This window comes from Pseudomonas sp. JC1203 (genome assembly GCF_056175065.1).
Window position 1 is genome coordinate 117,722 of record NZ_JBWCAM010000002.1, and the last position, 196,891, is coordinate 314,612.

Annotated in this window: 170 protein-coding genes and 1 pseudogene; 81 read left to right on the forward strand and 90 right to left on the reverse strand. The window is 60.7% G+C overall.

The features are described from left to right. Window positions 1-268 precede the first annotated feature (268 nt). Both AC0SZ7_RS03760 and AC0SZ7_RS03765 read left to right on the forward strand, forming a co-directional pair. On the forward strand, window positions 269-1,423 hold the full coding sequence (locus AC0SZ7_RS03760) for a hypothetical protein (RefSeq protein WP_475503087.1): 1,155 nt from the start codon (window positions 269-271) through the stop codon (window positions 1,421-1,423). Between the two features lie 181 nt (window positions 1,424-1,604). Then, window positions 1,605-2,903 (forward strand): tyrosine-type recombinase/integrase, encoded by a 1,299-nt coding sequence (locus tag AC0SZ7_RS03765; RefSeq protein WP_475503088.1) that lies wholly within the window; start codon window positions 1,605-1,607, stop codon window positions 2,901-2,903. 222 nt (window positions 2,904-3,125) lie between these two features. Here AC0SZ7_RS03765 and AC0SZ7_RS03770 read toward each other — a convergent pair whose 3' ends face one another. Beyond that, the gene (locus tag AC0SZ7_RS03770) at window positions 3,126-3,404 is read right to left on the reverse strand and encodes a helix-turn-helix domain-containing protein (protein WP_475503089.1); all 279 of its coding nucleotides are present in this window, start codon (window positions 3,402-3,404) and stop codon (window positions 3,126-3,128) included. 1,297 nt (window positions 3,405-4,701) lie between these two features. Between AC0SZ7_RS03770 and AC0SZ7_RS03775 the strand changes: the two genes are divergently transcribed. The 4 genes and pseudogenes from AC0SZ7_RS03775 to AC0SZ7_RS03790 all read left to right on the forward strand — a co-directional run. Next, complete coding sequence (locus AC0SZ7_RS03775) at window positions 4,702-5,172, forward strand: antitoxin Xre/MbcA/ParS toxin-binding domain-containing protein (RefSeq protein ID WP_475503090.1); 471 nt, start codon at window positions 4,702-4,704, stop codon at window positions 5,170-5,172. A gap of 714 nt (window positions 5,173-5,886) precedes the next feature. Then, on the forward strand, window positions 5,887-10,509 hold the full coding sequence (locus tag AC0SZ7_RS03780) for an esterase/lipase family protein (RefSeq protein ID WP_475503091.1): 4,623 nt from the start codon (window positions 5,887-5,889) through the stop codon (window positions 10,507-10,509). Further along, window positions 10,502-12,412 (forward strand): hypothetical protein, encoded by a 1,911-nt coding sequence (locus AC0SZ7_RS03785; protein WP_475503092.1) that lies wholly within the window; start codon window positions 10,502-10,504, stop codon window positions 12,410-12,412. Before AC0SZ7_RS03780 ends, AC0SZ7_RS03785 begins: the two co-directional genes overlap by 8 nt. Window positions 12,413-12,772: 360 nt before the next feature. Continuing rightward, window positions 12,773-13,177 (forward strand): annotated as a pseudogene (locus tag AC0SZ7_RS03790) (conjugative transfer ATPase); the annotation flags it as partial. A 23-nt stretch (window positions 13,178-13,200) separates the two neighbouring features. Here the strand turns inward: AC0SZ7_RS03790 and umuC are convergent. After that, complete coding sequence (gene umuC, locus AC0SZ7_RS03795) at window positions 13,201-14,481, reverse strand: translesion error-prone DNA polymerase V subunit UmuC (RefSeq protein WP_475503383.1); 1,281 nt, start codon at window positions 14,479-14,481, stop codon at window positions 13,201-13,203. Beyond that, on the reverse strand, window positions 14,468-14,902 hold the full coding sequence (locus AC0SZ7_RS03800; protein ID WP_475503093.1) for a LexA family protein: 435 nt from the start codon (window positions 14,900-14,902) through the stop codon (window positions 14,468-14,470). The genes umuC and AC0SZ7_RS03800 overlap by 14 nt, the downstream gene beginning before the upstream one ends. A gap of 306 nt (window positions 14,903-15,208) precedes the next feature. On the opposite strand from AC0SZ7_RS03800, the gene AC0SZ7_RS03805 reads away from it, so the two are divergent. Next, window positions 15,209-15,430: a hypothetical protein gene (locus tag AC0SZ7_RS03805; RefSeq protein WP_475503094.1), complete on the forward strand. Its 222-nt coding sequence runs from the start codon at window positions 15,209-15,211 to the stop codon at window positions 15,428-15,430. Window positions 15,431-15,504: 74 nt separating this feature from the next. Here AC0SZ7_RS03805 and AC0SZ7_RS03810 read toward each other — a convergent pair whose 3' ends face one another. Then, a complete protein-coding gene (locus tag AC0SZ7_RS03810; RefSeq protein ID WP_475503095.1) occupies window positions 15,505-15,744 on the reverse strand; it encodes a hypothetical protein in 240 nt (79 codons plus the stop codon). A gap of 285 nt (window positions 15,745-16,029) precedes the next feature. Between AC0SZ7_RS03810 and AC0SZ7_RS03815 the strand changes: the two genes are divergently transcribed. Then, window positions 16,030-16,503 carry a hypothetical protein gene (locus tag AC0SZ7_RS03815; RefSeq protein ID WP_475503096.1) on the forward strand — a complete coding sequence of 158 codons (474 nt, stop codon included), beginning with the start codon at window positions 16,030-16,032 and terminating at the stop codon, window positions 16,501-16,503. Window positions 16,504-17,002: 499 nt separating this feature from the next. Continuing rightward, a complete protein-coding gene (locus AC0SZ7_RS03820) occupies window positions 17,003-17,260 on the forward strand; it encodes a hypothetical protein (RefSeq protein WP_475503384.1) in 258 nt (85 codons plus the stop codon). A gap of 16 nt (window positions 17,261-17,276) precedes the next feature. On the opposite strand, the gene AC0SZ7_RS03825 is transcribed toward AC0SZ7_RS03820, so the two are convergent. Next, window positions 17,277-17,636 carry a response regulator gene (locus tag AC0SZ7_RS03825; RefSeq protein ID WP_475503097.1) on the reverse strand — a complete coding sequence of 120 codons (360 nt, stop codon included), beginning with the start codon at window positions 17,634-17,636 and terminating at the stop codon, window positions 17,277-17,279. A 167-nt stretch (window positions 17,637-17,803) separates the two neighbouring features. Here AC0SZ7_RS03825 and AC0SZ7_RS03830 point away from each other — a divergent pair, with 167 nt between their 5' ends. After that, window positions 17,804-18,934: a sensor histidine kinase gene (locus AC0SZ7_RS03830; protein ID WP_475503098.1), complete on the forward strand. Its 1,131-nt coding sequence runs from the start codon at window positions 17,804-17,806 to the stop codon at window positions 18,932-18,934. A gap of 228 nt (window positions 18,935-19,162) precedes the next feature. Here the strand turns inward: AC0SZ7_RS03830 and AC0SZ7_RS03835 are convergent, their stop codons facing one another. Continuing rightward, on the reverse strand, window positions 19,163-19,525 hold the full coding sequence (locus tag AC0SZ7_RS03835) for an NUDIX hydrolase (RefSeq protein WP_475503099.1): 363 nt from the start codon (window positions 19,523-19,525) through the stop codon (window positions 19,163-19,165). A gap of 588 nt (window positions 19,526-20,113) precedes the next feature. After that, window positions 20,114-21,253 (reverse strand): glutathione-independent formaldehyde dehydrogenase, encoded by a 1,140-nt coding sequence (locus AC0SZ7_RS03840; RefSeq protein ID WP_475503100.1) that lies wholly within the window; start codon window positions 21,251-21,253, stop codon window positions 20,114-20,116. Between the two features lie 555 nt (window positions 21,254-21,808). Between AC0SZ7_RS03840 and AC0SZ7_RS03845 the strand changes: the two genes are divergently transcribed. The 3 genes from AC0SZ7_RS03845 to AC0SZ7_RS03855 all read left to right on the forward strand — a co-directional run bounded on the left by AC0SZ7_RS03845 (window position 21,809) and on the right by AC0SZ7_RS03855 (window position 23,483). Beyond that, window positions 21,809-22,606, forward strand: a complete 798-nt coding sequence (locus AC0SZ7_RS03845) for an SDR family NAD(P)-dependent oxidoreductase (RefSeq protein WP_475503101.1) — start codon at window positions 21,809-21,811, stop codon at window positions 22,604-22,606. Between the two features lie 162 nt (window positions 22,607-22,768). Next, entirely contained in the window at window positions 22,769-23,164 is a 396-nt protein-coding gene (locus AC0SZ7_RS03850) for a response regulator (RefSeq protein ID WP_475503102.1), read from the forward strand. Between the two features lie 16 nt (window positions 23,165-23,180). Beyond that, window positions 23,181-23,483, forward strand: a complete 303-nt coding sequence (locus AC0SZ7_RS03855) for a hypothetical protein (RefSeq protein ID WP_475503103.1) — start codon at window positions 23,181-23,183, stop codon at window positions 23,481-23,483. A 33-nt stretch (window positions 23,484-23,516) separates the two neighbouring features. Here the strand turns inward: AC0SZ7_RS03855 and AC0SZ7_RS03860 are convergent, their stop codons facing one another. Genes AC0SZ7_RS03860 through AC0SZ7_RS03880 form a run of 5 tightly spaced genes read right to left on the reverse strand, consistent with a single transcriptional unit; the run spans window position 23,517 to window position 26,444 of the window. Continuing rightward, the gene (locus AC0SZ7_RS03860) at window positions 23,517-23,651 is read right to left on the reverse strand and encodes a hypothetical protein (RefSeq protein ID WP_475503104.1); all 135 of its coding nucleotides are present in this window, start codon (window positions 23,649-23,651) and stop codon (window positions 23,517-23,519) included. A gap of 15 nt (window positions 23,652-23,666) precedes the next feature. Next, the gene (locus tag AC0SZ7_RS03865; RefSeq protein ID WP_475503105.1) at window positions 23,667-24,125 is read right to left on the reverse strand and encodes an HhH-GDP family DNA glycosylase; all 459 of its coding nucleotides are present in this window, start codon (window positions 24,123-24,125) and stop codon (window positions 23,667-23,669) included. Beyond that, window positions 24,122-25,186: a zinc-binding metallopeptidase family protein gene (locus AC0SZ7_RS03870; protein ID WP_475503106.1), complete on the reverse strand. Its 1,065-nt coding sequence runs from the start codon at window positions 25,184-25,186 to the stop codon at window positions 24,122-24,124. Before AC0SZ7_RS03870 ends, AC0SZ7_RS03865 begins: the two co-directional genes overlap by 4 nt. A gap of 58 nt (window positions 25,187-25,244) precedes the next feature. Next, entirely contained in the window at window positions 25,245-26,237 is a 993-nt protein-coding gene (locus AC0SZ7_RS03875; RefSeq protein ID WP_475503107.1) for an SDR family oxidoreductase, read from the reverse strand. 24 nt (window positions 26,238-26,261) lie between these two features. Continuing rightward, window positions 26,262-26,444, reverse strand: a complete 183-nt coding sequence (locus AC0SZ7_RS03880; RefSeq protein ID WP_475503108.1) for a hypothetical protein — start codon at window positions 26,442-26,444, stop codon at window positions 26,262-26,264. Window positions 26,445-26,647: 203 nt separating this feature from the next. Between AC0SZ7_RS03880 and AC0SZ7_RS03885 the strand changes: the two genes are divergently transcribed. Next, on the forward strand, window positions 26,648-27,505 hold the full coding sequence (locus tag AC0SZ7_RS03885) for an SDR family oxidoreductase (protein ID WP_475503109.1): 858 nt from the start codon (window positions 26,648-26,650) through the stop codon (window positions 27,503-27,505). Next, window positions 27,502-27,762: a hypothetical protein gene (locus AC0SZ7_RS03890; protein ID WP_176570401.1), complete on the forward strand. Its 261-nt coding sequence runs from the start codon at window positions 27,502-27,504 to the stop codon at window positions 27,760-27,762. The genes AC0SZ7_RS03885 and AC0SZ7_RS03890 overlap by 4 nt, the downstream gene beginning before the upstream one ends. Window positions 27,763-28,063: 301 nt before the next feature. Here AC0SZ7_RS03890 and AC0SZ7_RS03895 read toward each other — a convergent pair whose 3' ends face one another. Next, the gene (locus AC0SZ7_RS03895; protein ID WP_475503110.1) at window positions 28,064-29,440 is read right to left on the reverse strand and encodes a transposase; all 1,377 of its coding nucleotides are present in this window, start codon (window positions 29,438-29,440) and stop codon (window positions 28,064-28,066) included. A 462-nt stretch (window positions 29,441-29,902) separates the two neighbouring features. On the opposite strand from AC0SZ7_RS03895, the gene AC0SZ7_RS03900 reads away from it, so the two are divergent. After that, the gene (locus tag AC0SZ7_RS03900) at window positions 29,903-32,788 is read left to right on the forward strand and encodes an RNA 2'-phosphotransferase (RefSeq protein ID WP_475503111.1); all 2,886 of its coding nucleotides are present in this window, start codon (window positions 29,903-29,905) and stop codon (window positions 32,786-32,788) included. A gap of 280 nt (window positions 32,789-33,068) precedes the next feature. On the opposite strand, the gene AC0SZ7_RS03905 is transcribed toward AC0SZ7_RS03900, so the two are convergent. Further along, on the reverse strand, window positions 33,069-33,968 hold the full coding sequence (locus tag AC0SZ7_RS03905; RefSeq protein WP_475503112.1) for a LysR family transcriptional regulator: 900 nt from the start codon (window positions 33,966-33,968) through the stop codon (window positions 33,069-33,071). Window positions 33,969-34,105: 137 nt separating this feature from the next. Here AC0SZ7_RS03905 and AC0SZ7_RS03910 point away from each other — a divergent pair, with 137 nt between their 5' ends. Both AC0SZ7_RS03910 and AC0SZ7_RS03915 read left to right on the forward strand, forming a co-directional pair. After that, window positions 34,106-35,479 (forward strand): nucleobase:cation symporter-2 family protein, encoded by a 1,374-nt coding sequence (locus AC0SZ7_RS03910; RefSeq protein WP_475503113.1) that lies wholly within the window; start codon window positions 34,106-34,108, stop codon window positions 35,477-35,479. Window positions 35,480-35,517: 38 nt separating this feature from the next. Further along, on the forward strand, window positions 35,518-36,888 hold the full coding sequence (locus tag AC0SZ7_RS03915) for an amidohydrolase family protein (RefSeq protein ID WP_475503114.1): 1,371 nt from the start codon (window positions 35,518-35,520) through the stop codon (window positions 36,886-36,888). Window positions 36,889-36,949: 61 nt separating this feature from the next. Here AC0SZ7_RS03915 and AC0SZ7_RS03920 read toward each other — a convergent pair whose 3' ends face one another. From AC0SZ7_RS03920 to AC0SZ7_RS03960, 9 genes are all read right to left on the reverse strand, one after another. Beyond that, complete coding sequence (locus AC0SZ7_RS03920) at window positions 36,950-37,540, reverse strand: TetR/AcrR family transcriptional regulator (RefSeq protein ID WP_475503115.1); 591 nt, start codon at window positions 37,538-37,540, stop codon at window positions 36,950-36,952. After that, window positions 37,537-38,199 (reverse strand): TetR family transcriptional regulator, encoded by a 663-nt coding sequence (locus AC0SZ7_RS03925; RefSeq protein WP_475503116.1) that lies wholly within the window; start codon window positions 38,197-38,199, stop codon window positions 37,537-37,539. The genes AC0SZ7_RS03920 and AC0SZ7_RS03925 overlap by 4 nt, the downstream gene beginning before the upstream one ends. A 22-nt stretch (window positions 38,200-38,221) precedes the next feature. After that, on the reverse strand, window positions 38,222-39,091 hold the full coding sequence (locus AC0SZ7_RS03930) for an SDR family oxidoreductase (RefSeq protein ID WP_475503117.1): 870 nt from the start codon (window positions 39,089-39,091) through the stop codon (window positions 38,222-38,224). After that, a complete protein-coding gene (locus AC0SZ7_RS03935) occupies window positions 39,088-40,122 on the reverse strand; it encodes an NADP-dependent oxidoreductase (protein ID WP_475503118.1) in 1,035 nt (344 codons plus the stop codon). The genes AC0SZ7_RS03930 and AC0SZ7_RS03935 overlap by 4 nt, the downstream gene beginning before the upstream one ends. Before the next feature lie 14 nt (window positions 40,123-40,136). Further along, window positions 40,137-41,630 (reverse strand): AMP-binding protein, encoded by a 1,494-nt coding sequence (locus tag AC0SZ7_RS03940; protein ID WP_475503119.1) that lies wholly within the window; start codon window positions 41,628-41,630, stop codon window positions 40,137-40,139. 83 nt (window positions 41,631-41,713) lie between these two features. Next, complete coding sequence (locus tag AC0SZ7_RS03945) at window positions 41,714-42,556, reverse strand: enoyl-CoA hydratase/isomerase family protein (RefSeq protein WP_475503120.1); 843 nt, start codon at window positions 42,554-42,556, stop codon at window positions 41,714-41,716. 38 nt (window positions 42,557-42,594) lie between these two features. Next, window positions 42,595-43,710 (reverse strand): saccharopine dehydrogenase family protein, encoded by a 1,116-nt coding sequence (locus tag AC0SZ7_RS03950; protein ID WP_475503121.1) that lies wholly within the window; start codon window positions 43,708-43,710, stop codon window positions 42,595-42,597. Window positions 43,711-43,754: 44 nt separating this feature from the next. Then, window positions 43,755-45,035 (reverse strand): acyl-CoA dehydrogenase family protein, encoded by a 1,281-nt coding sequence (locus tag AC0SZ7_RS03955; RefSeq protein WP_475503122.1) that lies wholly within the window; start codon window positions 45,033-45,035, stop codon window positions 43,755-43,757. A gap of 163 nt (window positions 45,036-45,198) precedes the next feature. After that, entirely contained in the window at window positions 45,199-46,992 is a 1,794-nt protein-coding gene (locus tag AC0SZ7_RS03960) for an acyl-CoA dehydrogenase (RefSeq protein ID WP_475503123.1), read from the reverse strand. Window positions 46,993-47,199: 207 nt separating this feature from the next. Here AC0SZ7_RS03960 and AC0SZ7_RS03965 point away from each other — a divergent pair, with 207 nt between their 5' ends. Genes AC0SZ7_RS03965 through AC0SZ7_RS03980 form a run of 4 tightly spaced genes read left to right on the forward strand, consistent with a single transcriptional unit; the run spans window position 47,200 to window position 52,191 of the window. Further along, entirely contained in the window at window positions 47,200-47,949 is a 750-nt protein-coding gene (locus tag AC0SZ7_RS03965) for an electron transfer flavoprotein subunit beta/FixA family protein (protein WP_475503124.1), read from the forward strand. A gap of 2 nt (window positions 47,950-47,951) precedes the next feature. Continuing rightward, entirely contained in the window at window positions 47,952-48,884 is a 933-nt protein-coding gene (locus tag AC0SZ7_RS03970) for an electron transfer flavoprotein subunit alpha/FixB family protein (RefSeq protein ID WP_475503125.1), read from the forward strand. After that, complete coding sequence (locus AC0SZ7_RS03975) at window positions 48,881-51,016, forward strand: 3-hydroxyacyl-CoA dehydrogenase NAD-binding domain-containing protein (RefSeq protein WP_475503126.1); 2,136 nt, start codon at window positions 48,881-48,883, stop codon at window positions 51,014-51,016. Before AC0SZ7_RS03970 ends, AC0SZ7_RS03975 begins: the two co-directional genes overlap by 4 nt. Continuing rightward, window positions 51,013-52,191, forward strand: a complete 1,179-nt coding sequence (locus tag AC0SZ7_RS03980; protein ID WP_475503127.1) for an acetyl-CoA C-acyltransferase — start codon at window positions 51,013-51,015, stop codon at window positions 52,189-52,191. The genes AC0SZ7_RS03975 and AC0SZ7_RS03980 overlap by 4 nt, the downstream gene beginning before the upstream one ends. A 67-nt stretch (window positions 52,192-52,258) precedes the next feature. Here AC0SZ7_RS03980 and AC0SZ7_RS03985 read toward each other — a convergent pair whose 3' ends face one another. From AC0SZ7_RS03985 to AC0SZ7_RS04010, 6 genes are all read right to left on the reverse strand, one after another. Then, window positions 52,259-53,080, reverse strand: coding sequence for an SDR family NAD(P)-dependent oxidoreductase (locus tag AC0SZ7_RS03985; RefSeq protein ID WP_475503128.1), 822 nt, complete (start codon window positions 53,078-53,080; stop codon window positions 52,259-52,261). 13 nt (window positions 53,081-53,093) lie between these two features. Continuing rightward, entirely contained in the window at window positions 53,094-55,556 is a 2,463-nt protein-coding gene (locus AC0SZ7_RS03990) for an efflux RND transporter permease subunit (protein WP_475503129.1), read from the reverse strand. Window positions 55,557-55,566: 10 nt separating this feature from the next. Beyond that, window positions 55,567-56,655, reverse strand: coding sequence for a WD40/YVTN/BNR-like repeat-containing protein (locus AC0SZ7_RS03995; RefSeq protein ID WP_475503130.1), 1,089 nt, complete (start codon window positions 56,653-56,655; stop codon window positions 55,567-55,569). 10 nt (window positions 56,656-56,665) lie between these two features. Further along, window positions 56,666-58,042: a DUF1329 domain-containing protein gene (locus AC0SZ7_RS04000; protein WP_475503131.1), complete on the reverse strand. Its 1,377-nt coding sequence runs from the start codon at window positions 58,040-58,042 to the stop codon at window positions 56,666-56,668. A 17-nt stretch (window positions 58,043-58,059) separates the two neighbouring features. Then, window positions 58,060-59,730 carry a DUF1302 domain-containing protein gene (locus tag AC0SZ7_RS04005; protein WP_475503132.1) on the reverse strand — a complete coding sequence of 557 codons (1,671 nt, stop codon included), beginning with the start codon at window positions 59,728-59,730 and terminating at the stop codon, window positions 58,060-58,062. Window positions 59,731-59,949: 219 nt separating this feature from the next. Next, window positions 59,950-61,191 (reverse strand): thiolase family protein, encoded by a 1,242-nt coding sequence (locus tag AC0SZ7_RS04010; protein ID WP_475503133.1) that lies wholly within the window; start codon window positions 61,189-61,191, stop codon window positions 59,950-59,952. 339 nt (window positions 61,192-61,530) lie between these two features. On the opposite strand from AC0SZ7_RS04010, the gene AC0SZ7_RS04015 reads away from it, so the two are divergent. From AC0SZ7_RS04015 to AC0SZ7_RS04040, 6 genes are all read left to right on the forward strand, one after another. Continuing rightward, window positions 61,531-64,185 (forward strand): winged helix-turn-helix domain-containing protein, encoded by a 2,655-nt coding sequence (locus AC0SZ7_RS04015; protein ID WP_475503134.1) that lies wholly within the window; start codon window positions 61,531-61,533, stop codon window positions 64,183-64,185. Window positions 64,186-64,362: 177 nt separating this feature from the next. Further along, window positions 64,363-66,120: an acyl-CoA dehydrogenase gene (locus AC0SZ7_RS04020; protein WP_475503135.1), complete on the forward strand. Its 1,758-nt coding sequence runs from the start codon at window positions 64,363-64,365 to the stop codon at window positions 66,118-66,120. Window positions 66,121-66,285: 165 nt separating this feature from the next. Next, a complete protein-coding gene (locus tag AC0SZ7_RS04025; protein ID WP_455921178.1) occupies window positions 66,286-67,116 on the forward strand; it encodes a p-hydroxycinnamoyl CoA hydratase/lyase in 831 nt (276 codons plus the stop codon). 68 nt (window positions 67,117-67,184) lie between these two features. Further along, window positions 67,185-68,663 carry an aldehyde dehydrogenase family protein gene (locus tag AC0SZ7_RS04030; protein WP_475503136.1) on the forward strand — a complete coding sequence of 493 codons (1,479 nt, stop codon included), beginning with the start codon at window positions 67,185-67,187 and terminating at the stop codon, window positions 68,661-68,663. A 108-nt stretch (window positions 68,664-68,771) separates the two neighbouring features. Continuing rightward, on the forward strand, window positions 68,772-69,176 hold the full coding sequence (locus AC0SZ7_RS04035; protein ID WP_475503137.1) for a MarR family winged helix-turn-helix transcriptional regulator: 405 nt from the start codon (window positions 68,772-68,774) through the stop codon (window positions 69,174-69,176). Window positions 69,177-69,225: 49 nt separating this feature from the next. Then, entirely contained in the window at window positions 69,226-69,744 is a 519-nt protein-coding gene (locus AC0SZ7_RS04040) for a hypothetical protein (protein ID WP_475503138.1), read from the forward strand. A 42-nt stretch (window positions 69,745-69,786) separates the two neighbouring features. Here the strand turns inward: AC0SZ7_RS04040 and AC0SZ7_RS04045 are convergent, their stop codons facing one another. After that, window positions 69,787-70,701, reverse strand: a complete 915-nt coding sequence (locus AC0SZ7_RS04045) for a LysR family transcriptional regulator (protein ID WP_475503139.1) — start codon at window positions 70,699-70,701, stop codon at window positions 69,787-69,789. 148 nt (window positions 70,702-70,849) lie between these two features. Here AC0SZ7_RS04045 and AC0SZ7_RS04050 point away from each other — a divergent pair, with 148 nt between their 5' ends. Next, window positions 70,850-72,190 carry a nucleobase:cation symporter-2 family protein gene (locus tag AC0SZ7_RS04050; RefSeq protein WP_475503385.1) on the forward strand — a complete coding sequence of 447 codons (1,341 nt, stop codon included), beginning with the start codon at window positions 70,850-70,852 and terminating at the stop codon, window positions 72,188-72,190. A 33-nt stretch (window positions 72,191-72,223) separates the two neighbouring features. After that, entirely contained in the window at window positions 72,224-72,733 is a 510-nt protein-coding gene (locus AC0SZ7_RS04055; RefSeq protein ID WP_475503140.1) for a nucleoside deaminase, read from the forward strand. A gap of 770 nt (window positions 72,734-73,503) precedes the next feature. Here AC0SZ7_RS04055 and AC0SZ7_RS04060 read toward each other — a convergent pair. Both AC0SZ7_RS04060 and AC0SZ7_RS04065 read right to left on the reverse strand, forming a co-directional pair. Beyond that, window positions 73,504-76,503, reverse strand: a complete 3,000-nt coding sequence (locus tag AC0SZ7_RS04060; RefSeq protein WP_475503141.1) for a hypothetical protein — start codon at window positions 76,501-76,503, stop codon at window positions 73,504-73,506. Window positions 76,504-76,648: 145 nt separating this feature from the next. Continuing rightward, window positions 76,649-77,638: a DNA-binding protein gene (locus AC0SZ7_RS04065; RefSeq protein ID WP_475503142.1), complete on the reverse strand. Its 990-nt coding sequence runs from the start codon at window positions 77,636-77,638 to the stop codon at window positions 76,649-76,651. Window positions 77,639-77,716: 78 nt separating this feature from the next. Between AC0SZ7_RS04065 and AC0SZ7_RS04070 the strand changes: the two genes are divergently transcribed. Further along, complete coding sequence (locus AC0SZ7_RS04070) at window positions 77,717-78,841, forward strand: site-specific integrase (RefSeq protein ID WP_475503386.1); 1,125 nt, start codon at window positions 77,717-77,719, stop codon at window positions 78,839-78,841. A gap of 642 nt (window positions 78,842-79,483) precedes the next feature. Here the strand turns inward: AC0SZ7_RS04070 and AC0SZ7_RS04075 are convergent. Both AC0SZ7_RS04075 and AC0SZ7_RS04080 read right to left on the reverse strand, forming a co-directional pair. Further along, on the reverse strand, window positions 79,484-81,721 hold the full coding sequence (locus AC0SZ7_RS04075) for a hypothetical protein (protein WP_475503143.1): 2,238 nt from the start codon (window positions 81,719-81,721) through the stop codon (window positions 79,484-79,486). 182 nt (window positions 81,722-81,903) lie between these two features. Then, entirely contained in the window at window positions 81,904-82,758 is an 855-nt protein-coding gene (locus AC0SZ7_RS04080; protein WP_475503144.1) for a hypothetical protein, read from the reverse strand. Between the two features lie 494 nt (window positions 82,759-83,252). On the opposite strand from AC0SZ7_RS04080, the gene AC0SZ7_RS04085 reads away from it, so the two are divergent. Beyond that, the gene (locus AC0SZ7_RS04085; RefSeq protein ID WP_475503387.1) at window positions 83,253-83,678 is read left to right on the forward strand and encodes a DNA-binding protein; all 426 of its coding nucleotides are present in this window, start codon (window positions 83,253-83,255) and stop codon (window positions 83,676-83,678) included. Here AC0SZ7_RS04085 and AC0SZ7_RS04090 read toward each other — a convergent pair. Beyond that, on the reverse strand, window positions 83,668-84,450 hold the full coding sequence (locus tag AC0SZ7_RS04090; RefSeq protein ID WP_475503145.1) for a hypothetical protein: 783 nt from the start codon (window positions 84,448-84,450) through the stop codon (window positions 83,668-83,670). The two genes, AC0SZ7_RS04085 and AC0SZ7_RS04090, sit on opposite strands and share 11 nt — an antisense overlap. A gap of 283 nt (window positions 84,451-84,733) precedes the next feature. On the opposite strand from AC0SZ7_RS04090, the gene AC0SZ7_RS04095 reads away from it, so the two are divergent. From AC0SZ7_RS04095 to AC0SZ7_RS04145, 11 genes are all read left to right on the forward strand, one after another. Beyond that, a complete protein-coding gene (locus tag AC0SZ7_RS04095) occupies window positions 84,734-86,572 on the forward strand; it encodes a transposase (RefSeq protein ID WP_475503146.1) in 1,839 nt (612 codons plus the stop codon). Between the two features lie 99 nt (window positions 86,573-86,671). Further along, complete coding sequence (locus tag AC0SZ7_RS04100; protein WP_475503147.1) at window positions 86,672-87,577, forward strand: TniB family NTP-binding protein; 906 nt, start codon at window positions 86,672-86,674, stop codon at window positions 87,575-87,577. A gap of 18 nt (window positions 87,578-87,595) precedes the next feature. Then, window positions 87,596-88,417, forward strand: a complete 822-nt coding sequence (locus AC0SZ7_RS04105; protein WP_475503148.1) for a hypothetical protein — start codon at window positions 87,596-87,598, stop codon at window positions 88,415-88,417. Between the two features lie 454 nt (window positions 88,418-88,871). Then, a complete protein-coding gene (locus tag AC0SZ7_RS04110; protein WP_475503149.1) occupies window positions 88,872-89,330 on the forward strand; it encodes a hypothetical protein in 459 nt (152 codons plus the stop codon). 866 nt (window positions 89,331-90,196) lie between these two features. Then, window positions 90,197-90,991 carry an NYN domain-containing protein gene (locus tag AC0SZ7_RS04115; protein ID WP_475503150.1) on the forward strand — a complete coding sequence of 265 codons (795 nt, stop codon included), beginning with the start codon at window positions 90,197-90,199 and terminating at the stop codon, window positions 90,989-90,991. 232 nt (window positions 90,992-91,223) lie between these two features. After that, window positions 91,224-91,478, forward strand: coding sequence for a DUF3077 domain-containing protein (locus tag AC0SZ7_RS04120; protein ID WP_475503151.1), 255 nt, complete (start codon window positions 91,224-91,226; stop codon window positions 91,476-91,478). 979 nt (window positions 91,479-92,457) lie between these two features. Beyond that, the gene (locus tag AC0SZ7_RS04125; protein ID WP_475503152.1) at window positions 92,458-94,770 is read left to right on the forward strand and encodes an AAA family ATPase; all 2,313 of its coding nucleotides are present in this window, start codon (window positions 92,458-92,460) and stop codon (window positions 94,768-94,770) included. Next, on the forward strand, window positions 94,767-96,668 hold the full coding sequence (locus AC0SZ7_RS04130; protein ID WP_475503153.1) for a UvrD-helicase domain-containing protein: 1,902 nt from the start codon (window positions 94,767-94,769) through the stop codon (window positions 96,666-96,668). Before AC0SZ7_RS04125 ends, AC0SZ7_RS04130 begins: the two co-directional genes overlap by 4 nt. A 172-nt stretch (window positions 96,669-96,840) precedes the next feature. Continuing rightward, complete coding sequence (locus AC0SZ7_RS04135; protein WP_475503154.1) at window positions 96,841-97,449, forward strand: hypothetical protein; 609 nt, start codon at window positions 96,841-96,843, stop codon at window positions 97,447-97,449. Window positions 97,450-97,756: 307 nt separating this feature from the next. Continuing rightward, the gene (locus AC0SZ7_RS04140) at window positions 97,757-102,241 is read left to right on the forward strand and encodes a sacsin N-terminal ATP-binding-like domain-containing protein (RefSeq protein ID WP_475503155.1); all 4,485 of its coding nucleotides are present in this window, start codon (window positions 97,757-97,759) and stop codon (window positions 102,239-102,241) included. Between the two features lie 538 nt (window positions 102,242-102,779). Further along, window positions 102,780-103,223 (forward strand): hypothetical protein, encoded by a 444-nt coding sequence (locus AC0SZ7_RS04145; RefSeq protein ID WP_475503156.1) that lies wholly within the window; start codon window positions 102,780-102,782, stop codon window positions 103,221-103,223. 313 nt (window positions 103,224-103,536) lie between these two features. On the opposite strand, the gene AC0SZ7_RS04150 is transcribed toward AC0SZ7_RS04145, so the two are convergent. Beyond that, complete coding sequence (locus AC0SZ7_RS04150; RefSeq protein ID WP_475503157.1) at window positions 103,537-104,181, reverse strand: DUF2268 domain-containing putative Zn-dependent protease; 645 nt, start codon at window positions 104,179-104,181, stop codon at window positions 103,537-103,539. A gap of 56 nt (window positions 104,182-104,237) precedes the next feature. Next, on the reverse strand, window positions 104,238-104,681 hold the full coding sequence (locus tag AC0SZ7_RS04155) for a nuclear transport factor 2 family protein (RefSeq protein ID WP_475503158.1): 444 nt from the start codon (window positions 104,679-104,681) through the stop codon (window positions 104,238-104,240). A 237-nt stretch (window positions 104,682-104,918) separates the two neighbouring features. On the opposite strand from AC0SZ7_RS04155, the gene AC0SZ7_RS04160 reads away from it, so the two are divergent. Further along, window positions 104,919-106,022, forward strand: a complete 1,104-nt coding sequence (locus tag AC0SZ7_RS04160; RefSeq protein WP_475503159.1) for an alkene reductase — start codon at window positions 104,919-104,921, stop codon at window positions 106,020-106,022. 34 nt (window positions 106,023-106,056) lie between these two features. Here AC0SZ7_RS04160 and AC0SZ7_RS04165 read toward each other — a convergent pair whose 3' ends face one another. From AC0SZ7_RS04165 to AC0SZ7_RS04195, 7 genes are all read right to left on the reverse strand, one after another. Next, complete coding sequence (locus tag AC0SZ7_RS04165) at window positions 106,057-106,977, reverse strand: LysR family transcriptional regulator (RefSeq protein WP_475503160.1); 921 nt, start codon at window positions 106,975-106,977, stop codon at window positions 106,057-106,059. A 102-nt stretch (window positions 106,978-107,079) separates the two neighbouring features. After that, window positions 107,080-108,486 carry an efflux transporter outer membrane subunit gene (locus AC0SZ7_RS04170; protein ID WP_475503161.1) on the reverse strand — a complete coding sequence of 469 codons (1,407 nt, stop codon included), beginning with the start codon at window positions 108,484-108,486 and terminating at the stop codon, window positions 107,080-107,082. Further along, a complete protein-coding gene (locus AC0SZ7_RS04175) occupies window positions 108,476-111,619 on the reverse strand; it encodes an efflux RND transporter permease subunit (RefSeq protein WP_475503162.1) in 3,144 nt (1,047 codons plus the stop codon). The genes AC0SZ7_RS04170 and AC0SZ7_RS04175 overlap by 11 nt, the downstream gene beginning before the upstream one ends. Window positions 111,620-111,629: 10 nt before the next feature. Next, on the reverse strand, window positions 111,630-112,757 hold the full coding sequence (locus AC0SZ7_RS04180) for an efflux RND transporter periplasmic adaptor subunit (protein WP_475503163.1): 1,128 nt from the start codon (window positions 112,755-112,757) through the stop codon (window positions 111,630-111,632). A gap of 292 nt (window positions 112,758-113,049) precedes the next feature. Further along, window positions 113,050-114,903 carry an ABC transporter ATP-binding protein gene (locus tag AC0SZ7_RS04185; protein ID WP_475503164.1) on the reverse strand — a complete coding sequence of 618 codons (1,854 nt, stop codon included), beginning with the start codon at window positions 114,901-114,903 and terminating at the stop codon, window positions 113,050-113,052. A gap of 61 nt (window positions 114,904-114,964) precedes the next feature. After that, a complete protein-coding gene (locus tag AC0SZ7_RS04190; RefSeq protein WP_475503165.1) occupies window positions 114,965-115,582 on the reverse strand; it encodes a dTMP kinase in 618 nt (205 codons plus the stop codon). A 26-nt stretch (window positions 115,583-115,608) separates the two neighbouring features. Then, window positions 115,609-116,490 (reverse strand): LysR family transcriptional regulator, encoded by an 882-nt coding sequence (locus tag AC0SZ7_RS04195; protein ID WP_475503166.1) that lies wholly within the window; start codon window positions 116,488-116,490, stop codon window positions 115,609-115,611. Between the two features lie 106 nt (window positions 116,491-116,596). Between AC0SZ7_RS04195 and AC0SZ7_RS04200 the strand changes: the two genes are divergently transcribed. Continuing rightward, on the forward strand, window positions 116,597-117,454 hold the full coding sequence (locus tag AC0SZ7_RS04200) for an NAD(P)-dependent oxidoreductase (RefSeq protein ID WP_475503167.1): 858 nt from the start codon (window positions 116,597-116,599) through the stop codon (window positions 117,452-117,454). A 156-nt stretch (window positions 117,455-117,610) separates the two neighbouring features. Here AC0SZ7_RS04200 and AC0SZ7_RS04205 read toward each other — a convergent pair whose 3' ends face one another. Further along, the gene (locus AC0SZ7_RS04205) at window positions 117,611-118,000 is read right to left on the reverse strand and encodes an NUDIX hydrolase (protein ID WP_475503168.1); all 390 of its coding nucleotides are present in this window, start codon (window positions 117,998-118,000) and stop codon (window positions 117,611-117,613) included. Between the two features lie 226 nt (window positions 118,001-118,226). Here AC0SZ7_RS04205 and ycaC point away from each other — a divergent pair, with 226 nt between their 5' ends. Next, a complete protein-coding gene (gene ycaC, locus AC0SZ7_RS04210) occupies window positions 118,227-118,850 on the forward strand; it encodes an isochorismate family cysteine hydrolase YcaC (protein WP_475503169.1) in 624 nt (207 codons plus the stop codon). Between the two features lie 39 nt (window positions 118,851-118,889). Here the strand turns inward: ycaC and AC0SZ7_RS04215 are convergent, their stop codons facing one another. Both AC0SZ7_RS04215 and AC0SZ7_RS04220 read right to left on the reverse strand, forming a co-directional pair. Continuing rightward, the gene (locus AC0SZ7_RS04215) at window positions 118,890-119,285 is read right to left on the reverse strand and encodes a DUF3597 domain-containing protein (RefSeq protein ID WP_475503170.1); all 396 of its coding nucleotides are present in this window, start codon (window positions 119,283-119,285) and stop codon (window positions 118,890-118,892) included. 129 nt (window positions 119,286-119,414) lie between these two features. Beyond that, window positions 119,415-121,379 (reverse strand): sigma-54-dependent Fis family transcriptional regulator, encoded by a 1,965-nt coding sequence (locus AC0SZ7_RS04220; protein ID WP_475503171.1) that lies wholly within the window; start codon window positions 121,377-121,379, stop codon window positions 119,415-119,417. Window positions 121,380-121,579: 200 nt separating this feature from the next. On the opposite strand from AC0SZ7_RS04220, the gene AC0SZ7_RS04225 reads away from it, so the two are divergent. The 5 genes from AC0SZ7_RS04225 to AC0SZ7_RS04245 all read left to right on the forward strand — a co-directional run bounded on the left by AC0SZ7_RS04225 (window position 121,580) and on the right by AC0SZ7_RS04245 (window position 125,415). After that, entirely contained in the window at window positions 121,580-122,596 is a 1,017-nt protein-coding gene (locus tag AC0SZ7_RS04225; protein WP_475503172.1) for a Gfo/Idh/MocA family oxidoreductase, read from the forward strand. Further along, the gene (locus tag AC0SZ7_RS04230) at window positions 122,593-123,384 is read left to right on the forward strand and encodes a TIM barrel protein (RefSeq protein WP_475503173.1); all 792 of its coding nucleotides are present in this window, start codon (window positions 122,593-122,595) and stop codon (window positions 123,382-123,384) included. Before AC0SZ7_RS04225 ends, AC0SZ7_RS04230 begins: the two co-directional genes overlap by 4 nt. Before the next feature lie 39 nt (window positions 123,385-123,423). After that, window positions 123,424-124,344, forward strand: a complete 921-nt coding sequence (locus AC0SZ7_RS04235; RefSeq protein ID WP_475503174.1) for a substrate-binding domain-containing protein — start codon at window positions 123,424-123,426, stop codon at window positions 124,342-124,344. 114 nt (window positions 124,345-124,458) lie between these two features. Further along, the gene (locus tag AC0SZ7_RS04240; RefSeq protein WP_475503175.1) at window positions 124,459-124,752 is read left to right on the forward strand and encodes a DUF7693 family protein; all 294 of its coding nucleotides are present in this window, start codon (window positions 124,459-124,461) and stop codon (window positions 124,750-124,752) included. Between the two features lie 129 nt (window positions 124,753-124,881). Beyond that, window positions 124,882-125,415 (forward strand): hypothetical protein, encoded by a 534-nt coding sequence (locus AC0SZ7_RS04245; RefSeq protein ID WP_475503176.1) that lies wholly within the window; start codon window positions 124,882-124,884, stop codon window positions 125,413-125,415. A gap of 231 nt (window positions 125,416-125,646) precedes the next feature. On the opposite strand, the gene AC0SZ7_RS04250 is transcribed toward AC0SZ7_RS04245, so the two are convergent. The 10 genes from AC0SZ7_RS04250 to AC0SZ7_RS04295 all read right to left on the reverse strand — a co-directional run bounded on the left by AC0SZ7_RS04250 (window position 125,647) and on the right by AC0SZ7_RS04295 (window position 134,183). Continuing rightward, window positions 125,647-126,273, reverse strand: a complete 627-nt coding sequence (locus AC0SZ7_RS04250; protein ID WP_475503177.1) for a LysE family translocator — start codon at window positions 126,271-126,273, stop codon at window positions 125,647-125,649. A 38-nt stretch (window positions 126,274-126,311) separates the two neighbouring features. Then, window positions 126,312-126,728 (reverse strand): hypothetical protein, encoded by a 417-nt coding sequence (locus tag AC0SZ7_RS04255; RefSeq protein WP_475503178.1) that lies wholly within the window; start codon window positions 126,726-126,728, stop codon window positions 126,312-126,314. 259 nt (window positions 126,729-126,987) lie between these two features. Then, window positions 126,988-127,266: a DUF971 domain-containing protein gene (locus AC0SZ7_RS04260; protein WP_475503179.1), complete on the reverse strand. Its 279-nt coding sequence runs from the start codon at window positions 127,264-127,266 to the stop codon at window positions 126,988-126,990. Beyond that, a complete protein-coding gene (locus AC0SZ7_RS04265; RefSeq protein ID WP_475503180.1) occupies window positions 127,263-128,219 on the reverse strand; it encodes a HEAT repeat domain-containing protein in 957 nt (318 codons plus the stop codon). The genes AC0SZ7_RS04260 and AC0SZ7_RS04265 overlap by 4 nt, the downstream gene beginning before the upstream one ends. 7 nt (window positions 128,220-128,226) lie before the next feature. Then, a complete protein-coding gene (locus AC0SZ7_RS04270; protein ID WP_475503181.1) occupies window positions 128,227-129,063 on the reverse strand; it encodes an ABC transporter ATP-binding protein in 837 nt (278 codons plus the stop codon). Further along, a complete protein-coding gene (locus tag AC0SZ7_RS04275) occupies window positions 129,060-129,848 on the reverse strand; it encodes an ABC transporter permease (protein WP_475503182.1) in 789 nt (262 codons plus the stop codon). The genes AC0SZ7_RS04270 and AC0SZ7_RS04275 overlap by 4 nt, the downstream gene beginning before the upstream one ends. A 9-nt stretch (window positions 129,849-129,857) precedes the next feature. Then, window positions 129,858-131,267, reverse strand: coding sequence for an ABC transporter substrate-binding protein (locus tag AC0SZ7_RS04280; RefSeq protein ID WP_475503183.1), 1,410 nt, complete (start codon window positions 131,265-131,267; stop codon window positions 129,858-129,860). Window positions 131,268-131,288: 21 nt separating this feature from the next. Continuing rightward, window positions 131,289-131,534, reverse strand: a complete 246-nt coding sequence (locus tag AC0SZ7_RS04285; protein WP_475503184.1) for a 4Fe-4S dicluster domain-containing protein — start codon at window positions 131,532-131,534, stop codon at window positions 131,289-131,291. A 27-nt stretch (window positions 131,535-131,561) separates the two neighbouring features. Then, window positions 131,562-133,298: a fumarate reductase/succinate dehydrogenase flavoprotein subunit gene (locus tag AC0SZ7_RS04290; protein WP_475503185.1), complete on the reverse strand. Its 1,737-nt coding sequence runs from the start codon at window positions 133,296-133,298 to the stop codon at window positions 131,562-131,564. A 138-nt stretch (window positions 133,299-133,436) separates the two neighbouring features. Then, a complete protein-coding gene (locus AC0SZ7_RS04295) occupies window positions 133,437-134,183 on the reverse strand; it encodes a GntR family transcriptional regulator (RefSeq protein WP_475503186.1) in 747 nt (248 codons plus the stop codon). A gap of 153 nt (window positions 134,184-134,336) precedes the next feature. Here AC0SZ7_RS04295 and AC0SZ7_RS04300 point away from each other — a divergent pair, with 153 nt between their 5' ends. After that, window positions 134,337-134,888 carry a hypothetical protein gene (locus AC0SZ7_RS04300; protein ID WP_475503187.1) on the forward strand — a complete coding sequence of 184 codons (552 nt, stop codon included), beginning with the start codon at window positions 134,337-134,339 and terminating at the stop codon, window positions 134,886-134,888. A 634-nt stretch (window positions 134,889-135,522) separates the two neighbouring features. Here AC0SZ7_RS04300 and AC0SZ7_RS04305 read toward each other — a convergent pair. Further along, window positions 135,523-136,158, reverse strand: coding sequence for a hypothetical protein (locus AC0SZ7_RS04305; RefSeq protein WP_475503188.1), 636 nt, complete (start codon window positions 136,156-136,158; stop codon window positions 135,523-135,525). A gap of 236 nt (window positions 136,159-136,394) precedes the next feature. Between AC0SZ7_RS04305 and AC0SZ7_RS04310 the strand changes: the two genes are divergently transcribed. Beyond that, entirely contained in the window at window positions 136,395-136,631 is a 237-nt protein-coding gene (locus AC0SZ7_RS04310; protein WP_475503189.1) for a hypothetical protein, read from the forward strand. Between the two features lie 270 nt (window positions 136,632-136,901). On the opposite strand, the gene AC0SZ7_RS04315 is transcribed toward AC0SZ7_RS04310, so the two are convergent. The 4 genes from AC0SZ7_RS04315 to AC0SZ7_RS04330 form a co-directional block, all read right to left on the reverse strand. After that, on the reverse strand, window positions 136,902-137,594 hold the full coding sequence (locus AC0SZ7_RS04315; RefSeq protein WP_475503190.1) for an amino acid ABC transporter permease: 693 nt from the start codon (window positions 137,592-137,594) through the stop codon (window positions 136,902-136,904). Window positions 137,595-137,597: 3 nt separating this feature from the next. Then, on the reverse strand, window positions 137,598-138,326 hold the full coding sequence (locus AC0SZ7_RS04320) for an amino acid ABC transporter permease (RefSeq protein ID WP_475503191.1): 729 nt from the start codon (window positions 138,324-138,326) through the stop codon (window positions 137,598-137,600). Between the two features lie 79 nt (window positions 138,327-138,405). Further along, a complete protein-coding gene (locus AC0SZ7_RS04325; protein ID WP_475503192.1) occupies window positions 138,406-139,212 on the reverse strand; it encodes an ABC transporter substrate-binding protein in 807 nt (268 codons plus the stop codon). A gap of 123 nt (window positions 139,213-139,335) precedes the next feature. Then, window positions 139,336-139,671: an ArsR/SmtB family transcription factor gene (locus AC0SZ7_RS04330; protein ID WP_475503193.1), complete on the reverse strand. Its 336-nt coding sequence runs from the start codon at window positions 139,669-139,671 to the stop codon at window positions 139,336-139,338. Window positions 139,672-139,722: 51 nt separating this feature from the next. Here AC0SZ7_RS04330 and AC0SZ7_RS04335 point away from each other — a divergent pair, with 51 nt between their 5' ends. The 4 genes from AC0SZ7_RS04335 (at window position 139,723) to AC0SZ7_RS04350 (ending at window position 143,680) form a co-directional block, all read left to right on the forward strand. Next, window positions 139,723-140,814, forward strand: coding sequence for an NADH:flavin oxidoreductase/NADH oxidase (locus tag AC0SZ7_RS04335; RefSeq protein ID WP_475503194.1), 1,092 nt, complete (start codon window positions 139,723-139,725; stop codon window positions 140,812-140,814). 127 nt (window positions 140,815-140,941) lie between these two features. Then, on the forward strand, window positions 140,942-142,360 hold the full coding sequence (locus AC0SZ7_RS04340) for an MFS transporter (protein WP_475503195.1): 1,419 nt from the start codon (window positions 140,942-140,944) through the stop codon (window positions 142,358-142,360). Window positions 142,361-142,532: 172 nt separating this feature from the next. Then, complete coding sequence (locus tag AC0SZ7_RS04345; RefSeq protein ID WP_475503196.1) at window positions 142,533-143,309, forward strand: alpha/beta hydrolase; 777 nt, start codon at window positions 142,533-142,535, stop codon at window positions 143,307-143,309. Window positions 143,310-143,407: 98 nt separating this feature from the next. Continuing rightward, a complete protein-coding gene (locus AC0SZ7_RS04350) occupies window positions 143,408-143,680 on the forward strand; it encodes a hypothetical protein (protein ID WP_475503197.1) in 273 nt (90 codons plus the stop codon). 3 nt (window positions 143,681-143,683) lie between these two features. Here AC0SZ7_RS04350 and AC0SZ7_RS04355 read toward each other — a convergent pair whose 3' ends face one another. Together AC0SZ7_RS04355 and AC0SZ7_RS04360 are read right to left on the reverse strand one after the other, a co-directional pair. Next, the gene (locus AC0SZ7_RS04355) at window positions 143,684-143,902 is read right to left on the reverse strand and encodes a hypothetical protein (protein WP_475503198.1); all 219 of its coding nucleotides are present in this window, start codon (window positions 143,900-143,902) and stop codon (window positions 143,684-143,686) included. A 91-nt stretch (window positions 143,903-143,993) separates the two neighbouring features. Continuing rightward, window positions 143,994-144,902, reverse strand: coding sequence for a LysR substrate-binding domain-containing protein (locus AC0SZ7_RS04360; protein WP_475503199.1), 909 nt, complete (start codon window positions 144,900-144,902; stop codon window positions 143,994-143,996). Between the two features lie 182 nt (window positions 144,903-145,084). Here AC0SZ7_RS04360 and AC0SZ7_RS04365 point away from each other — a divergent pair, with 182 nt between their 5' ends. From AC0SZ7_RS04365 to AC0SZ7_RS04380, 4 genes are read left to right on the forward strand one after another with little or no spacing between them, the layout of a single operon-like run. After that, entirely contained in the window at window positions 145,085-145,834 is a 750-nt protein-coding gene (locus AC0SZ7_RS04365; RefSeq protein ID WP_475503200.1) for an SDR family NAD(P)-dependent oxidoreductase, read from the forward strand. Between the two features lie 59 nt (window positions 145,835-145,893). After that, window positions 145,894-147,192, forward strand: coding sequence for an MFS transporter (locus AC0SZ7_RS04370; RefSeq protein WP_475503201.1), 1,299 nt, complete (start codon window positions 145,894-145,896; stop codon window positions 147,190-147,192). 18 nt (window positions 147,193-147,210) lie between these two features. After that, window positions 147,211-148,059 (forward strand): transketolase, encoded by an 849-nt coding sequence (locus tag AC0SZ7_RS04375; RefSeq protein WP_475503202.1) that lies wholly within the window; start codon window positions 147,211-147,213, stop codon window positions 148,057-148,059. Continuing rightward, window positions 148,056-149,063, forward strand: a complete 1,008-nt coding sequence (locus AC0SZ7_RS04380; protein WP_475503203.1) for a transketolase family protein — start codon at window positions 148,056-148,058, stop codon at window positions 149,061-149,063. Before AC0SZ7_RS04375 ends, AC0SZ7_RS04380 begins: the two co-directional genes overlap by 4 nt. Window positions 149,064-149,154: 91 nt before the next feature. Here the strand turns inward: AC0SZ7_RS04380 and AC0SZ7_RS04385 are convergent, their stop codons facing one another. From AC0SZ7_RS04385 to AC0SZ7_RS04410, 6 genes are all read right to left on the reverse strand, one after another. Continuing rightward, window positions 149,155-150,054 (reverse strand): DNA-3-methyladenine glycosylase family protein, encoded by a 900-nt coding sequence (locus AC0SZ7_RS04385; RefSeq protein ID WP_475503204.1) that lies wholly within the window; start codon window positions 150,052-150,054, stop codon window positions 149,155-149,157. Window positions 150,055-150,065: 11 nt separating this feature from the next. Next, a complete protein-coding gene (locus AC0SZ7_RS04390) occupies window positions 150,066-150,563 on the reverse strand; it encodes an RES family NAD+ phosphorylase (RefSeq protein WP_475503205.1) in 498 nt (165 codons plus the stop codon). Beyond that, the gene (locus AC0SZ7_RS04395; protein ID WP_475503206.1) at window positions 150,563-151,099 is read right to left on the reverse strand and encodes an antitoxin Xre/MbcA/ParS toxin-binding domain-containing protein; all 537 of its coding nucleotides are present in this window, start codon (window positions 151,097-151,099) and stop codon (window positions 150,563-150,565) included. Before AC0SZ7_RS04395 ends, AC0SZ7_RS04390 begins: the two co-directional genes overlap by 1 nt. Window positions 151,100-151,199: 100 nt before the next feature. Continuing rightward, on the reverse strand, window positions 151,200-151,613 hold the full coding sequence (locus AC0SZ7_RS04400; RefSeq protein ID WP_475503207.1) for a response regulator: 414 nt from the start codon (window positions 151,611-151,613) through the stop codon (window positions 151,200-151,202). 81 nt (window positions 151,614-151,694) lie between these two features. After that, window positions 151,695-152,192, reverse strand: a complete 498-nt coding sequence (locus AC0SZ7_RS04405; protein ID WP_475503208.1) for an N-acetyltransferase family protein — start codon at window positions 152,190-152,192, stop codon at window positions 151,695-151,697. Window positions 152,193-152,204: 12 nt separating this feature from the next. Continuing rightward, on the reverse strand, window positions 152,205-153,116 hold the full coding sequence (locus AC0SZ7_RS04410) for a LysR family transcriptional regulator (protein ID WP_475503209.1): 912 nt from the start codon (window positions 153,114-153,116) through the stop codon (window positions 152,205-152,207). 108 nt (window positions 153,117-153,224) lie between these two features. On the opposite strand from AC0SZ7_RS04410, the gene AC0SZ7_RS04415 reads away from it, so the two are divergent. Beyond that, the gene (locus tag AC0SZ7_RS04415; RefSeq protein ID WP_475503210.1) at window positions 153,225-154,403 is read left to right on the forward strand and encodes an MFS transporter; all 1,179 of its coding nucleotides are present in this window, start codon (window positions 153,225-153,227) and stop codon (window positions 154,401-154,403) included. Window positions 154,404-154,509: 106 nt separating this feature from the next. Here the strand turns inward: AC0SZ7_RS04415 and AC0SZ7_RS04420 are convergent, their stop codons facing one another. After that, on the reverse strand, window positions 154,510-155,496 hold the full coding sequence (locus AC0SZ7_RS04420; protein WP_475503211.1) for a threonine dehydratase: 987 nt from the start codon (window positions 155,494-155,496) through the stop codon (window positions 154,510-154,512). Between the two features lie 106 nt (window positions 155,497-155,602). On the opposite strand from AC0SZ7_RS04420, the gene AC0SZ7_RS04425 reads away from it, so the two are divergent. Further along, entirely contained in the window at window positions 155,603-156,391 is a 789-nt protein-coding gene (locus tag AC0SZ7_RS04425) for a helix-turn-helix transcriptional regulator (protein ID WP_475503212.1), read from the forward strand. A 3-nt stretch (window positions 156,392-156,394) separates the two neighbouring features. Here AC0SZ7_RS04425 and AC0SZ7_RS04430 read toward each other — a convergent pair whose 3' ends face one another. Continuing rightward, a complete protein-coding gene (locus AC0SZ7_RS04430; RefSeq protein ID WP_475503213.1) occupies window positions 156,395-157,141 on the reverse strand; it encodes an EcsC family protein in 747 nt (248 codons plus the stop codon). A gap of 172 nt (window positions 157,142-157,313) precedes the next feature. Here AC0SZ7_RS04430 and AC0SZ7_RS04435 point away from each other — a divergent pair, with 172 nt between their 5' ends. The 4 genes from AC0SZ7_RS04435 (at window position 157,314) to AC0SZ7_RS04450 (ending at window position 162,660) form a co-directional block, all read left to right on the forward strand. Continuing rightward, entirely contained in the window at window positions 157,314-158,552 is a 1,239-nt protein-coding gene (locus AC0SZ7_RS04435; RefSeq protein ID WP_475503214.1) for a multidrug effflux MFS transporter, read from the forward strand. Between the two features lie 337 nt (window positions 158,553-158,889). Then, entirely contained in the window at window positions 158,890-160,080 is a 1,191-nt protein-coding gene (locus AC0SZ7_RS04440) for an MFS transporter (RefSeq protein WP_475503215.1), read from the forward strand. A gap of 57 nt (window positions 160,081-160,137) precedes the next feature. Continuing rightward, window positions 160,138-160,506, forward strand: a complete 369-nt coding sequence (locus tag AC0SZ7_RS04445) for a RidA family protein (RefSeq protein WP_475503216.1) — start codon at window positions 160,138-160,140, stop codon at window positions 160,504-160,506. A gap of 156 nt (window positions 160,507-160,662) precedes the next feature. Then, window positions 160,663-162,660 (forward strand): peptidase U32 family protein, encoded by a 1,998-nt coding sequence (locus tag AC0SZ7_RS04450; protein ID WP_475503217.1) that lies wholly within the window; start codon window positions 160,663-160,665, stop codon window positions 162,658-162,660. Window positions 162,661-162,749: 89 nt separating this feature from the next. Here AC0SZ7_RS04450 and AC0SZ7_RS04455 read toward each other — a convergent pair whose 3' ends face one another. Beyond that, the gene (locus AC0SZ7_RS04455; RefSeq protein WP_475503218.1) at window positions 162,750-163,697 is read right to left on the reverse strand and encodes a Dyp-type peroxidase; all 948 of its coding nucleotides are present in this window, start codon (window positions 163,695-163,697) and stop codon (window positions 162,750-162,752) included. A 131-nt stretch (window positions 163,698-163,828) separates the two neighbouring features. On the opposite strand from AC0SZ7_RS04455, the gene AC0SZ7_RS04460 reads away from it, so the two are divergent. After that, window positions 163,829-164,635 carry a DUF1838 family protein gene (locus tag AC0SZ7_RS04460; RefSeq protein ID WP_475503219.1) on the forward strand — a complete coding sequence of 269 codons (807 nt, stop codon included), beginning with the start codon at window positions 163,829-163,831 and terminating at the stop codon, window positions 164,633-164,635. Window positions 164,636-164,641: 6 nt separating this feature from the next. On the opposite strand, the gene AC0SZ7_RS04465 is transcribed toward AC0SZ7_RS04460, so the two are convergent. Further along, on the reverse strand, window positions 164,642-165,196 hold the full coding sequence (locus tag AC0SZ7_RS04465; RefSeq protein WP_475503220.1) for a DsbA family protein: 555 nt from the start codon (window positions 165,194-165,196) through the stop codon (window positions 164,642-164,644). Between the two features lie 264 nt (window positions 165,197-165,460). Between AC0SZ7_RS04465 and AC0SZ7_RS04470 the strand changes: the two genes are divergently transcribed. The 7 genes from AC0SZ7_RS04470 to AC0SZ7_RS04500 all read left to right on the forward strand — a co-directional run bounded on the left by AC0SZ7_RS04470 (window position 165,461) and on the right by AC0SZ7_RS04500 (window position 171,449). After that, a complete protein-coding gene (locus tag AC0SZ7_RS04470; protein ID WP_475503221.1) occupies window positions 165,461-166,435 on the forward strand; it encodes an aliphatic sulfonate ABC transporter substrate-binding protein in 975 nt (324 codons plus the stop codon). Next, window positions 166,432-167,199 (forward strand): ABC transporter permease, encoded by a 768-nt coding sequence (locus tag AC0SZ7_RS04475; protein WP_475503222.1) that lies wholly within the window; start codon window positions 166,432-166,434, stop codon window positions 167,197-167,199. Before AC0SZ7_RS04470 ends, AC0SZ7_RS04475 begins: the two co-directional genes overlap by 4 nt. Window positions 167,200-167,298: 99 nt before the next feature. After that, window positions 167,299-168,336, forward strand: a complete 1,038-nt coding sequence (locus AC0SZ7_RS04480; RefSeq protein WP_475503223.1) for an ABC transporter substrate-binding protein — start codon at window positions 167,299-167,301, stop codon at window positions 168,334-168,336. A 192-nt stretch (window positions 168,337-168,528) separates the two neighbouring features. Beyond that, window positions 168,529-169,383, forward strand: coding sequence for an ectoine/hydroxyectoine ABC transporter substrate-binding protein EhuB (gene ehuB, locus AC0SZ7_RS04485; RefSeq protein WP_475503224.1), 855 nt, complete (start codon window positions 168,529-168,531; stop codon window positions 169,381-169,383). Further along, entirely contained in the window at window positions 169,371-170,042 is a 672-nt protein-coding gene (gene ehuC, locus AC0SZ7_RS04490; protein WP_475503225.1) for an ectoine/hydroxyectoine ABC transporter permease subunit EhuC, read from the forward strand. Before ehuB ends, ehuC begins: the two co-directional genes overlap by 13 nt. A 2-nt stretch (window positions 170,043-170,044) precedes the next feature. Then, window positions 170,045-170,695, forward strand: coding sequence for an ectoine/hydroxyectoine ABC transporter permease subunit EhuD (gene ehuD, locus AC0SZ7_RS04495; protein ID WP_475503226.1), 651 nt, complete (start codon window positions 170,045-170,047; stop codon window positions 170,693-170,695). After that, on the forward strand, window positions 170,688-171,449 hold the full coding sequence (locus AC0SZ7_RS04500) for an amino acid ABC transporter ATP-binding protein (protein ID WP_475503227.1): 762 nt from the start codon (window positions 170,688-170,690) through the stop codon (window positions 171,447-171,449). The genes ehuD and AC0SZ7_RS04500 overlap by 8 nt, the downstream gene beginning before the upstream one ends. 81 nt (window positions 171,450-171,530) lie before the next feature. Here the strand turns inward: AC0SZ7_RS04500 and AC0SZ7_RS04505 are convergent, their stop codons facing one another. The 12 genes from AC0SZ7_RS04505 to AC0SZ7_RS04560 all read right to left on the reverse strand — a co-directional run bounded on the left by AC0SZ7_RS04505 (window position 171,531) and on the right by AC0SZ7_RS04560 (window position 185,182). Then, complete coding sequence (locus AC0SZ7_RS04505; protein ID WP_473006682.1) at window positions 171,531-172,007, reverse strand: BRO family protein; 477 nt, start codon at window positions 172,005-172,007, stop codon at window positions 171,531-171,533. Window positions 172,008-172,394: 387 nt separating this feature from the next. After that, window positions 172,395-173,522, reverse strand: a complete 1,128-nt coding sequence (locus tag AC0SZ7_RS04510; RefSeq protein WP_475503228.1) for a GGDEF domain-containing protein — start codon at window positions 173,520-173,522, stop codon at window positions 172,395-172,397. A 152-nt stretch (window positions 173,523-173,674) separates the two neighbouring features. Beyond that, complete coding sequence (locus AC0SZ7_RS04515) at window positions 173,675-174,109, reverse strand: RidA family protein (protein ID WP_475503229.1); 435 nt, start codon at window positions 174,107-174,109, stop codon at window positions 173,675-173,677. 33 nt (window positions 174,110-174,142) lie between these two features. Continuing rightward, window positions 174,143-175,720 carry a flavin monoamine oxidase family protein gene (locus AC0SZ7_RS04520; protein ID WP_475503230.1) on the reverse strand — a complete coding sequence of 526 codons (1,578 nt, stop codon included), beginning with the start codon at window positions 175,718-175,720 and terminating at the stop codon, window positions 174,143-174,145. A 13-nt stretch (window positions 175,721-175,733) separates the two neighbouring features. Then, complete coding sequence (locus tag AC0SZ7_RS04525; RefSeq protein ID WP_475503231.1) at window positions 175,734-176,660, reverse strand: ABC transporter substrate-binding protein; 927 nt, start codon at window positions 176,658-176,660, stop codon at window positions 175,734-175,736. Next, window positions 176,657-177,442, reverse strand: a complete 786-nt coding sequence (locus tag AC0SZ7_RS04530; protein ID WP_475503232.1) for an amino acid ABC transporter ATP-binding protein — start codon at window positions 177,440-177,442, stop codon at window positions 176,657-176,659. The genes AC0SZ7_RS04525 and AC0SZ7_RS04530 overlap by 4 nt, the downstream gene beginning before the upstream one ends. Beyond that, window positions 177,435-178,391, reverse strand: coding sequence for an amino acid ABC transporter permease (locus AC0SZ7_RS04535; RefSeq protein ID WP_475503233.1), 957 nt, complete (start codon window positions 178,389-178,391; stop codon window positions 177,435-177,437). The genes AC0SZ7_RS04530 and AC0SZ7_RS04535 overlap by 8 nt, the downstream gene beginning before the upstream one ends. A 10-nt stretch (window positions 178,392-178,401) precedes the next feature. Then, window positions 178,402-180,837, reverse strand: coding sequence for a TonB-dependent receptor plug domain-containing protein (locus tag AC0SZ7_RS04540; protein WP_475503234.1), 2,436 nt, complete (start codon window positions 180,835-180,837; stop codon window positions 178,402-178,404). Between the two features lie 401 nt (window positions 180,838-181,238). After that, window positions 181,239-182,039 (reverse strand): class II aldolase/adducin family protein, encoded by an 801-nt coding sequence (locus AC0SZ7_RS04545; RefSeq protein WP_475503235.1) that lies wholly within the window; start codon window positions 182,037-182,039, stop codon window positions 181,239-181,241. A gap of 112 nt (window positions 182,040-182,151) precedes the next feature. Further along, a complete protein-coding gene (locus tag AC0SZ7_RS04550) occupies window positions 182,152-183,057 on the reverse strand; it encodes a LysR family transcriptional regulator (RefSeq protein ID WP_475503236.1) in 906 nt (301 codons plus the stop codon). Between the two features lie 108 nt (window positions 183,058-183,165). Continuing rightward, on the reverse strand, window positions 183,166-184,080 hold the full coding sequence (locus AC0SZ7_RS04555) for a LysR substrate-binding domain-containing protein (protein ID WP_475503237.1): 915 nt from the start codon (window positions 184,078-184,080) through the stop codon (window positions 183,166-183,168). Window positions 184,081-184,309: 229 nt separating this feature from the next. Continuing rightward, on the reverse strand, window positions 184,310-185,182 hold the full coding sequence (locus AC0SZ7_RS04560) for an alpha/beta fold hydrolase (protein WP_475503238.1): 873 nt from the start codon (window positions 185,180-185,182) through the stop codon (window positions 184,310-184,312). A gap of 195 nt (window positions 185,183-185,377) precedes the next feature. Here AC0SZ7_RS04560 and AC0SZ7_RS04565 point away from each other — a divergent pair, with 195 nt between their 5' ends. After that, window positions 185,378-186,079: a TetR family transcriptional regulator C-terminal domain-containing protein gene (locus AC0SZ7_RS04565; protein WP_475503239.1), complete on the forward strand. Its 702-nt coding sequence runs from the start codon at window positions 185,378-185,380 to the stop codon at window positions 186,077-186,079. A gap of 674 nt (window positions 186,080-186,753) precedes the next feature. Here AC0SZ7_RS04565 and AC0SZ7_RS04570 read toward each other — a convergent pair. Continuing rightward, complete coding sequence (locus AC0SZ7_RS04570; protein WP_475503240.1) at window positions 186,754-188,112, reverse strand: Nramp family divalent metal transporter; 1,359 nt, start codon at window positions 188,110-188,112, stop codon at window positions 186,754-186,756. Between the two features lie 271 nt (window positions 188,113-188,383). Between AC0SZ7_RS04570 and AC0SZ7_RS04575 the strand changes: the two genes are divergently transcribed. Beyond that, on the forward strand, window positions 188,384-189,505 hold the full coding sequence (locus tag AC0SZ7_RS04575) for an MFS transporter (RefSeq protein WP_475503388.1): 1,122 nt from the start codon (window positions 188,384-188,386) through the stop codon (window positions 189,503-189,505). Between the two features lie 68 nt (window positions 189,506-189,573). On the opposite strand, the gene AC0SZ7_RS04580 is transcribed toward AC0SZ7_RS04575, so the two are convergent. Continuing rightward, a complete protein-coding gene (locus AC0SZ7_RS04580; RefSeq protein WP_475503241.1) occupies window positions 189,574-190,110 on the reverse strand; it encodes a DUF4946 domain-containing protein in 537 nt (178 codons plus the stop codon). Between the two features lie 151 nt (window positions 190,111-190,261). Here AC0SZ7_RS04580 and copC point away from each other — a divergent pair, with 151 nt between their 5' ends. After that, window positions 190,262-190,627, forward strand: coding sequence for a copper homeostasis periplasmic binding protein CopC (gene copC / locus AC0SZ7_RS04585; RefSeq protein ID WP_475503389.1), 366 nt, complete (start codon window positions 190,262-190,264; stop codon window positions 190,625-190,627). Between the two features lie 4 nt (window positions 190,628-190,631). Then, on the forward strand, window positions 190,632-191,495 hold the full coding sequence (gene copD / locus AC0SZ7_RS04590; RefSeq protein WP_475503242.1) for a copper homeostasis membrane protein CopD: 864 nt from the start codon (window positions 190,632-190,634) through the stop codon (window positions 191,493-191,495). Between the two features lie 87 nt (window positions 191,496-191,582). Here copD and AC0SZ7_RS04595 read toward each other — a convergent pair whose 3' ends face one another. Next, entirely contained in the window at window positions 191,583-192,521 is a 939-nt protein-coding gene (locus tag AC0SZ7_RS04595; RefSeq protein WP_475503243.1) for a site-specific integrase, read from the reverse strand. A gap of 184 nt (window positions 192,522-192,705) precedes the next feature. Here AC0SZ7_RS04595 and AC0SZ7_RS04600 point away from each other — a divergent pair, with 184 nt between their 5' ends. Next, window positions 192,706-194,328, forward strand: coding sequence for an NADP-dependent glyceraldehyde-3-phosphate dehydrogenase (locus tag AC0SZ7_RS04600; protein ID WP_475503244.1), 1,623 nt, complete (start codon window positions 192,706-192,708; stop codon window positions 194,326-194,328). Between the two features lie 223 nt (window positions 194,329-194,551). On the opposite strand, the gene AC0SZ7_RS04605 is transcribed toward AC0SZ7_RS04600, so the two are convergent. Beyond that, on the reverse strand, window positions 194,552-195,010 hold the full coding sequence (locus AC0SZ7_RS04605) for an REP-associated tyrosine transposase (protein WP_475503245.1): 459 nt from the start codon (window positions 195,008-195,010) through the stop codon (window positions 194,552-194,554). A gap of 426 nt (window positions 195,011-195,436) precedes the next feature. Between AC0SZ7_RS04605 and AC0SZ7_RS04610 the strand changes: the two genes are divergently transcribed. Continuing rightward, window positions 195,437-196,783 carry an MFS transporter gene (locus tag AC0SZ7_RS04610; protein WP_475503246.1) on the forward strand — a complete coding sequence of 449 codons (1,347 nt, stop codon included), beginning with the start codon at window positions 195,437-195,439 and terminating at the stop codon, window positions 196,781-196,783. Window positions 196,784-196,891: the final 108 nt, after the last annotated feature.

Genomic DNA, 196,891 nt, shown 5'->3' on the forward strand with positions numbered 1-196,891 from the left:
GGATAATTCGGTTAAAGTTCAGCGGAAAATGGCTCCCGCGCTCCTACAGATAGTTAGAAATTCCACCAATTAACCATGCGCATCCACCTTGTTTGCCTGTGGGATTTCCACTCATTAATTATTATTCTCCAACTGCTCAATCGCGCAGCCCTAGTAGCTCAAGGGATGCAGACATTCCCGTGCGAAATAATCAGGCAGATAATTTTTCCACTCAATAGCGTTAATGACTGGAATCGCTCCTATCTAGGTTCTCCAAGGAATTGTGCTCTTGACGAATATTTCGCACCCACATAACGTAGGGAAAATCACTGCATCAGGTGAGCCAGAAATGCAGCCTCGCCCCCTTTTTGATAACCCCATGTCTGTGGAAGTCCCATTAGAGGATTTTCTACATCAATACGAACCAGTTTTTAGCTTTCTTCAAAGCTTGCCTTCCTGCGACCAGTTTTTTACAGACCTCAAGTTGGTGCGGGCTTTTCTAGCCCAATACGCTCAGGAGCCGAGCACGTTTTTGTCGTACAGGCAGTCTGCAGAGCGCTTGACTCTCTGGAGTTGGTTAATAGCCAAAAAGTCAATTGTCAGTCTCTCTGTTGCGGACATTAGTGAGTTCATAGCTTTTAATAAAGCCCCGCCAGAAAGCTGGGTAGGTAAGTCTCCCCGTCAGCGGTTCTTGAACAGTACAAATAGAATAGTGTTCAACGATGATTGGCGGCCATTTAACAATTGGCGCACATCTCCACAATCAGAAAGCTCGATCGTTCAGCTACTTCGGATATGCAGCGCACTGTATAATTATCTATTACGGCGTGGAAGCGTTGTTGGCAATCCGATTGCAGCACTAAACCAGGCGCACTCAAAAGCTCAAAAACCCTTTCGTGCGCCGCGCCCCCCCTTGGCTCAAGACCTATGGGACTCGGCAAGCCGGATAGCTATCTCTCTAGCCGATAAAGACCCTCGCCATGAGCGCGCACTGTTTATAATTATGTGTGTGTACCACTTACGTATTCGAGTTTCAGATTTGGCGAGTAGCGATTGGTATACGCCTTTAATGACCGCTTTCGTTAAAGTAGACAATGAATGGTGGTTCGAATCGAATCGGTCTGAGCGAGGACTTGCCCCGATTTCGGTGCCATCAGATCTTCTTTTGCATCTGGAACGCTACCGGTTAGGACAAGACTTGTCTCCGTTGCCCACCCCAAAAGAAGATATCGCTTTGCTACAAACCTCATCAGGAAGGCCTGGGCTCCGTGATCGACAAATTAGAAAGCTAATCACCGCTTTCTTTGCACTAATCGCTGATGAGCTCGAGGTTGCTGGATTCGCCCCTCAGCAATGCATAATGCTGAGGTCTGCTCCTTTTTCAGTGTTAAAAGTGACCGGAGCACGCGATGCTGAGATTGTGGGAGCGCAGCCTCATCTCTAACAAGGTCTGCGTCCTAGGCATGACCTTGCGCGCAGCCTTATTGGCAAGGGACGGTGACCAAGGTGATGTGCGACGGACCTCGGCACGCATGCAATATTCGATAATGGGTAGACCCGTATTTTGCAAAGGTCGTCGTGCATGGGGTAGCATCGCGAGCTTGCGGACCTGAGACAGTAATTTAATGGCGAACCTTATCCCTCTATTCGAATCACACGATCGATTTCTCGAGCTGAATCACAACAACCTATCGCAGGAGTTGCCGGTAGTTGTTTGCTACCTGGAGTCGTTCTCCTTTGATCTCAGTGCCATCGACAGCTACCGAGCTGTCAGAAGTTTTCTGCGCTCTTACGAAGGCAACTGTGCAACCTTCAACTCCTATAGAACGCACGTAGAGCGACTTCTGTTATGGGCACTATTGATTTGCGAGAAGCCTCTGCTCGACATGACCCGTCAAGATGGCGAACGTTTTTTGGAATTTTGCCTTAAACCACCTTCAGACTGGATTGGCAAGATCGTGAAAGCTCGCTATCAGCGTGTGGGCGGTCGAAGTGCTAATCCTACGGACACCTACACTATTAACCCTGCCTGGCGGCCGTTCTTCCTGACGGTAAAAAAACCTGACCTAAAACTTGCCACGGAACAAAATAAAGAACCCGAGGCAAAGCCCTACAAGATGCGGCAGGACTCAGTCGCTCAAGTTTTCGCCGTGTGCGGCAGCTTCTTCCAATGGGCGGCCGATGAGGGGCTTACGAACAATGCGAATCCGATTCGTGCGATCAAACAGAAGTCCAAATATAAGCAGCGAGTTGTGGCCACAGAAAACACGAAGTCATTGACCGCTCTCCAATGGGGCTTTGTCCTAGAGACAGCCAAGCTCATGGCTGACGAAGATCCTGAACAGCACGAGAGGACTTTATTTATCATAGCTACAATCTATTCTATGTATTTAAGGGTGTCAGACATTGTAGGGCGTGATAATTGGGAGCCAATGATGAGTGACTTCCGGAAAGATGATCATGGCAACTGGTGGTTTCACGTCATTGGCAAGGGCAATAAAGCTGCCCGTATAAGCGTCAAGGACGAATATATGAACGTCTGGATGGCCCGTTACAGGCAATTCCTGAATCTGACGCCGCTGCCCTCCCCTGACGATTCTGCGCCTCTCCTGCAGTCTCTTAAGGGGCGGGCAGGTTTATCCGCTGGTCACATCAGGAGTCTAGTCCAAAAGGTCTTCGACAATGCCTTGGTCCGCATGCGTACAGAAGGCTTCCCCGATGACGACGTGAAGCATTTGAGATCAGCGTCGCTTCACTGGTTGCGACACACCTCGGCGACAGCGGATGCCAAAGTGCGCGATCACAAGGATCTCCAGGCGGATCTGCGACACCAGAGTCTAGCAACAACGGTTGACACTTATTACAACAGTCGTGATGAGGAACGCCATCGCTCAAACAAAAACTTAAGCATTGAGGATCGCTGAAACTTATTGTGCCTCTCTGGCACAGCAATCACGCTTCCGCCGGGCTTGGGCGACTTGGGCCTCTGGGGAATCGACCGGACCAGTAACCGATGGTCGACAGTACCCTGCCCTCGCCTTACAGCAAGCCCTTGGCGCGCTCAGGCTCGTAGGAGCTTGTTTGTTGCGCCGCATCGCCCCAGAGTGCTTTTTCCAAGCGACAGCATGAGGTGGCACCAATCAGCTTCACTCGATTAGCTTGAGCTCATAGGTAATTTTTTTGAACAAATTGGCGATGTCGTCATGACGCTCTTTGCAAGCGTAGGTAGCAACAAGAATGGTCAGAGGGTGCACGCCTAAAACGCCTGCGAGCTGGTCGATCTTCTCCAGCGTAGGGCTCTTCAGCCCTCGCTCCAAGGTGCTGAGGTACGTGCGACTGCTCACCTCAGAAAAATCCTCTTGGGTAAGGTTTTTGCTGTTCCGCACCTGCTTGAGCGCCAGGGCGAACGCGTTGTTGAGTTCCAATTTGCCAATTCCGCAAAAGGAACGATGAAGCGCTATCGCATCCTATAGAGCTACAATCTATAGTGTTCATTTTGAGGTTTGCTATGTTTACGACTTATCCAAGCTCCGAAATCACCTTCGATCCGCCCGGTGAGCCCAACGCTTCATCTGGTCAACGGGTATGGCGACTCGTCGAACAGGAGCTGCTGCTACCGTGGCTATACCTCCAGGTGGTGATCAAAAGTGGATCTGAGTGTTATGCGAGCATGATGATGATGTACCACGCTCACGAGCTGAGACAATTTATCGATGCGCAGCCCCACCGCATGTGGGTAGAGCAAGTCCAGTTAGTGATTCCACCCCATATGAGCGGCAGCTCTAATTGGCTGATGGAGCCTTTGGCTATGGCTGGAATCGTGGAGGACCCTCGAGACGGATCGCATTTCATCCTATACAAAACCGCAAGTGGAGCAACGTACTCGTTGAGGGACGATGCGGATGCGACTATTGCACCATTCAAAATACTATTTTCAGATGATCGTGATCTAAAGAGCTCAGGTTGGGATAAATTGTGAATAGTCCGCAGATTGTCGCAAAAAGGCTTGCGCGCTCCACCAACTGCAATGACTATCCGTGGCTAGGAGTACACATGTATCCCTTGCGGGCACTCACATGGAAAGGCCCTGTCTCGGATCATGAGGTCGGTCTCTATACTACGCCCCTTGGCTCTTACGGACAGCAATCGGTAGGCGGTTACTTCTGCTGTTTAGTCACGAGCGCTTCTCAACGCATCACCTCACCCCAAGACATCCGTCGGGCTCTGAGGTAAGATCGAATATGTCGCATCAAGGCTGGGAGCTCCGCGCAGTTTGGACCGACGTTTACCTGCTCGCTTTGGTGCGAATCCAGTCACAGGTGCGTTCGAGCTCTTGGTCAATGCAGTACCATCGTGCATGGGTTCATGGGGGAAATATGGCTACACGTGAAGCCGCAATCGCTAGGTTGAGGAAAATTCAACATTCGCCCAGATACCGGAGTTTTTTTACCAAGGATGCGATCCAGGCTTTTGCTGATGTGGAAGTTTCGGCTTACGCCGGCAAAAGCCCGACATTCGAAAAGAAACAACCTTCGCGGTGACCTTCACTTTGCTCACGCTCACCCTTTCATGCGTTAGCAGCTTTGAGCTAGCCTATTGAGCCCACTCCCCTTAATCAAGCGGAGATTTCTATAGCTTATAAATAGAACGTTTCCGTCAGCACAATCGACTCGGCGTGCACTCAGCTAATATGGTTCGAATTTCGCAGGTGGAGGAGATGCTATGACTTCGGTCAACACCCATACGGCTAAAATGACACACGGCCGCCGCTCCGCGACGGAATATCTCATTCGCGATACCCGTGACCTTACCCCGGTTATGCTAAGTCGCTGCATTGCTAAAGGCTTCGCCCTCAAAGACGTCCGAGCCATGCTGGGCTTTTCTAAACTTCTCTCGACCAAACAAATAATTAGCCGGATCATGGGAAAGTCGAGTCGCGCCATCCAGCGCCAGTGCGCCAGCGAGCACCCAGCCCTTCTCACCTCTCGGCAGAGCTCAGTAGCGTTTCAATACGCCAAAGTGTTTGAACATGCAATGTCAGTATTCGGTACGAAGCAGTTCGCGGAGGAATGGCTAGCCCGCCCTTGCGTGTTTTTGGATGGGAACGTGCCACTGGATATGATCGACAACTCAATAGGATTTCAGGCCGTCGAAGAGTACTTGCGTCGCATTGAGTATGGGGTGTATCAATAATACCTGGCAGATGAAACCAAGCGGCAACGGTAGAAAACGATACATTGAATCTACACGCTGAAATTCGCGACTTCTGATTTTGTGCATCCCTTCGCGCTCGGGCCTTGTGCGCGTCGGGGCGATGAGCGTGCCACTCGCAGACTCCCCAATCTGGATTTTCCCTAGGCGCTTTTTTGGACACGCAGCAAAAAACTGGTGAGGAGCGTTGTGGTCACAACGCTTGACGATGGTCACGGCTAGTGTGTACTGATCGTCGAATATAACATCGACATCAGGAACTTTGCTACTCCGCCGCTGGAGGCGTTCGGGTACCTGCCATCGCTCATTTACAATATCCGAGATGGCCTTACCAGATCGAAATCAGGTTAGGCCGGGGTCGAATAGGCGCACGAACTCGGAAGCACCACCCCCTTTTACCGATAGTGCTAACATCCGGCTACAGCGATGTTCCTGCTCAACATGGGCCTGGCGGATTCAAGATGTTACACGAGCCCTGCTCAACCGATCGGCAGTCCCACACTCTCATTAAAGTAGTGAGCCCTCAACGGCGAATCAAGGCAGCCAAGCTTAGCAACATTGCTATCGAGGGCTGCTGTTAACCCAAATCGGCCGGCCAACGCCGACACTGTAGCCGCTGCCGCGGGCTGAAAATCAAAACCGAGGCTCCATGAGGGTCATCGGATCATCGGATCGTCGAAACGATAGGAATCGCCAATGGCAGAGCTGATAAGTCTCTCTGACAACTATGAGCAAGTAAGGACGCACGTAATTTTTGTGCATGGTTTAGGAGGGCACCATACCAGCACCTGGATGTCGAGCGATGAGGAATCAACCTTCTGGCCGAAGTGGCTTGCGGCTGATGGGGAGCTCGGCGTGTGGTGTCTTGGCTATGAGGCTGCCCCCTCCAATTGGCTTGGCAGCAGCATGCATCTGCCTGATCGAGGGGAGAATATTTTGGCCCGTCTGTTACTTGAAGATAGGCTCGGGACTGGTAATTTGGTGTTTGTTGCTCATAGTCTAGGTGGGCTCGTGGTCAAGCAGGTCATCAGGGCCGCAGACCGGGACCGATACGTTAAACCCGGTGCTGAGTCCTTCCTTCACCGAGTGAAAGGCATTGCCTTCATCGGCACTCCCCACTTCGGATCAGGATTAGCCACCCTGAGTCGGTTCCTCAGTTGGGTTTCCCGGCGATCTAATGCGATGCTAAGTCTTGAACGCAACCACCCAGCATTGCGAGATCTAAATAACTGGTACAGGGGCTACTCCCGACTCAACAGCCTCGAGCACCTTGTCCTTGTCGAGACCCAGCCAGTGAAATGGCTGGGGATGATTGTGCCACCCGACAGCTCCGACCCTGGGGTGGAGACCATCGCCCTTCCAGTTGACGCTAGCCATGTGTCTATCGTGAAGCCCACGAACGAGAACGCTGAGGTGTATCTCCATGTACGAAAGTTTGTGAAAGGCGCTTTCGATCTGCCGGCTATCGACCCATTGATCGCTCGGAGCGTGGACCGCAATACCGCAGAATTACAACAATTCAGCCTTCAGGTAGCAGACGAGACCCGTACGCTTAAGGTCGTTGAAAAGAATCTGAACACCCTGATGGAGCATTCTGGCCGAGCCGCTGCCTCTCCACTACTGGCAGATGCGGAGGCTAACAGCCGATTAACGGATATTTTTCAACGGCGTTTTTATGGCGAATTCGACCGGGTGGGCCACACAGCCGCACTCGCCCAGGCCATTCTGGAAGGAGACCTGCGGGGCTGCTCTGACGCCACAAAAATGACGACGCTGGCATGGTGCGCCCGCATCCTAAGCAAAGAGGCACTTCAACAGGCGAACGATTGGCTGATACGGTCACAGACCTTCGGCATTTGCGACCTAAATAAAGTAGTGGGTGCAATCCTGATGGATGCAGCAGGGCAGCATCTTGATGCGCTAAAGGCACTACACCAGATCGACTCCAACGACTCACACACAACTGCCTTCATTCTTGTCAGTGCGAATTCCGGCATCGATGCAGGGATGGCCTGGCTAGCGGCTGCGGACCTTCACCTTAGACAACTCGCCCCCGTCGGCAGATTTAGTGCATTGATCAAGCTGATGGAAAACGAGTTATGGGCCGATCTGTCCGAGGTAGCATCAATAATTACCGAAGAAGACCTAGCAACTATTCCTGCGCTTCACTATTTGCTTGCCCAAGCCAATCTTATACCTGCAATCCCCACAGAATTCCGATCGACCCTTCTTGGCAACATTCCTTTCGGCTCAAAAGACTTCCCGCTGTCAATTACCGCTGAGGCGATCCAAGGCCGCAGGATTTCCTTGGCACTTTTCGAGAAGGCGGCCGAGACTGCCCGGCACCTGTCCCTCCCTCATGCCGAGCGTTATGCCGCAGATATGGCGCTTTGGCTTTCGCTCAATGATGACGACCAGAGACCTTCCGCACTCCTGCAGCTGGAGCGCGACATGCTGACGCCGAACCGGTCACTTAGGCGTATATCGTTTGCATTGGAATTTGGCCTCAACATAGATCTAACAGCCGTCGAGAAGGAAATCGATCGGCAAATGGCGCTAACGGGGGGCAAATCGGAGGATGCGGCGATCGCGCGCTTCGCGGTGGCCCACGCCCAAGGCAGCCACGACGCAATGGCGAACTACCTAATTCGGCACAAGACCCAGTTAGTCACGATTTTGAATCCCAAGGCAGTGGTCCTCGTTTTAATAGAAGTGCTTGCCCGTGCAAAGCGGCTTAGCGAAGCAGCATCCCTGCTCCCCGACCTTGATGCCTTCAAGCCGACGCCAGTGGAGAAGGATCGTGCGTTGAGGACCCTGGCAGAAGCCAAGGGCTCTGATCCTGTGCAAGCCAGGCTGCAGAACTTCCGCTTGAGCAACTCTCTGCCTGACCTCAATCATTTGGTCACCAGCCTCGAGGAAGCAAAGGACTGGAAACAAATGGCGCCATTTGTGTCCGAGCTTTTCGAACGCACCCACGACTCGACCATCGGAGGGCGCTATATCCACTGTTTATATGAATTGGGAGACCTGGAAACCTTAATTCGTATACAAACTGAAAACCCGCATTTGTACCAAACTTCCCGCAGGATGCAGGAGTACCGCTGTCGCGCCTTCTTCGAGTTGGGAGGCTTCGAGCAGGCGGTCACACTGGTCGACTCGTTACGCCGAGAAAGCGATCATGACGACCTGAAATCGCTTGAGGCTTCAATACTGATTGCTTCAGGCGACTGGGATCGACTGCATACATTGGTAGACCAGGATTGGCAGGCCAAAGGCAGCCTTTCCAAGATTGGCCTCATGCGTGCAGCAAACCTAGCGGCCTTGATTCATTCAGCTCGCGTCAAGGATCTCACCCTCGCCGCTGCTGCCGCAGGCCATGATGATCCGCACATGCTGATCAGTTGCTATGACATCGCGACCCGCTTGGGGTGGAAAGGTGATGCAGTGACCTCGTCTTGGCTCGAGTCTGCAGTCGTTCTGTCAGGCGACGATGGACCCGCGACTACGGTGTCACTGGAGTCGTTGGTCGAACAGGCTCCAAGGTGGCGAGAACGGTCAGACGATACGACCCGACGCCTGATCTCTGGCGATTTACCTCAGTTCGCCGCGGCTAAACTGCTTAACATTCCGTTATTGAACATGTTTCTGCATCCCTTGCTATCGAACGCCCACCAAATAGATTTGCGCAAGTGCACTACGCTGTACGCTTTTCATGGCGCCTGCAACCATGTCGTTCCCGAAGTGCCGGGAACAGTGATCTTAGACATCTCCAGCCTGGTAACGCTCGAAGCCTTGGGGGTTGCCGAGGAAGTGTTTGTTTCCCTTCCTGACATCCGCATCTCTCATGACCTACTGCCGTGGCTTTTTGAAGAACGTCATCGAATCGTGTTCCATCAACCCAGCCGGGTCCACTCCGCCAGGGCTTTGCGGGACATGCTCGTTAACCGTCAACTCCTTGAGCTAGTAGTCCTGCATTCAGCGTCGCCTGACCTAGCCGAGCTCGTAGGCGAAGAGCTCGCGCTGACCATTGAAACTGCTAATCGCGCCTTTCAAGAGGGAAGCGCTCAGCATCTGATAATCCATCCACTTCCAGTGTGCCGGCCAGGCTCCCTAAATTACGAGCCGGTAGACCTTGCCGAATACAACAAACTTTTCTGCTCCTGCACGGCATTAATCGAGAAACTGACAAGCTCTGGCGAGCTGACGCTGGCTGAACGCGAGCGCTGCCTAGCTTTTCTTGGACCGAGAACTCAGACGAGCCCAGGCTCGTACACTGATGCGACTGAGATCGAAGATGGGGCGACGCTGTATGTGGATGATGTCGCGCTGTCCTATTTCGAACATCTCGGTCTATTACCAAAAATCCACAAAGCGGGATTCACGACGTACATCTCCAGCCACCAGGTCCAGGCTGCCAATGACCTGCTTGAGTTCGATCGTTTCTCGACACAGGGAGCCCAGCTCATCGAGGATGTGAGGTGCCGAGTTCGCGACAATATTAAAGCTGGACGACTGAAGGTCCAACCTCAGAGAAGGACACCTAGGAACGATGACCGCGGTTCCGTTTTAGAACACCCGTCGATGGCCCTACTCAATGACCTTAAGGAGATTGACTGGGTTGTAATCGATGATAGGTGCATGAACAAGCTCGGCATCATCATGGATGGGCCCCATAGTACGCGGGTAGTTTCGTCGCTGGAGTTGGTATCCGCTTTAGTACTTCAGGGCGCCCTTCCACGTGAACGACTGTGGTCAGCACGAACGGCACTCAGACGGAGCGGCGCCATTCACGTCCCCACGCCAACGGATGAACTGTTAGGCTATCTGGGTGAGTCAACTATTTCCCTAGGTCAACTGGTAGAGTCTGCTGAACTGAAAGCTATTCGACAAAGCGTCTTGCGCATCCAGATGCTGGATACTTTGCAATTACCCTTGGAGATGCCCTGGTTTACTGACTTATCGGAAACTTGCCTTACGTGCATCCAAGCACAATGGTCGTCCTCCATTCCCCCCGATTCAGCCGCCAGCCGATCCGATTGGCTGTTTGAGCTGATTGATGCGCGAGGTTGGGCAAGCGCCCTCGGCCGTGCCGGCATAGCCCCGCAAGAGTATCTCCGGCTGCAACTGTCGCGGCTGCTAATACACGTTGGTCACATTCATGGGCCGAGTAAAACCGATTATCTGAAATGGCTCGACGAGCGGTTTCTGCGCGACTTGGCCAGAGACCACGAGCCTTTATTTCAAGAGGTCGTCAGTATCGCAGAACAGTTAATTAGTCAACTGTGTGCTGAAGATCAAACGAGGTTCCCACATGTCTAAGCCTATCGACCCCTCCTTGGTCTCAATGATAATGGCAAATCTGCCCACAAGCATATTGACCGCACTCCTTGAAAACCCGGAATGCGTGGAGACGATGGGTGTGAGCGACCCTTTCTACATCCAGTTTTCTAACCCCGAGGTGGCTTTCACTCCGACCGTTTTCTACAACACGATTCAGCGTGCAATGAAGACCTCTGGGGGACGGAGCGCCATCGTCGATACAACCGGCCAGGAGTGGAAATTGCAGTATCACGGTCGCGCCTCTGCAGACGAAGTCGCTTTCGATGCCGAACGCGGGTTATTTATCGTCAAGGGCTTCTGGGCGCTAGCGGAGGACGACAGCATCCGGCTGAGCAGCTGGCAAGAGATGGTTGAGCAGTCAAACTTCAGGGGCTCAGATGCCGACGCTTGGCAGGAAAAAATCGCCGCGCGCGCATTAGGACCGCTGGATTACGATCGTTTCATAACTCAGTCACGGATGACCCCTGAGTTCGTCGGCGACAGCATTACCGCGCGGGTAGCCTCAGGCACCCTGTCGGCGGACCAACTGCTCCCGACTCTGCGTGATTACTACTTCCAACTCGTAGGATGTATCGATAAAACTGCGACATTTGATATCTTCGAAACCGTATTGCCAGCCCACTTCAATCAACTCTTGGCTTGGGACGCCACCAAGGGTACACGCCAGGCACTCTTGAGCACAGCACACTCACGCCTCAGCGCTCTACTTCCGCTGCAGCAATCCTCAGCCGTTCAGCTCCTCACATTTCTGTGCTGGGCGGAAAAGCACGGTGACCTTCATTCGATCGTCGCCTGCATCGAGTTGGGTTTATCAAGCCCAAATTTGACCGGGGAGGTCGAGTCGAAAATTCTAGATTTGCTCAAACTACTCTTTGATGTGCAAGGAGCTGAAAGCCCACGGTTTGCCCTCACTTCGGCAGTGATTGTATTTGTTAGCGATTTTTTTGCGCGGTTCAAGCTATTTAACGGCTACCCGCCCTTTTGGGTACGGCTGGCGGCTATCGCCCACGCTTCATTAATTGAACGATCAATTCTCTCTGCCGGTGGAGATACCAGTGGTATTCAACGATGGCTCTCGAGCAATACCGGCGCGCTCTTTTATTTCAGGGCAATGTTCGATTTGCGCCAGGAGCCGCGGTGGCTACCCGATTTCATCAATCCAGCACAAATTCAAAACGATTTCGCCGGCCGGCTCCTGCCGACACTCAACAGCCATTACAGCTCGTTTTCATTTGAGGCGCTACGCACCTATTTAGACGATCCGTCCTCCTCGCTCAACAGACTGACACAAACTATTCGTCCGTTTCTGCCCGGCCCGTTGGAGGGAAACCTGCCGCCAGCTGCTGGACTTCCAGAGGAAATTTTCCAGCGCGTGACCGCATCACTTGCACGAACGCCATTGGACTTTTCAGCGTTCGTCGAAATCACAAATGCCGCGTTAATTTATCGGATAGATACCACGCATGCCGAAACTATCCTTTCCGCGCTGGAAAACGTCCGTTTCCAATTGAAGCTTCCAGAGAATAAAGATCAAGTGTTTCCCATGCTCGGAGGTCTTGGCACAGTGGCAGCCGTCACACGAAGCAGTGAGCTGGCAAACGCTCTCCGCCTCCTCAGCCGAGTGGCGAGACGTCGGAAAGGCATGGACCTGGCGCTCAATGAGGAGATTCGTGTGGCTCTGATCTGCGCAGCGGCGCACCCCGAGAAAGAAGCGTGGGCGAATTTCCTAGATGCCTGGCTTACGGAAATCAGCCTTGAACTGCAGTCAACCAGCGACGCACGTCAAATGGAGGGCTTCTTAGCTTCCATGAATGCGGCCGACAGCGATGCTTGGCGGATCACTGCGAAAGCGAAGGCCGCGCTGAGCGCGTTGCTCAGATAACCGTCAGCGGGAGCGGCAATCCGGCCATCTTCCCAGCATTACCATCGTTTAGGGCGGTGCTCAATGTTCTCAGTGCCGCCGCCACCGAATGGCGGACTTCCAAGGTCAGCAGCGCTGACGGCATATCACGGCAACCGACATGGGGATTAGCGATACCGATAGAAAGGTTGGATGAAATCGCTGGTCGTTGTTGGTCAACGTCTGCCAAACGTCAACAGCCAAAAGCAGACATTCGAGCAGGATTAGCCAATTCAGGTATCGGCCCATGATGGGAGTAATGGAGGGGATAATTATCTCCTGATACCCCCTCATTAACCTAATGACAGCGCCGAGTCGAAATGTGCTGGCTGAACGTGATCAATGGCACCCTTCGCGATCAACGGCAAAAAGATGTAGCGCAAGCTTGGTGCCTGGTTCTGGCTAGCTACGCAGACCATGCTCAACATGATCGAGTGGTGGATCTACCGCAACATGTCGCCGGCCGAAGTTGAGGAGATCGCCCGGTTCAAGGAGCTGACGCCGGCACAGAAGGCGTTGCTGTTGTCGGCGAGCAAGGCATTGGGCAAGTACACCTAGGGGGTGGTGCTGGCCAAGAATATGGAGACACTGTTCCGCGCAGTACCGCCAGGCCTCTATTTGGCCTTGGCCATGACCGAGCCCGAGGAAAAAGCCGAACGCTGGCGACTGATGGAAGAACAGCAAATCTCCGAGTTGGAGGCCGCACTGCAGGTGGCCGCCGAGATCGACCGCCTGCGCGGCTTCTAATGCACCGGCTTCGGGTCTGCTTGCTACCTGGAACTCACCGTCCATAACTGGTCCAGCCGGGTGGTGAAGCTCTGACTCATCATCTCCCGGCGCATCCCCCAATCAGGATTGGTCGGCACGCTGGCCAGGCGCATGGTGCCCCGCCCCCATCGACCGTTGATGGCATCCATCAGCCCCATGACCTTCTCGGTGGCCGCCGGCTGCGAAATCGAGAATAGATCTTCGGTGTACTCGCCTTTCTGGCAGAGGTTCAGCAAGAGGACTTCGGCCTTGCTGTACTTGAAACCAGTTCGGTAGATACGGTCAACCGCCTCAACGGCAAGCCTAGTCATTAGCCGTGTATCGTCCGTGGGATAGGGCAATTCGACGATGACACCGTTAGCGTACTTGGCCTCATCGGGGTTGAAAAAACCGGTACGAATGCTCACCCGAAGCTTCTTGCACAGCGACTGCTGCGCCCGCAACTTTTCGGTGGCGCGCGCCATATAGGTCGCCACCGCCTCCTTGATGGGCACCACATCCGTCAGGCGCTGGCCAAACATCCGGCTGCAACAGATTTCCTGCTTGGGGGGATTCGGCTCGTCCAGCTCAAGGCAGGGTGTCCCGGCCAACTCGCGCGCGGTCTTCTCGATCACGACACTGAAGCGCTTACGCAGCATCCAGGGATCTGCCTTGGAGAGCTCCCAGGCACTCTTGATGCCCATGCCCTCCAAGTGGGCAGTCATCTTGCGGCCGACGCCCCAGACATCCGACGCGGGGCATTTTTTCAGTACCCAATCGCGCTTGACCTGATCGCGCAAATCCACCACCCCACCGCTTTGCGCCTGCCACTTTTTCGCCGCGTGATTGGCCAGTTTGCTCAAGGTCTTGGTGCCGGCGATCCCCACGCCGACGGGTATACCGGTGCTCCGGTAAACCTGTGCGCGAATCTGACGGCCAAGCTGCTCCAGGTCACCGGGTACGCCGGACAAATCGGCGAACGCTTCATCGATGCTATAAATCTCGACCTGCGGCACCAGCGACTCGATGACCGTCATGACCCGCTCGCTCATGTCGCCGTACAGCGCGTAGTTCGAGGAGAAGGCGACTATGCCGTGCTGCTTGAGCTTTTGCTTGATCAGGAAGTATGGCTCGCCCATTTTAACGAACGGCTTGGCGTCGGCGCTCCGGGCAATGACGCAGCCATCGTTGTTGCTGAGCACCACGATGGGCGTGCTGCGCAGGTCAGGTCTGAACACCCGCTCACAGCTTGCGTAAAAGCTGTTGCAGTCGATGAGGGCGAAGACAGGATCAGGCTTTGGGATCATGGGCGCGCACGCTAAAGGTCACGACGCCCCAGACAACCAGCTCATCGCCCTCTAGGATGTAGCGCGGGGGGTAGCCGGCGTTTTCGGACATCAGAATGATGCTGTCCCCCCGCTTGCACAGGCGTTTGCACACCGGTTCGCAATTCACTGCGGCAATCACAATATGGCCGTGCTCGGCAGTGATCGAGCGATCGACCACGACCAGATCGCCGTCGAAGATCCCAGCACCCTCCATGCTGCTGCCCGAGATCCGCACTAGGTAGATGTGGGGCGCGCGGATCTCCAGCAACTCATCCAGCGAGATGTGCTTCTCGATATGATCGGCGGCGGGTGAAGGAAAGCCGGCAGGGACCTTGAATGAATACAACGGAAGCGTGGCCCCGCCCTCACCCAACGGTCCCAGGAATGTGATGCTCATGACGAACGCCTTGCGAAGACTGTATATGTATACAGTAAACGTAAATTTGTTCGCCGGGTCAATCTTGGCGGCGAGGTATTTCGACAGGTGGGGGCGCTCCCGCTGGTCGGCGACCGGATGAAGGACCGCGCGTCACTCTGGCCGGGCGTAGCCCGATATCGATTAGCCCAACGTCCAGGGTAAGGCGAGAAAGCAACGGCCACCGTATGTAAGTCACTGAAAATCGCCTTACACGCCGCCCCTGATCGTAAATACACCTCCGCGGATCCCGCTGCTAACCTCAGGACTATCCAGGAGGAAACGTCGATGACAGCTATTCAAATGTTGCAGAAATTGATGGTGGCGCAAGTGCAGGCCCACCACGCCCTCGGCGCGGCGGTGGAGGAACTAGCGTTGTGGGCTGAAAACAACGGAGGCAGTCAGGCTGCGGTTAATGTGCGGAGCGCCCTGAACGGCCTGGACGAGTCATCGGCTCTGATCGGGGCCTGCCTGGAAACGCTTGGCAAAGAAGCCATCAATCAGCCCTAAAAACAGAGCGGTTCCGCGTGTACTCCCTTCACCCAATTGATGGCAAGGAGCACGCTTGTACTCCGTCATGATTTTCAGCAGTTTTTCGACTCACCCACCGCCACCGCCTGCAGCCAGCACGCAAATATGTTCACCCACACCTCCGTTTGCAAGGCGTTTAGGGGATTGCAACTCACGATGCTAAAGGTCAGTGCAATGGATGCAAAACGGTTCAGCTGGCCCTCGTTAGCTGCTTGCCCGCTTCGAGAAGATTTGCTGATCTGGTAATCGACCGCTTTCGGCCAGAAGCTGCCTTCCGGCGAAGGCTCATCCACGCGCTGTAGCCGCTGCCGACAGGCTGCGCTGGCCGCTGGGTACGCTGAAGATTACCAGTGTGGTCGAAGGCCAGCGCAGCCTGCGGCAGCGGCTACAGTGCTGGGGCTGGCCATCCGCAATGGGTTGAAAGCAGCCATTGGCGGAGGGTTGCTGTCGGTCAGAAGCGGCCCTTCCGTCGACGCCGGTCGTCGGCCTTGCCACCGCTTAATCGCACCGAAGTGTTCGGTGCCGCCAACCCGGTTTTTGATAGTCTTGCCCCTTCCGCTTTCAAGGCATGAGCTGGCATGAATATCATCAGCGCAACGATGCACCAATCGAAACACGCTACGGCCCCTCACCCGGTTTTCACGCTTGACTCCATTCCATTGGACAACTGGATCAAAGGCATCGCGTATGACAGCGCGGGCAATGACATCACCGAGGGGCTGGTCCCTGCACAAGGTTGGTTGATGGATGACGACCACCTTCGATACGCATGGCAAGTGCTCGAACCCGGCGCACAAGACGGCTCGACGATCGTGCCGCTGTTGATCTGCGCAGACGATATGGATTTGAGCTGTACGGTCGCGGTGGTGGAGCAAGTAATAAGCGGCGACATTGTCAGCTGGACGCGTTTTGGTAGAGCACTCGACGCCATTTCCGGCGTGATCACCACCGTGAACTGGAACGAGACTAATCAACGAGCCTCATTCCACAGGGGTCAGTTTCAAGACGCCTTGGCAGAATTCAAAAGGTTGACCGGGCATGCATGGGCTTAAGCATGATTCGGCGCGCTTCCTCGGTTTAGCAGGGTGACGTGCATGAGCCGGATGACAGCGAGCTTGGTGTGGAGCGAGGGGAGCCAGCTCATCAATGGTTGGTATGAGGAAATGGCAAGGGTTGTGGAGGCTGTTTCGGCCGATAGTGGTGACTGCGACCAGCCAAAATCTGCCCTTACATTCGAGCGCCACTCACCAGTCACCGGGACGAATCGCCGGGCGGCTGGTCACTGGATATGGTGGCGACACTATTCGGTCGCTAGGCATCTGCCACGTTTGATGCTGAGTTTCACGGTGTGGTCCCAGAGGACTTACAAAGCTAGTGCTTTAAGGCCGGAAATATAGCGAGGGGAATGGAAAATTGTCCAATATACACCTGGATGATGGTCGAACCAGGAAGGTCATCCAGGTCCTAAAATCAGATCAGTACTGCTCGCTATCCCGAGTCAGAAAGGGCATTGTGGTGATCCCGGAACGGTGTCAAAGGGGCGAGGAATTGATGTGGAATGAGCCGACCGACCGAGAAATTGCACGCCTGATCGGCATAAGCGAAGCAATGGTCACCTCGTACAAAACCGAATCCAGCCTTTTAGCTAACGGCACGTGGGTCATTCACTTTGCTTTTCACATGCCCAAGGAATTACGTCGAAACCTGACCGGCAGCTTCAGCTTGATCATGGCTCAGCCGGAGCTTGAGGCGAGGCCCTACGGCAGCGACGCACTCAGCGTTCCTGAAGAGCGAGGGTGTAAAAATTAGGCCGTAAGGTGTCCAGTTAATCGTGGAGCAATCTCCGCACCGCGCTTTGAAAAAGTTCGCTCGTCCACGGTTTGACCAGGAACGACGCGTGTCCCGGCAACTGATCGATGGGTATTGAGCGGTTTCCAGATGTAATGAGGACTGGGGTAGACGGCCATCGTAGCCAAATGAGCTTCGCCAAGTCGATACCATCCATGCTCCCCGGCATACAAACGTCAGTCACCACAAGGGCAAGTTTGCCGTGGTGTTCGAGCACAAGCACTGCTTCGTCTGCGTTTGTCGCCGTGATAGAGCCACATCCCATCAGGCCGAGCATCTCTACCACGAGCGACCGCAGGACTTCATCGTCTTCTACGACTAACACGGTTGGCAGCATCGCAAATACCCCATCGCTATCCTAATATTAGGGCAGACTCGCTGATAAATGTTTCGCGGGCCAGACGAGCGGCGGAGACGGCAGCTACAAGTGTGGCACCCGATGACTTGATAGTGCGCCAAGGGTTTCAACCGCTTCTGTGAGTACCGATTAGCGAGAAACCTGCCATGCGGCTATCGACTTACATTCATGAAAATCTAGAAAAGATTCTCCAAGCCTGGGAGGACTTTGCTCGCACCGTCGAGACGCCATTGCCGACACTCAATGCTCAGGGGCTAAGGAACCATGCGGAGTACATCCTCAGGGTAGTCGCTGCGGACCTGCGGACAACTCAAACCGAACAAGAGCAAATTGCCAAATCTCTAGGCTTGGCGCCTGTGCCCGAGCACCAGACAGCAGCCCAAGCGCACGCACTACTACGACTGGCCGATGGATTTACACTTGATCAAATGGTGTCAGAGTACCGCGCGCTTCGATCAAGCGTCCTCCGTCTTTGGTTAGCTCACGGGTTCACTGGGTACGACCAACAACTCCAAGACATGATTCGTTTCAATGAGGCCATTGATCAGGCATTAAGTGAGTCGATTAGCTCGTACACCCAGGCAGTAGAAACGACTCGTAAAACTGTCCTCGGTGTGCTCGGCCATGATCTCCGGTCCCCTCTAAGCGCCGTGCTTATGGGAGCAGACCTATTGCGACGAACTCAGAGTCTACCTGAGCGGGAGAAGACAATTGCCACTCAAATCGCGGTCAGCGTTCGGCGGGCGAACCAGATGGTCAGTGACTTGCTAGACCTCGCCCGTTGCAACCTCGGCAACGGATTGCCCGTCATAACGGAGTTAACGGAACTCAATACGATCTGCAAAGCTGTGATTGATGAGCTGAGTGCCGGTCACCCCGAAGCGAACATTGTTTTTAGCGATTCGGCCAAAATCGTAGGCCTGTTTGATCCGGCTCGCATAGCCCAGGTTTTTTCGAACCTGGTCGGCAATGCTGTGCGTCATGGCGATCTAAAGCACCCTGTTCACGTGGGCCTTCGAGCCGAGGACCAGGCTGTTTTGTTCGACGTGATGAATCTCGGCGACCCTATTGCCGCAGATGCTCTCCCATACTTATTCTCTTCCGAAGGACGATATTCAAGGTTCTCGAAAACGAAAAAAGGCTCTGCTTCGGGGTTGGGATTAGGGCTGTTCATCGCGGCAGAGATCGTCGCCGGTCATGGCGGTCAGATCGAAGTGAGGTCCTCGGCTGAGCAAGGTACCGTTTTTCAAGTCAAACTGCCCATCGTTTTATCCTAACTGACACGGACCGCATCAGCCATCGATCTCGATTCTGCCTTGTACGCAAACCGCTTCAACTTAAAATCTTTGCCTCGACCAATAATTGAGTCACTCGACGTGGCGAACTCAACGACGCCCAATCAGGAAGGGCGAGTTGAGCGGACACCTGCCGCTATCCTGTTCAACCAACAGGAGGTCCCTTGCAGCCAGCCATCGCCTATAGGAATCCACGGTAGCTTCAGCGAATCAGTCGGAATTAGCGAATATTTTTACGATTGCCTTGGTCGCTGGGCTCGACTCAACATCGCGAAAACGCTTCCAATGACTCCACTTGCACGCAGCAATCTCATTGCACGGAGCAGGTTTTTTACCAGGCTGGAGTGAAGTCATGAACACGAAGTGGGTGGTATCGTCCCTCTCAAAGCGTGCAAGATAAATAAGGTTGTCAGCGATCAATCCTGTTTCCTCTTGAAGCTCACGCGCGGCGGCTTCAGCAGGTGTTTCGCCTAACTCGATTTTGCCCCCAGGTAGCGCCCATTTTGATTTGGCCTTACGCACGTAGAGGACATCATCATCTTTGCGACAGATCACCGTAGCTCTCGCCTTCATGCCCACCTCCATGACCTCGCACTGAAGCGCTGGAATTAGGCCAGTAGTTACTATGCCTGCCCTTTCATCGCGTTTTCACAATTCAACCAGCTTTTTTGATGCCAGCGCGAGACGGCTGCCCTAATGAACTGAAGAATAGCTCGGACTGTCGGAGGTATATGCCTAGTCATGCCAACCGCCTAAAACGAGGACTTCATCTGATCGGATTGCCTACCGCCTAGCAACGCCAGCAGATTTAAAGCTCGAACGAATGCATGAGGCTTGACGAAACTAAGCAACGCAGGCGCTAATTCCGTTAGCAGGGCTGGCTGAGGTTGTAAGAACTCTCTGCGCATATGCCAGTAGTTTTTCAACTCACTTGCAACAGTTCAAGGACGATTAACGAAAATTACCAGCATCGGCTACCACAGCGCTGACGGCGAGTCTTAGCTACTCAGGGGCACGGTAGGCTAACAAGCAAATTATGTAGTCTGGTCTCTCCTTGCCACATCTCTCTGTAGCTCAAGCGTAAGCCGGAGATGTGTTCAGTGAACCGGCCCATCAGGCAACATTGCTGTGGCACACCTCCGCCTTTCCGGATCTGCGATATCAGGCCGCCGGCTTAAGCACGACCTTTGTCCAGCCTTCGTCCCGGGCATCGAAGTGCCCGTAAGCCGCCGGCCCCTCAGCCAAGGTCAGGCGGTGCGAGATGATTTGCGATGGTGACGCGCGACCATGGTGAATCAGCTCCGCCAAGCGGCGGTTGTAAACTTTCACGTTGGCTTGCCCCGTGCGGATTTGCTGCCCTTTGAACCAGAATGAGCCGAAGTCAAAGGCCATCTTGCCTTCCTTCGCCAGGTCGTTGTTGGCTCCTGGGTCCTGCGGTACAAACACCCCTACCACTCCGATGCCACCCGTGGCCTTGGTGGAGGCGACCAGGTTGTTCATTGTCAGATGGTTGGCCTCATGGCCGTGGCGATCACAGCACTGGTAGCCCACGCACTCACAGCCACGGTCGGTACCTTTTCCATGGGTAAGGTTGAGAATCTGATCGACTGCTTCTTTTTCCAGGGAATTGATCGGCGTAGCCCCCATTTGCGCGGCAAGCTTCAAGCGATCAGGGTGATTGTCGACCACGAACACCTGCGACGCGCCTTTAATCATCGCAGAGTGCGCTGCCATCAGGCCCACCGGACCAGCCCCGTAGATAGCAATGCTCTCTCCAGGCAACAACCCCGCCAGCTCGGTGGCATGCCACCCCGTGGGGAAAATGTCGGATAGCATGACGTAGTCGTCTTCGCGTTCCTGGGCGTCTTCCGGCAACACCAGGCAGTTGAAATCAGCATAGGGAACCCGCAGTAACTCGGCTTGGCCGCCTTGGTAGGGGCCCATTTCGGCGAAGCCGTACGCGGCACCTGCACTGCCAGGGTTGGCCGTGAGACAGAAGCCGGTCAAGCCTTTCTCGCAGTTTTCGCAGAAGCCGCAACCAATATTGAACGGCAGGCAAACCCTGTCGCCGACCTTGACGCGATCCACGCCCTTGCCTACCTCGATCACCTCTCCCAGATTCTCATGGCCGAATACCCGACCGGTCTCAAATGAAGTTCGCCCTTCATACATGTGAAGGTCAGATCCGCAGATATTCGTGGTGGTGACCCGTACGAGCGCGTCAGTGGGCTTCTCGATACGCGCGTCTGGCACACTCTGCACACTCACATTTCGGGGCCCGTTGTAGACAATGGCTTTCATTTCGTTCTCCGTTGGTGTGGCCGAACAATTTGCTCGCTTACGAGTATCAGGCCTACCGAAGCAGGCATCGTTTCAACTGAGCGAGGAACAGCCTGACGAAAGGCCTTCACACCTTTTTTGTCGCGGGACTTAAAGGGCTAGGCAGGATTGGGTTGTCAGCATTCTTTGACCTGGCTGCAAGCGGACTAGGCAGGACCGGGTTGTCGGCCCGTCCGGACCTAGGCGCAAGTGGACTCGGAGGCAAAGGCTCATCGACCTAACTGAGTCAGTACCACTAGCCAGCGGGCTGAGGGGCAATGAGTCCGGATTGTCTAGGGCTGGACCATTTTGATCCTTCGAGTAAGTGTTCATGGCTACTCCTGAAATACCTGAGGTGGTTATTGTCTTGGAGGGGCGTGCCTGGTGGAATTCAGACTGTTTTGTGGCACACAATCTGGGACCTTTAGTCAGCCGCCCTTTCTAGTATTTTTTTGGAGCCACTGTAGCCCTGCGTTGGTCGAACCATCAGTGCCGGAGATATGCCGCCGGCTTCATTGTTTCGATGCGGAGGTTCATATGGATCTTGGAATAACAGGGCGGGTCGCACTTATAACGGGCGCCAGTGGCGGGATAGGCCAGGCAACAGCGCGACTGTTGAGCGAAGAAGGTGTCCTGCTGGTACTGACCGATCGTGATGAAGGCGCCTTGCAGACTGCGTTCGCCAACCTGCCCGGCGAACGGCTGTTGGTGGCGGCAGATGTCACAAACCAGCAAGCGGTAAACCAGGTGGTGGCTGATGGCGAATCACATTTCGGTAAAATCGACATCGTCGTGCACACTGCCGGGGTTACCGGTGCCAAAGGCGATCCTCTCGAACTCTCTGATGCTGAATACGAAGAGGCTTGGCAAACTGACTTCTTCTCCTCGGTGCGCGTAGCACGCGCCACCATTCCACGTATGCGTCCACGCGGGTGGGGGCGGTTTGTATGTATCACCTCGGAAAATGCCGCCCAGCCCTACTACGATGAGGCCGTGTACAACGTTGCCAAGGCTGCCCTCGCTGCGTGGGTAAAGAACCTCTCCTATAAGGAAGCCGAGCATGGTGTGTTGTGCAACACCGTGGCTCCCGCGTTCATCGAAACTGGAATGACCAATGACATGATGCGCAAGCGAGCCGAGCAGCTCGGTGTCTCTTTTGAGCAAGCGGTGGAGAACTTTCTCAAGGAAGAGCGGCCCGGCATCGTGCAACAGCGGCGAGGACAGCCGGAGGAAGTGGCGGCGGTGATCGCGCTGCTGGTCTCACACCGTGGGTCTTTCATAAACGGCAGCAATGTTCGCGTGGACGGCGGGTCGGTACAAGCGGTGCAGCAATAGCCATTTCTTGATAGCAGGACAAAAAACTGCAAATGGGCCGGCATTTTGCTATCGCTGAATTGGGAACGTCGCGCTGCCGAAACGGTCCGATGGGTGTCCAGCTATTTGGCAGATCGTGGCCGCAGCCTTAGGACTACTGAACTCCGGCAATCAAGGCCCATGATGAACAGCAGCCTGAATTCATTTCGCCTGGAGGGCGATATCGTCGTGGTCGAGGACGATCCATTGCTCAGAAGGCTCATGGGGGACATCCTTGCCGATCTCGGCGACGCTTGTCATAGCTTCCAGAACTGTGACGATGCACTGGTTTATCTTTTGCAATCGGGGGGTTGCGCTGCTGTGGTGGCTGATCACGATGTTCCGGGGCAGCTTCACGGCGCGGAATTTCTCGGCATGGTCGCGGATAAATGGCCGGGGACGCCCACCGTTCTGATGAGTGGTTTTGCTCTGGAGGACATCCCGGTGAAACCCGGGATCGTCTGCCTGGCCAAGCCATGGTCTGCCGAAAGTCTGATCAAGGCGCTGGGATCGTTTGCAGCACCGGTCACGGATGTTTGAGTGTCAAGAGACGATTATGGATCAGTGGCACCGAAAATATCTTGGCAGTGGCGTTCAGGTATACGCATCTTTGCGCAACCTTCGCGAGGTTCGGTACCAACTCGACCGCCAGGTGACGCCCGACCGTGGGTTCATTGTGCTTCTTGATATTGAGCGGGACGACATGTCCGCGTACTTCCCACCTGGAAATGATCTTGTTGTGCAAGCGTTAGAGGCGGTTCGCTGCCCGCCACCGGGCGTTGCTTCCGAGAGGGTCAGGGAGTTCTCTCGCGAAGACTTTCCTATCAAGCCGGTATTTATAGAGTTAAATTTGTTTTGAATTCAGGCGGTTGTCGCATACCTATCCAGCCCCTCACTCGTCCTCTGGCTCATCATCCGCCTCGTCGTCGGAAGGCTCAGCGCGTTCTTTCCGATTCTTGACGGGGTCGTTGACGAAAGGGACGCGATCGGGACCTTGTTCTTCCAAACCTTCTGTTTGTGGCTGCATAGTTGTTGCTCCTGATCAAGACGGCATGAGGAGATCAGCCGAAGCAACGTTTAGCGTTTCCGCTGCTTCACGCATGAATATCTCCACGGTTTTGGGCCCCACCCCTTCAAAGCTTAGTAGCCAGCGCTCGAAGTCGGCGACCCGGTGAACCCCAGTGCATAACGCACGCAGTTGTGGTTGCAGTTCCTCGCTAACGCGTTGACCCAATACCCGCAAACGCCTCGCGGAGGATTCGTCATATCGCGCATAGCCGGCCTCGCCCAACCACCTGACGACCTGGGCATGACTGCACCTGGCTAACTGTTCTGGCGTGCCCACCTCCTCCTGGTCGACCAGCCGATGAAAAGCCTTAACCGCCACAGAGGTGCGAATCCGCTTGCCGATCAGAAAACTGGCCAGCAGCCATTTAAACAGGCCGTTGCCACCGGGCTCGTTGATATCAATACCCAAGTCCGCAGCGGTGACGGCGATCATGTGTGCCCCTGCATGAGAAAGCGGGTCAAGCTCTTTGCACAGGCCTCTATACCTGCCGGCAACACTACCTCGAAGCCGTGGGTGTTCTCGGTGGGGATGGCGATACAGCCCGCCCGGCCAAGGGCCCCTACTGCCAATATCGCACTGGCGTCAGAGGCAAAATCCACCAGCAACGCCGGTTGCGGCGTGTAGCCAGCCCGTTGCGTAGCGGCAATCAATGCATCGGTGACCGAACGGGTGTAATGGCCTTTTTCGTCGCCAACGACGACGATGGGGTTTGCCGATAGCTCGGTGCCATACTCCGTTGCAATCGGGCCGACTTCCACCGCAACGGCGGTGCGACATGGCAAATGGTGTGATGCGAACAGTGCCCCTGCGTTGGTTTCCTCCTCCATGGTGGTGAATGCGAAGTAAGTGTCCTGGGGCAAGCGGCTACGCATTTGGGCAACCATGGCAGCCGCTTGCAGAACTGCCACCACAGGTGCGCGGTCATCCATGAAGTGCGCGGCAATGGCATCCTGGAGGTAAAACGGCTTGCGCCAGTGCTGGCTGAGCACCACTCGGGTGCCAGCTCGAATGCCTTGCTCCTCCAATTGCCTGCGGCTTTGCCGGGTGACCACGTGCACGTCCCGCCAGTGCACATTGCCATCCTGAACGTCGGCTCCCTGAGGCGATTGCCGAGTCACATGCATACTGCCAAACGACAGCACGCCGGGCACAGCGGCGTCGCCCAGAATATCGACCGGGCACATGCCGAAGTTGACCGGGTTGGCGCCGCCCAATGCGGTGACCTGCAATGAACCATCGTCGTTGATAGTGCGGACTGCCATGGCGATTTCGTCCAGATGTGCCATGATCAGCATGCCGGATGCCGCGGTCTGGGCATGGTCGGTGGGAGCGTTGGGCGCGCGAATCAGCCCGATCAGGTTGCCTGCATCATCGATCCAGGTTTCATCGCAATGCTCGCGCAGTTCGCGCTCGCAAATCACCCGCACCTCTTCCTCTTCGCCCCCAGGGCCTCTGGCGTACAGCAGTTCTTCAAGCAGTTGCGTAGGATGCATCATGGCTCCTTGAGTCGCTTTTATCCGGAAAGCAAGGCCGCCACCGGCAATTGGGTACTCAGGGCTGCCCGGCTCCCCCTGAGGCGCCGAACACCTGACCGGTCACATACGTGGACTTAGCCGATGCCAGTTGCACGTACAGCGAGGCGATTTCCGCCGGCTGGCCTGGACGTTTGAGCGGCGTGTCACTGCCAAAGGCCTTGAGTTTTTCCATGGTCTGACCACCACTGACCTGCAACGGGGTCCAAAACGGTCCAGGCGCAACTGCGTTGACGCGAATACCTCGATCCGCCAATTGCTTGGCCAAGCACTTGCTGAAGTTGGCGATGCCAGCCTTGGTCATGGAGTAGTCGAGCAGATTCTTCGAGGGGTCGTAGGCATTGACCGACGCGGTGTAGACAATGGCGGCTCCCTCCGGCATCAGCGCAACTGCGGCCTTGGTGACCCAGAACATGGCGTAGAGGTTGGTCTTGACTGTCCAGTCGAATTGATCGTCTGGGATATCCAGGATCGAATCGAAGGTGTGCTGGCGGCCGGCATTGCTGACCAGAACATCCAGCCCACCCAAGGCCTGATGGGCCTGCTGCACCAGGCTTCGACAGAATTCCGGGTCACGCAGATCACCGGGCAACGCCACTGCCTTGCGGCCGGCGTCCTGGATCAACTTCACCACTTCCCTGGCGTCCGGCTCTTCGGCAGGCAGGTAGTTAATGGCGACATCGGCGCCTTCCCGAGCGAAGGCAATCGCCACCGCACGGCCAATGCCGGAATCACCGCCGGTGATCAATGCCTTGCGACCGACCAGCTGGCCGCTGCCTTGATAGCTATGCTCGCCGTGATCCGGGCGCGGGCTCATGCTTCCTGCCAGTCCCGGCCAAGGCTGTGACTGCTCGGTAAACGGCGGCTTCGGGAAACCACCCTGCGGGTTACGCAACGGCGCAGTGGCAGTCGCTGTCGCCGCTTGCGCCATTGAAGGTGCGGCGAAACCGACGGCGGCGGTTATGGCGGCACCTTGAAGCAGGTAACGGCGCGAGGGTTTGAAGTCGTCCATGAAAGTGCTCCTGACATTTAAAAGTTACTGGTTGGCTTTGCCTGGCTCGCCGGTCGGGGTGGCCTCGCCAGTGGGCGCATCCGGTTTTTGCATTTGCACGGAAGCCTTGCTGCGGTCAGCGCCCTGGGGAGGGTGATCGGTTTCATTGAAGCAACCGTGCAGCATGAACACGCAGCAGGCCAGACCGATCAGTTGAGTGGTTTTCATGATGGGGTCTCCTTGGTAAGTCGTTACCAAAAGGGAGAGCCGCACGGGCTTGAAAGTTCAGCTCAATTACAGTGCGTGGTTGGCCCTGAGCCCTGCGCGCCCAACGCCCCGCTGGTCGAGGTAGACCGAGATCCGACTCAACTTTTGCTTCGCCTCAGGGTTCTCAAGCACATACCCGCTGCAAGTTCCAGGAGACCCAAAGCATGCGCAACTATCCAAAACCACCTTTCCCCGGCCAGCCTCAAGCAGTGCCGGGATCGCAACGTAAAATGGACCCGGTGCCCGACTGCGGTGAGCAAAGCTACCAAGGCAGCGGCAAGTTGGCAGGCAAGATTGCACTTATCACCGGCGCCGACAGCGGCATTGGCCGTGCCGTGGCGATCGCTTTTGCCCGTGAAGGCGCAGACGTTGCCGTCGCCTACCTGGACGAGCACGAAGATGCCCGAGAGACCGCGCGTTGGGTGGAAGCCGCTGGCCGTCAGTGCTTGCTGTTGCCAGGCGATGTGGCGAAGAAACAGGTTTGCCAGCAACTGGTCGACGATACGGTGGCCCGCTTTGGGCGCATTGATGTGCTGGTCAACAACGCTGCCTTTCAGATGACCCACGAACGCTTCGAGGACATCACGGATGAGGAATGGGTAAAGACGTTCGATATCAACATTACCGCCATGTTCCGTATCTGCCAGGCCGCCGTGCCCTTCATGTCGGCGGGCGCCTCAATCATCAACACCAGCTCGGTCAATTCCGACACCCCCAAGCCGACGCTGCTTGCCTATGCGACAACGAAAGGCGCCATCGCCAACTTCAGCGCCGGCTTGGCGCAATTACTTGGGGAACGAGGCATACGGGTCAACAGCGTTGCCCCGGGCCCCATCTGGACGCCACTGATCGTGGCCACCATGCCTGATGAAGAGGTAACTCAGTTCGGTTCTCAGACACCGTTGGGACGCCCTGGCCAACCCGTGGAAGTCGCGCCGATTTATGTGCTGCTGGCCTCGGACGAAGGTAGCTACATCTCCGGCACCCGCTACGGCGTTACTGGCGGCAAGCCCATCCTATGATCGATTGGGTGCAATGGCCGGCGATGGCGGTCACTATTTTTGCCGCCTGGTTCACCGGCTCCACTCAGGCCAGGCGGCGGATCATCGGTTTTTGGTGTTTCATACTCAGCAATGCACTCTGGGTGATTTGGGGCTGGCATGATCATGCCTACGCGCTGATCGCGCTGGAGGTGGCGCTGGGCGCAATGAACTTACGAGGGTTCAAGAAAAATCTGGGCATGCGCCAAGATGGGGTTAAAGAGGCAAGCCGACGATGAATATGCCGTTGAAACAACGGTGTATTTGACGCTGGCAGAGTCGGAGGGCCGGTTTCGGAACGGGATTGCCAACATTCCCTTTTCGCAAGCCTGCGGACGTCATCTTTGGACCTTTTGATGCCCGTCACTAGTGGCCGCTATCGGCCGATTCTGTTGAAAAAGTCGGATTTTCAGATCACCTGAACTCAGGCACGGCCACCACCGGAGAACCTACTCACCACATTGAGTGATTTCTCGGCCCTTCGTTGACCTTTGCAGCTCTGTTAATGGGATAATTTGAGGTTTTTCGCTTCGTGCAGGCTTACCTATCCCGTAGAAGGTGGCCTTGAGATGTAAGTTTGGCCAGTCGACGCAGGTTCTGTACCGCAGCCGCCAGTGTGAACTCATCGGTCGCGCCACTCATTCCACGTAGTCGCAAGCGATCCAGTTTCAGGATGCGCTTGAGGTGGGCGAACAACATTTCGACCTTCTTACGTTCGTGGCGAGAGCGCACGTACTCCGGCGTCGCTGCGATGCGTCGAGCCACATCACGAGCGGCTTCATGGACGCTGCGGACGATCTTGCGAATCGAAGTGTTCGGGCAGCACTTGGCTTTCATCGGACATGTCGCGCAGTCGGTCTGTCTGGATCGGAAGATGATGGTGTTGGCTTTGGTGAGGTGCGAACGCTGGCTCTTGAAGGCTCGCCATTCGCTGCGTAATACGTTGCCGGCTGGGCAGCGGTATTCCTCGGCCTCTTCATTCCAGTGGAAATCATTACTCGAAAAACTGTCGTTCTTGCGCTCAGTTTTGTCCCATACCGGCACATGCGGCTCGATGTCTTTTTCCTCCACCATCCAGGCCAGCATCGACGCGGTACCGTAAGCGGTGTCGCCAATAAGGCGTTCCGGCTTGATGTCGAACTGCGCTTCGACCCGATCGATCATCGTCTTGGTGCTCTCGACTTCTGCGGTTCGATGAGCCGGTGTGGGTTCCACATCCATGATCACGCCGTGCTCGGTATCGATCAGATAATTCGTGGAGTAAGCGTAGAAAGCAGGGCCGCCTGGAGCAGCCGTCCAGCGGGCCTGAGGATCCGTCAGCGACAGGCGTTTCGGTAGTGTTTCGGCCAAAGCCTCCTCATCGAGGCCTTCAAGGTACTCACGCACGGCGCAGGTGCTCAGGGCCGGATCGCTCCAGTTGACCTGTTCATCACCCGGTACGCCGCGCTGCCGGCTGGCATACGCTTTGAAGATGCTGGCGTCCACGGCAAAGCCTTCACCTTTAACCAAGCCTGCGTCCATGCAACGACGCAGCACTTCATTGAACAGCCAGCGAAATAGATCACTGTCCCGAAAACGGCCGTGTCTATTTTTGGAAAAGGTCGAGTGATTGGGGACTTCATCTTCAAGGCTTAACCGGCAGAACCAGCGATACGCCAGGTTCAAATGGGTCTCTTCGCACAGCCGCCGCTCGGAGCGAATACCGTAGCAATAGCCCACGATCAGCATGCGGATCATCAACTCAGGGTCAATCGAAGGACGCCCAATTGGGCTGTAAAAATCGGCGAGGTAATGGCGCAAGTCGCTTAGATCGAGACACCGATCAATGCTGCGCAGAAGGTGATTGGCTGGGATGTGATCTTCAAGGTTGAACGAGTAAAACAGCCGTTCCTGCCCACTCGATAACTGTCCCATCATGCTGCGTGCTTCCCTGCTGGCCAATGCAGAGATTTTGCCGCAGGCCAGACAGGGGAGCTACTTTTTCAACAGGATCGACCCAAAGCCGACCTTCACAGAAGAGCACTATCGGCCAGAAGCGGACAACGGCAGCGACTGCTAGCGGCTAAAGGAGTCTTTCGAATGTGCTCGGATCAAAGGCGTTTCTGAGCTCAATAGCAGTTGCCCAAATACCATTTAGCTGTCCAAACATCCAGCGTGGATGGAATGCCAGTAACCGAAATGGGTTGAGCCATAGTAGCGTTGCGCCTCTACGATCCCAATCGGTATCGTACGCCTAGACCCCGTTTGTCGCATTCAATGTTCAAATAGTCTTATACCATGAGCATTGAAGCTAAGCATTATGCAGCTCAGAACCAACACCAAATTTTGCTTTTTTTGTGATCGAAAGAACCTCAACAGCTCGTGGAAAATGGATTGATCATGACGCCAAATGACGAATATTTAAACGCATTGAACACTTGGGCGCCAAACTTGGGAGAAGTCCTTGGTACTCTCGGCTACCTTGGCTCACCCTCCTCAACAGCTTGGCTCACCTCAAGCCCAAGGCATTCGGATTTACTCTTACTTTTCAACGCAGACGGACATGCTGCAGCATCAGAGATGTGGCGAAAAATTCTGAAAGATAGAGAGATAGCCCCATCGCCAGTGTTTATGTTGATACTTGAACATATGCGACTAAACCCTGTTAATATGAATAGCTCATTAAGGTCTATTAGGATAGACTTTTTTTCGAAGTCGCTAGCAAATATTGCACATCGAACCGCTGACGCATTATATGAAGATGCTAAGGGGAGTTTTGCAGGTCATGAGATTGACGTAGCCATTGCACGGTACCGGGTTGCCCTTTCCGAATTTAGGTTCTCCATCGAAAGTCAAGAATTAGGAGAGCCTGCTCGGCGAATAGCTACCGGTAAGTATGCAACTGCCGTCGCAATGATCGGGCGATGGGTTCAAGTTTCGCCTGCCACTGTGTCAAGAGCACTATCTTATTCTAAAGAGTCTATGGCTCTTGGAAATCTGAAACCTGAAACACTTACTTACCGACTTGAGCTCTTGGTTCAACAATTTGACCAAACCGGAGACAAAAACCTTCTGCAAGATGCGCTAAAGCTACTTTCGGAGAATCTAAATATCGTTGAGGGATCAGAACTTGCAGAGGTTGAGGCCCGGCTCCGTCTAGCGTTGCTCTCAGGCTCCGGCATTGGAAGCGTTAGACTCCAGCAGCTAAAAATAGCGAAACGTAAGCTGGCCTGCTCTCGCCCTAGGGGATCAGTTGATGAAGCGCGTTGCCGCGTTCTATCCACCATCGTTGAAGCGGTCAAACAGACGCAGTTGAGTCTGCCAGCAAGGTCGATGGCAATACCGAGGGGACTCCTTGCATTAATGGCTACACAACCCTCTCCTAAATTGTGGGGGATTATTAGATGTGTAATAAATAATTTAGAATACCTGCTGACAGATAGAGTGTCTGTACCAGCTGCCGTGCTGAGCGCACAGTTTCTACGTCAAATGGTAGACGGTCCATCAGATCTTCTTAAGCCTAATGATCTATCTAGGTACGTAAATGTAACAAGGTCACTGTCTGAAATGGTTCGGTCTAACCGGCACGTTCAATGGGAGGCTGGAGCCGCGGCACTTTCAGTAGCTAAGCGAACTGACGACTTAAACTTGGCTCATCGTGCTCAAGATATATTCTCTGAGCTTTGCAATCAACATCCCACTTGGCCACTTCCGAGAATCGGTATAGCGCGAGTGAAGGACTACCTAGATGGGCTTTCAGGTGGTGAAACGTCATATACCTCGGGCAGTTGGCGTGAGGCAGCTATTCTAGCCTTAAATTCCCCAATCTACGCAAGATCAAATTTGGGTGGACGTAACGAGGTATTTGCTGTTGCTGACGCTCGCGGATTTCTTTCTGAAACGTTCGTCTTCAAGCGTACCACTAAAGAAAAGGCAGACCACGAGGCGGCGATGTTAACCTCGTTACGGAAGGTGATCGCTTCTCGGGGAGATACGAGTCTGTTTGAAGTGCCTCGTTCGCTCGCGATTGTTGAAATTCCGTCTGAAGACGAGCGGCGGTGGGTACACGTATCTCAGCGAGCAGCAGGACGATTGGTGAGCGAGCTTTCTGCGGAAGAGGCTTTAGCCGTCCTAGAACCGATCACAGACTTGCTCGCTATCTATCATAGCGTTGCAGGAAGACCTCCGGAAGGTAAATCAGCATGGCGACCATTAAAAGACTACCTAAAAATGTGGTCGAGGAGCCTCTTCGAGCAAGAACAAGCTGACCGTTTTGTAGACTCCCTGCGTAAACTTTTTCCTGGAGAGCTACCGCTAGTTAGAAAACGAGACGGTCATGCATCAAACTGGATAGTTGACCCGGCTGGGCGTATTGTAGCCATTGATCTTGAGTCTAGTGAGTTCATACCGATTGGATACGATGTTGTCCAACTCATAGAGGATAATGCGCTTATACAAGCAAACCTGGATGGCTGGCGCATGCGAATTGCGCTTATGAAAAGATATCTCGGCCGAATGGGCCATGTACTTAGTGAGTCAGACTTAATTGTCGCATACGGGTGGTTCGCTATTACTCGGGCCCTACGACTAGGAACGGAAAAAGAAGCAGGGAAGCACCTGAGACGTCATGCGCGGGAGCTCTGTGGTCTGATCTCAGAATGCTGCACTGACATAATCCAAAATTTGGCGCGGGAACTGCTTCAGGCTCTCTCCCGCATTGAACAGAATGAAGCAACTGAATCCGCGCCAAGCCATGACCATAGGCGATTGAGTAAGGCAATGGCCTATCAACTCCGCCATTACGGGCCGAGCAACGGAATACCTGTGGATAACACAGGGTTTGCGAGCATGGAGGATTTAGCTCGCTCACTCGAAGTGGATTCGAGTCATTTGCTTGCTGTTGCAGAACATCCCGGCGAGCCAAGATTCGAGGTAAGAGACGGCCGAATTAGAGCACTTTACGGGCATACACTGGAAGTCGTTATCGATGCCGGTATCAAGTTGGGAGCACCAACTGCTTTGTATCACGGGTCTAGCTGGTCCGTACTCGATAGGATCGTGACGGACGGAGTAATACCGATGGCGCGGCGTATGGTGCATTTGACAAATGTCGCTGAAGAGGCCATCGCGGTAGGCGAGCGCAAGGGCGCTCCGGTCGTCCTTGCGATAGAGCAAAGCAATGATGAAACGCCCGTCGCTGAAGGCATTTGGGTGTCAGCGCACGTTCTGCCAAATCGCCTTTCCATAGTTAATCCTTTTATTGAGGAGGCTGGTGCGTCTCGATAAATATAAGCAGCCTTTTCTACAGATGAAACTAGCAACCTTCGCCTTCTTCTAGCAGTTTAAGTTTTGCTTGCTGAGGATAGGGAAAAACAGGAGTCCAGAATCTGCTCTGGGCTCCTTCTCATAACGACCCGCTCGGAGGCACTCGCTAACTCAGCACCGGGGCTCTTCAAACCTTCTGCGCAAGAACTCCAGTGCTCGCTGGAACACCGGATGGCATTCAGTGTAAACGGGCATGGTCCGCGAGAGAATCTGGACGATGGCCGCTGGCCGGTGGAGTGTCTCAAGCCTTTATACTCACTAACGGAGTCTGCCCCAGTTTTTCCCGTAGCCAGGTCCCGGCTTTCCCCATCCGGAAAAGCGAGGCCCAAACCATATCAACCCCAACTGTCCAGTCCGTGAACGGGTACGCCTCCAACTGCAGCTCAACCAACCTGCCATCTGCACTCAGGTCTCGCATGAGCTGTCTGGGAATGCTAGCCCATCCCATCCCTTCCTTCAGCAGGTTCGTCATCGTCAAGTAACTCTCGAAGCTCCAATGGTTGGGCGAATTAAGGTATTCGCTGGTGGGAAGGGTGTCACGGAAAGGCAAATAGACCAACTGGCGGAAATTGCTCAACTGGTTGAAGTTGATGGGGCCCATCAGGGCTAAGGGATGGTTGCGCGCCACCACATTGCAGAAGGTAACGCTGCCCAAGCGCTTGAACTGCAGATCCTTCGGGTAATGGGCCCGAGTACACATAATCCCCAGTAGCACCTTGCCCGCCTCGACCAAGCCGAGGGCATCCTGCCGGGAGGGATGGAGCACCGTCAGGTCGACATGGCTGAAGCGTCGGGAAAACTCCTCCAGCACGGGAGCAAGCGCCTGGTAAGGGACGGCATCGTCAAGGCTGATCACCAGCTCCGTTTCCAGCTCCTGCGCCAGGCTGCTCGCACGATTTTCCATGTTAAAGCACTGGCCCAGGATGGCATCGGCATCGCGCAGCAACGCGCGCCCTTCGTTGGTCAAGAGCGGATAACGGTGAGTACGATCGAACAGCGTCACCCCCAGGTCGATCTCAAGGTTGGCGACAGAAATGCTCAACGCCGACTGTGACTTGCCCAGCTTGCGAGCCGCGGCCGAGAAAGAACGTTCACTGGCCACCGCCGAAAACGCCGCCAGTTGCTCCAAGGACAGCCTCATGGATACACCATAAAAAAAATCAATAGATCCCATTTTTACACCAGGGACGACTAAGCGCATTTTGGCCTGGCATCAGCCAATAATTCTAATGATTTCCCAACCAACACTGCCTCGACCATCGCAACAAGGAGAGGACATTGACCCTTACCGTGCACCCTGTTGATCAACGACTACCGTTGGTTCAAACCGTGATATTGGGCCTTCAACACGTGTTAGTGATGTATTCGGCGTGCATCATCGTACCGCTGATATTCGGTGCAGCCCTGAAACTGCCCAAAGAGCAGTTGACCTTGATTATTAATGCTGACTTGTTCTGCGCTGGCCTGGCAACGTTACTGCAATGCGCGGGCAGCCGGCTGTTCGGTATTCAACTTCCGGTCATGATGGGGGCGACCTTCGTCTCGATCACGCCAATGATCGCCATCGCCGTCAATCCAACCCTCGGCTTGCCGGGTGTATATGGTGCAATCATCGCCTCAGGGCTCTTTGGAGTTCTGATGGCACCCGTCATGGGGCGGCTTCTGCGCCTCTTTCCGCCTGTGGTCACTGGCACGGTCCTGTTGGTGATCGGCATCAGCCTGATGCGTGTAGGCATCGACTGGTCGGCCGGTGGGCATCCTGCGCTGGCCGACGGCAGCCCGAACCCGGATTACGGCAACCCGGTCTATCTGGGTATCGCGCTGTTGCAGTTGGTTCTGATCCTGGGTATCAACCGCTTTGCCAAAGGTTTTCTGGCCAACGTCGCGGTGCTGTTCAGTGTGCTGGTGGGCTTCGGCGTTGCGTGCTTGCGCGGCGATATCGTGCTTGACGGTCTAGGCCAAACTCCCTGGTTTTCGATGATTACCCCGTTGGCGTTTGGCGTGCCGACCTTCGATGGCGCCGCCATCGTCTCCATGTGCCTGGTTATGCTGGTCACCCTGGTTGAATCCACCGGGATGTTTCTCGCACTGGGCACAATGGTGGACCGCCCGACCACACCTGTGCGGTTGGTTCGCGGCCTACGCGCCGATGGTCTGGGTGCAATGATCGGCGGCGTTTTCAACGCTTTTCCCTACACCTCTTTCTCACAAAACCTCGGTCTGTTGACCATCACCGGTGTCAAGAGTCGCCATGTTTGCGTGGCCGGGGCACTGATGCTCATGGGGCTGGGCCTGTTTCCTAAATTGGCCTACATCGTAGCGTCCACCCCTCAGTACATACTCGGTGCGGCCGGCATGGTCATGTTCGGCATGGTCACGCTGACGGGGGTACGCATTCTATCCACCGTAGACTTTGATCGATCGCGCCACAACCTGTTGATCGTGGCGACCAGCGTGGGTATTGGCATGATCCCGATGGTTTCGCCTCTCTACTTTCAGGCGCTGCCGGCGTGGAGCCGGGTGTTTACTGAAAGCGGGATCATTCTGTGCGTGTGCAGCGCGCTGATCCTCAACCTACTGTTCAACGGATTCAGCGACGCTGCAACTGTCACTGCAGCTAGCCGGCGCGCGACCGCACTGAACGACTACTGATGCCCGACAGACTTTCTAAAGCACACAGGATTAGAACGATGACCAATGAGCTCCTTCGGGCAGATTACGTGCTCACCATGGACGCCCATAACACTGTGATCGAAGATGGCGCAGTCTGGATCAAAGATGGCCTGATCGCTGACGTGGGCCCCGCCCACCTGCTGCTCCCCAGACACCCTCAGCTCCCGGTTCGCCGACTCACTGATCGCCTGCTGATGCCCGGGCTGGTCAATACCCACTGTCACTCCGGCATGCTGCGCGGCACCGCCGAAGGGTTGCCGGTGTGGGAGTGGCTGCAACGGTACATCGACCCGATGCACCGGGTGCTGCTGCCCGCCGAGGCCCGACTGTCTTCCATGCTGTGCTACAGCGAAGCCCTGCTATCAGGGACCACCACCGTGGTGGATATGTGGCGGTATATGCATGGCAGTGCCGAGGCCGCTGCCGAATTGGGCATACGCGCCGTTTTGGTGCCCTACGTGGCAGAACACCCTGACCATGACTACTTCGAGACCTTGGACAGCAACGAGGCCTTGATCAATCGCTGGCATGGCGGTGCGAACGGGCGCATCAGCGTCTGGGTTGGCCTGGAGCACATGTTTTATGCCCGCCCCCAAGCCTTCAAGCGCATCGCCGACCTCTGCAAGGCCTACCAGGTAGGCTTTCATACTCACAGTAACGAAAGCCGCTTTGATGTGGAGGAGACTCTGCGACGCCATGGCATCCGTCCCATTCAGGCACTGGAGAAATTTGGTCTGCTTGAGGCCAGCAACGTGTTACTGGCCCATTGTGTTTGGGTGGACGACCAGGAGATCGCGCTGATGGCCCAGCGAAATATCGGCGTGGCGCACAATCCGGTCAGCAACATGAAGCTGGCATCCGGCGCAGCTCCAGTAGAAAGAATGCTGGCGGCGGGCATCGCCGTGGGATTGGGCACCGATGGCGAGAAAGAAAACAACAACCTGGATCTTTTCGAGGAAATGAAAGTGTCTTCGTTGCTGGCCAAGTTCGCCACGCTCAACGCGGCAGCCCTGGACGCGTGGTCTATCTGCCGCATGGCCACCATCGATGGCGCCCGCGCCCTGGGCATGGACCACCTGATTGGCTCATTGGAAGTTGGCAAGGCGGCGGACATTATTGCAGTGCGTGTGGACACCCCTAGAATGACACCGCTCATCGCCCAAGGGCCATTGGCTAACCTGCACCACAATCTGGTGCATGCGGTGCAAGGCGGTGATGTGGCCATGACGATGGTGGCAGGCCAGGTGGTGGTGGAAGATGGTTATCTACGAAACGCTGAAGTGGACGTGTTGATCACTGAAGTCAATGAAACGGCCCCGCAGTTGTTTGCCCGGCGGAAAAGCTGGCTGGACACAACCGGCGGCGCTATTAACGAGATTAATCGGTGAGATGACTTGACTGGGTCGCTTTTTGAAAGCGCTGGTCCCACGTGCGAGCGCTCACCAGGGATTAACAAAGCGCTCGCATGATCATAGGCATCACCACCTCCACAGGATCCAGTAACGACACATTCGCTTGCTGCAGGCACCTTGGTACCAGATTCAGCAAGGTGACCACACTGCGTGCACGGGCGTGTACCGTAGCTTCGTTGCAAGCTTTCATCCAGGGCTTGATCAGCGAGCTGATCCAGTGCAAGTACTCACCCTGAAGCGCTTCGAAACGTGGCACGAACTCGGCCGTTAGATTGGCGCTTTCCTTTTCCAGCAGCTGAAAATTCAGCGCCATCGACTCATGCAGCGCTACATGCAGCTCAACCGCCCTGCGCAGGCGCTGCACAGCCGATAGCCCCCGGTCAGACATTAACGCGTGGACATTCAGGGCACTGTAGAGCTCCTCGATGAACTCGAACAGCAGCTGTTCCTTACTCTCGATATGGTAGTAAATCGCACCTGTGCTCACCCCCAGGCTTTTCGCAAGGTCCCGTATACTGACCTGCCGAAAGCCATGCACCGCGAACAGTTCCAAAGCGACGATACGCTGCTCGCTGAAACAAGGTTTAGCGCTTGAGGGGTTCAGTGCTTCACTTAGCGACGCATTCATGGACAAAACTCTATGTCGCGATCACGCAGGGTGCCCGTTGCAGCCGGCAAACCGAGCAATACCGGAGCCGCTCCGGATAATAGCGCCGTCATTACATCAATACTGCTGAGCACATGCTCGACCACGAGCGCCTCCTGGCTGGCGCACTCGAGTATCAAACCCGCCAGGAAAATTTTCATGAGCCTGCAGGTTGCAGCGACATCGAGCAATGCAGGCAACTCCCCTCCCGCCATAGCTTGCTCCAGCATCTGTCTGATCTGATCGGAAAAGCGGGCTTGGGCTTCGCCAAAACGCTCGGCGATCAAGGAAACCCGTGCGCGCCCTTCGTTATTGCACAGCATGATTTCGCACAATTGGCGTGAGCGTTGCTGCGTAACGGTTGCCAGGATGGCCAAGCGTAGCGCCTGGAGCGCCTCTTGGAGACTGCTGTGTTTAGCAAGGAAACATTCAAACGGTAATGCATGGTTCTCAAGAATCTGCTTGAGCAACGCCCGCTTTCCAGCGAAATGCCAATACACCGCGCCCCGACTCACCAGAGCTTGCGCGGCAATCATTTCGAGAGTGGCATGCGCGTAACCCTGTGTGGCAAACACGTTGATACCGGCGTTGATCAAGGCGACTCGAGTGGCGGCTGCCTCATCAATGGTTTTTCTAGCCATGCAGATCAGTTCCCTCGAGCATTCAGCCCCTGATGAGCCGCTCGATACCCAGCGCCTTGAAGATCAAACGATCAAACCAACGATTGGGCAACACCTTACCCAGGTACCAGATTGGATCGAGTGGGTAACGTGTACGCGGCCTTGGTGCCTGAAGTGCGCGGCGGACTGTCCTGGCTACCCATTGCGCGGGCTTGGCCTGCCGCTCCTGTTGCCGCAACGACTGATTGAAGCGCTGCCATAATATTGAATAGTCAGTGCCAACGTATTGCTGGTCCGGTCCACATGCCTGGGCTTTTTCGAAAAGGCGAGACTGAATGAACCCAGGCTGGATAGACGCGACATGGATACCATATGGCATTAGCTCCCGACGCAGCCCTTGAGTGATGGCCTCGACGGCATGCTTGGAGCCTGAGTAAGCGGTCAGGAAAGGCACCGTGATACCGCCTGACACTGAGCTGATGTTGACGATACGGCCTGGGCCAGCGCTGGAAGTGGCCTGCCTTTTCATCAACGGTACGAAAGCACGCGTTACTGCGAGCAGGCCAAGCACGTTGACCTCAAAGGTCAGGCGCACCTCTTCGAGTGGCTGCAACAGGATAGGACCAGCAAAGCTGACCCCCGCGTTGTTGACCAATGCCTGCAGCGGCTGGCCATGGAGTACCTGACGTACCTGTTCAACGGCATGTGCAAGGGAGTGTGGTTCGGTCACATCGATCACCAGCGGCACAAAACACTCACCGCCGCGGGCAACCAGCGCTGCCGCATCCGCTTCACGGCGAACGCTGCCGAAGACCCTGTAGCCGTGCATCAGCAAGTCTTCGGCGATGGCCTGGCCGATGCCGCTGGAGACCCCCGTCACCAGCACTGCAGGCATGACATGGGACGACGTCACGACCTTAGCTCCGCTACCTTGAGCACCAACTTGCCGGGGGCTTTGCCGCCAAAAATGGTGGGTAGAAGCTCAGGCGCTTTTTCGAAGCCTTCAACCAAGCACTCCTCGACATGCAGACGCCCCTCAGCAACCCATTGCGCCATTTTGCTCGCGCCCTCCGCCATCCGGTCACGATAGAACGACAGCAAGATGCCCTGGATGGTGAGGTTATGCGTGAGTACTCGCATGAAGTTTCGTGGCCCTGCGGTGACCATCTTGGTGTACCCCGTCGAGAGTGCCCCGCATACTAGGACGCGGCCACGGGGGGCCATGTGCATCAATAAAGTATCAAGCATGTCGCCGCCAACGTTATCGAAGTAGGCATCAACACCCTCCGGACACACTGCGCGCAAGCGTTCATCAAGGTTTTCACCCTGATAGTCGATCGCCACGTCGTACCCTGCATGGTCAACGATCCATTGACATTTTTTTGTCCCGCCGGCAATTCCAATGACCCTTTTCGCCCCCAGCGCTTTAGCCACGCCAGCCGCCAGCGAGCCAATGGAACCCGATGCCGCCGACACAACCACGGTATCCCCTGGCTTGATATTCAGCCCATCGGCCAGGCCGAAATAGGCTGTCAATCCACCGACGCCGAAAACACCCAGGTTCCACGACAGGGGATAATCCCCTGACGGCAGTTTCCTGAGGGGCACCACACCATCAGCCCGCACAATGGCATAGTCCTGCCAACTGAGCAGGCCTTCGACCAAATCACCGGGCGCGAAATCGGGATGCCGTGACTCGATAACCTCCCCCAGGCCGATGGTACGCATCGGATCCCCAGGGTAGATGGGCGACAGGTAGCCGCCCTCCTCCGTCAACCAGATACGCTGGCTGGCGTCGTAGCCGAAATACAGGCAATGCACCAGCACATCGCCTGGCTGAGCAACCGGTATTGCCCCTTCGTGATACCTGAAATCGCTGGGTTGTACAGCGCCCACCGGACGCTGCGCCAATAGCCATTGACGATTGATCTGAGCTTGGGTCATCGAGCACTCTCTTCTTAGATCCGGCGGTCAACACCATTCCAGTAAGGTTCACGAATCTCTTTTTTCAGCACCTTGCCAACCGGGCTTCGAGGCAAGACGGCGACGAAGTCCACCGTCTTGGGTGCCTTCACTGGCCCCAGCTTCTCCTTGCACAAAGCGATCAATTCCTCGACGCTGGCCTGTCCCTCGGGTTTGAGCTCAACCACCGCTTTGACTGCCTCGCCCCAATTGTCATCCGGCACGCCAATGACTGCGCAATCGAGCACCGCGTGGTGAGTCCAAAGCACTTGCTCGACTTCGCTGGGGTACACGTTGAAACCACCGCTGATGATCATGTCGCGCTTGCGGTCGGTAATGTGCAGGAAACCGTCTTTGTCCAGGTGGCCCACGTCCCCGGTGTGCAGCCAGCCATCGACGATGGTTTCTGCTGTCTTGTCGGGCTGCTTGTAATAGCCTTTCATGACAATGTCACCGCGAATGCAGATCTCGCCACTGCCGCCGTGTGCAAGGATATTCCCCTGCTCGTCCATGATGGCCAAGGCGTTCAACACCGATGGCTTACCGCAGGACAACAGGCGCTCGTCGGGAGCGATTTCACCATCGATCAAATGATCACTGGGTCGCATGGCGGAAATCCCCCCTGGCGCCTCGGTCTGGCCATAGCCTTGCAACATAATCGGACCGAACACGGACAAGGCTTGCTTGAGTTTCTCCACCGACATGGGGGCTGCGCCATACATGAAATAACGCAGCGAGGAGAAGTTGCGCTGACGAATGTTCGGCATCTCCAGCAGCCGGTAGATCACGGTAGGCGGAAGAAAGAACTCAGTGACGCAGTGCTGCTCGATCGCGTCAAGCAGCGCAGCCGGATCAGGCTTGGTAAGCACTACCACTGTACCGCCGCGAGCCGTGGCCGGCAGCGACAGGAAGCCAGCCGAATGCGTCATCGGCGCTGCGGCCAAGTTTACGATCGGCTGTTGCGACTCGTAGTGATTATTGAGAATTGAGGCCGCTATCGACACTCCCAAGTTGCGGTGGCTCAGCATCACCCCTTTAGGCAAGCCAGTGGTGCCGCCCGTGGGCATGATGGCAGCCAGATCTTCAGGTTCGCTCTGGAACGTGGGGGCCGACTTGGGTTGATCGGCAATCCATTCCTGCAACGAACTGCATCCTGGAACATTGCCGTCAATACAGATCAACCGACGGATACCCGGGCATCGCTCCCGAATTTGCTCAACGGCCCCGGCGAAATAGTGCTGGAAGAACAGCACCTCGACGTCGAAGCCATCGAGCAGCTGTTGCTGCTCCAACAAGCTGCTGCGCGGGTTCACTGGTACCCAGGTGAAACCGGCTCGCCACATGCCGAGCACGCACATCCAGGAAATGGGGTGGTTGGCGGACAACACCGCCGCTTTGGTTTCCTTGGCAAGCCCGAGTCCTAGCAGCGCATGGGCAACCTGGCAGGTGATGCCATAGGCCTCGTTGAAACTCCAACGTTGGCCATCCATGACGAAGGCAGCTCCCTGACTGTTCAGAGAGTGCCCTCTGTCGAAAAAGTTAATGATTGACATAGGCAAGGCTCACACGTGCGTTAGCGTTGGGACGACAGGTGACGAGAAATCACGTCGGGCAGATCCAGTTCATGCTCACGGGTCTGCCTTAGGGACAGCACTGCCTCGACGCCTGCCTTGAATTCTTCACTCGCCGAAGCACGGCGGAAGGCATCGTTTTCTGCGGCCAGTCCGGCGAACATGGGCTCCACCATGGGTGAATACACCTGTTTCAAAACCTCCTTGTGCATTGCGACCACGGGCGCTGAGCGCAACGCGATACGTGCGGCCAGCTCATTGACGTAAGCGTCCAGTTGATCGGCAGGCAGCGCACGGTTGACCAAGCCGTAGCGCTCGGCTTCCAGACCGCTGAAATCACGTCCGCTGAGCAGCACCTCCAACGCACGGCCCGGGCCCGCAGCCAACGCAGTGCGCGTGGTACCGCCGCCACAGGCCAGGAAGCCTCCACTGGCCTCAGGCGCACAAAACTTAGCGTCCTCGGTAGAGAAACGCATGGAAAGCCCCAAAATGAATTCCAGACCTGCACCTCGGCAGCGCCCAGCAACCTTGGCGATGGTCACTTGCGGCAGGCTTTGCCATGACAACGCCAATGCCTGCATTGCATTCATATCCGGATACTTGCTGGCCTTGGAGGGATCGGCCGCCAGCTTCACCAAGTCTTCGAGATCGAAATGGGCAATGAAAAACTCGGGGTCTTCACTTTCGAAAATTACGACGCGGGTTTCCGGGTCGGCAAACAGTCGACCGCCAAGCTGGAACAGCTCCTCGATCATCTTGGAAGACATCAGGTTGACAGGGGGATTGAACAGGTTGACCCGCAGCACGGCGCCGTCCTGTTTCAAGGAAAGAGTGGAGAAGCTCATAAACGATTCCTCAGAAAAGGGGTGACTGACGGCCGGGCTCAAACAACCTGTTCGACTTTGATGGCGGCATAGCCGAAGCTTTGCAACACGCCCATCAATTCGCGATGGCCGAATACCTCACTAGGCGAACGAAGTCCGGTAACGCGCGGTGTCTCCACCGCCAATCGACTGGCTGCGTAGGCTTGCAGCAGCCCCGTGGTCAGGTAACCGCCCGTGCTGAAAATGGTGCTTTTGACGGCAACGTTGTTGCCCGTCGCCAGGCAGATATCGATGGAGCGGTGAACCTGCCGCGCTTCACGAGGGGGAGAAGCGGGAGTGATGCCTTTGGCCATGTGGTCGAGCACATCGCGCAGCTGGTCTTCCGGCAGCCACTGCAACTGCACCTTGTAGGCGCGCTCCAGTTCCAATTCTTTCTTGTAGAGCTCTTGGTTCCAGATGGCGACATCCATCTTGCAATTGCGAACACGCCCGTCTTTGCGGAACCAGATGGGGTTGGAGGAGCCGCCCCAGTTAGACGTGATCAGGATCTCGCCAGACGGCGTGCAGACTTGCCCGTTCTCGATGCCTGGATAACGCACCAGTTCACGGTCCTTGAGGTAGTAGCAAGGGTGGCGCACCGCGTCGAGAATCGTCTGCGCCGAAGCCACCGTAGGGACGGCATTGCCGATGCCATGCATGCGCAGCGAATCGACGCCCGGTGTCTCCAGGCAATAGCGCGCTCCGATTTCGCTGAGGCCATACATGTAAGCCATGGAGGGCACCATCACCAGGCCCGCCTTTTCGAAATCACGGCCAAAGTGCTCTTCCAATTGAAGAATGGCCGACTGTTCGCCGGTGGTATCCAGGTAGTGGACGCCGCTGCGCACACAGGCCTCTGCCACTGCCAGGTTGTACCGCGTGAACGGGCCCACCGTGTTACAAACGACCTTGCAACCATTGAAGAGCTCGGTCAGAGCCTCGACGTTATGCTCGACCTCGACGATCTTGTACGTGGCGTTCTCGATGCCAGGTACCAGTTGCAACTCTTTTTCAATGCGCTCGCGATTACGCCCCGCGGCTAGAAAAGGAACCCCCAGCTCACGCAGGTGTTCGGCAACCAGGCGGCCGGTGTAGCCGCTGGCGCCATAGATGACAACGGGATATTCGGTATTCAAGGCACTTTCCTTTTTTTATTAGTTGAGCGACGGTGTAAGTGGGCTCAGGCTCGGCCCCAGCCTTCTTCGCGATGCAAACGGCTTAACAGGTGGCCGTAGTGCATCTGGAGAATGTTGTTTTCGCCGTCTTCTATCTGCATGGCACGGGCATCGCGAAACAGCTTCTCGATGGGGTACTCGCGGCTCAGCCCGGCGCCACCGAACAGTTGGAGTGCCTCGTTCACCACCGCCATCAGCTCGTTGCAGCAAAACGCCTTGCCAGACGCCGTGAAGTAAGGATGTGGGCGCGGCGAACATTTGGTGAACTCAGCGACGTGCCGAGCCATCGCACGAATCGCCTCCAGCTTCATGCCAATCCCGCCCAGACGGTGCTGGGTCAGTTGATGACTGGCCAGCAACGCTCCGCCTTGCCTGCGTTCATGCACGTAGGCCAGCGCCAATTCAAATGCTGCACGGGCGACGCCGGTGGCAATGTGGCTCATGGCAGTACCCGCCTGGGCCCAGGCGTAGGCATGTTTGAGTTCGTAATCGTCGCGTGTGGCGATGGCGAAACGGCGCGGCACCCGCACGTTGTCGAAATAGATCTCGCCTTGCGGCAGAGAGCGTTTGCCCAGTTTCTCGAGCGGCTTTCCGCGGGAGACGCCCTTGAGGTCGAGCGGTACGATTACGTTGCAGCCAAAAGTGCTGCCGTCCTCGTCGAAGAACCCATTACCGTAGTCGGCGACGATATCCATCAGGGCCACTTGCGCGACCGGACCATTGGATACCCAGGCAGAGGTCTGACCGTTGAAGATGACTTCGTCGTCAGTAAATGTGGCCTGCAGGTTGCCTTTGTTACCCATGGAGCCGGGATGACGCTCTTCCGGGTACAGGATCAGGCCATCGGAACCGCGATCGGGCTGCGTAGCACACCAGCATCCCAGCTTGCCCTCACACAGGTCGATCAGTTCCTGCTGACCACTTGCCCGCGCCATGGCCATGGGCATACCACCTGCCCCGCTGGAGACAGCCAGGCCTGCATCGCCCCAGGCCATTTCTTCGATGGCAATGCCTTCCATGCGTGCCGCGTCCCTGGGCGCAAGCTCACCCATGCTTTCCGGGCTGAACCCCAGCTTTTGCATTTCCAAGTGGTATTGCCAGAACGGGGAGCCTTGCTGATAGGCTTGCACGGCCGGCATGCGGTCGATTTCCGTGCCGAGGGGACGCATCACGTCCTTGGCGAAACGATGCATGACTTGCTGAACGCTTTGCTCTTCCTCGGTCAAACCCACGTCGAAGCCAGAAAGGCCGACGATGGGCAGGGGTACTTCATGACGCGTACTCATGCATTTCTCCTTCTTGTTTTTATTAGCGCTGCGCAATCGCGTGAGGCATGGCAGCGTTGCTGATAAGGCAGCAACGAGGGCGCGCGGTCCTTCGTTGTCTTGACTCAACAGTACGAGCTTGCTGATGGCCATGCCCCCCCATGTAAGAGGGGTCAGCCACCCATCAGAACGCGGCTTCGTCGAGGGCCAAGACCGATTCACCGCCCTGCATTGCAACCAAGGCCAGTCCTTGCGCCTGCGGCAAAACGTGCTTGGCGTAAAAGCGAGCCGTCAGCAACTTGCGCCGCAGGAATGCTTCGTCACCCTCACCCGCCGCCAACTGGCGGGTCGCGGCCAGCGCTGCGCGCGCTGTCTGCCATCCACCAGCCACCGTGCCGCAGAGCTTGAGCAGAGGGACTGAACCTGCCAGCACCTGGAGCGGCTGCTGGCTGTAGTGGGCCAACGCCCAGCCGGTAGCCTCTTGCAGCGCGTCTACCGCCCTTCTCAGCGCTGACTCGATGTCGGCCAACGCCAAGCCTTCCTGACGCAGATGCCGCAAGGTGGAATGCACCTGTTCCAGCCAGGCGCGCAACGCAGCACCACCGTCGCGGACCAGTTTTCGTTCGACCAGGTCGTGCCCCTGAATGGAGGTGGTGCCCTCGTAGATGGTGGCCACACGCACATCGCGCAGTGGCTGCGAGACGCCGCTTTCCTCGATATAGCCAAGACCACCATGCACCTGGATCGATGTGGAGGTGACGTCAACCCCTGTCTCGGACGCCCACCCCTTGAAGATTGGAATCATCAAATCCACAAAGGCCTGCCGCTCACGGCGCACGGCAGGGTCTGGATGGCTGCCGGCCAGGTCGCGAGCTGCCGCCACGACATAGGCCACGGCGCGCATGGCTTCGGTCTGGCTGCGCATCAACAAAAGCATGCGGCGCACATCCGGGTGCTGAATGATCGGCACTGGCTCGACGCCGCCATTGGCCAGCCGCCCCTGCACGCGCTCGCGGGCATACGCCAGTGCTTGCTGGTAGGCGCGCTCGCTGGCAGCCACGCCCTCAAGACCGACGTTGAAGCGTGCCGAATTGACCATCACGAACATGGCCTGCAGGCCTTTGTTCTCCTGGCCCACCAGCCATCCGACCGCGCCCTCACCCTCCCCCCCGTACACCAGTGTGCAGGTGGGGCTGCCATGGTTGCCCAACTTGTGCTCGATGCCGGCGCATTGCACATCGTTGCGTTGCCCTAGTCCATCGCTGGCAGGCAGCAGCTTGGGCACCAGGAAAAGTGATACCCCCTTTGAGCCCGCAGGAGCCCCAGGTAGCCTAGCCAGAACCAGATGAACGATGTTGTCGGCAAGATCGTGGTCGCCATAGCTGATGAAAATCTTCTGCCCGAACAGGCGGAACGTCCCATCCGAGTGGGGCACTGCCCGGGTCTTGAGCGCCCCCACATCGGAGCCTGCCTGAGGCTCGGTGAGGTTCATGGTGCCGGTCCATTCACCGCTGACCAGCTTGGGAATATAAAGCGACTTCAGTGCATCGGTCCCCGCATGGGCGAGCGCCTTGGCGGCAAAGCTGGTCAATTCCGGGCAAAAGCAGAAAGATTTGTTAGAGGCGACGAACATCTCCTGCAACGCGGTACATAGCAAGGTCGGCAGCCCCTGGCCACCGTATTGCGCCGGTATGGACACATTGTTCCAGCCCGCTTCGATGAATTGACGGTACGCCTGTACGAAGCCTGGCGCCGTGGACACGCCTTCGTTGCTCCAGCTAGCGCCCTGCCGATCACCCACACTATCGAGTGGTGCAAGCACATCCCGGGCGAAACGCGCGGCCTCCTCGAGGATAGCGTCCACCAGGTCCGAGTCGGCCAGGGCTTGGCCCTCCGCGAGCTGAGCAACGCCGTGGATATCTGCAAGCTCTCGCAGTGCGAAGCGAATCTCATGCAGAGGGGCTGAATACGCGTTCATTTTATTCTCCAGCTGAAAAGGACTGTGCCGTGCGCCCATGGCCCACGTGATCACAGGGTGATGCAAGTGGTGGGGGGAAGGGCCACCCACGAAGAGGGGGCGACAGGCTCTGACATAGCCACACGTCCAGGGCGTTCATAGACTCCAGCTTTCGTCAAAGCCCACTGCAGCAGCTGCAATGGACCAATAATGAGGAGACGAACAACAATGAAGGCATTGGTGGCCGTAAAACGGGTCGTGGACTACAACGTAAAAATTCGGGTGAAGTCGGACCATTCCGGCGTCGACCTGAGTACCGTGAAGATGAGCATCAACCCCTTCGATGAAATTGCCATCGAAGAAGCCGTCAGGCTCAAAGAGTCTGGCGTCATTTCCGAAATTATCGCCGTGAGTTGCGGGGTATCGGCCTGCCAGGAAACACTGCGTACGGCGCTGGCCATAGGGGCTGATCGGGCGATCCTTGTCGAGACCGACGTTGAGCTGCAACCCCTGGCCGTGGCCAAGCTGCTCAAAGCCCTGCTCGCCCAAGAACAACCTGACCTGATCCTGCTCGGCAAGCAGGCGATCGACGACGACTGCAATCAGACTGGGCAGATGCTCGCCGCACTAGCAAACCTGCCTCAGGCCACCTTTGCCTCAAAAATTGTCATAGCAGCGCGACATGCCCTGGTAACTCGAGAAGTCGACGGTGGCTTGGAAACCCTCCAGCTCGATCTGCCGGCATTGATTACCACTGACCTGCGGCTAAATGAGCCCCGCTATGTGGCGCTGCCTAACATCATGAAAGCCAAGAAAAAGCCCCTGGACATTGTCACGCCGCACACGTTGGGCGTCGATGTGACACCAAAGCTAAACACGCTTCGGGTCAAGGAACCTCCAATCCGCAGTGCAGGCATAAAAGTCAAAGACGTGGCCACGCTGGTGGAAAAGCTCAAACACGAAGCGAAGGTAATCTGATCATGACCATTCTGGTAATTGCAGAGCACGACAACGCTGCGCTCAAGCCCGCAACGTTGAGCGTGATCAACGCTGGAAAACTCATCAACGCAGACGTTCATGTTCTGGTGGTCGGGCATCAAAGCGGTGCCGTCAGCGAAGCCGCGGCGCAGGCGAGTGGCGTGAGCAAGGTGCTCTATGTCGACCATCCTGACCTGGCCGACGGCTTGGCCGAAACTGTGGCCGCTCAAGTAGTGTCAATCGCCCCGGATTACAGCCATATCCTGTTCGCAGCCACCTCCTACGGCCGCAGCATTGCGCCACGCGTTGCTGCCCATCTAGACGTGGCACAGATCAGTGAAATTACCCACGTAGTCGACCTCGATACCTTCGAGCGCCCAATCTATGCCGGCAACGCCATCGCCACTGTCCAGAGCCACGACCCGGTGAAGGTCATCACGGTACGTACCACGGCGTTCAATCCCACTCCGGCTGAGGGAGGTTCCGCCTCTGTTCAAGCCTTGCCCAAGGTGCAGGTCGACCAGAAAAGCCGCTTCGTCAGCCGAGCACTGACCCAGTCCGAGCGACCAGAGCTGACCGCCGCCAAAGTCGTTGTTTCAGGCGGAAGAGCGCTGGGTTCCAGCGAGCAGTTCAATGCGCTGCTCCAGCCTTTGGCCGACAAGTTGGGGGCCGCCCTGGGCGCCAGCCGCGCTGCGGTCGATGCAGCGTACGCACCCAATGACTGGCAGGTCGGCCAGACCGGCAAAATTGTGGCGCCCTCGCTTTACATCGCAGTGGGCATCAGCGGCGCTATTCAGCACCTGGCCGGCATGAAGGACTCCCATGTCATCGTTGCCATCAACAAAGACCCGGAGGCACCGATCTTCAGTATTGCCGACTATGGCCTGGAGGCCGATTTGTTCACTGCCGTTCCTGACCTGGTAGCCGCCCTATGAACACGCCTACTGCACCGCTTTACCAAAACCTGGACGGCGTAGCGCTTATCACGCTTGATAACCCACCGGTCAACGCCTTGTCCTTTGCCCTCAGGCTTCACCTGCGCCAGGCGCTGCTGGGTGCCCTGGAAGATGAAACGATACGCGCCATCGCACTGACAGGCGCCGGCCGCGGTTTTTGCGCGGGTGGGGATATCAGCGAGTTCGATTCGCCGAGCCTGGCGCAAATCCCCCTGCTGGACCTGTTCTGCCTGATCGAGGACAGCGCCAAGCCCGTCGTCGCCGCGCTGCATGGAAGCGCGTTGGGAGGCGGCCTGGAGCTGGCCCTGGCGTGCCACGGCAGGGTCGCACATGCGCAGACCTTGGTCGGGTTGCCTGAAGTCCATCTGGGGCTAGTCCCTGGCGCAGGCGGTACCCAACGCCTGCCCCGGCTGGTGGGGCTGGAAACGGCGCTTAATCTGGTACTGCAAGGGCGCCCAACACCGGCCCAGGTGCTGAGTGAAAGCGGTCTGTTCAATTCCGTCACGGCCGATCAACCGCTTGATACAGCTGTTTCCCTGGCCCGTCAACTGGCGGATCGGGCCGCCGCTGGCTCGCCGATCCCACGCACTGGCAACCGCCCGATCGAGATGGAAAACGCCCAGGCGTATCTGGCTTACGCACGCGCCACCGTCGCAGCACGATCGCGAGGGCTGGTCGCGCCACAGGCCTGCGTGGACTGCCTGGAATCAGCGGTCACACTGCCGCTTAAGGAGGGTCTGAAATACGAGTTCGAGACGTTCTGGAAACTGCGCGAAACGCCGCAATCCTTTGGGCTGCGCCATGCCTTCAAGGCTGAGCGCAAGGCTTCGCAACTGGTCGGCGAAGCTGCGAAGCCCACCCCGAAAAAAATCCAGCAGGCGGTGGTGGTCGGCGCTGGCACCATGGGTTCAGGCATCGCCATCACGCTGGCCAATGCCGGGCTGCACGTCACACTGATCGAGCGCGAGCAGGCAGCCCTGGAACGTGGATTGACCACCGTACGCGCGCATTACGAGGGGGCTCTGAAGAAAGGCCGCTTGACGCAGGCCCAGGTGGATCAGCATCTTGGGCTATTCAAGGGCGCGGTGAACTACGAGGCCGTGCGCGACGCTGACATCGTCATCGAAGCCGTGTTCGAAGATCTGGACGTAAAGCGAGCCGTTTTTGCCCAGCTGGATGAACTGGCCAAGCCCGGAACCTTGCTGGCCTCCAACACTTCGATGCTGGACCTGAATGTCATAGCCGGTTTCACCCGCCGTCCCCAGGATGTAATCGGCTTGCACTTCTTCAGCCCTGCACAGGTGATGCCGCTACTGGAAGTGGTAGAGGGTGCGCAAACATCACCGCACACATTGGCAACCGCCATGGCGTTCGCACGCCAGATCAAGAAAACCGCTGTGGTGTCCAAGGTTTGCGAGGGCTTCATCGGCAACCGCATGATGCAGCCTTACCTGACCCAGGCGGGCTTTCTGCTGGACGAAGGCGCCCTCCCCCATCAGGTCGACAACGCCATCGAGAAGTGGGGTATGGCCATGGGGCCTTTCCGCGTCTGCGACCTGGCCGGCAACGACCTGGGCACTCAAATTCGCGAACAACGTCTGGCGCGTGACCCCAGCCTGGTGTTTTCCCGCACGCCCGAGGTCATCACGCAAATGGGCCGTTACGGTCAAAAGGTTGGTCGAGGCTGGTACGACTATGTGCCTGGGCAGCGAGCCCCGCAGCCGAGCCAGGAGGTCAACGACGCCGTGGTGGCGGAGTCGGCACGGCTGGGTATCGAGCGGCGCACCATCAGCGACGAGGAGATCGTTGATCGGCTACTGCTGGCACTCGTTAATGAGGGCGCCAAGATCCTTGAAGAAGGCATCGCCCAGCGCGCATCGGATATTGATGTGGTGTACGTGGCTGGCTACGGCTTTCCTCGCTGGCGAGGGGGGCCGATGTTCGCGGCCGACCAGCGCGGTCTGGCTACGGTGCTCGCTGACCTGGAGCGCTTTGCCCAGGGCCCGACCTACCAGCAAAGCGCAAACACATGGCGGCCCGCACAGCTCCTGAACCAGCTCGCCGCACAAGGCCAATCTCTCAGCACCTTCAACGAATCGGAGGCCTCATGACTGAAGCCGTTATCGTCTCAACCGCCCGCACAGGCCTGGCCAAGTCATTCAAGGGCGGCTTCAACATGACCCATCCGGTGACCCTGGGTGGCCATGTGGTCAGCCACGCTATAGAGCGTGCCGGTATTCTCCCTGCCGACGTTGAAGACGTGATCTTCGGCAGCGCCTTTCTGGAGGGGCCTGGGGGCGTCAACATCGCACGGCTGGTGGCCTTGCGCGCCGGTTGCCCGGTAACCACCGGCGGCCTCACGGTAAACCGCTTCTGCTCCACCGGTCTGCAGTCGATCGCCTTGGCCGCGCAGCGAGTCATTGCCGGTGAAGGTGACATCTATGTGGCTGGCGGTGTTGAATCCATCACCCTGGTACAGTCCCATTCCACGACCTTCAACCAGAAAGAGACCTGGATAGAGCAGCATCGTCCCGAGGTGTATTGGGGCATGCTGGACACGGCTGAAGTCGTCGCCAAACGCTACGGTATCGATCGCCGCCAACAGGACGAATACGGTGCGCGGAGCCAGCAACGCGCGGCTAAGGCCCAGCTGGAGGGGCGTTTTGCAGAGGAAATCGTGCCCTTCGCCACTCGCATGGCAATCGTTGCCGCCGATGGTAGCATCAGCACCCAGGCAGTCACTGTCGCTCACGACGAAGGCATTCGCGGCGACACGACTCTGGAGGGGGTTTCGGGTATTCGTACAGTACTGCCCGGCGGCTCCATTACCGCAGGTAATGCCAGCCAACTGTCCGACGGTGCCTCAGCCTGCGTCGTCATGAATGCAGACCTGGCCAGGCAACGCGGTCTTGCTCCCCTTGGCATTTTCCGAGGGTTCCAGGTTGCCGGGTGCGAACCGGACGAAATGGGTATTGGCCCTGTTTACGCTGTACCCAAACTGCTGGCCAAGGCAGGGCTGAGCGTAGATGACATCGGCCTTTGGGAGCTTAACGAGGCGTTCGCTGTGCAGGTTATTTACTGCCGCGAACGGCTGGGAATTCCCGATGAGCGCCTGAACATCAACGGTGGCGCTATTGCGGTGGGCCATCCGTACGGCGTCACGGGTTCGCGTCAGGTCGGGCATGCGCTGATCGAGGGGCGCCGGCGCGGCGTGCGTTATGTCGTGGTCACCATGTGCATCGGTGGCGGGATGGGTGCCGCAGGGTTGTTTGAAGTACTGCCATAAGCGAAGAAGCCAGGGCTGTGAAAACAGCCCTGGCTTCTTGACTGAGTACTGGTTTTGATTCAAGCGATCAGATCGCCAGCTTACGCTTCAATAACGCCCCGTACCCTTGGGGGAACAGTCTCGAAATACGATGCAGCGTCTTGGCGCCACTGCCCACCAGCAGACGCTTGTCTCCGCGTATCAGGCCTTCAACGATCTCTTGTGCGCACGCCTGGGGCGTGGTGGTCATCTGCCCAAGCAAAGCCTTCGACAACTTCTGCTCATAGTCGGTACCCGACGCCGCGACCGGCGAATTTTGGCTGATATTGGTATTGATGCCACCAGGATGCACCAGCACTGCGGTCACTCCCGTTCCCTCTAGTTCCTGCCACAGTGTCTCAGTCAGCCCGCGCACCGCGAACTTCGCCATCACATACGCTGCCTGGCACGGCGTTGCGAGCAGGCCGAAGACGCTGGACACGTTCACTACGCAACCTTCGCGCTGCGCTAGGAATTTGGGAAGGAAGGCCTTGGTGCCGTGGATAACGCCCCAAAGGTTGATGTTAATCACCCGTTCCAACTCTTCGTAGGTGATGTGCTCAATGGACGCGATTACGCCGATGCCGGCATTGTTGATCACGGTATGGACTGCACCGAAGTCGGCAACGACATCGTCTGCGAACTTGAATACAGCTTCGCGGCTGGACACGTCCAGTTGGTATAGCCGAGCGTCCGTGCCCTCCGGCAGTTCCTCAAGGGTTTTCGCAAGGGCCGCGCCGTTGACGTCCGCCAGGGCCAACCGAGCGCCCTGTAAAGCTAACGCGACCGACAAAGCCCTCCCTATCCCAGACCCCGCCCCGGTAATGGCTACCACCTTTTGCCTAAACATTACTACCTCCACTTTTGGCATTGTTATTAATCAATCAACGGTGCAAGCGCAACTGCGCCTGTGCGATCAATGGGCGCTGATGCACGTCGCTGGCCACCAGCGTCTCTGGACTGGGTTCGTTTGCACGAATCGGACGAGCTTTTTGCATGGGCTTGAGCAGAAAATGTGCAAGGGCTGGAATCAACACCAACGCGCCGACCATGTTGCCGATGAACATGAAGGCCAGCAGAATGCCCATGTCAGCCTGGAACTTGATTGGCGACCAGGCCCACACAGCAACGCCGATGGCCAAGGTGAACGCGGTCAGCATGACGATCCGCCCGGTGAAGAGCAGTGAGGTTTCATACCCGGCCTGCAGCGTCTCCCCAGCTCGCAACCGCGCCAGCAAAATACTCATCACATACAGCGCGTAATCCACGCCGATGCCTACACCCAGTGCAATCACTGGCAGTGTTGCGACCTTCACGCCAATCCCCAGCGCGACCATCAGGGCCTCGCACAGCAATGATGTCAGCGCCAGCGGCGCCATCGCGCATACCACCGCGCGCCAGGACCGGAAGGTAAGAAAGCACAGCAGAGTCACAGCCCCGTACACCCAGAACAGCATTTCCCGGTTCGACTGCCGCACAACAATGTTGGTCGCCGCCTCGATGCCGGCGCTGCCCGCGGCCAGTAGGAATTGCGCAGAGTCGCCCTGGTTCGCCTGAGCAAATGCTTCGCTGCTTTCAACCACTGACGTCAACGTGTCCGCACGGTGGTCGCGCAAGAAGGCGGTGACAGGCAGCACGGAGCAGGTGGCGTTGTAGAGCCCACGAGGCGAGTTTGACGTGATGGTATTGAGCATGTCGCGTCCACGGGGCAAGTCCAGCCATTTGGGATTGCCCTCGTTGTAGCCACTGAACAGCAACCGCTGCTGGCTGGCTAGCGAGCGCGTACTCTCCACGGCAGGCAGCGCCTGCAATTGCCAGTCGAGCGCATCGACTCGGGACAAGGCATCATAGGAAGCACACTCGCCATCCGGGGTGCGGACCATGACGATAAACACATCGCCACTGGCACCGTAGTGCGCATCGATGAATGCGCTGTCTCGGTTGTAACGTGAGTCAGGGCGTAGTTCAGGAGCACCTGGATCAAGGTCGCCGATCTTCAAATGAAGGCTGGTGGCAAATGCACCGACACCGATTATCGCGGCGACCACCAGCGCCAGCGCCGCGCGACGCCGCTGGGTGAATGTACCCAGGTAATGCCAGATGAAGTGTTTGTCACCCCGCTCGGCGCGCAGGCTGCGGCCAGCCGCACGGTGGCTGACACCGACGAAACTCAATAACACCGGCAGCAGGATTAGGTTGGTGAAGATGAGAATGGCAACACCGAGGCTGGCAATCATGGCCAACTCCTGGATCACCTCGATGTGGATGACCAGCAATACGCCAAACCCCACGGCGTCACACAGCAAAGCCGTCAACCCCGCCAGGAACAGCCGGCGAAACGTAAAGCGGGCAGCCACCAACTTGTGCATGCCGCGTCCAACGTCCTGCATGATACCGTTCATCTTCTGAGCGCCATGGCTCATGCCAATGGCGAAGACCAGGAACGGCACCAGCACCGAGTAGGGGTTGAGATCAAACCCCAACAGCGGCAGACACCCCAACTGCCAGACCACAGCTACCAGCGAGCAGATCACCACCAGCAGGGTGCTACGCATGCAATGGGTATAGAAATACAACACGGCCGCTGCCAGCAGGATGGACAGCAGGAAGAAGGCGGCGATCTTGTAGAGCCCGTCAATCAGGTCGCCCACGACCTTCGCAAAGCCGCTGATGTGGATTCTTACGCCCTCGCGCTCGTATTTGTCGCGAAGCGCCTCCAGTGCGACGTTCAGACTGCCGTAGTCCAGTTTGCGCTGCAGTTTGGCGTTGTCGCCCAACAGCGGCACAGACACCAGGGCCGAATGCTGGTCCAGGCTGACGATCTGGCCAATCTCCCCGGAACGCTGCACATTGATTTGCAGTTGTTGAAGATCCTCCGGTTTGCCGTCGTAGCCGTCAGGGATCAACGTGCCGCCATCGAAGCCGTCTTCGGTGATGCCTTGCCAGCGGGCGTTCGGAGTCCACAGGCTCTTGAGCCCGGGACGATCGACGCCCGGCAAGGCCAGTAAGTCATTGGTGATCTGCTGCAACACATCTAGGAACCTGGGGTCGTAGATATCGCCCTGATCGGGCTCCACTGCCACCCGAAGCAGGTTGGGGGTCGGTAAATCGTCCTTCATGGCCAGGTAATTGACGATGAAGGGATGCTGGGTAGGAATGGTCTTTTCGAAGCTGGCATTGATATGCAGCTTCGGTAATTGCCAGGCCGCCAACGCTGTACACAGCGCGCAAAGGATCAGCACGACAAACCGGTGATTGAAGAGCAGGCGCTCTATTCTGGAACCAGACTGAGGATCGAACGGGACGTCGCCGGCCGGCCGATGCTCATTATCAAACGATGCGTTCATCAGTAAGCACTCAAGGGCGCGACAGGGCGCTGATGTTCGTGGGGCCAAGACTTCCGACACTGACCAACCCCTCCTCGCCTGCCAAAGCGACAGCCGAAGGGTTGGTACCTGCAGAGGCCTGGAGCTTGCTCAGCCGGTCACGCGCCAGGCGGTAGAGGGTACCGGCCTGGTCAGCCAGCAATACATCGCCGCCCGGCAAGCGCAGGCTGGCCGTAACATTGACGGGGGCAGGCAAGGTCACCGGCTCAAAGTGGGCGCCTCGGTCCACCGAGCGAAACGCATACCCTCGCAGGCCAGCCACCAGCACTTGCGCATCGAGTACTTCCAGCACGAAAAAGCTGCCCTTATAGGGTGACGTCAGTCGTTCGAAATGCTCGCCATTGTCTGCGGAGCGCATCAGCAAGCCCTGCTCCCCAGCAATGAATACCTCGTTGCCTTGGGTCTTGACCGCGTACAAATGCAGGTCGTTGGCATTATCGAGATGATCGGACCACACCTCCCAACGTTTACCGTCATGACTGCGCAGCGCCAGCCCGTAAGCCCCCACAAGCCAAATGTCGCCAGCCTTGTCGATGCTCATGTCAAGCCAGGGCTTGTCAGGCCCATCGCTGGCAAATTGCTGTGCCTTGCGTCCAGCGCGACGCGCCTGCTCATTGTCTTTGCCATAACGCTGAGCCAGTGATTGAGCCTGCTCCTGGTACAGCGCGATGACATCCTTGCCGTCCAACACTCGCTCCCATGTCATACCCGCATCCGTGGTGTGTAGCACCACACCGTTATGGCCGGCCGCCCAGCCATGAGACTGGTCGACAAACCGCACCACGGTGAGCGTAACGCTGACGGGAACGTGCGCCTGGGTCCAGGTAACGCCCCGGTCATCGGAGTAAAGAATGACCCCATGCTCCCCTACCGCCACCAACCGCTCACCCGCCGACGCCACGCCAAGCAGCCCAGCGTGCTGGGCGCGAGGCGTGATCAACGCTTCGCGGATCATGGGATCGGCAACACGCAACGACGGTTTGGTCGCGGGTGAGGCGCCCAGGGCGCCCCCACACAGCGCCACTACCAACGCACAGATGTTGCGTACATTTGCGTTCATTCGTGGCTCCTCAACGCAACTGATCGCCGACCATCGCATCAGGGGTGAAGGTGCTGTCCTGAAGCGCGGTGGCAGGTTGTAGGCCGATGGCCGACGCCGGAATGTTCACGTACGGGCCTGCGTACCAGGCGCCCGACACCAGGTCATAGAAGCCGTAGGTCACGTGCTCGGTCAGCGCCATTTCCGGGTAGGTAACCGGCATGCCGAACAAGGTTTTCCACAACTGGCCATTGGCGTCCCAGCGATCGGCAAGCACGGCGAGCCAGGAATCCTCATCGATGTAGTAAACGCCTTTTGGCGAGGTGTGACGCTTGCCCGCCTTGAGTTGCGCCTCCACAACCCAGACGCGGTGAAGCTCCCACCGTACGTAGTCGGGGTTGATGTACGAGCCACCGATCAGTGCCTCGGCGCTTTCGGGCTGCAGCATTTTGTATTCGTTGTACGGGATCAGCATCTCCTTCTTGCCCACCAGCTTCCAGTCGAACAAGCCGGGGCCGCCACCAAACACACTCACTTCGTCAAAGCTCATCAGGCCTGCGGACTGCGGTGTCGGTGTATCGCCATTGGGGTTGGGCAGCTTGCGTACTCGGCGCTGGCCCGTCAGGTATACCCAGGCCAGCGACTTGGTATCGTCCACGTTGACTCGCCCGATAATCGCCTCGCCGGCGCGGATAGGCGGGCCGTCGTTGACCACGCGGGTCATCCAGTAAGTACCGTCGAACTTGTCGGCAGAGCCGTCGGGGTCGTAATACGGCATTTTGATTTCCTGCCGTCCTTGTACGGCCATGACCTTCTGACCATTAGCCGTGACCATGAAGGTCTGGCCGTTCAGGTTACGCGTCGCGGTGCCCTGATACCTCAGCAGGTGATTCCACATTACCTCAAGCCCCGACTTGGGAACTGGAAACGGGATACCACCGAACGCTCCGGACGGCACGGGGTAGCTGGTGCCATTGACGAGACTGGCGCGGGTGGCGTTCTTGAAGGTGTTGTCGTAGACAAACTGCGGTGCCACCGCGGTACGGTGAGTCGGGTAGACATCCATCCGATACGAGGGATAGCGCTTGAGCATGGCCTTCTGGCCATCGCTGAGCGTATCGGCATACTTGTCCATGTTGGCGGCGGTCACCGAATACAACGGTTTCTCGCTGGCATACGGGTCAGGCCGCCGCTGACCGGCTTTGTAGCTGGCGGGCTCCTTTAGTTCACCACCGGCCCAGGCCGGAATAGTGCCGGTCTTGTTGCCCGCACGTTCTCCGCCTAAAGGCGTCAACGTGGTCTTGAGTTGCGCCGCCTCATCGGCACTGACGCCTGCCTGAGCAAACATTGGCTGGGCGCCCACGCAGGCGAACAGAGCCGCGCACAATGTAATTGTGTTCAGTTTCATGGAAGTCTCCCGAATGCTTAGAAGGTACGGCTCAACGCCAAGGTGACGTAGTCGCGATCACGGAAATATTGGTCGTAGTTCCAGGCTTGCGTGCCTGCGGCACTGACGGAGCTGAATAACGTCCCGGTGCTGCCGAAGAAGTGGGTCACGTTCAAGCCCAGGCGCCAGGTATCCAGGTAGGTCGCGCTGACGCCAAGGTTTACCGAGCCGCCGTTTTCGGGGAGCGGAGCCGGACCCACCATGTTGCGCGAGCCTTTTGGCTGATAGGTCACGCCGACGGGCAACCTCACATCAACCCCTGGGAAAGCCTGGTAGTACACCGGCTCAAACAACGCCTGCATCTTCCAGGCATCGCGTGTTCCATTGGGCTTGCAGACTGAACCGGGGAAGGTTGACGGCTGGCAGCCGCTCAAGGTGTCCGCGTTCTTCTGGACGCTCAGCACCCGCGTGAACGCTACCTCGGCCAGCAATTGGGCATCATCCCAAAGCGGTGTGCGGCCCAGGTTTGCGCCGAAGGCTGACACGTTGACGTGGAACGTACGGCCGGTCGCGTATTCAGCACCGTTGCCGATGTCATAGGCGTTGGGTGAAAGCAGATCCTGGTTAAAGCGCACCGAGGACTCGATGGCGAGGTTGAACAATCCAACGTTATGGTTAGCGCTGGCACCGAACACGTTGATTCCGTCGTGATAGTTCTCGTAGAAGGTCTGAGTCACCGGGTTGGTGACAAAGGTGCTGGATTTGCTGTTGAACCGTACTGCGTACAGCCCATAGTCGGTATCTTCGGTACGGATCCGCAGCGCTACGCCGCCCTGCCCGGAATTGCTGGCGTCGTGGGTAGAGGTACGTGTCAAGACCCCGGTAGGGGTGTAGATAATGTTGGCGTCGCGCTGGAAATCGAGCGGCGAGAAATAACTGCCCGTGCCTTGGGAGCGGTTTTCTTCCCAATGCAGTTGGTAGAAAGCATAGGCCGTGATTTCATCGTTAATCTGGTACTGGCCGGACACTTGCGGGACCGGCCGCAGGATTTCCTGGAAGCGCAGGTTCGGCACTGCCAACGCCTTGGCCTGATCAACCGGGGACATGGCGCCTGCGATGGCGTTGTCGCCAAAGAACAGGCTCTCACCCCATACCAGACTGTGCTGGCCCAAACGGATGGTCGCGGCGTGACCGCCAACATCGAAGCGTTGGGACACGAAGGCATCCAGCAACTCGGCATCACGGCCGTTGGTATCCCGAGTGTAGGACGTGAACTCGGAAGGCCTGGAAATCTCCGTGGAGTTCACAGCGCTGGTGCCCGGCCCGAATGCCCCTCCGGTGTTGTTGTCATTGCTGCGGTTGTAAACGGTGTCGTACCAGCCGGCACCACTGATGCGAAAGCCGAACTGCTTGTAATTCCCTTCCAGCTCGCTCAGCACATCGATTCGGTTGGAAATCAAACCACGCTTGCGGAAGTTGCTATCACCATCTCCGAGGTTGGCATCGCTGGTGAGTTCGGAATCAGCATCGTGCAAGCGGTAGCCTGCGACATACTTGAAGGTGTTATCCCAACGCAATTTGAAATCAGGGTTACCTGTATCAATTTCAGCAGCCGTTGCACAGACGGTCGACAGACAAGCTGCCAAGGCAAGACTGGAACGTTGCAGGCACTTTGACTCAGACAACGAGACAGGGTTTCTGTACTCCACAGACTGCATCCTTTGCCGGTCATTGCCGGCCGTTATTGTTGTTGTAAGCGGGACTGCATATCGAGACGCTGAACAAAAGGTACGAACTTATCCGGCGTTTTACCCCCCCACCGAGGAGTGGGATGGGTTGGTGGACAGTAGGAGCATGATCGCGCCGCGGCTCACCCTCCTGCGTAGGAAGGCGAGCCTGAGGAACGGTACGCAGAGCGAGTCTTGGCTCTAGCGCGTAAACAGATTGACGGTCACCACCGCTTCTTCGTAGGCGATAGACCCGCCACCGTTTTCCTGCAACGCCACCCGCGCACCTTCCACCTGGCGAACGCCCGCTTCGCCACGCAACTGGGTGACCAGTTCGTGGATTTGGCCGAGGCCTGTGGCACCGATCGGGTGTCCTTTGCACTCCAGACCACCCGAGGTGTTAACCGGAACACGCCCGCCGATCGACAGTTCGCCGGCCAGCGCTGCCGGCCCACCGCCACCCATAGGGGTCAACCCTAGGTACTCGACAGCAATAATTTCCCCCATGGCACTGGCGTCATGCACCTCGACCACCGACACTTCGTCCGGGCCGATGCCAGCCTGTTCATAAGCCCAATTGGCGGCGCGGCGGCATACGGCCTGGTCAAACTGCTCAGGGGTTCGGTCAGTGGCGGTGGCAATGGCCGTTGCGCGCACCTGAATGGCACGGCGACGGTCGATGCCCAATCGCTTCAAACCTGCCTCGGTACACACGATCACCGCGGCGGCCCCGTCAGAGAGCGGCGAACACATGGGGAGCGTCAACGGATAGGTAATAGGTGGCGCGGCCAGTACTTGCTCGATGGTGAAAGGTTCACGGTACTGAGCCAGGGGGTTGTGAACCGAATGCATGTGGTTCTTCGCCGAGACGGCGGCGATCTGGCGCTGGGTAGTGCCGAACGTTTTCATCCAGTAGCGGCAAGTCGCGGCGTAAATAGCCATGAAGCGACTGTAGGGGCGGCCAGACTCGCTACCCTCGGGCGCCTCTACCCCGGCCCCCAACTCCAGCAGACGCGCGGCGTTTTCATCCGCCGTCAGTACGTCCCAGCCGCCCTCGAAGAGCCCCAACGAACGGCGCTTGTCCTCGATATTCATCTTCTCGGCCCCAAGCGCCAGAGCCACATCGCACGCCCCGGCGCGCAATGCCTGTACAGCGAGCTGGAAGGCGCTGGTGCCTGAGGCGCAGGCATTTTCCACATTCCAGATCGGAATGCCCGTGACTCCGATCTTATTCAGGACAACCTGACCTGGCACGGCGGTCTGCCCCTGCAGGGCACCCTGGGTGACACCGGCATAGAATACTTGACCAATATCACTGATCGAAGCGCCGGCATCTTTTAGCGCAGTGGTCAGCGCCTCTCGAGCGAGGCTATCTAGGGATCGCTCAATATGACGCCCGAACTGCGTCATGCCGACGCCGACTACATAGACAGTGGGAAACATAGATTTTTTATTCTCCGTGCGACGCGTGATACAGCCAGATATCCATTGCAGGCGGCATAGGCCCCGCTGCATGACCTGCACGGTACGGCGACGCTCGGGTGGGCCACCCCCCCCTTGAAGGGTGGGCCAATAGCGCTGGCATCAGTGGCGTTCACACACTCGGCGCGCTACCATCGGCTGCATAAAGCTGACATCACTTATGTCAAGCACGGTTGTTGCGGGGTGGCACCAAGTGCTCCAGTGCTGCCCTGATAAAATAATAATGAGCGGCCCCGACGGCGGTCCTAAACGCCCCGTCTGAACTCCCAGCGACATCAACACCGGGAGTAAACGGGCTGCATGACCACGGAGAATCCGGCCATGGGCGTCTTCAAGCCAGCCCCCGCAGTCATACTCAAGTCAACACCACCCCGTATTGTTCGCGGTTTCCTGGATCGAGAAAGACTTCATTTGAGCCGCGTCGAATCCAGTGGCGCGCAGGTCACCGCCCTGTTGGCACCCAGCGGCTACGGCAAAACCTCACAGCTCAATTACTGGCGCCGCGCCGTGCTGGGCAGTGGCGGGCTAGCCTTCTGGCTGACTCTGGATAACAAGGACGACCCCAGAACCTTTATTCGCGGTTTGGCTTATACAGCGCAACTATCCTGTGGCAAACGTGCCTTTGATGAAGCCTTCATCGCTTGGATCGAATCCTGTACCGACCACCAGGAAGCCATCACCGGCTGGCTGGCTGAAATCGCCGACCTCTCCGTTGAGGTCGTGCTTCTGCTCGACGATGTAGACCGGCTACCTACCGTTTCACGCCAGGAAGTGCTGACTTACCTGCTAGGCAACGCTCCCGCAAACTTGCACGTGGTACTCGCCGCGCGCCCAGCGGGCGCCCTTGTGGCCAGCGGGGCACTGCGTACCGCTAGAATCAACAAGCTGAACGCCACCGACCTGCGCTTGCGCCTTGAGGAAACCCAGGCAGTGCTGTCCTCGGCCTTGGGCGGGCGTTGCAATCTTGACGCCGCCGCAGTCTTGCACGAGCTGACCGAAGGCTGGCCATTTGGCGTGCAACTGGCCGCGGCTTCGCTGTATCGCAGTGGCGACCTGGAAGGTTTGATAGGCGCGGCCACCGAAGACATTCGCCGGTATTTCATCGACACCGTGATCGACCGGCAGTCGGCTGACGCTGTCCACCTGCTGACTCGGTTGTCCCATTTCGACTTGATACACACCGACATGTGCGCTTCGTTGTTCAACCGCAGCGACATGGGCGACATTTTGCTTGAGTTGCAGGATGAAACTCCGCTGCTTACCCGATCTGAAGACGGAGGCTGGATGCGCCTGCACCCTTTGGCGAGGGAGGTACTGGCGCAGCGCCTCACTGGTTTGCCCGACAGCGAGCTCAGGGCCCTATCGCGTAAGGCATCCGCCTGGTATGCGGCCAATGGCCTGCCTGAGCAGGCGGCACAACAAGCGTTTTTTGCTGGAGACATCGCCACTGCACTGGATCTGGTGGAGACCTGTACCCACGACATGACGGTTCAAGGCAAAAGCTCCATGGTGCTGGCCTGGTACCGTCGGCTGTCGCAAGAGCAACTGTGCCAACATCCCGGATTCTGGTCATCCACCGCCTGGGCGCTGGCCATGAGCGAGCACAGTGGTCAGGCACAACCACTCGTCGACCGTATCCGGACAGACGCCAACCTTAGCCAGGCTCAACAGTTCGAAGCGATGCTGATCGAGTGTACGGCCGCAGGCTTTGCAGACCGAGCCGACGATTTACGCCGCAAAGTACTGGCTTGGCCCGAACCGCCTGCGGACGCGAGGCCAGGCGACATCCCTATTCATTTGATCAGCAAAGGACTGGTCGCACTTTACGGCGGGCAGCCGGACCAGACCCGCCAGCAACTAGCCCGCATTCAGGAACTGAATCAACAGTCCGCCTTCTCCCCCGTTTCCTACGGACTGGCTGACTATGCAATGGGGCTGACCTATCTTTGGGAAGGCCGTTATGGGTTGGCAGAGCAAGTATTGCGGCCAGCTCTTAACCGCGCAGAAGAACGTCTGGGTCGACAAAGCCCAGTGGCCTGCTTGATCGCTGCTTTGCTTTCCCAGGCGTGCTGGGACGGAGTGAAAGGATGTGAACCTGAAGCGTTTCTCGCCGGCAGACTGCCCGTGCTGGAGCGTTTCGGGCTTCCCGACGCACTGATTGCGGCCTACAGGACACTGGCGCGGGTCGCTGACCACGAAGGCCGCCAGGATCAAGCATTCGACTTGCTCGCGTCCCTGAACGCCATCGGTGAAGCTCGGTCCATGCTACGCCTGCAGGTCGCAGCGAAATTTGAGTTAGTCCGCATCCATGCCCGGCACGACCGACACGAAACCGCTCAGCGCATCAGCCAGGAGATGGATAATCTGATTCAGATGCATCAGGGCAAGACAGCAAAAATTTACACCGATTGGCTGCACCTCCATGCACATCTAGCCCGGGCGTATGCATTGTCAGTCCAACAGGATGGACATGCGCCAGGCAACAACTTCGCCGAGGCCGACCTGGCGTTACAACTTTCACTGAGCATGAAGCGCGGCAATGAGGAAGTTGAAGCCCGCCTATTGCGCGCTGATGCCTTGCGTCACCAGCAACAGCCCGAAGCACACTCGATGATGTTGGAGGCCATCAGCCTGGCACAGGCGGGAGGCATGCTGCGCACCTTGCGAGAACTGCAGGGGGACAAGGTGGCAGTGCCCCCATCAAGCACCCCGCTTGCCAAAGCGCCCCCCGCTCAGGACGAAGCGTATGCCAAAGGCGCAGCCCTACTGACCGGAAAGGAACGCGAAGTGTTGGTCCTGCTCAGTAGGAGCATGAGCAACAAGGAGATAGCACGTGCCATGGTTGTCAGTGAGGAAACCATCAAATGGCACATGAAAAACCTTTTCAGCAAACTTAATGCCGCAGGTAGAAAACATGTTGTGGCACGCGCACGTGTATTAGGCCTTGTTGATTAGCCGGACGCGTAAGCGTTGTAGTCCGGATTCAGTAGCGTGCGCGATGTAACAGCAACGCGCACGCTCTCTTAAACCAATAGCAAATTAAATAACGCTCAATCCCCACCTATGCCACGGGTTAACCAGGCGGCGTGGTTGCGCGCGGCTATTCATTCAATATCAAACAGGAGGTCACTTATGGAGCATTATCAAGCGCCGCTGGACGACATGCGCTACGTCATCGGGGACTGGCTGGATGCACCCGCCACCTGGGCAAGGCTACCTGCCTTGCAGGAGGTGGATGCGGACCTTGCCGACCAGGTGCTCAAGGAAGCGGCCCGATTCGCCATCGGCGTGATTGCCCCTCTCAACGTCAATGGTGATCGTCAGGGGTGCCGCTTCGCCGACGGGAAAGTCTCAACGCCTGACGGCTTCCCGGCCGCCTATCAAGCCTTCGTCGATGCCGGCTGGCCAGCCTTGGCCGCCCAAGCCGAAGATGGTGGTCAAGGCTTGCCGCAACTACTCAATACGGCGTTGCTGGAGATGCTCTATGCCTGCAACCATGCGTGGTCCATGTATACGGGGATCGCCCACGGCGCCTATGAGTGCTTGCGCTTGTACGCACCGCACTGGCTGCGTGAGCGCTACTTGCCCGCCATTGTCAGCGGCGAAATACTGCCCACCATGTGCCTGAGCGAGGCTCAGGCAGGCAGCGATGTAGGCTTGCTGCGAACGCGGGCTGAGCCTCTGGAGGATGACGGATACCTGATCTCTGGCAGCAAGATTTTCGCTTCCGGAGGCGAACATGATCTCACGCACAATATCCTCCATCTGGTGCTTGCACGGTTACCAAACGCCCCGGCCGGTAGCCGCGGTATTTCGCTGTTCGTGGTGCCCAAGCATTTGCCCGATGGCAGGCTGAACGCCGTTCACTGTGATGGCATCGAGCACAAAATGGGCATTCATGGCAGTGCCACCTGCGCGCTTCGCTTCGATGGCGCTCACGGCTGGATGCTGGGTGAGCCCAACCAGGGGTTGGCCGCGATGTTCGCCATGATGAACTCAGCCAGACTGTACGTCGGCATGCAGGGCCTGGGGCATGCGGAAGCCGCCTGGCAGAGTGCGTTGAATTATGCCCTTGATCGGCGGCAAATGCGGGCGGTGTCCAGGCCTGCGGATGCCGTTGTGCAGGAGGCGGACCCGATCCACTTCCACCCGGCGCTGCGGCACACCCTATTGGAGCTACGCGTTCATACCCAAGGCATGCGCATGCTGGGCTATTGGGTGGCCCACATGCTGGACCTTTCACATTACAGCCCCGAGGCGCCAGAGCGTGAATCGTGCAGCGCATTGACCCAGTTGCTCACGCCGCTGGTTAAGGCCCATTTCACGGAGCGGGGCTTTCTGAGTGCCAGCGCGGCACTTCAGGTATTCGGGGGTTACGGCTATTGCCAGGAATACCCCATCGAACAAACGCTGCGTGACAGTCGCATAGCCATGATTTACGAAGGCACCAACGAAATTCAGGCCAACGACCTCCTGCTGCGAAAGGTACTGCGAGGCAAAGGTAGCCTGAGTGCCCTGATGAAGCTTTATCGCGATGAAGCGGCCCAGGTAGCCAATATGGCGCAATGGAGCGAACCCGCACGAGCTTTTGCACAACAGACGTCACGGCTCGAGGGCGCCGTGGAAGCGATTCGAGAGGCGGAATTGGATGATGCTGAAGCACCTTATCGCGTTGCGGGCTCGTTCCTGCGTTGGCTTGCCGTGCTGAGCGAGGGGTATGTGTGGCTACGCGCCGTTCGCGTCAGCGACGGCAAGCTCGACAATCCCTTGCATGCCGCGAAATTGGAATCTGCCCGGTACTTCTTCGATTTCTGCCTGCCCAAAGCCTCACATCATCAAGATCAGGTATCGATTGGCCTTAAAGCCACGCTGCCTTTTTTGACAGCATGATCCCCTCGCCCAGCCAGGTATTGCCTGGCTGGGCTCTCAGCGTCGTACCTCGCCTCCTCCTGGCTGCCCCCCCCAATACCCCCCGAACTGGTTAATTGACCTAACTATTGCAGCGACATAATTTTCACTCAGCAGAACACCGTCCAACAAAACAAAAGGTGCACTATGAGCAAGTACGAAGGCCGCTGGCAGACAGTCGCTGTAAGCGTCGACGACGGCATCGCCTGGGTCACACTGAACCGCCCGGAAAAGCGCAATGCGATGAGCCCTACCCTCAATCGAGAGATGCGCGATGTCCTCGAAACGGTTGAGCAGGATGCCGACGCCAGGGTTTTGGTATTGACCGGTGCAGGTACCGCATGGACCGCCGGCATGGATCTGAAAGAGTATTTCCGTGAAGTGGACTCTGGCCCTGAGATCCTCCAGGAGCGCATCCGCCGTGACGCCTCTGAATGGCAGTGGAAATTGCTGCGCCTGTACAGCAAACCAACCATCGCCATGGTTAACGGCTGGTGCTTCGGCGGTGGCTTCAGCCCGCTGGTCGCTTGTGATCTCGCGATTTGCGCCGATGAGGCGACGTTTGGTTTGTCAGAAATTAACTGGGGCATCCCGCCAGGCAACCTGGTCAGCAAAGCCATGGCCGACACGGTAGGCCACCGCGAATCGCTGTACTACATCATGACCGGCAAGACTTTCGATGGTCAGAAAGCCGCACAAATGGGCCTGGTCAACCGCAGCGTGCCTTTGGCCGAACTGCGCGATGCCGTGGTCGAATTGGCCAGCGACCTGCTGGACAAGAACCCCGTGGTCCTGCGCGCTGCCAAGAACGGCTTCAAGCGCTGCCGCGAGCTGACCTGGGAGCAGAACGAAGATTACCTGTACGCCAAGTTGGACCAGGCACAGCTGCGCGACCCAGAGCATGGGCGGGAACAGGGGCTCAAGCAGTTTCTGGATGACAAGTCGATCAAGCCGGGCCTGCAGGCCTATCGCCGGTAATTGAACCGCCTGGGGGCTCTCGCCCCTGGGCACGCCCCCTCAATGGCCCGCCGCTCCTGGAGATTGATATGTTTGAGCCAACACCCTCCCCTTACCACCTCACGGGTCACCAATACATCGACGGTGCCTGGCGACTTGGCACGTCCAAGCGCTCGCTGGAAAACCACGACCCGTTCAACGGCGCTCAACTGCTTGAGATTCCCCTGGCCTCGATTGACGATGTGGACGACGCCTACCAGGCCGCGCACAGTGCCCAACGGCAATGGAACAAGGCAGGCGCTGGGCATCGCGCAGCACTGCTCATAAAACTGGCGGATGTCATCGAGCGCCGTGCCGAGGAGATCACCTCCTGGCTGATCCAGGAATCAGGCAGCACCCGAATCAAGGCCAGCTTCGAATGCCACAGCGCGCTCAAGCTGGTGCGCGAGTGCGCCGCGATGCCCTTCCAGGTGGAAGGCCGAATTCTCACCAGCCACAAGCCTGGCGAACAAAGCTTTGTATTCCGGGAGCCGCTTGGGGTGATCGGCGTCATCAGCCCCTGGAACTTCCCGCTGTACCTGAGCCTGCGCTCGGTCATTCCAGCCGTTGCTCTCGGTAACGCTGTAGTGCTCAAGCCCGCCAGTGACACGCCGGTGACCGGCGGTTTGCTCATCGCGCACTTGTTCGAGGAAGCGGGCTTCGCTCCCGGCGTTCTGAATGTGGTGGTCGGTGCAGGATCTGAGATTGGCGACGCGTTCGTTGCGCATAATGTCCCCAGCTTTATCTCGTTTACAGGTTCTACCGACGTCGGCCGTAACGTCGGCCGCATTGCCACCGGTGGCGAGCATATCAAGCGGGTCGCCCTTGAGCTGGGTGGGAACAGCCCCCTGGTCGTGCTGGATGATGCTGACATTGAAGTGGCGGCCCATGCAGCAGTGGTGGGGCGTTTTCTACACCAAGGCCAAATCTGCATGAGCGTGAACCGCGTCATTGTCGATAAGTCGGTCTATGGCCAGTTCACCCACCTGGTGGCCGAGCGGGTACGTGCGCTTAAAGTCGGCGACCCCAATCGGCCTGATACGGTCATTGGCCCGGTTATCAATAGTGCGCAACTCGAAGGCCTGCTGCGCAAGATCGACACTGCGAAAACCTACGGACTGCAGCAGTTGGCTGGCGGTCAACCTCAGGGGTTGGTCCTGCCACCGCACGTGTTCGCCGATGTCCCGTCCCACCAAGAGTTGGCGATGGAAGAAACCTTCGGACCGATTCTGCCCATTGTCGCGGCAGAGAATGAGGAGCACGCACTGGCGCTGGCAAACACCGGTAGCTACGGGCTGTCCAGCGCCGTGTTTACCCGTGATATGGCCCGTGGCCTGGCGTTCGCCCGCGGCATTGTCGCTGGCATGACGCACATCAACGACATCACCGTTGATGACCAACCCAACGCTCCATTTGGCGGCGAGAAGAACTCGGGATTGGGTCGCTTCAATGGGCATTACGCCGTTGAAGAGTTCACCCGAGCTCAGTGGATCACTTGGCAACCCGGCGGGCATCACTACCCGTTCTGACCGTTTGAACTGGCTGACCACCACTTCCCAAGGTGGCCAGCCTTCATTCGCCAACACTCTCCAATAAAAATAATGGCCATGGTGAAGCAGACGTCAAGCCACCCAAGCTTGGATGATGCCCTGGGATACGCACTCAGGCGTGCCCACATTCAGCTGTCCCAGCACTTGGCAAAACAACTGAGTGCACTGCATCTGACGACCTCGCAGTTCTACGCACTGATGCTCATCCAACGATATGACGGCGCCTGCCAGGCAGAAGTGGCTCGCTTGATGGGCATTGATGCTCCCCAAATCGTTCCCCTTCTCCAAAAAATGGAGGAGAGAGGCCTGATTCATAAAGCCCGGGATCAAGGGGACAAACGCTTCCATCACCTCCATACCACCGCTGCTGGCCTACTCGTGATTCAGCAAATCAGCCCCATAGCGAAGGCTAGTGATCTGTTCGCTACCTCATCGCTGACTGAACTGGAACGACATAGCCTGCTGCGGTTGTTGCAGAAAATAAAATGCTGAGCGCTTTGACCAATCGACCCGAGCATCCAAAAACAACAAGGGAATTGATATGAACACGTTGCCTGTTTCAGCGAAATACTATATCCGGCGTGAAACCTTGATTGGTTGCGGGTTCAACGCGTGCTTGGCCATAGTATTTGCGATTCTGTTGTTCTCGCAGATACCCACCATACCGATATGGGGAGCAAGCGGAGTCGCCATGGACCTGCTTCCAACAGTGTTCATTCTGACGTCATTAGGGGGGCTGGCGCTGTCCTTGATCACACGCAAGCGGCTACACCGCGGCATCGTCGAGCCCTGGAGGCCAGAGGAGAGAGAGTGGCTCCCCTCGTTTCTGGCTACCTTTGCCGTGGTGCCCCGCGTACTGATTGTGACCTTGGCGATGACCGTCATCATCGTCCCTGCGACGTGGCTAACGCTGCAGATGCTAAGTATTCATTCACTTCCATTTCTGGCGTTCGTGGGGTTCAAGGTTTTGTATGCGCCCATTATCGGCGCTATTTCCGCTCCCTGGATGTTGAAGGCAGAACTGTTGGGGTCAGCCCTCGCCCCTGGCAGACGCAGGTGAAATATACTCCGAGGGTGGTCGTGTTGGCGTGCGCCAAGGGGGTTACAAGGTAGTCGTCTGCCCCTTGCGATCCAGCTCAAACACCTTCTGAGCTTGCAGGCACTCCTTCAACCAGCGCCCTGCCTTGCCCAGCGGACGCTGACGGGCCCACAGCAGATCCACGCCGATGTGCCAGTCCGTGTGGGGATAGGCCTGTAGCTGCAATTCAATCAGCTCCCCAGCTGCCAGTTCGCGCAGGATCAATTGCCGAGGCAAGGTTGCCCAGCCCAGCCCCGCGCGAACCATTTCCAGCAACGCCAGGTAACTCTCGGCCTGCCACACTTGGGTGGAACGCAGGTATTCGCTGCTGGGGAGCTTGCTGGTGTGTGCGCTGAACGCCAGCCGACGGTGCACATGCAGATCGTCAAAGCGCACATGCTCAAGCTGGGCCAAGGGATGGTCGGGATGGCACACGTGCAACATGATCAGCTTGCCCATCTGCTGAAAGGCCAATTCCTTGGCGTACCCGGGTTGTGAAAACGCCACGCCCAGTTGCGCATCGTGACTGCCCACCAGTTCGCTGACATCGCCGTGCACGGCGTGACGGACCACTAGGTCAACGTAGGGAAAGGCCCGTTCGAAGGCCTTGAGCACCGGCATCAATGGGCCGTATGGCGTCTCAATGGCCAGGGTCAGGCTTGGCTCGATGCTGTCGGATAGGCTATCGGCGTGTGACTCCAAGCCCAGGCAACGCTCGATGACCGCCTCCGCCTGCACCAAGAGTTTTTGCCCGCTGGCCGTGAGCGTGGGGGTGCGGCTGTCGCGATCGAACAACGCTACGTTCAGGTCGGTTTCCAGGTTGGCAATCGCCGCACTGATGGTGGACTGGGTCTTGCCCAGCTTGCGGCCAGCGGCGGAAAACGAGCCGGTTTTCACCACCTCGGTGAATGTCAGCAACTGCTCGAGTGAGAAACGCAACGCCTGCCCTCCCTTCACCCATCGAAAAAAACGATGGCTGCCAATTTGTTTCATCGACTCTGCCACTCAATCATGGGGCTGTCCAGGCAGCAGGCCCATACCTGCCCAGCCAAACCACCTCACCCTGGCGCCCTCGGGAGAAAAGCACTTGAGCACTCCACTGACCCACCCCGTCGATGAAATTCTGCCGCTACGCCAATTGCTCATCTTTGGCCTGCAACATGTGCTGGTGATGTACGCCGGCGCCGTCGCCGTGCCGTTGATTCTGGGCAGCGCATTGGGGCTCACCTCAGCGCAGATCGTGCTATTGATCAATGCCAACCTGCTGACGTCCGGGCTGGCCACGCTGGTGCAAACACTGGGCTTCTGGAAGTTCGGTGCACGCCTGCCGTTGATTCAAGGCTGCTCCTTCATCGCCCTGGCGCCGATGATCATGATTGGCAAAACGTTCGGCCTCAGCCAGGTGTTCGGCGCCGTCATCGTTTCCGGTGCCGCCACGATTGCGCTGGCGCCCGTGTTCAGCCGCCTGTTGCGGTTTTTCCCGCCCGTGGTCATTGGCAGCCTGATCACCATCATCGGCATTTCGTTGATGCCCGCCGCCGCTATCTGGCTGGGCGGCGGCAACCCGGCCGGCGCCGATTTCGGCAGCGCCGCCAACTTGCTGCTTGGCCTGGCTACGGTGGCCGTGACGCTAGTGGTCTACGCCACCTGCGCAGGTTTTGTCGGCAACCTCAGCGTGTTGATCGGCCTGTTCGCCGGCAGCCTGATCGCCGCCGCCTGTGGCATGACGCACTTCACCCGCGTCAGCGAGGCGGCCTGGTTCGACATCAGCGCGCCAATGGCCTTGGGCCAACCACAGTTTGCCCTGGTGCCTGGCTTGATCATGACGCTGGCGATGCTGGTGATCATGGCGGAGACCACCGGCAACTGCCTGGCAATAGGCAAATTGACCGGCCGGCCCATCACCCAACAAACCCTGGGAAACGCCTTCCGCGCCGACGGGCTGTCGACCCTGCTGGGCGGCTTGTTTAACAGTTTTCCTTACAACGCCTATACGCAGAATACGGGCCTGATCGCGCTTACGAACGTCAAGAGCCGCTTCGTGGTGGCCGCTGCGGGGGTGATCATGGTGGTCATGGGGCTGTTCCCCAAGCTAGGTGCGCTGATTGCCGCAGTGCCCACTCCGGTGTTGGGCGGTTGCGCTGTGGTGATGTTCGGCATGACGACGGTGGCGGGTATCCAGGCACTGTCGCAGGTGCGATTCGAGGGCACGCGTAACGGCATCATCGTGGCAGTCTCGATCAGCATCGGCGTGCTGCCAATGTCGTTCCCTGCCCTGTTCGAACAAGCCAATGGCACCCTTAAGCTCGTGCTGCAAAGCGGCATTTTCCTCGGCGCGATCACCGCTATCGTGCTGAACGTGTTGCTCAACCCCAGTGAAACAACGATCAATGCCACTGCGCCTCAAACCGCCGACATGGCCGAGTGAGCCGTGGTTACTTTACCTGCCAGGAGTCTACCCATGCCCCAACCAACGCCCATCATCCCGGCTGGCACCAGTGCCCTGGATATTGAGCTACTGCGCCGCGCAATCGGCTTGTCCGAGCGATCCAGGCAGAACGGCCGCCACCCTTTCGCCGCCCTGGTAGCCGACCGCGATGGCAACGTGATTGCCGAAGCGGGTAACAATTCAATGCCGCCGCAGGGTGACCCTACGCAACACGCCGAGTTGGTCGCAGTGGCCAGTGCCGCCAAGCGCTTGAGCCCCGATGAGTTAGCGCTCTGCACGCTCTATACCAGCGCAGAGCCCTGCTGCATGTGCGCCGGCGCCGTGTATTGGACCGGCGTTGGTCGGGTGGTTTACGCCTTGTCCGAGCATGCCCTCCTGAACCTTACGGGCGACCACCCCGAGAACCCGACATTTTCCCTGCCCTGTCGCGAGGTGTTCGCCCGCGGCCAGCGCCAGGTCAGCGTGCTGGGACCCATGCTGGAAACCGAGGCAGCGGCATCGCACAGAGGTTTCTGGTCATAAGCAACGCCGCTGCGTTCCTTTTGCCCATGTGAACACCCCGACCGAAGGCAGGCATTGGAATGGGTTGAGCTCAATGTCCTAACGCTCCAGCCAACGCCCATAAAGTGTGAACAGCGCTGTCCTTGGGACGACTTGGATGCGATCTCTCGACAGCTGCGTGGTACGGCTTAGCTTTAACGTGTGGAGCTAATCGCATTGCCCATCTCCACGCAGCGGCTTTGAAACCACAGTCACGTCGGCAGCCAGGCCTATTCACCCGCGATAACGCAGGGTCGCAACCAGCAGCGCAAACGCGGAAGAAGCATGGCGACGGCTGGGAGAGTAAGAGTGATAGCCCAGGAGTGGCTCGCACCACTCTTCCATCACCCGGATCGAACCATTTGACGGCGGCGGTGCTGGAGGCCTCAATCTCACTCAGGTAGGGACCAAAATGGCCGCAGAAACCACCGACCTTCCTTGAGCCCACCGGCGACCAGCCACGCCTGGTAAGCGTCCACCGGGCACCAGCGTTTCAGCGCCGCCGCCCCCAGCAGCCGGCCGCGGTTGTCGCCATCGGATTTGCTGCTGGGTAGGAAGATCTCCAGCCCTTAACCGGGCCTCTCAACGATGTGCTCTACGTGCAGTCGGCATAGTGCGCAGCCGCGCAGGGCACGACAAAACCCAATAGGATCAGCACTCGAGCACGGGCACAGCGCTTTGCATCACGCTCTATGACGACGACACCTGAGTCCGCGCACATTCTTCAGAGCGCTAATTACTCCTCGGTCGCCTTATCCTTCGTCTGGCCACTCCAGTCTTCTTAGTGCGATAGAGGCCTGGGCGGCTCGATTCTCTGCAGAAATCCGGTGCTCGAGACGATTGATCAGGCCGCTGGCAAAGGATCGGACCGGCTCCCGCTCGTCAGCCAGCCATTCATTCAGTCGCGCTTTCTGCTCGGCGTACCGCTCGGCGAAACCATACGCTCCGGACACCACACCCGAGGCCGTTAGCACCCTCTGTGCGTACACCAGCAAATCACTGTGCTCTGGCAGCAAGGCGACGACCTCTCGCATTAAGGGGTAGACACCATCACGCCCCTCATAAGCGCCCAGCAGCTTCAACACAAATGCCAGATTGCTGAGCTCCTGGCTTGCGATCAACGCCCTCAGCATATCTGCGTAGTCACCTGTCACCTCTGGGAAGACCGAAGCCAACAACCTTGCGCCGTCGAATTCAAAGCTGCCTGGCGCACGCGTGAACCACCCCTGAGCCGCCGTCAGCATCAGGCCAGGCACCAAAGCCAGAGGTGCCCGCAGCTGGAACACATTGAACGGTAAGGCGTCATAGCGTGACGGTGCGTCTTCACGCTCTGCGTAAAGCTGCCGTTCACCAGAAAAATGCACGACCAGACCAGGCCACCGCCTGGCGATCGAGGCGCAGATGTATTCGGCCCCGTAAACGAGTTCCGGATAGCCGATGAGCGCGTTCAAGACCACCCCGGCCTGCGCTTCATCGAGGGACGCGATCAAGTTGTTATTCAGCCAGGAGAACCAGGCCTGCCCGACCCAACTGAAGTTGCCAAGTTCGACCAGTCCTTTCAGTGCGGGCAAGAACGCCCCGTCAATCAGATTGTCAGGGTTGGTGGCAAACTGGGAAACAGCGGCTAGCAGGACATTTCTCAGACCGTCTACGTCATCGTGCCTCTGCGCACTGACCAGTGTGCGACAAAGCAGTTCTTTGTCGAAGCGATCAGTGAACCGCAAATACCAGCCAATCGCAGCTATGTGCTCACCATGGTCCAACCATGACTCGATCCTCAGCCGAACATGCTCGCGCTCCTGGCTGCGGGCCAGGCCTATGAGCATTGCCGGGAGGAACCTCATCAGGCTACTGTCTTTCCGCTCGATAAACGACCCAACAATGCCCGCTCTGTCCTCGGCCAACCGCTCCAAAAACTGACCGAACTCTGGGAAGGTCGCCAGGTCGTCAGATTCAGTCTGGGCAAAGCGATTTAAACGCTCAAACCAGAGTTCAGCACTTGGCGCATCGACCTGCTCATACAAGCGCTCAATCTGCTCCTTCCGGTAAGCTGCAGCTTGCTCATAATCAAAACTTTGCTCTTCCCAGGCGGGCGGGAAGACCGAATTGAAGCCAACCAGCACCTTGTAAATTACGTAGTCCGGCATAGCATTAACCACGTCGCGAAACTTGAGCGCAGCCATGCGCACGTGCTCACCCGCTGCCTGCAAATCACCGTCTTCAGCGAGGTAGTCGGGAAGTTGCGCGAAGCGCCAAAAACTGTGGAGCACTCGCTCCTCTGTAGCTTGCAGCGATTGATAGCTGAGGGTGGTGGCGATGGTTACCAAGAACTCCAGTACAGAGAGCGTATCGGCGAGTACGATCGCAGCAAGCTCGCGCGTGAAGCCGGTCTCCCGCGGACCGTAGGTCGCTGCATCCATCGCCACGAGGACACTTCGTTGCTGCGTCTCGCTTGCGCAGGCGGAATACAGACTGGCGAGAAGCGCAACGGTTTTGCGACGCGCAATCCTGAGTTGCTCGCTCGCTACAACGGTTGCGCGGCGAATGACGACCCCCTCAAAACTGCTGGACGTTCCTCGGATTTCCAGGCTTAAAACCTCATTGAGCAAGGCCACCAACAGCGGCAGCAGTTGCTTGCGGACGTCGTCCCCGAACGCTTCAATGCGCTCCACCAGTACACATTGCACCAGTGGGCCATGCCTTTTCCAGAGATCTAGATGATGCCCAGCCAGGGCTTCACCCAGCCGCATCAGTGGTTTGCGCTCCGTGTCTGTGTCGGTCGACAAATAGAGCTTACACAGGCCATCAAAGGTCAGCTCAGGGTCTACATAACGGTATTGATTAAGGATGTCGGCGATAGCCCCGAGCACGCCTGCGTACGTTTTCGCGGGTAGGGAGCCGTATGGTGTTTCGATGTCAACGGCAGGTGTGGCTTTGGCTTGATCTGCTGCCGCCAGCAGCCGCGCTACGACATCGCCGTAGACGGCCGGTAGGTCATCGTAAAATGGCAGGACACCTTCGGCGAAACGCTGTAGGGCCTCCACCCGCTGATTATTGTCCGCCGCTCTGACGATGGCTTCCAAGGCGTCTCCATCGAACAGCGCCTTGCCGTCAAGCAGGCGCTGGAAGTCAGCCGCAATTTTCTGGAATTCATAGCCCGCAGGAACCAGGTGCTGCAAGGCAACCTTCTGCAGCCGATTCTTGATCCCTTGAAACTGGCTGCTGCCAAAGTCATGCAGATCAGGTGCCTTGTAGATCGTGTCATGGGCCATTTCCGCCCAGGCGTGGTTGAGAATCGTCTGGATCTGGATTTCACAGCGCATATCGGCGAATCGCGCATACTCTGGCAGCTTGGTTCGCTCCTCGGTGAGGGTCACCAGATAGTGGTTGGAGATGTACAAGTCTGCCGCATCCTTGACCTCCCTCCCCGGCTGGTGAAGCTTTACCTCTAGGACCTCGAAGTTTTGCTGGATGATGCCCGAATGGATGAACTTCTCAACGTCGCTGTTGGTGTAAAACACTGTGCGGCAACCGGCGAGATCCTTGATTTCATGCTCCAGCTGCGTGGTGTCCGCAATCCCCCGCTGCTGCAGCTTTTTGAGCAGAGAGTTGGCCCCTTTCGCGCGTTCTTTGACAAGCTGGAGACGGTAACCACCCTCAGTCTCGATCGCAGCGGCCAAGATGCTGGAGATCGTGGACGCCAAGGCCGCATAGGCGGCCCAGCCGTGTTGTTGATATTCGCTGAAATTCATGGGCTGTCTACTCTGGCAGTGCAAGCCAACGCTGGCTTCGTCCAGCATGGTCGGTAAGCGGCATTCACCGCCGCCGTGGGTAAGGTCATTGAGGTATTGCTGGCGCTAGTCCTGGAAGGTAAGTCGCTCCTGCGGCTCACGCCGGTCAAGAACGCTGACGCCGTTTCTGCTGCAGGGCATCGCGCAGCTGGCCTAACTGCATGTCCAGGGTCTCCGCACGGGCCTCGTGGGCTGCCGCGCTACGCTGCACCTCCCCCAGTTCCACCTCCACGCGCTGCAGACGGTCCTGCAAGACCTGGCGTTGCTCGCCCGTCTGCTGGGCGGTGAGGCGTGCCTGATCCCGCTGTTCGGACAGTGCCACACTCTGCGCCTGAGCCGTGCTGCGCTGTTCACACGCTTCGGCCAGTGCCTTCTGCGCTACCGTCAGGGTATGTTGCATCCCGTGCAACTGGCCCTGGCTGTCCTTGAGTTGGGCGCTCAGGCCCTTGCTCTCTTCGCGAGCTCGATCAATCTCACGATAGGCGCGGTCTTCGACATCACGGGTATAACGCTGTTGCTCAAGGCGCGCCTGTTCGGCCTGTTCGCGACTATCGTGCAACTGCTGCCGGACCTCGGCCACATGCGCTTGGGATTCATCACGCTGCGTCTGCAGCTCGTCGCGTTGCGCGCGCAGGTCTTCGATTTGCGCTTGGCGCTGGACCAGCAGTTGCTCAAGATCGGCCAAACGCGTTTCTACGCGTTGCCTTGCGGTGACGGCGTCAGCCGCCTGCTTATGTGCCTGAGCCACCTCCAGCCTGGCGCGGGCATCCAGCGCACTAAGCGCTTCGCGCTCCTCGGCCAGCACCTGACGCTGGGTATCCAGTGCCTGCTCGGCGAGACCATGCGCCATGAGGGTCGCCTGCTGCCAAATGGCAACGAACGCCTGCGCCACTTCCGGAGGCAAGCCGGGTAGCCGCGTTTCGCCACGCAGGCGCACGGCCAATTGCTCCCACCATTGATCCAACAGGGCGCCGACCCGAGCCGGGCTACCCCTTCCTAACTCACCACGCACGCGCTCTACGGTAGGCCGTTCACCGCGTGCCAACACCGCATCCGCTGCAGCAAACACTTCGCTTTCCGGTACACCTACGGCCATGGCCACAGCTCTCCGCAATTAGGTATGATAATGAAATGTTATCCGACGTTATATTATCGAAACTGGAATTATAATGCGTTGAACGTAACAAATATTACAGATCAGTTTTTACTGCTCGATGAACCGCCTCTGGACCCTCATTTTCTTGCGCTTAGCGCCCAGGAAGCGGCTGCAGCGTTCGTCGCCGCCGGTACGGCCGCCAATACGGTGCGCAGCTATCGCAGCGCCCTCGCCTACTGGTCGGCCTGGCTGCAGCTGCGCTATGGCCTGGTGCTGGGCGAGACACCGCTGCCGGCGACGGTGGCTGTACAATTCATCCTCGACCACCTGGCCCGGCCGCTCGCCGACGGCACCTGGACCCACCTGCTGCCGCCAACGATCGACGCTGCACTGGTCAGCGCCCGGGTCAAAGCCAAAGCCGGGGCACTGGCCTACAACACCGTCAGCCATCGGCTGGCGGTGCTGACCAAGTGGCACCGACTGCATGACTGGGACAGTCCCACCGAGGCGCCGGCGGTGAAAGCCTTGCTGCGTGAAGCCCGCAAAGCACAGTCGCGGCAAGGCGTGGCGGTGCGCAAGAAGACCGCGGTGGTGCTCGAACCCCTGCAGGCGATGCTCGCGACCTGCAACGATGGCGTGCGCGGAATCCGCGACCGCGCCCTCCTCCTCCTGGCCTGGAGCGGTGGCGGTCGACGGCGCTCGGAAGTAGTGGGACTGCAGGTCGGCGACGTGCGCCGGCTGGACGCCGACACCTGGCTGTACGCCTTGGGCGCGACCAAAACCGATACCGGCGGCACGCGCCGTGAAAAGCCGCTGCGCGGCCCGGCAGCTCAAGCGCTGACGGCCTGGCTAGCGGCAGCTCCCGCTAGCAGCGGCCCGCTGTTTCGGCGGCTGTTCAAGGGCGGCAAGGTGGGCACGACAGGGTTATCGGGCGACCAGGTGGCACGGATCGTCCAGCGCCGCGCTCAGCTGGCCGGGCTTGAGGGAGATTGGGCGGCGCACAGCCTGCGCTCGGGGTTCGTTACCGAAGCCGGCCGCCAGGGCGTCCCGCTGGGCGAGGTGATGGCCATGACCGAGCACCGCAGCGTCAGCACGGTAATGGGCTACTTTCAGGCAGGTGCGCTGCTTGGTAGTCGTGCCAGCGAGTTGTTGAACACCCCCTCTCCTCCAGAGGACAGCAAAGACGAAGGCGAGGATGGCTAACACCTGCGCCTAGACTCCCCGACTATCGCTCACCATTTTGCTGCACTCCACTATCGCGGAAGAAAGGCATATGAGAGAAGCGCTCGGACCGAGCATGATGGAATTCGTCGCAATAATCCTCCTGGCCTGAATGCACGGCCTGATGCTAGCGGAGGGGGTGGGACCGGCCATTCTTGCCTTGGCCGGCATGTCGAAATTCTTGGCGCTACGCGCGACCTTCGATCCTACGCCCGCGGTCGCTGAGAACAAATTTATCCACCTTCACTAACATCACCGCCGTGCACAACAGCGCGAGCACTGCGGACCGGCCTCGCCCCATCAAGATCTGCGCGCAGTGCAGGACCTGCGTGTAGCATCGCGGTCCATCTTCGGCCCGGAAAACCCACCGGCGTCTGTGCTTCGGCAATATCCGCTGCCCAAAGGAAATCAACCTGCCCCACACGCCGCCAGGCAGGCCGGCGCCATCCACCTTGCCGCCCTGGTGCGATTAGTGGGCGTGACATTGTGTACCTTGCCCGACTCCGCTTATTTGCTGGCAAAGTCGGTCAACGCTTGGTTTGGCGGCGAACTGGGAACCCGTCGCTCAGTGAGGGGGTGATCGAAGTGACGATACATGTAGCTGCCGAGCCGAGCGTGAGAGACTCAGTCCGCAAGGAACATAGCGGTAAACTCGTAAGGCGCATGCCAGGTTTCCAACATACGTCCCACGACCACGCAACGCGTCTTGCCGGAGTCAGCGAGGGCATCTTGAGCGAACGTCAGCGCTTCTTCGCGACGCGTGCCGCTGCGCGCTTGCGGGTAGACATAAAAGCCCACCACATTATCGCTGTAGGGGGCCGACACGATCGCGAGTCCACGGGGCTGTTCAGCATCATTGGGGTTGGTCGCCATCGCTTGGGCGAGGGACAAGAGGTCGTCGTCCAGGTTTTCACCAGCATGGTAAGCAATGTCGAGCAAGGCCATGCAAACTGTCGTCCACCCTTGGCGCCCCCGACGCTGTGCCTCCCGTACTACACAACGCACTGACTCGGGCAATTGCAGCCTTGGCTTGGGAAGATCAACTCCGGCATCTCGACTGGTGTAATAACGATCAATGGGCGCAGACATACCGGAAATGGCGAAAGCTGTGCCAGGACGTGCAACATCCCCCATTCCAAAAGCGGTTTGCAAATAGAACCCGAGATAATCCAGCTCGTCACCCAGCAGCTCTGCAGAGCGCTGAATCGAACCGCGGCGTGCTAGATAATGAAGGATGTACGCCGGCTCCTCCAGAATATCGACCACGCAGCCTAGGTCGGCGAGGTTCATGGTCGGAGCCAGTGTCAAGGATGCCGGCACCCAACCCGCACCCTTGAGCACCGACTCGCAATTGGCGAGAATGGAAAAATCGTCAAGGGTCACCGACAGTCGAATCACTTGGTCGATAGCTGTCGCATCAATCTCCAGCGGGGTAAGGATGCCTTGGCTGACGGCATCGCCGTCCCGCGCAGCGTCGATCACCTCCTCCAAACGTGCGGACTGGACAGCCGGGTCAACCAGCAACTCTTGAACATGGCGTTTGACCCGTTCTGGCGCTCCCCGCAACCCCTGCGCACTCAGCGCCGCAGACTTCGCTTCGACAATGAGAACTGTGCGGTCGAGCACCAGCAACACATCCGTCTCGTAACGGTCTGCGCCAATGGACCACTTAACCCCTGCCTGTACCCGGGCAGCGGGCAAAGCTTTGCGCAGCAACTCGCAGACTTTTGTTTCCAAGTACTCGGCACGAGTCCGGGACATTTTCGTTTTCACCGCCGGTGGCAATCGCTCCAACAGTGTACGCATGACTATGTGGATCTGACTGAAGACCAAATGCGGCATAGGGAGCAGATACTCCTTTCCATCTTTGATGCAGGGTGCTGACCAGATAGGGTTGCCCATAAAAAAATGCAAAATGGAGTCAGCACTCAAGCTCCCCGGCGTATAAGACAACTGGTCCAGTGCTCGAAGCACGATCTTCTGATCGCGCCCCGCCGCGACTGCGATGCGCTCAGGATCCACCACCAGTAACAGGACCAGTTGCCGGTCAGCATGAGCCCACAAGTTCATGGCCACTTGTTCGCGACTGACCGTGTCCGGTAAATGCTGTAGGTACTCCTCGGGATCGCCTACAGCAAAATCGCCCTCACGATAAAAAGCGCGCACCATATCGTCCAGAGTTTCGCAGCGTAATACAGCGACGAGCCGCTGCAGCCGCGCAGAGCCGCGCTGCTCGACATCGACCAGTGCGGCCTTAGCGATGTCGATCAGATCAGTTGCGCTAAAGCCATAGACCGCTTTTACGTCACTGTCGAGCGGGCCGTAGAGTTCGCGTGCGATGCGCAGGACTGTGCCGTGGTACCCCCAGTTCCGGACGAATTGGGTGTGTCCACGCACGCGCTCTAGCAGCAACAGTCGCGCACGTTCTTCCGTCGTAGTCGCTTTAGCCAATGTGACATACCGAGCGTGATAGAAGGCGTCTGCCAGTGCACTCAAGTCGTCGATCAGTTGCTGAACCTCGACAGGCTCAGCAGGACGGTGCCCCCATTGATCAACGGGCAAGGTCAAGATCAGCGCTTGCAATAGCTCAACATGCGGTTGTGAGATGCCCTTCAGTAACCCTTCAGACCTCACACCTTGGTCGTCAACCGGCGCCTGCAACCCGTTGATCGCAACCACCGCCAGTAAGTGCAGGGGATAGCAACATTGCAGCAATGCGCATACTCGATCACACAAAATTGGTAGCAGTCTTTGACTCTCATATCCCTGCGCGACCAATTGCGCACGCAAGGCGTTAGGCTCCATCACGCTATAGGGATGAATAGTCCACTGCCCACCGGCTAATTCCGGCACATCACTCATAGCAGATATTTCCTTGTGTCTGGTTGTGGCGACGACCTATGAGCGCGAGATCTCGCTCGGCAGTACGGTTGAACAGACCTACCGGCATTGCATGGAGGTAGGCGCTCTACTGCTGTGGCGTGCGTTCCGGCAGCAGAAACGATATGCCGGTACGCCCGTGCCTCCTTGCTCAGGAAAAGCCATCAATTTCGCCGAAAAGGTATCTTGGAATCTGCCACCGGTGCCGTGAACCCGGCTTCGCACAAAACTAACTCAATCAGCTCTCGAAACCAGGGACTGGCCGCAGGAGAGATCAACACCGATTGGATTAACTTCCTGGCATCCAGAGCGACCTTGCTGCCCGCCTCCGCACGTCGGCTGCAAGGGTCCACAGAGCCCGATGGGTACATGATAAACCGAAGCTCCTTTTCGAACTCATAGAATCGACTTTTCTGGAAAAACACCTGCTTGGGGTCATCGCTGCCGACAAGGTCATTTTGGTAATCCCGGTAACTTACGATGCCTGCATGAAGGTCCAAATGATCGGGGCAGTGCAGGGAGCTGACCGCCGCCCCTAAGGTCGATTGAACACACACCGCCGCCGTACCCCCGCCATAAATCTTCCACATGGCCATACTCTCCACACCGCCAGCATCGGTGTGCCAGCAACTCACATCCACCCAGTGCGAAACCGCCTCAAAGATAGCTAAATGCGTCGGGTAGTCTCCGGCCCGCACTGGGCCCAATACGGTATTCACCGTTCGCTCATCAAATTGAGCGCGAGCACGGTTGGCAGCAGTCTTTTCGTCCAGTGCTAAGCGATCAGATCCCCTAGGCGCGGGCCACACCCCGTTGACCACATGCTCGAGCGTGTCCGCCATACCACTGCCCATAAAGCTATCCAGATCCGTGGGCATGCCTTCGAGCAGATCCTCAAAGGAACTAGCCTTGGCGAAAAACAGGTACTGTTGATGAATCAACGAGAGAAATTTGGCCAAGTCCATGTAGCGGTAAATTTTCATGTTCGGGCTTAGCCCCAAGGCCGCAGTGTACGCCATGACAAATCCTTGAATGATCCACCGTGACTATCAATAATAGCTGACACAATCGGCCTTGGATGCTTACACGGAAGATCCCAGACAACCTCTAAAGCTACTAACGCATCCTATTATAAAGCGACAGCCGATTAACGACGCGGGCAGTCAGACTGATGCAATAACCACTCATGCTGATGGGCGAAACCAGGGGCAGAAGGTAACCAGATAACGGTAAACGTCAGGCAACGCCACGGTTAAGATTTCGCTATAGCGATAGCGTACAATGCTAGTGGGAATGCCTATTCAAATAACATTGGTATTCACAAAAAGTTGCGTAATAGTCAGCCACACACATCCCATCCACATTCTCAATACAGTAGCCAAGTAACGGCCTAATGCCATAATCACCTGAGGTTGACGATTCATGCACATGTCAGCCATAAATTTGACGGCATTGACTTGAAAATATCGTTTAGGCATAATGTTTAGAGTCGTACACTGCAGAGTGCAAGATGATGAAAAGCAAAATAACCGAAACTGATGTTGCACGGGCCATCCAACGCTTGAAGGCTAGAGGCATGAAAGCAACTCTAAACTCCATTAGAGCAGAACTGGGAAACCAAGGCTCCAAAACTACAATTCTACGAATGGTAAAGTCGCTTAACGCGCAAAGTGAAACCGCTAATTCCCCAAGTGTTTCAGACGTCGACACTAGCAACCTGCTTATTAGTCACCACCTTTACGTAGACGAACCCTCTGCAATAGCTGAAAGGTTTTTCAGCATAGAATCACTAGGAGAAGCCAGGGTGATTGTTACCCAGCTATGCTTAACTATACAAAATTTGAAAAATGAACTGGCAAACTGTCAATCTAATAATGAAGCTTTGCGGTCGTCGCAAAAGCAAGCATTAGAAGCACTACGTGCATCCATTAAGCTGTAGATGTGCGCGGACAGCATCTATATACTTTTCTCTCTATGCGCTTTAGTTGCTTCTCGCCATTTGCATTCTCAGCCCGCCCTCCATTTTGTCTCGCATCTAAATGATTTGCAAGATCCAAGCGATCCTGCCAGCCCATCTCCCTGATAACACCGCGCCATGTAAGCCAAACATCCGAACTATCTCTTCCTCTCGGGCTAAAGTAGCCTGCGCACACTACCCTCCAGAATCTCACAGTTCCACGTACTTCAAAACAGGCAGACTCAAAGCCAAGTACCCCTGCCGTTTCTACAGCGCCAAACACTAAACCAGACAACTCCTCTTGCAGCCCACTCCACTTCTGCTCGATGATTAGCTGCGCAAAGCTATCAAGAGCATCCTGATACACCTGAAAGCCTTGGTACTCACCCAGCACGCTAACTGTCGCAACAATTATCGCTAGCCTATCGAAGCTGCGGTATTTCTGTAGCTCTTTTAACGAATAATAACATAGGCACTCAGGCGCAATTCCGTAAGTATTGAGGATTTCAATTCGCGTAGATGCGTCACAGTTCTCTCTGAGAAGGGACCACAGTGGGTGGCTATATACCTCAACTGCTTGAGGGCATATACAAAGGAGTTGGCTGAAAGTGCTATGCTGAGGCTGATGCCCCCTCAAGAACAACCTCCACGGTTTTGGATCAAGAGATCCTGCTTCTACACCGTTGAATTGCTCAAACCAACGAGCCAGAGCGTAACCGGTGCTAGAAATACCTGCCTCGCCTGCGATGGTCATGGCCACCGCCCTCACTTTCAAGTAGTCAACCTGCTGCTTACGTGGTCTTGGCACATCATACTCCTTAATCGGGATATCACGTTTACACATCATTTCTCAATGCGCGGCGTGCATAATTCTTCAATATGTTGATTTTCAAAGGTTTTCCGAAAATTATTTCGTTGTTTTTTGCCTCGTGACTCCTCAATTGCAGACCCCCTAGAATGGTACACATCAGCTTCAGTGTACCGTTATTCGTGATTCAATGTGGGTAAGCCTGGTTGGAGAGAGAGGGAGATTCGCAGTGGATCAGCTTTTAGAAATTGGAGATTACGTAATCGTACATGGCGTGCTTGCTGTAATTTCTAAAAGGCTTGGCGCTGAAGACCTAACTGTAAGGGAATACGAGTCGGGTTCGTCATACGATGTGACCATAAGTGATATCAGGGCGATCCCCAGGTCAACATCCAAGCACGTCGAAAATCTTCGATTAGACCCAGCAGATCCTTCAGTAGCAGCACGTTTAGTGCAAGCTGCTGAAAGAGCTCAAGTGATTATGCGATTCAGAAGAAACGAATTGAACGCAAACCAAAGCGCTGAGCTATTAAGCCTAAAAAAAAGCCAGTTTTATAAACTCGCTAGCCGTTACAGTGAAGACTTTGGCCCAACTAGCATCACCTGCCAAGCCACTGGACCGAAAGTGGGCTATTTCAGAATCAGTGAGCGTGCACGTGAGATAATTTCTGAGTGCTTTAAAAGATATTACAACGGACCAGCAGCAAGTTATTCAGCGGTTTGGAAACAGGTTCAGGCACAGTGTTTCAATGAGGGGTTGCAATGTCCAGGCCTCGGAACCGTTACGCGATTAATCAAAATGCGCGACCCAAAAGAAATTGAAATGAAAAAAAATGGCCCGGATGCAGCACGTCAGAAATATGAGCCGCGGCCTGGAATAGTGAAAGCGGACGCCCCGCTAAGCGTTGCGCAAGTCGACCATACAAGGGTGGATTTGCTTCTGCGCGCCGAGCACGACAGGACAATAATTGTCGGCCGCCCCTGGGTTACTTTGATTATTGATATATATACCCGCGTTATTCTTGGCTACTACATTTCAATGTTTGCGCCCTCGTTGATCTCGGTACAGCAAAGTTTCGGGATGGCCGCGCTCCCTAAAAAAATGGGCTATTTTTTCAGCGGCCCCGATTATGTGGAGTACCCTTACTACGGCCTGCCGCAAATACTCATGATGGACAATGCTAAGGAGTTCAGATCCTTAACAGTTCGCGCGGCACTGCGCAAATACGGAGTTGAACCAGAATACAGAAAACCTTATAAGAAACACATGGGAGGGCACATCGAACGCTTGATTGGCACGTTCATGACTACAGCCGTACATTTTCTGCCCGGCGCGACATATTCGAATCCTCAACAGCGCGGTGATTACAACAGTGAAAAGTTATCGTCACTTACATTCAGCGAGTTCGTGACTTGGTTTGCAGGGCAGGTCATGATCTACCATGGCACGGTGCACACAGAACTCAAAAAATCGCCAAAAGATACTTGGGATGGATATTTCAACTCCAAAAACGCAGCTCCGCAACTGATTACCAACCCCCAGCAACTTTATATCGACTTCCTGCCAGAGCAGCAGAAACCGGTGCACAATCGCGGCATCCTCATGAATGCCAACAGATATTACTCCCCCGACATAAGCAAGTTTCAAGGTCGCGGAAAAATCACAGTAAAATTTGATCCGTACAACCTAGATCAAATCTGGGTCAAAGCGGGCGATAACTATGTAAAAGTTCCAAAAATAACCGGCGACCATGATTTTATAAGCTATGAAAGTTATAGATGCAACCGGGAATTCAACAAGTCCGATCCACCGGGAACTATCACTGATCCTGATGCTCTCCGCCAAGTCCAAAAAAATAACGACTTGGTGAAACAGAGCAAAAAAAGCACGCGCGCAGCCAGCGCGATGAACAACGCTGCGGAGGCTAAGCGGCAGCACAACCACACCATAAACTCGGGACTGCCCAAAGGTCTCTTCCCGGACTTAATCAATCATCAGCCGCATAACAACACTCAAGATAACGTAAATTTTTCCGTGCCTCCAACGCTTTTCGACGCAACAGATTGAATGGCCTCAGACAATATAACCACAAAACGATTGTTTTACCGACCCACTTTCATTGTAACGATTGCTATGAATGTAACTCCAACCCAAATGGAACTAATGATGACAGAATCATCCGACAACAAAACTAATCCAACATATTCAGACACCCATATAAGGGAGTCGCGGAAGCACTTGTTAAAACTGAAGCCTGAACAAAGAATTGCGATCTGTCTAGAAGATGTATTTCTCGAGTATCCAGCTGTGGATTCCATTCTGAAATCAATGGAATTCATGCTTCAGTCCAAAAATAAAATTCAAGCTCCTTGCATGCTAGTCTGGGGCGAAGGTGGGTATGGAAAAACTAGTTTAATCAATAAAATTAAAGAAAATAGCTCCACGCACTCGAGCAATCTAGTTTTCATGAGCATGCGGCAAACGCCTGAAAACTATAATTTTCGCGAGCTACTATTTCAGGCGTTTGCCATCCCGCTCACCAGAAAATATAGTGGCTTTAATGCCTCAAAGGAGTTCGCACGAACCGTGGCACACAACAACATTAAAGGCATTGTAATTGACGAAATTCACGACGCTCTTACATTGACACCTTTTCAGCAACGAGCAAACTTATCTCTGCTAAAAAATCTCTCGGGGGAGCAATTCAATCTCAGTGTTTTTGCTTTTGGTACTGAGAAGGCGAGCGAAGCACTTCGGCTGGATACCCAACTCGAGAGGCGCTATCTGCAGTGGCCGCTACAGAAGTGGCAGCTTGACGAAAGTTTTCGCTCCTTTCTACTAGCCTACGAACGCACCTTGCCGATAAAACATGAGTCAAGAATATGGGATGAGAAAAACTCAAAAATGATACTCAAAACATCAGCAGGCATCATGGATAATGTTGCAAAAATAATCCAAGTAGCTGCAGCTGAAGCGATACGTAGCGGGCAGGAAAAAGTAACTGCAGAAATCATAGGGCAGGCTTACCAACTTGCACCGCACTATGGAATATCCCTTATGCAACCTCACTAAAACCATAGTGATAAGCCCTTGGATAAATTTCGCAAAGTAATTCAGTCAATTTATGATGACTTGCAACTACCAACTCCCCAGATTTCGCAGTGGATTCGCGAGATTCAACTGTATCATAAATCTAATAGCTTGAGATTTCCGTTATTGGTGTGCGGACAATCAGGAAGCGGGATTTCGATGGTTTTGTCTCGTGCAACTGAGGAATTGAAATTGATGAGCGCAAATATTGTAGTATTGCACCGTCAAGACTTTTCCCTCCACTCGCCATACCAAATGCTACTTCATTATTACGGATTTAGACCGTCCGACAGTACACGATGCACATCATCCTCTGGACTGCCTTATTTCATTAGTACACTTTTGGCGATGGCAAAGCCAGAAATTGTCATCGTTGACGATTTTCTCAACGGGGTTGTAGAAAAAAAAGATATTTCCACGCACATGAGTCAATGGGCCACGTTGGCAAAGGAATTCCCGCGGACATCGTTTATTCTCGGCAATACGTACCTGCCAAACGTACCGTGGATATCCAGCTGGCCCGAGCACAGAGCACTTCATATTGATGAGTGGCCTCCAGGCCAGTCATTTAACGCCTATCTCGCAACATTATCCGATCTCGTACTGAGTTTATATGGTGTGCGGCTGAATTTGCCAAAATACCAAAACCAGATCTACCAACACTGCCAAGGAAACACTGGTAATTTGATCCGCCACACGCAACAACTTGTTATAAATTTAATACTAAATCACCAGTCAAGTATGCTAGGCATTTATGCCAGCAAAAAGCTTGAACAGCTAATCGAAGACAGCGGGAGGATTTTTTTTGCTGCCAACATTTGAAGAGGAATCTTTTTCTTCACTCCTAACAAGGCAGCCGTTTTCTGTTCAAACGGCTAAAGCTATAGGCTATAAATCCAGGTCCTATGAACTCGAGGGGGACCCTGATTTTGACCAGTCCAACAGTCAATTCGACGCCGCGCTTCCTCCCAATATAGTTACACCTCAGGACTACTGGATTATACCGCACACTGTGGCCGACTTCGTATGCATGGAGTGCTTGGCATCATATTTGAAGCAATACCATGCATTACGGTTTCTAAAGGCTTGGCGCCATGTGGCATGCCCATTTTGTAGTGCTCACGACAGGTTGCTGGATTGCTTTCCTCCCAGAACTATCGACTTAATGCATTACATAACCAGCAAACCCGCTTCGCTTCGCACCTCCTTACCCGAAAGTACCCTTCGGAATATTGCCTGTACCGCTAAAGCAATCTATCAAAACCTGACTGACACAATGAAACTCGAAAACACTGATAACGCTCAACAACGGTTCAAAGCATTTAAGTACATACTTGAGTTATTTCTTCACGCACAGTGCGATTCCGGCGGGATCGCGTCGTTCTTCATGAGTGCTCCAAGAGCCCGCAATATTCAATGGAAGACACTAAGCTGGCAGGCAAGCTTTCAAATTGGCGCTGTAATCAGCAACGCTCTGGAGCGAGCTTGCGCAATCATTATGTTTCACGCGATCTCCTCAGATAACGCAGAAAAATTGACCGATCCAATAATTGATAGCATTTCAAAATTTGGCTACTGCTATTCACTTGCACCCAATTCAATAGGAAAGTTAAGCCGAATAGTACTGAATAATTCAGACCCTGCCATTGCAATGAGGCTATCCGGGTTCTCCGAGGTACTTAAGTGCATCGCCTATCAGAGTTTTCTTGAAGGGTTCCTAAATGCAAAACATTAGAGTAACCCACCTTCGACTAGGTTACTTAGACCTAGGGTTCCCGGTCTACAACCCATTTAAAACAGAAATTTTTACACCGAAATTGATATTGCGTTACGACGTATGCCTCGGAATAGTCATAGCGGGCGGAATAATACGACACCAAACCTTTCACGATATAGCTAGGAAGGTCCTTCTTCGGCTGCACAGCAATTTTTTGCTCAGCCCAAAACTCTCCAAAAATTCTGGTGACTTTAGTTTTAATTGGTTCTCAGCTTGTAATGTTTCACCTGCTTCAAAAGTTCACATTACAGAAAATCAACCTCCTCCCCTCCAAGACCTAAACCTCAGCGAGGCCTTCCAAAGCCTGCCTCTTTTCTACTTGCGCTTGTTACTAGAGCGCAATCTGAAACTTATTGATCTAGAGCAGTTTGTATTGATTACCCTCAAAGAACGTAATGAACACTGGCGATTGCTAAATCCCGCGATCTAAAAAGCATGGGACGCGGCCAGGAGCGTCTCCCTCCTTAATGAGTGGAATTCTCGTCGATCTCAGAGAAAAATTTCCGCTCATTAACGGTCAATTTGTGGAAAAGGTAGTGAAATCAACATTTTGAGGTTTTCCGTTGATCTTCAGATGCTCACAGGTCTGCTCCACCCAAACCTCTGCAATCTCGCGCCGGCTGGCGTCCTGTGAGAGCTGGCTTGCCAGCGAGCTTCTTATGCGCCGCTACGCGAAATCTGCACAACCACCTGGGCAACCACCGCCAACATTTCACCCAGCGCCCAATCCCGTAGCCGCTGCCAAAGGCTGCGCTGGCCAGCCGCATCACCACACCTACCATGGTGTACTGTAACCCCAGCCCCCACGCCATCAAGGACGCCCAATGGCCACCCACGGAATCAGCACCACCCAAAAACACCTGGCCGTCCTGATCGACGCCGATAACGCCCCAGCCGCCATCGTCGAAGGCCTCTTCGAGGAAATCGCCAAATACGGCGTTGCCAGCGTCAAACGCATCTACGGCGACTGGACCGGCCCACAACTGGGCGGCTGGAAAAAAGTGCTGCTCGACCATTCCATCCAGCCCATCCAGCAATTCGCCTACACCAAGGGCAAGAACGCCACCGACAGCTCGCTCATCATCGACGCCATGGACTTGCTCTACACTCGACGCTTCGACGGCTTCTGCCTGGTGTCCAGCGACAGCGACTTCACCCGCCTGGCCTCACGGCTCCGCGAAGAAGGCTTGACCGTGTACGGCTTCGGCGAGGAAAAAACGCCCAAGCCGTTCGTGGCCGCTTGCGACAAGTTCATCTACATCGAACTGCTGCGTGAGGAAGTTCCGCCGGCGCTGAGCCCTGAACCATCGGTTGAGTCAGCCGTGGTGCCGGATGCCGCTAAAACGGTTGCCGCAGAAAAACCCAAGAAGCCCAAGGCGCCCATTGGGTTTATCACCAAGATCCTGGACGACATTGCCGATGAGGATGGCTGGGCGCAGTTGGGTGCCCTGGGCACTAACATTACGAAGCTGCGGCCGGAGTTTGATCCTCGGACTCATGGGTTCAAGAAGTTGAGTGATTTGATCAAGGCTTATCCGCAGGCGTTTGAGTTGCAGGCCCGGGGTGGTTCTGGGGGGGCTACTACGATGTATGCGCGGCATAGGGTGCCGAGTAAATAAGCGTGCATTCTCGAAGTGTCATACTGTCAGAATTATCCTCAGAAATTGCCTACAAATTCGCCGATAACTGAATAATTAGCTTACATTTTCTCGCTTGTGCCCTACCGAACAGATGACTAACCTCCCCTCGCCGCTTACACAGCGGCCGGGTTTGGTCACCCGCTCACTGGAGTTTTCCGTGGCTATGCCTTGTTGGCTGGCCACACGGTCTATCTTCATAGGAATTTTTATCGTGAGTGACGTAGTGGAAACAACCAGCCTGCCCTTCGGGATGCTGGACTCTCGGCAGCAGGCGTTTTTTAGTGTGAACCCTGGGATAAGCCTGGATGATGCACTAAGTCATTTGTCGCATTTGTTGAAATGCGCATATGAGGCGGCTTATGAGTTGACTGATGGGGATGGGAGTTCGAAGGGATTGGTTTGGTCGGCGTTGCATCATATTGAGGGGGCTAAGGGGTTGGTGGATGCGTTGATTGCGTTGAAATAGCGCGCACGTGGTGCTGTATTTGGTTCTTCGCTTCTAGTTGGAGCAGTAATCTCATGTGCCTTGAAAGTTTGGGGCGCATGAGCCAGTCAAAACATCTACATCTCAAGTAGTGGTCATCTGATCTCGGACTCTGGGTTAAGTTTTGGGCAGCCCTAGGCGGTAACCCTTTGTTGAACTGGTGCGGGCGTTACCAGCCGCCATACGGTGTGCATACAGGCCGATCACTGCTGTCACATATATGATGCTTCGACTGCCAGCTGTGCTGCGGCTCTGGGTTCGTAACTCATTCATCCAAGCGCGGAAAGCGGGCCATCCAACATCCGATGTTCGTCATTTGCGACAGTGTGTGTAATAGCAAGATCGGGAGAGTTCAAAAAAGAGCACAAGAGATCAACCGGCTGCTGTGAACGGAGTTGTTCGACTAACGCGAGCGCTCGTGGTCCTCGACCGTCAGGGCACCTTCGCGTAATGCTATGCGACAGAGGAATGCGATCGGCACGTCAAGCCACGCGTCGTAGATCACCTACAGACTTGCCTGGGGCCTCACTCGCGTACCTAATCGCACCGAGTTTCGTGGAGCACTAACCCGAAAAGCGCGATTTGGTAGATGGAAAGCACAGGGGCTGTGAGATGCTAGAGCCTTCACACAAACGTTCAGCAAACCCAGTCACAAAATCAGCCATGTCGTGCCGATCATCCGCTGGCTTGCAGTCAAGTGCATAGAAAAAGATGCAGCCCTCAATCCCATCACACCGCCACGCGCCAAGTAGGTAAAGCAGACGCCTCAGACTTGAGACTCATGCCGTTACCAGCAAAATCTCCTTGGCGTCAGACTTCTGCTTAAGTAGTCTAGGACACTTCGCTCCAGCGATCGGCTAATCAGCACGCAGCCATCTGGTGTCTGGCAACCGCTCAGGTAAGGTTCAACGACCTAGGCAGACCTACTCCCTCGCCCTCTGCATTTTTCAAAGATGAATCTATGCGTATCCAGCACCTGGAAATTGCGAATTTTCGCAAGCTGAAGTCTGTCAGAATCGATCTGGCCGCCGAAACGACGCTCCTGGTGGGCGCCAACAACAGCGGCAAGTCCTCAGCGATGTTGGCGTTGCGCAAGTTCTTGGTGAAGCCCACTACATTCAGACTGCAAGATTTGACTCTCTGCCATATAGCCACGCTTGACGCTATTGGGCGTGAATGGGAGCAAGCAGAAGAAGGCTTTGCGATTCAAGAGGCTAATACCTGGGCTGACTGGCTGCCGACGCTCGACGTGTGGATACATGTAGCTCAAGGTGAGCTCCATCATATTCGCGATCTGATTCCCAATTTTTCCTGGTCTGGTGGAATGGTCGGAATGCGGTTTCGATTGGAACCGGACGACCTACCCACGCTTTACACCGATTATCGAAAAGAGCGTGCTCGTGTGGCCACACTCCTTCAGGAGATCCAGAATCAGGCTGAGCAAGGACAACAGCGCCCTACCCTACAGCTATGGCCGCAGAGTCTTCATGACTATTTAAACCGGCGCTTGGTCAAGTCGTTCAAGGTGCGTTGGTATCGGCTTAATCCGGAAATGCTTTCTGCACCGTGTGCCGAAAACCGGACAGCGATTCTCCAAGCGCTGGCTGACACGGCTGTGCCACTTGAGCGTAATCCACTCCTCAGTCTGATCCGGGTTCATGAGATCAATGCTCAGCGCGGCTTCGGAGACAGTGCCGATGAGGGGCAAGACGACAGTAAAACGGGAAGTGGCAGGAAGTTGTCTGAGCAGCTGCGAACCTACTATCGCCGCCACCTCGATCCTGGCGACAGCCCAGACGTATCGGATCTTGAAGCGCTCAGGGCCATTGAAGCTGCCCAAAGCGCTTTTGACACCAGGCTAACAACCAGCTTTGCGCCCGCGCTTAGAGAGGTTGCAGGGCTTGGATACCCGAACCACAGCGATCCCAGCATCAAAGTGGCAACCCGCCTCGGCCCAACTGATGGCTTAGATCATGAGGCAGCAGTTCTGTTTGAGTTAGACTCGGTTGCAGGTGCGCCCGGAAAGCCTCGCTTAACGCTTCCAGAGACATCGAATGGGCTGGGTTACCAAAATCTGATCTCCATGATCTTCCGGCTCATGGCATTTCGTGACAACTGGCTGAGGAAGTCCCGAGTCCCCGAAGAACGTACCACTGCGAACGTCGAACCCATACACCTTGTGCTGGTTGAGGAGCCTGAGGCGCACCTGCACGTTCAAGTCCAGCAAGCGTTTATAAAGCATGCGTACCACGTGCTGTGCAACGACCCGGTGCTTGAGGAATTTCCTAACCTGAAGACCCAACTGGTCGTCAGCTCCCACTCAAGCCACGTCGCTCACGAAATCGAATATGAACACCTGCGCTACTTCCGGCGGCTACCATCCGGCATGGCAGGCATACCCATTCCTGTTTCGACCGTTTCCAACCTGAGTACCGTATTTGGCCAAACAGGCAAAACTAAAGAGTTCGTCACACGGTACCTGCGAGCGCACCACGCCGACCTGTTCTTCGCTGATGCTGTGATCTTGGTGGAAGGCGCTGCAGAGCGAATGATCCTGCCCCATTTCCTGCGGCAACACTTCAAATTCCTAGACCAGTGCTACATCACCATCCTGGATATTGGCGGAAGTCATGCTCATCGACTGAGGCCTTTAGTGGATGCACTGGGTATCGCCACGTTGGTCATCACCGATCTCGACGCCGGGAAAGACAAAGCTGCACAACCAGTGGCTAGGGGCGCAGAACAGATTACTAACAACCCGACTGTTCGTCACTGGATGCGAGTGAAGGGGCTCAGTCATGATGTGGACACGCTGCTCGATCTGGCGGATGAGCATAAGGTTGAGGAGATCGATTCCCTTTACTCGATCAGAATCGCGTATCAAACCCCTATCTCGGTTCAATTGCCGAAGACCGGTGCCCAGGATGAAGTTCTGCCAAATACGTTTGAAGACAGCTTGGCATTAACCAATCTCCAGTGCTTCACGGGAACTCCTCGACGTGGATTGATGCGTGCTTTCAGCCAGGCTATCCAGGAGGCTGGAACAGGGCAAGCTTTGGGCTCAGCCCTGTTCGATGCACTGCGCACGGGCGACAAAGCCGAATTCTCACTTGAGGTGCTCGGCGACCCGGTCTTCGGTCAGCTTGCTGTACCTGCCTACATCCATGAAGGTCTGACGTGGTTGCAGTCCAAGCTGGAGTTCAAGCGCAAGGATTTACTGGTCGTCCCTGCCGCGATCGTTGAGGTAACAGAGATCGTTGGGGGGGCAGAATGAGCCCCGCGACTACTGAGTCCCCCGCTGATGTCCGTGATGTCCGTGATGTCCGTGATGTCCGTGATGCCGATGAGGTGATCCGAGAGTGCTTGGACTTGGATCATCCGAAAAGCTTCTTCCTGTACGCCGGCGCAGGATCAGGGAAAACACATTCCTTGGTTACGGCGGTGAGTGAACTGAAGTCCCGAGAGCACAAACGGCTTACGTTTGAAGGGCGTCAGGTTGCAATCATCACCTACACCAACGCGGCGTGCGAGGAGATTGCACGTCGTCTGGAGCATGACCCCTTGGTGGTCGTTTCAACCATCCATGCGTTTTCATGGCGAATGATCCAGGGCTTCAATGACGACATCCGTGAGTGGCTTCGCGTCAAACTTGGCGAAAGCATTGAAGAGCTGAACGAAAAGCTCGGCAAAGCCCGAGATCTGAATAACAAAACGGCTCGTGCCAATCGCGCATCGCTTGATAGTAAAACGAGGCGGCTGGCTGCCTTGGATGAAGTCGTCAGTTTCACGTACAGCCCCACCGGAGAGAACCGAGGGCGCCAAGCGCTGAACCACGCGGAGGTTGTCCAGATGGCGGCTGCATTTATTCAACGCCCTCCTTTGCTGGACGTTATGGCCGATCAGTACCCGGTGCTTCTGATCGATGAAAGCCAGGATACCAATGGCGCGCTCATGGACGCGTTTCTGACCGCTCAATCGCTTATCCCTGCACGGTTTTGCCTGGGGCTTCTGGGCGACACCATGCAACGAATTTACAACGATGGGAAAGAACACCTAGAGCGGGCTATTCCCGATGACTGGGCTATCCCCGAGAAACCCGTAAACCGCCGGTGCCCCACCAGGGTCGTTGAACTCATCAATGTCATTCGCAGCGCTGCCGATGATCATCAACAGACTCCAAAACCCGCCGCGATACGAGGTGCCGTCCGCCTGTTCTGTACTCAGCAAGCGGCGGACGCAGGCTTTGGGTTGGAGAGCCGGATTGCCGAGCGTATGGCGCAGATTACGGGCGACCAGCATTGGGCGGCTGGAACCTCAGAGCGCAAGACGCTAATCCTTGAGCACAAAATGGCAGGCAGACGTCTCGGCTTCGAGCGGGTTTTCACGCCTCTTTATGCAGTAGAGCATCTACGCACCGGTTTGCTGGATGGAACGCTACCGGTACTCAAACTCTTCTTTGAGGGCGTCATGCCTATCTTGTCCGCTGCAGATGAGAGCGAATTCGCTCTGATGGAAGCTGTAAGGTTGATATCCCCTCTGCTGGACAGCGACCGCATGAAAGCGGCCCCTGATCAGTTGGCATTGCTTCAGCAGGCAGGTATGGGCTGTCAAACACTGTGCGGGCTATTCGCCGACAACAATCCATCCTTGGCCGATGTCGTGTCCGCACTAGTAGACACAAGTCTGCTCGAAATACCGGAGCGGCTCCTGACGGCCTTTGCACAAGGCGTTATCGACGAGGAACCGCCGGATACCATTGACCGTGAGGCTCTTGAGGTGCATGCGTACCGTGTGCTTCTGGGGCGGCCTTACTCTGAGATGGCTGCGTTCGCGGGATACGCAGAAGGCCTGTCTCCTTTCGATACGCATCAGGGGGTGAAAGGCTTGGAGTTTCCAAGGGTCATGGTTATTCTCAACGATGAAGAGGCAGGAGGATTCCTGTTCAGCTACGAGAAGCTGTTAGGCGTTAAGGCGCCCTCGGACAACGACATCAAGAATCAACAGGCAGGCAAGGACGATGCCCTTTCTCGGACGCGACGCTTGCTGTACGTCACTTGCAGCAGGGCTGAAGAAAGCCTCGCCATTGTCGTATACACCTCGCAGCGTGAAACCGCCATGCAGCGCGCTATCGAGGCCGGTTGGTTTGCTCCTGAAGAGGTTGAGTTACTGTGAACATAATGGGTCGCCGAACCCTTGTTTGTCTCAGGTTCGCATCAGAAGTGACTGAAACGCTTACCGTTGTGTGGGGCATGAGACTGCCACCGTTCCTCGGTTTGCAGTTCAGTACATACTCCAGGCAAGAAAACCTCTGCACCCCAGAAAATCAATCATCGCAAGGAAATGCATGTCATTGTTCGAAAAGTTCTTCCCGGCATTCCATCGCAAAAAACCTGATAGCTACGAGACCCAATTTTCAGGTGCCCTGAAGAGAACGAAGCGCTGGGGACTGCAGCGCCCTGAGTTCGTCTCATCATCTGACCGATATCTTAGCGATCAAAATGCAGCTGAAATCGGGCAATGTTGGATCGATACCTTTCCAAATGAGCGACCACAGGATTTCGCGGGCAAGTGCTTCCAGGCTACTGGAGCAATTCAAACCCCACTGGAAGACCTGCTCGGGATCCCGCTGTTCTTCACGTTGGGCTACGTGCATTTTAACGGCCAACCTGTTTTTCACACACCCACGGGCAAGCTCAAGCCGATGCTCAAGCAAAACTTGAGCTTTCAGCAAGTTAACTTGCATGCTTGGTTGACGCTACCCAGCCACGAGATCATCGACCTGACGTTCCTCACGACAGTTGGGGTCGTGAACAATATTTCAGATTACATTGGCCGTGCTTGCGTCTCACACCCCGAAAGCCTCCCGGAAGAGATCGTCTACCACCCGCAATTAGTTGGAGACGACTTTTTGAGAAAAACAGGGGTGCTACTGGAGGGAGTTCTGCTGTTCTAGATCGTGTTGCTGAGGTCGCAGCGTGCCAGCCACCGTAAAGGCGCAAATCGCTATCGAGCGCACAGTCATGGAGGTTGGCCGGGGATGCTGCCAGAGCCAGCAGATCAGCATGATCTCATCAGATTGCGAAGTGTGCACCTCAGCTCGGGAACCAGTAACTTCACCTTCACCTAAGGCGTGACGTATCTACTTTGTCCGCAACCCAACTGGTATCCAAACTGCGCTACGAACCTCAGCCATCTATGGAACTCGCATCGAAGCGAGTCTATGATCGGCTGATCTCAAAGTGCCTTTATGGAGTTCCATCATGGACGAGCAACTCGGACGCTTGCACGCTTCAGCCTGCTTTAACTCAGCCTCCACTTTCAAAGAGCCGACGCTGCGCAGCAAAGCGTATGCGAATGCCGCACTCATCGAGTTTGTAAAGCTTCAACGTGAGCAGCCCGAGATCCTGACCACCCTGCTCAAGGGAGGAAATCAGGGCGCCAAACGGCTGAACACCGACCCTTATCAAGGGCTTCGTGAGGTTATCCAGAATGCTGATGACCTGAATGCCACTTCTGTGCAATTTGGTGTACAGACTTTTAACGGCAGTAAGCAGCTGGTCATCGTCCATAACGGTTTGCCCGTGGAACTGCCCCACGTGCTACCCATGATCTACCCGTTCTACTCCACCAAGCAGCAATCAGCCGAGCTCAAAGGTCGGTTCGGCATCGGCCTGAAAACCCTAACGCAGCTCGGCGATAATCTGACAGTCCACAGCGCGCCCTTCCATTTCGGCTCACGCGATGACCACGTGGCCATGGTGGAAGAAGCCGAGCCTATCAAGGACTTTTACGATCCCCTCGCCGACCACACTATGGTCAGCGTCGATCTGTATCCAGACTATGACCTTGCCTCTCTGGAAGCCTGGTTCGATGACTGGGCCCCCAGCGACCTGATCTTCCTGGACAATGTTCGCGCCATCACTTTAATCGATCTGGATGAGGGTATCTCGCTGAAGCATCTGGCGATCCAGCAGACTCAATCCGATCGCCAGTTCAAACTGGCGCTTGGCAAGCACCAGAGCCGTGTCACCCACTCAAGCTTCTTGGTAGACGACAGTCTCTGGGAGCGCTTCGTTTGCGAAGTGAGGGTTCCAGCTGGAAAGGCACGCGCTGCCAAGGCGACTGGCGATTTCACACCCGTTGGTGTTGCGATACCGGTGAACGGGAGTGCTCAAGGACGGATCCATGTGGCGCTGCCCACCAAGATCCACACCAATGCTGCATTCTCTCTCGACGCACAGTTTGACCCCTCTACCTCTCGGGAAGACATGATTCATGGCGCCTGGAATCAGTGGCTCACTGAGGCATCCGGCCAGTTTCTAGGTGAGCTGGCCATTTATCTGGCGCAGCAACGCAATACCCTTGCTTGGCTGGCCGTTCCTGTCGGGGCGAAGACAGACAGCAGTTCGGACTGGCTCAACAAATTGTTCTATGAACAATGGAGCAAAGGGATAGAGGCCTTCAAAGCTTGTTCGACTCTCATTGATGGCCGCTATTCGCTGAGCCAGATTTCGTATTGCGATGAGTCGATCGACGGAATGCTGACAAAAGCTGACCACCTCGCGGTGAGCGGGTGGCCAATGCTGCCCGAGTGGATGCGGGACAGCGACGGGCGTTGGCGAGTCGTCCTAGAGGCCCTCTCCGTCTCACACTCGCTGCAACTCGGGGATGTGTTCGAACACTGTGACGAAGATCGATTCGAACACAAGTCTGCGTCATGGTTCTTGGACATGGCTATAAAATGCCTCGAACTGGACGAAGACTATCTGCTGCTGGACTCTCAATGGGTGCCGCTTGCAAGCGGGCAACGTACACAAGCCAAGGCTGAAGACGAAGCCGATTCGTGGCTAACAGGGCAGCCACCCACAATTGGATTTGCAGCTCGCCATCATCTGACAAATTTGGTTCACCCTGTCCTGCTCTCTACACAGTACTCTCCCCTCGTCGAATGGTTATCAGAGAGCGCGAACTACAAGACAGACGTAATCGCCCAAGACGTGCTTGAAGCGTTTGCGAGGCGCTTCGCTCAAGCCCCCATCGCAGCCGATAAACAAGACCTCCTCGATCTGCGAGACCTGTTTGAGCATGTCGATACGAAGAACAGTCAGTTGGGCCAGCAAGTGGGCGCGGCACTGCTGATCGACGCGTTCCGTAATGTTGCACTCGAGGATGGTCGATCAACAATGTCGAAGGTGCTCGCCTCCCCGACCAGCGTATACCTGCCAGCATCCATTGCTGATTCGCAAGACACGTGGTCGAAGGCGGCGGGCAACACTCCTGAGCTGCTGTGGGCGTCCGCTAGCTACGCTGAGGTTTTCAAAGTCAGCAGAGCAGAACAACGGGTCAACCAAGGTGAGACAGTCACCACAAGTCGAAAGCGAGGCGTGAAACGGTTTCTGTCATTGCTGGGCGCCGAGGTTTCTCCACGCCTTATTGAGGTCACCACGGACTCTGCACACATTGTGCTTGCCTCTCAGGGCCCAGCTCGGCGCTTCCTGGGCCGAGCGCGCGGTGGACTACGGCGCGATTTCGTCTCGTCCGATCTTGATGCCGTCATCCGTAACATTCGTCAGAGCCCGACCCAGCCGGTATCACGCAAGGGACGGAAATCTCGTGCGTCGGCCCCAGCGTCCGCCCCCACAGCCGTTGAGAGAGCGATAGCGCTGTTTCGCTGTATCGACAGCAACTGGCTCTCCTTCGAACCGTATAGCAGAACCTTTGCATACCGAGAAAGCGGCAGGAGCGATAGCTCACCAGTGCCCACCACTTGGCTCGCAAAGTTGATTGACAATGCGTGGTACCCCAACTACGCAGGGACACCGTGTAGACCTACCACCCTCATTGTTGAGACGAAGGTCACACTCGCGATGTACGAGCATCACACGGATTTTGCCAGCGGCTTGACCGAAGCCGACGCTAATAGCGAATTTGCGCGCGCGCTGGGGATGCGCGTCAATCCGCCTGTGTCACAGCTGGTAGCGGCTCTTGAGCGTGCTAGAAACACGTCGTCATCTGACGAAGTCAGCTTGATGAGATTATACAAAGCCCTGGCCGGCCATTGCCCACAGGGCGCTTCCACCGTCGCGCATGAGGCGATGATCGGCGACATGCAGGCCGGGAGTCTGCGTGGCAAGTTCGGGATTCAGCGTTCTCAAAAAGGACTCATTGCCCCGTGTGTGACAACCGCCAGGGACAGTAAGGAGTGGTTCAGCATGCGAGCGGTCTTTGCCGGCAAAGACATCTTTCATGGCAGACAACCTTTCGTTCTGTATGACCGCAGCCTCACCCCGTTATGGAATGCACTGGGCATCATTCACCCAGACTTAAAAAGCTGTATCAGAGAGCTGGAGTCCCTGGCTAAGACCGCCTACGACCCCAAGCAGGACGCATTGTTGCTCGATATCTATCGGCACATGGACAGGCAACTGGACAAAGCGACTGCCGCAGATAGACGAAGCCTGAGCCTCCTGCCATTACGATCGGGGGATACCTGGACAACAAAGCGTCCACTGTATTTCTCACACTACTCAAATCTCCAATCCGACAGGATCGCCTTGTGGACGCCACCTTGTGCGGCTGACACCATTTCTCGATTCGTGAACGCCGCAGGGCTGGAGAGGCTCCCATTCGCTGCTGCCGCCCCTGCGATAACGAACGCGCCCCCTGACATGCTGGAATATCGTTTCCAAGCCGCGCTTCGCATGCTTAAGGCTGACCTTGCGAGAGAAGATGAACGCTCCTACAAGGCGTTGGAGCCCTGGAATCGGCTAGACAACGCCCGACTCAAGATGCACCTGCCAGGCCAATTGATCGTCAACGCCGCTCCCAAGGGGGCGCGGCAAATTCCAATGCAGCTTCACGCCTATTCCGATTTGTCCGGACTCGCGGTGCATTTCGACGACGAAAAATTCATCGGCAGGAGCGAACATGGCGGCATCGCGATCGCGGGTCTGGGCGATGGCACGTGCATGCGTGAGATTGCGCTTGCCTGGGTGTCCGCCTGGGCTACCAGTGAAGACAGTGAATACATTCCCGACATCAGCCTAGCGACTGATGCGGTGGAGACCAGTCTTGATATGTTGATTGCGGAACAGGAACGGTTGAGTGGCAATAATCGTAAGCGAGTAATCAAGCGGGATGCCGGTACGATGGCTATCACGGACAGTGCTGAGCGACCTATTCAGACCCGCAAGCTCAAGGCCCTGCCTCACGAATTCCAATTCACTGTAGAAGCCATTGATGGAAGCGATCTCGCGCATAAAGGGCCGCAGCCGCGCAAAACCGGCCCGCTGCTGAACCCAACGCCTATACCCAAAAGGCCATCTCCACCCTCGGTTGCAGAAACCGCTTACAAACAGTATTCATCAGCAGAATTGCAGACCAAGGCTTGGGCTTATTTGGAAGCTTCGCTGCAGCGGGAGGATGCTGTGCTGGTCGACTTACAGGCCTACAGGGGAATCGGCGCTGACGGTGCTCTGGATAAGAGCACATTCATCGAGATGAAGTCTTTCGCCCGTGGGGCTCCTGCTGAAATAACCCTTACCGAGACCGAGTTCCGCCGCGCTGAAGAAAGCAAAACGAACTTCTACCTAGTCATCGTTTCTGGGTTAGAGGAGGGATTCGAGACTGAGCTACGTATTTATATCAACCCTACCAAACACCTTCCCTGGACGCCCAAGGGTCAAGTTTCCATAGGTGGACTGGCTAAAGGAGCTGCCTTGGTGCTGAGGGAATCGATGGATTGAGGAAGCCAGCTTCGCAGTGAAAAAGCATTAGTTTGTCTGTTCACTGAGCTTGGGTTTCCGGCCGCACTGGAGTGCGTACGGGCTGATCCTCCGCAGCATCAGACGGACGTCTTTCCGGTCAGTCTGGTGCTAGGGCGTCTGTGATACGCTCAGATGCTCTAGGCAGGGTCTTTCCGCAGCTGCAGACGTGTGGGAGTCCTACTCGGCCCACCCTGGTCAGGTGCTTAAATGTCGCTCAAAACAGGCTTTGCCAACCTACTGAAAACTTCGCGGATAACTCGAGGCCTAACTCACAAGCAAATGGCCGAGGGCAGCAGTCGTGGCTACATGTCGAAATTGGAACAGGGTCTTGTTGGGTTAAGATGACACGATTATTTCGAACAGCCCCATCCACGCCTTTCGCACGCATAGTCCGGACGGAGCTAGCCCGCAGTTCCCCGCCTCTTACATAGCGGTTGGAGCCGGCAAGCGTTGAGCGCCCTTCAGTAACGTGGCATATTGCCATCCACAACCTCCCCTCAACATGGATGTCACTCCTATGAAATTTCTTGCCGGCTTATTGGGTGGCCTGATTCTGGCCGTCTTATCGATGTTTCTTGTTTCAATCGCGTCGGCAGGTTCTAGCCAAAACCCGGGAGCAGGTGGCGCCCCGGTGTTTTTGGTCACCTGGATCATCGCCTTCATCGTTGCGTTGACAGCTCCGCGAGCAGCCAAAGCTTGGCGCAGGCTACTTCTGCTATCAGGCATCGTTTCCTTCCTCATGCCGCTTGCCGGTGTTGTGTTCACCGGTAGCTACCTTGCAAACAAAGGCGCTACGTCGGCGGCCGAGACCGCTGGTGCAACCATAGGTGGTGGGTTAGTAACCGGCGCACTGGGGTTTGTTGGCTTCTTCCTAGGGATTGTGTTTGTTCTGATCGGTCTGCTAGTTGGGCGCGATAAACAAATAGTTTATGTTTCGGCCCCACCCACCTCGCATCAATAAACAACATCCATAACGCGGCCGTTAGTCACCCCTCGTTCTCTAGGCCATGGCGCGAACTGCGGAACAGTCTCGCGCTCAGCCATCCGCCACGTCCCCTCACAAGCCCACCAGCGCCCCAATTCTGTATCTAACCAGCGAAACAGCCGTTGCATCCTAGCGTTACAGCAATTCCTATGCCTGCTCATGCTGTGCCTGAAGCGAAATCGCCACAGCCACCAACGCTTGCGAACCTGGTATTGGGGCGAAAATCATTGGGTATCCTAAGCCGCAGCTGCCAAATACCCACGCCGAAGCAGCGCCAATACCAGGTTCGTCAGATGTTCTCCAGCATCCCCCGAAACACCCCCGCCTCCACCCCCACAAGCCCCGCCGCACTACTCCCCTCATTCCCCCGCAAATACCGCCTCACCAACGCAAACCCAAGCGAATACCCCAACCACCTCGGCAACTCACCCACCCCAAAAAACCACGCCCCATGCCCATAATCCTCCCGGCCCCACTGGGCGGCCGCAAGATCGACATACCGCCGTACAACCCCCACATCAAGCCGCTCCCACGGCTCAGGGCAACCACCCCAAACCTCCTGCGCAAAAACACCCGCAAGCCCCTCGGAGACCAAAACCTGGCCTAGCGACGACCCATACCCCGGCCCATCCCAACGCGCCGCATGGTGAAGTTCATGCGCAAACATCCGCTCCAGCGAGGCATTTTCATTTGCCCTGAAAACTTCACTCGATGGGTCGACAGTCAAATAGATCAACCCAGGTTCAGGTGCATACCCCAGGTGCCCCTTTTCAGGAATAACCTGGCCGCCGGCTTTCACGATCACATCCAGCGGCCGCAGCGACAGCAACGCGCTCGCCTTGTCGTGGGTAGCTATCAACCGCGCCTGAAGCCAGTCACGGTGCTCACCCAGTAGGCCTCGGGCGTCGATGAAGTGGAGATTGATGGATGCCATTCCTGTGCTCTGTCCTTGACGAGTAAGGCTGGCAGCATACCTTCATTCACCGGCCCCTACTCCCCACTCCCCGGCCAAACAACCTCCAACCGCGTCCAACTAATCCGCCACTCCCCCGCCACCCGCCGATACTCATCCGCATACACCCCCAGCAACAACAACGGGTTCGGATCGGGCTTCCTGGCCGTCTCGAAATCCACCAGGTAACACCGCCCCTCCGCCGTATCCGGCCCGGTCATGTTGATCCAGTGGTTGGCGATCACATGCAGAAACGGGTAGCTACCCCGATGATCCCGGTCGTACAGCGCGAACGCGTCCGTCAAGCCGGCGCGAATGGCTTCAAGCCCTTCCATTCTGCCAACCGTGACTTCCACTACTGCATCCTGGGTGAACACCTGGTCAAGCCGGGCGATGTTGTTGCTGTCGAGGTGGTGGGCGTACAGGGTGCGCAGGTTGCGTATTGCTTCGCGGTCTAGCAGTGCCTTGAGTGTGGAGTCCATCGTGTTTGACCTCTGAATGATGCGAGCAATGCTCGATGGTGATCACTGTAACCCTGGGCAGAGGAAAGATAATCCAGGTTCAATTCCAGGCACTTGAGCCCGGCAGGATGAAATATGCCGGGCGATTCTGGACGCGCATTCCAGACTGCTTGGCCCCGGGGCCCGGTTATCTGCGCATTTTTTGTGCGTATGGTGGCCAGGGTCAGCGCATCGGAGCGCTCCACTTGAGAGACCCCAATGAGTATTTTGTTTTCGTCGTACACCTTGGCTGGTACCCAGCTGAAGAATCGTGTGGTCATGGCGCCCATGACCCGGGCCCGCGCCTTGACGACGGTGCCCGATGAGCTTACCGAGCGTTATTACCGCCAGCGTGCCAGCGCCGGGCTGATTATCAGTGAGGGCGTGCCGGTGTCGTTGCAGGGGCGCGGGTATCTGTTCAACCCGGGGCTGTATACGCAGGCGCAGGTGGACGGCTGGAAGAAGGTGACCGCTGCGGTGCACGCCGAGGGCGGCAGGATCTTTGCGCAGCTGTGGCATGTGGGGCGGGTGTCGCACACCACGCTGCAGGCCGAGGGTGAAGCGCCCGTTTCCGCCAGCGGCAAGCAGGCGGCCAATTCCATGGCGTATGCCTATGCCGAGGATGGGCAGCCGGGGCCGGTGCAGGCTTCGGTACCGCGGGCGTTGAGCACCGGTGAAGTCAAAGGCGTGGTTGGCGACTTTGTGCTGGCGGCGCGGCGCGCTATCGAGGCGGGCTTTGATGGTGTGGAGATTCATGGCGCCAACGGCTATCTGTTCGAGCAGTTCATCAACCCTACGGTGAACGACCGCACGGATGAGTACGGCGGCTCTATCGAGAACCGCCTGCGCCTGTTGCTGGAGACCGTTGATGCGGTTGCCGGGGCCATTGGCCGAGACAAGGTTGGCGTGCGTATTTCGCCGTTTGGCCGGCTGTTCGATATGGGCGCGTTTGATGATGAAGCCGAGACCTGGGTGCAGGTGGCCAGGGAGTTGCAGCGGCGCGACATCGCCTATGTGCACCTCAGCGACCAGTTGACCATTGGTGCCGAGTGCATGCCGGAGGGCTTTGCCCGCACGTTCCGCGCGTCGTACCAGGGGACGTTGATTGCTGCCGGTGGGTTTGAGCGGGACTCGGCGCAGCGGGCGCTGGAGACGGGGGAGCTTGACCTTGCGGCCTTTGGCCGGCCGTTTATTGCCAACCCGGACCTGGTTGAGCGCATGCGCAACGACTGGCCGCTGGCGACGCCGGACCGCGCCACGTTCTACGGCAACAGTGGTGCCAAAGGCTATGTGGACTATCCGGTCTACTCGGCGGCGGAGTAAATAATCAGGGGGCCTGCCCTGTGCAGGCCCCTGTTCAATCCGGGCGAAACACCTTCGCCTCGCGCTGCGACAGCGCCACCAGTTCATCGACGATCATCCGCACCTTGGGCTGGATGTAGCGGGTGCGCGGCCAGAGCACGTTGATCGGCATTTCGGCGCCCGCATAGGCGTCGAGCACCGCCACCAGGCGGCCCTGGTCGATGAAGTCCTGCACCAGCCAGGTGGGCAGCTGCGCCAGGCCGCCGCCGGCCAGGGTCATGTCCAGCAGCATCTCGCCGTCGCCCATCTCGTGCTTCACGCACACTTCCTGCTCCACCACACTACCGTTGGGCTGCAGCAGCATCCAGGTTTTGCGGGTGCCGTTGCGCCAGCCGACGATGCAGTCGTGGTGCAGCAGGTCCTCGGCGACCTGGGGCGTACCGCGCCGGGCCAGGTAGTCGGGGGTGGCGCAGATCAGCAGGCTCTGGCTGCCGAGTTTGCGCGCAACAATTTCCCCGTCGTCCTTGAGGTTGCCGATCCTCACCACCAGGTCGACGCCGTCGTTGATGATGTCGACCAGGCGCTCGCTGAAACTCACCGACAGGTCCAGTTGCTGGTAGCGCACCGACAGCGCGATCAGCGTCGGCACGATGTGCCGGCGGCCAAAGGCGGCGGGCAGGTCGACGCGCAGCCGGCCCACGGGCTCCTGCTGGCCGGTGGTGAGGAAGCTCTCGGACTCGGCCAGCTCGTCCATGGCGCGCTGGCAGCTGGCCAGGTACGCCTCGCCTTCGCTGGTGAGGATGAGGCGGCGGGTGCTGCGGTGCAGCAGCTTGACGCCCAGGCGGGCTTCCAGGCGGGTGACGCTTTTGCCGACGGCGGAGCTGGTGACGCCCAGTTCGAGGGCTGCGGTGGTGAAGCTGAGGGTGCGGGCGGAGGTCACGAACTCCCTGATACCGTCGAAGCTTGTGGTGGTCATTGTGGAATCCGAGGCTGCAATAGGTGGGCTTTTACCCTGTGGCGCGCTAAATCATACACCAATCCAGGGATGCGCCCAGGCGAGGCCCGGGCGCGGTACCGGTTAACCGGCCGCCGGCGGCGACCACCCTCCTCCCAGTGCCTTGTACAGCTGGACCTGGGCCGTGAGTTGGGCCAGGCGGTCGGTCAGCAGCTTCTGCCGTGCGCTGAGCAGCTGCCGCTGGGCATCCAGCAACACCAGGTAGCTGTCCACGCCCTCGTCATAGCGCTGCTGGGCCATCTGCGCATACGCCTCGGCGGTGTGCAGCAGGTCCTGTTGGCTGCGCAGTTGCTCGTCCCAGGTGCCCAGTGCTGCCAGGCCATCCGCTACTTCGCGGAATGCGGCCTGGATGGCCTGCTCGTAGGTGGCCACGCCGATGTCCTGCTTGATGTTGGCGTAGTCGAGGCTGGCCTGCAGGCGGCCGCCGGTGAAGATCGGCAGGTGAATCTGCGGGACAAAGCTCCAGCTTGCCGAGCCGTTATCGAACAGGCCGCTGAGGTGGCTGCTGGCCGTGCCGCCACTGCCGGTCAGGGTGATGCTGGGAAAGAACGCGGCGCGGGCGGCGCCGATGTCGGCGTTGGCGGCCAGCAGTTGATGCTCGGCGGCCTGGATGTCTGGCCGCTGCAGCAGGCTGGCCGCCGGCAGCCCGGCGGGAATAGGCGCCAGCACCTGCTGGTCGAGCGTGGCGCTGGGCAGCGCGGCCGGCAGCTGCATACCCACCAGCAGTTGCAAGGCGTTGACGTCCTGGGCCACCTGGCGCAGGTAGGCCTGCTCCTGGCCCCGTGCGCTGTCGACCAGCGTGCGTGCTTGCCGCACGTCGAGGTCCGAGGCAGTGCCCGCTTCGCTGCTGGCTTGTACCAGCGCCAGGTTATGCCGGTAGTTCTGCAGTGTCGACTGAGTGACCCCCAGCAGTTGCTGGTCGGTCTGCCAGGTCAGGTAGGCAACGGCGACGTTGGCCACCAGCGCCAGCTGCACCGTGCGTTGGTTCTGCTCGCTGGCCAGGTAGGTTTCCAGCGCGCTTTTGTCCAGGTTGCGCACGCGGCCCCATACGTCCAGTTCATAGCTTGTCAGGCCAACCTGCAGGCTGTTGTTGCCGGTGGTCAGCGGCCGGCCGGTGGATGACAGGTCCGCCGGGGTGCGCGAGCGGCCCGCGCTGGCGTCCACGCCGAGCTCCGGCAGCAGCGCAGCGCCTTGAATGCGGTACTGGGCGCGGTAGGCGTCGACGTTCAAGATGGCCTTGCGCAGGTCACGGTTGTGGCTGATGGCGAGGTCAATCAGCTGGTGCAGCGCCGGGTCCTTGAAGAAGCGCTGCCAGTTGACCTGGGCGCCGCTGCCCGCCACGGGCGCCGCATAAGCGCCACCCTGGGGGAACTGCGCGGGCACCGGCAAGGCCGGGCGCTGGTACGCGGGGATCAGGCTGCAACCGCCCAGGGTCATTGCCAGGGCGAGCAGCAGCGGCTTATGCGTCATGGTGGGCTCCTTCCAAGGCAGCGTGGCGTTGCTTGGGTTTGAACAGCTGCATCACCGCCACGTAGAACAACGGCACGAAGAAAATCGCCAGGAAGGTCGCGGCCAGGGTGCCGCCGACCACGGCAGTGCCGATCGAGTGCTGGCTGCCGCTGCCCGGCCCGTGGGCGCGGGCCAACGGCAGCGTGCCCATGACGAAGGCGATCGAGGTCATGATGATCGGCCGCAGGCGCAGGCGTGCCGCTTCGGTGGCGGCCTGCACCAGGGTGCGGCCCTGGTTGTCGTGAAGGTCCTTGGCAAACTCGACGATCAGGATGGCGTTCTTCGCGGCCAGGCCCATGGTGGTCAGCATCCCCACCTGGAAGAAGATGTCGTTGGCCAGGCCACGGCCCAGGGTGGCGGCCACGGCGCCGAGCACGCCCAGGGGCACCACCAGCATCACCGACACCGGCACCGACCAGCTCTCGTACATGGCCGCCAGGCACAGGAACACGATCATCAGCGACAGCACGTAGAGCATCGTCGCCTGGGAACCGGCCGCGCGCTCTTCAAAGGACAGCCCGGTCCAGGCCACCCCGAAGCCGTTTGGCAGTTGGGCGGCTACCCGTTCGATGGCCGCCATGGCATCGCCCGTGCTATAGCCCGGCGCCGGTTGACCCAGCAATTCCACCGCCGGGATACCGCCATAGCGCTCAAGCTTCGGCGACCCGTACACCCACTGGCCCGAGGCGAACGCCGAGAACGGCACCATCTGCCCGGCGTCGTTGCGCACGTACCATTTGTCGAAGTCCTCGGGCGAGAGCCGCGCGTCCATTTCGCCCTGGACGTAGACCTTCTTCACCCGGCCCTTGTCGATGAAGTCGTTGACGTAGGTCGAGCCCCAGGCCACCGACATGGTGTTGTCGATGGCCTCGATGGACACTTGCAGCGCCCGGGCCTTTTCATCGTCGATGGTCACCTGGTACTGCGCTTCGTCGTCCAGGCCGTTGGCCCTTGTGATAGCCAATGCCGGCTCCTTGGCAGCGAGCTTCATCAACTGATTGCGCGCCTGCATCAAGGCGGCGTGGCCGCGGGCGCCGTTGTCCTGCAGGAACAGGTCGAAGCCGGTGGCGTTGCCCATTTCCATGATGGCTGGCGGCACAATCGAGACGATGCTGGCGTCCTTCACGGTGCTGGCAAATTGAGTGATGCGCTGGGCAATGGCGTTCGCCGTGTTGTCGCCGCCGGTGCGCGCTTCGAACGGCTTGAGCCGCACCCACACCACGGCGGAGTTCTGCCCGCGCCCGGCAAAGTTGTAGCCGCTGATGGAGAACGCCGAGACCACGCCGGCCTGCTCGTGGTCCAGCAGGTAGCCTCGCACCTGGTTGAGCACCGCCTCGGTACGCTCGGCGCTGCTGTTGGGCGGGGTCTGGATCTGCACGATCAGCAGCCCCTGGTCTTCATCGGGCAGGAACGCGCTGGGCAGGTGGCGGAACATCATCGCCACGCCGGCCAACAGCAGCACGTACACCACGAAGGTGCGCCGGGGGTTGCGCAGAATCCTGCTGACAGCGGCTTCGTAACGCCCGGTGTTGCGCTCGAATACGCGGTTGAACCAGGCGAAGAAGCCTTTTGGTTTCTTCTCGCCAGCCGCCGGGTGGGCCTTGAGCAACGTGGCACACAGCGCCGGGGTAAAGACCAGCGCCACCAGCACCGAGAGCGCCATCGCCGTGATGATGGTGATGGAGAACTGGCGGTAGATGATCCCCGCCGAGCCACCAAAGAACGCCATCGGCATGAACACCGCGCTGATTACCAGGGCAATGCCCACCAGCGCGCCGGAGATCTGCTGCATGGACTTGTAGGTGGCCTCGCGCGGCGACAGGTGCTCCTCGGTCATCAGCCGCTCGACGTTTTCCACCACCACGATGGCGTCATCCACCAGCAGGCCGATGGCCAACACCATGGCGAACATGGTCATGACGTTGATGGTGAAGCCGCAGGCGTACAGCACGCCGAAGGTGCCCAGCAACACCACGGGCACCGCCAGCGTCGGGATCAGCGTGGCGCGCAGGTTCTGCAGGAACAGCAGCATCACCAGGAACACCAGGATGATGGCTTCGAACAGCGTGTGCACCACGGACTCGATCGAGGCCTTGACCGATGGGCTGGTGTCATAGGGATAGACCACCTCGACGCCGGGGGGCAGGTACGGCTTGAGCTGGTCCACGGTTTTCTTGACCCGCTCTACCGTCTCCAGCATGTTCGCGCCAGTGGCCAGGCGTAGGGCAATGCCTGCGGCGGGCTTGCCGTTGTAGTTGACGTCGTACGAGTAGGTCTCGTTGCCCAGCACCACCTCGCCCACATCCTTCAGGCGGATTTGCGAGCCGTCGGGCTGGACCTTGACCAGGATTTCCTTGAACTCATCCGCCGAACGCAGGCGCGTCTTGCCAATGACCGTGGCGCTGAGCTCAACGCCTTTGCGCGTCGGCAGCCCACCAATCGAGCCGGAGGACACCTGCACGTTCTGCGCTGCAATGGCGGCCGTCACGTCGCTGGGCATCAACTGGTAGCTGTTGAGCTTGGCCGGGTCGAGCCAGATGCGCATGGCGTTCTGGAAGCCGAAGACGAAGAAGTCGCCCACCCCTTGGGTACGAGACAGCGGGTCCTGGAAGCTGGAGACGATGATGTTGCCCAGGTCGCCGTAGTTCAGCTTGCCGTCTTTGGAGTAAAGGCTGACCAGCAACATGAAGTTGGCCTGGTATTTCACCACGCGAATGCCCTGGCGCTGCACCTCCTCGGGCAGGTTCGGGGTGGCCAGCTGCAGCTTGTTCTGCACCTGCACTTGGGCGATGTCAGGGTTGATGCCCTGGTCGAAGGTCACCGTAATTTCGACGCTGCCGTCGCTGTTGGCGGCCGAGCTGATGTAGCGCAGGCCATCGAGGCCGTTGAGCTGCTGCTCGATGACCTGCACCACGGTGTCTTGCACCGTCTGTGCGGAGGCGCCCGGGTAGGTCACGGTGATCTGCACGGCAGGCGCTGCGATGTTGGGGTACTGGTTCACCGGCAGGCCATGGATCGCCAGCGCGCCGCCGAGCATGATTGCCAGCGCGACCACCCAGGCGAAGATCGGTCGATCAATAAAGAAACGGGACATGGTCGACCTCTCAGTTTGCCGTCAGGGCAGTTTGCAGCTGGACGTTGTCCGCTGGCTGCGCGTCTACCAGCGAGTCGGCCTGCACAAACTGCAGCCCCTCGGTAATGACCCGTTCGCCCGGCTTCACGCCACTGTCCACCAGCCAGGCGTTGCCTACCGTGCGCAGGGTCTGCAGGTCGCGCTGTTCAACGTGGTTGTTGGCGGTGATGACCCAGGCCGTGGCGACGCCGCGGCTATCGCGCACGATGGCCTGCTGGGGCACCAGCAGGGCGTTCTCGCGCACGCCCTCCTTCACTTGGGCGTGCACGAACATGCCGGGCAGCAGCGCCCGCTCGGGGTTGGGGAACACCGCGCGCAAGGTGACGGAGCCCGTGCCCTGGTCGACGCTGACCTCGGCGAACTTCAACGTGCCCTTCATGGGGTAGGTGCTGCCGTCGTCGAGGGTGAGGCTCACCTCGGCCTGGTCCGCGCCAGCGGCCTGCAAGTCGCCGGCCTTGAGCGCACGCTTCAGGGCCAGGATGCGAGTGATGGGCTGGGTCACGTCCACATAGATCGGATCAAGCTGGTTGACCGTGGCCATGGCAGTGCCTTGGCCGTCAGTCACCAGCGCGCCTTCGGTCACCGCCGAGCGGCCAATGCGCCCGGTGATCGGCGCCAGCACCTGGGTGTACTGCACGTTGATGTCGGCAACGCGTTTATCGGCCTCTGCCTGCTTCCAGGCCGCGACGGCGTCGTCATACTGCTGCTGGCTGACGGCGCGCGCTTGCAGCAGGCGCCCATAGCGCTCGGCCAGGTTGCGGGCGCTGCGCAGGTTGGCCTCGGCACGGGCTTGCTGGGCGACATAGGTGCGCGGGTCTATCTGATACAGCGGCTGGCCCTGCTTGACCTCGCTGCCCTCGGTGAACAGGCGCCGCTGCAGGATGCCGGCCACCTGCGGCCGGACTTCCGCCACGCGCAAGGCTGCGGTGCGGCCTGGCAGGTCGGTGGTGAGGGTCAGGGGCGCGGCGGCCAACTCGTAGTAACCGACCTTAACCGCCGTGGCGGCCTTGGGTTGCGCCTGGGAGGGGCTGCAGCCCGCCAGCAGCAACGCCGACAATGGCAGGCCTGCAGCCAGTGCCAGGGGAAATAATCTTTTCATGGAAGCTCCAGAACCCCGCGGCATTCGCCAAGGTGCACGAATGCGCGAGCCCGAAAAAATCGGGCTCGTGCGCAGGTGGGTATTGGTTTGAAGGGTTGAACGTGATGGCCATCGGCAAGCGTGGCCACACGGGTGGGGCGGGATTCTAGCCTTCGTCCTGAAATAGATTAATTGGGTGGAATTCCATTCATTGGAGCCTTGGGTTCCATAATCAGCCTTGGACGCGGCCTTCGGCCGCTGCTACGGAGATTTGTGTAGCAGCGGCCAAAGGCCGCGTCAGGCGCGCGAACCCCTACTCCACCTCTTCCACCACCCCGCGATCCTCGCCCAGAAAACCACCACTCTGATGCTGCCACAACCGCGCATACACCCCGTTCCTGCCCAGCAGTTCGGCATGCGACCCCTGCTCAATGATCTGCCCCTCATCCATCACGATCAGCCGGTCCATCGCCGCAATCGTCGACAGCCTGTGGGCAATGGCGATCACGGTCTTGCCCTGCATCATCTCGTCCAGGCTTTCCTGGATCGCCACTTCAACCTCGGAGTCCAGCGCGCTGGTGGCCTCGTCCAGCAGCAGGATCGGTGCGTTCTTGAGCATGACCCGGGCGATCGCGATGCGTTGGCGCTGGCCGCCGGACAGTTTGATGCCGCGCTCGCCTACCAGGGTGTCGTAGCCGGAATGGCCGTCGCGGTCGCTGAGCTGGTTGATGAAGCCATCGGCCTGGGCGTTGGCCGCGGCGGTGCGGATTTGCGCGTCGCTGGCGTCGGGGCGGCCGTAGGCGATGTTGTCGCGGATGGAGCGGTGCAGCAGCGAGGTGTCCTGGGTGACCATGCCGATGGCGCTGCGCAGGCTGTCCTGGGTGACGTGGGCGATGTCCTGGCCGTCGATGCGAATGGTGCCGCTGTCGACGTCGTAGAAGCGCAGCAGCAGGTTGATCAGCGTCGATTTGCCGGCGCCGGAACGGCCGACCAGGCCGACTTTTTCGCCGGCGCGGATGTTCAGGCTGAGGCCGTCGAGCACCTGGCGCTCGCCGTTGTAGTTGAAGCTGACGTTGTCGAAGGTCACGGCGCCGCCGCGGGTGACCAGGGTGCCGGCGTCGGGGGTGTCCTGCACCTTGGGGCCGCGCGTGAGGGTGGCCATGCCGTCCTGCACGGTGCCGATGTTCTCGAACAGCGAGGTCATCTGCCACATGATCCAGTGCGACATGCCATTGATGCGCAGGGCCATGGCGGTGATCGCCGCCACCGCGCCGGTGCCCACCTGGCCCTGGTGCCACAGCCACAGGGCGTAGCCGCCGGCGCCGATGATGAGCGCGACTACCAGGGTCTGGTTGACGATCTCGAACTGGCTGACCAGGCGCATCTGCCGGAAGCCGGTGTCCTTGAAGTCTTCCATGGCGGCGCGGGCGAACTGCGCTTCGCGCCTGGAGTGCGAGAACAGTTTTACGGTGGTGATGTTGGTGTAGGCGTCGGAGATGCGGCCGGTCATCGACGAGCGCGCGTGTGCCTGTTCCTGGCCGACCTTGCCCAAGCGTGGCACGAAGTACAGCATGGCCAGGCCGAACAGCACGATCCAGGCAATGAAGGGCAGCACCAGCTTGAGGTCGAACGCGCCCGCCAGGGCGATGATGGCGATGAAGTACACGCCGATGCCCGGCACGATCTCGATGATGGTGAACAGCACGTCGCGCACGGCAAGCGCGGTCTGCATGACCTTGGTGGTCACGCGGCCGGAGAATTCATCGGAGAAGAACGACAGGCTCTGGCGCAGCATCAGCCGGTGGAAGTCCCAGCGCAGGCGCAGCGGCAGGTTGATGGCCAGCACCTGGTGCTGGACCATGGTGCGCAGCCCCACCAGGCCGATACTGGCCAGCAGCACCAGGCCAATGCCCCACAGCACATGGCGCTCCTGCCCGGCCGCATCGCCACCGGCCTGCCAGGTAGAGAGCAGGTCGACCACCTGGCCAAGGAAGGAAAACAGCCAGGCTTCGTAGATGGACACGCCTGCGCTCAGCAGCGCCAGCGCCAGCACGTAGCCCCGGGCCCCGCGCGTGCACGCCCACATGAACCGGGCCAGCCCTTCGGGGGGTGGCGGCAGTTCATCAGGGGGGAAAGGGTCGAGCCGTCGTTCAAGCACGCGAAGCATAGGGGTCTCCAAATCATCAGGTGTGACGATTTTGCCATCCTTTGCGGTGCAGGTGTCGCGACTACTGCTGCAACCACACGTTGCTTATCTCGGCCACCACCTGCCGGGTCGCCTGCTCGATAGTGCCTTCGTTGCGGCACAGCACCCAGCCCTGCTGCACTGCGGCCCGCTCGAACGCCTCGGTGCATGCCACTTGCTCCTGCTGGGCAAGGATGACCGTGCTGCCCAGGCCGCGCGTGCGCGCCGCCGCCCTGGCCCATGAAATCTCGGCCGTGGTAACCACGCCCACGTGCAGGTCCGGCACGCGCACGTTGCGCTCAAGGTTCAGCTGCAGGATCTCTGCGAACGGCACCAAACGCCGAAACGCGGCGTCGGACGGATACCAGCGGTCAATCAGGATGATGCTGTCGGCAGGCTGCCTGGGCAGTACGTGCTCGGTGATCCAGGTGCGGCTGTCGGCCAGGCGCTTGCAGACTTCCAGCTCCAGTTCCCGGCAGGGCGCGCGGGCAAGCTGGTTGACCAGGGCCATGGTGGCGCCGCGAAAAGGGTCGCTTTTTTTCTCGCACAGCCGGACGACCTTCCGGTTGCCGGCCCGCAGTGCTTGGGTCACGGCCTCCAGCAGGGTGGTCTTGCCGGTTCCCTTGGGGCCATCCATGGAAATAAACAGCGGGCGGTTCATGGGTTGATTCCTGGAAAGGCCGGGCACTATAACAAAACGGCGCGCCCGCCCTCCTCCTGGCCTGCCAGCATTTCGCCTGCCAGGTCGGCCAGGGCGCGCAGTTTGTCGCTGCGGCGCAGGTCCTGGTGGTAGCCCATCCAGATGTCCCGTGCCGGTGGCGGAGTGGCTGTTTCCACGCGCGTCAGTGACGCCAGACTGTCGCCGAGCGGCCGAGGCAGCACCGCCAGGCCCAAGCCCTGGGCGCAGAGCTGCGCCTGCACCGAGCGGCTGCTGCTGTGCGCCACGGCCCTTGCGTGTGGTACTGCCGCTTGCAGCCAGGCTACGTCGGGGTAATGCAGTTGCGCGGTGTTCATCAGGATCACCGGTTGGCCGCTTTGCTTGAGGTCGAGCGGCGGGCAATGCCGGGCGCTTTGGTAAAGCCCATAGGCCATGCTCATGACTTTGCGCTGGACGATGTCCGGTTCGGTGAACGGCACTATCCGAAACGCCAGGTCGGCCTCGCGCCGGGCCAGGTCGAACTGGCGTTGCCCGGGCAGAATTTCCGGCACTATCAGCGGGTAGCGCTGGCTCAACTCCGCCAGCACGGGGGTGAGTACGTAGGCGGCGAACCAGTCGGCGGAGGAAATGCGCAGGATGCCCTCGACGTGCTGCGGCTTGCCGGCCAGGGTGCGGTCGATGGCCAGCGCACTGGCTTCCATTTCCTCGGCCAGCGCCAGCACCGAGTCGCCCAGCAGGGTGGTGATCAGGCGCTCGCCGACGCGCCTGAACAGCGCGCCGCCACTGTCGTTTTCCAGCACCTTCAGGCGCCGGCCCGCCGTGGGGTGGCTGATGCCGAGGGCCTTGGCCGCGCCGCCCAGTGAGCCGGCCCGCGCGATTGCCAGGAAAACCCTGATGTCACTCCAGTTCATGTGGCGCCCTTACAAAAATGCACGCCGAATATGCACCCCTGGCAGTCCTCAAGCAAGGCATGCGGCGCCCACAATGCGCGGCACTCGCCCATTTAACGGAGGCCTCATGAAGGTAGCAATCGTCGGTGTCGGCAGCATGGCCCGGGCAATCATCCCGGTGTTGGTGGAGGCAGGCCATGAGCTCAGCGCCTGGAACCGCAGCGCCAGTGCGCTTGAAGGGCTGGAAAACGTGCAGCCCCTTGCGCGGGTGGCCCAGGCGTTCGAGCAGGAAGTAGTGATTACCCTGCTCAGCGATGACGCCGCGGTGCGCCAGGCGCTGTTGGCGCCGGGGGTAATTCAGCGCGGTGCGGCGTGCCAGGTACACATCGTGATGGCGACCCTTTCGCCGGCGCTGCTCGATGAGCTGGAGGCGTTGCATCGGCAGGCAGGCATCGGCTTCGTCGCAGCGCCGGTGTTCGGCATTCCGGCGGTGGCACGCCAGGGGCAGCTGAACATCCTGGCGGCAGGTGCGAGCGAGGCCATTGCCCAGGTGCAGCCGCTGTTCGACGCCATTGGCAAAAAAACCTGGCACCTGGGCACGCAGCCGCGCCAGGCCGGAATCGCCAAGATCGCCGGCAACATGATGATCGCCCAGGCCATCGCCTCCATTGCCGAAGCCTGCGCGCTGGTGCAGAGCCATGGCTTGCCGCCCGCAGTGTTCGCTGACGTGGTTACGCAGACACTGTTCGCCTGCCCCAGTTACCAGCGCTACGCCGGCAACATCGTGGCGCAGCGCTTCGAGCCGGGGTTTGCCCTGCGGCTGGGGTTGAAGGACCTGGGGCTGGCGGTACAGGCAGCCGGCTCCGCAGGCCTGGCGTTGCCGGGGGCGGAGCGGGTGCGGCAAGTGATGAGCGCGTGCGTGGACGCAGGGCTTGGCGAGCTGGATTGGTCGGCGCTGGCCAGCTCCTGCAGAGGCCCCCTGTAGCAGCGGCCGCAGGCCGCGTCATGGGCGCCGTACGTCGTCGTTTCAGGCAAACGTTCAGCCCTCTGTAGGAGTGGCCCGTGGCCGCGAAGGCCTCACCGCGCAGTGCCTGAAATACTGCGGTGTCTGCTTCGCGGGCACGGCCCGCTCCTACAGGTGTCAGGCGCAGCGCTTGAGCAGCGTCTTGATCGGCCGCCGCACACGGCGCTTGCCGACGTCCCGGGGCTTGATCCAGCGGCAGGCGTCGATTTCATTCAGCGGGCGCGGCTTGTCGGCTGACTTGCGCGCCTCGAACAGGTAATGGATGACTTTGTCTTCGCGGTATTCGGAAATGTAACGAAGCTCATCGAAGGCCAGGCCGGTTTCTTCGGCCATCTCCCGCTGCGCCGCCTGCAGGGGCGTCTCGTCTGCCTCTACCCTGCCCCCGGGCAGGTTCCACTTCGAGTTGCGCTTGCGCACGAAGAGCACTTCGCCGTCCCTGCGATAAATGACCGTGGCGCGAAGCTTGATGCCTTTGCGCTTGGCTGTAGCAATGTCCATTGCCTTCATGCGCTGCTCCGAATGATTGACCCTTCGGCCACTGTAGCCTGCGCATGTGTCGGTTAAATGACCGTGGGCAGGTTCATCCGCTGCGGTGGGAAACTTTCAGCATTGTCCCCTTTATGGAATCAGTGATTCCGTATTCTGCCTAATTGTCCCGATTAATCCCTGCCCGTAAAGTGACCCCCATACCGCAACCACACACCCTCCTCACTCGATTCAAAAGGACTGAACCATGACTACTTCCTACAAGCGCCTGGACAAGAACGACGCCGTACTGCTGCTGATCGACCACCAGAGCGGCCTGATTTCCCTGGTGCAGGACTTCTCCCCCAACGAGTTCAAGAACAACGTGCTGGCCCTGGCCGACTGCGGCAAGTTCTTCGACCTGCCCACCATTCTCACCACCAGTTTCGAACAAGGCCCCAACGGCCCGCTGGTGCCGGAACTCAAGGAGATGTTCCCCGACGCGCCGTACATCGCCCGCCCTGGCCAGATCAACGCCTGGGACAACGAAGACTTCGTCAAGGCCATCAAGGCCACTGGCCGCAAGCAGCTGATCATCGCCGGCGTGGTCACCGACGTGTGCGTGACCTTCCCCACCCTGAGCGCGCTGGCCGAAGGCTTCGATGTGTTTGTGGTGACGGATGCCTCGGGCACCTTCAATACCACCGTGCAACAGGCCGCCTGGGCGCGCATGAGCGCTGCCGGTGCGCAACTGATGAATTGGTTCTCGGTGGCCTGCGAGCTGCACCGCGACTGGCGCAACGACATCGAGGGCCTGGGCAACCTGCTGTCCCAGCGCATCCCCAACTACCGCAACCTGATGAACAGCTACGCAGCGGTGTCTGCGAAGTAAGGCACTGGCGGAAGGGCCGCGCTGCGGCCCATTCGCGGTTCAGTGGAGCAAATCGGCGGGCACCTTGCCGCCATTTTCAGCCAGCTTTTTCAGCACCGCCGAATGCAGCCACAGGTTCATGGCGGCGGAATCGTCGGTTGAGCCGGTGTAATGCAGTTCCGCGGCCAGCGCCTTGCGCGCTGTCAGGCTGCTGTCGATGTCCAGCAGCTTCAACAAGTCGACAATCGAGGTACGCCAATTCAGCTTTTCGGCGTGCTGGCTGGCCAGCGCTTCAAGCTTGGCGGCTACGTCGACCTCGCTGATGGCAGTCGGCGTGGGCGCTGCGGTGGGTTCAGAGGGCACCGGTGCTCCCGGGTCCAGCGGGGCTGCCTGCCCTTCGGGAGCTGCGTGCTTGCCGATGCCGAGTTTCTCGAGAATAGTGCTGAAAAAGCTCATAGCGTCTCTCCGTGGGACGAGCGGGCCTAATTGCACCGCCGGACCTTCAAGGCTAGCCCACTTCCCCCACCCCCTCTCAGGCAGACGCCCAAAGGCGTGCCTGCCAAACAATACGTAATACGTACGAAATCAGCGAAAATCCCCCGCCCGAATCGAATACCGCTCCATCTTCCCATACAGCCCCGCCCGCGAAACCTTCAACAACTGCGCTGCCACCCGCACGTTCCCGCAGGTAGTACGCAGCGCGCCGATGATGGCGTTCATCTCCTGCGCGCCCAGGTCCAGGCCCCCCAGCGCTTCCAGGTTGGGTTCCCGCCGGCCCTTGTGCAGCAGCTCCAGGGGCAGGTCAGCCGGCTCGATCAGGCTGCCGGCCGCCATGTGCACCGCGCGCTCCACCACGTTTTCCAGCTCGCGCACGTTGCCCGGCCAGCCATGGGCGGCCAGCACGTCCAGCGCCGCCGGGGAAAAGCCGCTGACCGCCTTGCGCAGCGACCTGGCGCAGCGCTGCAGGAAATGCTGCGCCAGCCCGGGGATGTCTTCGCGGCGCATGCGCAGCGGTGGCACGGTGAGGTTGAGCACGTTCAGGCGGTAGTAAAGGTCTTCGCGGAACGCGCCATCGGCGACGGCCTGGCTGAGGTTGCGGTGGGTGGCGGCGATGATGCGCACGTCCACCTGCCGCGATTTGCGCCCACCCACCGGGGTTACTTCGCCTTCCTGCAGCACGCGCAGCAGGCTGACCTGGGCGTCGAAGGACATGTCGCCGATTTCGTCGAGGAAAAGGGTGCCGCCATCGGCAAGCTCGAACTTGCCCGCTGAACCGCCGCGGGCCGCGCCAGTGAAAGCACCTTCACTGTGGCCGAACAGCTCGCTCTGCACCAGGTCGCGGGGGATGGCGCCGCAATTCACCGCCACGAAGGCGCCCGCGCTGCGCGGGCTGGCGTTATGGATAGCCTGGGCGAACAGCTCCTTGCCGGTGCCGCTTTCGCCCAGGATCAAGGTGGTGGAGTCACTCTGGCTGGCGATACGCCCCAGCCGCAGGGCGTGCTGCATCACCAGCGAGCCACCCAGGATGGTGTCGAAGGTATAGCGCGCCTGGGCGCCCATGACGCGCCGGGTGATCTCGCGAATGCGCCGGTTCTCGCGCACCGACACCACCCGCCCCTGGCGCCCCACCAGGCACACCGACACCAGGCACGCCAGCTGGCTGCCGTCGTGCAGCTGGAAGGTGCAGTCCAGGTCGCGCAGGCCATCACCGGCGTGCTGGTAGATCTCGACGTTGAGGTCGCTGCGGCCCAACTGCGCGAAGGGCTTGCCGAGCAGCTCGGGGCCGGCCTTGAACAGCTGGCGGGCGTACTGGTTGAGGGCCTTGATGCGCCCTGCTTCGTCCAGCACTACCAGGCCCTCGTTCAGCAGTTCCAGCACGCTGCGCTGTTCCTGCAGCAGGCCCTGCAGCGCCAGCTGCCGGGAGATGGCCTCGCCCGCCGCCTGCACCGTGCCAAGGGTGTGGAAGTGAAACCAGCCAGGCTCGGCGGTCAGGGTCAGGATGGCCACGGTGCGGCCCTTGGCGTCGCGGATCGGCGCGGCGGCGCAGTGCATGCGGCGTTGGCGCAAGGCACTGGCGAAGTTCTCCTCGGCCAGCACGTACACCAGGCGGTCCTCGGCGATTGCCAGGCCCGTGCAGTTGGTGCCCTGGGTGGACTCCAGCAGTTGGCTGCCGATGGGCGTCAGGTCGAGGCCGCAGAAGCACAGCGTGGTGCCCTCGGCGTCGGTGAGGTTGATGTGGCCGCGGGGGTTGTAGGCCAGCAGGCCGGCCATGATTTCCATGGCGGTGTCGATCAGCAGCCGGTGCTCTTCCAGCTTGGCGCTCAGGCGCTGGGGGCTGACGAAACGGTAGGCGCAACCCTGCGGGTCAATACCGGCCGCGTAGCTGCGCCGCCAGGACTGCCATATCAACGGGCGCACCTTGCGCGGGCGTTCCGCGTGCCCGTCCAGGCAGGCCTGCCAGGCCTGTTCAAGCCCGGCAATGGGGCCGGCGTTGAGCTCGCGCGGGTCGAGGGTGGTGATGTAGTCGAGGGCTTCCTGGGTCAACTCCATGGGCGTCATGGCGGGCCTTGGCAGTGTCTGGATTCTGGACATGTCAGTGTAGACATGTCTTTGAAATAGACACTGTTGCATCAGGCCCTGCTCCTAATCTTCAGGTAAATCAGAGAGATAAGACGATGGCACAGGGTTTGCTCTTTCCCTGTTCAAGCGCAACCACGCTTTCGACCCACAATAAAAAAGGAGTGTCATCGATGAGCAACATCATTCGCCTGGGCCTGATCGGCGCCGGCCGCATGGGCAGCTTCCACGGCCAGACCGCCGCGCTGCATATTCCCGGGGCCTGCCTGGCCGCCATCGCCGACCCAACCCCCGGCCAGGCCGCACGCCTGGCCGGGCAGCTGGGCGTGCAGAAGGTCTACACCGACCCGCAGCAGCTGCTGGATGACCCGGACATCGACGGCGTACTGATCGCCGCCCCGGCCCGCAGCCATGCGGAGCTGGTGATCAGCGCCGCGCGCGCCGGCAAGGGCGTGTTCTGCGAAAAACCCATGGCCATCACCCTCGACGAGGCCGACCGCGCCATCGCCGCGGCAGAAGATGCGCAAGTGCCGTTGCAGGTCGGTTTCAACCGCCGGTTCGCCCGCAGCTTCCGCCAGGCGCACCTGGACGTGGCCAGCGGCCGCATCGGCACGCCGCAGCTGCTGCGCTCGGTCACCCGTGACCCGGCGCTGAACAACCCGGCAGGCATTGGCCAATGGGTGATCTTCCTGGAAACCCTGATCCACGACTTCGACGCCCTGCGTTACCTCAACCCCGGCGCCCAGGCGGTGGAGGTGTTCGTGATGGCCGATGCGCTGGTGGCGCCCGCCTTCAAGGCCAAGGGCCTGCTGGACACCGCCGTGGTCACGATTCGTTTCGACAACGGCGCCATCGCCACCGCCGAGGCCAACTTCCAGGCGGTGTATGGCTACGACGTGCGCGGCGAGGTGTTTGGCAGCGCCGGCATGCTGACCATGGGCAGCGTGGCCCAGTCCGAGCTGGTGCGCTACCTGGCCGACGGTATCCAGGCCGACACCCAGCGCCTGGACACCGACCTGCTGCGCGACGCCTACGTGGCCGAGCTTAACCATTTCGTCGACTGCCTGCGCACCGGCGCCACGCCGCTGGCCAGCGGTGCCGACGCGCGCGCCGCACTGGCCATCGCCCGTGCCTGCATCGAGTCCGTGCAACAGGGCAAGGCCATTCAGGTGGCGGGGGTATCGGCATGAGCGCCTGCCCGTTCACCCTCGCCATCAGTGCCGAAATGGTCTTCCTCGACCTGCCGTTCGTGGAGCGCGTACGGCGCATTCATGCGCTGGGTTTCGCTGCCGAGATCTGGGACTGGACCAACAAGGACATCGCCGCGCTGGCGGCTACCGGCGCGCGCTTTACCTCCATGACCGGCTACATCGAAGGCAACCTCACCGAAGCCGACGGCATCCAGCGCCTGCTGGCAACCGCGCGCGAGTCCCTGGGCGTGGCCGAGCAACTGGGCTGCCCCAGCCTCAACCTGCATGGCACCGGCCTGGGCGAAGGCGGCCTGCCGGTACGGCCGGTGCACGCCACCACCGGGCGCATGTGGCTGCAGGCCTGCAAGACCCTGGAGCAGATAGCCCGCCTGGGCGAAGACCACGGCAAGGTGTTCCTGCTGGAAAACCTCAACACCGCCGTGGACCACCCCGGCGTGCCCTTCGCGCGGGCCGAAGACACGCTCACCCTGATCGAGGCCGTGGGCAGCCCGCATTTAAAGCTCAACCTGGACCTGTACCACGCACAGATTGGCGAGGGCAACCTGATCGAACTGCTACGCCGCGCCGGCCCCGCCATCGGCGAAATCCAGGTGGCCGACGTGCCCGGGCGCATGGAGCCCGGCACCGGTGAGATCAATTACGCGGCCATCGCCAAGGCCTTGCATGAGCTGGGCTACACCGGCGTGGTCGGCCTCGAAGGCTGGGCCTCGGGCGACTCGGCGCTGGCGCTGCAGCGTTTCCGCGAGGCGTTCACCTTGCACCTTTAAGCCTGCACTCCCCACCATAACAACAACAGGACACTCCCCATGCGTAGCTCCAGACTGCTTTTCGCCGCCGCTGCATTGCTGTCCAGCCAGCTGGCGTTGGCCGACTACCGGGTCGGTATCACCATCGCCAAGGTCGACGACAACTTCATGACCTATATCCGCAACAACCTGGTGGAAGCTGCGAAAGAGCAGCACATCCAGGTGCAGGTGCAGGACGCCCAGGGCGACGTGGTGCGCCAGCTCAGCCAGGTGGAAGACTTCCTGGCGCAGAAGGTCGACGCCGTGATAGTGCTGCCCGCCGACACCGCCGGCGCGGTCAACATCACCCGCGCGGCCACCGCCGCGAAGGTACCGCTGATCTACGTCAACCGGCGACCCGACGAAAAAGAGCTGCCTGCGGGCGTGGCCGCCGTGACCTCCAACGACATCGAGGCTGGCGAGCTGCAGATGCGCTACCTGGCGGAAAAAATGGGTGGCAAAGGCAACCTGGCGATCATCATGGGCGACCTGGTGAACAACGCCACGCTGGGCCGCACCGAAGGGCTCAAGCAGGTGCTCAAGCAGTACCCGGACATCAAGATCGTCGGCGAACAGACCGCGCTATGGCAACGTGACAAAGGCATGGACCTGACCAGCAACTGGTTGCTGGCCGGCACCCGCATCGACGGCATCGCCGCCAACAACGACGAGATGGCCATCGGCGCGGCCATGGCCTTGAAGCAGGCCGGCCAGAAAGGCACCCCAGTGGTGGGCATCGACGGCCTGCCCGATGGCCTGGCCGCCATCGACAAGGGCCTGCTCGCCGCCTCGGTGTTCCAGGACCCCAAGGCCCAGGCGCAAGCCGCGATAGCTATTGCAGTGAAAATGATCAAGGGGGAGCAGGCCGGTGGCGACACCTTCGTGCCCTTCCAGCTGATCAAGCCCGACCAGGTGCCGCTGTTCGCGGCGCGCTTCAAGTAGCCCGCGCTTTTCCCCTTGCCCCCTGCCGCTCGCTTGCCGCTCGCCTGGCGCGAGCGGCAAGCCCTTGCTTGGTGTACCCTGCCCCGCGTCGTCAGAATGAAAGGGGCTGCCACCGTGCCGACCACACCACTCGCTGCGCGCGAGGTTTATCAAGTGCTGCGGGACATCGCCATGGGCGAGCGCACCCTGCGCCGGCTGGACGCGGTAACCATCCAGGTCGATGGCTGGGTAGTGAAATTGCACAGTGACGGCAGCGTGCTGGAATACTGCGAGAGTTGCCTCAGTGCCGATTCACGAACCTATCTATTTGACGCCTCGAAGTCGTTCGGCAGCAACCCCGTGGAGCTGTTGAGTGCCTGGGAACGGGCGCAGCTGGAGCGGATGCTCAGCGCCACCTGGCCGCGTTAACGCCGATAAAAAGAACCGATACCTGCTTAAGCATTTCCCGGAGGAGGCGCCCACCACCCGGGGCCTATAGTCGTGCCCAACGTTCGGGTGTCGAACGGTCCCTCCGTACAACAATAAAAAGGTGAGCGCATGAGTCACAAGGCCGATTTAAGCTTGAACGCCAGCGGTATCAACACAGGTGCCAGCCTGGACACGCACAGTCTGAAGGCCTTGATGCGAGCGGGTGCGCTCGGCGGCCTGACCGGTGCGGTGTGCATCTGGATCTACGAGGCGTTGATCTGGGTGGGCGTGCAACACCTGCTGCCGTTAGGCGGCATTCCGCGCAACGCCACGGGGCTGGTGTTCGGCAAGGACGTGCAGGAAGCCTTGGGCCTGTGGGCGTCAGTGCTGGGCACCGTCATCCACTTCACCTTCGCCATCGGCTGGGGCGTGTTATTCGCACTGGTCTGGCCGTACTTCCGCCGTCGCGGCTATGAAGCCACCTTCATCGCCTTGTTCTACGCGGTCATCGCCTGGCTGGCGATGCACGTAGCCATCTCCATAGCCTCCGACAACCACCCCAACTACTACGACCCGGCGGTGATCATCGGCGGCTTCATGTCACACTTCTTCTTCACCGTGCCGTTGGCGTTGACGGTGAAGCGGTTGTTGGCGGCACGCTAGAACACAAGGCCAGCAGGAAGCTGTCCGGTAGGTTTGCTTCAGCACACACCTGGCTGCAGGGATTCCTGCAGCCAGGCGTATCCAGCTGAGTTCATGGCATAAATCCTTAATTGCTCGCGTCGCCGTGCATTTTTTCTTTAGCGATCCAAGAAAATCTTAACTTAAGGGGATTATCACCATTTTTTCTTCACTCGCCAGCGCTCCCCATGAAAAACTGATCGGCTTTGGCACTCAGCGCGTCAGCATGATCTTCAACCCCAACCCGATAAACACCGTACCCGCGACTCGATCCAGGATCACCCCCGCCTTCGGCCGACGGTTCAGCCACTGCCCCAGCGCCCCGGAAAAATAGCCCAGCAGGCCGAACAGCAACGCCGCCTGCAAGGTGAAGGTCAGCCCCAGCTGCGCCACCTGTGCGCCAACGCTGCCGTTGCCCGCTACCACGAACTGCGGCAGGAACGACAGGAAGAACAGCACCACCTTGGGGTTGATGGCGTTGGCGAAGCAACCCTTGAAGAACAGCTTTGCCAGCGATTCATCCGGCGCATTGACCGCGCCGACCTTCACCGTACCCGAGCTGCGCCAGGCGTTGTAGCCCAGCCAGATCAGGTACAGCCCGCCGGCTATCTTCAGCAAGGTGAAGGCGGTGGGCGACGCGGCGATCAAGGCGCTGACGCCGACCACTGCCAGCAGCGTGTGGCTGATGCAACCGAAGGCGCAGCCCAGGCCGAAGGCGATGCCCTGGCGCCGGCCCTTGGACATGCCCATGCCCAGCACCATCAGGTTGTCCGGCCCGGGCGTGGCGGTGATCAGCAGCGCGGCTGCCAGGAATCCAAGAAATTGCTGCAAGGTCAACATTGTCAGGGCCGCTCCGCAAAAGCGCCCATGTTACTGCATCAAGGCTCCAGCCAGGCAACGCTGGGCAGCGCCGTGCGGTTGATGCCCACCACGTCGCAGAACTCCAGGATCGGCAGCACGTAGGTCACCACGCGGGTGCCGAAGGTACCATCGGGCCGCAGGCGCGCGGCGCGGCACAGCGGGCCGGCGCGCTCGGGGTCCTGGTTGGCCTTGACCTCGATGGCGTTGGGGCGGTCGAGGTGGCCGTTGCTGGCCAGGTAACCCAGGGTCTGCTCGAAGGCCCGGCGCGGCAGGCGCACGCGGGTGGCGCGCTCGGCACCGGTGAACACGTCGATGTGCGTCTCGCCGCCCTCGCCCACGAGGAAATTGCGCTGGCCGCCGGGTGTCAGCAGGGAGGCGCCAGCGGCGTCAGTAATGGCCTGCCAGAGCGCGGGCGAGACGTGGGGAGCGGGCATAAATCGAGTCCATGAAAAAACGGGGCGCCAGTGTGCCACGCCGCGTCGAAAGCGCCTAGAACCACCACCCCGTAGCAGCTGCCGAAGGCTGCGTCCCTCCCCAACGCGGTTCGGCGGAAGCAACGCGGCGCCATCGGACGCCGCCTGGCGGCAGCTGCTACAGGACGGGAAACCCGTAGCAGCTGCCGAAGGCTGCGTCCTGGGCCACCGCGGTGCTCGTCGACGCGGCACGGCGGAGTACACATGTACTCCGCCCTCCTTAACCCAACCCCGCCACGTACACCCACGGGTAAATCCCGCGGTCATGCCCATCGCTGAACACCAGTTGCAGCCCGTACCCCTGGTCCACCACCTGGGTGATGCGCACCTCAGTGTTAACCACGTCGATTCGCCCACGCAAACGTGCCGCGCGGCAGTGGGAACAGGGGCAGCGTGCGCGCAGCTGGCCGTGGGTGAGCACCTGTACCCTGCCGCCCGGCCACTCCACCTTCAGCAAACCGCTGTGCGCGGTGTTGCGCACGGCCAGGGGCGTGCTCATGGCTGCAGCTGCGACAGGGCGATGCGCACGGCCTTGCGCACTTCGGGGTCGCCATCGTTTTCGGCCGCCCACAGGGCCGGCAAGGCGCGGGCGTCGCCGAATTCGCCGAGGGCCAGGGCTGATTCCTTGCGCAGGTTGCTGATGCTGTGCGCCAGCAACGCCTCGACCGCCGCCCGTGCCGGGCGGTATTTGAGGCGGCCCAGGGAGCGCACGGCGCGCAGGCGCACTTGCCAATAGGCGTCGTCTGCCGCGGCCACCAACGCCGGGCCGGCGCCGTCGTCGCCGACCTTGCCCAACGTGGTGGCGGCTTCCTCGCGCACCCGCCAGTGCGGGTCGCCCAGCGCGGCGGTCAGGGCGTCGGTCACTGCCGGGGTGCTGGCAAAACCAATAGCGCCGGCGGCCATGCGCCGTACCTCCAGGTCATTGTCGTTGGCCAGGTGCCGGGCCAGGTCGGCCAGTGCTTCGGTGTGCTTCAACCAGCCGAGAATGCCCACGGCTTCGCGGCGGATGTCGGCGGCAGCGTCCTGCAACGCTTCGCGCGCCACCTCGGCGCTGTCCGCCAGGCGCAGCTCGCGCAAGGCGCGCAAGGCACTGGCACGCACAAAGGGGTCGGCATGGCGCGCCCAGGGCAACACCCAGCGCCCGGCGGCTTCGGTCTTCAGCTGGGACAGGCTTTGCGCAGCGGCTTCGCGCACCTCGGCGTCGGTGTCGGCCAAGGCTTCGCACAAGCCGGCTACCACCGGCTGTTCTTCCCAGGCTTCCAGCAGGCGCGCGGCTTCGGCGCGCACGCTGGCGGCGGGGTCGTGCTTCAAGGTAGCGACGAGCCACGGCAGGCTGTCGGGGTCTTCAAGGTCGGCCAGGGCGATCACGGCGATGCGCCGCACCACCGGGTCGGCGTCTTCCAGGCGCGGTTGCAGGTCAAGGATATCGGGGTTGTCGGTGCTCAGGCTCATGGTTGGCTCACAGTGCAATTCGGGACAGGTCTTGTGGCAGGGGCAGGCCCAGGGGTGTCAGGCGCGGCAACGGCGGCGCGTCGGGGCCGTGTTCCAGCAGCTCCAGGCAGTGGCGCTTGAGGGCGACGAACTCGGGGCTGGTCAGCAGCCCTGGTTGGCGCGGCCGCTGGAACGGCAGTTGCAGGTCGGCGATGAAACGCCCGGGCCGGGCGCTCATCACCAGGATGCGGTCGCCCAGGAACAACGCCTCATCGATGTCGTGGGTGACGAACACCACGGTAGTGCCGATGCGCCCCCAGATATCCAGCAGCAGTTGCTGCATGCGCGCACGGGTCTGCGCGTCCAGGGCGCCAAAGGGTTCGTCCATCAGCAGGAGGCGCGGCCGGTTGATCAACACCCGGGCGATTTCGGCACGCTGCTGCATGCCGCCCGAGAGCTGCCGCGGCCAATGCCCGGCAAAATCCTCCAGGCCCACCCAGCGCAGCATTTCCAGGGCCTGGCGATGGCGCTCGGCGGTGGCCACGCCTTGCATCTTCAGGCCGAAGGCGACGTTGTCGAGCACACTGCGCCAGGGCAGCAAGGTGTGGTGCTGGAACACCATGCCACGGCTCGGCGACGGCCCGTCTACCGCCGCGCCATCCACGCGCAGGTGGCCACTGCTGGGCTGCAGGTGGCCCGCCAGGGCGCCCAGCAAGGTGGATTTGCCGCAACCCGAAGGCCCCAGGATGCACACGAACTGGCCCGGCTCGATGCTGAAATCCAGCGCCTGCACCGCTTCGAACGCCTCGGCGCCAGCGCCCAGGCGAATGCCCACGCGTTCGCCTTCGATGCGCCCGGCACTCATTGCTGCGCCCCCGCCTGGCTGTGCCATGGCATGCACCAGGCGCCCAGGCGTTTCACCAGCAGGCTGCTGAGCAGCCCGAACAGGCCGATCAGCAGCATGCCGACCATGATGTCCGCGTAGTTCTGCAAGGTGTACGACTCCCAGGTGTAATAGCCCAGGCCCCATTGCCCGGAGATCATTTCGGCGGTCACCAGGCAGAACCACGAGGTACCCATGCCGATGGCAAGCCCGGTGACGATGCTTGGCCCGGCGCCCGGCAGCACCACCTCGCGCAGGATGGCCAGCCGCCCCGCCCCCAGGCTGCGGGCCGACGCCACCAACCGGCGGTCGACGTTTTCCACGCCGTGCACGGTGTTCAGCAGGATCGGGAACAGCGCGCCGGTGAAGGTGATGAAGACCATCGACAGCTCCGACGACGGGAACATCAGAATCGCCAGGGGAATCCACGCCACCGCCGGAATTGGCCGCAGCACTTCCAGTGGCGGCAGCAGCAGGTCGGACGCCCAGCGCCAGCGGCCAATCAATACACCCAGCGCCACCCCCAGCAGCGCCGCCGTGGCATAGCCGGCCGCCACCCGCGCAAGGCTTGCGGCCACATGACGGGCCAGGGCGGCGGACGACAGCAGGTCGTGCAGCGCCGCGTACACCTCGCCCGGGGTGGGCACGTTGCGAAAGGTCACCAACCCCAGGTCCAGGTGGTGGCCGGCCGCGACCTGCCAGAACAGCAGGCAGGCCAGTATCGACAGCCCGCGCAGGCCCCAGCGGGCCGGGTTGGAATGGCTCATGGCAGGCTCTCAGCGCGCGGTCAGCGCAGCGGTGCCGGTAACGCCGGCGAAGTCCAGCACCTGCCCGCCGCGGGTTTGCGCGTCACGGCTGGCCTGGTCCTTGAGCAGGAAGGCGTCGACCTGGCCCTGGGCGGTCTTGACGAACCAGGCATCGTCCGCCAGCAGCTTGATGCCGCTGTCGCTGGCTTGGGCGTAGAAGCCACGAATCGGCGTGCCGGCCTGCTTCAGCGCCGCCAGTTGCACCAGCGCTTCCTCAGGCGTGGCATAGCTGCGCACCTTGGCTTCACCCTTGACCCAGATTTGCGCCACGCGCTTGAAATCGGTGATCGGCTGGCCGGTCACGGCGTCCTTGGCCACCAGCGGCTGCGGCGCATAGTTGGCCAAGGCCTTGGCGTATCCGACGCCGCTGGCCTTGAAGGCTGCGCGCAGGTACTGGTCGTCGATGAAGGTGTCGGTGTTCAAGCCACGATCAGCCTTCTTCAACAGCTTCAGCGTATCGATGGCGGTGCTCACGGCCTGGCGGTATTCAGGCTTCCAGGTCAGGTCGCGGGTCTGCAGGCCCAGCGGGCCGTGGTACAGGTAGTTCACCGCAGCGTCGATGCCGGTGACTTTCTCGATCAGCTCGCTGTACTGCTCGGGCTGCTCGGCCAGCAGGCGGTTGGCTTCCATCGTGGCCCGCAGGTAGGCGACGACGATCTCCGGGTACTGGCGGGCGAAATCCTGTTCCACCAGGGCGCCATGGAAGGTTGGTGCCTTGGCTTGCGAGCCGTCGTAGATCTTGCGCGCAAAACCTCGGCTGACGAACAGTTCGGCGAACGGCACGAAGTCGGCGTGGGCGTCGATCTTGCCCGCCTGCAGCGCCGAGCCGGCCACTTCCGGCGGCTGGGCGATGATGGTCAGGTCGCGCTCCGGGTCCCAGCCCTGGGCCGCCACGGCGCGCAGCAGCATGCCGTGGGCAGTGGAGGCGAACGGCACGGAGACGGTCTTGCCCTTGAGTTCGGCAATCGACTGCACCGGCGAGTCCTTGGGCACGACGATGCCGTTGCCGCTGCCCTGCACGCTGCCCGACAACACGTTGATGAACAGGCTGTGATGCCCCGCCGCCTCATGGGCCACGCCGTTTAGAGCGCCGGGGAAATCGGCCATGGCGCCGAAGTCCAGCTTGCCGGCCACCATCTCGTTGGTCAGGGGCGCGCCGCTGGTGAAGTTCTTCCACTGGATGTCGTACTGCGCGTCCTTGTACTGGCCGTCATGGGGCAAATACTTCTGCAGCAGGCCCAGCTCACGAATCATCAGGCCGCCAGCGGCGCAATTGATGGTGGTGTCCTGGGTGCCGATGGCAATGCGGATGGTCTGCGCCTGGGCGCCGAAAGCGGTGGCCGCCAGCAGCAGGCCGGCCAGTGTGGTGCGAAGCAACATAGGTATCCCCTCGACAAGTATTCAGCGCAGCAAGTAAGGAATTTCCACCTTCACCGCCCCCGTGGGGCAATCGGTTTCGCAGGGCATGCAGTACCAGCATTCATCGAACTGCATGAACGCCTTGTGGGTGGTGGGGTCGATGGCCAGCAGGTCCATCGGGCAAACGTCGACGCACACGGTGCAGCCCTTCTCGGCAATGCACTTGTCGCTGTCCACGGTCACCGGGGCGGCGCTGCGGAAGAAAATATCCTGGGGGGCAAAGGCCATGGTGCGGTCCTCGATGGCGGGCAGAAGTCAGGCAGGTTGGCCGGGGGCCACCCGCAGCCGGTTGTAGGCGGTGCGCTCGTCGTTATCCAGGGCCACCACGTAGGGTTCCACCGGTTTCTTGAAGCTGACCATGCGGCCATCGGCGTCCTTCTTCAGGTGGCAATGGCAGAACCAGTCGGCGTCGTTGCGCAGCGGGTGGTCCACGCGGTGGTGGTACAGGCCCCAGCGGCTTTCCTCGCGGAACAGCGAGGCGCGCGCGGCCATTTCCGCGCAGTCGCGAATCACCGTCACTTCCAGGGCACGCATCAGTTCGTGGGGGTTGCTGGCCTTCATGCTGGCAAGGTCAGCCTCGATCTGCGCGAAGCGCTGCAGGCCGATCTCCATCTTGCGGGTGACCTTGGGCGGCTGCAGGTAATCGTTCACCATGCGCCGCAGCTTGTATTCCACCTGCGCTGGCGGCAGGCCGTGCTCACGCAGCAACGGCGCGTACACCCGCGCCTGCTCAGCCGCCACCTGCTCGGCAGACGGCGCCTGGAAAGCCACGGTGGCCACGTGGTCGGCAGCGTTGACGCCGGCGAACCAGCCGTAGGTAAAGGCGCCGAGCATGTAATTGTGCGGCACTGCAGCCATGTCGCCCGCCGAGTACAGGCCTTTCACCGAGGTTTCCGCGCGCTCGTTCACCCACACGCCCGAGGCGCTGTGGCCGCTGCAGAAGCCGATTTCGGAGATGTGCATTTCCACCATCTGCTGGCGGTAGTCGGTGCCGCGCCCGGCGTGGAACTGGCCACGGCTGGGGCGTTCGTTGCTGTGCAGGATCTGCTCGATGTTCTGGATGGTTTCTTCGGCCAGGTGGTCCAGCTTGAGGAACACCGGGCCGTTGCCGCCTTCGAGTTCCTGGTGGAACTCCCACATCATCTGGCCGCTCCAGTAATCGCACTCGATGAAACGCTCGCCCTTGTTGTTGGCGGTGTAGCCCCCCAGCGGGCCGGTGACGTAGGCGCAGGCCGGGCCGTTGTAGTCCTTGATCAGCGGGTTGATCTGGAAGCACTCCAGGTTCGCCAGCTCTGCGCCTGCGTGGTAGGCCATGGCGTAACCGTCGCCGGCGTTGGTGGGGTTCTCGTAGGTGCCCATCAGGTAGCCGGACGCTGGCAGCCCCAGGCGCCCGGCAGCGCCGCAGCAGAGAATCACCGCCTTGGCCTTGATTACGTGGAAGTCGGCGGTGCGGCAGTCGAAGCCCATCACGCCGCTGACCGCGCCTTCGCTGTCTGTGAGCAAGCGGGTGGCGATGACCCGGTTGGTGATCTCTACCCGCGCCCGCTTGAGCTGGCGGTACAGCACCTTCTTGATGTCGTGGCCTTCGGGCATCGGCAACACGTAGGCGCCCATGTGGTGCACCTTCTTCACCGCGTAGTCGCCGGTCTCGTCCTTTTCGAACTTCACGCCCCAGCGGTCGAGCTGCTCGATGGTTTCGAAGCTGTGTTCGGCGTAGGCCAGCACGGCCGTCTGGTTGACGATGCCGTCATTGGCGACGGTGATTTCCTTGGTGTACTGCTGCGCCGTGGCGTGGCCGGGAATGACCGCGTTGTTGAGGCCGTCCATGCCCATGCTGATGGCGCCGCTGCGCTTGACGTTGGCCTTGTCCAGCAGCAACACGCGCAGGTCGCGGTTGCGCTCCTTGGCCTTGATGGCCGCCATGGGGCCGGCGGTGCCACCGCCGATGACGACGATGTCGTACTCGCGCTCGATTGTCTTGAACTCGCTCATCCCTTGCTCCTCTCGCGCGGCACCTGACAGGTCGGATCCGCGCCTTGATGTAACTTGTTATAACAAGATGAGGAAGGATGTTATTGGTTATCACGGGGGAGCCGTAAATACTGTTTGGCTATAACGATATTCTGCGGGTTAACGGTCGATGCGCAGCCGGTACTGGAACGCATCGCCGCGGTAATACAGGTACTCGAAGTCCAGCGGCTGGCCTTCGGCGGTGTGGGTCAGGCGCTCGATGCGCATGATCGGCGCCTTCGCCTTCACGCCCAGCGCGGCGGCCATGGCTGCATCGGCTTCGGTGGCGTCGATGGCAAGGTCGGCATGCCCCAGGGCGATGTCCAGGTCGTTTTCCAGAATCAGGAAAATGTCGCGGGTGGCCAGGTCCGCCGAGGCCAGGCGGCGCCCCACCGCTTCGGGCAGGTAGGTGATTTCCAGCGACACCGGCTCGCGATTGACCAGCCGCACCCGGCGGATCTCCACCACCGTCTGCCCTTCCGCCAGCCCCAGCCGCTGAGCGACGATGGCATCTGCCGGCACGTACTCGAAGCCACACATGCGGTTGACCACTTCGTGCCCGGAAGCCGCCAGCGCCTCGGCCAGCCCTTGCAGCGAGCTGACATTCTGGAACGCCTTGGGCTTGGACACGAACGTGCCCTTGCCGTGGATCTTGAAGATCAGCCCTTCTTTCTGCAGATCACCCAGCGCCTGGCGCACGGTGATGCGGCTGACGCCGAACGCTGCGCCCAGCTCGCTCTCCGACCCCATGCGGCTGCTGGGCGCGTAGGTGCCATCCAGAATGCGCGAGCGCAGGTGTTCCTTGAGTTGCGCGTACAGCGGCACGGGGGACTGGCTGGTGAGTTTGGCGGGCGGCTCGGGTGTCATGGGGTGTCGCTTGGCAATGAGGGAGATGAACGGTCGGTAGACTACCTTAGCTGGGGTGAAGATTTCATCTTTGGCGCGCCCGGCCCCCGTTGCCCTGCGCGTCTTGCGCCGGGATAATCACCGCCCTTCAATACCCCCAAGCAAGGAACTGCTGTGAAAAAAGCTTTATTGTTCGTGCCGTTGTTCGCATTGTTGCTGCAAGGCTGTGGCGCGACCATGACCCCCTACGAGCCCAACTTCAATAACGTCCAGACCCTGAAACAGCACGCGCCACTGCAACCGGTTACCCCGGCGCAGGTCACTGCGGCGCCGGGCCAGGGCTCGATGTTTGTGCGCATGAACCCTATCAGCTCGCCCAGCGGCAGCATTGCCGGGCATGTGCAGGACGCGCTCAACGGCGAGTTGACCCGCGCCGGCTTGGTAAACCCGCAGTCGCCAAGGCATCTGAATGTGCTGGTAACCGAAAGCAACCTGGCTGCAGGCCTGGTGACAGGCAATGGCACCCTGGCGGCGCGGTTTACCTTGCTGGACGGTTCGGTGGTGAAGTATGACGCTACCAAGACGGTGAACAGCGAGTGGAGCAGTAGCTTTTTTGGGGTGATTGCCGTTGCGAATGCGGCTAATGCTTATAACCCGCTGGTGCGGGACTTGTTGAAAGCGTTGTACAGCGATCCGTTGTTCACCCAGGCGCTGGCGCAGAAGTAATTGCGGTAGCGCTCGATCCGACTTTCACCCCGCTGTTGAGCCGCTGTTGACCTGGCTGCTGATCTGGCTGTTGATCTGCTTGTGATCTGCTTGTGATCTGCTTGTGATCTGCTTGTGATCTGCTTGTGATCTGCTTGTGATCTTGATCTGGCTTGTGATCTTGATTGTATGCCCCGTAAAGCGCCCGGGCCGACTGGAGGCGTCGATCAACGGGCTGCCCGAAGGGCCGAGGCCGCAGGCCGAAGAGACGGTAACCCGCAGGCTTCTATAGCGGGTGCCGTCTGCCCGTTGAGCGGCGCCGGAAGGAGGGGACCCGTAGCGCAGCGCAGGGCCCAAGCAGGGGCAAGCGTTTTTTGCTTACTTTTTTTGGCGTCTGAAAAAAAGTGAGTCGGCGTAAGGCCGAAACGGTCGGTGGTCTCGCCGCGAAAATGGATATGTCCGAATCCCTCAGAAGCGAGATCCCCGGCTACGCCAGGGACCGCTTGGCCAACGCCTCCAGTCGGCCCTGGCGCTTTATGGGGCACACAATCAAGATCAAGGGCCGCACGGGATCAAGATCAACAGCGGTATTGCGGCGTTTGAGCCAGTGTGGAGGATCAAGATCAACAGCGGTATTGCGGCGTTTGAGCTGGCTTTATGCTCGTGGAACACGCACATCCAACCCCGAATACTTCAAACTCTGCCGATCCACCATCTGCTTGAGCAACGCATTCACCTGCCGCGTAAACGTATCACTCACCGCCTCCTTCGGCGTATTCGCCATCAACGGCACAAACAACACCCCCATCCAGGTATTGATCGCATCGTGGTTGCTCTCGGTGCTCAACGTCTTGCCCTGGGCATCCTGCGCTTCCAGGGTCATGGTGTACTGGTCGGTGCCCAGCGCCGGCACCAGCATCAGGGTGAAGCCGCTCAGGAACGCCCATACCACCTGGCCACCGCTTGGCGGGTGGTTGTAGACCTTCAGGTGCAGGGTGTAGTCGCCCGGCTGCTTGTTGAATTCATCCAGGGTCACCCGGCCGAACAACTTCGAGTCGTTCAGGGATTTTTCCAGTTGCGGGCGCAGCTGGTTGCGCGCCTGGGGCACCTCCACTGCGTTGCTGCTGCCTGGCGTGCCCTGGTAGAAGTCAAAGTCTACGTACACGTTGGGCTTGTTGGCATAGCTGGCCATGGACGGCATTGTCACTGGCGCCACTTCGTCCTTGGTAAAGCTGGCGCAGCCGCCCAGGGTGAGGGAGATGGCCAGGGCCAGGGGTTTTGCGAACTTCATGGGTAACTTCCTTGGTCAAAAAACAGGGTGTCCAGGCGACACCTTTTCCAGATTCGCGGCGTTGGGAACACCGCGGGCAGCATTTTGCCACCGGCGGGGGGCGCGTCAATAATCCATTGTCACAAAACCGACAAGTTTCATCTGGCGGCAGGCAGCCCTGCTCAGGGCGCTTGATCGTGGGGGTTGACCGCGTGCAGACTGACCGGCAGCCCAATTACAAATAGAAAGGAAGTTTCATGCGAACGTTCGACCTGATTCGCGCCGCCGTGCTACCCGAGTTCAAGGAGCGCGTGGCCGACTACCTCATCGAGTATGAAGACGTGTTACGTGAAAACACCGCCGACGCGCAAACGCAGCGCGCGGTAGCCAATCAGCTGCGGGGCTACTTGCGGGGCTTGAATACGACGCGGGTGCTGGGGATGGCGGACTGGGAAGAACTGGACCGGCGGGTGCTGAAGACCTGGTTGAGCTAGGGCACCCTCGCCCCAGCAGCGCTGTCATTGGGCTGCCACCCAAGTGCTGCTGGGGCAAGTGTGGGATACCTACTTCGCTCTGTGTAAACCAGGCGGGCGATGGGGGAAAGCGGGCCTGGCAAAGCATCTGGGAGCACGTTCAAAGTACGCCAGCCAATGTGAAAAATACGTGATTGGAAGGGGCGTTTTCGGCTCTTTGTGTCTAATTATTTCCACTCCCCAACAAACCCCCGTAGCAGCTGCCGCAAGGCTGCGTCAGCGGTATAACGGTCAACCCGAAGGTGCCCGGGCAGGCGCGCGTCGGGTCACCAGGGTGGCCAGCCATTGCAGGGCGCTGCACAAAATGAAATACACCAGCGCCACGAACAGGAAGATCTCCACGGGGTGCACCATCACCCGGTTGCTCACCTGGGTGGCCTCGTAGGACAGCTCCCCTACCCCGATCACGTAGGCCAGCGAGGTGTCCTTGATCAGCGATACCCACTGGTTCAGGAACGACGGCAGCATGATCGGCAACGCCTGCGGCAGTATCACCAGCCGCAGCACCTGCACCGGCCGCAGCCCCAGGGCCTTGGCGGCTGCCCACTGGCCCGCCGACAGGCTGTTGATGCCCGCCGCCACCGAATGCGACAGGTAAGCGCCGCCGATCAGCGACAGCGCACACACCACCGTGGCCAGGGCGGGCACGTTGACGTGGAACAGAATGGGCAGCAGGAAATAGCTCCAGAACATCAGCATCAGCACCGGAATGGCCCGCAGGAAACCCAGCACGCCCACCAGCACCCAGCGCAGCCAGCCGCGGCTGGTGACCAAGGCAATGCCGCCCATCAGCCCCAGCACACCGGCGGCGATGCCCGACAGCAGGCTCAGCAGCAACGTCAACGCCGCGCCGCCCAGCGGGCCATCGGGGTACGCGCCCCACATGAAGTACGCGAGGTTGTCACCTATTACAGAAAAATCCATGGCTCAGGCCACTCCCCGGCGGTAGCGCCGACTGTGTTGCAGCAACTGCCCTGCCGCCTCGATCAGGGCGATGGTGAGGATGTACAGCAAGGTTGCGTAGCCGAACGCCTGAAACGTCTTGAAGGTTTCGGTCTCCACCTGGCGTGAGGCGTAGGACAGTTCCGCCAGGCCGATGGCCATGGTCAGCGAGGAGTTCTTCACCGCGTTCATGTATTGCCCCAGCAGCGGGCCCAGCGCGGTGCGCAACCCCTGTGGCAACACCACGTAGCGCCACACTTGCGCCGGGCGCAGGCCCAGGGCCAGGCCAGCGGCGCGTTGTTCCTGGCGCACCGAGTCGATGCCGGCGCGCAGCTCTTCGGCGATGAACGCGGTGGTGTACAGGGTCAGGCCCCAGAACCCGGCAAGAAATTCGAAAGACGGCCACTCCACCGCCAGCGGCCCCAGGGCCAGGCTGCGCGGGGTGTTGAGCCAGGTCACCAGGCTGTCGGGCAGCAACGCGGTGACGCCGAAATACCAGAAAAACAACTGCACCAGCAGCGGCGTGTTGCGGATCACCAGCAGGTAGGCCCGCGCCGGCCAGGCCAGCAGCCGCGAAGGCGCAGTGCGCGCCAGGTACAGGAAGGCGCCGAGCACGGTGGCCACCAGGCACACCAGCAGCGACAGCCCCAGGGTCTGCAGAAAACCGTCGGCCAGCCACTGCAAATAACGGGGGGCGAGCAATTCACCAAACATGTAGGCGCATATCCAGGTCAAACGAAGCCAGGCACGCACCCTCGGGGGCGCGTGCCATGTGGGGCCAACGGTGGGCTAATCAGCCTTTGTCGCCGATCTTGAACAGGCGCGCCAGCGGCGTATTGGTGGTGGGGCCGAACCAGGTGTCGTAGATCTTCTGGGCCTGGCCGTCCTTTTCCAGCTCTACCAGGGTGCTGTTGACGAAGTCGGTCAGGGCGGTCTCGCCCTTGGGCAGGCCCACGCCGATCAGGTCGTCGGAGATGGTGAACGGCGGCACTTCGTACTTGTCACGGTCCGGCACGTTGGCCAGCAGGCCGATCAGCTTCGGGCCGTCCTGGGTGATGGCCTGGACGTTGCCGTTGCGCAAGGCGGTGAAGGCAAACGGGGTGTCGTCATAGGCCACCACCTTGGCGCCCGGGAATTTTTCGCGCAGCACGCCTTCGTTGGTGGTGCCCTTGTCGACGCCCACGCGCCAGGTATTGAGGTCGCTCTCGTTCTTGAGCGTGCCCTTCTTGACGATGAACTGCTGCCCCGAGGCGAAATACGGCGTGCTGAAATTGACCTGCTCGGCGCGCTCCTTGGTGATGGTGAAGTTGGCCAGCACCAGGTCGACCTTGTTGGCCACCAGCAAGGGCACACGGTTGGCGGGGTTGGTAGGCTGCAGCTGCAGTTTCACCCCCAGCTTGGCGGCGATGGCCTTGGCGTAGTCCACGTCCAGGCCTTCGAGCTGCTTGGTCTTGGTGTCGATGAAGCCGAACGGTGGGTTACTGTCGAAGGCGGCAACGCGCAGCACGCCGGCCTTCTTGATGTCTTCCAGGCGGTCGGCGTGGGCAATACCGGACAGCAACGCCAGGGACAACGCCGTGAGGGCAGTAAGTTTTTTCATGGGCTCGACTTCCTGTAGGGGCAGATAGGCAAAGTGCCTGCACCAGAAGTCTTGCAGCAAGGCTAAAAAACCAAAAGGAATATAATATTATTTATTTATATTCATATGGAATATTGAAGATCGTTACCTGTGCGACAGAATGTTTGCCAGCAGCCCCGGGTAGCGGCTCTCCAGCGCTTCGCTACGCAATGAATTCATGTGCGTGGTGCCCACGTTGCGGGTCTGCACCAGGCCTGCCTCACGCAGTACGCGGAAATGGTGGGACATGCTGGATTTCGGCCGCCCGCCGTCCAGCTCGCCACACGTGGCCTCGGGTACGCCGGCCAGGTGCCGCACGATGTCCATGCGCACAGGGTCGCTCAAGGCGTACAGCAGGCGCTCGAGGGTGAAGTCTTCGGGATTGGGGTGGGTATAGGCTCGCATGGCGCACATGATATCGAGGCTTCCATAAATTGCCATAGTTCGATTATGATCGAACAAGCGAAAATAGCCACCTCCTGGAGTATACCCATGTCTGCCCTGTTCCAACCCTTCACCCTCAAGGATGTGACGCTGCGCAACCGCATCGCCATTCCGCCCATGTGCCAATACATGGCCACCGACGGCCTGATCAACGATTGGCACCACGTACACCTGGCGGGCCTGGCCCGTGGCGGCGCCGGCCTGGTGGTGGTCGAAGCCACCGCAGTGGCCCCTGAAGGCCGCATCACCCCGGGCTGCGCCGGCATCTGGAACGACGAGCAGGCCCAGGCGTTCGTGCCCGTGGTGCAGGCCATCAAGGCTGCAGGTTCGGTGCCCGGCATCCAGATCGCCCACGCCGGCCGCAAGGCCAGCGCCAACCGCCCGTGGGAAGGTGACGACCACATTGCCGCTGGCGAGCCGAACGGTTGGGACACCATTGCCCCTTCTGCCATTGCCTTCGGCCACCACCTGCCGAAAGTGCCACGCGCCATGACCCTGGACGACATCGCCCGGGTGCGCCAGAACTTCGTCGACGCCGCCCGCCGCGCCCGTGACGCCGGCTTTGAATGGATCGAGCTGCACTTCGCCCACGGCTACCTGGGCCAGAGCTTCTTCTCCGAGCATTCCAACCAGCGTACTGACGCCTACGGTGGCAGCTTCGACAACCGCAGCCGCTTCTTGCTGGAAACCCTGGCCGCGGTGCGCGAAGTGTGGCCGGAGCACCTGCCGCTGACGGCCCGTTTCGGCGTGATTGAATACGACGGCCGTGACGAGCAGACCCTGGCCGAGTCCATCGAACTGGCCCGCCGCTTCAAGGCCGGTGGCCTGGACCTGCTGAGCGTGAGCGTAGGCTTCACCATCGCTGAAACCAACATTCCATGGGGCCCGGCGTTCCTCGGCCCGATTGCCGAGCGCGTGCGCCGCGAAGCGGACCTGCCGGTGACCTCGGCGTGGGGCTTCGGCACGCCACAATTGGCCCATGACGCCGTCACCGCCGGCCAGCTGGACCTGGTGTCGGTAGGCCGTGCCCACCTGGCCGACCCGCATTGGGCGTACTTCGCCGCCAAGGAACTGGGCGTGGACAAGGCCTCGTGGACCCTGCCGGCGCCTTACGCGCATTGGCTTGAGCGTTACCGGTAAGCCGTGACGCGGCCTGCGGCCGCTGCTACACAACCACGTAGCAGCTGCCGCAGGCTGCGTCCACGCTATCCGCGCGTTGCCCACCTGGCATATGCTCCTTGCCCTCCTCTTACCGCAAGGGATCTGCATGTCGCTGTTCCAGGATTTACCCAACGACGACGGCCTGCCCGGCGCGCAACGACGCCTGGCGATGGTGGCGATCATGACCGCCACCGCCATGGCCGTGATCGACGGCACGGTGGTGAACATTGCCCTGCCCTCCATGGCCAACGCCTTCAAGGTGCCCGCCGCCACCACCGTGTGGGTCGCCAACGGCTACCTGCTGGCGGCCGCCATGACCCTGATGATCTTTTCCTCCCTGGCCGCGCGCATTGGCTTCCGCCTGTTGTTCGTCGGCGGTGTCAGCCTGTTTACCCTGGCTTCGCTGGGTTGCGCGCTGGCGCCGTCGCTGGACGTGCTGGTGGCCATGCGGGTGATCCAGGGCGTGGGCGGTGCCGCGACCTTGAGCATCGGCCCGGCCATTTACCGCACGGTCTTTCCCACGCGGCTGCTGGGCCGCACGCTGGGCTTGAATGCCTTGCTGGTAGCGGCCGCCACCGCCGTGGGCCCGGCGTTCGGCGGCGCGGTGCTGGCGCTGGCCAGCTGGCCGTGGCTGTTTGCGATCAACCTGCCGCTGGGTATTGCCGCCGCGCTGCTGGGCTGGCGCTACGTACCCGGGCAGCGCACCCCCAGTGGCGAGCCGTTCGACGTCGCCGGCGCGCTGCTGTCCGCCATCACCATGGGCGCGGCGATCATGGCCACCGGCGCTGCAGCCGCGGCCGAGGCTGGTGGTTATGCGCTGCTGATGGTGGCTGCCGCTGCCGCGTTCATCTGGCGCCAGCGCCGGGCGCCGGTGCCCTTGCTGCCGCTGGAGATTTTCCGCCATGTGCGTTTTTCCCTGGCCGCCCTGACCTCGCTGACCGCCTTCGTCAGCCAGGGTATCGCCATTCTGTCGTTGCCGTTCCTGTTCCAGAACGCCTACGGCTATGACGTGCTGGGCGCCGCGTTGCTGTTCACCGCCTGGCCGCTGGGCATCATTCTCGCTGCCCCCCAGGCTGGGCGCCTGGCAGACCGGCACTCGCCGGCGGTGCTGTCCACCATTGGCCTGGGGCTGCTGACGCTGGGGTTGCTGCTGATGGCGTTGTTGCCGGCTGACGCCACCACCTTCGGCATCCTGTGGCGCGAATGCCTGTGCGGCGTGGGCTTCGGTTTCTTCCAGAGCCCCAACAACCGCGAAATGCTCGCCAACGTCCCGCGCGAACGCAGCGGCAACGCCTCGGGCGTGCTGGCCATCGCCCGTACCTTCGGCCAGTGTTTCGGCGCAGCGCTGGTGGCCGTGGTGCTGGCGGCGTACCTGGGGCACCCCGCCACCAGCCAGGCGCTGGCCGATGCCGCCGTGCTGGAGGCGCGCGCCATGCACATGGCCCTCGTGGTAGCGGCGGTAGCGTCCGGGCTGGCGATGTGCGTGAGCATCAGCCGGATCGGCAAGCGCGCCGCGAACCCGTAGCAGCAACTGTCTGTGTGGGAGCTGGCTTGCCAGCGAGTTTTTTGGAACATCAACAGCTCGCTGGCAAGCCAGCTCCCACAACAACCTCGTAGCAGCAACTGTCCTGGCAGAGATTATTGCGGCCGCCTCCGTAGCCGCTGCTACAGTTTGCGCACTGTCGAGGCATTTACTCATGGCGCTGCATCGAAGGTTTCGCTTGCTGATGATCATCGTCATCGCCGCATTGCTGGTCTACCTGCTGCTGTGCGTGGGGCTGCTGGTGTTCCAGCGCGCGCTGATCTATCACCCGCAAGCCAATGAAGGCGACACCCCCACCTCGCTCATGGCATTCACCGTGGACGGCGTAAGGCTGAAGGCGTCAGTGCGCCCCCATGACGGGCCGCAGGCGCTGCTGTACCTGGGCGGCAACGCCGAGGACGTGTCGCTGAACCTGCCGGACCTGGCGTTGGCCTTTCCCGACCAGGCGCTGTACTTGCTGCATTACCGTGGCTTTGGCGGCAGCGACGGCTCGGCCACGGAAAGTGCACTGCAGGCCGACGCCCTGGCGCTGTACGACCTGGTTGCCGCCCGCCACCCGCGCGTCACTGTGATAGGCCGCAGCCTGGGCAGCGGCGTGGCGATTTACCTGGCCAGCCAGCGGCCGGTGGCACGGCTGGTATTGGTGACGCCATTCAACAGCCTGGCGGAGCTGGCCAGCCAGCGCTTCGCGCTGTTCCCGGTGCAGTGGCTGCTCAAGGACCGCTTCGACTCATGGCGTTACGCGCCGCAGGTCACCGCCCCTACGCGCCTGGTGGCCGCGGCCCAGGACACCCTGGTGCCACGCGCCAGCAGCGAACGCTTGCTGGCACATTTCGCCAAGGGCGTCGCAACGCTGCAGTTCATTCCCGCCAGCGACCACAACAGCATTTCCGACAGCCCGGCGTATTGGCAGGCGTTGAAGGCCAATTGACCTGTGTCACATTAGTGAAATATCCAGGGCTTACCATGGCCCGTATGACTGCAATATGACAGTTTGAAGACAGCTGACCACAGACACAGGGAGTGAACATGCAATCGTCTCTAGATGCGCTTCGCCAGCAGATTCAACAGGCGGAACCGGTGCTCAAGCGCCTGGACGTGGCAATGGAAAGCCTGGACTTCGACCCGCTGCAACCGGCCAGCGTCGACGCCGCCAACGCCACCGTCTCGCACCTGATTGCCACCTTGCTGGCAGGGTTTGAACACAACCCCATTCTCGGCCCCCTGGCCAACGACCTTGAAGCCCAGTACCTGGAAGGCATCCGCCTGAAAGTACGCGCGGCCCGCGCCCAAGCCGCCTGAGCCCTACCCTTTCACACGTGCCAGCTCGGCCTTGAGCCGGGCGATCTCGTTGCTGTCGCTGCCGTGCATGGTCACCAGCGCGGCGATACGCTGGCGGCAGGCGCGCAGCTCGGCGTTGGTTTCATCCAGCTCGTTGGCCAGCAGCGTGCATTGGTGTTCCAGCAATTCCAGGTGCGAGGGAAAAGGTTCGAAACCAGTGGTGTCTACGAGTTCGTTTGTCATGAGCATGGGGCACCAACGGGGTGGAGTACAAATGTTCTCCATGCAGAATAACGGCAACCACTGGATGCATCAACAGTATTTCGTCGGTAGCTTAGTACGCGAACCCCTGCCCCAGCTCCCGCTCCATCCAGGCCAGGAACCGCCGCACCCGCGGAAAGCTTGAATGCGCGCGCGGGAACACCAGGTGGTGGGCCGCCACCGGTGCGCCCAGTGACGGCGGCGCCACTTGCACCAGGGCGCCGGAGGCCAGGTATTTCTGCGCCAGCAACGTACTTTCCAGTGCGAAACCCAGGCCCAGGCTGGCGGCCTCCAGGGTCATGTACGAGCGGTCGAAGCTCAGCGCGTAGGGTTTTTCCGGCAACGCCAGGCCGTGCTGGGCGAACCATTCGGGCCAGGTCAGCAAGGTCGAGGCCGACAGAATCAGGTCGCTGTCCAGCAGGTCGGCGGCCTGCCGCACCGGGCGCCGGGCCAGCAGCGCCGGCGACGCCAGCACTGCCACCGTCTCATCACGCACCGTGCGCACCTCATAGCTGGGCCAGGCGGGCCGGCCGTGGCGAATGTCGACGTCGATCTTGTCGCGGCTGAAATGCAGCGCCTCGTAGGAGCACGACAGGTTGATCTGGATATCCGGGTGGCTCAAGCGAAACGCCTCCAGGCGCGGCATCAGCCACAGCAGCCCGAAGCTGGGCGATGAATGCAGCCGCAGGCAGTCCATGCTGACGTCGCTGGCGGCGCGCTCGGTGGCCACCGCCAAGGTCTGCAGAATGCCCGACACCTCTTTCAGGTACTGCTCGCCCACCGGCGTCAGGTTCACGCCGCGGGCGGCGCGGGTGAACAGTTGGCGGCCAATCAGCGCTTCCAGGTTGGCCAATTGGTGGCTGACCGCCGAGGGCGTCAGGTCCAGCACTTCGGCGGCCCTGGCCACGCTGCCGAAGCGCGCGGTCTGTTCGAAGGCCTGAATTGCTTTCAGCGGTGGCAGCGGTGTCAGCGCGGGGGGCATGGGCAAATCCTTGCGGTGTGTTGTTGTTATAGGTGGTTTTATTCAAGCACCGGCGCGCGCGAGTGCTGAATTTTTTTCAGCCACCGATGATGTTTAGCGCATTGCTCAGGGCGGACGCGCAGCACAAGCTGAGTCATCGATTGGCGACAATCGACCCATAAAAACAATCAGAGGGACTGCACATGCTGCTTCAAGACAAGGTTGTCATCATCACCGGCGCCGCCTCCGCCCGTGGCATCGGCCGCGCCACCGCCACCACCTTCGCCCGGCACGGCGCGCGGGTAGTGGTTCTCGACCTCGACCACGCCGCAGCCCGCGATGCTGCTGCCTCCCTGGGCGAAGGCCACCTGGGCCTGGCCGCCAACGTAGCCGACGAAACCCAGGTGAACCAGGCCGTGGGCCAGGTGCTGGAGCAGTTCGGGCGCATCGACGTGCTGGTCAACAACGCCGGCATCACCCAGCCATTGAAGACCCTGGACATTCGCGGCAGCGACTACGACAAGGTGCTGGACGTCAGCCTGCGCGGCACCTTGCTGATGTCCCAGGCGGTGATTCCGCAGATGCGCCACCAGGGTGCTGGCAGCATTGTCTGCATGTCCTCGGTGTCGGCCCAGCGTGGCGGCGGCATTTTCGGCGGCCCGCACTACAGCGCCGCCAAGGCCGGCGTGCTGGGCCTGGCGCGGGCCATGGCGCGCGAACTGGGCCCCGACAAGGTGCGGGTCAACTCCATTGCCCCCGGGCTGATTCACACCGACATCACCGGCGGCCTGCTGCAGGACGAACGCCGCCAGGCCATCCTCGACGGCATCCCCCTGGGCCGCCTGGGCGAGGCGCAGGACGTGGCCAACGCCGCGCTGTTCCTGGCCAGCGACCTGTCTTCCTACCTCACCGGCATTACCCTGGACGTGAACGGCGGCATGCTCATCCATTGAGCCCCTACGCTGGCCTATGCGCCAGCGTTGTTCTTATAACAACAAGAGAACAGACCATCATGACCACTCTATCGCTCGACGCGGTGGTGTCCGTGCGCTCCAACGCCTATCGCAAGACGGCGTGGCGGCTGATGCCGTTCCTGATGCTGTGCTACCTGTGCGCCTACCTTGACCGGGTCAACGTCGGCTTCGCCAAACTGCAGATGATGAACGACCTGGCCCTGAGCGAGGCGGTGTACGGCCTGGGCGCCGGCATGTTCTTCATCGGCTACTTCCTCTGCGAGGTGCCCAGCAACCTCATCCTGCACCGCGTGGGTGCGCGCCGCTGGATCGCGCGCATCATGATTTCGTGGGGCGTCATTTCCGCGCTGTTTGCCTTCGTCGAGACCGCCTGGCAGTTCTACGGCCTGCGCTTTCTGCTGGGCATCGCCGAGGCCGGCCTGGCACCAGGGTTGCTGCTGTACATGACGTACTGGTTCCCCTCGTACCGGCGGGCGCGCATGACCGTGCTGTGGTTCGTCGCCATTCCGTTGTCGGGCATGCTCGGCGGGCCGCTGTCGGGGTTGATCATGGCCAAGTTCGCCGGTGTGCATGGCTGGGCCGGTTGGCAATGGCTGTTCGTCATCGAGGCCATCCCCACGGTGGTGGTCGGCTTGCTGGTGCTGACCTGCCTCAAGGATGGCGTGGCACAGGCCACCTGGCTGCGCGACGATGAAAAGGAGCTGATACGCCAGGAGCTGGCCGAGGACAACCGCCGCAAGGTCAGCCATGCCTCGGTGGGCGAGTTCCTGCGCGACAAGCGCCTGTGGTTGCTGGCCGCTATCTACTTCTGCGTGGTGATGGGCCAGTACGCCCTGACGTTCTGGCTGCCCACGCTGATCCGCAATGCCGGCGTCGCCGACCCGCTGCACATCGGCCTGATGACCAGCCTGCCTTACCTGTGCGCCATCGCCGCCATGCTGTTGCTGGGCCGCAGCGGTGACCGCCATGGCGAGCGGCGCTGGCACCTGATAGTGCCGATGCTCGCCGGCGCCGTGGGCCTGGCGCTCGCGGCGCTGCTGGGCAGCCACCTGCTGTTGTCGGTGCTTAGCCTGTGCCTGGCGGCCGCCGGGGTGCTGAGCGCGTCCTCGCTGTTCTGGATGCTGCCCACCACGCTGCTGGGCGGGGTGTCGGCTGCGGCCGGAATCGCCGGCATCAACAGCTTCGCCAACCTGGCCGGCTTCTTCTCGCCCTACCTGATCGGCTGGGTAACCACCACCACCGGTTCCAGTGCCATCGGCATGTACCTGATCACCGCCGTGCTGTGCCTGGGCGCCTGGCTGGTACTGCGCATTCCGGCCGCTTCGGTCAATCGTTGAATACACGGAGTCTTCATCATGACAGCTACTTCCGCACACGCCCCTGACGTGTCCCTGGCGCAGCGCGCCTTCAACATTCGCCAGCACGCCCTGCGCATGGGCCAGGTGCAGGGCCAGGGCTACGTGGGCCAAGCCCTGGGCGCCGCCGACCTGCTGGCCGTGGCTTATTTTCACGCCCTGCGCTACCAGCCCCATGACCCGCACTGGGAGCAGCGCGACCGTTTCTACCTGTCCATCGGCCATTACGCGATTGCCTTGTACGCCGCGCTGATCGAGGCGCAGGTCATTCCCCTGGACGAACTAGAGACCTACGGCTGCGACGACAGCCGCCTGCCCATGTCGGGCATGGCTGCCTATACCCCCGGCATGGAAATCACCGGTGGTTCGCTGGGCCACGGCCTGGGCATTGCGGTAGGCGCCTGCCTGGGCCTGAAGCGCAAGCAGTCGGCCGCGTTCGTCTACAACCTGCTGTCCGACGGCGAGTTGAACGAGGGTTCGACCTGGGAAGCGGCCATGTCGGCCTCGCACCGCAAGCTCGACAACCTGATTGCCATCGTCGACGTCAACAACCAGCAGGCCGACGGCCACAGCAGTGAAATCCTTGCGTTCGAGCCTATCGTCGACCGCTGGCAGGCATTTGGCTGGTTCGTGCAGCGCGTCGACGGCAACGACCTCGATGCCTTGGTGAAGGCTTTTGATACCGCCCGTAGCCACAGCGGCGCGCAGCCGCGGGTAATCATCTGTGACACGAAAATGGGCAAGGGCGTGAGTTTCCTGGAAAACCGCGAGAAAACCCATTTCATCCGCGTCGATGAACACGAATGGCAAGTGGCCCTGGACACCCTTGAGCACGGGAGCAGCAAATGAACAGCATCAACCAGACCCCAGCAGGCAAGAAGCGCCTGACCACCTCGGCCATGATCGCCTCCATCGCCGCCGAGGGCCAGCCGGTACGCCCGGCGCCGTTTGGCCACGCGCTGGCGGCGCTGGCCGAGCAGCGACCCGACATTGTCGGCTTGTCCGCCGACCTGTCCAAATACACCGACCTGCACGTCTTCGCCAAGGCCCACCCCCAGCGCTTCTACCAGATGGGCATGGCCGAGCAGCTGCTGATGAGCGCCGCGGCCGGCATGGCCCGCGAAGGCTTCGTGCCGTTCGCCACCACCTACGCGGTGTTTGCTGCGCGCAGGGCCTATGACTTCATCTGCATGGCCATTGCCGAGGAGAACCTCAACGTCAAGATCGTCTGCGCCCTGCCCGGCCTGACCACCGGCTACGGCCCCAGCCACCAGGCCACCGACGACCTGGCGATTTTCCGCGCCATGCCCAACCTGATGGTCATCGACCCCTGCGACGCCCTGGAAATAGAGCAGGCGGTGCCCGCCATCGCCGCCCATCAGGGGCCGGTGTACATGCGCCTGCTGCGCGGCAACGTACCGCTGGTGCTGGACGAGTACGGCTATAAGTTCGAGATTGGCAAGGCCAAGACCCTGCGCACCGGTAACGACGTGTTGATGATCAGCACCGGGCTGATGACCATGCGCACCCTGGAGGCGGCTGAACAGCTACGCGCCGACGGCATCGACGTGGCGGTGCTGCACGTGCCCACCATCAAGCCGCTGGACGCCCAGACGATTCTGGCCGAGGCGCGCAAGCCCGGCCGGCTGGTGGTAACGGCGGAGAACCATTCCATTGTCGGCGGGCTGGGCGAAGCCGTGGCCGGGCTGCTGATGCGCAATGGCGTTACGCCGACGTTCCGGCAGATTGCCCTGCCCGATGCGTTCCTGGACGCGGGGGCGTTGCCGACGTTGCATGACCGTTATGGCATATCCACGAGTGCGGTGTGCGCGCAAGTAAAAGCCTGGTTGTAACCGTTGACACCACCTTGTGGGAGCTGGCTTGCCAGCGAGCTTTTGAGGCCCTGAAACTCGCTGGCAAGCCAGCTCCCACAGGCCAATGATGCTACCCACCCTTGGCCATGCCGGCGCTATCGGCAATCTCATTCCACAGGTGCATCGCCGCGTACGCCCGCCACGGTCGCCAGGTTTCGGTGTCCAGCGGCGCCTCACGCCGGGCGATGGCCTGCATCAGCACCAGGTCGGTACCCGGCCAGGCATCGGCGTCGCGCCAGGCGCGCATCGCCACGTATTCCACCGTCCATGGGCCAATGCCCTTCAGCGCCAGCAGGCGTTTGCGCAACGCCGGTACGTCCGGGGCCTGCGCGTCGATATCCAGCAGCCCATCGGCCACCGCGCGGGCAAAGGCCTGCAGGGTTTCCACGCGCTTGCCGGGCATGCCGATCTTGTCCAGGTTGGCCTCCGCCAGCGCCGCCGGCGTGGGGAACAGCCACGCCGTGTCGGGATGGAACGGCGCCTGGGCCGGCGCCCCGGCCCGTTGCACCAGGCGCCCGACAATGGTGGTGGCCGCCTTGACGCTGACCTGCTGGCCGACGATGGTGCGCACCACCAGTTCAAAACCCGACCAGGCCCCTGGAATACGCAGGCCCGGCGCCTGGGCAATCAGGGTGCGCAGCCAAGGGTCGCGGTCAAAGGCCGCGCGTATGCGCTGCGGGTCGGTGTGCAGGTCGAACAGATGCCCGAGCCGGGGCGCCATCGCGCCCAGGTGGCGGCTGGCCTCGCCTTCCACCCTGGCAATCAGGCACGGCCGCGCGGGGTCCTTGCGCACCGTCAGCAGCCCCGGTGCGCCTTGCCAGTGCAGGGTGCGGATGTAGCTGTCGCCATCGACGGTCTCGACGCCACCGGTGGAGCGGCCAGCAAAAAAACGCAGCATCCGCGCCCAGTCGAAGGGGGGCGTGAAAGGCAGTTCCAGTTCATCGGCAGGGATGCCTGCGGTGATTTTCATTCAGCGCCTCTTCAACGTTCGGCAGGGTCCAGTCGCCCGTCCAGGGCGAAGGGCTCTTGCAACACGACCTCGTGCAGGCCAGCGGCCAGCGCAGGGTTCATCAACAGGTTCCAGCTGTGCCGCGACACACTGGAAGGCACCACCACGAAGGGGTGTTGTTCCAGCAACTGCGCACCGAACTGCTGTTGGCTGCGGCTGGGCGTGCCCGGTACCAGCCAGTTGGGGTTGGGCATGGCATGGGGTTGCAGCACATGCACTGCCGCGGCATCCAGCACCCTCACCTGGGTAAGTATGTGAGCCTTGCTGTCCAGCGCCGCAAAACCCTTGTGCACCGCGACTTCCAGGATGGCCGTGGCCGGATCAAGGCTTGCGTATACCGTTGCCAGGCCTTTGGGGTTCCAGCGCCCGCCGCCGCGTTCGGCGCCCAGCCCGGTGCGCCAACCAGGAGCGTGCCGGGCAGCATCCAGCCGCCAGAAGTGTATTTCGCTGCTCAGCGGGTGCCTGGGCATCAATACACTCCATAGTCCATGCGGGTGAGAAAATCGTTCACCAGTTCGTAACCCACCGCATTGGCTATCAGGTTCAGCGGCGCTTCCCCGTCCAGCCCCCGTGCAGGCTGCACCAGCCATTGCTCGGCAAGTTCGCGGGAGCCAAGGACGTCGGCGGCCTTCTCCATGATTTCGGCGTAATACAGCGCCCGGGTGCTCTGCTCTGGGGACAAGGCCTTGGCGGGTTCCTGCAGGCGCCGGGCGAGGGTACGATCCGAGGCGCCGATGATTTTTGCCAGCACCCCGCCGCGCCTGAAAGCCTCGCTGGTGTTGACCATGCGCAGCACATCCTCCAGGGGGAACCCTGCCTGCACCGCATGGTAGACGCCCATGCGATCGTCGCCCCTGCCCTTGAGCAGGTGATCCACTATGGGGGCTTCAGCCGTATCGGGCAAGGTATAGACGGCGGCGTGCTCGCGGGCGTCGGCAACCGGGCCGTGCTTGGGTTTTGAGGGTACGGGCTTGTGCCCTGAGGTGTTTCTGGCTGCGGCGCTCATGGAGCCTCCTGCGATCTTGCCAATTGGCATTCAATTTACTGCCAATTGGCTGAAAGCTCCAGCCTGCTTGTATTGCGAGAAATATGTAACCGAATACCGGTTACCCCACCTTGTGAATGGCAACGCCCGGCTGCAGGGTCTGGGCGATGGCCACCACCAGCTCATCGATGGACCAGGGCTTCAACAGGTAGACCAGTGGTGGCGGCAGGCCGGAGACGTCCAGCAGGTAGCCCGAGGTCAAGACGAAACCGGTGCCGGGCCATTTCTGTTGCACCATGGCCGCCAGTTCCATGCCCTTGATGCTGCCGGGCACACCGTGGTCGGCGATTACCAGCACACAGTTCGCCGCCGGGCTGAGCATGTGCACCAGGGCGTCCTCGGCGTTCTCGAAGGCGATGCAGGCGGCACCCAGCTCACAGACAATGTCCACCATCAACTCGCGCAACGTGGCATCGTCCTCGACGATCACCACCTCGCCCTGAATCGGCCGCAGCCCTTTCCATTGGATATTCACGGCGTGCTCTTTTTCCCCTGCAAACCCCGAGTGTTTCACCCTTGAGGGTAGCGGTCGATGGTGGCTGAACGCCATGCGCACTCAGCGGGGCGACGCAAACCAGGCCATGGTGATGTCGGCGATGAAGGTCCCGTCGGGCAGGCGAATGCGCTGGTGGAGTCGGCCTTCCTCGACAAAACCGAAGCGTTGGTAAAGTCCGATGGCGCGGTGGTTGGTTTCGCGTACACGCAATTCGACCTTGAGCAACCCGGGGCGCGCAGCCGCCCATGCCAGCAGCTGGGTCATGAGCGCAGTGCCGACCCCTTGGCCGGTATGCCCGGGGTGCACGACGATGGTCAGGCTCATCACGTGGGCCAGTGCATCCAGCCCCAGCGGCTCAAGCAGTGCGTGGCCGACCACTTGGCCCTGGTGCTCGGCCACCAGGTACAGGCCATCGTCGGTCAATGCGGCAATCTTGCGGGCAAAGGCTTCGGGGTGCAGTTCGTGGGGGCGTGACACCAGCAGCCCCGGAGTGCGGGCTGTGTTGCGTTCGGCGCTGCAAAGTGTGTTCGCATCGGCAACCAAGGCATGGCGAATCATTGGCAGTACTCCCTATACCGGCGGCGGGGTGGCTGGTGGCTCATCCACCGACAATGCCACATGCTCGCTGAGGTAATCCACCAGTGCCCGCACCTTGGGCGACGGGTGTTTGCTGGCCGGCCACAGCACGTGGAACACGTTGGTCTGCTGCACATGGTCAACCAGTATCGGGCGCAGGCTACCGGTGGCCAGGGCGTCGCGGATGGCGAATTCCGGCAGGTAGGCGATGCCCAGCCCGCGCAGGGCGAAACACACGCGGGTCTCGATGTTGTTGCAGATCATCGACACCGGCAACTGCACATCCTGGGCATCGCGCAGTGCCCAGGTTTCAAGCTTGCCACTGCTGGTGGAGCGGTAATGCAGGCAGGTGTGCCGCTGCAGGTCGGCCGGCCGCTGGGGTGTGCCGTGCCGCGCCAGGTAGTCGGGGGACGCCACCAGCAGCAGGCGGAACGTCCCCAGCCTGCGCGCCGACAGCCGCGAATCGGCCGGCTCGCCGGTGCGGATCACGGCATCGAAGCCGTCCTCGATCACGTCGACCAGTCGGTCGGTGAAATCCAGGTCCAGTTCGATGGCCGGATACTGCGCCATGAAGTCGCCCAGCACCGGCAGCATCAGCGGGCTGACCAGGGGCAGGCTGACCCGCAGGCGGCCCCGGGGCGCGGCGGCGGCCTGGGACAGTTCCAGCTGCGCGGCCTCGATTTCGGCAAGGATGCGGCGGCTGCGCTCCAGGAACATCGCCCCTTCGGGCGTCAGGGTAACGCTGCGGGTGCTGCGGTGGAACAGCCGCACCGCCAGCTTTTCCTCCAGGCGCACCACGGTCTTGCCCACCGCCGAGGCCGATACCCCCAGCAGCCGGCCAGCCGCCACGAAACTGCGGGTTTCGGCGACCTGCACAAACACCGCGAAACTGTTCAGGCTGTCCATTGCGCTCCCATTGCGGACGTTTGTGTCCGTGCAAACCGGAACCTTACCCTACTTTTTCCACAGTCTCGGAGTTCCTATCGTGGGCCTCTCTTTGAAAAGGACGCCCCCATGCCCACCACTCCCAACCAAAAACTGCCGCTGACAGCGCTGCTGGCCATGGCCATGGCCGGTTTCATCACTATCGTCACCGAGGCACTGCCGGCCGGCCTGCTACCGCAGATCGCCGCCGGTATGCACGTCCCGACCACCTGGGCGGGGCAAATGATCACCGTGTACGCCCTGGGGTCGTTGCTGGCGGCTATCCCGCTGACCGCGGCGACCCAAGGGCTGCGCCGCCGCCCCTTGCTGTTGGCTGCGATTGCCGGTTTTGCCGTGGCCAACACCGTCACGGCGGTCTCCACCAGTTACCCGCTGAGCCTGGTGGCACGCTTGCTTGCAGGGGTGTCGGCCGGGCTGTTGTGGGCGCTGCTGGCCGGCTACGCGGCGCGGCTGGTGCCCGAGCACCAGCAAGGCCGGGCCATTGCGGTGGCCATGGCCGGGGCGCCGGTGGCGCTGTCCCTGGGCGTGCCGCTGGGAACCTGGCTGGGCAACCTGCTGGGCTGGCGCCTGTGTTTCGGCTTGATCAGCGTGCTGACGCTGGTGCTGATGGGCTGGGTACGCTTGCGCGTGCCGGATTTTGCCGGCACGCCGGCGGGCAAACGCTTCGCCCTGCGCGAAGTGCTGAAGATGCCCGGCGTGCGCCCGGTGCTGGTGGTGGTGCTGGCCTTCGTGCTGGCCCACAACATTCTCTACACCTACATAGCCCCATTCCTGCAGTTGGCGCAGCTGCAGGCGCGCACCGACAGTGTGCTGCTGGTGTTTGGCATCGCTTCAGTGGCGGGTATCTGGGGCGTGGGCGTGTTGGTCGATCGCCACCTGCGCCCGCTGACCCTGGCCAGCACCGCGTTGTTCGCAGGGGCGGCCTTGCTGTTGGGCGTGGCCGGCACCCAGCCGTTGGCGGTGTACGCGGCGGTGGCCATCTGGGGGTTGGGTTTCGGCGGCGCGGCGACGCTGTTCCAGACCGCGCTGGCGAAAACCGCTGGTGCTGCCACCGATGTCGCGCAAGCCATGCTGGTGACGGCGTGGAATGCGGCCATTGCCGGCGGCGGCATCGTCGGCGGGCTGTTGCTGGACGGTTATGGCGCCGGGGCGTTTCCCAGTGCGGTGTTGGTATTGCTGTTGGTGACCTTTGGCGTGGTCTGGGGCGCGCGGCAACAGGGTTTTCCTGCCGCTGCGCGGTTCTCGTAGCAGCAACTGTCTTTGTGGGAGCTGGCTTGCCAGCGAGTTTTTAGGGCCTCAACAGCTCGCTGGCAAGCCAGCTCCCACAGGATGTAGCAGCGGCCGCCAGGCCGCGTCAGGGGTGGCGCGGGACGCCGCCTTCGGCAACTGCTACGAGGTTTATATAGACTGACCTGTCTATGTTGCCGCCGGAGAGGATGATTGCCACGCGCTTGCCCTCCATCGCCTGGCGGTCCTGCATCAGTGCTGCCAGCGCGGCGGCGCCGGCGCCTTCCGCCAGGTTGTGGGTGTCGGTGTAATACACGTTCACGGCGTCGGCGACCTGCTGCTCCGTGACGGCGACAAAGCGCTCGGCACCCGTCGAGTACATGGCGAACGCCTCGGCAATCGGCTTGCGCACCGCCAGGCCGTCGGCGAAGGTGTTTGCGGTAGCGGTCTCCTGAAGGGTGCCCGTGTCGAAGGAACGTTTAGCCGCCGCCGCTTCCGTGGCCACCACGCCCACCACCCGGGTGTTCAGCCCCAATGCGTCGCGGGCGGCGATGACCGCGCAAATCCCCGAGCCGCAGCCCACCGGCACGTACACGGTGTGCAGGTTGGGCACCGCCTCGAACAGCTCCAGTGCGTAGGTGGCCACCCCCTTCACCAGTTCGCTGTGAAACGGCGGCACCAGGAACAAGCCTTCGCGCAGGGCCAGGCGTGCCGCTTCTTCGCGGGCCTCGTCGAAGTCGCGGCCATATTCCACCACCTCGCCACCGAAAGCACGCATGGCGCTGTTCTTCTCCAGCGAGTTGCCGAACGGCACCACGATCAGCGCCCGCAACCCGGCGGCCCGGGCCGCCAGCGCCAGGCTCTGGCCATGGTTGCCACGGGTGGCGGTGACGATGCCGGCGGTGGCGGGATGCGCCTGCTTCAGCCAGTGCATGAAGGTGATGCCGCCGCGCACCTTGAAGGCGCCGGTGGGCGTGTGGTTCTCGTGCTTTACCCACACCTCGCAACCCAGCCGCTCGGCCAGCAGCGGCCAGGCGTACTGGGCGGTGGCGGGCATCACCGGGTAGACCTGGCGGGCGGCGGCTTCGATATCGTGGCGGGTCAGCTTGAGCATGGGTGAGTCCTCCTTGGGTTTGCCGCACTGTAGGCTGCACAAGCCAGGGCCGGCTTTCAAAAAACTGACCTGACCTTTTTGCCGTGGTTTGCGTACGATGGGCAGCATGACCCTGCCACCACCCTCGCCTCCTGTCGCCGAACCGGTACGCCGTGCCGAAGCCGGGCCGTGGGCGATCGAACTGCTGCCGGCAGCCGCCTATGACGCGCGCTATGTTGCCAGCCAGTCCGCCATCGGCTTTGCCTTTGACAGCCAGCGCGGCGTGCACGCCATCGGCAGCGACCGCGTGCGGCCGTTTGTGGCCACGCCCAACGGCCTGGCATTCGTACCCGCAGGCTGCGACGTGTACTCCACCTCGGCGCGCGGTGGCGAGTACCTGCGCATCGTGCGCACCGATGGCCTGCCGCTGGCGGGCGGGCAGCCATTCAACAACCGCAGCGACCGCCAGGCCACCGCGCTGGCCCAGTGCATGCGCCGCGCGCTGCTGAATGCCTCACCGGCAGATGACTGGGAGGCCTGGGCCCTGGCCCTCGCGCAGCGCGCAGGCGCCGAGGCACTGCCTGCCACCCCGGGCGGTTCGATGACCGCCAGGCGCCTGAGCCTGCTGGACGAATTTATCGACGCCGGTCTCGACGGGACATTGAGCGTGCAGGCCATGGCGACGTTGTTGGGCCTGTCGGAAGGCTATTTCCTGCGTGCATTCAAGCAAGCCACCGGCCAAAGCCCCCACAGTTACCTGATCGACCGCCGCCTGGCGCGCGCCCGTGGGCTGCTGCGCGACCGGCGCGCGCGGCTGGCCGACATTGCCCTGGCCTGCGGCTTCGCCTCCCAGGCGCACATGGCCACGGCGTTCAAGCTGCGCCTGGGTGTCAGCCCGAGTACGCTGCGCGGTTGAGCCTCAGCCCTGGCGCGGCAAGGCCTGATAGGCGTCCTGCACCGCGTCATGGCCGTAGCGCCGCTCCAGCTGGCGCACCATGAAGTGCCCGCGGGCCATGTCCTGGAAGTGGTCGATGAACGCCAGGTTGATGAGCGAACCGCCCACTGCGCCAAGCGCCGGGATGGCCTGGGCCGCGGCCTTTTCGCCGACGTTGACGCTGAAGCGCTCGGCGATGGCGCTGATCAGCTTGATGATCGAGCCATCGCTCAACGACTTCGCCAGGGCCGCGCGCACCGTGTAGTAGCCGGTTTCCGATTCGTCGTCGCTGGCCGAGCGGCCGCCCAGGGCAAACACCGCCAGGCACGCTTGTTTGGCTTCCTCGGTGTCGATGCGTTCGCCATGGCTGCGGGCGATGTCGGCGATTGAACGCAGCATGATCGAGGTCGACAGCGGCAACTCGACGCTCAGGCCGGCGAAGCCGAAAAAGCCGCCCACGCCGCCGCTGACGGCGATGCCCGCCTTGTGCCACAGGTTGGAGGATTTCTCGCCCGGCACGTCCTTGAGGGTGAACACGGCGGCGTCCAGCGCCTTGACCAGCGCCGTGCGGGTAACCGTGGCGATCTGCCGGGTGACGCTGTCGGGCAGGTGGCGCAGCGCTGCCTCCACGGGCATGCCGATGATGCTGGTGACCTTGGCGACGAAGCCGGGGTTTTCCAGCAGGTTCTTCGCCACTTGCAGCTGGGCGAGGTCTTCGGGGGCAAGGTTCATGGCAGTACTCATATGGAAGTTGCAGGCACCGTAGCCGCTGCCGCCAGGCTACGCTGATTACCCCCAGTGTACACAAGGCCCGGCGCAGAGCTGCGGAAGCCGCCACAGGTTTCATTTTGCCCTGGCCTGCGCGTTCGCTAGGATCAGGGATTGGCCCGACGAGACACCTGCGATGAACACATCCCATGCCCCCTGGCGCTATATCCTGCTGCTGGGCGCCTGCACCGCCCTGCCGCCGTTGTCCACCGACATGGCGCTGCCGGCCATCAGCCAGGTGGGCAGCGCGCTGCACAGCGGCTCCGCCTCGGCGGCGCAGACCATCACCGTCTTCATACTGGGCTTCGTCCTCGGCCCGCTGCTGTTCGGGCCGTTATCGGACCGCCTGGGCCGGCGGCCCATCCTGTTCGCCGGGCTGGCCGTGTTCGCCCTCGCCGGCCTTGCCTGTGCGCTGGCCCCGAGCATGCCCGTGCTGCTGGCCAGCCGCCTGCTGCAAGGCGCCGCGGCGGGTGCGGCAGCGGCCATGCCTATCGCCATCGTGCGGGATGCCTTCACCGGCAACCAGGGCCGTTCATTGCAAAGCGCACTGGTGGCCATCAACAACGTCGCGCCGTTGCTGGCCCCGCTGCTGGGCGCCGGCATCCTCAGCCTGGGCAGCTGGCGCAGCATTTACGCCGTGCTGACGCTTGCCGGCGTGGCCTTGCTGGCCAGCGCCAGGCTGTCGCTGCACGAATCCCACCCGCCGGCCAAACGCAGCGCGCAGCCGCTGGTCGCCACGTATCGCCAGGTGCTGCGCAACCGCCGTTTCGTGGTGTGCGCGTTGATCCTGGCGCTGAATTTCGCCGGTATGTTCGCCTACATCACCGCCTCGCCGCTGGTGTTCATGGACGGCCTGGGCTTGAGCAGCCAGGGCTTTGCCGTGCTGTTCGCAGCCACCGCGCTGGGCACCCTGGGCGGCTCGTGGCTGAACGGGCGGCTGATTCGCAGCGGCTGGGGCGAGGCGCGCATCATCGGTGTGAGCCTGTTGGCCAGCCTGGGTTGCAGCGTGGGGCTGGTGCTGTGCAGCGCGTTCGCCAGCGCGCCCATGCTGGAACTGGCGGCCTTGGTGGTGCTGAGCAATGTGTGCACCGGCCTGGTCATGCCCAACGCCACCCACGCCTCGCTTGACGACCTGCACCAGGTGGCCGGCTCGGGCGCTGCGTTGTTGCGGGCGCTGCAGATGGCCGGTGGGGCAGCGTCGGGTTTCCTGGTGGGCCTGCTCTACGACGGCCATTCGGCCCACGCCATGGCCGGGGTGATGCTCGGCTGTTCAGTGTTCGCGATGCTGTGTTTTGCCGCGGGTTACCGGGCCATCAATCACGCTGATAGTCCAAATCTGCCTGATCAATTACCCCTTCAGCGTGAAGCTTCATAAGCTGCGTGCATTCACTTTGCCAACGGACGACGCCGCCATGAATGTTCACCTCACCCTTGCCGCCATTTTGGTGCTGTTTTTCTCGGTGGCACTGATTCACGTGTAACCCCTGTGACGCGGCCTACGGCCGCTGCTACATACTGTGGGAGCTGGCTTGCCAGCGAGCTGTTGAGGCGCTGAAAACTCGCTGGCAAGCCAGCTCCCACACAGACAGTTGCTGCTACGAGGTGGCGGTGAACCTTGGCCCGTCCGGCTACCGGTTGGGGGGCGTGGGCCCGTGACGCAGCCTGGCGGCAGCTGCTACGATCGGTGGTTCACGCAATCGCCTGGACGCCCCATGCTCGCCACCCTTCGGCACTACCCTCTCGCCGTCAACCTGCTGTTGGCCAGCGCCTTCCTGCTGACCCTGGGCCGGGCCATCACCCTGCCCTACCTGGTCATCTACCTGACTTCCCACTACGGCCTCGACGTGTCCGCCGTGGGCGCGGTGATTGGCGGTGCGCTGGTGGCGGGTTCGGTGCTGAGCCTGTATGGCGGCTACCTCACCGACCGGCTGAGCCCCTACCGGCTGATCCTGGCCTTCACCGGCTGCTTCGTCGCAGGCTTCGTGGGCATGTGCCTGACGTCCAGCCTGGCGGTGTTCTTCCTGTTCCTGGTGGCCTTCAACTTCGCCTATTCGGTGATCGACGTGGTGGCCAAGGCCAGCTTCGGCCGCCTGCTGCCCGACCACGAACAGGCCCGGGTGTTCTCCCTGCGCTACACCTTGATCAATATCGCCTACGCCGTGGGGCCCTTCATGGGGGCGGGGCTGGCGGGCATCAGCCTGCAGCTGCCGTTCATGCTGTCGGCGCTGCTGGGCCTGGTTTTCCTGGGGCTGTACGCGCTGCATGGCGACCGCCAGCTGAGCGGGCCCGTGGCCGCCAGCGAAGGGTTTTCCTTCATTCGCGTAGGCCAGGTGCTGCTCAGGGACCGGCGCCTGGTGTGCTTCACCTTCGGGGGCATTCTCAGTGCGGTGGTGTTTGGCCAGTTCACCGCCTACCTGTCGCAATACCTGGTGCTGACCAGCGACCCGCAGCAGGTGTACGCGGTCATCAGCACGGTGCTGGCGGTGAACGCTGCCGTGGTCATCGGCCTGCAGTACGTGGTGGGCAAGCACATCGATTCGCGGCGCCTGACGCCGTGGCTGATCGTCGGCCTGGCGCTGTTCCTGGCGGGCCTGGTGGGCTTTTCCGTGGCGCACAGCCTCACGGCCTGGGCGCTGGCGATGTTCATCTTCACCCTGGGCGAGATTATCGTGTTCCCGGCCGAGTACATGTTCATCGACCGTATCGCCCCCACGCACCTGCGCGGCATGTACTACGCGGCGCAGAACCTCTCCAACCTGGGCGGCGCCCTGGGCCCGGTGGTGTGCGGCCTGGCCCTGGCGTGGCTGGCGCCTGCGGCAATGTTCTACGTGCTGGCGGCGTTCCTGGTGGTGGGTGGTGCGCTGTACGTGCTGGGCGGCTCGCTGGCCGAGAAAGTTGGCTGAGCGGCTGGGTTGGCGGTATGGTGCCCGCCTTTCATAAAGCTGACCCCCGAGGTGCACATGCTGACTTTCCTTCCTGACCCGGACGCGGACTCCATCTCTTCCGACGTCGCCAGCTTCAATGGCATCCTGGTTTCCACCCAGATCCCCACCCGTGCTGACGGCAGCCTGGAACTGGGTAGCATCACCGCCCAGAGCGAATGTACCCTGCAGGCGCTGAAAGTGGCGCTGGAACGTGCCGGCAGCTCCATGGACCGGGTGATGCACCTGACCATCTACCTCACCGACATGGCCGACCGTGCCGCGTTCAACGAGGTGTACCAGCGCTTCTTCGCCAAGCCCTGGCCGGTGCGCGCCGCGGTGGGCGTGGCGTCGCTGGCGGTGGAAGGCATGCGCGTGGAAGTCACCGCCATGGCCGCCAAGGCGTAGTTCCCGTAGCAGCGGCCGCAGGCCGCGTCCCGCACGCCAAAGTCAGCGCCGCCAGCGGACGCCGCCTGGCGGCAGCTGCTACGGGAAAGCTGCCACTGCATCTATTTCACCGCTACAATGCCCGCCTTGACCGTGCAAAAGCCTGACTAAAAAAACATGTCCCTACCCAAGCATCACCTGGAATTGCTGAGCCCTGCCCGCGACGTAGAGATCGCGCGCGAGGCCATCCTGCATGGCGCCGACGCCATCTACATCGGCGGCCCAAGCTTCGGCGCGCGCCACAACGCCGCCAACGAGGTGGCCGATATCGCCCGCCTGGTGGAATTCGCCCGCCGTTACCACGCCCGCGTGTTCACCACCATCAACACCATCCTGCACGATGACGAGCTGGAACCGGCGCGCAAACTGATCCACCAGCTGTACGATGCCGGCGTCGACGCGCTGATCGTCCAGGACCTGGGTGTGATGGAGCTGGACATTCCGCCCATCGAGCTGCACGCCAGCACCCAGACCGACATTCGCACCCTTGAGCGCGCCAAGTTCCTCGATCAGGCCGGCTTCTCGCAGCTGGTGCTGGCGCGCGAGCTGAACCTGCAGGAAATTCGCGCGATTGCCGATGAAACCGATGCCGCCATCGAGTTCTTCATCCACGGCGCCCTGTGCGTGGCCTTCTCCGGCCAGTGCAACATCAGCCACGCGCAGAACGGCCGCAGCGCCAACCGTGGCGACTGCTCCCAGGCCTGCCGCCTGCCCTACACCCTGAAAGACGACCAGGGCCGCGTGGTGGCGTTCGAGAAGCACCTGCTGTCGATGAAAGACAACAACCAGAGCGCCAACCTGCGCGCCCTGGTGGAAGCCGGCGTGCGCTCGTTCAAGATCGAAGGCCGCTACAAGGACATGGGCTATGTGAAGAACATCACCGCCTACTACCGCCAGCGCCTGGACGACATCCTCGAAGGCCGCCCGGACCTGGCCCGCGCCTCCAGCGGCCGCACCGCACACTTCTTCGTGCCCGACCCGGACAAGACCTTCCACCGCGGCAGCACCGACTACTTCGTCACCGACCGCAAGGTCGACATCGGCGCCTTCGACACCCCTACCTTCACCGGCCTGGCCGTGGGCGTGGTGGAAAAGGTCGGCAAGCGCGACCTGCAGGTGGTCACCCATGAGCCGCTGACCAACGGTGACGGCCTCAACGTGCAGATCAAGCGCGAAGTGGTGGGTTTCCGCGCCAACATCGCCGAGCCCAAGGGCGAGTTCGAGGAAGACGGCGAGAAGCGCTACCGCTACCGCGTCGAGCCCAACGAGATGCCGGCCGACCTGTACAAGGCGCGCCCCAACCACCCGCTGAACCGCAACCTGGACCACAACTGGCAACAGGCCCTGCAGAAAACCTCTGCCGAGCGCCGCATTGGCGTGAACTGGAAGGCGCAGCTGCGCGAAGAGCGCCTGCAACTGACCGTCACCAGCGAGGAAGGCATCAGTGCCAGCGTCAGCCTGGACGGCCCGTTTGGCGCGGCCAACAAGCCCGAGCAGGCGCTGGACCAGCTGCATGACCTGCTGGGCCAACTGGGCACCACCCAGTACCACGCCACCGACATCAAGCTCGACGCACCGCAGGCGTACTTCATCCCCAACTCGCAGCTCAAGGCCCTGCGCCGCGAAGTGATCGAGGCCCTGACCGAAGCGCGCGTCGCCGCCCACCCACGCGGTGGCCGCAAGGCCGAGACCGTGCCGGCGCCGGTGTACCCCGACTCGCACCTGTCGTTCCTGGCCAACGTCTACAACCAGAAGGCGCGCGACTTCTACCACCGCCACGGCGTGAAGTTGATCGACGCCGCCTACGAGGCCCATGAAGAGCCGGGCGAAGTGCCGGTGATGATCACCAAGCACTGCCTGCGCTTCTCCTTCAACCTGTGCCCCAAACAGGCGAAAGGCGTGACGGGCGTGCGCACCAAGGTCGCGCCGATGCAGCTGATTCATGGCGATGAAGTGCTGACCCTGAAGTTCGACTGCAAGCCGTGCGAGATGCACGTCATCGGCAAGATGAAAGGCCACATCCTCGACCTGGCGCCGCCGGGTAGCAACAAGAGCGTTGTGGGGCATATCACCCCGGAAGACCTGCTGAAGACCATTCCGCGCGCGCCGCATTGATCGCGTGACACTGCGCGGTGCCTGGGACGCGGCCTTTGGCCGCTGCTACAGGTACCGCGCTCCCCCCGTAGCAGCGGCCGAAGGCCGCGTCAGGGTTTGCGCTCCGCCAACTGCTCCAACAGTTCCGCCGAAGGCACGAAGAACAATCCGCCGGTCACCGCCTTGCTGTAGTCCAGCAAGCGGTCGTAATTACCGGCCGGGCGGCCCACGAACATGTTTTCCAGCATGTGCTCCAGGGCCGACGGCGAGCGTGCGTAGCCGATGAAATAGGTGCCGAACTCGCCCATGCCCGGGCGGCCGAACGGCATGTTGTCACGGAGGATTTTCACTTCCTGGCCGTTTTCAGTGAGGGTGGTCAGGGCGCTGTGGGAGTTGCTGGGCTTGTGGTCATCGTCCAGTTCCACATCCGAAAGCTTCCTGCGGCCGATTACCCGCTCCTGGTCTTCCACGCTCAGGGCGTTCCAGGCAGTCATGTTGTGCAGGTACTTCTGCACCATCACGTAACTGCCGCCGGCGAAAGCCGGGTCTTCGCTGTTGATCAGGGTGGATTCAGTCAGCTTGCGGCCGGCGGGGTTTTCGGTGCCGTCGACGAAGCCGACCATGCTGCGCATGTCGAAATTGCGGAAGCCCTGCACCTCGTCCACCACCAGGATGGCATCGCCCAAGGCGGTGCACAGCTGGGTGGCCAGTTCGAAGCACAGGTCCATGCGGTCGGCGCGGATGTGCAGCAGCAGGTCACCGGCGGTGCCCGGCGCCCGGCGGCCTTCGGGGCCGAATTCGCGGAATGGGTGCAGCTGCGCCGGGCGCGGCGCGCCGAACAGCACGTCCCAGGCCGTGGAGCCGAAGCCGCACACGCAGGACAGCTTGCCGTCTGGCACGCGCTTGCCCACGGTACGGGTCAGCGCCGCCACGTCGCCGCACCAGCTACGCACTGTGGCGGCCGCTTCCGCGCCCAGCGCTACGCTGGCGACGATAAAAATCACGCTGCTGGTGATAGGGCTGCAGACGGCCTGGGGTTCGGGAAGTGGATCAGTCATGGTCGACCTTCAGGGCTGGAAAAACCATTGCTCAGCGTAGCCTGCGCCGGTGGTTGGCGGGGTTTTTTCCATTGTTTCTGCACGTTCCGGCGGTAGACTGCGGGCATTTACCCACCAGGGAAGTATTTGCCATGATCGATCTCCACCAGCCCCTGGGCGCGCTCACCGCCCTGCGCAAACTCCATGGCTCCACCGTGGACGGCAAGCCGGTGGTATTCCATTGGTCCGGCCAGGCCTGGGCGCGGCGTGAGGGCGAGCCTGACCGCCTGCTGTTCAAGGTCGAGGGCATGAACATTCGCCAATGCGCCAGCCTGCACGATCCCCAGCGTGGCGCCGGGTTCCGGCTGGTGTCGCGCGAACTGATGCTGTACCTCGACCCGGTGACCGGCGAGCCCTTGAACACCTGGCACAACCCCTGGACGCAAACCGAGGTGCCGGTAATGCACGTCGCCAACGACCCGGTGAACCTGCGCCCGTTCTTCGAGCGCGACGCTGGCGGCCAGCCGCTGGCCTCCCCCTTCCGCGTCCAGGGCGAGCGCGTATTTGCCGCCAGCGAGATCCCGTTGTTTTACCCCAACCCCTTGGCCGGCGATTACCAGGAATACGTGGGCAACCACTACCATGCCATGGAAATCTTCGATTTCGTGGCTGACCGCCAGGCGCTGCTCAGCGAAGAGACCGACAGCGCGAACGCGGCGTTGGCGTGGGTGCGGATTGCGCCGTGGTTGCCGTTCATGCGCATGGGTAGCCGGCCGGGGTTGATGGTGTTCAATGCCATGGGGCAGACGGTGGCAGGTATCGAAGCCTTGCCGGCGGTGCTGCGCGAGGCGATAGGCCGGGATTACGCGGCCTATCGTGAGCCGCCGGCGCTGGATGACGCGCGTCCCAACGCCACCAGTTGGACGGTTGCGCGGCAGGGCATCGACGCGCAACGCTAAAGGGCGTTATTTCAGCTGGGCGAGCCACTGGTCGACAGTATCACCACTGCTGATATTCCCCTGCACCAAGCCATCAACCATAAACGTCGGCGATACATGAATGCCGTTCTGCCGCGCATACTTGCAGTGCCACTTTGTCTCCCGGTCCAGATCGGGAATGGCAAACGCCTCGGCCAATTCCACGCCGCTGTACTGCTCGATACGCGCAATGATGTCATTGGGCGTTGCGTCCAGGTTCGGGCCGCTGGCGTGGTGGCTGAACTCGAACTCCTCGCGGTGCGCGGCCACCGCCGCCATCACCGCCTTGGCATTGGCCTTGCCGCCGGGCAGTGTCGACGCCGCCAGGATGCACCGCACGATCACGCCAGAGAACAGGTGCCAGGGCTGGGACTGCAACCGCACCTTGATGGTGATGCGGTCTTCGCCAGCCAGCGCCAGCAGGTCGTCAAGCTTGTTGAAGGCGCGCACCGAGAACGGACAGGTGGGTTCGAGGAACACCTCGAACACCCGCGGGCCGTGGCCCCAGGTCAGTGGGTCAGCGTGCCAGGTGGTGTTTTCCATGGTCGATCTCCTAGAAGTCTGCGCCGCAGTATACCCAGCCCACACAAAACCCGTAGCAGCGGCCGCAGGCCGCGTCATGGGCGCAGTGTTGCGTGAGCAACAGTGATCCCACAGCCTGTTGAGCAGTGAACAGCAGTAACAGCCCAAGCCCCTCTGGAACCCCCGTCCCAGCAACTGGCACAAAGCCTGCAATATTCCATTCCAGCAGAAAAGCCATGCCCATTTCGACTTTTCCGACATAACAACAGCCCTGGAGCCCACCTCATGAAACGCACCCTCTTCTACTCCCTGATCGGCGCCTGCGCCCTGACGCTGGCCGTGCACCCCACGGCCCAGGCCGCCGATGCGCCGCCAGTCGAGGTGCACCTGGACTACGCCTACTATTCGCCGGTAAGCCTGGTGCTCAAGCATTTCGGTTTCCTGGAGAAAGCCTTGCCGCAAACCAAGGTGGACTGGGTGTTCAGCCAGGGCAGCAATCGCTCGCTGGAGTACCTCAACAGCGGCGGTGTCGACTTTGCCTCGTCGGCCAGCCTTGCAGCCGTGCTCAGCCGCGCCAACGGCGCGCCGATCAAGTCGGTGTACGTGTACAGCCGCGCCGAGTGGACCGCGCTGGTGGTGCGCAAGGACTCGCCGTACCAGAGCGTCGCGGACCTGAAAGGCAAGAAGATCGCCGCCACCAAGGGCACCGACCCCTACCTGTTTACCCTGCGCGCGCTGCAGCAGGCCGGCCTGAAGAAGGACGACGTGGAACTGGTGCACCTGCAGCACCCCGACGGCCGCGTGGCCCTGGAAAAAGGCGACGTTGACGCCTGGGCAGGGCTGGACCCGCACATGGCCGCCAGCCAGGTGCAGGCCGGTTCGCGCCTGCTGTACCGCAACCGCGATTTCAACAGCTACGGCGTGGTCAGCGTTACCGAGCGCTACGCCAAGGAGCACCCGGACACCATCAAGACCGTCATCGGCGCCTATGAACAGGCGCGCCAGTGGTCCGTCGGCCACCCCGAGGAGTTCGCGCAACTGCTCGCCAGCGAAGCAGGTTTGCCATTGGACGTGGCTAAGCTGCAGCTGTCGCGCACTGACCTGGGCAGCCCGCAACTGACCACTCAGGACGTTGCTGCCTCGAAGGCCGCCGCGCCCATCCTGGTGTCCGAAGACCTGGTGCGCCGCGGCACCGACGTCAACCAGGTGATCGACCAACTGATCACCCCAGGTTTCGACCAATCGGTCGCCGGCAAATGACCAAGCGCTTCAAGGCCCTGGCCCTGCCCATCGCCATCATCCTGATGCTTGAAGGCGTGGTGCGCGCAGGCTGGCTGCCGGCCTACCAGATGCCAGCCCCCAGCGACGTCGTGCTGACCCTGCGCGACCTGGCCGAGGGCGCGCTGTGGAAGCACATTGGTGCCAGCCTGGCGCGGGTGGTTGTGGGCTTCGTCATCGGTGCCAGCCTGGCGCTGGTGTTCGCGGCCTGGGTGGGCCTGAGCCGTGAGGCCGAAGCCTACCTGGCGCCCACCTTCGCGGGCTTGCGCTCCATCCCCAGCCTGGCGTGGGTGCCCCTGTTGCTGCTGTGGCTGGGCATCGACGAAACCTCGAAGATCGTGCTGATCGCCATCGGCGCCTTCTTCCCGGTGTACCACAACGGCGTGGCGGCGATCCGCGACATCGACCGCAAGCTGGTGGAGGTAGGGCGTATCTACGGTTTCAGTCGCTGGCAACTGGTGCGGCGGATCCTGTTGCCCGCCGCCCTGCCCGGCCTGTTCACCGGCTTGCGCAGCGGCCTGAGCCTGGCGTGGATGTTCCTGGTGGCCGCCGAACTGATCGCCGCCACCCGTGGCCTGGGCTACCTGCTGAGCGACGGCCGCGAGACCTCGCGGCCCGATATCGTGCTGGCGGCGATCATTGTGCTGGCGCTGCTGGGCAAGCTCAGCGATGGCCTGCTGGCCGCCGTGGAAAAGCGCTGCCTGGGCTGGCGGGACACCTTCACCGGGCAACCGGCGGAGGGCTGAATGGGCGGGTATTAGTTTATGAATTTAAGTTATTTAAATTTATTCTCTTATAGCTATATCTTCAGCGCACCTACCCGCTGACAGCAAGGCAGAACCCCCATGGCATCACTGAGCACCGCGTTTCCCCGCCTGAGCAAACTGACCACCGCCCTGGGCCTCGGCCTGTCGCTGCTGGCGGGCAGCCTGGTGATGCCAAGCGCGGCCCAGGCCGAGGGCCAGTTGCACATCGCCGAGCAGTTCGGCGTGGTCTACCTGCTGCTCAACGTGGTGCGCGACCAGCAGCTGGTGGAAAAATACGGCAAGCAGGAAGGCCTGGACATCAAGGTGGACTGGACCCAGCTGTCCGGCGGTTCGGCCGTGAACGACGCGTTGCTGGCCGGTGCGGTGGACATCGCCGGCGCCGGCACCGGCCCGCTGCTGACCATCTGGGACCGCACCTACGGCCGCCAGAACGTCAAGGCCGTGGCGTCGCTGGGCAACTTCCCGTACCTGCTGGTCAGCAACAACCCCAACGTCAAGACCATCGCCGACTTTACTGCCAAGGACCGCATCGCCGTGCCGGCGGTGGGCGTCTCGGTGCAGTCGCGCTACCTGCAATACGCGTCGGCCAAGCTGTGGGGCGACAAGGATTTCGCCCGCCTGGACCAGTATTCCATCAACCTGCCCCACCCCGACGCTGCCACCAGCATCACGTCGGGCGGCACCGAGGTCACCGGGCACTTCTCCAACCCGCCGTTCCAGGAACAGGAACTGGCCAAGGCCGGCGTGCACACCGTGCTGGACACCTACGACCTGCTGGGCCCCAATTCGCCCACCGTGCTGTTCGCCACCGAGAAGTTCCGCAACGACAACCCCAAGACCTACCACGCCTTCATCGAAGCGCTGACCGAGGCCGCCGCCTACATCCAGAAGGACAAGGCCGGCGCCGCCGACACCTACATCCGCGTCACCCATGCCAAGATCGACCGCGCCGAACTGCTGAAGATCATCAGCAACCCGCGCTTCGAGTTCACCATCAACCCGAAGAACACCTACCCGCTGGCCGAGTTCATGTACCGCGTGGGCGCCATCAAGCACAAGCCGGCGTCGTGGCAGGACTACTTCTTCGAAGACGCCAAGCCGCTGCAGGGCAGCTGACTTCCCCTACCGTCTCACCCGCCGATTCCTTGTGGGAGCTGGCTTGCCAGCGAGCTTTTGGAGGCCCACAACGCCCCGGGCCGCCCGCGCCCCCCCGGGGGGGGGGGGGGCGGGGGGGCCCCCCCCCCCCCCCCCCCCCCCCCCCCCCCGCTCCCACAGGTCGGTGCGTGCTTATCACAGGAGCTTTCCCCAATGACAATCAACAAACGTTTGCCCCTGCTTGCCGCGCTGTTGCTGTGCAGCACCGCCACGTTGGCTGCCGGCCTGCTGGACAAGGGCCGCAGCGACGGCCTTACCGCCGGCATCGCCAACGAACAGCCCTACGCCTACATCGGCACCGACGGCCAGGCCACCGGCGCCAACATCGAGGTGCTGCAGGCCATTCTCAAGCCGCTGGGCATTACCCACATCGACACGCCCATCACCGACTTCGGCTCGCTGGTACCGGGCCTCGCCGCCGGGCGTTTCGACCTGATCGGCGCCGGGCTGTTCATCAACCCCAGCCGCTGCAAGGTGATCAGCTTCTCCAACCCGGTCACCCGCTCCGGCGGCGCCTTCATCGTCAAGGCCGGCAACCCGCTGAAACTGCACAGCCTCAAGGACGTGGCAGCCAACGGCAAGGCGCGCCTGGCCACCCAGACTGGTTCCAACCAGGTGCAGGAAGCCAGGGACAGCGGCATCACCAGCGCCAACGTGGTGCTGTTCGACAAGGACACCGAAGCCCTGGCCGCATTGGAAGCCGACCGCGTGGACGTGGTGTATTTCCCCGACGCCGAAATCATCGGCCTGGTGGCCAAGGCCAATAGCCCGGCCATCGAGCGTGCGCTGCCGTTCGAGCAGATACTCGACGCCAACGGCAAGCCCACCTGGAACTACCACGCCTACGGCCTGCCGCGTAATGACCCGGCGTTCGCCCAGGCTTTCAACGAACAACTGGCCAAGCTGCGCGCCTCCGGTGAGCTGCTGAAAATCCTCGGCAAATACGGCTACACCGAGAACGAACTGCCAGACCCCGCCGTCACCGCCGCACAGCGTTGCAGCCTGTGACGCTGGATACCTCGCTGTTCATCGCCACGCAGCTGGGCCATGGCGCGCTGGTCACGGTGGAAATCACCGTGCTGGCCGAAGTGCTGGTGCTGGTACTGGGTTTCGCCATCGCCCTGATGCGCCTGTCGCGCTCGCGGCTGCTGCGCGCCTTTGCCGTGACCTATATGCAGGTGCTGCGCGGCCTGTCGGCGCTGGTGCTGCTGTTCTACCTGTTCTTCATCCTGCCGCTGTTCGGCATTCGCCTGCCGCCCATGGCCACCGGGGTGATTGGCCTGGGCCTGACGTTTTCCGCCTACGCCGCGGAGATCATCCGCGCGGCGCTGGCCAACGTCAGCCAGGGCCAGCGCGACGCGGTGCGCGCCCTGGACTTCGGTCGGCTGGCGGCGCTGCGCCGGGTGATTTTGCCCCAGGCGCTGCCGTTCATGCTGCCGCCGCTGGGCAACCAGCTGGTGGAACTGATGAAGACCACTTCGCTGGTGTCGCTGATCACCCTTACCGACCTGACGTTTTCCGGCAGCCAACTGATCACCACCCTGGGCAACCAATCGCTGATCTGGAGCATCGTGCTGGTGTGCTACTTCGTCATGGCCTGGCCGCTGAGCTGGCTGGTGCGCCGCTATGAAACCCACAGCACGGCCTGGCGCCGGGCCAAGGAGTAGCCATGGACTTCGATTTCGCATTCGCCTGGTCGATACTGCCCGACCTGCTGGCCGGGCTGTTGGTGACCGTCGAGGTGGTGCTGCTGGGCTTCGTGCTGGCCGTGGTGCTGGGCCTGGTGCTGGCGCTGGCTGGCCGCGCGCCCTGGGCCGTGGCGCGTCGCGCTGCCGCCGGCTACCTGAGCTTCTTCCGCCTGACGCCGTTGATGGTACAGCTATACGCGTTGTTCTTCGTGCTGCCGCAGGCGGGCATCACCCTGCCGGCGTTCGCCACCGGGGTCATCGGCCTGGGCCTGTATTACAGCGCCTACATCGCCGAAGCCTACCGCGGCGCCATAGATGGCATCGCCAGCGGCCAATGGGAAGCCGCCCGCGCCCTGGACCTGAACACTGCCCAGACCTGGCGGCGGATCATCCTGCCGCAGGCGTGGAAACCCATGGTGCCGGTACTGGGCAATTACCTGATCGGCATGTTCAAGGAGACTCCGTTGCTGGCGGTGATCACCATTCCCGAGCTGTTCCAGGCGGCCAAGCAAGTGGCCGGCATGACCTACCGCTACAACGAACCCTACACGCTGATGGCGATTCTGTTCCTGCTGATCAGCGTGCCCACCTCGCTGTTGTTCAACCACCTGGAGAAGCGCAGCCATGCCTGATTCCCCCGCACAGATTCGCCTCACCCAAGTGGTCAAGGATTTCGGCAGCACGCGGGTCATCGACCATGTCGACCTGAACATCCCCCAGGGCCAGAAAGTGGCGCTGATCGGCCCCAGTGGCTCGGGCAAGTCCACGGTGCTGCGGCTGATCAAGGGCCTGGAAAGCTACCAGCACGGGCACATCGAGGTGGCCGGTGCGCCGGTACCTGCGCCGCGCCGCGGCTGGCGCTGGCGGCCCGAGCCGGTGGTGCACCGGGTGGGCATGGTGTTCCAGCAGTTCAACCTGTTTCCGCACCTGAGCGTGCTGGAAAACGTCATCGAGGCGCCGCTGCAGGTGCTGCGGCTGAGCCGCGAGGAAGCCCTGGAACGCGCGCATGGCTACCTGGCCATGGTCGGCATGGCGCACAAGGTTCACGCCTACCCCGCCACCCTGTCGGGTGGCCAACAGCAACGGGTGGCCATCGCCCGCGCCCTGGCCATGCGCCCGCAGGTGATGCTGTTCGACGAGGTGACCTCGGCCCTGGACCCGGAACTGGTGGGCGAAGTGCTGGGGGTGATTCGCCGCATCGCCCACGAGCAGCAGATGACCATGCTGCTGGTGACCCACGAAATGAAATTCGCCCGCGACGTGGCCGACCGCGTGCTGTTCATGGAGCACGGGCGCATTGTTGCCGATGGCTCGGCGGACCAGATCCTGGTCAACCCCCAGAACGAGCGCACCCGTCGGTTCCTCAACCTGGTAGCACAACACTAACCCGTAGCAGCGGCCAAAGGCCGCGTCCGGGGGCCCCACGGCACGGCTGCCAGGACGCGGCCTTTGGCCGCTGCTACGGGCTTAGGCCCACACCCGCCACCATGGTGCTTTCTGCTGGCCCTTCGTGGGCAGCACATCGGGCATATCGCGCAGGCGAATCCACGGTTCGTCCTGCCAATACAACACCTTCACCTGCCCCCCCTGCGTGCACATGGACGTCACCGCCGGCACCGTGCCCGGCGCGCTGCTGCGCAACATGGGCACCACTTCCAGCGTCAGCCACTGGCGCAGCGCGCGGTTCTCGGGCATCTGGCTGTGCATGATCAAGGTCACCGCCCCGGTCTCGCTGACCAGCAGACGCTTGCCCCACTCGCCTTCCACCTGCACCCACACTTCGCGGTGCTGGTCAGCGTCCAGGCGGCGGATGCGGCGCTCCACGAAGTGCACGCCCATCAAGCGGCCCAGGTCGTGAATGCACAGCCAGGCCTGGCCTTCGAGCATCAGCGCGCGCAGCGGGAGTTGGTGGCGGAAAAAGGTGGTGGCGGCGAGTGCATCCATGGCGAAAGCTCCTTGCGGGTGAAGGGCTGCCACGGTCATTGGAGTTAGGGTGGCAGCTGCGTGCAGGTTAGCGAACCGGAGGCACCGGCAGACTCGAAAGTCTCCCACACGCAGCTGCCATAACACTTATCTCAGGCGTGGTTGCCTGAAACAAGCGGTATGGTACTGCGGAGTTGCCTGCAGGTCGCTAAACCTGATCCCCGAGGCTTCGGAGACGCTGCGCAGGGTAAGGGTGCACCGGGGCAGTGGCAATTAAAGGAGTGTTAAGGGTTGTGTCCAGGGATCCAGCTCAAGCCCCCCCAGCAACCCGCAGTCCACCGGGCACGACAGCGGACGCAGCCTGCGGCAGCTGCTACGAAGGCGTTGTTCAAGCCTGCGTCAGGGGCGTCACGCGGTTTCGGCCACCACCACCTGGTTGCGCCCCTGGGCCTTGGCCCGGTACAGCGCCTTGTCGGCGCTGTTGATCAGCTTGTGCAAGTCCAGCACCCCGCCATCCACCTCAGCCACGCCCAGGCTTGCGGTAATGCTCAGCACCGGGTCGGCCTGCAGGCCGGCGATGGTCTGCAGCAATTGCCGGGCGATGCCCTGAGCCTCGACCAGGGAGGTGTCGGGCAGCAGCACCGCAAACTCTTCGCCGCCCAGCCGCCCGTGAATGTCCGCGGTGCGGAACGAGCTGCTGATGACCTGGCCAATCTGGCGCAGCACCTCATCGCCGGCCTGGTGGCCGTAGGTGTCGTTGATGTGCTTGAAGTGGTCCATGTCCAGCATCACCGCGCACAACGGCATGCGATGGTGCTGGCAGTAGGTAAACAGCTGTTGGGCATGTTCGAAGAAGGCGCGGCGGTTTTTCAGGCCGGTGAGTTCGTCGGTTTGCGCGGCGTAGGTGGAAAGGCGATGGGCGTGCTCCATCTCGTGGGTCAGGGTGTAGGCCTTCACCAGCGCATCGGACAGCTTATGGGTGGCGCGCACCACGAACGAGGCGAATACCAGCGACGCCAGGGCCATGCCCACCTGCACTTCGGACGCCTGGAACAACAGCCAGAACGTGGGCGGCAGCAGCACCAGCAGAATCGACATGACCGTCATGTGCCGGTACGCCGAGTAGCACGACACCGCACTTACCGACATGCCCACGGCGAACAGCATCACCAGCGCCTGGGCCAGCAGGTCGCCTTCGGGCATCACTGCCAACGCCCCCGTTCCCCAGATGGCCGCGGACAACGCCAGGGTCAGCCAGTACGGCCGCTCCCAGCGCTGGGGCGTGCGCTCGGCCTCGGGGCTGCGGAAATAACGAAGGAACAGCAAGGTGCGCAGCAGCGTCGAGGCGCTGAGCAGGCCCAGCCAGGTGACCACGGTGGCGTGGTCGAAGCGGTCCCAACACAACCAGCTGAGCATGAGCGCGGCCAGGTAACTGCCAAACACCGCCGACACCGATTGGCGGAACAGCTGTTGCAGCTGGTCCGTGCGTACCTGTGCGGCTATGTGTACGTCCTGTTGACGCCCCCGGTGATCCATTCGATCCGCCTGATCCTGCGACGAAAAACCGATTGTCGCATTGGGCTGGCTGGGTCACAACCTAATCCGTGGTGCCCCCGGACGCAGCCTGCGGCAGCTGCTACGAGGGGCCGTGTAGCAGCGGCCACAGGCCGCGTCCGCAGGCGACGCGATCACCCCTGGCGCACGGCGATGCCGTCGATTTCCACCAGCGCGCCGGGCAGCGGCAGGCCGGCTACCTGGATGGCCGTGCGCGCCGGTTTGTTGGGCTGTTGGGCGGTGCCGAAGAACGGCGTGTAGCCAGCCTGCAGGCCAGCAAAGTCGAGGCGCCCGTCAAGCTCTGGCACACCCACCAGGAACACCCGCAACTGGACGATATCGCCCAGGCCCAAGCCCTGCTCTTCCAGCACCGCCTTGAGCTTGCGCAGCACCGATTCGGTCTGCGTACGCGTGTCGCCATAGGCCGCCGAAGTGCCCTGGGGCGCCTGCGGGTCGGCCACGTCGGGCAAGGCGCCGCTGAGGAACACCAGCTGGGCATTGGCCGGCACGCTGACGGTCTGGGCGATGGGGGCGGTGGCCGGGCCGGTGCGAACGATGGTTTGGGTCATGTCTGTGCTCTCTGTGTGAAAGTGAAAAGATGCTTACGAAGCCAGCGCCGTCTGGCGGTGGCGAATCACGTGTTCGGCCAGTTGCCCGACCACCCGCCGCGCCGCGTTGGCCGCCGATTCCTGCCAGATGCCGATGCCGCTTTGCCCCAGGCCATCGCTGGCCAGGTACACGCGGCCCTGGGGGGCTTCCAGCAAGGCGTGGGCAGCCGCCGGGAAATGCTCGCGTTGCAGCCACGGCCCTTCGCTGTAGGCCACATGCTCCCAGGACACCGCCAGCGGGTGGCGCAAGTGCTGCGACTGGCCGGGGTGCAGCAGCTCCACGGCTTCGGCCGAGGACGCGTATTGGTCGGCCAGGGCTTTGTGGCCGAACTCGGCGGCGCCCTCGCCGGTCACGTAGCCGGCCACCAGCAAGCCTTGCGGGCTGTTGAGGTCGTTGCTGGGGTACCACAGCAGGCGCGCCGGGTGTTCCAGCCATGACAGGCCACCGTAGATGCGGTCTTTCTGCTCCCAGAAACGCGGCGCCTGCCACGCCACCTTGGTGGCCTGGTCATTGCGGGTGCTGTGCAAGGCCGCTTTGAAAGGCTCGCTGAAGTCGGTGTCCAGGCGCGCCAGCAACGGCAGCGGAATCGTCGAAATCAGGTAGTCGGCGCGTGCAAGGCGGCTCTCGCCGCTGGCTGCATCGTCGTAGGTGACGCTCACCCCTTCCCCGCTTTGCCGCAGCTGACGCACCACGGCGCCGAACTGCAGCTCATCCTGCAGGCGCTGTTCGAACGCCGCCGCAATGCGGTCCATGCCGCCCACCGGCTGTAGCATGGTCGCGGAGAATTCCGGGTACTCGGTGTGCAGCAGTGCGCCCCATAGCTCCGGGTGCAACAGCCGCTCCAGCGCCACTGGCGCGCCGAACCCCGGCAGCGAACCGGGCGCCGGCGCGGCAATGCCATGGCCTGAACGCAGGCTGCCTTCGTAAACCAGCTCCTGGGACAGGTTGCCGTAGCCTTGCAGGAAGGTCAGCAGGCGGCTGCGTTCCTCGGCCGACAATTGATCGTCCAGCGCGTCGCGGTTGATGGCGGTGGCCAGCAGGCCAGCCAGGTGGCCACGGGTGTCGTTCAAGGCCTGGCGCACGCTGAACGCCGGTTGTTCCAGGTCCGGGCGCAACTGCGCGCTGTGGCTGGTGTTGACCAGCACCTCCAGGGGCACGCCCAGCTGGCTGCAATAGTCGAGAATGGTCTTGTGCTGGCTGGGCAGCCGCGCGGGGCCGGCGTTGAAGTACAGCCCCGGGGCGAACTGCGCGGTCTGCCGGCGGCCGTCCAGGTATTCCACTTCGTCACCGTGGCGCAGGGTCCAGTTGCGCCCGCCCACGCGCTGGCGCGCCTCCAGGATCTGCACCTGGAAACCGGCGCGCTTGAGCTCGAACGCCGCCACCAGGCCGGCGATGCCGGCACCCAGTATCAGCACCTTGGCGCCCTTGCCGGCCTGGCCGTTGTAGTCCAGGCGCTGGTACTGCAAGTGGGTCGAAGGGCCCAGGCCCAGCGCGGCCAGCGCCGCCTTGGCGGCGGTTTCGCCACCTACCGCGTTGATGCTGGCCAGCGCTTCACGTCGTGTCAGGGTCATGGTCGAATTCCTCTCAGTCCGGCAGGCCAGGTGGGTTGATCAGCGAGTGGTCGATGCGCTCGTCGGCCAGGCCCCAGCGCTGCAGCACGCTGGCGTACTGGCCGCCGGCGATGGCACCTTCCAGCGCGGTCTGGATCGGCGTCACCAGGCCATTGCCCTTGCGCGTGGTCACGGCAATGTCGGCCTTCAGCGGCCAGCCGCCGTTCACCAGGCCGACCTGCTTGATGCCGCCACGGGTGGCGGCGATGTAGGCCAACAGCGAGTTGGGCGCGAAGAACGCGTCCACGCGGCCCGACTGCACGGCCAGGGTGGCGGCGGCCTGGTCGTCGAAGTACACCAGGGTGGCCGGCTCCAGCCCGGCCTTTTCGTTGGCCTCGTTCCAGGCCAGCAGCACCTTCTCTTGGTTGGTGCCTGAACCGACGATGACTTTCAGGCCAGCGATGTCCTTGGCTTCCTTGATGGAGGTGATGGCGTTGCTGGATTTCACGTAGAAGCCCAGCACGTCTTGGCGGTAGGTGGCGAAATCAAAGCGCTTCTTGCGCGACTCGGTCACGGTGACGTTGCTCAGCACCGCGTCGTACTTGCCCGAGCTGACGCCCAGCGGCCAGTCCTCCCAGCTGGTCTGCACCACTTTCAATTGCAGGCCCAGGCTGTCGGCGATCAGCCGCGCGGTGTCGGCCTCACTGCCGATGGTGGTGTTGTCGTCGCTGGCCAGCAGCGCCAGGGGTGGGCCCGAGGCACCGGCGATGGCGACGGTGAAGGTGCCCGGCTCGACGAATTTATAGCCCGCCGGGATCTGCGCAATGGCGGCCGGGTTGCGCGGCGCATCGATGTGCGCCTGCTGCGGGCTGAGGTCAAACGGCGCCGGGGTTTCTGCAGCCAGCGCCGGCAAGGCGGCGGCAAGGGCCAACAACGCGAAGGCATGTTTCATGACAGTCATTCCTTTAACAGGGGGGCAGTCAGCACCTTGCCCAGGAAGGCAGCGGTGCGCGGGTGACGCGGGTGTTGGAAAATCACTTCGGGCGGGCCCTGCTCCACCAGCTTGCCATCCACCAGGAACACCACGTGGTCGGCCACCTCGCGGGCGAAGCCGATCTCGTGGGTGACCACCACCAGGGTGGTGCCGGTGGCGGCCAGGTGGCGGATCACGTCCAGCACCTCGCCCACCAGCTCCGGGTCCAGTGCCGAGGTCGGCTCGTCGAACAGCAGCACTTTGGGCCGCAGCGCCAGGGCGCGGGCGATGGCCACGCGCTGCTGCTGGCCGCCGGACAGTTGCCGTGGGTAGGCGTCGGCCTTGTCCTGCAGGCCCACCCTGGCCAGCAGCACCAGCGCCTGCTCGCGGGCCTCGGCGCGGCTCCACAGTTTGTGCGCCAGCGGCGCCTCGGTGATGTTCTCCAGCACCGTCAGGTGGCCGAACAGGTTGAAGTTCTGGAACACGAAGCCCACGTCCAGGCGGCGCTTGAGCACCTCGCGTTCCTTGAGCTCGTGCAATTGGTTCCCCTTGCGCCGGTAGCCCACGTACTCACCGTCGATGGTGATGTGCCCGGCGTCGATCTTCTCCAGATGGTTGATGGTGCGCAGCAGCGTCGATTTGCCCGAGCCCGATGGCCCGAGAATCACCGTGACCTGGCCAGGTTCGACTGTCAGGTCTATATCATCCAACACCCACTGGTTGCCGAAGCGCTTGCTCACGCCTTGAATCTCGATGCGGCCCTCAGCCATGGGTTTTCTCCTTCAGCCAGCCACGCAGGCGTTGCAGCGGCGTGGGCGGCAGGTTGCGCAGCGCGCCGCGGGCAAAGTAACGCTCCACGTAGTACTGCAGGCTGGTGAGTGCGCTGGTGATCAGCAGGTACCACACCGTGGCCACGATCAGCAGCGGGATCACCGCCTGGGTGCGGTTGTAGATCACCTGCACGGTGTAGAACAGTTCCGGCAAGGCCAGCACATAGACAATGGAGGTGCCCTTGACCAGGCCGATCACCTCGTTGAACGCCGTGGGCACGATGGAGCGCAGCGCCTGCGGCAGAATGATGCGGAAGATCCGCCGGCTGGCCGGCAGGCCCAGGGCGGCGGCCGCTTCATGCTGCCCGTGGTCCACGCCGAGGATGCCGCCACGGATGATCTCGGCGGTGTAGGCCGCCTGCATCATGCCCAGGCCCAGCACCGCCACGGTGAACTGGCTGAGCACGTCCACCGTCGACCACTTGATGCCCAGCTCGGTGAACGGCACGCCCAGCCAGATGTACTCGTACAGGTAGGCGAAGTTGTAGAGGATGATCAGCACCAGCAGCGCCGGCAGCGAGCGGAACACCCAAATGTAGGCCCAGGCCAACGCTGCCAACAGCGGCGAGCGCGACAGCCGCGCCAGCGCAAGGCCCGTGCCCAGCACGGTGCTGAGCAACGCCGCCAGCACCGTCAGCGCCAGGGTCTTGCCCAGGCCCTTGAGCACCGCCGGGGCCAGGAAGTATTCGGCGAACACGCCCCATTCCCAGCGTGGGTTGCTGGCCAGCGAATGGACGATGCCCAGCAGCACCAGCGCGGCGAAGGCCGAGCCCACCCAGCGCCACGGGTGGCGGGCCGGGACGATGTGCAGCGTGGTGTCGACCCTGGGCACGGCGGCAGTGGGCCGGGCTGGGGCGCGGTAATGCGCGGCGTCGGAAACGATAGGCATGGCAGACTCCTCAGAAGGTGTACGTCAGGCGGGTGTAGTAGTAGCCACCGGTGAAGCCGTACGGCGAGTAGGTGCCGTAGCTGCTGACCATGGTGGAAGACGGCACGCCCTGTTTCTTGGGGTAGACGTCAAACAGGTTCTTGGCGCCCACCGCCAGGCTCAGGTCCTTGGTCAGGTGGTAGCCCACGTCGAGGTCGGTGATCCATTGGGCTTTCCATACGCGGTCCAGGGAACGGTCGTCGGCGTCATTCACCTCTTTCCACGAGCCGTAGCGGGTGAAGCCCAGGTTCACGTCGAACCTGGCGATGCTCCAGGTGCCGCCCAGGATCAGCTTGGTCTTGGGCTGCACGCCGGTGAGCAGGTTGCGCGCCTCGCGGTCCATCAGTTGGTACTGGGTGCCGCCTATGTCGGTGGCCGCGGTGTAGCTGAGGATCTGCGTTTCGTTCCAGTTGAACGCCGCGGTGTACTTCAGCGCGCCCCAGGCGCCCAGGTCCTGCTTGTAGTTGCCCACCAGGTCCAGGCCCTTGGTGCGGGTATCGGCGCCGTTGAGGAAGTACTGGCCGCCAGAGGTGGAGGTGATGCCGTTGCTCTGCAGCACCTGGGTGACCTCGTCGCCCAGCAGCGTGCCGGTCAGGGTGATGCGGTCGCGGATGTTCACCACGTAGGCATCGGCGGTCAGCGTCAGGTCATCGGTGGGCGTGTAGGTCAGGCCCAGGCTGAAGTTGGTCGAGCGCTCGGGCTTCAGCGCCTTGGCGCCCAGGGCCTTGGCCGCTGCCGAATCCACCGGCAGCACGCCGTAGTTGATGGACTGGTACACGCCATCGACCACGCCGTAGGTGGTGGAACGCGCGCTGAACAGGCTGTCGGCCAGGGACGGCGCGCGGAAGCCGTTGCTGATGGTGCCGCGCACGGCGAATTTCGGCGTGAATTCGTAACGGGTGGTCAGCTTGCCGCTGCGGGTGGCGCCCACGCCTTCGTTGTAATGCTCGTAGCGCACGGCGGTGCCCAGGTACCACTGCGGCAGCGGGTTGATGCCCAGGTCCAGGTAGCTGGCGACGTCGTTGCGGCTGGCGCTGGCCTCTTCCGCCGGCGAGATGCCGTTGGTGACCTGGGCGCCGGAGGACGCGCAGTTGCCGGCCGACACGCAGTAGCCGCCATCGGCATAGGAGGCGTAGTCACCCTTCTTCACTTCATAGCTGTCGCGGCGGTGCTCCAGGCCCCAGGACACGTCCATGGGCTTGCTCAGGCCCACGTCGTAGTTGCGCTTGAAGTCGAGGTTGGTGGTCAGCTCGTCCGAGACCCAGGTGCCGTTGGTGAAGCTGTTGGGCGTGGCCTCGCCCAGCGACGGGTTCTGGTTGTGGAAGCTGCCCTGCTCCGCTTCGTTGCGCCCGTAGGTGGTGGACAGGTCCCAGTCCCAGGCGCCCACCTGGCCCTTGGCACCGAAGGCGGCCTGGTAGTCGTCCTCGGTGATGGTCCAGGTGGGCGTATAGCCGCCCGGGTAGCCGTTGGGGCCGGTGGTAATGGTGTTGGTGATGGTCGGCAGGCGGAAGTTCTGGCCCTGCTCGGCCTCACGGTGCGACACGGTGCTGAACGAGTACAGGCTGAGGTCATCGCTCAGCGGCAACTCGGCGTTGTAGGCCAGGTTGTACAGGTCGATCTTCGGCGTGCCGTAGCCGCCGTAGGTCGAGGTGCCGGCCTTGTTGTAGGCCTGGGCATAGGTGTAGCCGTTGGCGCTGGCCTTGTTGTCGTCGTTCTGGTTCCGGGCGTCCAGGCTCAGGTGGACGATGCCGCCGTTGCCGATCTCGAAGCCCTTGTCCAGGCTTTGCTGCACGGTCTGTTTCTTGCCGTCGTAGCCCTGGCCGACGTTGGTCACCGAGGTGCCGCTGGTGTCGGCCTTGAGAATCACGTTGATCACCCCGGCGATGGCGTCCGAGCCGTACTGGGCGGCGGCGCCGTCACGCAGCACTTCGACATGGTCGATGGCGCCAATGGGGATCATGTCCAGGTCCACCGGGGCTGCGCCGGTGTTGATGCCGTTGATGTTCAGCGTGGCCGCGGTGTGGCGGCGCTTGCCGTTCACCAGCACCAGCACCTCGGCGGCGTTCATGCCACGCAGGTTCGGCGCGCGGGCCATGCCGCTGGCGTCCCAGCCGGTCTTTTCCGGCAGGCTCAACGACGGGATGACGGCGCTGAGGGCTTCCATGAGGCCGGGCTTGCCGGTGGCTTGCAGCTGCTTGGCGCTGACCACGTCGATGGGCACCGGGCTGCTGGTGACGGTGCGCTGTTCGGCGCCCCGGTTGCCGGTGACAACCACGGTGTCCAGCGCGCTGTCATCGGCCTGGGCGGCACCGGCGAACAACACGCCGGCCACGGCAAGGGCCAGGGGGCTGAAAGTGACTGCGGGGGTGAAAGGATTGCGTCCACTGCGTTGGCTGACGAATTCCATGTGTGTTGCGACTCCCGTCCAACACCTGCTGGCGGGTGCCCGTCCGGGGCACCGATAGGCTGCAGGCCTGATCTGATGGATACCATCCGGGGGTGGGGGTAGGTGGTCTGGGAATCAAGATAGGGGAATAACGGTGAGGCGTATAATTCTATTTGAGCATATGTATCTATGATTTTATTTTATTGTTTTTTACTTATTACATTACATAAATGAATTATATTTTTGGTTTTTACCCGCCCACGTAGCAGCGGCCGCGAGGCCGCGTCCAAGGCCACACTGCGGTGGCGCTGGAAGCGGCCTGCGGGCGCTGCTACAGAAACCGCGTTGCAGGATGGCGTATACGCATTCGCGTAGCAGCTGCCGAAGGCTGCGTCCGGGCCCAGCGCGGCGCCACCTGCCTCTCAGTTTTTATAGTCGACGTCGGTGCGTTCCAGCTGGCGGATCAACGCGTTCCAGTGGCGCGCCACGCCCGGGCCATCGCCGGCCGAATGGCCCTTGGCCTGTTCTTCGACCTTCGCCACCACCTCCCGTGGCGGGAATACCAGCTCCACGTTGCCAGCCGCCTGTGCCGCCACCTGGATGGCGCAGGCGCGCTCCAGCCCGTGCAACTGCTGGAACGCGTGCTCGACGCTGATGCCGCCGGTGAGCAAGCCGTGGTTGCGCAGAATCATCACGCTCTTGTCGCCCAGGTCGGCCACCAGGCGCTCGCGCTCGTCCAGGTCCAGGGCAATGCCCTCGTAGCCGTGGTAGGCCACGCGGCCCGAGAAGGCGATGGCGTGCTGGGAAATCGGCAGCAGGCCGTCTTTCTGCGCTGACACGGCGATGCCGTCGCGGGTGTGGGTGTGCAACACGGCTTGCAGATCAGGGCGGGCGCCGTGGATGGCGCTGTGAATCACGTAGCCGGCGTAGTTGATGCCCAGGCCGGTGGGATCGTCGACGATGGTGCCGTCGAGGTCGACCTTGACCAGGTTGGAGGCGTTGATCTCGTCGAACAGCAGGCCGAAGGCATTGATCAGGAAGTGCTCTTCAGGGCCTGGCACGCGGGCCGAGAAGTGCGTGTAGATGTGATCGGTCCAGCGGTGCAGGGCCGCCAGGCGGTAGGCGGCGGCCAACTTGACGCGTACTTCCCATTCTTCAGGGCTTACGCGGTCGCGGACGTTGGTGGAGGTAGGGTGAAGCGGTAAGGATGTGACGCTGCTCATGGGCACTGCTCCCTGTGGGGCCGAGGACTGTCGTGCACGCAGCCTAAGCGCCCTTGGGAGCATTTAAAAATCACATTTAATTCTAAGCTAATTATTATATTTTTTTATGTTATCAGGCGGCGTCTCGGGCTTTCTTCAGCGAGCGCGCCACCAGGTCGCCAAACGCTTCCACCGGCCCCTGCAGGTTGCCGAGGAAACGCGGGAAAATCAGCCACAGGTCCATCACCGGCTTGAAGTCCTTGAGTGGCACCACCGCCAACAGGTCACGGTGTGCGCTGCGCTCCAGCAGGTCGCGCGGCACCAGGCCCAGGCCCATGCCTTCTGCCACCAGGCCCAGCTGCAATTCGGTGCCGAAGGTTTCCAGGTTGATCTTCAGGCCCAGGCCCTGGTCCGACAGCGTGCGCTGCAGGCCGGCGCGGAAGCCGCAACCATCCGGGTTCAGAATCCAGCCGCCATCGTACACGTCAGCCAACTTGCACGGGCGCTTGGGCACTCGGTCCTTGGCGCACACCACTACCAACTCCATCTTGCCGATGGATTCGCCGATGATGTTGTCCGGGAAAATCTTGCCGGCGGGGAACAGCGCGGCGGCGGCGTCCAGCTCGCCCTTTTCGATTTTGCCCACCAGGTGGCTGCCCCAGCCGGTGGCCACCTGGGCGCGCAGCGCGGGGTACTGGTGGCGCAGGTGTTTGAGGGCGTCCAGCAGTACCACGTCGCCGATGGTCTGCGGCACGCCCAGGCGCAGCACGCCGGTGGGCGGCGCGTCGCTGGCCACCAGTTCACGCAGGGCGTCCATCTCACGCAGGATGGTGCGGCACTGGGCGTACACCTGGTGGCCGATCAACGTCGGCTTCAGCGGCTTGGTGTTGCGGTCGAACAGCTCCACGCCCAGGGCCTGCTCGAAGTTCTGCACCCGGCGGGTAATTGCCGGCTGGGTCAACTGCAAGGACTCGGCGGCATGGCTGATCGATTGGCAACGGATCACTGCGACAAAAGCATCGATATCATCAATTTTCATTCGGGCCGCACATGGTAAAGAAGGAACAAGATGTGCGAAAAGCATAGTCCCATCACTTCGGGCAGGCAATGGCGTTTACACAGCGCTACATTGCCTGGCAACTGACCCTCACACGGCCAGGTCGCGCAGGTACGACTCAAGGAATTCCACGCACACCCGCAGCTTCGCCGACTGGCTGGGCCGCGTGGGGTACAGCGCCCAGACGTTGGCGCTCTGGCTGTACGCGTGCAGCACCTGCACCAGGCGACCCTGGTCGAGCATCGGCTTGACGTCCCACAGCGAGCGCAAGATGATCCCCGCCCCTTCGAGCGCCCACTGCAGCACGATCTCGCCATTATTGGAGGACAGCGGCCCGCTGACCTTTACCGACTCGGCCTGGCCGTCGCGGCTCAGGTTCCAGACGCCGAACGCGTTGTTGCGCTCTTTCAGCACCAGGCAATCGTGGCGCTCAAGGTCAGCCAGGCTTTGCGGCATGCCGCGCGCGGCCAGGTACTCGGGCGTGGCACACAGCACCCGGCAGTTGGTGACCAGTTGGCGGCCCAGGTGCTGGCCCGGCCGGTCATCGCCCACGCGAATTTCCAGGTCGAAGCCCTCGTTTACCAGGTCCACTTCGCGGTCGAACACGTCCAGGCGCACCTCCAGCAACGGGTACGCCCGCGCCAGGGCGGCCACGGCCGGGGCCACATGGTTGCGGCCGAAACCGAAGCTGCTGCAGATATGCAGCGCGCCGCGCGGCGCCTGGCGCGCTTCGGACAGCTCATCGAGAAAGTCGTCGATGTCGCCCAACAGGCGGCTGGCCCACACCCGCACGCGCTCGCCGTCGTCGGTAAGGGCCACGCGCCGCGTGGTGCGGTGCAGCAGGCGCGTGCCCAGGGTGGCTTCGAGGATGGACATGCGTTTGCTGACGTACGCTGGGGAAAAGCCCAGCTCGTCGGCGGCTGCGGCGAAGCCGTTCTTGCGGACCACGGCCAGGAACACCTTGAGGTCTTCGGGCAGCGGCAGGTGTTCGCGGGAGGTGCTCATGGAGCGCAAAACGCCTTGAAAATGAATGCGCACAGCGTAGCAGCTGCCGAAGGCTGCGTCCGGCGGTGAGCCTGCGGACACGCGTTGCCCGGGACGCGGCCTGCGGCCGCTGCTACAGGGGCGAACCGCACACACACCCGTAGCAGCTGCCGAAGGCTGCGTCCGGCGGCGAGCCTGCGGATAAGCGTTGCCGGGACGCGGCCTGCGGCGGATGGCCGCCCCGCCGCTGCTACAGGAATGCGAGGACCTCGTCGAGCAGCAACTGCGGGGCTTCTTCGGCTATGTAATGGCCGGCGGGCAGCGCTTTGCCGCGGACGTCGCTGGCCACTTTGCGCCACTCTTCCAGTGGTTGGAAGCAGCGGCCCACGGTGCCTTCGGCGCCCCACAGCACCAGCAGCGGCACGCTCAGGCCATGGCCGCGCTGGATGTCGGCACGGTCGTGCACCAGGTCGATGCCGGCGCTGGCGCGGTAGTCCTCGCAAATACCACGGGCACTGCCGGGGCGCTGCAGGCAGCGCAGGTATTCGCCGAAGGCTTCATCGGTGAACGGCGCCAGGCCGGCGCTGCGGCTGCCCATGACACTGCGCAGGTAGGCGTCCGGGTTCGCCTCGATCAAGGTTTCCGGCAACGGTGCCGGGCGTATCAGGAAGAACCAGTGCCAGTAGGCGCGGGCGAACGCCTCATTGGTCTGCTCATACATGGCCAGGGTCGGCGCGATGTCCAGCAATACCATGCGCTGCACCGCCGCCGGATGGTCCAGCGCCAGCCGATGCGCCACCCGCGCGCCACGGTCATGGGCCAGCACCGAGAACTGATCGAAACCCAGCGCCGCCATCAACGCCACGTTGTCCCGGGCCATGGCCCGCTTGCTGTACGCCTCATGATCGGCACTGGCAGCTGGCCGGTCGCTGTCGCCATAGCCGCGCAAATCGGCCGCCACCACGGTGAAACGCTGTGCCAACTGCTCGGCCACCTTGTGCCAGATCACATGGGTCTGCGGGTGGCCGTGCAACAGCAGCAGGCCGGGGCCGCTGCCGCCCATGCGGTAGGCAATGTCGACGCCGTTGACGTGGGCCTGTTCTTTGCGGAAGCCGGCGAACATGAGTGGGTCCTTTTTATGGGTGGGGGCTACCAAAGGATATTAGCAACGCAAATTCGATCAATACGGCAGGCGTAATCCGATAAAACACGAAGCGTGAACGCCGCAAGCCTCGCATGCCAGACAGCGCCTCTACGCAAACGTTATATAGTTTTGTATATTGCGATTCTCAATTCCTTTTCGCGACCAGGCTGGGGAATGAAGCACAACAAGGATTCGCCGATGTACATCATGCCCTTTGACCCGAAGCTGGACGCTACCCACCCCGCCCCCGCGCCGCAGTTGCCGTTGCGCGAGCATATATTGCAGGCTGCCTGCCAGGTGTTCGCCCGCGAGGGTTTCGATGCGGCCACGGTCAACGGTATTGCCCAGCAAGCCGGGCTGCCCAAGCCCAATGTGCTGTATTACTTCAAGTCCAAGGACAATCTTTACGCCCAGGTGCTGGAAAGCATTGCCACGCCCTACCTAGACGCTTGCCTGTCGCTGCACGACGATGACCAGCCGGTAGCGGCCTTGACCCGCACCGTGAGCGCCATGGTGCAACTGTTCGAGCGCCAGCCGTTTGCGTCAAAGGTGTTCATGGTCGAACTCAAGGAAGGCGCTACGCGCCTGCCGCCCGCCTACACCGAACGTTGGGCGGCGCGGGTACGCGAGAACGTCGAGCGGCTGGGCCGCTGGGTTGACGCGGGGCTGCTGGCGCCGGTGGACCCACAGCATGTGTTGCTGTCGACGTGGGCCATTGCCCAGTCGTGCATCAGCCTGGGCTGGCAGGTGCCGGGCCTGCGCGGCCGCGCGCAACTGGAAGCGATCGACTACGCCGCCGCTACACAGACCGCCACGCGCCTGCTGGTGGAAGGCCTGACGCCCGCGCTACCGGCGGCGCAGCGCAAGCGCGCCTGATATACCCCTCCTACTGCTAACCCCTGCGTTTCGTACCTGTTTTGCGGGTGGTTTTTGCGTGCGCGGCTGATGACATTTGATAATCCTATATTATCAAATTCCATTTATCATGAATAAAACAAAATACCATCACGTTTTTTTAGTATGTAATTACATGGTACGTAATACACTACGAAATCGTCACACCAAACCACCCCCCAGGCGATGCCGATCTACCGCCAACCACACAAGGCGGTCCCGGGAGATGCCCCTGGAACGGCACGCTGAAAACAGACAGTGGGAGCGGGCTGTGCCCGCGAAGCGCCGCGTGGGCGGCGCGCGGTGCCATGAACACAGGGGAAATATCGGCTGGCACCTAGTGAGATCGACGCCATCACCTGCCATGGCCCTGACCTTCAGCCCCCGGTATCTACGCAGGATCTAAACGCGGTCGCAGAGGGATTACGTGGTGGGAACCTCGGTGCGGCTGCCATGTGCCAGTCGATGGTTATTCGGCGCCCATGGCATCGCGCGCCGCCCGCGCGGCGCTTCGCGGCCACGGGCCGCTCCCACTGTCTGTTTTCAGCGTGCCATTCCAGGGGCATCTCCCGGGGGCGCCTTGGTTGTTCGGCAGGAAATTGGGGGTGGGGGCGCCCTGTTTGTTCGGCAGGAGATTGGGATGGAAAGAGAGGGGGTTACAGGCTGGCCAGCGTGTCCCACAGCAGCTTCAGGTTAAGCACCACGATCACCGCCGCCACCAGCCACGCCAACACCTTGGTCACCGGGCCGATGACCAGGTCGCCCATGCTGCGGCGGTCGGAGACGAAGCTCACCAGCGGGATCACCGCGAACGGCAACTGCATCGACAGCACCACCTGGCTCAGCACCAACAGGCGCGCAGTGCCCTCCTCGCCGTACAGGACGGTGACTGCCACCACCGGCACGATGGCGATGCCCCGCGTCAGCAGGCGCCGCGCCCAGTCGGGGATACGCAGGTCGAGGAAGCCTTCCATCACGATCTGCCCCGCCAAGGTGGCGGTGACCGTGGAGTTGATGCCCGAGGCCAGCAATGCCACGCCCAGCAAAGCCGAGGCGATACCCACGCCCAGCAGTGGCGACAGCAGGTGGTAAGCCTGCTCTATCTCCACCACATCGGTGTGGCCGCTGCCATGGAATACGGCAGCGGCGGTGATGAGGATGGCGGCGTTGACGAACAGCGCCAGGGTCAGGGCGATGGTGCTGTCGGCCACCGCCCAGCGCAGGCCGCTGCGGCGGCCTTCCGGGGTGCGCGGGTAGGCGCGGGTCTGGACGATGGAGGAATGCAGGTAGAGGTTGTGCGGCATCACCGTGGCGCCAATGATGCCGATGGCGATGTACAGCATGGCCGGGTGCGTGACGATGGTCGCCTGGGGGATGAAGCCCTGGAACACCGCACGCCACTCTGGCTGGGCTAGCACCAATTGTGCCGCGAAGCAGGCGAATATCAAGGTCAGCAAGGCGATGACGAAGGCTTCCAGCGCACGGAAGCCGCGGTTCATCAGCAACAGGATGAGAAATACGTCGAGCACGCAGAGAATCGAGCCCCACAGCATGGGAATGCCGAACAACAGCTTGAGGGCGATGGCCGTGCCGATGACTTCCGCCAGGTCGCAGGCGATGATCGCCGCCTCGCAGGCCAGCCACAAGGCGATGCACACCGGCTTGGGGTAACGCTGGCGGCACGCCTGCGCCAGGTCCAGGCCAGTGGCGATGCCCAGGCGCGCGGCCAGGGCCTGCAGCAGCACGGCCATGATGTTCGACAGCAGGATCACCGACAGCAGCGTGTAGCCGAATTGCGAGCCACCGGCGATGTCGGTGGCCCAGTTGCCCGGGTCCATGTAGCCCACGGCGACCATGTAGCCGGGGCCGGCGAACGCCAGCAGGCGGCGCAGCCAATGGCCATTGGCGGGCACGGCGACGCTGCCGTTCATCGCACCCAGGCTGGGGCGGGCGGCAAGGGGGAGCGTGCGCCTGTGGCGGGCCGTGTAGTCAGCCTGGTGATTATCAGTATTCAAGGTCGCGCTTCGCTGTTACTGAATCGAAAACTGCCGGCGAAACAAAGCGCCTATCTGCTGAACGTAGCGGCTTTGCGAAAATTTACTCGCCCGATGAATTATTTCCGACCACAGGGCCATCGGAAGGTCGATTGCAGGCGATCAGCGGCACCTTCACTGGGCGAGCGCGCCGCCCTGGGATACCCTTGCCAGCCTTCCCCGCCTGGCTACCGGAGCCGCAGTGACTGATTCCGCGCATCGCCCCACGCTTACCACGTCCACCCTGCTGGGCATCGCCCAGATCATCGCCTGGGGTGGCTCTTTCTACCTGATTGCCGTGCTCGCCGCCCCGGTGGTGGCCGACACCGGCTGGAGCCAGGCCTGGGTGTACGGCGCCCTGTCGCTGGCGATTTTGATTTCCGGCCTGCTGGCGCCCAGCGTCGGCCGCCTGGTGGCGCGCCTGGGTGGCCGCCGCGTGCTGGTGACCAGCGCGCCGATACTGGCCGCAGGCCTGGCGCTGCTGGCCGTGGCACCCAACCTGCCGTGCTTTCTGCTGGCCTGGGGCGTGATCGGCATTGGCATGGCCGCCGGGCTCTATGACCCGCTGTTTGCAGCCCTGGGCCAGCGCTTTGGCAGCGACGCGCGCAGCGCCATTATCCAGATCACCCTGGTATCGGGGTTCTGCACCTCGATTACCTGGCCGCTGGTGGCAGCGCTGGTGGCGCACCTGGGCTGGCGCGGCGCCTGCCTGACCTACAGCGGCCTGCTGCTGGTGGTTGTGCTGCCTATCTACCTGCGCACCTTGCCGCCGTTGGCCGCCCTGCCCGCCAGCCACGCGGCAGCGCCCGGTGCCAGCGGCGCGGCGCCGGACCGCCGGGTGTTCCTGTTGCTGACGGCCAGCTTCACCCTGGCCGCCGTGATTTTCACCGCCATCTCGGTGCAGTTGATCAGCCTGCTGCAAACCCTGGGTTTCAGCCTGACGGCGGCCTTGGGCGTGGCGGCGCTGATCGGCCCCAGCCAAGTGGGCGTACGCGTGCTGCAGGTGGTGCTGGGGCGCAACGCGCATCCTATCTGGAGCACGCTGGCGTCGGTGCTGCTGGTGGCCGCCGGCCTGGCGGGCCTGCTGTTCGCGACCCAGTGGGCGGTGGTGGCTATCGTCGTGTACGGGCTGGGCAGCGGCATTCGCTCGATTGTGCGCGGCACCCTGCCGCTGGCGCTGTTTGGCCCGGCGACCTACGCCGTGGTGCTGGGGCGCATCGCCCGCCCGGTGCTGATTGCGCAAGCGTTGACGCCGTTGCTGGGCGGTTATCTGCAGGCGCACTTTGGTGCCACGGCAACGCTGGCGGTGCTGGGGGTGTTGGCGTTGGTCAACGTTGGGACGGTGGTAGCCCTGCAGCGCCATACTCAGCCGTAATGTGTTGCGGCCTGACGCGGCCTTTGGCCGCTGCTACACCAGCCCCGTAGCAGCGGCCGAAGGCCGCGTCAGGGGATTTGCTGCAGCTTCAGGCCATCGCGAATCGCCTGCACCTGTGCCTCGTTGTCGGCATACCCCTGCGCCGAGCCTGCATACGACAACGAATACGCCGCACCCGGCGCGCTGCCCGCCACCAGGGTCTGGGTCATGACGTGGCCGCCGTTAAGGCTGATCTTGCAGGTGGTTTCCACCGCGGCGATGTCGCCCAGTTTCGCGTCATGCACCTTGGTGCATACGCTCTGGTAGCCGCCATGGCTGAAGTGGATCTGCAGCGCCTTGCGCATCTCCAGCACTACGCCGCCCAGATTCACTTGGTGATCGGGGGCCAGCGCCGTGCGGGTCAGCTCCACCACCATCTGCGGGTCGCCGTTGGCGTCGTTCTTCGCGGCGCGCTGGCGGTGCACGGCAGGGTCAGCGCTGTCGGGCAGCGCTTCGACGTTCCAACCCGCAGGCCAGGTAACCACCACTTCGTCGGCTAGGGCCAGGGGGGCGGCCAGCGACAGGCCCAGGGCAAACAAGGTACAGCCACGGTGCAGGAAGGTCATGGAAAGCGCGGGGTCCGTTGGGAAATGAGGCCGGTGAAGCCGCGAGGGTGACGCAACTTAGACTTCAAGTAAAACATTTCACCCGCCTGCTACCCTCAGATCGTGTTTAATTGCGCCTATTTAACTGCCCGAGGTACTGCATATGCCTGCCCTGCCCTTGAAAAAACTGCTGGCCGCTACCGCCCTGCTGCTTGGCTGCGCCGCGTCGCCCCTGGTGTTCGCTCATGCCCACCTGAAAAGCGCCACGCCTGCGGCCGACGCCACCGTCAGCGCCCCGGCCGAGCTGAGCCTGGTGTTCACCGAAGGCGTGGAGCAGAGCTTCACCAAGGTCGACCTGACCCGCAACGGCGACCCGGTGCTGGTCAAGACTATCGCCACCCAGGGCGCCGACAAGAAGACCCTGATCGTTACCCCGGCCGCGCCGCTGGCCCCGGGCGACTACACGGTGAAGTGGCACGCCGTGTCGGTCGACACCCACAACAGCGATGGCAGCTACAGCTTCAAGGTGGCCCCGTAACCTCATGAGTGCTTTGGTCGTCGTTCGTTTCGTGCATTTCTGTGTGGTGCTACTGGTATTCGGCACCCTGGTTTTCCGCCCGCTGCTGCTGGGTGACGCCCGCCAGCAAGCGCGCCTGCGCCAGTGGCTGGACCCGCTGCTGTGCCTGCTGTCGGGCATCGGCCTGATCACCGCGGTGGCCTGGTTGATGCTGACCGCCGCCGACATGTCCGGCAGCTGGCAGTCGGCGCTCAACAGTGAGGTGATCATGAAAGTGCTCACCCAGACCTTCTTCGGCAAGGCCTGGTTCGTGCATTTGTTCGCCAGCCTGGTGCTGCTGATGTGCCTGCGTATTCCCATGCGCTTGCCCACGTGGCTGCCCCTGGGCCTGAGCACCGTGCAACTGGCCACGCTGGCGCCGGTAGGCCACGCCGCCATGCTCAGTGGCGTGCCGGGGGTGCTGCTGATGTTCAACCAGCTGGTGCATTTGCTCTGCGTGGCCGGCTGGATGGGCGCGTTGCTGCTGCTGATGATCATCCAGGCGCGCCCGGCGGGCTACGACTTGCGCGGCACCCTGCTGCGCTTCAGTGGCTATGGCCTGGTGCTGGTGGCGGGCATTCTGGTCACCGGCCTGATCAACGTGCGCGTGCTGACTGGCGCGCTGTGGCCAACGCCCATGAACTCGGGGTTTGCCCTGGTGCTGGCGGTGAAGGCGTCGATCGTGGCGTGCATGCTGGCGTTGGCGCTGTTCAACCGCGCGGCGCTGGCCAATGAGCGCATCGCCCTGAACACCTTGCGCCAGACGGTGCTGGTGGAATGGTTGCTGGGGCTGGGGGCGTTGGCGGCGGTGTCGCTGCTGGGTACGTTGAGCCCGGTGCCGTTGGTGTAGACAACAACCGTGGGAGCCGGCTTGCCGGCGAGCTTTTGACCTCAAAGGCTCGCTGGCAAGCCAGCTCCCACAGGCTGTCCATTACCCTTATAGATCGTAACGGTCTACCGCGCGGCGGCGTTCGTTGTCGTCGCGCACGTCGTAGTTGGCGGTGGTCTGGATATTGGTGTGGTGCGCCAGTTTCTGGGCGATGGACAGGTCGTGCTCCTCGATCACCCGTGTGATGAATGAGCGGCGGAAATCATGCGGCATGATTTTCACGCCCACCTGGGTGCCACGCTGGCGGGCGATGTAATAGATGGCGTGCTTGGTGATGCGCTCGCGGGTGATGTGGCTGCCGCGGCGGATACGGTTGAACAAGAAGCTGTCGTCCTGTTCGCCCTCGCCCAGGTGCTCGCGGCGAAACGCCAGCCAGGCTTCGAGTTTCTCGAACGCCCAGGCCGGGGCGTATTTCAGCAACTGCTTGTTGCCCTTGCCGGTGACCTGCAGGCTGCGCTCCTGGAAGTCGACCTGTGCAAGGTCGAGGTTCACCGACTCCGACTTGCGCATGCCCGAACCATACAGAATCGCGATCACCGCGGCGTCGCGCAGGCCTTGCGGGCGCGGGTCGGCGGCACATACATCCATCAGATCACGAATCAGCGTACGCTTGAGGTTGCGGCCCTGGCTGAGGCGCGTGCCGGCGGCCGGTTTTACCGAGCGCATTTTCAGCAGGTGGTCCTGGTCGATCAGGCTCAGGCGCCAGGCCTCATTCATTACCCCGCGAATGGCGTTGACGTACAGCGACGAGGTGTTGGGCGCGTAGCCATCGCTGCGCAGCGCCGCCACAAGGCCGGTAATGTGCCCCGGTTGCAGCACGTGCCAGGGCACGTCGCGGATGTCGGTATCGGCAAAGCCTAAGCGATCGGCGGCGTCCTGCAGCACGTATTTCATGGTCAGTTGGCTGGACGGCACCAGGCGCGCCAGGTACTGGACCAGGGGGTTGCGCACGTCCGGCAACGTGTCTAGGGCGGGGATTTCAGGCAAAACGCGGGGTTCCTCGTGGGCTTCAGAGCACGGCCATGTTAACAGCCCCTGGGCAATGATGGGCGCTCACCCTTTTGCAGCAAGCTGATGAAAACCCGACCGATTTTGGTGCTGACACGTTTCAGCCGACTCACAATAGCGCTATGCTGATTTCTTTGTCCCGGTCATCCATGGAGGTAGCGTCATGAGCCAAGATCCACTGAGCAGTCTGTACCCCACAGCAGCGGATATCCCCGAGCAGTACCGCCTGAGCGGCCAGGTCGAGCAACGCGACTACCTGGTCGACGGTGAACTGCGCCGCTGGGAAGGCCCCCTGGCCACCGTCCGCAGCCCGATTTTCCTCAACACCCCCGAAGGTGACCAGCAGGTGATTCTGGGCAGCACGCCGCTGCTGGACGCCGACACCGCGCTGACCGCCCTGGACGCCGCCGTGCGCGCGTACGACAAGGGCCGCGGTGCCTGGCCGAACCTGCGCGTGGCCGAGCGTATTCGCCACGTTGAAGGTTTCCTGGCACGCATGCGCGAGCAGCGCGATGCGGTGGTCAACCTGCTGATGTGGGAGATCGGCAAGAACCTCAAGGACTCGCAGAAAGAGTTCGACCGCACCTGCGACTACATCGTCGACACCATCAACGCCCTCAAGGACGTGGACCGCAAATCCAGCCGCTTCGAACTGGAACAGGACACCCTGGGCCAGATCCGTCGCGTGCCGCTGGGCGTGGCGCTGTGCATGGGCCCGTACAACTACCCGCTGAACGAGACCTTCACCACGCTGATTCCGGCACTGATCATGGGCAACACCGTGGTGTTCAAGCCGGCCAAGTTCGGCGTGCTGCTGATTCGCCCGTTGCTGGAAGCGTTCCGCGACAGCTTCCCGGCCGGCGTCATCAACGTCATCTACGGTAGCGGCCGCGAGACCGTCAGCGCGCTGATGGCCAGCGGCAAGATCGACATCTTCGCGTTCATCGGCACCCACAAGGCCGCCAGTGACCTGAAGAAGCTGCACCCCAAGCCACACCGCCTGCGCTCGGCCCTGGGCCTGGACGCGAAGAACCCCGGCATCATCCTGCCCGAAGTGGACCTGGACAACGCCGTCAACGAGGCCATCACCGGCTCGCTGTCGTTCAACGGCCAGCGGTGCACCGCGCTGAAGATCCTGTTCGTGCACGAGAACGTGGTGGGCAGCTTCATCGAGAAATTCAACCAGAAGCTGGCCGCGCTGAAATCGGGCATGCCGTGGGACGCGGGCGTGTCGCTGACGCCGCTGCCGGAGTCGGGCAAGACCGAGTACCTGTCGGGCCTGGTCGCTGACGCCGAGGCCAAGGGCGCCAAGGTGGTGAACGCCGGTGGCGGTGCCATTCGCGGCAACTTCTTCTACCCTGCCGTGCTGTTCCCGGTCACCCCGCAGATGCGTGTGTACCAGGAAGAGCAGTTTGGCCCGGTAGTGCCGATCGTGCCGTTCCGCGACCTGGAGACGGTGATCGACTACGTGCTGGAGTCCGACTTCGGCCAGCAGGCCAGTATCTTCGGCACTGACGCCACTCAGGTGGGCAAGCTGGTGGACCTCTTCGCCAACCAGGTCGGCCGCATCAACATCAACGCCCAGTGCCAGCGCGGCCCGGACACCTACCCGTTCAACGGCCGCAAGAACTCGGCCGAAGGCACCCTGTCGGTGTTCGACGCCCTGCGCACCTTCTCGATTCGCACCCTGGTGGCCACCAAGTTCCAGGACGCGAACAAGACGTTGATCAGCGACATCATCCATGACCGGAAGTCGAACTTCCTGACCACGGATTACATCTTCTGATGTGACAGCCCGCTGCTACAAGAACTCCACGTAGCAGCTGCCGAAGGCTGCGTCCGGCGGCGTACCTGCAGAACCACGGCGTCTGGGACGCGGCCTGTGGCCGCTGCCACAAGAACTCCGCGTAGCAGCTGCCGAAGGCTGCGTCCGGCGGCGTGCCTGCTGAACCACGGCGTCTGGGACGCGGCCTGTGGCCGCTGCTACGGGGGGTTCGCGTGCCGGCTGGCTACAGCCAGACCGCATCCCATAGCGGATAATCGCCGATGCGTTTCACCAGGCCGGCACGCACCGGATTGGCGACGACGTACCGCGCCATCTGCTTGAGGTTGTCTTCCTTGCGCAACGCGCGATCGTGGTAACCCTTTTGCCAAAAGCGGCCGGTGCGGCCCAGATGCTGGTTGATGCTCTGGCTGCTGCGCGCCTTCACCCTGCACATGACTTCGCCCAACGACTTTTCCCTTAGCGCGACCAACCAGTGCAGGTGGTCCGGCATCACCACCCACGCCAAGGATTCGACAAGCCCCGCATCCTGCGCCGAACGCAGCTCCCGAACCACCAGCCGGCCCGCCCGCAACTGCTCGAAATGTCGCTCGCGCCCCTCGGTCACGGTGGTGAGCAGGTAGATGCGGCCCGGTTCGCTGCAACGGCCGGTGCGCAAAGTGTAGGCGCGGCGCTTGCCTTCCATGGTAATGCCTCCCTGGCTGGAGACAGTACGGTAATGGCGATACTCAGGGATGACTACCTTGGGTGCGTTGCGGGGGATTTCGGACGCGGCCTTTGGCCACACGCGTAGCAGCTGCCGAAGGCTGCGTCCTGCGGTGTCAGTAAGTTTTTTGCGGGCGCCGGAAGCCCCGGGGAATGGTGGCCAGAGGCCTTGCAACCGGGCGAGATGTCGCAGGCTTGAGCCACGCAAACGGTTGCGCTATCGGTTTTCAGGTGCGATAACTAAAAAGGTAACGCGACCCGACACCCGATAAAAGCCAGAAACCACGCCAGCATCATTGTCGTTTTCCCGTCGTTTTATGACCGCTCACCTGAGCCTGCCCTTCAACCTCCTCGAGGCCATTCATTGGTGCGCCCAAGCACCTGCTGCACACAAGGAAACGGAACATTGAGCGATCAATCCACTCCGCACTCTCCCCTCGCCCGCCTATGCGCCAAAATCGGCATTCCCTACCCACTGTTCTGGGGCTTCGTCGGCTTGTTGATCTTCATGATCGGCGACGGCGTCGAACTCGGTTACCTCTCGCCCTTCCTCGGCCAACGTGGCCTGCCTGAACACCAGATCGCCATGGTCTTCACCCTGTACGGGGTCACGGTCGGCATCTCCTCCTGGCTCGCCGGCGCGCTGTCCAACCTCTGGGGCCCCAAGCGGGTGATGACCCTGGGGCTGATCATCTGGAGCGTGTTCGAAGCGCTGTTCCTGGTGTATGGCCTGCAAAAGCTCAGCTACCCGATGATTCTGCTCACCTACGGCCTGCGCGGCTTCGGCTACCCGCTGTTCGCCTACGGCTTCCTGGTGTGGATCGCCGCCGCCACGCCGTCACGCAAGATGGGCCTGGCCGTGGGCTGGTTCTGGGTGGCCTACGCCGCTGGCCTGCCCACCCTGGGTTCGCTGGTGGCGAGCATCAGCATCCCCATCATCGGCGCCCTGCAGACGTTCTGGCTGTCGTTCGGCCTGGTGGTCATCGGCGGCATCATCGGCCTGGTGGGCATGCGTGAAAGCCACGGTCTGCAACGCCTGGCGCCCGAAGGCGAGAAACCGCTGGTGTCGATGGCGAAGAACATCACCATCATGTGGACCCAGCCCAAGGTGACCCTGGCCGGGCTGGTGCGGGTGATCAACACCGCATCGATGTTCGGCTTCCTGGTGGTGCTGCCCGGTTTCTTCATGCACACCGTGGGCTTCACCCTGGAGCAATGGCTGCGCCTGCTGACCATCGTGTTCGTGTTCAACATCATCGGCAACATGGGTTCGAGCATCGTCAGCACGCGCATCGGCTACCGCAACACCATCCTCTGGCTGGGCGCGGTGGGCAGCACCATCAGCACGCCGCTGTTCTTCTTCATGCCCCAGGCGTTCCCGCACAACTTCCTGCTGGCCTCGGTGTTCGGCGCATTCTACGGCCTGACCCTGGCGTGCTTCGTGCCGCTGTCAGCGCTGGCACCGGCCCTGGCGCCGCAGAACAAGGCAGCGGCATTGTCGGTGCTGAGCCTGGGCGCGGGTGCCTCGACGTGGGTGGGCCCCGCGGTGGTGGCGATTTTCAGCGACCGTTACGGGCTGGAAGGCGTGGTGTGGGCGTTTTCGGGGCTGTATGCGCTGAGCGCGGTGATGATGGTGTTCCTGCGTGACCCGGAACCGGTGCATGAACCGGTGCTGACCCAGGCCAAGCGCCGGATCAAGGTGCGAGTGCCGCGGTTGGATTACCGCTGGGCCCATGCCACCCGCGCCGAGTAAGCGGCGCTTGTGACGCGGCCTGCGGCCGCTGCTACGAAACTTTGTAGCAGCGGCCGCAGGCCCCGGCCGGGCGTTACCCCCCCTCCACCGCCCAACCCCCCCCCGGCC

Excerpts from the sequence above, each read along its gene's own strand:
- AC0SZ7_RS03765 (WP_475503088.1), top strand. The coding sequence starts at position 1,605 with ATGGCGAACCTTATCCCTCTATTCGAATCACACGATCGATTTCTCGAG.
- AC0SZ7_RS03775 (WP_475503090.1), top strand. The coding sequence starts at position 4,702 with ATGACTTCGGTCAACACCCATACGGCTAAAATGACACACGGCCGCCGC.
- AC0SZ7_RS03780 (WP_475503091.1), top strand. The coding sequence starts at position 5,887 with ATGGCAGAGCTGATAAGTCTCTCTGACAACTATGAGCAAGTAAGGACG.
- AC0SZ7_RS03785 (WP_475503092.1), top strand. The coding sequence starts at position 10,502 with ATGTCTAAGCCTATCGACCCCTCCTTGGTCTCAATGATAATGGCAAAT.
- AC0SZ7_RS03800 (WP_475503093.1), bottom strand. The coding sequence starts at position 14,902 with ATGAGCATCACATTCCTGGGACCGTTGGGTGAGGGCGGGGCCACGCTT.
- AC0SZ7_RS03805 (WP_475503094.1), top strand. The coding sequence starts at position 15,209 with ATGACAGCTATTCAAATGTTGCAGAAATTGATGGTGGCGCAAGTGCAG.
- AC0SZ7_RS03815 (WP_475503096.1), top strand. The coding sequence starts at position 16,030 with ATGAATATCATCAGCGCAACGATGCACCAATCGAAACACGCTACGGCC.
- AC0SZ7_RS03820 (WP_475503384.1), top strand. The coding sequence starts at position 17,003 with ATGTGGAATGAGCCGACCGACCGAGAAATTGCACGCCTGATCGGCATA.
- AC0SZ7_RS03825 (WP_475503097.1), bottom strand. The coding sequence starts at position 17,636 with ATGCTGCCAACCGTGTTAGTCGTAGAAGACGATGAAGTCCTGCGGTCG.
- AC0SZ7_RS03830 (WP_475503098.1), top strand. The coding sequence starts at position 17,804 with ATGCGGCTATCGACTTACATTCATGAAAATCTAGAAAAGATTCTCCAA.
- AC0SZ7_RS03835 (WP_475503099.1), bottom strand. The coding sequence starts at position 19,525 with ATGAAGGCGAGAGCTACGGTGATCTGTCGCAAAGATGATGATGTCCTC.
- AC0SZ7_RS03840 (WP_475503100.1), bottom strand. The coding sequence starts at position 21,253 with ATGAAAGCCATTGTCTACAACGGGCCCCGAAATGTGAGTGTGCAGAGT.
- AC0SZ7_RS03845 (WP_475503101.1), top strand. The coding sequence starts at position 21,809 with ATGGATCTTGGAATAACAGGGCGGGTCGCACTTATAACGGGCGCCAGT.
- AC0SZ7_RS03850 (WP_475503102.1), top strand. The coding sequence starts at position 22,769 with ATGAACAGCAGCCTGAATTCATTTCGCCTGGAGGGCGATATCGTCGTG.
- AC0SZ7_RS03855 (WP_475503103.1), top strand. The coding sequence starts at position 23,181 with ATGGATCAGTGGCACCGAAAATATCTTGGCAGTGGCGTTCAGGTATAC.
- AC0SZ7_RS03860 (WP_475503104.1), bottom strand. The coding sequence starts at position 23,651 with ATGCAGCCACAAACAGAAGGTTTGGAAGAACAAGGTCCCGATCGCGTC.
- AC0SZ7_RS03865 (WP_475503105.1), bottom strand. The coding sequence starts at position 24,125 with ATGATCGCCGTCACCGCTGCGGACTTGGGTATTGATATCAACGAGCCC.
- AC0SZ7_RS03870 (WP_475503106.1), bottom strand. The coding sequence starts at position 25,186 with ATGCATCCTACGCAACTGCTTGAAGAACTGCTGTACGCCAGAGGCCCT.
- AC0SZ7_RS03875 (WP_475503107.1), bottom strand. The coding sequence starts at position 26,237 with ATGGACGACTTCAAACCCTCGCGCCGTTACCTGCTTCAAGGTGCCGCC.
- AC0SZ7_RS03880 (WP_475503108.1), bottom strand. The coding sequence starts at position 26,444 with ATGAAAACCACTCAACTGATCGGTCTGGCCTGCTGCGTGTTCATGCTG.
- AC0SZ7_RS03885 (WP_475503109.1), top strand. The coding sequence starts at position 26,648 with ATGCGCAACTATCCAAAACCACCTTTCCCCGGCCAGCCTCAAGCAGTG.
- AC0SZ7_RS03890 (WP_176570401.1), top strand. The coding sequence starts at position 27,502 with ATGATCGATTGGGTGCAATGGCCGGCGATGGCGGTCACTATTTTTGCC.
- AC0SZ7_RS03895 (WP_475503110.1), bottom strand. The coding sequence starts at position 29,440 with ATGATGGGACAGTTATCGAGTGGGCAGGAACGGCTGTTTTACTCGTTC.
- AC0SZ7_RS03900 (WP_475503111.1), top strand. The coding sequence starts at position 29,903 with ATGACGCCAAATGACGAATATTTAAACGCATTGAACACTTGGGCGCCA.
- AC0SZ7_RS03905 (WP_475503112.1), bottom strand. The coding sequence starts at position 33,968 with ATGAGGCTGTCCTTGGAGCAACTGGCGGCGTTTTCGGCGGTGGCCAGT.
- AC0SZ7_RS03915 (WP_475503114.1), top strand. The coding sequence starts at position 35,518 with ATGACCAATGAGCTCCTTCGGGCAGATTACGTGCTCACCATGGACGCC.
- AC0SZ7_RS03920 (WP_475503115.1), bottom strand. The coding sequence starts at position 37,540 with ATGAATGCGTCGCTAAGTGAAGCACTGAACCCCTCAAGCGCTAAACCT.
- AC0SZ7_RS03925 (WP_475503116.1), bottom strand. The coding sequence starts at position 38,199 with ATGGCTAGAAAAACCATTGATGAGGCAGCCGCCACTCGAGTCGCCTTG.
- AC0SZ7_RS03935 (WP_475503118.1), bottom strand. The coding sequence starts at position 40,122 with ATGACCCAAGCTCAGATCAATCGTCAATGGCTATTGGCGCAGCGTCCG.
- AC0SZ7_RS03940 (WP_475503119.1), bottom strand. The coding sequence starts at position 41,630 with ATGGATGGCCAACGTTGGAGTTTCAACGAGGCCTATGGCATCACCTGC.
- AC0SZ7_RS03945 (WP_475503120.1), bottom strand. The coding sequence starts at position 42,556 with ATGAGCTTCTCCACTCTTTCCTTGAAACAGGACGGCGCCGTGCTGCGG.
- AC0SZ7_RS03955 (WP_475503122.1), bottom strand. The coding sequence starts at position 45,035 with ATGAGTACGCGTCATGAAGTACCCCTGCCCATCGTCGGCCTTTCTGGC.
- AC0SZ7_RS03960 (WP_475503123.1), bottom strand. The coding sequence starts at position 46,992 with ATGAACGCGTATTCAGCCCCTCTGCATGAGATTCGCTTCGCACTGCGA.
- AC0SZ7_RS03965 (WP_475503124.1), top strand. The coding sequence starts at position 47,200 with ATGAAGGCATTGGTGGCCGTAAAACGGGTCGTGGACTACAACGTAAAA.
- AC0SZ7_RS03970 (WP_475503125.1), top strand. The coding sequence starts at position 47,952 with ATGACCATTCTGGTAATTGCAGAGCACGACAACGCTGCGCTCAAGCCC.
- AC0SZ7_RS03975 (WP_475503126.1), top strand. The coding sequence starts at position 48,881 with ATGAACACGCCTACTGCACCGCTTTACCAAAACCTGGACGGCGTAGCG.
- AC0SZ7_RS03980 (WP_475503127.1), top strand. The coding sequence starts at position 51,013 with ATGACTGAAGCCGTTATCGTCTCAACCGCCCGCACAGGCCTGGCCAAG.
- AC0SZ7_RS03985 (WP_475503128.1), bottom strand. The coding sequence starts at position 53,080 with ATGCCAAAAGTGGAGGTAGTAATGTTTAGGCAAAAGGTGGTAGCCATT.
- AC0SZ7_RS03990 (WP_475503129.1), bottom strand. The coding sequence starts at position 55,556 with ATGAACGCATCGTTTGATAATGAGCATCGGCCGGCCGGCGACGTCCCG.
- AC0SZ7_RS03995 (WP_475503130.1), bottom strand. The coding sequence starts at position 56,655 with ATGAACGCAAATGTACGCAACATCTGTGCGTTGGTAGTGGCGCTGTGT.
- AC0SZ7_RS04000 (WP_475503131.1), bottom strand. The coding sequence starts at position 58,042 with ATGAAACTGAACACAATTACATTGTGCGCGGCTCTGTTCGCCTGCGTG.
- AC0SZ7_RS04010 (WP_475503133.1), bottom strand. The coding sequence starts at position 61,191 with ATGTTTCCCACTGTCTATGTAGTCGGCGTCGGCATGACGCAGTTCGGG.
- AC0SZ7_RS04015 (WP_475503134.1), top strand. The coding sequence starts at position 61,531 with ATGACCACGGAGAATCCGGCCATGGGCGTCTTCAAGCCAGCCCCCGCA.
- AC0SZ7_RS04020 (WP_475503135.1), top strand. The coding sequence starts at position 64,363 with ATGGAGCATTATCAAGCGCCGCTGGACGACATGCGCTACGTCATCGGG.
- AC0SZ7_RS04025 (WP_455921178.1), top strand. The coding sequence starts at position 66,286 with ATGAGCAAGTACGAAGGCCGCTGGCAGACAGTCGCTGTAAGCGTCGAC.
- AC0SZ7_RS04030 (WP_475503136.1), top strand. The coding sequence starts at position 67,185 with ATGTTTGAGCCAACACCCTCCCCTTACCACCTCACGGGTCACCAATAC.
- AC0SZ7_RS04040 (WP_475503138.1), top strand. The coding sequence starts at position 69,226 with ATGAACACGTTGCCTGTTTCAGCGAAATACTATATCCGGCGTGAAACC.
- AC0SZ7_RS04055 (WP_475503140.1), top strand. The coding sequence starts at position 72,224 with ATGCCCCAACCAACGCCCATCATCCCGGCTGGCACCAGTGCCCTGGAT.
- AC0SZ7_RS04060 (WP_475503141.1), bottom strand. The coding sequence starts at position 76,503 with ATGAATTTCAGCGAATATCAACAACACGGCTGGGCCGCCTATGCGGCC.
- AC0SZ7_RS04065 (WP_475503142.1), bottom strand. The coding sequence starts at position 77,638 with ATGGCCGTAGGTGTACCGGAAAGCGAAGTGTTTGCTGCAGCGGATGCG.
- AC0SZ7_RS04075 (WP_475503143.1), bottom strand. The coding sequence starts at position 81,721 with ATGAGTGATGTGCCGGAATTAGCCGGTGGGCAGTGGACTATTCATCCC.
- AC0SZ7_RS04080 (WP_475503144.1), bottom strand. The coding sequence starts at position 82,758 with ATGGCGTACACTGCGGCCTTGGGGCTAAGCCCGAACATGAAAATTTAC.
- AC0SZ7_RS04085 (WP_475503387.1), top strand. The coding sequence starts at position 83,253 with ATGAAAAGCAAAATAACCGAAACTGATGTTGCACGGGCCATCCAACGC.
- AC0SZ7_RS04090 (WP_475503145.1), bottom strand. The coding sequence starts at position 84,450 with ATGACCATCGCAGGCGAGGCAGGTATTTCTAGCACCGGTTACGCTCTG.
- AC0SZ7_RS04100 (WP_475503147.1), top strand. The coding sequence starts at position 86,672 with ATGACAGAATCATCCGACAACAAAACTAATCCAACATATTCAGACACC.
- AC0SZ7_RS04110 (WP_475503149.1), top strand. The coding sequence starts at position 88,872 with ATGAAACTCGAAAACACTGATAACGCTCAACAACGGTTCAAAGCATTT.
- AC0SZ7_RS04115 (WP_475503150.1), top strand. The coding sequence starts at position 90,197 with ATGGCCACCCACGGAATCAGCACCACCCAAAAACACCTGGCCGTCCTG.
- AC0SZ7_RS04125 (WP_475503152.1), top strand. The coding sequence starts at position 92,458 with ATGCGTATCCAGCACCTGGAAATTGCGAATTTTCGCAAGCTGAAGTCT.
- AC0SZ7_RS04130 (WP_475503153.1), top strand. The coding sequence starts at position 94,767 with ATGAGCCCCGCGACTACTGAGTCCCCCGCTGATGTCCGTGATGTCCGT.
- AC0SZ7_RS04135 (WP_475503154.1), top strand. The coding sequence starts at position 96,841 with ATGTCATTGTTCGAAAAGTTCTTCCCGGCATTCCATCGCAAAAAACCT.
- AC0SZ7_RS04140 (WP_475503155.1), top strand. The coding sequence starts at position 97,757 with ATGGACGAGCAACTCGGACGCTTGCACGCTTCAGCCTGCTTTAACTCA.
- AC0SZ7_RS04145 (WP_475503156.1), top strand. The coding sequence starts at position 102,780 with ATGAAATTTCTTGCCGGCTTATTGGGTGGCCTGATTCTGGCCGTCTTA.
- AC0SZ7_RS04150 (WP_475503157.1), bottom strand. The coding sequence starts at position 104,181 with ATGGCATCCATCAATCTCCACTTCATCGACGCCCGAGGCCTACTGGGT.
- AC0SZ7_RS04155 (WP_475503158.1), bottom strand. The coding sequence starts at position 104,681 with ATGGACTCCACACTCAAGGCACTGCTAGACCGCGAAGCAATACGCAAC.
- AC0SZ7_RS04160 (WP_475503159.1), top strand. The coding sequence starts at position 104,919 with ATGAGTATTTTGTTTTCGTCGTACACCTTGGCTGGTACCCAGCTGAAG.
- AC0SZ7_RS04165 (WP_475503160.1), bottom strand. The coding sequence starts at position 106,977 with ATGACCACCACAAGCTTCGACGGTATCAGGGAGTTCGTGACCTCCGCC.
- AC0SZ7_RS04170 (WP_475503161.1), bottom strand. The coding sequence starts at position 108,486 with ATGACGCATAAGCCGCTGCTGCTCGCCCTGGCAATGACCCTGGGCGGT.
- AC0SZ7_RS04175 (WP_475503162.1), bottom strand. The coding sequence starts at position 111,619 with ATGTCCCGTTTCTTTATTGATCGACCGATCTTCGCCTGGGTGGTCGCG.
- AC0SZ7_RS04180 (WP_475503163.1), bottom strand. The coding sequence starts at position 112,757 with ATGAAAAGATTATTTCCCCTGGCACTGGCTGCAGGCCTGCCATTGTCG.
- AC0SZ7_RS04185 (WP_475503164.1), bottom strand. The coding sequence starts at position 114,903 with ATGCTTCGCGTGCTTGAACGACGGCTCGACCCTTTCCCCCCTGATGAA.
- AC0SZ7_RS04190 (WP_475503165.1), bottom strand. The coding sequence starts at position 115,582 with ATGAACCGCCCGCTGTTTATTTCCATGGATGGCCCCAAGGGAACCGGC.
- AC0SZ7_RS04195 (WP_475503166.1), bottom strand. The coding sequence starts at position 116,490 with ATGAACTGGAGTGACATCAGGGTTTTCCTGGCAATCGCGCGGGCCGGC.
- AC0SZ7_RS04200 (WP_475503167.1), top strand. The coding sequence starts at position 116,597 with ATGAAGGTAGCAATCGTCGGTGTCGGCAGCATGGCCCGGGCAATCATC.
- AC0SZ7_RS04205 (WP_475503168.1), bottom strand. The coding sequence starts at position 118,000 with ATGAAGGCAATGGACATTGCTACAGCCAAGCGCAAAGGCATCAAGCTT.
- ycaC (WP_475503169.1), top strand. The coding sequence starts at position 118,227 with ATGACTACTTCCTACAAGCGCCTGGACAAGAACGACGCCGTACTGCTG.
- AC0SZ7_RS04215 (WP_475503170.1), bottom strand. The coding sequence starts at position 119,285 with ATGAGCTTTTTCAGCACTATTCTCGAGAAACTCGGCATCGGCAAGCAC.
- AC0SZ7_RS04220 (WP_475503171.1), bottom strand. The coding sequence starts at position 121,379 with ATGGAGTTGACCCAGGAAGCCCTCGACTACATCACCACCCTCGACCCG.
- AC0SZ7_RS04225 (WP_475503172.1), top strand. The coding sequence starts at position 121,580 with ATGAGCAACATCATTCGCCTGGGCCTGATCGGCGCCGGCCGCATGGGC.
- AC0SZ7_RS04230 (WP_475503173.1), top strand. The coding sequence starts at position 122,593 with ATGAGCGCCTGCCCGTTCACCCTCGCCATCAGTGCCGAAATGGTCTTC.
- AC0SZ7_RS04235 (WP_475503174.1), top strand. The coding sequence starts at position 123,424 with ATGCGTAGCTCCAGACTGCTTTTCGCCGCCGCTGCATTGCTGTCCAGC.
- AC0SZ7_RS04245 (WP_475503176.1), top strand. The coding sequence starts at position 124,882 with ATGAGTCACAAGGCCGATTTAAGCTTGAACGCCAGCGGTATCAACACA.
- AC0SZ7_RS04250 (WP_475503177.1), bottom strand. The coding sequence starts at position 126,273 with ATGTTGACCTTGCAGCAATTTCTTGGATTCCTGGCAGCCGCGCTGCTG.
- AC0SZ7_RS04255 (WP_475503178.1), bottom strand. The coding sequence starts at position 126,728 with ATGCCCGCTCCCCACGTCTCGCCCGCGCTCTGGCAGGCCATTACTGAC.
- AC0SZ7_RS04260 (WP_475503179.1), bottom strand. The coding sequence starts at position 127,266 with ATGAGCACGCCCCTGGCCGTGCGCAACACCGCGCACAGCGGTTTGCTG.
- AC0SZ7_RS04265 (WP_475503180.1), bottom strand. The coding sequence starts at position 128,219 with ATGAGCCTGAGCACCGACAACCCCGATATCCTTGACCTGCAACCGCGC.
- AC0SZ7_RS04270 (WP_475503181.1), bottom strand. The coding sequence starts at position 129,063 with ATGAGTGCCGGGCGCATCGAAGGCGAACGCGTGGGCATTCGCCTGGGC.
- AC0SZ7_RS04275 (WP_475503182.1), bottom strand. The coding sequence starts at position 129,848 with ATGAGCCATTCCAACCCGGCCCGCTGGGGCCTGCGCGGGCTGTCGATA.
- AC0SZ7_RS04280 (WP_475503183.1), bottom strand. The coding sequence starts at position 131,267 with ATGTTGCTTCGCACCACACTGGCCGGCCTGCTGCTGGCGGCCACCGCT.
- AC0SZ7_RS04285 (WP_475503184.1), bottom strand. The coding sequence starts at position 131,534 with ATGGCCTTTGCCCCCCAGGATATTTTCTTCCGCAGCGCCGCCCCGGTG.
- AC0SZ7_RS04290 (WP_475503185.1), bottom strand. The coding sequence starts at position 133,298 with ATGAGCGAGTTCAAGACAATCGAGCGCGAGTACGACATCGTCGTCATC.
- AC0SZ7_RS04295 (WP_475503186.1), bottom strand. The coding sequence starts at position 134,183 with ATGACACCCGAGCCGCCCGCCAAACTCACCAGCCAGTCCCCCGTGCCG.
- AC0SZ7_RS04305 (WP_475503188.1), bottom strand. The coding sequence starts at position 136,158 with ATGAAGTTCGCAAAACCCCTGGCCCTGGCCATCTCCCTCACCCTGGGC.
- AC0SZ7_RS04310 (WP_475503189.1), top strand. The coding sequence starts at position 136,395 with ATGCGAACGTTCGACCTGATTCGCGCCGCCGTGCTACCCGAGTTCAAG.
- AC0SZ7_RS04315 (WP_475503190.1), bottom strand. The coding sequence starts at position 137,594 with ATGGATTTTTCTGTAATAGGTGACAACCTCGCGTACTTCATGTGGGGC.
- AC0SZ7_RS04320 (WP_475503191.1), bottom strand. The coding sequence starts at position 138,326 with ATGTTTGGTGAATTGCTCGCCCCCCGTTATTTGCAGTGGCTGGCCGAC.
- AC0SZ7_RS04325 (WP_475503192.1), bottom strand. The coding sequence starts at position 139,212 with ATGAAAAAACTTACTGCCCTCACGGCGTTGTCCCTGGCGTTGCTGTCC.
- AC0SZ7_RS04330 (WP_475503193.1), bottom strand. The coding sequence starts at position 139,671 with ATGGCAATTTATGGAAGCCTCGATATCATGTGCGCCATGCGAGCCTAT.
- AC0SZ7_RS04335 (WP_475503194.1), top strand. The coding sequence starts at position 139,723 with ATGTCTGCCCTGTTCCAACCCTTCACCCTCAAGGATGTGACGCTGCGC.
- AC0SZ7_RS04340 (WP_475503195.1), top strand. The coding sequence starts at position 140,942 with ATGTCGCTGTTCCAGGATTTACCCAACGACGACGGCCTGCCCGGCGCG.
- AC0SZ7_RS04345 (WP_475503196.1), top strand. The coding sequence starts at position 142,533 with ATGGCGCTGCATCGAAGGTTTCGCTTGCTGATGATCATCGTCATCGCC.
- AC0SZ7_RS04350 (WP_475503197.1), top strand. The coding sequence starts at position 143,408 with ATGCAATCGTCTCTAGATGCGCTTCGCCAGCAGATTCAACAGGCGGAA.
- AC0SZ7_RS04355 (WP_475503198.1), bottom strand. The coding sequence starts at position 143,902 with ATGACAAACGAACTCGTAGACACCACTGGTTTCGAACCTTTTCCCTCG.
- AC0SZ7_RS04360 (WP_475503199.1), bottom strand. The coding sequence starts at position 144,902 with ATGCCCCCCGCGCTGACACCGCTGCCACCGCTGAAAGCAATTCAGGCC.
- AC0SZ7_RS04365 (WP_475503200.1), top strand. The coding sequence starts at position 145,085 with ATGCTGCTTCAAGACAAGGTTGTCATCATCACCGGCGCCGCCTCCGCC.
- AC0SZ7_RS04370 (WP_475503201.1), top strand. The coding sequence starts at position 145,894 with ATGACCACTCTATCGCTCGACGCGGTGGTGTCCGTGCGCTCCAACGCC.
- AC0SZ7_RS04375 (WP_475503202.1), top strand. The coding sequence starts at position 147,211 with ATGACAGCTACTTCCGCACACGCCCCTGACGTGTCCCTGGCGCAGCGC.
- AC0SZ7_RS04380 (WP_475503203.1), top strand. The coding sequence starts at position 148,056 with ATGAACAGCATCAACCAGACCCCAGCAGGCAAGAAGCGCCTGACCACC.
- AC0SZ7_RS04385 (WP_475503204.1), bottom strand. The coding sequence starts at position 150,054 with ATGAAAATCACCGCAGGCATCCCTGCCGATGAACTGGAACTGCCTTTC.
- AC0SZ7_RS04390 (WP_475503205.1), bottom strand. The coding sequence starts at position 150,563 with ATGCCCAGGCACCCGCTGAGCAGCGAAATACACTTCTGGCGGCTGGAT.
- AC0SZ7_RS04395 (WP_475503206.1), bottom strand. The coding sequence starts at position 151,099 with ATGAGCGCCGCAGCCAGAAACACCTCAGGGCACAAGCCCGTACCCTCA.
- AC0SZ7_RS04405 (WP_475503208.1), bottom strand. The coding sequence starts at position 152,192 with ATGATTCGCCATGCCTTGGTTGCCGATGCGAACACACTTTGCAGCGCC.
- AC0SZ7_RS04410 (WP_475503209.1), bottom strand. The coding sequence starts at position 153,116 with ATGGACAGCCTGAACAGTTTCGCGGTGTTTGTGCAGGTCGCCGAAACC.
- AC0SZ7_RS04415 (WP_475503210.1), top strand. The coding sequence starts at position 153,225 with ATGCCCACCACTCCCAACCAAAAACTGCCGCTGACAGCGCTGCTGGCC.
- AC0SZ7_RS04420 (WP_475503211.1), bottom strand. The coding sequence starts at position 155,496 with ATGCTCAAGCTGACCCGCCACGATATCGAAGCCGCCGCCCGCCAGGTC.
- AC0SZ7_RS04425 (WP_475503212.1), top strand. The coding sequence starts at position 155,603 with ATGACCCTGCCACCACCCTCGCCTCCTGTCGCCGAACCGGTACGCCGT.
- AC0SZ7_RS04430 (WP_475503213.1), bottom strand. The coding sequence starts at position 157,141 with ATGAACCTTGCCCCCGAAGACCTCGCCCAGCTGCAAGTGGCGAAGAAC.
- AC0SZ7_RS04435 (WP_475503214.1), top strand. The coding sequence starts at position 157,314 with ATGAACACATCCCATGCCCCCTGGCGCTATATCCTGCTGCTGGGCGCC.
- AC0SZ7_RS04440 (WP_475503215.1), top strand. The coding sequence starts at position 158,890 with ATGCTCGCCACCCTTCGGCACTACCCTCTCGCCGTCAACCTGCTGTTG.
- AC0SZ7_RS04445 (WP_475503216.1), top strand. The coding sequence starts at position 160,138 with ATGCTGACTTTCCTTCCTGACCCGGACGCGGACTCCATCTCTTCCGAC.
- AC0SZ7_RS04450 (WP_475503217.1), top strand. The coding sequence starts at position 160,663 with ATGTCCCTACCCAAGCATCACCTGGAATTGCTGAGCCCTGCCCGCGAC.
- AC0SZ7_RS04455 (WP_475503218.1), bottom strand. The coding sequence starts at position 163,697 with ATGACTGATCCACTTCCCGAACCCCAGGCCGTCTGCAGCCCTATCACC.
- AC0SZ7_RS04460 (WP_475503219.1), top strand. The coding sequence starts at position 163,829 with ATGATCGATCTCCACCAGCCCCTGGGCGCGCTCACCGCCCTGCGCAAA.
- AC0SZ7_RS04465 (WP_475503220.1), bottom strand. The coding sequence starts at position 165,196 with ATGGAAAACACCACCTGGCACGCTGACCCACTGACCTGGGGCCACGGC.
- AC0SZ7_RS04470 (WP_475503221.1), top strand. The coding sequence starts at position 165,461 with ATGAAACGCACCCTCTTCTACTCCCTGATCGGCGCCTGCGCCCTGACG.
- AC0SZ7_RS04475 (WP_475503222.1), top strand. The coding sequence starts at position 166,432 with ATGACCAAGCGCTTCAAGGCCCTGGCCCTGCCCATCGCCATCATCCTG.
- AC0SZ7_RS04480 (WP_475503223.1), top strand. The coding sequence starts at position 167,299 with ATGGCATCACTGAGCACCGCGTTTCCCCGCCTGAGCAAACTGACCACC.
- ehuB (WP_475503224.1), top strand. The coding sequence starts at position 168,529 with ATGACAATCAACAAACGTTTGCCCCTGCTTGCCGCGCTGTTGCTGTGC.
- ehuD (WP_475503226.1), top strand. The coding sequence starts at position 170,045 with ATGGACTTCGATTTCGCATTCGCCTGGTCGATACTGCCCGACCTGCTG.
- AC0SZ7_RS04500 (WP_475503227.1), top strand. The coding sequence starts at position 170,688 with ATGCCTGATTCCCCCGCACAGATTCGCCTCACCCAAGTGGTCAAGGAT.
- AC0SZ7_RS04505 (WP_473006682.1), bottom strand. The coding sequence starts at position 172,007 with ATGGATGCACTCGCCGCCACCACCTTTTTCCGCCACCAACTCCCGCTG.
- AC0SZ7_RS04510 (WP_475503228.1), bottom strand. The coding sequence starts at position 173,522 with ATGGATCACCGGGGGCGTCAACAGGACGTACACATAGCCGCACAGGTA.
- AC0SZ7_RS04515 (WP_475503229.1), bottom strand. The coding sequence starts at position 174,109 with ATGACCCAAACCATCGTTCGCACCGGCCCGGCCACCGCCCCCATCGCC.
- AC0SZ7_RS04520 (WP_475503230.1), bottom strand. The coding sequence starts at position 175,720 with ATGACCCTGACACGACGTGAAGCGCTGGCCAGCATCAACGCGGTAGGT.
- AC0SZ7_RS04525 (WP_475503231.1), bottom strand. The coding sequence starts at position 176,660 with ATGACTGTCATGAAACATGCCTTCGCGTTGTTGGCCCTTGCCGCCGCC.
- AC0SZ7_RS04530 (WP_475503232.1), bottom strand. The coding sequence starts at position 177,442 with ATGGCTGAGGGCCGCATCGAGATTCAAGGCGTGAGCAAGCGCTTCGGC.
- AC0SZ7_RS04535 (WP_475503233.1), bottom strand. The coding sequence starts at position 178,391 with ATGCCTATCGTTTCCGACGCCGCGCATTACCGCGCCCCAGCCCGGCCC.
- AC0SZ7_RS04540 (WP_475503234.1), bottom strand. The coding sequence starts at position 180,837 with ATGGAATTCGTCAGCCAACGCAGTGGACGCAATCCTTTCACCCCCGCA.
- AC0SZ7_RS04545 (WP_475503235.1), bottom strand. The coding sequence starts at position 182,039 with ATGAGCAGCGTCACATCCTTACCGCTTCACCCTACCTCCACCAACGTC.
- AC0SZ7_RS04550 (WP_475503236.1), bottom strand. The coding sequence starts at position 183,057 with ATGAAAATTGATGATATCGATGCTTTTGTCGCAGTGATCCGTTGCCAA.
- AC0SZ7_RS04555 (WP_475503237.1), bottom strand. The coding sequence starts at position 184,080 with ATGAGCACCTCCCGCGAACACCTGCCGCTGCCCGAAGACCTCAAGGTG.
- AC0SZ7_RS04560 (WP_475503238.1), bottom strand. The coding sequence starts at position 185,182 with ATGTTCGCCGGCTTCCGCAAAGAACAGGCCCACGTCAACGGCGTCGAC.
- AC0SZ7_RS04565 (WP_475503239.1), top strand. The coding sequence starts at position 185,378 with ATGAAGCACAACAAGGATTCGCCGATGTACATCATGCCCTTTGACCCG.
- AC0SZ7_RS04580 (WP_475503241.1), bottom strand. The coding sequence starts at position 190,110 with ATGACCTTCCTGCACCGTGGCTGTACCTTGTTTGCCCTGGGCCTGTCG.
- copD (WP_475503242.1), top strand. The coding sequence starts at position 190,632 with ATGAGTGCTTTGGTCGTCGTTCGTTTCGTGCATTTCTGTGTGGTGCTA.
- AC0SZ7_RS04600 (WP_475503244.1), top strand. The coding sequence starts at position 192,706 with ATGAGCCAAGATCCACTGAGCAGTCTGTACCCCACAGCAGCGGATATC.
- AC0SZ7_RS04605 (WP_475503245.1), bottom strand. The coding sequence starts at position 195,010 with ATGGAAGGCAAGCGCCGCGCCTACACTTTGCGCACCGGCCGTTGCAGC.